We start from the raw sequence: 227,443 nt of genomic DNA, 5'->3' as shown, positions 1-227,443 counted from the left end.
GTAACCCCGGCCCTGCCTGGGCCTAAGAAAAATTGGCTTGCGTTCAATTAGCTCCACTTTCCGCCTCCCTTTTTACAAGGGCTGAAGGATAACGCGTCAACAGCTATTTTGCTTGAATGTTCGTTACCCTCCCGACAACCTTTTCAAACAGCGGCTTCAGGCAAGCTGGTTGGGATGAAATTAAGTGAGCGCTTACAGCTTTTCGGGTTTGTTCCTCATCGTCTGTCCATCAGTGAGCATCCGAACCAGTTCACCCGCCGGACAGCTGGCCGGCACACTCGTTCAGCGGTCATTGGTCTGCTAGAGCCGTCGTTGGCGACGAAGAAAACGGCGGTCTACGTCCCATTTTCCTCGATCTTGAACTGCAGACACGAAGCACGTTCACCTGAAGCTGCGTAGGATAGGCGCCCGCCGGCTGCACGATCGAACCGTCGATGTTGGACGCGGCCACCTCATAGGCCAGCGCACTGGCCGTCGAGGCTCTTGGAAGAAGACGGCGGGTGCCTTGATCTTCGCGGAGTTATTCCCTCACGCCTTCGGTGAGGGCTTCGATCACCTGCGAGGCCATAGCAAACTCGCGGTTCCTGCTTGCAATCTGATGGCGCTTCGCGATCCACTCGAAATCGGTATAGGCGGCATATACGGTTCCGTCCTTTGCCTCGTAGACGAGAACGCGGACCGGCCAATCGAGTCCGGCGAGAGGGTTGGCGGTGAGGAATGTCGTACCGAGTGCCGGGTTGCCGAACATCACCAGGCGTGAGGGACGCACCTTGTTGCCGGCCGCATTGCCGAGTTTCGCCTGATCGATGACGCCGAACAGCGTGATGCCCTTTTGCTCGACGCTGCGCTTGATGCGGTCTACCGTCTCGCCGACCGAATATCGGCTCTTCACGGTGACGACCCCATCGCTGTTTGCGGCCTCCGCCGTCGACATTTGAGCCGACGCCGCGATCGTGGTGACGATCAGGGCGGCCGACCGTACTGCATTGCTGATGTTCATCATCTGAAAGCTCCTCTTTGTTGCCTACAGCGCCGTGCGTCTTTCATACGCACAAAGGTCGCTGTAGCAGTTTGAATCGCTGCATGTTTCTGCCCTTAGATCGGCTCCGATCTGAGGAAACATGCAGTAGCGGTGCGTTTCAAGCATGAGGCCGGCCGTCGGAATTTGGTAATGCCGTGTCTTGTCCGTTTCGATAATCGGATCTTATGGCATTGTCGGCGTGGTCGGCGCGCAAAGCGGCGGCCAACAGCATTGCGAGAACGAGTGTCGCTATCAGTGTCAACACTGAAATGTTCCAGCCGAAGCGATCGTAGACCTGGCCTACCAACAGGCTGCCGAACAGACCCCCCGTGTAATAGCAGGCCAGATAAGCGCCGCTCGCCGCTGCCTTTTCGGCGGCGGCGATGCGGCCGACCTGGCTCGTTGCAAGGGCCTGCGCCAGAAATGTGCCGACGGCGACCAGCGCGAGCCCGGCGAGCACGAGCGGCAGACTGGTGCTGAGCAGGGCAAGCAGCCCGAGGACGGCTGCGAAGAGCGTGGCCATCATTCCCCCTCCGGACCCGAGAGTACGCGAGATCAGCCCGCCGAGCGGAGTCGTGAACAGAGAAGGCAGGAAGACGAAATAGACGAGGCCCACGGCCATCGGCGAGAGGCCCAGCTCGATAAGCCGGAAGTTGACGTAGGTGTAGGTCCCTATGAACACGAAGAGCAGGAGGAAGCCGATCGCAAACACGTTTAGCAACCGCCAATCGCCGAGCAAGGCGCGCCAGCTCCGGTTCACGCTTCGCATCCGCCGGTGCGGCATCATGCGCTGTGTCCCCTTTAAGGTGGCCCACACCAGGGCCGCGCCCACCAGATTGAGAAAGGCGAAGGTCAGAAAGTTAGTCGACAGTCCGCCGACATCGGCGACGGCCGCCGACAGAATGCGGCCGAAGAGATTGCTGGCGACGTTGCCGGTGACATAGGCCGCCAGTGCGCCTGTTGCGCGGTCGGCCGGAAAACGCTCCGCGAGGTATGCCATGGTGAGGGTGAATGCTGTCGCCATGCACAGACCCTGCGCCACGCGCAGGCAGGCGAAGAGCGTTATGTCTTGCGTGACCGATAGGAGTGCCGTCGGCACGGAGAGCAAGGCTAAGCTGATCCAGATGCCGTTGCGCCGGTCTAGGCCGCGACCGAACATGCCGACGGCAAGGCTGGCGGCCGCCATGCCGAAGGTGCTGGCGTTGACTGCGAAGCCCATTGTCGCTCGGCTGACGTCGAACTGCGTCTGCAGGGACGGCAGGATTGCCTGGGCGGCGAAGAGATCGACGAGCGTCAGGAATGCTATGAGTGCAATGATGCCGAAGTGCCAGCGGTCGGCCGCCGGATTTGCCAGAACGGAGACGGATACCGGCACCGCGGCGCGGTCGAGATTCGCCATCGCCTATCCTCCTGAAGCGGGGACGTTTCCGGCCGATGGCGGGAAACGTCCGGGTTGGGTTGATATTCGGCGTGCCGTGAGATCACATGGTGTCGGCGTCGCTGGCCATCGGCGGTAGGATATCGGCCGAGTAGAGTACGGCCGGCTTCGCGCCGTTGTTCTTCCACCAATGGGCAAGATCGCCGAATTCGGCAGTGACTTCACCCGCCTTGTGTTCGATCGGGACTTTGCAGCTGCTGCGATATTCCGTGATCGTGCCTTCAAGGATCAGGATGCTGGCAGGACGCGCGTCATGCGAATGCCACGGCACGACGCCGCCCGGCTGGACGACCAGCTTGCGCATCCGAAGCGCGTTTCCTTTCCAGTCGCCTCCCTTCGAGGAAAGATCGATCGAGGCGAGAACGTCATCGGTGACACCTTCCGGTGCTGTGGCGCCCGGCTCCATGGCGTTCGCCGCCACCTGATCCTTGGGGCATTCGCCCGCCAGCGCCGAGGTCGTAGCGAAGAGACCGAGTGCTGCAGCAACGGTCAACGGCAGGCGGAATGCGATGAGCTTGTCAATCATGTCCGGTTCTCCTTTGTCGCCCCGCCAGAGATATTCCGGCGGGCACCAGAAGATTGCGGGACATTTCGGCGTCAAAGAAATGCCGGCTGCTTTTGAATTCCATAGCTCAGAGCTATTGAGGCCGAGGGGACGCGCGGGCGTTTGCGGATAAAGCTTCGGTCCGCGGTTGGCGGCTCAGGCAATGCGTCGCATGTCGATTGCGGAATGCGGCGCCGCCCAGCCGTAGGACTTCACCGCCGCGACGAAGGTGGCGACCGCGGGGGAGAACCGTCGACCCGCGACGATCACGAGACACACCTCCCGCGTGACTTCCGGGTCGGCGACAGGCCGCACCTGCAATCCCGGAATGACGGCGCTGTATTCTGGGATGAAACAGATCCCGAGCCCGCCGGCCACCATGTTCTGGATCCAGTCCTCGCGCTCGCTGGAATAGGAAATCTGCGTCTTCACACCAAAGGACTCGCAAAGCTGCGTCAGATAATCCCAATACTCACAGTTCACGCGTCTGAGATAGATTTCGCCATCTATGGCGGTGATGGGAACCGCATCGTATTTACAGAGACGGTGACCGGCGGGAAAGGCGAGCATGAATCGTTCACGAAACAGCGGGGTCACGTCGAAGCGCTCAGGGAAGCGATCGCTGCTCGCCATGATGGCGACGTCGATCTCTCCGGCCTCAAGCAGTTCGGAAAGCTTGGACGGCACGCCTTCGACGAGCTGAAGCTGGATACCCCGATAGCGCATGTTGAAATCGGTGAGGAGGCCGGTGAACCTGCGTGGCCCGATCGTGCACATGATACCGACCTTCACATGCGCGTCTTCAAGGCAGAGGAAGCGCGACGCCTCCTGCCTGACGCCCGACAGCTCGTCGAGGATCGATTGAAAGCGCGGTCGCAGTAGATTTCCGAGATCTGTCAGGTGCGTTAAATTCCGTTCGCGCCGGAACAGAAGGCCGCCGACCTCGTCTTCAAGCTGCTGAATAGCCCGACTAAGTGCCGGCTGCGTCACGTTGCACTTCTCAGCTGCACGCGTGAAGTTTCTCGTTTCGCAGACCGCCAGAAAATACCGTACGTGGTGAATGTCCATACCCGCCCCCGCAGGTTTTAACTGCATGTTTCCTTAAATCGGAACCGGTTCAAGGATAAAAACATGCAGCATTCAAAGTGCTGCAGCCCCTTTGTGCGTCTGAAAAGGCGCACGGCGCTGTAATAGAGACGGCCAACTTCCTATGCGCGCCCCGGCTTCACCAATGCAATTCACCTATCGATTTCATAGCACACCGGCATTTCAGTTGGAATGAATACGGCGCCATTCTCTCCTCGAAAACGTCAACCGGCCAAATGTGAGGAGACTTGGAAATGCTCAAAGGACCCGGTGCAGAGATCGACTCGATGTTCGGGCGGAGGTCGCTCGAGGGCCGCAGCGCCATCGTAACCGGCTCGACAAGCGGCATCGGCCTGGGCATCGCAGAGGCGCTCGCCAAGGCGGGCGCAGCCGTCATGCTCAATGGTTTTGGCGATCCGACGGAGATCGAGCGGCAGCGCGCTGCCATGGCTGAGGAAAATGACGTCGACGTCGCCTTCGACGGCGCTGACATGTCGAGCCCGGATGCGATCCGGATGATGGTCGAGCGCGCAAGCGCACGGTTTGGCCAGATCGACATCATCGTCAACAATGCCGGGATCCAGCACGTCGCTCCGATCGCGGTGTTCCCGGCAGCCAAATGGGACGCGATCCTGTCGATCAATCTTTCCGCCGCCTTTCATCTGGTTCAGGCTACCTATGCGCCGATGCGGGCCCGCGGTTACGGCCGAATCATCAATGTCGCCTCCGCTCATGGGCTCGTCGCTTCGCCCTACAAGTCGGCCTATGTCGCGGCCAAGCATGGTCTCGTCGGCCTTACGAAGGTCATTGCCCTGGAGGGCGCCGAGTTCGGGGTGACCGCGAATGCGATCTGCCCTGGCTATGTCTGGACGCCGCTCGTCGAGCAGCAGATCGACGGCCAGGCAAAATCCCACGGCATCGCCCGCGACGCCGTCATCCGCGATGTGTTCCTGAAGGACCAGCCGACGAAGCGTTTCGCCACCGTCGAGGAGCTGGGAGCGTTGAGTGTCTTCCTGTGCAGCAGCTCGGCCGCCTCCATCACAGGCGCTGCCATCCCCGTCGACGGCGGGTGGACGGCTCACTGATCGGAGCGGCGAAAGAGGAGAGAGCGATGAACAAGCACGCCAAATTGGACCTGCCGGCGCGGCAGGAGAAGGACGGCTCGGCGATCCCCGAGGCGCGCGCGCCGCGAATGATAAACCTGGCGCTACAGGGCGGGGGTGCGCACGGCGCATTCACCTGGGGCGTTCTCGACCGATTGCTCGACGAACCGAATCTGTCCTTCGAGGGCATCGTCGCGACCAGTGCCGGCGCGATGAACGCTGCCGTCCTTGCCTATGGGCTTGCGGACGGCGGGCGCAGCGGCGCGCAAAGAGCGCTCGCCAATTTCTGGCGCCGCATCAGCCACTCGGCTGCCTTCAGTCCACTTCAGCCAAGCCTGCTTGATCGCATCACCGGATCGCGATCATTGGAGTACTCGCCGGCCTTTGTCATTTTCGACATGGTGACGCGGCTCCTGTCTCCCTACCAGTTCAATCCGCTGAACTACAATCCGCTACGGCAGGTGCTCGAACAATCGATCGACCTCGACGCGATCCGCATGAGCCGTTGTCCGGTCAAGCTGAACATCTGCGCCACCAATGTGCGTTCCGGCAAGGTCAAGGTGTTCTCGAACGACGATATCTCGATCGATGCGGTGATGGCATCGGCCTGCCTGCCGTTCCTCTTTCAAGCGGTCGAGATCGACGGCGAAGCCTATTGGGACGGCGGCTATATGGGAAACCCTGCGATCTTCCCGCTGATATATGGCTGTGACACGCCGGACGTGCTGGTCGTCCACATCAACCCGCTCGAGCGGACGGAACTGCCGCGCACGGCGGCCGAAATCCTGAACAGGATCAACGAAATCAGTTTCAACTCTTCGCTGCTGCGGGAGATGCGGGCGATCGCCTTCGTCACGCAGTTGATCGAATCGGAGGCCGGCCATTCGCTCGATCTCAAACGCATCTTCGTGCACGGCATCTCGGATGACGAGACGATGAAGAATCTCAGCGTTTCGAGCAAGCTCAATGCCGAATGGGGAGCACTCGTGGACCTTCGCGACCGCGGACGACAATGCGCGGAGGAGTGGCTGACGACGAACTACGACGACATCGGCAAGCGTTCCAGCGTTGATATCAGGGAGCGCTACCTTTAGCCCGGCAACGAGCGACGCCTCCGGTCACCTTGCCTGTCGTCGCGCGTGCGATCTCTCCTCCCGCAAGCCTCCTGCCATGTCCCTCCCGCTGGCAGCACTGCCCCCCAACTGGGGGGCATTTTTTTTGTCGGCTTATGCGGCCGGCGGATAGTTCGAGCCTATCGAAACCATGCCCGAACAGCATTTCAAAGCGTCAGAGCCATCTGCCAAGCTTCACTGCATCAGGCCGATACCCGGCCTGGTGCAAAATCAGATCCAGGAGATGTTCAATGATCAGCACTCGTACACTCATCGGTTCCGCGCTCGCGGCAATCGCCTCTGTTTCGGCCTCCACGGCGTCCGCAGGACCGGCCGCCCAGCCCGAGTTCTCGTTCGAGAAATGTTACGGCATCGCGAAGGCGGGGCAGAACGACTGCCAGACCGCGACCCATTCCTGCGCCGGCACCTCGACGGCGGACGACCAGTCGGACGCCTGGATCTACGTGCCCGCGGGCACGTGTGGAAAAATTGCCGGCGGGAGCGACGAACCGAAAGCGTAACTACCTGACCTTCAACGACATTCAAAGGGAGTTGACCGATGCCCAAGACCTTTCCAATCCACCCGGTGCCATGCGCTGCGGGCATCGGCCTCCGTTCGATCCACATCGCCGAAATGCTGTCCCGCAGGCCCGCTGCGGGCTGGCTGGAGGTGCACGCCGAAAACTACATGGGCCAATCGGCGGCCGTTGACGCGCTCGAAAAGCTGCGCGAGATCTACCCGCTTTCCGTGCATGGCGTCGGGTTGTCGCTTGGCGGCGCCTCCGGTCTCGATGCGACGCACCTGGAACGGTTGCGTCTCGTTTGCGAGCGTTTCCAGCCTGCGATCGTCTCGGAGCACCTTGCCTGGAGCGTCGCCGACGGCGCTTACCTCAACGACCTCCTGCCGCTGCGTTATGATGAAGAGGCGCTCGCCATCGTCGCCCGCAACGTCCGACGATTGCAGGACACTCTTAAGCGCCGGGTGTTCATCGAAAACCTGTCCGCCTACCTCGCCTTCGCGGATTCGACCATGACCGAGGCCGAGTTTCTATCCGAGCTCGTTAGCCGTACGGGCTGCGGATTGCTGCTGGATGTCAACAATGTCTACGTGTCCGCGAACAACCTCGATTTCGATGCCCCCGCCTTCATCGATGCGTTGCCACCTGAGGCGATCGGCGAAATCCACCTCGCCGGTCACGCGGTCAACGAGGCGGATGGAGATGTGATCCTCATCGACGACCATGGATCGCACGTGCCGCCGGCCGTCTGGTCGCTGTATGCCCATGCCATCCGCAAGATCGGCCCCCGGCCGACCCTGATCGAATGGGACACGGATGTGCCACCGCTCGAGGTGCTGCTGGGCGAGGCGATGTGGGCGGACATGCTCGCCAGTCGCATCGCCTTCGACAGCCGCGGCGAAGCGCCACTAGCCGCGAAGTTGGACAGCCGGTTCGAGGCCATGACGCTGCCCCGTCGCGACGACGAGAATGGCATCAGGTTCCCGGCCCTGGCGGCGATCGCGGCGGTTCGGGCGGCGTCCCGTGATGCTGCAGCGGATCGCAGGAGGGCCGGTCATGTCCTCCATTGAAAGCCTGCAGAGCGTCGTCGCACGCGCGGTCATCACGGCCGAGCCGGTCGATATCCTGCCGCTCCTGGCGCGCGGCCGCTTCGATCCGGCCCGGCGGCTTAACATCTACCGGAACAACACGCGCGCCTCGCTGACAGCGACGTTGAAGGCTGTATTTCCGGTTACGGTCCAGTTGCTCGACGAGCGCTACTTCAGCTTCGTCGCCAGCTGCTTCATCCGCAGTCACCCGCCGAGCGAGCCGCGGCTGGCCCGCTATGGTGCTGGGTTCGCCGCGTTCCTCGCGCGCTTCGAGGAAACCGCCACAATGCCTTTCGTCGCCGAGACCGCGCGGCTGGAGTGGCACATCGCCGAAGCGCTCGACGCGCCGCTGAAGCGGTCATCTACGCTCATCGAGGCATATGAGGGGCTTTCGAGCGGATCGCTGGAGCTGACCTTGCAGCCGTCGCTCAGGCTCTTGCTCTGCCGTTGGCCCGCCCTCAGCGTCTGGACGGCACACCAGCAGGGTGCAGATCCGGACAAGCTCCTCGCCCTGCGGCGCGGAGCGGAACGCATTGCGCTTTGGCGACACGGGGACGCCGTGCGCTTCATGCGCATCGACGCTGCGGAATTCGCATTTCGATACGAGCTGATGCGCGGCAGGAGCCTCGAAGCTGCCGTTTCCCGCGCCTGTCGTCGATCGCCTGATTTCGATCTCGCCCGGGCGCTGACCAGCCTTTTCGTCAATGGGCTGGTGACCGGCATCCATCGCATGAAGGACAGGTCCAACCAGGAGAAAATGTCATGACCACGATGCACATCACGCCGGCAAGCGGTTCGAGATCCATCTACAGGCTTCACGACAGGCTCGTGGAGTGGGCGACGGCGCTGCCGCTGTCGATCGTGCAACTCGGCGCGCGCGTCGCCGTCGCCGAGGTCTTCTGGCAATCCGCCCAGACGAAGCTCGGCTCGTGGCCGGTGACGCTGCAGTTGTTCGCCTTCGAGTACCGGTTGCCGCTGATCGATCCCGCTCTCGCGGCAACCATGGCGACGGCGGCGGAGCTCAGCGGTGCCGTGATGCTGTCCATCGGGTTGCTGTCGCGGCTGGCCTCGCTGATGCTTCTCGGCGTCGTCGCCACCATCCAGGTCTTCGTCTATCCCGGCCACTGGGCCGAGCATCTGATGTGGGCGAGCCTTCTTCTGCTCATGCTCTCGCGTGGCGCCGGCTTCGTTTCCGTAGATCACCTTATCGCGCAACGCATCCGCGCCGGAGGCTGAGCGATGGTCGTGACGCTACACGAAAGCGCATCGGTGCGTGCCGGCACGACCGGCGCGCACCAGCCCGAGCCTCGGCCGCGCGTGGTCATCCTCGGCGCAGGCTTCGGCGGCTTGAGCGCGGCGATATCGCTTCGGCGTGCACCGGTCGACGTCACGGTGATCGACCGGCGAAACTATCACCTGTTCCAGCCACTGCTGTATCAGGTCGCAACGGCCGGGCTCTCTCCGGCGCAGATTGCCATGCCGATCCGGCGCATCCTTTCGCGGCAATCGAATGCCACGGTCTTGATGAACAGGGTCGAGTCGATCGACGTGGCAGCAAGATGCGTCGTCACCACCGGTCGTCGCATAGCCTATGATTACCTGATCGTCGCGACCGGCGCGCGCCACACTTATTTTGGAAACGATGCATGGGCCGATCATGCGCCGGGCCTTAAGACCATCGCCGATGCGACGGCGATCCGGGCGCGCATCCTCTCGGCCTTTGAACGGGCGGAGGTGACCGAAGATCCGCAGTTGCGCGAGCGACTGCTGACCTTCGTCGTCGTCGGTGGGGGGCCGACCGGCGTCGAGCTTGCTGGAGCGATCGTCGAGCTTGCCCGAAAGACGATCGTTCGCGACTTCCGGCACATCGATGCCTCGTCCACCCGCGTCATACTGATCGAGGCGGGTGAACGGATCTTGCCGACCATGCCGCCGGCGCTTTCTGGCAAGGCTCGCGATCAACTCGAAGCGCTTGGCGTTGAGGTCGTGCTGGGCTCCGCCGTCGCAGGCTGCGACCAGCGCGGCGTACAGCTTGGCGATGGAACGGAAATCGGTTCGGCCTGCGTTCTCTGGGCTGCCGGCGTCATGGCCTCGCGGGCGGCGAAGTGGCTCGGTGCGCCGGCCGACCGCACCGGACGGGTGAAGGTCAACGAGCACCTCAATCCGCCCGGGCATGATGAGATCTTCGTGATCGGCGACACCGCTGCCGTGATCGATGCAACCGGGCGCCCCGTTCCCGGCGTGGCGCCGGCGGCCAAGCAGATGGGTCGCTATGCGACCCGCGCGATCCTGGACCAGATAGCCGGCCGGTCAACGGCGCCTTTTCGATATCGCGACTACGGCAATCTCGCGACCATCGGGCGGAAGGCCGCGGTCGCGGATTTCGGAAAGGCCTGGCTCTCAGGCTATGCGGCGTGGCTCGTCTGGAATTTCGCCCACCTCTGGTTCCTCGTGGGCTTCCGCAACCGCCTCGTCGTCTTTCTCGACTGGGCCTTAGCCTATGTCCGAAACGATCGCGCCGTCCGGCTGATCACCGGGCAAAACGAGTAGCGCCATGTATCGCCCGAAGCTGGGACAGGTCGTCGTCGTGCTGCTGTTGCTCGCTGTTCTGTCCACCGCGGCGCTCATCCACCTCATATGGCAGCGCGCCGCCAGCGAAAACGTCGAAGAAATCGTCGCGAGCCTCGATGCGCAGACGGCCGGATCCGTCAGGAATGACCTCTCCTCGACCCTGGCTCTCGTGTCGAGTACCGCCGAGATCGTCCGTTCCATTTTCTTCCAGGGTGCGATCATGGCCGATGATGAGGTCAAGCGCGAATTCCTTTTCCTTTCGCTGCTGCGGGAGCAGCCGGCGATAGCCTGGATCGGATTCGGTTTCCCGGATGGGCGCTTCTTCGGCTCGCATGCGACCTCCGACGGCTCGATCGAAATGGTTGAAATCGGGGCTGCCGCACCGGGAGAACCCCGACCGCTTCGACGTGACCTCTATCGACCGATCCCCGGGGACATCTTCTTTGAGCAGCGCGTCAAGGCCGAGAGCGCCTATGTGGCACTCGGCGCGCCTTGGTATCGCCACGGTAAGGAGAGCGGGGATCCGGTCTGGACAGTCACCAATGTTCTGCCGAACGGCTTCGAGCCTTCCATTGTATTGTCGAAGCGCGTCGAGACCTTCGGCAAGTTCACAGGCGTGGTGATGGTGGCAGTCAGCCTGAGACGTCTATCGCAAGCGCTCCAAGCACTCAATGTTCCGGCTCGGAGCAAAGCCTTCGTCCTTGATGAGAACGGCCGCGTGCTGGCAACCTCGGAGCCCTCCGACGGCGTGATGGCAGCACATTTCTCCGATTTCCCCGCCTCCGATGCGGTTGCGGCGGCCGCGGCTGAGGCTGTGGCAATCAACAGGGGCACAGCGTTTCGCGTCGTGATGCAAAATGCGGCATTGGGGCCCGTCTTCGTGTCGTCCTCGCGACTGCCATTCGAAAACTGGCGGCTGGTCACTGCAACTCCGCGATCGACCTTCGCGGGCAGCATAGACAAGAATATTCGGCGTATTGCCATCGTCGTGCTCGCCATCGCTGGGCTGGCGGCAGTAACGGCGGTCGCCTTCGCCAATCTCCTCTTTGCCCGTCCGCTCGGCCGCCTTGCGGCGCAGTTGCGCGCCGTCGAGCGTTTCTCGTTGGAGAGTGTCCGGCATCAACCCACATTTCTCGCCGAGCTCAACGATTTCTCCCAGGCGCTGAATCGCATGTCGGTAGGGCTTTCGGCTTTCGCGCGCTATATGCCGCTCGACGTCGTGCGCCCCCTGGTCGAAGGCAGCATCGAGCCGAAGCCGGGCGGCGAGTTGTGCGAAATAACGGTGATGTTCGCCGATTTACCTGGCTTCACGGAGTTGACGGAAAGGCTCGGGCCAGGTGTCGAGCCGCAGCTGACGCGTTTCCTGACGATTGCCGTCGGCGCGGTTCATGCCGAGGGCGGCACCGTCGACAAGTTCATCGGCGACGCCGTCATGGCGATCTGGAACGCGCCAGGGAGGCAGGCCGATCACGCGGCGCGAGCCTGTCGCGCCGCGATCGCGATCCGGGAGAAGATGCATGAGCAACAGCCGGTCTCGCCCGAGCACGATGAAGTTCGCGTGCGTATCGGCATCAACAGCGGGACGGCGCTGATCGGCAACATCGGATCCGCGGAGCGGCTGAGCTACACCGCCATCGGCGACACGGTCAATCTGGCCAGCCGTCTGGTGGGGGTCGCCAAGGAGCATGGCGTCGAAATCGTGCTCGGCGAAGCCACCGCGCGAGGGTTCGGCGCAATACCGCTGATCAGGTCGCTCGGCCTTGCCACCGTTCGCGGGAAGGCGAAGCCGGTTGCGATCCATACGATTGACCGTTTTGACCTTGCATCCAAGGGAGGAAGCAATGGAAATGGCGATGACGACGGTGGCGATGCTCGCTTGCATGCAGGTCAAGCATTTTGTCGCTGATTACGTGCTGCAGCCGGCCTGGATTCTGCGCGGCAAAGGCGACTTCCGGATGATCGGCGGTTATGTTCACGCTGGCGTTCATGCCCTTGGAACCATTCCGGCGCTGACAATGGCCGGTGTCGGTTTGGAACGCGGCGCCATTCTCGTACTAGCCGAGTTCGTTGTCCACTACCTGATCGATCATGTGAAGGCCGCCCTGTCACACCACAGCCGCGCCGATGCAACTACACGTGCCTTCTGGGCAATGCATGGCGCCGATCAATTGATGCACCAACTAACCTATGCAGTTTTGATCTTCGCCGCGCTGGCGTGACAACTCGGCTGTAGGGGCATCCCTACAGATGTGGGCAAGCTTTCTTGACGCTGCCGAGTGGGCTGTTGGTGCATCCGAAACACTCCGTATTTGCCATCCACCTTCATCGCCTACGCGCAATGCGCAATGGAAAGCCGTGACCGAAACGCCTGCCTGAACTTGCTGTCACCGCCCACCGCCGAACTTGTCCGAGCAACATGACGTCGCCTCCTGCACGTTGCCGCCGGATGGCGGATGGTCCCGCAATTGCGGGAGCCCTGCACTCGGGATTTGCACGGCCTGGAAAACTATGCGACAAACTCCTTGCTGTCGTGCTGAGGAGAGCATGGCCGCATTGGGAGCAGAGATATTATCCGGTGATGTTTGGAGTCGTTTGAGGCTGCTCCCTTAACTAGAAAATATTTTTGGGAGGAGCGCCATGTCGCGGACCGCTTTGTCCGACCACTCGCTTTCGATAAAATCGGCGCTGGTGATCGATGATCATCCGCTCTATTGCGATGCTCTAGCGGCGACGATGGAAAGCACCTTCAATACGCGTCGAATTCGGACAGCGACTTCGCTGGGTGAGGCGCTGCAGCAACTGCGACTGCGGTTTTCCCCCGATCTGATCATACTTGATTTGAATCTGCCCGATGCGTCGGGTCTGAGCGGTTTTCTGAAGATCAAGGAAAAGACGCCCGATGTCCCGGTGATCGTGATCTCGGCGATCACGTCCAAAGGTGTCATCCAGTCGGTCATTGCCGCCGGTGCCGCGGGTTTCATCCCCAAGGATATCGGCCGCCAGCATTTCCAGGAGGCGATGCAGGATATCTGGAACGGCAAGACCTATGTGCCGCCCGGCTACACGATGCCTGCCCGCGCCCCGGCCACGGACCGGTCGGTGGAAACGATCTCGCGCAAAATCGCCCATTTGTCGCAGCAGCAGACCCGCATTCTGGGGCTGATCTGCGAAGGGATGCCGAACAAGCTGATCGCCTACGAGATGCAACTGGCCGAGGCCACCGTCAAAGCCCATATCACGGCGCTTCTCCGGCGTCTGGGCGTCCATAATCGCACACAGGCGGCGATGCTGGTGCGCGAAGTCTCCATCCGCCACAGCCTGCAATGAGGCATGCCGGCACAAGGCCCCGGGCCTGGAAGTGGAGGATGACGGCGCATGACGGCTGTCGACGATCTTGACCGCAATCCGGCAGAGGCGGTGCGGCTCGCCGTATCGCATGCCGATGATGCAGCCGTTGCCCTTGCCGAGATCAGACGGCAGCTCGCCACGGCAAGGCCAAGCTTCGTCCTTCTGTTCGTGCCGAACAGACTGCAGCCCGATGACGTTGCCAAGTCCCTGCGAGGGGCGTTACCGGATATGGTTGTCTTCGGTTGCACGACGGCCGGCCAGATCACGTCGCGGGGGTATGAAGACGACGCATTGCTGGCGATCGCCTTCGAGCGGCGTCACTTTCGGGTGGCCTCGACCCTGTTCGAACCGATCTCGCCGTTTTCGATTGCCGATGTCGTGTCGCAGACGGAGCGACTCGCCGCGCAGTTTCGCGCAACGCCGGGCCGAAAGCGCCTTGCCCTGATCTTTGCCGACGGGCTGTCCAAACAGGAGGATATCCTGGTGGCTGCCCTGGAGGCCGGACTGAAGGACATTCCCGTGTTTGGCGGGTCGGCCGGCGACGGGCTGCGGTTCGAGCGTACGCAGGTGCTGCGCAATGGAGAGTTCCACAGCAACGCCGCGCTTCTTCTTCTGCTGGAGACCGATCTGGCCTTTAGCGGTCTCGGCTTCGACCATTTCCAGCCCACGGAAAAACGCATGGTGGTTACCCGGGCCGTTCCGGAGGAGCGGCTGGTTCTGGAGATTAACGGCTCACCGGCGGCAAAGGAATATGCCCGGCTTGTCAAGGTGCCGGTTGCCGAGTTGTCGCCGATGATTTTCGCCGAGAACCCGGTGCTGGTGCGCAATCGCAATCTCTATCATGTGCGGGCGATCCAGCAGATTCACGGCGAACATGGCCTCACCTTCCTTTCGGCGATCGACGACGGCCTGCTGTTGACGCTCGGTCGCGGCAAGGAAATCATCCGCACGCTCGATACGGGGCTTGCGGTCAGCGACAAGGACGGTGAAGCGCCCGATTTCATCCTTGGTTTCGACTGCTATCTGCGCAAGCTTGAGATCGAGCGCAAGGGCCTGGACGGCGAAGCGTCCGAGCAGTTCCGGCAGCGCCGGGTCGTCGGCTTCAGCACCTATGGCGAACAGCATCTCGGTGTGCATGTGAACCAGACCTTTGTCGGCGTCGCCTTTTTCCGGCCAAAGGGAGGCGCACCGCTGTGATCGATCCGGATGAACCGTACGAGATCCAGATTGCCAAGCAGGCCAAGATTATCGAGGCCCTGATCAACCGGGCCGAGCGCGGTCATGAAGTCGGCGGCTCTGCCTATTCGCTCTTCGAATCGGCCATCGCCCTGCAGGCCGAGGTCTGGGAAAAGACCAAGGATCTGGAAAAAGCCCTCGACACGCTCGGCAGGGCGTCGAGCGAGCTTGAGATCGCGTATCAGGCGCAGGAGCGCATCCAGAGAAACCTTGCCGATGCCATGGTGGCCATGGAAGGCGGCTTCGCCCTCTTCTCTGAAGACCGGTTGCAGGTGTGCAATGCCCAGTTCCGGCACTTGCTTCCGGATGTCGAGCCGCTAATCAAACCCGGCCTCGGTTTCGATGACTATCTCGCGGCCGTCAACGCCAGCAAATATCTGAACCCGGACGAAAAAGGGGTGACTGGCCGCGCCCAGCCGATGGTGAAGGCGCAGAGGCTCGGTCAGCGCTTTTCGTCCTTCGTGATGGCGCTCAGGAACGACCGCTGGTTCCAGATCTCCTACAGGCAGACCAGTTCCGACAACATCACCGTCCTGCAGACCGAAATCACCGACATCGTGCGGGAGAACCGGCGCGAGAAGAACCGCCTGATCGACCAGCAGGCTCATTTCCTCCAGGCCGCTTTCGATCACATGTCGCTCGGCATCTGCACGTTTTCTTCGCGCGGCGAATTGCTTGTTCGCAACGAACGCTTCGGCGAGCTTCTCGGCGTGCCGCTGTCGCTTCTGAAGAAGGGAAGTCGCTTCCAGCGCATCGTTGAACATGTCGAGCGTCACGAGATTCTCGACCGCAAAGGCGGTCGGTCCGAATTTGCGGGCTGGTTCAAGGCGATGCGCCGCGGCGAGACGGCGCAGGAACGGTTCCGGCGGCGCGACGGGATGAGCCTCGACATCCGCATCCGTTCCTTGCCTGACGACGGATTCATCGTGTCGATCATGGACGTGACGACGGAGACCCAGGCGGCGGCGCTTCTGGAGCGACGTGTACAGGAGCGGACCGCGGAACTGACTGAGGCCAATCGCCTGCTGCAGATCCATGCCAATGAGCAAACCAAGATCGAAGGCGCGCTTCGGCTGGCCAAGGAAGCGGCCGAAGCAGCTCACACATCCAAGACCCGCTTTCTGGCGGCCGCCAGCCATGACCTTCTTCAGCCGATCAATGCCGCGAAACTCTATCTCTCGATGTTGACGGATACGGTAGAGCAGCCGGGGGCGACGGAAGTCGTCAGCCGGCTCAACCGCTCCTTCACCTCGATCGAATCGCTTCTGCAGGCGCTTCTCGATATTTCGCGCCTCGACAGTTCTGGGGCCGAGTTCAACATCACTTCGTTCAGCCTTGGAAGGCTGCTGCAGGGCCTGGCCGAGGATCTGGCGCCCTTGGCGACAGAAAAGGGGATAGATCTGCGGATAGTCCCTTCCACGCGCTGGGTCACCAGCGATCAGCGGTACCTGATGCGCTGCATCCAGAACCTGGTGGTGAACGCCGTTCAGTATACGGAGCGTGGCCGTGTGCTGGTTGGTTGCCGCCTGCGCGGCAATCGGCTGCTGATCGAAGTGTGGGATACCGGTATCGGCATTTCGGAGGAGGACCAGACACGGATCTTCAACGAGTTCACCCGGGCCGGCGGTGCGGGGAAAGGCACCGGCATGGGACTTGGCCTGTCGATCGTCGAGCGCGCCTGCCGGCATCTCGAACATCCCATCCGGCTGGTGTCGCGGCCCGGCTGTGGCTCCGTCTTTTCGATCGAGGTGCCACTGGCCGTGCCTGGCCATGCCAGCGCCTGCGAAGATCCGATAATGGAGCCGATGCTCGATGGCAGCCTCGATCTCATCGTCATGGTTGTCGAGAACGATGCCGACGAGCTTCACGCGATGACGCAGATGCTGGAGAGCTGGGGAGCGAGCGTTCTGGCGGCCGGCTCGACGGCCGATGCTGCGGCGCTGATGCAGGAAATCGGCACTGCGCCCGACATTCTGCTGGCCGATTATCAGCTAGACGACGGCGACAATGGCATAGAAACGATCCGTACGCTGCGCGCGCTGGCGGGAGTCGAAATCCCAGCGGTCATCATTTCGGCCAACCGGCAGCGGGATTTTCTGCGGCTCAGCAACGAAATGTCGTTCGCCGTGCTCGCCAAGCCGGTGCAACTGGTGCGGCTGCGGGCACTGATCGATTGGAAGACCCGGGCACGCGTGGCGTAAAACAAACACAGACAAAGGTCTCCGGTGACATTGCCGCAGCCACTGCTAGGCTTCTCGCCAACAAACGGGAGCCCGGAAACAGGGCCCAAAACGGGAGGTCTGCGATGCGTACTCTTCTTCTGCTTGCTCTGTTCCTGCTCGGAATAGGCCACGGGCCGTTGGCGGCTGCCGAAACTTACGAGCTTCTCTTCCGGTCGGCCGCGCTGAAGGGGCTCGAGGGGGTGCCGGGCGGCGGCGAAGCCAGCCAAAGCACGCTCGTCTACAACAGGGTCATATCTGGTGCCGACGAAGGGCGGGCAGACGGTAGCTTCAGCATCGGGCTGAAGATCCAACCCGACGACAATGTCGCCCTGACGCTGTATCAGGGCACCCGGTCCCGCGGGCTTGGCAATTATCCGGTCTCGGTCGGCAATCCCGTCATCATGTATTTCCTTGAAAGCGTGCTTGCCGATGTCGCCCTTCAATCGGGCGGCAGCCCCTTCTATATGCGCAACCGGATCAAGGAGGCCCTGCTGCGGGATGCGCAAGTCGTGCCCGTGTCGCTCGACTACCAGAACCGCGACATCGCCGCGCGGGAGGTGACGATCCGGCCGTTCACGAACGACAAGGCGCGCGAGCGGATGGGGCGGTTTTCCGAACTGGCGCTCGCCGTCACCGTCTCGGAAGACATTCCTGGCTGGTACTATTCGCTGGTTGCCACCGTTCCTGCGGCCGCCGGCGGGGCGGAGGTCGGCTATTCGAATGCCATTACCCTGAAAGCGGCGGGGGAGGGCCGGCCATGATGCGGGCCGCCATATCGGCGCTGGCGATCGTCGCAGCGGCGGTGCCGGCCGGCGGGCAAAGCATGTCGCAGCGCCTGAACGACTATCCGACGGAGGCCCGGGCCGACTATGTGTTCGGTTGCATGGCGGCCAACGGCCAGAACCGGACGGTGTTGCGCCAATGTGCCTGCTCGATCGACGTGATCGCTTCCATCCTGCCTTATCGCAAATATGCCGAAGCCGAAGCGGTGCTCTCGCTCCAGCAGGCGGGCGGCGAACAGATGGCCATGTTCAAGTCGGCGGTCGTGCCCCGCACTATGGTGGCCGATCTGAGACGCGCCCAGGCAGAGGCGGAGATACTGTGCTTCTGACCCACGCTCCAGAGCGCCGTGCGTTCAAGTGAACGCACAAAGGACGCTCTAGCACTCTAGATTCTAGAGCATCTTGTCCGCTTTCAGCGGTTCCGCTTGAAAGCGGGATGCTCTAGACGGGCGGTGTCTTCGGCAAAACACGGTCGAAGACATTGCCCTCCGTATCGACGGCATGGACGGTGAAGTCCGTTGCGCCGTTGTCGGTATAGCTGAAGCGGAACACCGGATTCTCGCTGACCGAAATCCCGCCGTCGAGCGCAAACAGCAGGTCGTCGCCCTGCTTCACCTCGAGTTGGGTAATGAAATGCGCACTGATGAACAGTTGGGTGATCTGGTCGCGCTGCAGGCCGGAATAGTTCGGATGGCGGATCATGATCTGCGCCTCACGGCGGGCGTTCGACGTCGGCGTCTCACCGTCGAAGAGTTTCACCCGCATCTCTCCCATGCCGTTCAGGGCCGCGACGGGATCCTTCGTGGCCGGCGCCGAGCAGCCACCCGAGGCTTTGACGAAGCGGCCGTTCATGAAGCTGCCTTGCGGTGTCTCGGCAATGACACGGATGTTGGAATACTGGTTGACGCGGACGCGGGTTTCGAATTTGAGCGGCGCCATGGCACGGCCGAAGCGGATTTCTGCGGCCAGCGGCGCGGGGTTCTCGTCGATCACCAGCTTGATGGAATCGATCGGGCCGGCCGCCGGCTCCGTTTGCTCGATCGTGACAGGCACCGTGGCGGCATCATTGGCGCGGTAGGGGGCCGTGACGGAGAATAGGGCGGCGCCGTCGAGAATGGCCGTCTTGCCGACGATATCGTCTTTTAGTTCGTTCCAAGTGGGGCCTTCGACAAGCGGATTGTCGGGCGTCTCCTGCTGGGCGGATGCGAGGCTTGCCGCCAGCATGACGGAAAAACCGGCGAACATGAGCTTCATGGTTCAAAGCCCCCGTTTTCAAGGACAGGGCACGACTCCGGGTCGGGCCGCGCCAGTTTAGGACGAAAGCCTAACGAACAGAACCAAGCCTTTCGGATGTGTTGCGGGGTCAGACGGGCGGACGCAGGCTTTGCAGGTCGCTGGCAACGGGAGGTTGAACGTGTTCGAGGCGTTCGTGACAATGTGCATGCTTGCGGCCGCCGGCGTCAAAGCGCCGCTGCCGGGTGAGACCTGCCGGACCGCACTGCTGCCCGGCTTTGCGGCCGAGACGAAAGCGGCCTGCGAGCGCACGTCGCGTCTGGTTCCGCGCCAGCCGGTCGGCGCGAAGGAGGAGGGCTTGCCATTCTGCGCGCCCAGGCCGACCTCGGCCCTCTACTTCAGCGAGGCGGCCCCCGGCGTCTTCGTGCATCGCGGCGCTGTGGCGGAGCCGGACCCGGCCAATGTCGGCGACGTTTCCAATATTGCCTTCGTTGTCGGCTCGCGCAGCATCGCCGTGATCGATGCCGGCGGCTCCCGCAAGGTGGGCGAAGAGGTCTATCTGGCGATCCGGGAACGCAGTGCCCTGCCGATTGCCCATCTGATCCTCACGCATATGCATCCGGATCACGTTTTCGGCGCCGAGCCGCTTCGCGAGGCGGGGGCGGTGATCCTTGGCCAGGCCAACCTGCCGCGGGCGCTTGCCGATCGCGCCGAAAACTACCGGGCAAATTTTGCCCGGCTGATCGGCGAGGCGGCATTCCTCGGCAGTCGGGCACCCGTGCCCGATCGGGTGATCGCGGAACAGGAGGTGATCGACCTCGGCGGCAGGGTGCTGGAGCTCCGGGCATGGCCGTCTGCGCATACCGCCACCGATCTGACGGTTTTTGACCGGACCTCCGGCATACTCTTCGCCGGCGATCTGCTGTTCGACACGCACACGCCGGCTCTCGACGGCTCGTTACGCGGCTGGCTTGCCGTTCTTTCACGGATGAAGGCGCTTCCTGCGCGCCGGGTCGTGCCCGGCCACGGCGGGCCGCTGCTCGACTGGCCGCAGGCGGCTGAGCCGCTCGAGCGCTATCTCGGCGTGCTGGAGGCCGATACGCAGAGGGCACTTGCCGATGGGTTGGCGCTTGGGCCGGCGACCGAGGCGATAGGCCGGAGCGAGGCGGGTCGATGGCAACTGTTTGATCTCTTCAACCCACGCAACGCCACGGTTGCCTATACGGAGCTGGAGTGGGACCCGTAGCAGTATGGCTTAATGCGGCATATGCTTGAGCAGGATCTGGGCAATCGCATAGGCGCGTTTTTCCAGAAGCACCGGCGTTTCGCAGACATAGGTGAGCGCCTGCGAGCGATCGCGGTAGATGCGTTCATCCCAGTCCATCTGTTCCTCCAGCTTGTCGATACGGTCGAAATCAGGTTTCGTTTCGCCCGTCAGCTTCGCCATCTCGACCCGGCTGCCGTCGATCCGGGAGGACAGTGCGATCTGGCTGCGAGAATAGCGGGTAATCCCTGCGATCAGCCGTTGCCGGTTGTCGGCGAGGTTCTCAAACACGCCGTGGAAGATATTGCCGAGCAGTTGGCCGTCCACCGGAGCAGTCTTCTCGACGAAGGCCCGGACATGGGCCTCTGCCTCTTCCAGCGTGACCCGCCGAAGCGACAGGGTCGCCACGAGATCGTTTGCCGCAGGCGTAAGTGGCATGCGTGTTACCGGCGCCGGCCACATCAGGCTCGCCGACAGGTTCTCGACCTTGCGCTGAATGCACGGCCAGTCGGGATCGGAAAAATCCGCGGCGCCTGCAATGCCGGGAGCTTGCGTTAGGCAAAGCGCCAGACCAAGCGCATGACAGGCGGCTCTCATCTTCGTGTCTCCCTGTTCGAACGAGCGTCAGTATAGGCGCACTAAGGGAGAAGCCAAAGGTGGCGATTTACACACTAAGGTCGCAATTGTCATTGCGCTTGGCCCGTCTGTAATCTTCAGACAACGCCGCATAAGGCGACCCCTACATAACGCAGTTACCGGGAGGCATTTCATGCGCACACGCGCTGCTCTGGCTGTTGAAGCCGGAAAACCCCTTGTTGTCACCGAAGTCGAGCTCGAGGGACCGCGGGCCGGCGAGGTGCTGGTCGAGGTGAAGGCGACCGGCATCTGCCACACCGACGATTTCACCCTGTCCGGTGCCGATCCGGAAGGGCTGTTTCCGGCGATCCTCGGTCATGAGGGCGCCGGCATCGTCGTCGATGTCGGCCCGGGCGTCACCAGCGTGAAGAAGGGCGACCACGTCATTCCGCTCTATACGCCGGAATGCCGTGCCTGCCCCTCGTGCCTTTCCCGTAAGACCAATCTCTGCACCGCCATCCGCGCCACGCAAGGGCAAGGGCTGATGCCGGACGGCACCTCGCGGTTCTCGATCGGCAAGGACAAGATCCACCACTATATGGGCTGCTCGACCTTTGCCAATTTCACCGTGCTGCCGGAGATCGCCGTCGCCAAGGTCAACCCCGACGCCCCGTTCGACAAGATCTGCTACATCGGCTGCGGCGTCACCACCGGCATCGGCGCGGTGATCAATACGGCACGAGTCGAGATCGGCTCGACCGCCATCGTCTTCGGCCTCGGCGGCATCGGCCTCAATGTCATCCAGGGGCTTCGGCTTGCCGGTGCCGACATGATCATCGGCGTCGACCTCAACAACGACAAGAAGGAATGGGGCGAGCGCTTCGGCATGACCCATTTCGTCAATCCGAAGGAGGTCGGCGACGACATCGTCCCCTACCTCGTCAACCTGACGAAGCGCGGCGCCGACCAGATCGGCGGCGCCGACTACACCTTCGACTGCACCGGCAACACCAAGGTGATGCGCCAGGCGCTCGAGGCCTCGCATCGCGGCTGGGGCAAGTCGGTGGTCATCGGCGTTGCCGGCGCCGGCCAGGAGATTGCGACACGGCCGTTCCAGCTGGTCACCGGCCGCTCCTGGATGGGCACCGCCTTCGGCGGCGCCCGCGGCCGCACCGACGTGCCGAGGATCGTCGACTGGTACATGGAAGGCAAGATCGAGATCGACCCGATGATCACCCACACGATGCCGCTCGACGACATCAACAGGGGCTTCGAGCTGATGCATTCGGGCGAAAGCATCCGCAGCGTCGTCCTGTATTGAGCGTCAAGATGGAACTTGTAACGCAAAACCAATGTTTCGGCGGGACCCAGTCGGTTTACCGGCACGCGTCCGAGGTTTGTGGCGTCGAGATGACATTCGGCCTCTATATGCCGCCGCAGGCGCGGACGCGTCCGGTCCCGCTCTTATGGTATCTCTCGGGGCTGACATGTACCCATGAGAATGCCATGACCAAGGCGGGCCTGCAGCGGCACGCGGCGGAGCAGGGGCTAGCGCTGGTCTTCCCCGACACGTCGCCGCGCGGCGAAGGCGTCGCCGACGACCAAGCCTATGATCTCGGTCAGGGCGCGGGGTTCTATGTCAATGCGACGCAGAAGCCCTGGGCACGGCACTACCGGATGTACGATTACATCGTCACCGAATTGCCCGCCCTACTGCAGGAGCACTTGCCGGTCAACGGCGTCAACGGCATCACCGGGCATTCGATGGGCGGCCATGGCGCGCTGACGATCGCCTTTCGCAATCCGGAATTGTTCCGCTCGGTTTCGGCCTTTGCGCCGATCGTCAATCCGACCCGGTCTGACTGGGGCCGCAAGCAGTTTTCGGCCTATCTCGGCGACGACGAGGCCCATTGGGGCAATTACGACGCCTGCCTGCTCTTGAGCGAACTCGGCTGGCAGGGCGATGTCCTGATCGACCAGGGCTCGGCCGACCAGTTCCTGGGGCAGCTGCAACCCGAGGCAATGGCCCGGCTGCTGGCGGAGCGGCGGCAGGCCGGCGTCCTCAGAATGCAGGCGGGATACGATCATAGCTACTACTTCGTGGCGAGCTTCGGCGAAGACCACGTGCGCTGGCATGCAGAGCGGCTGAACGCCGCCTAAGGGAGAGGAACGAATGGCTTCAAGACTTGGTGTCCTAACGGCGGCTGTAGTCGTATTCGGCGGAGCTTTTGCAGGCGTGGTTGCGCCGGCACTTGCGCTGGATCCCGCAGCGGGCGATCCAGCGGCCGGCGAGAAAGTATTTCGCAAGTGTCAGGCCTGTCATGCGATCGGTCCGGATGCCAAATCGAAGGCCGGCCCCGCGCTGACCGGCGTAATCGGCCGGCCGGCCGGGAAAGCCGAAGGGTTCTCCTACTCCGCCGCGATGAGCAAGGAGGCCGAGGCCGGGTTGATCTGGACGCCGGACAAGATCGGTGAGTTTTTGACCAACCCGAAAGGGTTCGTGCCCGGCACCAAGATGACCTTTGCGGGATTGCGCAAGGATCAGGAGCGCGCCGATCTGATCGCATATTTGGCGACGTTTCCTTAAACGCGAAGAGGAGGAGCGGAAACACCAGCAGGTGGAAGGCGGCCCCGGCAGGGCATGAATCTTTGCCAAGCCCATGGGGAACAGTGTCGCAAGCCGATACCGGGAAAGAGGAGACCGCAAGGTTTTCCCGGGGCGAGGAGGGTGATGGCCCTGATCGGCAGCACTCAAAAGGAGGAAGAAATGAAACGATTTCTTACAATGCTTGCCTTCATGTCGATAGGCGGCGCGCAGGTCGCCCTCGCCAACCCGGAACTACAAAAGCAAATCGATGACCCCAACCAATGGGCCATCCAGACCGGCGACTATGCCAACCAGCGCTACTCCAAACTCGACCAGATCAACAAGGATAATGTCAGCAAACTGCAGGTGGCGTGGACTTTCTCGACCGGCGTTCTGCGCGGTCATGAAGGCTCGCCGCTGGTCATCGGCGACATGATGTATGTTCATACGCCGTTCCCGAATACGGTTTATGCGCTGGATCTCAGCAAGGAAGGCCAGATCGTCTGGCGCTACGAGCCGAAACAGGATGCGGAAGTCATTCCCGTGATGTGCTGTGACACCGTTAATCGCGGTGTGGCCTATGCCGATAACAAGATCTTCCTGCATCAGGCTGATACTACCGTCGTGGCGTTGGACGCCAAGACGGGCAAGGTGATCTGGAGCGTCAAGAACGGCGATCCGGCGAAGGGCGAGACCAATACTGCCACCGTCATGCCGGTGAAGGACAAGGTCATCGTCGGCATTTCCGGCGGGGAGTTCGGGGTTCGCGGTTCCGTGACGGCCTATTCGATGGCAGACGGCAAGCTCCTGTGGCGCGGTTACTCCATGGGCCCGGACAGCGATACGCTGATGGATCCCGAAAAAACCACCCATCTGGGCAAGCCGGTCGGTAAGGACTCCGGCCTGACCACCTGGGAAGGCGATCAGTGGAAGATCGGCGGTGGCACGACCTGGGGCTGGTATTCCTACGATCCCGAAGAGAACCTGATGTATTACGGATCGGGCAACCCTTCGACCTGGAATCCGACCCAGCGGCCCGGCGACAACCGCTGGTCGATGACCATCTGGGCGCGCGATGTCGATACCGGCATGGCCAAATGGGTCTACCAGATGACGCCCCATGACGAATGGGACTATGACGGTATCAACGAGATGATCCTGACGCAGCAGCAGATCGACGGCAAGGATCGCAAGCTGCTGACCCATTTCGACCGCAACGGCTTCGGCTATACCCTGGACAGCGTTACCGGCGAACTGCTGGTGGCGGAGAAATACGATCCCACCGTCAACTGGGCGACTGAAGTGGTCATGGATCCGAAGTCGGACAAGTATGGCCGGCCGCAGGTCGTGGCGCAGTATTCGACCGAGCAGAATGGCGAGGACACCAACACGACCGGTGTCTGCCCGGCGGCACTCGGCACCAAGGACCAGCAGCCCGCAGCCTTCTCGCCGAAAACCGAGCTGTTCTACGTGCCTACCAACCACGTCTGCATGGACTACGAGCCGTTTCGCGTAAGCTACACCGCCGGCCAGCCCTATGTCGGGGCCACGCTGTCGATGTACCCGCCGAAAGATAGCCACGGAGGCATGGGCAACTTCATTGCCTGGGACAACAAGGAAGGCAAAATCAAGTGGTCCCTGCCGGAACCGTTCTCTGTCTGGTCGGGCGCTCTGGCAACAGCCGGTGATGTGGTCTTCTACGGAACGCTCGAGGGCTATCTGAAGGCGGTCGACGCCGCGACAGGCAAGGAGCTCTATCGCTTCAAGACGCCTTCCGGAGTGATCGGCAACGTGATGACCTATGCCCATGGCGGCAAGCAGTATGTGGCCGTGCTCTCGGGTGTCGGCGGCTGGGCCGGTATCGGTCTGGCAGCTGGCCTGACCAACCCGAATGACGGTCTCGGAGCCGTCGGCGGCTATTCCGCCCTCAGCAACTACACTGCGCTCGGCGGCACGCTCACCGTGTTCTCGCTGCCGAATTAAAAGGCAGTCTTCGCCCAGGGAATTGGCGCGGGTTGGTGGAAAGCCCGCGCCGGTTCGTTCTCAGGCCTAAAAGGACGCAAGATGACTAGAACAAGACCAGCGTTGCCGATAATCCTCGCCGTGTTGACGCTTGCGGCCGGTGCCGCCGGCGCACAGGATGCCCCGGCGGCAACGGACAATATCGCCGCTGCCCGCAATGAAAACGGGCGCTACTACACGGCCGACGACGTTCCCACCTTCAATATCGCCAAGGACGGCACGATCGACTGGATGACCTATTCGGGCTTTCGCCGCTATCACTCCGAATGCCATGTCTGTCATGGTCCGGAGGGCGAGGGTTCGAGCTATGCGCCGGCTTTGAAGAAGTCCGCGATAGAAATGGACTACTATGATTTCGTCGATGTCGTCACGAACGGACGCAAGAAGGTGAACGCTGCCGAGAACTCGGTGATGCCGGCCTTTGGCGAGAACGTCAACGTGATGTGTTATCTCGATGACATCTATACCTATTTGAAAGCGCGCGGAGCCGATGCGCTGCCGCGGGGACGCCCGGCCAAGAAGGAAGCGAAATCCGATGCGATCAAGGATGCTGAAAAGGCTTGCCTCGGTCACGAGTAGCACCTTCGCAGCAGCCGGCGTTCTGCTGGTGGCAGTTGCCGGCACTGCGCCGGCGGCCGCCCAGACGTCGGACCTGGTGTCGAAGACGGCGTTTCGCGTCTGTGCCGATCCGGCCAATTTGCCGATGTCGGATCGCTCAGGTGCGGGGTTCGAGAACAAGATCGCCGAGCTGATGGCGTCCAAGCTCGGACTGCCGCTGGAATACATGTGGTTTCCGATGGCGACCGGCTTCATTCGCAAGACCTTGCAGGCCAATGCCTGCGATGTGGTCATTGGCTACGCCCAGGGCGACGAACTGGTCTTGAACACCAACCACTACTACACCTCGGCTTATGTGCTGATCGCCGTGTCGAACAGTCCGCTGGCCGGCGTCACGACGCTGGCCGATCCTCTTCTCAAGGGCAAGCGGATCGGCGTCATCGCTGGAACTCCGCCGGCGACGCATGTGGCAAGAAACGGACTGATGCCCAAAGCGAAGGGGTATCATCTGATGGTTGACCGGCGCTACGAGGATCCAGCCGATGACATGCTTGCCGACCTGAAATCCGGCCTCATCGACGCAGCCATCCTCTGGGGGCCGATCGGCGCACCACTGGTCAAGGCGAGCCATCCGGACCTGAAGGTGACGCCGCTGCTGTCAGAGCCGACGCCGCCGAAGCTTTTCTACCGCATCACCATGGGCGTGCGGCAAGGCGAGAAGGTCTGGGAGCGCAAGCTGAATTCTCTGATCCGCCGGAATCAGTCCGAGATCAACGCCATCCTCACAGCGGCGGGTGTGCCGCTCCTGGACGATATGGGGACAGGTCCGCTCGAGATGCCAAAATGATCCGTCTGCGGCTCCTTTCCCTGATCCTGCTTCTCGCCTTTCCGGTCAGGGCGGCCGAGGAGCCGGCTGGCTACCGCGAGAGCGAATACCGCGCCGAGGTGCCGGCAACGCTTTCCGGTGCGACCGTGGTGTCGACCGAAAGCGCCCATGCGTTGTGGAAGACCGGTCAGGTCGCCTTCATCGACGTCCTGCCGCGGGCGCCGAAGCCGGAGAACCTGCCCGCGGGAACGGTCTGGAACGAAAAGCCGCGGCTATCCGTTCCTGCCGCCCTGTGGCTGCCGAATGTCGGCTATGGCCGTCTGGCGGATGTCATGCAGAGCTATTTTCGTGCCGGGCTGGAAAAGGCGACGGGCGGCGACAAGGATCGGCCGGTGCTGTTCTTCTGCCTCGACGGCTGCTGGATGTCCTGGAATGCCGCCAAGCGTGCCGTGGAATATGGCTATACCCATGTCTTCTGGTATCCGCAGGGCACTGATGGCTGGACAGCGGCCGGTTATTCCACGGAGCGCCTCGACCCGGAGCCGGGTGGGCAATGAAATAATCACTGCCGGGCGGCGGGCTCCCGGATCTGACTATGCATATTTCCTTAAATCGAAGCCGATTTAAAAAAACATGCAGCAATTCAAAGTGCTACAGCGACCTATGTGCGTCTGAAAAGACGCACGGCGCTGTAGAGCGGGACGAGGAAAAGTGTGCGCGGTTTTCCGCCCGTATCCCGCTCTAACTTATCAGAATCGATCACGTTTTATGATTTTGGGTCGATTCGACCCGAGATCATCGTGATCTAGGCGCCGGCGCCGCGGACAGAAAGCGTCCGAAAGCACGCGGCCCGTCGCCGGTTGCGATCTCGCCGATAATCTCCAGGCTTTCGGAGTCGATAACCGTGAGGCTGTTTGAAAACCAGTTCGCCACGACGATCCGTCGGCCATCGGCCGATGTGTCGATGCCTTCCGGATATTCGCCGGTATCGATGACGGCGACCGCGGCCAAGCTGTGTGCGTCGAAGACGCTAACACTGTCGTCATACTGGTTGGTGACGAAACCCCGTCCGGAGGCAAAGGCCACCGCATAGGGCCGCTCGCGGGTCGCGACATGGCCGAGAACCCGGCCGCTGACGGGATCGACGGCCGTTACCGTATTGCTGCCGACATCTGCGGAAAACAGCCGGCCGTCTGGCGAAAATGTCACGCCGAACGGACGCGATCCGACGGTCACCCGATGGCGAAGCGTCAGCGTCTCAGCGTCGAAAATGGAGACCTGGTTGGCGTCCCGGTCGGCAGTCGCCAGCCAATGACCATCGACGGAAACGGCAAGGCCGGCTGGCGCGCTGCCGGTAAAAAGCACAACCAAAGTGGCAAGGCCGTCAGCGGCGATGACCCAGACCCGCGCATTGTACCAGTCCGACACGAAAACCCGGCCGCGCCGCTCGTCGACCGCAACGCCAATCGGCCCGCCGTCAAGCGTCCGCTCGGCTTCCGGCGCACCGGCGGGCATGCCGTAGCGGCGCAGCATCTTGCTTTCCGGGCTGACGATGAAAACGGCACCAAGCTGCGGTGCGACCGCGATGCCTGCCGGCTGGCCCGGCGTGGGGATCCGTTCGCTCTCGACCATTCGGTCGAGATCGATCACGCTGAGATCGCTGGACGACTGGTTGGTGATATAGGCATAGTCGGCGAAAGCGCCGCCTGGCATGATTAGGCCGAGCACCACGGCAAAGAGGAGGCGGCTATTTGCCAAACTTCTTCTCGAGCGCATCAAGACCGGCCTTGTATACCGCGCCGACTGCGGCAAGGGCTGCCTCGTCGTTCAGGTTGGCGGGAGGATCGTTGCTCGGATAGCCGCGGTAGAAGGCGCCCTTCCATTCGATATGCGAGCCGCCGCCAGCCTTCGGCGTCACCGTCAGGTGTCCGGAATAATTGGTGACCGGCAGCACGGCCACGTCGACCTCGGTGATGCGGTAGGAATAGGACATCTTCGCCGCATCATACTTGTAAAGGACTTCGGAAATTGTCGGGCCGTCGGCCGCCTTCAGCGTCAACACGCGCGTCGCGTCGAGGGCGTTGTCACCCTGGCCGATAGTCGAGAACACGACTGGGTGCCAGCTCATGTCCTGGAAATTGCCGATCACAGCCCAGACTGCGTCGGGTGCCGCTGCGACATCGACGGACAGCACCAGCTTCTGCCGCGTCGGGCCATGGGCCAGGGCGATGCTTGGCACCATCAATAAGAATGTCAGCAGGATATGACCGAAATATCGCATGAAGCCCTCACGATTTGAAGAAGTGGTTTGTCAGGATGTAACGAATGCCGCGCAGCCAACTGTCGTCGGTGTTCGAGCGGATGTCGACCGCAAGGCCGCGCAGCGTCTCGCCGGAGCGCACGTCGCGCAGCACGAGGTTCATCGACAGGACGAGGTTCGATACCTTGTGCACTTCGCCGACCAGCACATAGTCGGCGTCGAGCCGGGCGGCCATGCGCACGTCGCAGCCGTAGCAGTCGGCCGGGTTGGCCGTGCTGGCGAGCTCGGCCGCGACAGGATCATTCGAGAGAATGACGAAGCGTTCCTCGACGAAGCGGTCGCGCGTGGCGGCCTCCAGCAGCTTAATCCGCGCTGTTTCGTCGGCGCGCACACCATTGTAGGCGCCCTCCGTCGACATATCGATAAAGGTCATGCCAAGGAACGCCACCTTGGCGCCCGGCATCAGCGGCTTGTCCAGCGCTGCCAAAGCAACCATCGGCGACAAGGCCAAGATGAGCGCTACCAGAATGCATTGCATAGGCTCAGCGTAGCACAGGCATTCTGCGAAACTACGCTCCATAAGTATCGGTTTTGCTGCACAAATTGCGCTGTTAATCTCCTCTCCAGAGGAGTGTCAGGAAGATTGGGAGGTCGTTCCGGCAATGTCTAACCGATGGCTTACGCTTGCCGCTTTTTCGGTGGCGATGCTTGCCGCGTTCCCTTTGCGGGCGGCGGAGGTAAAGACGGCCGTGCTGCGGATCGATCGTGTGGTCGGACCGCCGATCTCGCGGCTTGACGCGCCACCTGCCGATCTGGGTTTTGCCGGTGGCACGCTGGGGAACGAGGACAACCGGACGACCGGCGCCTTCACGGGCATGGAGTACACGCTGAAAACGCAGGCGGTTGCGCCGGAGCAGGCAGGCGCGGCGCTCGATGCGCTGAAAGCGGAAGGTATCGGCCTCATCGCGGTGATCGCCGAAGGTGACACCCTGAAGGCGCTGTCCGACAGGGCCGGGCCCGAGGTGCTGCTTTTGAACGCGGGCGCTCGCGACGACACGTTGCGCGATGCCGACTGCCGGGCCAATGTACTGCATGTCTCGCCGAGCCGCTCCATGCTCAGTGACAGTATTGTCCAGTTTCTCATGTGGAAGAAATGGTCGCGCATCCTGCTGATCCACGGCTCGCATCCCGAAGACAGGCTGCTGGCCGACAGCTATCGCAAATCGGCCGTCAAATTCGGTGCGAAGATTGTCGAAGAGCGCGAGTTCGTAGACACCGGCGGAGGCCGACGCACGGACACTGGTCACGTCATGGTGCAGAAACAGATCCCCGTCTTCACGCAGGAAGCCGAGGAGCATGACGTGATCGTCGCAGCCGACGAGGCCGGCGTCTTCGCCCCCTACCTGCCTTATCATACTTGGGATCCGAGGCCTGTGGCAGGATCTGCGGGCCTTCGCCCGGTCTCCTGGCACGCCGCCCATGAGTCCTGGGGCGCGACCCAGTTCCAAGGCCGCTTCGAGAAACTGACCGGCCGCAACATGCGCGAGGAGGATTACCAGGCCTGGCTTGCCATGCGCGTGATCGGCGAGGCGGTGACGCGGTCCGGCAAGGCTGATCCGGCGAGCGTGCGGGCTTATGCCCTTTCGGCGGATTTCGAACTGGCTGCGTTCAAGGGGCAGAAGCTGACCTTCCGCCCCTGGAACGGGCAACTGCGCCAGCCGATCCTTTTGACCGACGGTCGGGTGACGGTTTCCGTTTCGCCGCAGGATGGCTACCTGCACCAGCATTCGCCGCTCGACACGCTGGGCATCGATGCGCCCGAAACCGCCTGCCAGGCTTTTGGAGAATAGAATGCTAAGATCCACACTGTTGCTTTTGCCAGCCCTTCTGATGTTTGCCGGTCCGGCCCAGGCCAACAAGGTTTTCGTGACCAACGAACGCGGCAACAGCGTGACCGTGCTCGACAGCCAAAGTTGGGAGGTGATCGCCACCTTTCCGGCCGGCAACAGACCGCGCGGCATCACCATCAGCCCGGACGGCAAGGAACTCTATGTCTGCGCGTCGGACGATGATGCCGTCCGTGTCTTCGATCCCGAGACGTACGAGGAACTGCATACGCTTCCGTCAGGCCCGGATCCGGAACTTTTCGCTCTCGATCCTTCAGGCAATCCACTCTACATCGCCAATGAGGACGACAACCTGGTGACCGTTGTCGACGTCAAGACGCACCAGGTGCTGGCCGAGGTGCCTGTCGGCGTCGAGCCGGAAGGCGTGGCGGTCAGTCCGGATGCCAAGACCGTCATCAATACGTCCGAAACCACCAACATGGCGCATTTCATCGATACCTCGACCTACAAGATCGTGCACAACGTGCTGGTGGACCAGCGGCCGCGCTATGCCGAATTCACGGCCGACGGCAAGAAACTTTACGTCAGTTCCGAGATCGGCGGCACCGTTTCGGTGATCGATCTATCGACGGCCGAACCGAAGATCACCAAGAAGATCACCTTTGCCGTACCTGGTGTGCTGCCCGAATGGTTGCAGCCGGTCGGCGTCAAGGCGACCAGGGACGGCTCGCGGATTTTCGTGGCGCTCGGCCCGGCCAACCGCGTCGCGGTGATCGACGGGGCGACCGATGAGGTTCTCGATTATTTGCTTGTCGGGCAGCGAGTCTGGCAGATGGCATTCACCCCGGACGAGGAATTCCTGATCACCACGAACGGCAATTCCAACGATGTCAGCATCATCGACGTCAAGGCGGAAAAGGTGCTCCGCTCGGTTCAGGTCGGCGAGCAGCCCTGGGGGGTTGTGGTCGCCCCGAATTGAGAAGGAGTGATGCAGCATGACCAATTTGGGGGATTTTCACATGCATAAATCGATTTTCGCGGCGCTGGCCGCACTCTTTCTGGCAAACCCAGCCATTGCGGCGCCGCTCTGCAACGAGCTCGGCTTTGCCGGACTGCTTGCCAAATGCAACCGAGGCGAGCCGATCGAGATCACGCTCGGCTCCGGCAAACCGCTTGGCAAGGGTGCCGTTGCCCTACAGTCCGGCGGCTATTACGAAATGCGCATCACGGCGGACGGGTCAGCGGAACTGGCGATCACCGGCGAGCCGTTCTTTCGTGCGATCTGGATGAACGAGATCGTCATCAACGGCATAGAAGTGCGCCCCATGGCGATCGACAGCCTCGAATTCGACGAAGCGGGCACGGCGACCCTGTCGTTCATCGCCATAAAGCCTGGCAGCTACGAGGTGAGGATCCCGAATACCACAAGCGACAGCCAAAAGGTGTCGATTTCCATTCAGTGACCCGTTTGGAACAGGGGAGGAATTCCGATGAAAATCCGTTTGATGACCACCGTTGTTTTTGCAGTTCTGCTTGGCGCCCCGTTGGGCCTGGGTGCCGAGGAGATTCATGCTGACAAGCAGAAGGCGATAACGGACATGCTTGCCACCATGAAATGCGAGGTGGATCCCGCTAATATCGAGGCGAATGGCACAGGCTACGAACTCGACGATGTGTTCTGCGCCGACGGCCAATACGACATGGATCTCAATGCTGATCTGACCGTCGCCGACAAGCGCAAGGAATAAGTGCGGGTGCGGGCCGCGCCTGCGAATCATACAAACTCCGCTGGACAGCGAGCCCAAAAGGCGAAGGCGGCGGTTTCGGGGAGGAAAGCAATGAACGTTTTGAAACGGATCCTGGCTTGGTGCTTGATCGCGTTTGGACCGGCGGCTGTCATGGCCGAGGATCTCCCGCAATTGCGGGCAGCGATGCTGGCGTCTGGCACCGTCAACTGGGAAATTTCCACCATCAAGGCCCACGAGTTGGACCGCAAGAACGGCTTCGAGCTGGCGGTCCAGGAGTATGCGGACAACGGGGCGACGCGCGTCGCCTTCGAGGGTGATGAGGCCGACACCATGGTGGCCGACTGGATATGGGTGGCTCACCAGCGTGCTGCTGGCAAGGACTACGTTTTCATTCCCTATTCGCTGGCAGTCGGCGGGCTGGTGGTCAAGGATAACAGCGGCATCAAGGCGCTGCCGGACCTTGCGGGCAAGAAGATCGGCATTGCCGGCGGGCCGCTCGACAAGAGCTGGCTGATCCTGCGCGCCTATGCCAAGCAGCAATATGGCATGGACCTGGCCACCGAAACCGAGCAGGTGTTCGGCGCGCCGCCGCTGATCTTCAAGTCGGCCCTTTCCGGCGAGACGGCGGGTGCCATCAATTTCTGGCACTTCCTTGCGAAGATGAAGGCCAAGGGCATGCATGAGCTGATCTCCGTCTCGGATGCCGCAGCGGCGCTCAAGCTTGATCCCGACACGCCGCTGCTCGGCTATGTGTTGAAGGGCGAGTATGCCGCGACCCGTCCAGACATCGTGAAGGGGCTCTACACGGCATCGCGCGCGGCCAAGGATCTGCTGCGCAGCGATGACGAGGCCTGGAAAGGCTTGCGAGACAAGATGAATGCCGGAGACGATGCCGAATTCATTGCGCTGCGCGACGGCTATCGCGCCGGCATTCCGAGCGGCAAGCCGATCGACGAGGCGGCCGCCGACCGGTTTCTGCGGTTGATGGCGGAACTTGGCGGAGAGGAGCTCGTCGGCAAGGCAACAAGCCTGCCCGACGGATTGTTCCTGCGCCTTGAATAAAACGCTGCAACACCCTGCGCTGGTGCGCGCATTGTCGCTCGGGCTTCTGCTTCTGGTCTGGATAGCGGCGGCCGAACTGACGGCGGACGCGTCCGTCCTGCCTCAGCCCTGGGCGCTGTGGGTACCCTTTGCGAAAGCCGCTGTTTCCGGCGCTTTGCCGTATCACCTCGGCATGACGTTGTGGCGCGTGATTTGCGCCTTCGTACCGGCGATGGCCATCGGCGTGGCGGTCGGTTTTCTTATGGGGCGCGTTCCCTCCGTCGATCGATGGCTCGATCCATGGCTTGTCGTGTTTCTCAATCTGCCGGCCCTCGTGCTCATCGTGCTGTGCTATCTCTGGATCGGCCTGAACGAGACCGCGGCAATCATTGCCGTGGTGCTCAACAAGATTCCGAACGTCGCCACGATCCTGCGAGAAGGCGCACGGGCACTCGATCCGAACCTCGACGCCATGGCCCAGGTCTATCGCATGCGGCCGCTGGCGCGGCTGCGCCACGTGGTCACACCGCAGCTTGCGCCTTTCATTGCCGGTGCTGCCCGCTCCGGCATTGCGGTGATTTGGAAGATCGTGCTGGTGGTCGAGTTTCTCGGCCGCTCCAGCGGCATCGGCTTCCAGATCCATTTCTATTTCCAGCTCTTCGACGTTGCCATGGTGCTGGTCTATGCGCTGTCTTTCATCGGCGTGATGCTACTGGTCGAGGCGCTGATCCAGCAGCCGGCGGAACGCCGGGTGCGGCGCTGGAGGACGGCATGATTAAGATCGATGTCAGACGAAAGACATTCGGCGAGGAGGAGATCCTGCGCGATATCCGTTTCGAGATGGAGGTCGGCGAGACCATCGCCATCCTTGGTGCATCAGGCATCGGCAAGTCGACGCTGCTTCGGCTGATCGCCGGCATCGACCCGGCTTTCAAGGGCGAGATCACCCGCCCGAACAAGATCGCCATGGTGTTTCAGGAGCCCGTTCTGCTGCCGTGGCGGAGCGTATTGGAGAACCTGACGTTGGTGCATCCGGAACTCGGGACCGAAGCGGCGCTTTCGGCGCTGGAGCGGATCGGCATCGTCGACAAGGCCCAGTTCTTTCCCGGCCAGCTGTCGCTCGGCCAGCGGCGACGGCTGGCTCTGGCGCGCGCCTTTGCCGGACGGCCCGACCTTCTGGTGATGGACGAGCCCTATGTGTCGCTCGATCCGACGACCGCGGAGGAAATGTTGGCGTTGACCGAGGCGCTGATCGCGGAAACCGGCCCTGCCGTCATTCTCGTGACCCATTCAGACGTCGAGGCGCACCGGCTGGCCCGGCGCTGCCTACGCCTTGCCGGGAGACCGGCGACAATTACCGGCGACTTGGCCGCAGGACCGGCATCAGTGTCCTGGGAGGGCGCGTCATGATTGGGCTCGAGATCAGCCATGTCAGCTACAGCTACGGGTCGCGCAAAGCGCTCGACGATGTCAGTTTCTCCGTGGCGGCTGGCCGGTTCTGTGCGCTGCTTGGGCCGAACGGTGCCGGCAAATCGACGCTGTTCGCTCTCCTGACTCGGCTGATCGTGACAGGGGAGGGCCACATCGGCGTGGCCGGCTTCGATATTGCTCGCGCTCCGCGTGCGGCGCTCGCCCGCATCGGCGTTGTGTTCCAGCAACCGACACTCGACCTGGACATGACGGTGCGCCGCAACCTGCGTTATTTCGCCGGACTACACGGACTGTCGGGACGCCCGGCCGGCTTGGCGATCGACGCGGCGCTGGCGCAGCTCGGCATGGCTGAGCGGGCCGATGAGCAGGTGCGCGCCCTAAACGGCGGGCACCGACGGCGTATGGAGATCGCACGGGCGCTGATCCACGGCCCGCAGATCCTGCTGCTCGATGAACCGACGGTCGGATTGGACGCGGCCTCCCGGCAGGCGATCACCGATCACGTGCATCTGCTGGCCGAGCGCGGGCTTGCCGTGCTCTGGGCAACCCATCTCGTCGACGAGATCCGACCGGCCGACCAGGTCGTCGTGCTGCATCGTGGAAAGGTCCTCAGCGATGGCGGTGCCGAGGACCTCGCTGGCGGCCAGGGGGGCGGACACGGGCTTGCCAAGGCTTTCCTGTCGATGACGGCCGAGGGCCGGGAGGTTCCGGCATGAAGGCATGGTTGATTGCGCTTTCCGCCATCGTCACCCGCGAAAACCTGCGCTTCATTCGCCAGCGCGGCCGGTTTCTGGCGGCGCTCGTTCGCCCTCTCGTCTGGCTTATCGTCTTTGCCGCCGGCTTCCGCGCAGCGCTCGGCGTGTCGATCATCCCGCCCTACCAGACCTATATCACCTACGAGGTCTATATCGTTCCGGGGCTTTGCGGCATGATCCAGCTGTTCAACGGCATGCAATCGTCCTTGTCGCTGGTCTATGATCAGGAAATGGGGTCGATGCGGCTCTTGCTGACCTCCCCCCTGCCGCGCTGGTGGTTGCTGTTCTCAAAGCTGCTGGCCGGTGTGATCGTATCCATCTTGCAGGTGGCCGTGTTCCTGGCGATTGCGGCGCTGACCGGTATTACTATGCCACCCGTCGGCTATATCGCGGTGCTGCCGGCATTGGTGGTCAGCGGATTGATGCTCGGCGCGCTCGGGCTGCTGATTTCCTCGACCGTCCGGCAGCTCGAGAATTTCGCTGGCGTTATGAACTTCGTGATCTTCCCGATGTTCTTCCTGTCCTCGGCGCTTTATCCGTTATGGAAGATGGCGGAAAGCTCGCCGCTGCTGCGCGACATTTGCGCCTTGAATCCGTTCACCCATGCGGTCGAACTGATACGCTTTGCGCTTTATGGCGAGCTTAATCTTACGGCGCTCGCCTGGGTCAGCATCTGCTTCGTCTTGTTCATGCTGGCCGCCCTCTGGGGCTATAATCCGGCCCGCGCCATGCTCCGCTCGAAGGGCTGAGCCGGGCGCTACTGCGTGATTCCTTAAATCGGAATCGATTTAAGGACAAAATCATGCAGCACTTCAAAGTGCTACAGCGACCTTTGCGCGTCCAATTGGACGCGCGGCGCTGTAGTCGCAGCGGTTCGACGCCAAAAACCGACACTTTCCGCTATATTGCCGTCAGCGGCATTTGCCATGATCCTGCTTGCGAACGAAAGACGTCCACAGCCGAGGAGGAACCAATGCTCAAGCTACATCCGTCCATCGACAACGGCTTTCCGCCTGCCAGTCCGGACTTTCACGGCGGCACGCTGAAATGCAAATGCGCCACCAATCCGGTGGCCGTTGAAATCGGCGCGCAGACGGCGCACAACCATGCCTGCGGCTGCACCAAATGCTGGAAGCCGGAGGGTGCCGTCTTTGCGCAGATCGCCGTCGTCGGCCGCGACAAGGTGAGTGTCGCCTCAGGCTCAGAGAAACTGCAGATCGTCGATCCGAGCGCGACGATCCAGCGTTACGCCTGCAAGGATTGCGGCACGCACATGTATGGCCGGATCGAAAACACCAAGCATCCCTTCTATGGCCTCGATTTCGTGCATACCGAGCTCAGTGACGAGATGGGCTGGTCGCCGCCGGAATTCGCTGCCTTCGTTTCTTCGGTCATCGAAAGCGGAGTCAACCCCGACAGGATGCCGGAAATACGTGCACGCCTGACGGAACTCGGCCTGTCGCCCTACGATGCGTTGTCTCCGGCGCTGATGGATGCGATCGCCACGCATGTCGCCAAACAGTCCGGCGCCCTGCCGGCCTGACGTGTTGCGCCCGCCGTGGCATCACGCAACATTTAGCGAGCCCGAACGCCTCTCCCTCGGACTCCGCCCGTCGCCTCCTGTTATTAAGGAGGACTCCGAACGGGCGGGGTCTGAGGCGTTTTTCTGCCGTGGAAACTTGGCGGCCGTTGCCTACGGCCAAGCCGTCCGATGAAGCAACCGTCCCGGCGGCCCAATGGCGTTGCTTCTATTCAGACCTGACAGACTTCAGTCACGTTTTCCATTTGATGGCGCAGCCGATCGAGGGCTGCTGCTCCGCCGGACCTTTGCCGGTCTGCGAAACCATGACCATGGCCTCATAGAGATCACGCCTCAGATCAGCAGGGCCGATTTCCTTGCGCGAGGCGTCCAGCCGGCCGCGATATTGCAAGTCCATATCCTTGTTGAAGCCGAAGAAGTCGGGCGTGCAGACGGCGCCATAGGCTTTGGCGACGGATTGGTCCTCATTGAAGAGATAGGGAAAGGGCAGGGCGTTTTCCGACGCGAAGCGCTTCATGTTGTCGAATGAATCCTGCGGATAGGCCTCGACATCGTTGGCGCTGATCGCCACGAAACCGATGCCGTAGGCCTCCAGGTCGATTGCGTCCCGCACGATGCGGGCGATGACCGCTTTCACATAGGGGCAGTGATTGCAGATGAAGGCAACAACCAGCCCGTTCGGCCCGGAAAGGTCCAGGATCGAATAGGCACGGCCGTCCGTACCCGGCAGGCGGGCATCGACGGCTTTCCAGCCGAAATCGCAGAGGGGTGGAGTCGCTGCCATGCCGCCGTCACCTTGCCTTCGTCACCTTGTTTTTCGAAGCGCAGCCAGACCCGGGTCGTCGGCGGCGGCGCGCAGCGCGCCTATATTACCGGCATAAGCCTCCGGCCCGCCTCTGAAGACAGCCGAGCCGGCGACGAGCACGTCGGCGCCTGCTCGAGCGACCAGCGGCGCGGTCTCGGGTGTCACGCCGCCGTCGATTTCGATCAGGATGGGCCTCGGGCCGATCATCGCCCGGACCCTGGCCACCTTTTCGACGACGGACGGGATGAAGGCCTGGCCGCCGAAGCCGGGATTGACGGTCATCAGGAGGATTAGGTCGAGCCGGTCAAGTACATATTCGATGACGGTTTCCGGCGTCGAGGGATTGAGCGATACGCCGGCCTTGCAACCAAGGTCGCGGATCGCCTGTAACGACCGGTCGAGGTGGGTAGTGGCTTCGGCATGCACGGTGATGATATCGCAGCCGGCATCGGCGAAGGCGCCGAGAAAGGGGTCGGCCGGTGCGATCATCAAATGACAGTCGAACACCTTGTCTGTTCGGTTTCGGATCGCTTTGATGACCGGTGGCCCGAAGGTGATGTTGGGCACGAAATGCCCATCCATCACGTCAAGGTGGATCCAATCGGCGCCCGCCTGGCAGATAGTCTCGACCTCTTCGCCGAGCCGCGAGAAATCAGCCGAGAGAACCGAGGGGGCTATGATGGTCTTCTGGCTCATGACGATATCTCCGAATGATGGGGCTGGACCTTGCTGAACACGCGGCTGGCGGAAATGTCCCGAGCCGTGATGGTTGACAGTTGCTCGGCGTCGACCGGCCCGACGCTTTCCTCGAACAGGCGGTTCGCCTGCCGCAGCCGGGCCCGGTCGAGCGCGTTGCGGATCGAGCGCGCATTGGCGAAATGCGGCTGGCGCCGACGACGGGAGATGTAGTTGCCCATCATGGCGATCGCCTTGGTGTCGAAGTGATAGCCCTGTCGGCGCAGCATGCTCTCGGCGATCGACAGCAACTCATCGTCGTCGTAGTCGGGGAAATCAATATGGTGAGCAATGCGCGAGCGGAAGCCCGGATTGCTCTCGAAAAAGCGGTCCATGCGATCGGCGTAGCCGGCGAGAATGACCACCAGATCGTCGCGGTTGTTCTCCATCACCTGCAGCAGGATCTCGATCGCTTCCTGGCCGTAGTCGCGCTCGTTGTCCGGGCGGTAGAGATAATAGGCCTCGTCGATGAACAGCACGCCGCCCATTGCCTTCTTCAGGATCTCCTTGGTTTTCGGCGCGGTGTGGCCGATATACTGCCCCACCAGATCGTCGCGCGTCACCGACACCAGATGCCCCTTGCGGATATACCCGAGCCTGTGCAGCAGATTGGCCATGCGTAAGGCGACCGTTGTCTTGCCGGTGCCCGGATTGCCCGTGAAGCTCATGTGCAGCGACGGCGCCTCGTGCGTGAGGCCCATTGCACGGCGGGCCCGCTCAACGAGCAGCAGGGCTGCCGTCTCGCGGATCCGCTGCTTCACAGGTTTAAGCCCGACGAGCTCTCGATCCAGCTCATCGAGGATTTCGGCGACGCCGGAGGCTTTGTATTCTTCGGCGAGATCGACCGATGTCGGCAGGCTTTCGGTGCTTGATAGGGCTTCCGGCACCACCATTTGTTTGCTCCCTCTACCGCCGCGTTTCCCAGGCGTAGTGCTGGTTGCGACCGCGGCTTTCCGTCCGGGTCATCCGCAGTTTCGGTTCGTTGTCGGGACGGTTAACGATGAAGGACATCGTCACGGTCTCGAGGCCGCGGCTGGAATCGAAGGCGTTGAGGCGGATGTAGTCCTGCGGATGGGCCTTGCGGCAATCTTCCAGTTCCATCATCACGCCCTTGGCGTCCTTCAGGTCGAACATCGGATTGCCCCACATTTCCCAATAGGTGTTGCGGGGGTGTGGGTCGTCGGTATATTCGACGCCGATCGCCCATCCCTTGCCGAGGCAATATTCCACCTGTGCCGTTATCTGCTCATCCGTCAGATCCGGCAGGAACGAGAAGCATCCTTGGGTGATACGCATGTCGTCTCTCCTTCTTGTCATGCCCGTCAGGCGACGCTTACGCTCGGTACGAAATCCGAAGAGTCCGTCGGGGTGTAGTTGAAGCTGATATTGCCCCAGGTATCGAGGGCCGCTTCCAGCGGCTTGCACCACTTCGCCGCCGCCCGCAGGATTTCAGGACCTTCATGGGCGATGTCTCGGCCTTCGTTGCGGGCGAGCACCATGGCTTCGAGCGCGACCCGATTGGCGGTGGCTCCTGCCTGGATGCCCATGGGATGACCAATCGTGCCGCCGCCGAACTGCAGCACGACGTCGTCGCCGAAAAGATCGAGCAGTTGGTGCATCTGGCCGGCATGGATGCCGCCTGATGCCACCGGCATGACCTTCTTGATATCCCCCCAGTCTTGGTCGAAGAAGAGGCCGCGTGGAAGGTCAACCTCGTTCTTCATCTCGCGGCAGACATTGTAGTAGCCCTGCACGGTCAACGGGTCGCCTTCGAGCTTGCCGACGGCAGTGCCCGCATGCAGGTGGTCGACGCCGGCGAGCCGTAGCCATTTGGCGATGACACGGAAGGAGATGCCATGGTTCTTCTGCCGTGTGTAAGTGCCGTGACCGGCTCGATGCATGTGTAGGATCATGTCGTGCTGCCGGCACCATTCCGAGATCGACTGGATTGCCGTCCAACCGATGATGAGATCCACCATGACGATGACCGAGCCGAGTTCCTTGGCGAACTCGGCGCGGCGATACATCTCCTCCATCGTGCCGGCGGTGATGTTGAGGTAGTGCCCCTTAACCTCCCCGGTGACGGCAGAGGCGTGATTGACGGCCTCCATGCAGTAAAGATAGCGGTCGCGCCAATGCATGAAGGGCTGCGAATTGATATTCTCGTCGTCCTTCATGAAATCGAGACCGCCCTTCAGGCCCTCATAGACGACGCGACCATAGTTCTTGCCCGAAAGTCCGAGTTTCGGCTTGGTGGTGGCGCCAAGCAGCGGCTTGCCGAACTTGTCGAGCCGCTCACGCTCGACGACGATGCCGGTCGGCGGGCCCTTGAAGGTCTTCACATAGGCGACGGGGAAGCGCATGTCCTCAAGCCTTGCCGCCTTCAGCGGCTTGAACGAGAAAACGTTGCCGATGATCGACGCCGTCAGGTTGGCAATCGATCCTTCCTCGAACAGGATGAGGTCGTAGGCGACGTAGCAGAAATACTGCCCCGGCGTCCCGGGTACCGGATCGACTCGGTAGGCCTTGGCGCGGTATTGGTCACAGGCCGTCAGGCGATCGGTCCAGACGACCGTCCAGGTGGCCGTCGAGCTTTCGCCGGCAACGGCGGCGGCCGCCTCGATCGGGTCGACCCCGTCCTGCGGCGTAATCCGGAACAGGGCGATCAGATCGGTGTCCTTCGGCTCGTAGCCTCCGTCCCAATAGCCCATCTGCGCGTATTTCAGCACGCCGGCCTTGTAGCGTTCCTTGCCCTTGATCTCTGTCTTGGCATCGGCGTTCATGACACAGTCCTTTCCTCTGGATGGATGGGGTCAGGCGGCTTGCGACCGCGCCGTCTGGGGTTTCAGGGAGCCGCTCGCGTAGCGTCGGGCCATTTCCGACATCGGCGTGACCTTGATGCGGGATGCGTTGCCGGCGGTGCCGAAGGCCTCGAGCCGGGCCTTGCAGACCGCCGACATGGCGTCCATGGCGGGTTTCAGGAATTTGCGCGGATCGAATTCGGCGCGGCTCGTGTCGGCCACCCGGCGAAAGGCAGCGGCTGCCGCCAGGCGCAGATCCGTGTCGATATTGACCTTGCGCACGCCGAAGCGGATGCCCCGCACGATCTCCTCGACCGGTACGCCGTAAGTCTCTCGCATTTCGCCGCCATGGGCGTTGAAGACATCCTGCCACTCCTGCGGCACTGAAGAGGAGCCGTGCATGACGATATGGGTGTCTGGCAGCCGGCGATGGATATTCTCGATCACGTCCATGGCGAGCACTTCGCCGGTCGGCTTGCGGGTGAACTTGTAGGCGCCGTGCGAGGTGCCGATGGCCACAGCCAGCGCATCGACCTCGGTGTCGGCGACGAAGCGGGCGGCTTCATCCGGATCGGTCAAAAGCTGCGAACGATCGAGCGCGCCTTCGAAGCCGTGGCCGTCCTCAGCTTCACCATGGCCCGTTTCGAGCGATCCAAGGCAGCCGAGTTCACCCTCGACCGAAGCGCCGACCATATGGGCGAGGCGGCTCACTTCGGCAGTGATCGCGACGTTATAGGCGTAGTCGGCAGGGGTCTTTGCATCCTCCTTCAACGAGCCGTCCATCATCACCGAGGTGAAGCCGTGCTGGATCGCCGTGAGGCAGGTCGCGACATTGTTGCCATGATCCTGGTGGATGCAGAGCGGGATGTCGGGATACATCTGCTCAAGCGCTTCCATCATCTTGGCGAGCATGATGTCGTTGGCATAGGAGCGGGCGCCGCGCGAGACCTGCAGGATCACAGGAGCGTCGCAGGCGCGCGCCGCTTCCATGATTGCCAGGCCCTGTTCCATGTTGTTGATGTTGAATGCCGGCACACCATAAGTGCGTTCGGCGGCATGATCGAGCAATTGGCGGAGCGTTATACGGGCCATGGTCAAACCTCCTTCGATGATCTGATGATATCTTTGCCCGCCTGCGGGCCGGGTCCCGGTGGTCATGAGCGGCGTCTCCTCGGAATCCCGCCGACGAGCTTTAAGGCTTCGGCGACGACATGGTCGGCGGTGATGCCGAAATGGCGATAGAGGTCTCCGGCCGGTGCCGAGGCACCGAAGCCTTGCATGCCAACGAAGGCACTGTGCGGCCCCATCCAGCGATCCCAGCCGAGGCGACCGGCCGCCTCGACAGCAATGCGTGGGGCATCTCCGAGGACCTGCTTCTGATACGCTGCATCCTGGGCTTCGAACTTCTCCCAGCAAGGCATGGAGACCACCGCCGCTTCCAACCCCACGTCGGTCTGCAAGCGTTCCGCTGCGGCAACGGCGATCTCGACCTCGGATCCGGTGGCAAGGAGCGTGATGTCGCGAGGCCCGCGCGCTTCCTTCAAGACATAGGCCCCGAGCGCTGACAAATTCTGGTCCCCGTCCGTGTGGCGCAGCATCGGCAGAGCTTGCCGCGAAAGGGCAAGAACGCTCGGTGTGTTCTTCTCGCCAAGCGCGATCTCCCAGCATTCTGCCGTCTCTATGATGTCGGCGGGCCGAAAGACATTGAGATTGGGAGTGGCGCGCAGCATGGCCAGATGCTCGACCGGCTGGTGGGTCGGTCCGTCCTCGCCCAGCCCGATGGAATCATGGGTCAGCACATAGACGACAGGCAGGCCCATCAGTGCCGAGAGGCGCATCGCGCCGCGAGCATAGTCGGAAAATACCAGGAACGTGCCGCCATAGGGAATGAAGCCGCCATGCAAGGCGATGCCGTTCATAGCGGCCGCCATGCCGTGCTCGCGGATGCCGTAATGCAGGTAGCGGCCCTTGAAATTGCCAGGCGCAATGGGCTGGGTCTGCGACGTCATCGTCAGATTCGAGCCGGTCAGATCGGCGGAGCCGCCAACCGTCAAAGCAGTCGCCGCGTTGATGACCTCCAGCGCCATCTGCGAGGCCTGCCGCGTCGCGACCTTCGATGCCCGCTTGCGATGCGCGGCCCGGAACTTTGCCAGCAGATCGGCGACATCGCCGTCCAGCTGCCGGCCGACGGTCTGTTCGTAACGCTTTTTCGAGCGCGAAGCGTCGAGGCGGATTTCCCAGGCTTCGCGGGCCACCCGGCCGCGCACTGCCACGTTTTCCCAGGCGGACTTGATCTCGGGCGGCACGAAAAAGGGCGGATGGGACCAGCCAAGCTTTTCGCGTGTCGCGGCGATTTCATTGTCGCCGAGCGCCGCCCCATGGGTCTTGTGCGAGCCTTCCATGCTGGCCGCCCCCTTGCCGATCCGGGTGCGGCAGGCGATCAGCGATGGCTTGCGGCTCCGGCGGGCCCGCTCGATTGCCTTCGCCACGGCTTGCGGATCGTGGCCATCGACGCGTTGCGCATTCCAGCCGGCTCCGCGGAACCGTACAAGCTGATCCATCGAGGTGGAGAGATCGGTCGATCCGTCGATCGATATCCGGTTGTCGTCCCAGAGCACGACGAGCTTGCGCAGCTTCAGATGTCCGGCAAGGTCGATCGCCTCGTGGCTGATGCCCTCCTGCAGGCAGCCGTCGCCGGCCACCACATAGGTGAAGTGATTGCAGAGCGAACTGCCGAAGCGGGCGGCCATCATCTGTTCGGCAATCGCCATGCCGACGGCGGTGGCTATGCCCTGACCGAGGGGGCCGGTGGTGGTCTCGACACCGAGGGCATGGCCGTATTCGGGGTGGCCGGCAGTTTTTGAGCCGAATTGGCGGAAGGCTGAGAGCTCGGCCATCGGCATGTCGGCAAAGCCGATCAGATGATGGATGGAATAGAGCAGCATCGAACCATGGCCAGCCGAAAGCACGAAACGATCGCGATCCGGCCAGTCAGGCAGGGAGGGATCAATCTTGATAAAGCGCTTGAAGAGGACGGTCACCGCGTCGGCCATGCCCATCGGCATGCCGGGGTGGCCGGAATTGGCCTTCTGCACGGCATCCATGGCGAGAAACCGGATGGCATCGGCCATGCTGCGTTCCGATGCTGCGGCATGGGTTTCGATCTTCTGCGAAACATTCATGGTTTCCTCCTCACGACATGCGGTGTTTGCGCTCGAGCAGTTTGTGGATGAGCGGTGTGAAAATCAGTTGCATGGCGAGATCGAGCTTATCGCCCGGCACCACGATGGAGTTGGCACGCGACATGTAGCTGTTGTGCAGCATCGACAGCAGGTAGGGAAAATCGATGCTTTGCGGTTTGGCGAAGCGGATGACCAGGATGGATTCGGCCGGCGTCGGTATCCAGCGGGCGATGAAGGGATTGGACGTGTCGACGATCGGCACGCGCTGGAAATTGATGTCCGTCAGGGAAAACTGCGGGCAGATGTAGTTCACATAGTCGGGCATGCGCCGCAGGATCGTGTCTGTCACGGCCTCGGTGGAGTAGCCGCGCGTTGCCTTGTCGCGATGGATCTTCTGAATCCATTCGAGATTGATCACCGGGACGACGCCGATTTTCAGATCGCAGTGCTGGGCGAGGTTGACCGTCTCGGTTACGGCGCAGCCATGCAATCCCTCGTAGAATAAGAGATCGCTGTCGCTGAACTCCTCCCAGTCCGTAAACGTGCCGGGTTCCGCGCTGTATTTTGCGGCCTCGGCGTCGTCATGCACGTAGTGACGGGTGCGCCCGACGCCGCGCCTGCCATATTCGGCAAAGACGCTTTCGAGGATTTCCAGTTCGTTCGCTTCGGCTGAAAAATGCGTGAAGTCGACGCCTCTGGCCTTTTCGTCGGCTATCTTGCGGCGCATGGTTTCCCGGTCGAAGCGATGAAAGGCATCACCTTCGATGAACGATGCTGAAATGTTCTCGCGCTTGAAGATCTTCTCGAACGTGTCCTTTACGGTCGTGGTGCCGGCGCCGGAAGAGCCGGTGATCGATATGATTGGGTATTTGGCTGACATACTGGTCTCCTCAGGCCCGAAACAGACCGCGCTTGCCGAAGAGCGGTGCGCGTTCGCCAATCATGTTCGGATCGACGTGATAGCGGGCGACGCGCGCCACTTCGCGACGCGAACCGAAAACCAGCGGTACGCGCTGGTGCAGGTTTTCCGGAACGAGATCGAGAATGCGCGTGACGGAAGTTGTGGCTGCACCGCCGGCGTTCTCGATGATGAAGGCGATCGGGTTGGCCTCGTAGACCAGCCGCAGCCGGCCCTGACTGTAACCTTTTCGGCCGTCGGCGGGGTACAGGAAAATCCCGCCCCGAGCCAGGATCCGATAAGTATCGGCAACCAGCGAAGCGATCCATCGCATGTTGAAGTCCCGCTCGCGCGGCCCCTCTGAGCCTGCCAGGCAATCGTCGACATAGAGCCGGATCGCTTCTTCCCAGTGTCGGTAGTTCGACATGTTGATGGCGAATTCGCTGGTACGCTCCGCGATGTTGACCGATTTGTAGCCCTGTACGAAGCATCCGAGCCGGTTGGAGAAGATGAAAATTTCCGTGCCCTTGCCGAGCGACAGCACCAGGGCGGTTTGCGGCCCGTAGAGGAAGAAGCCGGCCGCGAGCTGTCGGTTTCCGGGTTGCAGAAAGGACTGCACGGGGTCCGAGCCCGGTCCCTTGACGGCGGGCAGCACAGAGAAGACCGTGCCGATGGAGATGTTGGTGTCGATGTTCGACGAGCCGTCGAGGGGATCGATGGCAACCGCAAGGCGCGCATTCGGGTCGAGCAGAACAGGATTTTCCAGTTCTTCCGAGGCGTAGCATGCGACCGGTGCGCCCTGCAGGCACGACAGGAAGAGATCGTCGCACAGAACGTCGAGCTCCTTCTGCAGGTCGCCATCGGCATTGCTGCCGCCGCGGGTGCCGTTGAACGCCGTGCCGAGCGCTCCCTGGTTGACGAGCTTGCGGACCTCCAGGGCGGCCATTGCCAGCCTTTGGATCACTGCGGCCACTTCCCGTGCGATATCGTCGCGATTGCCCGTGCATGAGGCAAGATAGGCCTCGAGAGTTGCGCCTGACATGATGTCTCCTCCCACAATGTCCGGTGCAGAATGGCGCAAACAGAGAGTTTGTAAAATTTATTAGTTTGACTTTGTAAGTTAGATTTATTTACTTTCGTTCATGCGCAATGTGACCCTTCGCCAACTTCGCACCGTTCAGGCCGTCTGCCGGCTGGGGAAGATCAACCTCGCTGCCGAGGCTTTGGGTCTGACCGGGCCGGCGCTCACCCTGCAGATCCAGCAACTGGAGCGGGACGCCGATGTCTCGCTGTTCGACAGGACGCGCGGCGGCATGGTTCCCACGGCTTTCGGTCTTGCTTTCCTTGAGGCGGCACGGGCGGTTGAGGACAGCCTGGTCAGCCTTGAGGATTCGATCAGTGCCATCAAGGGGCTGCGCACCGGGCGATTGCGCCTCGGCGTGGTGTCGACCGGAAAATATTTCGCCCCGCAACTGATTGCCGCCTTCCGCAACCAGGTCCCGGCCATCGAGATCAATCTCTTTATCGGCAACCGCGCCGAGATCATCGCCAAACTGAGGGACCACGAGATCGATATTGCGCTGATGGGGCGGCCGCCGCGCGACTTCGAGGTGCGCTCGCAGGTGTTCGGCGACCACCCGCTGGTCTTCATAGCCCCCGCCGATCACCCCCTCGCAGGCGTGCTGGAAATTTCGCGGGAGCGGATTGCGCAGGAACAGTTTCTGTTGCGTGAAAGGGGTTCGGGGACCCGTATCTCACTTGAGATCTTTCTGAGCGACACGCCGCGCAAGCTGGAGGAGCTCGGCACGGAGATGGGCTCGAACGAGACCATCAAGCAGGCCGTCATCGCCGGTCTGGGGATTGCCTTCATCTCAGCCCATACCATCGAGCAGGAGGTGAAGCTGCGCCGACTCGTCATTCTCGACGTTGTCGATACGCCGATCCGCCGGCAATGGTTCAGCGTGTCGCGCGTGGACCGTGCCACCACCCCGGCGATGCAGGCTTTCGAGCGGTTTCTGCTGGCGACGGGCGCGCGATATCTGCCGGTGGTCAGCAAGCCCTATCCCGCCAACGCGTTTGGTTAAGCCGAGGACGCGACCTGTCGCCCGCGGGACAATTTCACGCCCTGGCCACGTACGCGGTCGACAGCTCGGCCGAGGCGCGCGGCTCTTTTCGAGCGGAAAACCCGATGTCGACCGACACCTAGGTCGTAATTGTGAGGCCTTACATGGCTTGCTACCATTCGACACGGAAGAGGAGGTTTCACGATGCTTGTCAGCCGATATTCGAAAGCGGCCAGCCGTGATGCTTTCAGCCGTAGTCTCCGGCGAGCTTGCGCAGCGCACTTGAGCTTTCCGGCATCGTCTGTGCCGATATTCGATCGGCAGCTCTCGTCAAAAACAATACGAATACGGAAGCCGAAGTTGCCAGCTGGTTCATCGGCGTCCCTGTGCACATGCTGTAAGGCGAGCGTGCTTGCGGCGAGAAATCGATTTGCGAAAAGCTCGGCGATGGCGCCGCCGGGCCTTGCCGGTGCAGCAGAAAGCTGTTCCGGCTCTTCACTCAAGCGGAGCTCTTTCCGAGCAAAGCTTGCTTCGTGTTCGACCCGGCTGCGAGGGCGCCTGCCAATGTGGGAGCGAGCACATCCACCTGAACAAGGCGAATGGAGAAAACATGTCCTGGCATGCACCAAAATTCATCGAAGTTAGCTGCGCTATGGAAATCACCCGCTATGCTCCTGCAGACGGGGATGAGCCGATCCTCTTCTGATGCTCCGCCGCACGATGGTCGGTTCACAACTCGTTTAGGGTAGCCCGGTGAATAAAGCGTCCGATCTTCGTATCATTCTTCTGGGGGCCGCCGCGGGCGGCGGTCTCCCGCAATGGAATTGCGGTTGCCTGAACTGCTCGTCGGCACGGGAGCCGAACGCCATCCTGCGGCCGCAGACCCAATCGTCGCTTGCAGTCAGCCTGGATGGTGAGGCCTGGACTGTGTTCAACGCTTCTCCCGATATACGCCAGCAAATTCAGGACAATCGCGCACTGCAGCCGCGCCGCCTGCGCCACAGTCCAATCAAGAGCGTGGTGCTGACCAATGGCGACATTGATCATCTCGCAGGACTACTCGTGCTGCGGGAAAAGCAGGCGTTCACTGTATTTTCAACCGGCACAGTCAGCCAAATCATCGCTGAGAATTCCGTCTTCCGCGTTCTCGATCCGGGATTGGTTTCAAGGAGGATCGTCGCGATCGAAGAACCTTTCTCCCCGCTTCCGGGTCTTGAGGCGCGGCTCTTTGCCGTCCCCGGCAAGGTTCCGCTCTTTCTCGAAGACGGCGAACCGGATCTCGACGTCGAGGGCGAACACACCGTGGGAGTTGAGCTGGGGACTGACGCGAAGCGCATCTACTACATCCCGGGCTGCGGCTTGCTGAACGACGCCCTCGGCGCACGTTTAAGAGATGCCGACGCATTGTTCTTCGACGGTACCCTCTTTCGTGATGACGAGATGATCGCCACCGGCACGGGTCACAAGACGGGTCGCCGCATGGGCCACATGCCGATCGCCGGCGAGGGCGGCAGCCTTGATGCACTCGCTGCGTTGAACATCCGCAAAAAGGTCTATGTCCACATCAACAACACGAACCCGATCTGGCAGGCCGGCACCGAGCGCGCCCACGTCGAAGGCCGTGGCTTTGAAGTCGGGTTCGACGGCATGGAGGTCCGCCTTTGACGACGGCAGCTGACAGGAGGGCTTTTCACGCCCGCCTTTTGGATATCGGGAAGGAGCGCTATCACGACAAGCATCCCTTTCACGTGATGCTCCACGGTGGTCGGTGCACGATGACGCAAGTTCGCGCCTGGGTCATCAATCGTTACTACTACCAGAGCCGGATTCCGATGAAGGACGCGGCCTTCTTGTCGCGTTGCGACGACCCTGACCTGCGTCGCTCATGGCGCTCCCGTATCGAAGACCATGACGGCGGCATTGATGAAGGCGGCGGCATCCGACGTTGGCTGCGTCTCGCTGAGGCAGTTGGTCTCGATCCCGACTACGTCGCTTCGACAAGGGGCGTCCTGCCTTCGACCCGATTCGCCGTGGACGCTTATGTGTCGTTCGTGCGTCAGCAGCCGTTGCTCGAGGCGGTGGCATCCTCGCTGACTGAGCTCTTTGCGCCAAAAATCCATTCGGAACGTATCGCCGGGCTTCTGGAGCACTATGCGTTCGCGGATCATGAGGCGCTCGCCTACTTCCGCCAAAGGCTGGCCGAGGCGCCTCGGGACGTTGAATTCGGTCTCGCCTATGTCCTCGATCACGCCGACACGAGGGAAAAGCAGGATGCAGCCGCTGCGGCGCTCACCTTCAAAACCGATGTGCTGTGGTCTCAACTCGATTCGCTTTATTCGGCCTATGTCGCGCCCGGTCGGATCCCACCGGGAGGTTGGGATGGTCGCGAAGGTCTTCTCGGGGAGCGGGCTTCGACGGAGGCAGCAGAATGACCGCCGATGCGTCTGTGATATCGGGTCCAAGCGTCGTCAAATTGGCCCGTGGCGTACGGCTGCACGATGATCCGGTTCGCGGCCGGAAAGTTTTATTGGCACCGGAACGTGCCATGGCCCTCGACGACATCGCCGTCCTCATCGTGCAAGCCCTCGATGGCAAGCGAAGTCTCGATCGGATCGCCGCGGACTTTGCCGCGGAGTTCGACGCGCCCGTCGTCCAGATTACAAATGACGTCAGCGCTTTCGCCAAGGAGCTTGCCGTCCGCCGCATGCTGGAGATCGTCGAATGAACGATAGCGTCACCATTGCAGACGACGCTGCTCGCAACATTTTGCGCGCGCCTCCTCCGATGGCGATGTTGGCGGAGTTGACGCATCGATGTCCATTGGCTTGCCCGTATTGCTCCAATCCAATCGAGTTGACGCGGGCAAACGAGGAGCTTTCGACCGAGGAATGGATAGGCGTCTTCAAGCAAGCCGCCGCTCTCGGCGTGCTGCATCTGCATTTGTCGGGCGGGGAGCCCGCGGCGCGACGGGATTTGGCTGAGTTGACGAAGGCAGCCGCCTCGTTCGGACTCTATACCAACCTGATCACTTCGGGTGTGGGCTTGACTGAAGCCAGAATTAACAACCTGGCGGATGCCGGACTCGACCACGTTCAGCTTTCCATCCAGGGCGTTTCTGCTGAAGGGGCCGATTGGATCAGCGGCTATGAAGGCGGTTATGAGCGAAAGATCGCTGTCGCAGGCTGGGTGGACAAGGCCCGGATCCCGCTGACACTGAATGCCGTCTGTCACAGGCAGAACTTGGACCAGGTCGATGACATGATCACGCTTGCCATCAGGCTCAAGGCGCGGCGCATCGAGGTCGCAACGGTGCAGTTTCACGGCTGGGCCGAGCGCAACAAGGCGGCTCTCATGCCCACCCGCGAGCAAGTCGAGCGTGCAACGACGACAGTCGACGAGGCGCGCGAGAAGTATCAAGGCATACTGGTGATCGACTATGTGCCGGCTGATTATTATTCCACGTATCCAAAGGCGTGCATGGGCGGCTGGGGACGAGTGGGCCTGAACGTTACGCCGTCGGGGCGTGTGCTTCCCTGCCACGCGGCGGAAACGATTCCGAGCCTGTCCTTCAAGAATGTGCGCGAAGGCTCACTCTCCGAGATTTGGTACGAGAGCGACGCGTTCAACGCCTATCGCGGTGAGGACTGGATGCCGGAGCTCTGTCGGAGTTGCGAGCGCAAGAAGGTTGATTTCGGTGGCTGCCGTTGTCAAGCGATGGCGCTTGCCGGCGACCCGGGCGCGACGGATCCGGTTTGCGTTAAATCGCCGCTGCGCGGCCGCTTGACGCGGGAAACAGACCAACTTTCGGCGACATCATCGGTTACCTTAACCTACCGCGGTCGGTAGAAGCTGGTTCGAATCCGGAATGAGCGCCTGATTTGCCGAACCGCACAGGGGGCTGAACCGGTCGATGTCCTCGTTCCGTGTTCGAAAGATCGCACCGCATAAAGCAAGCTGCTGCATGTTTCCTTAAATCGGAGCCGATTTAAGGAAACATGCAGCAATTCGAAGTGCTACAGCGACCTTTGTGGGTCTGAAAAGACGCACGGCGCTGTAGGGTTCTGGACACGCTGCTTCACCTCCTACCGCGACGACGCCCAGAGCTCGAGCGTCGCCTCGATCGAAGCGCCGGTCATCCATGATGATCTCCGAATCATGGTGACCCATCGATTCAGCAACCAGGAACGAACGCACCTGCAGCGCTAGGACGCATCGGTGGAGAACTTGTGTACCGTCGTCGATTTCAACGTTTCGCCCGGCTTCAGAACCGTCGTCGGAAAGGACGGCTTGTTCGGCGAATCCGGGAAGTGCTGCGTCTCGAGGCAGAAGCCATCGGTCTGGCGGTATTGCTGACCGGCCGCGCCGACGAGCGTCGCATCGAGGAAGTTGCCGCTGTAGAACTGGACGCCGGGCTCGGTGGTCGAGATCTCCATGATCCGGCCCGAGCGCGGCTCGTAGACTCGCGCGGCGAGCGAAAGCCCACTACCCATCCGATTCAGCACGAAGTTATGATCGTATCCGCGGCCATAGACTAGCTGTGGATCGTCCGAGCGGATGCGTGCGCCGATCGGCATGCCCTCGCGGAAGTCGAATGGCGTGTCGGTCACGGAGGCGAGCTGTCCGGTGGGGATCAAGGTCGCATCGACTGGAGTGTAGCGATCGGCGTTGATCGTGAGGATGTGATCGTCGATCCCGCCCGCGCCGTCACCGGCGAGATTGAAGTAGGAGTGACTCGTGAGATTAACGACGGTCGGTTTATCCGTCATCGCTTCGTAGTCGATGCGCAGCTCGTTGTCGTTAGTGAGGGTATAGACGACCCGGACCGTGAGCATGCCGGGATAGCCTTCCTCGCCATCCTTGCTCGTGTAGCTGAGCCGCGCTGCGGCGCCGCTCACGTTGGTCAGCGGCTCGACCGACCAGACGACCTTGTCGAAGCCTTTCGTGCCGCCATGCAGGCTGTTCGGCCCGTTATTGGCGGCGAGCTGGTACTGCGTGCCGTCGAGCGTGAACTTCGCGCCGCCGATGCGATTGCCGTAGCGCCCGATCAACGCGCCGAAATAGGGGTTCTTGGTTTCGTAGTCGGCGAGTTCCTTGAACCCAAGCACGATATTGCCGAGCTTGCCCCAGCGGTCGGGCACGTTAATCGCCGTGATGATGCCGCCATAGGTGATGAACTTGACGGACGCGCCCTTGTCGTTGGTGAGCGTATAAAGATCGACGGCTTTGCCGTCCTGCGTGTTTCCGAATGGGGTGCTGTCCACAGAGCCGGCTCCGGCGCTCGTTCCCGTCAGCAGCACGCCCATGCCGAGCACGGCCGCGCCGAGCACTGATCTATGCCACATACGCGATATGTTAGGATCGACCCGCATCACGGTTTCCTCCCTTGATAAGCGTCTTCGGCGACGGCTTCGGACGAGCCGCCTGGAAGACCAATTCTAAACTCATCGGACTATGAACGTAAGCGTCTACATGCCCGGGGACAGCGCCTGAGCGACAGGGCTTGATGAAATGAGACTCGCGGCGCCCTGCGCCCAAACGGAGCGTCAGCTGCTGAATAGCGGTTCGCGCCAAGCCCAGGTCCAACGTGTTCCAGGGAGTCAAATTGGTTGGGACTTTCAGTTGATTCTGACAGAGCTAATTGTGATACTTCTGTGACAAAGTACAGCCGTATGCCGAGGGCGCTGCGGTTGATTAAATCCGGCTCCTATTCGGCGAGCCGGTGGGCAGGCGATGGATCAGCAGGGATGCCATCACGGAGCTCGTTTTATCACTGATTACCACAGACGTGTTAGAGTGGCACATAGGCGTGCGGTGGATGATTTGGGCATGGTGTCTGCGTGGCATCGGTCGCTTGCTCGTCTCGCTAATCGTGTCCCGGAATTGGGGTTCAGGCCCCACTCAGCGCCTGTGTCGCGGGCATAAATCATGTGCCAGCATGACAGTATGACTACAGTCGGATGGCGGTGGTCTCTTTAGAGCTTCGCAGCTCAGCAAGCCGAACGCTGTCACCCGATCAATTGAGAGGCGAGAAAGATGAGGCATCCAGCCAAGGCGCCGACGATCGTACCGTTCATCCGGATGTACTGGAGATCGCTGCCGACGACGAGTTCCAGGCGCTCCACGAGCGTCGGGCTGTCCCAGCTTCTGACGACTTCGGCTACAAAGGTACTAATCTCGTGACGCCAAGAGACCAGATAGACGGCCAGTTCCTCGAGAAACGCGTCCATATGCTTCAACATCGCTTCGTCGGCCGCAAGCGTCCGGCCGAGGAGCATGCAGATCCTCTCAACGGCCGCGCGCGCCTTTGAGGTTGGGTGCGACAGATCGTCGAGCATCACCCGCGAGGTCTCGTGCCACAGCGCAGCGACCCAGGCCTGAACATCCGGATGCTCGAGGATACGATTTTTGGAAGCGTTGATCTGCTGGCGCTGCTCCGGCGAATTGGTGAGCTCATCGATCAAATGGGCGAGCGCCTCACGAAATTTCAGCCGGACTTCGCTCTCCGGCTCCCGCAGGTCGTTGAGGAGATCGGCACAACCGGTGATGATCGCGTCGGCAATTTTTCGGTTTATCGTCCGGGGTATCCACCAGCGACTGCGTTGCTTGACGAGGTCGTAGATCTGCTCCCGGTTCTCTTCGAGCCATCGGGCGGACACGCCGAGCACGCGCTCGAACAGGACATCGGCCTCGCCGCTTTCCGTCACCATGTGAATCGCACGCCCGATGACGGGCGCGATGTCGGCCTGCTGGACCTGCTTGCCGAGAGTCCGCCGGGCGAACTCGCGCAGGTCGCGACTGTCCAGCGAGCGAACGAGATAGGGCAACGCTGCGACAACAGCATTGGCGATGATCGGTGCGGTCGCCGGGGCCGACAGCCAGGTCGCAAACCGCTGCGCGGCGTGGGCGTTTCGCAACTTCTGCAAGAGCACTTCCTTGGTCAGGAAATGGCGTTCGATGAAGCGGCCCAGCGTCTGTCCGATGCGCTCCTGGCTGTTTGGAATGATTGCCGTGTGCGGAATAGGCAGGCCCAACGGGTGCCGAAAGAGCGCGGTCACCGCGAACCAGTCGGCAAGCCCGCCGATGATTCCCGCTTCGCTTGTGGAGCGCAGGAGCCTTGTCGAGAAGTTGGGATCGGCGATGAAGTGTGTGGCCACGAAGACAGCGCCCATGGCGACAAGAAGGGATGTCGCCAAAGCGCGATTGCGCTTGAGGCGCCGCCGCAGGGCGTCTTCGGTACGGGCCGGCGGAATAGTTCCGGGGGGCGAGGATGGGGTTGGGGTGTCAAGTGATCGAATACGATCCGGTGCCATGGCTCAACCTCTTTACGGCGACTCCGCCGGTCCTCGCGGCAGAAATCTTTCAACGTCCGGCAACCGCCCAATCAACAAGCATGGCAAGAGCTGCTATCATGCAGACTGTTCGGGCGCGGATCGCTGCCGCTTGGCCAGACGTGAGTATCGACGATACTCCGATCCGTCCGTGTTGGTCACCCTTGGGGAGATAACGACATGCTGCCGAGGCGGCCGTGGGGAACCGGCAGCGAATTCTTCTGGCACGGCTATGCTGCGCACCGCCTCCTGCGGAGCCCTTTGGTTGCTTCTGCTCTGGTCGGGGTAGGTGTCCTGCAGTTCCTGAGGGGTCGCGTGCTCGGATCGCCCTCTGCGTTGCTCTTTTATGCCTTAGTGATCCATTATGTGGGCAATGCGGCCGATACCGATCGACGGCGCTCCAGCTGACCGCGCGCGGGAGTTTCGCGCGCGAGGCGCCTTAGGTATTTCACCTGGCAAGCGGCTGCGCCATGTGGTTGCTTCAAGGCTCAGGTCTCATGGCAAGAGCAACTTTCCTCGGGTGCGATGCCAATCTCCCTTCACCCCCTATAGAACAGGCCATCACAAGATCATAACTGGGTGGCGTACGCGTTAACGTCGGAGGAAAGAGATGAAGAAGTCAAAGGAGGAAGCCGGAACTCCGGAATGGCTCGAGGCCGAACTGGCCGATACGCTCGACGAGGACTACGAACTCGAGCTTTCCGAGCCGGCTCTGTCGGAAGAGATCCGCAGAATTCACCGCAAGGTTCGCCCCGCGACGATTCCGCGTATCGACTATTTTCGCGCCTTGCTTGCGCTGCAGGCCGAGCTGATCAAGCTGCAGGATTGGGTGGCCTATCATAAGGAGAAGGTCGTTGTCATCTTCGAGGGTCGCGATTCTGCCGGCAAGGGCGGCGTGATCAAGCGCATTACCCAGCGCCTCAACCCGCGCGTCGTGCGAGCGGTGGCTCTGCCGGCTCCTTCGGACCGCGAAAGAACGCAATGGTATTTCCAACGCTACGTGCCGCACCTGCCGGCCGGAGGCGAAATCGTGCTCTTCGACAGATCGTGGTACAACCGCTCCGGTGTCGAGCGCGTCATGGGCTTTGCGACCGAAGACGAGGTCGAACAATTCTTCAGGGACGTGCCCGCGTTCGAACGGATGCTGGTGGGCTCCGGCATTCGACTCGTGAAGTATTGGTTTTCGATCACCGACGAGGAGCAGCAGATGCGGTTTCTCATGCGTATCCATGATCCGCTGAAACAGTGGAAGCTCTCACCCATGGACTTGCAGTCGCGGGTGCGCTGGGAGTCCTATACGAAGGCGAAGGAGGAAACCTTCGCCCGTACCAACATCCCCGAAGCGCCTTGGTATATCGTGGAGGGCAACGACAAGAAGCGGGCGCGCCTGAACTGCATCGATCACCTGCTCAGCCTGATCCCCTATGAGGAGGTGCCGCACGAGGACGTCACCCTACCGGAGCGCGTCTTCAACCCTGACTATGAGCGCAAGGTCCTGCCGCCGGAACTCTACGTACCTTCAAAGTACTGATTGGGGCTACGGACGCGCAATTTCTTTTCGGTGCACATCAAGAGCCCTTTCCCGGAGCCTCTCCGGGATTTCGCTGCCGAAGAAGCAACAGTTCGAGGTCGCTGCCGGTTTTCGCCAGGTTTCATCGGTATAATTTTTGATGTTCTGAAATATCGTCGCTGGCTTGTGGCTTGTTTATGACGCTTTCCTTTCGGATAGTCAGCGCCGCGATGAAGGAGATCGATATGGGTGAGAAGCGCAAAAGGATTTACGAAGCTCTCGTCGAAGGCGCAAGGCGTGGCCACGCCGACAAGGAGCTTTATGATTTCGTGGCAAAGCGTTGCCCGAAGACCTCCAGCAAGAAGATCGTCCGTGCATCGCTGTTGGCGTTGAGCGATCCCGAGCTTGAGGATGGTAAAATCCTCAGCACAATTTACGCCTTGGCAATCAAGCATCGTCTCGATGATATCCGCAGCGACGATATCGACCACGATGATGATGCGGCCGAGCTCGTCCCGTCGATATCCCCTGAGAAAATGCAGCCATCGCCCCCGACGGACGATTTATCCGCGTGAACGCCAAGAGATAAGCGGGTCGGCGAGGTGGGCCGTTAGCATTGGTATTCGATCTGCTCGTCAGCGTTCGGCCGCCCTCCAGGAGTGAGGTCCAAGAGGGTCCACATCGGCTCGACCGTGCCTAAATGTCGTGGGTCCTGCCCCGGCTCGGGCGGGAGGAACAACAGCTCAGAGGCCCAGCTCAGCCTGATCGCCCCGTCCGCGCCTTTGTGGAACACGGTAAGGATCGGCAATTGCTGGCCCTCCTCGTCCTCGCCGTGATAGTCGCGTTTGAAGCTGTTGTTCGCGGCAGAAAGGAGCTTCAAATTGCGCCAGCCCCGATGCGCCGCGAAGGCCGCAACCTGCTCGATCGGCGCCTTTGCCACAGCCGCTATGTTTGCTCCGAGACCCTCTACGTGCGGTACCGCTCCCTCCCAGTTGTCGAGTAGAGCAGTACAGGATGGGCACGGCCCCTCCTCGACCGGCAGCTCTGCCATCGGCCCGCTGCTCGGTTTCCGCCGCTTGTCGCTGCGATGGCGAGGGAACATGCAGTGGTAGAGGATCAAGGTATCGGTGCCGGGCCGAAACAGTTCGGAGAGTCGCACCTTCGCTGATCTCCCCTTTGCGTCAATATGGTCGAATTCGTAGTCCTCGGAAACGGCCCGACCCGGCGGGAGTGCTCGGATCTCCGCGGCCACTGATTCCATTTCGCGCCTGAGCGCTGCTTCGCGCTGCAGTAGCTTGTCGCGAGCGGCGCGATACTCTGAACTTTCGTTCGGAAACGTTATGCCCATCGGACCACTCCATCGAAGCGATGAGCTTGAGTATAGCACAGCTCCAGGAGACCTGACCCCGCCAGCATCCGAAACGTTCATTTTGAAACAGCTCAGCCGACCGACCTACAGCGCCGTGCGTCTTTTCAGACGCACAAAGGTCGCTGTAGCACTTTGAATTGCTGCATGTTTCCTTAAATCGGCTACGATTTAAGGAAACATGCAGTAGAACGGCTGCTTGGCATAGTGTGAACAAATAGCAGGTTCGGTCCTTCCTCGGAACGACGTCAAGCTTTGCGGCTCCCCTTCAGTTTCTCGAAAGACTGGCAGCAAACGGGAGGACTCTACAGACCGTCGCGTCAACAGATAATCCGACCTATACCGCTCCCGCCGGCCGGAACCGTCTGACCCCTGACGGACACGCTAAATCCCACCGGCCGCTCGCTCGCTATCGCGCTAGCGAAAGCGCGCGCTTCACGAGCGCTTTCCCCACATTCGTACATGCTTGGTTTTGCTCCGCCGACGACAATAATGTTGTGAAAAATCCGATACTAGGGCACAATTTATGAATGCACCTGAAGTGCGGAGCTACTCAACTCCGGCCGTCTCGCGCCGAGTGACAGTTCGTGCGGGAGGGCGGCGTCGATGGGCCAGGGGTTCTTTCTTCTGTTCGCTACGGTGTCCGTGATCACGGCCCTGACGGTGGTCGTGGCGCGCAATCCGGTTCACAGCGCATTGGCGCTGATGGCGTGTTTCCTGCAGATCTCTGCAGTTTTCGTCTTGCTCGAGGCGCCGTTGCTCGCGGTCATCCAGATCTTCGTCTATGTCGGCGCGATCATGGTCCTGTTCCTGTTCGTGATCATGATGATCGATGTGCGCGAAGCTGTGTTGCAGCGGTTTTTGCCGGGCGGCAACCTGCCGGCCCTGGCGCTGCTCGTTGTGCTTGGGGTCGAGATGCTTGTGCTGGTACTCTGGAGCGACCGCTTTTCGGTCGCGGAGCCTGTCGCTTTGCGCGGCGGCGATGAGATCAGAGAGCTCAGCACGACACTTTTCGCCGACTATCTCCTGCCGTTTGAAGTCGCCTCTGTCATCCTGCTGGCCGCGCTGGTCGGCGCCATAGTGCTGGCGCGCAAGGAGTCGGGGTGATGGTTCCGCTCTGGTGGTACATTTCGCTCGGAGTGGTCCTGTTCGTCATCGGAGCGGCGGGCGTGCTGCTCAGGCGCAATATCCTGGTCGTGCTGATGTCGCTGGAGCTGCTGCTCAACTCGGTCAACATCAACTTCATCGCTTTCGGGCGTCACTACGACGATTTCCGCGGGCAGATCTTCGCGATCTTCGTCATCGCAATCACCGCGGCGGAGGTTGCCGTCGCCCTCGGTATCTTGGTCGCCCTCGTGAGGAACAAGCCCACCCTCAAGGTCGACGACGTGACCATGATGAAAGGATAGCGGCTTGGACCCGGTGACATCGATCCGGCCGCTGCTTGCCGTCGCCGTCGCAGTTCTGGCGGCCCTGGCGGTTCTCCTTCTGAACAACCGCGAGAAACTCCGCGATGTCGTCTCGCCGTTGGCCGCGATCGCCATGTTCGCGATTGTCGCCTCGATGGCGCCCACGGTGCTGGCGGGCGGGACCGTCGATTTGCGCCTGTTCGAGATCCTGCCGGGCGTCGACTTCGCGTTCCGGGCCGATGCGCTCGGCATGGTGTTCGCCACCGTCTCGTCGCTTCTATGGATCGTGGCTGCGATCTATTCCATCGGTTACATGCGGCACTTGAAAGAGCATGCGCAGACCCGGTTCTTTGCCTGCTTCGCCACCAGCCTCGCGGCGGCAGTCGGTGGCGCCTTCGCCGCCAATCTGTTCACGCTGGTAATATTCTACGAGGTGCTCAGCCTCGTTACCTACCCGCTCGTCTACCACCATGAGGACGAAGAGGGATGGACGGGCGGCCGCAAGTATCTCGTCTATTTGATGGGCGCCTCGAAAAGCGCGCTTCTCGCCGCGCTGGCACTGACCTACCACATCGCGGGGTCGCTGGACTTTGTTGCCGGGGGGCTGTTGGCGGGCGTCAATGCCTCGGCGGCGCTGCTGACGGCCGTCTATTTCTGTTATCTTTTCGGCTTCGCCAAGGCTGCGATCATGCCGATGCACGCCTGGCTGCCTGCCGCCATGGTGGCGCCGACGCCGGTCAGCGCGCTCTTGCATGCGGTGGCCGTGGTCAAGATGGGCGTATTTTGCGTGCTGCGGGTGGTGTTCCATGTCTTCGGCATCGAGCTGGTCGGGGATCTCGGCCTCGGCGTCGCGACGGCCTATCTGGTTTCGTTCACGATCCTGATGGCGTCGGTCTATGCCCTGACGAGGGACGACCTGAAGGCCAGGCTCGCCTATTCGACGGTCAGCCAGCTCTCCTACATCGTGCTGGGCGCGGTTCTGTTGTCGCCGGTCGCGATGGTTGGCGGGATCATTCACATCGCGGCGCACGCATTCTCGAAGATCACGCTCTTTTTCTGCGCCGGATCGATCTATTGCGCGTCGGGAAAGCGGAACATCAGCGACATGGCCGGCATCGGCCGCAGGCTGCCTTGGACGATGGGGGCATTTTTCGTCGCCTCGCTAAGCATGATCGGGATCCCGCCGACCGCGGGCTTCGTCAGCAAGTGGTATCTGGCGCAGGGGTCGGTGGAGGCGGGGCAGATCGCGTTCCTGGCCGTGCTCCTGATGAGTTCGGTGCTCAACGCCGCCTATTTCCTGCCGGTCAGCTATGTCGCCTTTTTCGAGGCGGAGACGCAGGAGAGCCGGGCGACGATCCGTGAAATTCCGATGGTCACGATCCCGCTGGTCGCGACCGCCATCCTGTCGGTGCTGATGGGCATCTTCCCCGATTATTTTCTCACCCTGGCAGACGGAGTGGTCCGATGATCAAGCGTGTCGTCGACTTCTTTGGCGACGAAGAGTATGCGAGGCAGCGGCGCCGGCTGTTCTATCTGGTGCTCATTCTGATTGTCGTCGCCGACTTCGTGGTCTCCCGCCAACACGCCGAATACCTGTGGGACCGCCTGCCGGGCTGGTCGGCGGTCTACGGCTTCGGCTCCTGCGTGCTGCTTATCTTCGTTTCCAAGTTTCTCGGCCATCGGGGCGGGCTGATGCGGCGCGAGGATTATTATGACTGACTTCATCCATCCGGCCCTGCTCTTCATTCTCGGCGCTCTGCCGATCCCGTTCCTCAGAGGGTCGATCCGCAAGACCTATCTGCTGCTGATCCCGGCGCTGGCGGTCCTCGTCGTGCTCACGATGCAGCCGGGCAGCTATGGCGCGGCGCGGTTCATCGGACAGGAAATTCTGATTGCGAAGGTCGACAAGCTGAGCATCGTCTTCGCCACGGTCTTCACCATCATGGCGCTGATCGGCATGGTCTATGCGCTGCACCTGACACGCGCCGGCCAGCACGTGGCGGCGTTCGTCTATGTCGGCAGCGCGCTCGGTGTGGTGTTCGCCGGCGACTACCTGACCCTCTACCTGTTCTGGGAAGGCATGGCATTCGCCTCTGCCTATCTGGTCTTCGCGCAGCGCGGCGGGCCGGCGATCCGGGCCGGGTTCCGCTATCTCATGGTCCATATCGCCGGCGGCGTCGCGCTGCTCGGCGGCGTCATTCTCCATGGACTCGCCACCGGCTCGCTGCTCTTCGGCCCGATCGAGGGGGTGATGGGCGTGGGCGCCTACCTGATCCTTGCCGGGTTCCTGCTCAACGCGGCGGTGCCGCCGCTCAATGCCTGGCTGACCGACGCCTATCCGGAGGCGACCGTCACCGGGGCGGTGTTCATGAGCGCCTTCACCACCAAGGCCGCGGTCTACGTGCTGGCCCGGGCGTTTCCGGGCACCGAGCTTCTGGTCTGGCTCGGCACCGTGATGGCGCTCTACGGCGTCATCTACGCGGTGTTGGAAAACGACTGCCGGCGGCTCCTCGCCTATCATATCGTCAGCCAAGTGGGCTACATGGTCGCGGGCGTCGGCATCGGGACCGAGATGGCGGTGAACGGCGCCACCGGCCATGCTTTCGCGCATATCCTCTACAAGGCGCTCCTGTTCATGGGTGCCGGGGCGGTGATCTCCGTCACCGGCCGTCGCAAGCTCACCGAGCTTGGTGGGCTCTACAAGACCATGCCGCTGACAGTGGCCCTCTATATGATCGGCGCCTTCGCGATCTCGGCATTTCCATTCTTCTCGGGCTTTGTCACCAAATCGATGGTGGTGGCCGCTGCCGGACAGGATCATCGGGCGCTGGTGGTGCTGGCGCTGACGATGGCGTCGTCGGGGACGTTCCTGCATACCGGGCTCAAGCTCCCGTATTACATGTTTTTCGGCACGGACCGAAAACTGGAGGCGCGGGAGCCGCCGCGAAACATGCTGGTTGCGATGGGCATGGCGGCGGTGCTCTGCGTTGCGATCGGGATGTTCCCCCAGCCGCTTTATGCGCTTCTGCCCTATCCGGTCGACTTTGAACCCTACACGGGCCTCCATGTCACGGAAAGCCTCGGCGTGCTGATGTTCACCGCCTTGGGTTTCGTGCTGTTCCTCAGGGCGCTCGACCCGGAGAACACGATCAGCCTCGACACAGATTGGTTCTATCGCAAGGGCGCACGGTACTTCATGTGGCTCGCCGAAAAACCGCTGGCGCGCTATGAGAAGGCGGTGAGCAACGTGTCCGAGACAGCGGCGCTGCCCTTCCTGCATGGGGCGGCACGGGCAGGCCTGCGGATCGATCTCACCGGCGTGGATGCCGTCGTGAACGGCGTCGCCCGCTCAATCCTGCGCGGCGGCGGGGCGCTGCGGCGGCTCCAGACCGGCGTCGTGACCCATTACGCGCTGGCGATGATCGTCGGTGTGATAGCAGCCGTCGTGGTCTTCGCCGTAGCGTGGCGGTAGGGGGTGCGATGGGATTCCCGCTACTTAGTCTCATCGTACTCACGCCGGCCGCCGGGGCCGCGGTTCTGATGTTTCTCCGCAGTGACGATGCGGTGCGGTGGACAGCGCTGGGTGTCACCGTCCTCGATCTCGCTCTCTGCGTCGCCATGCTGGCCAACTTCAACACCACTACCCACGAGATGCAGTTCACCGAGACGCGCCCGTGGGTGCCCGCGCTCGGGATCACTTATGCGCTGGGCATCGACGGGATCAGCGCTCTCTTTGTGTTCCTGACCGCGTTGTTGGGCTCGATCTGCGTGCTCGCCTCATGGGTCGCGATCGACCGCAAGGTGAAGGAGTTCATGGTCAGTCTGCTGGTCATGCAGGCGCTGATGCTGGGGGTGTTCTGCGCGCTCGACCTGTTCTTGTTCTACGTCTTCTGGGAGGCGATGCTGATCCCGATGTACCTGATCATCGGCGTCTGGGGCGGCGACGGCCGGGTCTATGCGGCCTTCAAGTTCTTCCTCTACACGCTGGCGGGCAGCCTCCTGTTCCTAATCGGTGTCATCGTGCTCTATTTCCACGGCGGCGAGACCTTCGACATTCTCGCCCTGACAGCGCAGGATTTGCCGTTCCAGGTCCAGTCCTGGCTGTTCTTCGCCTTCCTGATCGCCTTCGCCGTCAAGGTGCCGATGGTCCCGGTCCACACCTGGCTGCCGGACGCCCATGTGCAGGCGCCGACGGCGGGCAGCATCATCCTCGCCGGAGTGCTCCTGAAGATGGGCGCCTACGGATTCTTGCGGTTCTCGCTGCCGATACTGCCGGAGGCGTCGGTGCATTATTCGACGTTGATGCTGGCGCTTTCGGCGCTTGCGATCATCTATGGCGGGTTGCTGGCGCTGGCGCAGGACGACCTGAAGAAGCTGGTGGCCTATTCCAGCATCAGCCACATGGGTTTCGTGACGCTAGGGATTTTTGCACTGAACCTCCGCGGGATCGAGGGCGGCATCCTGCAAATGTTCAATCATGGCGTAACGACGGGCGCGTTGTTCCTGTTCGTCGGCCTGATCTACGAGCGGACACATACGCGCAGCATGGCGGATTATGGCGGGTTGATGAAGGCGGCGCCGGTCTATACCGCGTTTCTAGCGCTGTTCATCTTGTCATCGATGGCGCTGCCGGGAACGAATTCGTTCGTGGGCGAGTTGCTAGTGCTGTCGGGTGGGTTCGCGGCCAATCTGGCCGTCGGCGCCGCCGCCGTTTTGGGCGCATTGCTGGGCGCGGCCTATCTGCTTGGCATGTATCGGAAAGTCGCGCTTGGTCCGGCCAGCGTCAACGCCCGGTTTAAGATACGCGACGTGAACGCCCGCGAGATGGCTGCGATCCTGCCGCTGGCTGTCTTCGTGCTTTGGGTCGGGCTCTATCCGAAACCCTTTCTCGACATCATCGACGCCTCGGTGAAGCATCTGCTGGTGCAGGTGCACGGTAAGGAGAGCGGCCAATGACCGCCGCCGCGCTCTTCCAGTCGATTCTAGCGAGCCTGCCCGAGATCGTGGTGGTCACTGGGGCCTGCATCCTGCTGATCCTCGGACAATTTGTGCGAAAGGGACATTTCCTTGTCTGGGCTTCCGTTGCGATCGTACTGATTGCCGCCTTGGGGACACTCATGCTGGCGGGCGAGGTGCGGCCGGCCTACACGGGCATGTTCATCGCCGACCGCTTCGCGGTCTTCTTCAAGTTCGTGTTTTACTTAGCCACCGTTCTGACATTCCTCCTTTCGCGAAAATATGCCGATATCGAAGGGATCGGGAACAGCGAATACTATGTCCTGCTGCTCTTCGCGCTTTCGGGAATGATGATCATGGCCTCCGCGACCGATCTCCTGTCGATCTATGTGGGCCTCGAACTGATGGTGCTCTGCACCTGTGTGCTGACCGGCTTCCTGCGGCGAGAGCGGCGGTCGAACGAAGCGGCGCTGAAATACGTGATCCTTGGCGCGGTATCGAGCGGGATTTTCCTTTACGGCGTTTCGCTGGTCTACGGGCTCACCGGCACGACGCAGCTGGACGGGATGGCTGCGGCGGTGACCGGCGATCCGCTCGATCCCGGATTGCTGCTGGCGGTGGTCTTCATTGTCGCGGGGCTGGTCTTCAAGGTCGGCGCGGTGCCGTTCCATATGTGGGTACCGGATGTCTATGAAGGCGCGCCGACGACGATCACCGCCTTCATGTCGGTGGCGCCCAAGGCGGCGGGGTTCGCGGTGATCCTGCGGGTGTTCCTCAATCCGCTGGTCGCAGCCTCGGACGCGTGGATCATCGTCGCTGTCATTGCGGTGGTGACGATGGCGCTCGGCAGTTTCGTGGCGCTGGTACAGGATAATTTCAAGCGCCTCTTGGCCTATTCCAGCATCGCCCATGCCGGGTTCGCCATTTTCGGCGTGGTGGCCGGCGGGGCGGACGGGATCGCCAGCGTGATGCTCTACCTGCTGATCTACTCTTTCATGAATCTCGGCATTTTCGGCGCCGTCATCATGATGCGGAACGGCGATTTCTCGGGCGAGGTTATCGAAGACTATGCAGGTTTCGCCAAGTCGCATCCGGGGCTGGCGCTTCTGATGCTGCTCTATCTGTTCTCGCTGGCCGGCATTCCGCCGACGGCCGGGTTCTTCGCCAAGTTCTACGTGCTGGTCGCGCTCGTCGAGCGAGGTTTCGTCATGCTGGCGGTGATCGCAGTGCTGCTGAGCGTCGTCGCCGCCTACTTTTACATCCGAATCGTCATGGTGATCTACATGCGCGAGCCGCAGAGAGCGTTCGACCCGGCCCTGACGCCCCTGGTCCGCGCCACGCTCGCCGTCACCGCCGCCGGCACCATCGGCATCGGCCTATTTCCAGCGTGGTTTCTGAGGCTTGCCCAACATTCGGTGTTTGGCGGCTAATCGATTGGATTTGCAATGATCCGCCCGACGGAATAGACTCACAGTCACGAAAGGATTGCCCAAGTCGCTTCTCGGGGCGACGGCATTGGTCCCGAATTGGGTTAATCGCGGCCTGAGCAAAGCCCTCGTTGCGTGGCCGGGGCGATACGATATGACTGCAATGGAATTCCTGCCCGTTCTTTTCATGGTCGCCGGAATTGTTCTGGTGGCGGGGGCGACGCTTTTCGTCTCCTCGCTACTGCGCCCGTCCAATCCCTATGCCGCGAAGAACATGCCCTATGAATGCGGCATGGATCCGGCGGGCGAGGCTGCCGGGGGCCGCTTCAGGGTGCAGTTCTTTATCCTCGCGATCCTGTTGGTGGTCTTCGACGTCGAGACGATGTTCCTCTTTCCCTGGGCCGTCGTCCTGAAAGACATCGGGCTGGTCGGTTATGTCGAGATGTTCGTCTTCATGTTGCTGCTTATTGTGGGCTTCGCCTACGCTTGGCTGAAGGGAGCGCTGGAATGGGAGGAGTAAACAACGCCATCCGCGACAGCGTACTGTTCACCACGGCCGACAGCGTCATCAGTTGGGGCCGAAGATCGGCGTTGTGGCCTGAGACCTTCGGCATTGCCTGCTGCGCCATCGAGATGATCTCGGCCGGTTGCGCGCGCTATGACCTCGACCGGTTCGGCGTGGTGTTCCGCCCCTCGCCGCGACAGTCCGATGTGATGATCATCGCAGGCACCGTCACCCGGAAATTCGCACCCGTCGTGCGGCGGCTTTATGACCAGATGCCGGAACCGCGTTGGGTGATCGCAATGGGCACCTGCGCTATTTCGGGCGGGGTCTACAACACCTACGCCGTGGTGCAGGGGTCGGAAACCTTCGTGCCCGTCGACGTGCATGTGCCGGGCTGTCCACCGCGGCCAGAGGCGTTGATGCACGGCTTCCTCCTGCTTCAAGAGAAGATCAAGAGGTCCCGCGCGCTGACCGGGACGCCTCTGGATCGGGTTACAGCCTCATGAGCGTGGGGCCGCCTCTCAATCGCGCTCTGATCCTGGAGCGCTTCGAGGGAGCAATCGAGGACCTCGGCGCCGCGCATGGCATTCACGTCTTTGCTGTTCCGCCTGAGAAGATCGTCGAGTTCTGCCGGTTTCTGAAAGAACATCCGGCGCTGCAATTCAATTTCCTCTCGGATATCTGCGGGGTTGATTATTATCCCGAAACGCCGCGGTTCGAGGCGGTGTACCACCTCTATTCGCTGCCTAACAGGTGGCGGGTTCGCATCAAGTGCCGGCTTGGCGATCCCCCGCAGGTTCCCTCGGTCACGGGAGTTTGGCGCACCGCCAACTGGCATGAGCGCGAGGCCTGGGACATGTATGGCATCAGGTTCGAGGGGCACCCCGATCTGCGCCGGATCTACATGTGGGAAGGCTTCGAGGGCTTTCCCCAGCGCAAGGACTTCCCCCTGCGGGGCTACAAAGACAAGTTGAACCCGTTCGGTGCCGAAGGTCCGCCGCCAACGCAGCCCGACCTCGCCACCAGGGAAATTCCGTAAGGGAGGCCGTGACGCCGGAGAGTTGAGATGACCGAAGTCACCGAGCTCAGCAGGCCGGAAGGCGAAGCGCTCAATACCAAGGAAGTGCTTCTCAACCTCGGCCCGCAGCACCCCAGCACCCATGGGGTTCTTCGGCTCGTCCTCGAACTGGACGGCGAGTACGTCGAGCGCGTGGACCCGCATATCGGCTACCTGCACCGCGGCACCGAAAAACTGGCGGAAAGCTTCACCTATACCCAGATTTTCCCGCTGACGGACCGGCTCGACTATCTCTGCCCGCCTTCCAACAACCTCGCCTTCGCGCTCGCGGTGGAGAAACTCCTCGGCATAGAAGCACCGATCCGAGCGCAGTATATCCGCGTGATGATGGCCGAGCTGGCACGGATCTCCGGTCATCTCCTGATCACCGGCGCGCTGCCAATGGATCTCGGTGCCATGACCGCGCTGCTTTACGTCATGCGCGAGCGCGAAATGATCATGGACCTGTTGGAAATGATTAGCGGTGCGCGCATGCACACTTCCTTCTGCAGGGTTGGCGGGGTCCGCGAGGACCTGCCTGACGGTTTCTTTCCCAAGATCAGGGAGTTCTGCGACATCTTCCCGAACCGGATCCGTGATTATGAGCGATTGATGGAGAATAACCGGGTGTTCCTCAAGCGCACGAAAGGGGTCGGCGTGATCTCCGCCGAGGACGCTGTCGATCTCGGCCTGAGCGGCCCGAACCTGCGCGCTTCCGGTGTCGACTGGGACATGCGGCGCGACGAACCTTACGAAATTTACGACCGGCTCGATTTTAACGTCATCGTCCGCAAAGAGGGCGATTGCTATGCGCGCTGGCAGTGCCGGGTCGACGAGATGCGCGAAAGCATGCGGATCATCGAACAATGCATCGACCAGATGCCCGAAGGGCCGTTCCAGATCGACATGCCGACAGTCGCTTTCCCGGTGGACAAGGACAAGGTGCATTGCTCGATGGAGGCTTTGATCCAGCATTTCGACCTGTCGGCCTATGGCTTCAATGTACCCAAGGGCGAGGTCTATTCGGCGATCGAGGCGCCAAAGGGTGAGCTGGGGTTCTACATCATCAGCGACGGATCGCCGAAGCCGTTCCGGATGAAGGTGCGAGCACCGTCCTTCGTCAACCTTCAGGCTCTGTTCGGTGTGACGAATGCACGCTACCTGGCCGACATGATCGCAGTGCTCGGCAGCCTCGACCCCGTGATGGCCGAGGTGGACAAGTAGCAGGGAGGTTCAGACGCGATGAATATGCGCGAAGAGATCAAGTCGGCGGCGGCGCGGTATCCCGACCGGCGCTCGGCGATCATGCCCGCGCTGCTGATCGCACAGAAGAAGCATGGCCATCTGCCCGGTCCGGTGCTGGAAGAGGTCGCCGACATTCTCGGGGTCGAGCGGATCTGGGTCTACGAGCTGGCCACCTTTTACACACTCTTCCATACCGAGCCTGTGGGCATGTTCCACCTGCAGCTCTGTGACAATGTTTCCTGCATGCTGTGCGGATCCGAGGACCTGCTGAAGCATCTGGAAACGGCGCTGGGGATCAAGAAGGGCGGCACCACCCCGGACGGGCTGTTCACGCTTTCGACCGTCGAGTGCCTCGGTGCCTGCGAGATGGCTCCGGTGATGCAAGTCGGCGACGATTACCACGGCGACCTCGATGTCGCGCGGATAGACGCACTCCTGGACAGCCTCCGGGCTGCGGCGGCGCGGGTAGCGAACGTTGAGCACGCCTCTACGCGACCGCCGGGAGAGTAGCGCCATGTTCGAGCCGGTTCTTCTCAAAAATGTCGACGTGCCGGACGGTCATTTGCTGTCGACCTATGAGGCCGGCGGCGGCTACCAGGCGCTGGCGAAGGTGCTGCGCGAGTACACGCCTGACGAGGTCGTCGAGCTCGTCAAACAGTCCAACCTGCGCGGTCGCGGCGGTGCCGGATTCCCCACGGGCATGAAATGGAGTTTCGTGCCGAAGCGACCCGACAAGCCGAAATATCTGTGCTGTAACGCCGATGAGGGCGAGCCGGGCACCTTCAAGGACCGGATCATCATGGAACGCGACCCGCACCAGCTGATCGAGGGGCTGGCGGTAAGCGCCTACGCGATTGGGGCCGAAACTGCCTATGTCTACATCCGCGGAGAATATGTGACCGCGATTCGTCGCCTGGAGCAGGCGATCGCCGAGGCTCACGAAAAGGGTTATCTGGGAACGAGCGTTCTGGGCTCGGATTTCAATTTCGCCGTGCACATTCACTGCGGCGCCGGCGCGTATATCTGCGGCGAGGAGACCGCGATGCTCGAGTCGCTCGAGGGTAAGCGGGCGCAGCCGCGATTGAAACCGCCGTTTCCGGCCGTGGCCGGGCTCTACGCCAGCCCCACAGTAATCAACAATGTCGAGACCCTCGCTTGCGTACCGCATATCGTCATGCGGGGGCCGCACTGGTTTCGGGGCATCGGCCCGGATAAGAGCCCCGGCCCGAAGCTCTACTGCCTCAGCGGGCAGGTGCGCAAACCCGGCCTCTACGAGTTGCCGATGGGCATACCGCTGCGTGAACTGGTCGAGAACCACGCCGGCGGCCCGCTGCCGGGACGCAGGATCAAGGCGGTGATTCCGGGCGGGGTCTCGGCGCCGATGATCCCGGAGCACGGGCTGGAGGTGGGGATGGATTTCGACTCGCTGGCCGCCGCCGGCTCGATGCTCGGTTCGGCTGGCGTTATCGTGATCGACGACTCGACCTGCATGGTCAAGGTCTCGACCCGGATCATCGAGTTCTTCCACCATGAGTCCTGCGGCAAGTGCACGCCATGCCGGGAAGGATTGAACTGGGTCGTGAAGGTACTGCGCCGCATTGAGGCCGGGGAGGGCGCAACCGGCGATCTGGAGCAGCTGGAGATGCTCTGCAAAGGCATTTTCGGCAATACATTTTGTGCCTTGGGTGACGGCGCGGCGATGGGATTGCGGGCGGCACTCGCGCATTTCCGCGATGAGTTCGTCACCCATATCGAGGAGCGGAGATGTCCGTTTCACTAGATCACGATGATTTCGGGTCGAATCGACCCAAGATCATAAACGTGATCGACTCTAATCGCGTAGAGCGGAATGCGGGCGGAAAACCGCACGCACTTTTCCTCATCCCGCTCTAAAGGAGTGCGCTGGGATAGGGCTGCGAGGAAGTATGGTTAGCATTACGATCGACGGAGAAATGCTGGAAGTTGAGGCTGGCTCCACGGTGCTGCAGGCCGCCGAGCGTTTGGGCATCGAAATCCCGACGTTCTGTTACCTAAAGCGGCTTCCGGCGCTGGCCTCGTGCCGCATGTGCCTGGTGGAGATCGAGGGGCAGCGGCGGTTGCAGCCGTCCTGCGCCACGGTCGTCGCGGACGGCATGGTGGTGCGGACAAATACGCCTCTGATCGAGGAAACGCGCTCGTCCATGCTCGACATGCTGCTCGCTAACCACCCGCTCGACTGCCCGATCTGTGACAAAGGCGGCGAGTGCGAGCTTCAGGATATGGTGATGGCATACGGGCCGCGCGAAAGCGGGTTCCGCGACGCCAAACGTGTATTCCACTCGAGGGACATCCGTCTCAGCCCAGTGATCATCATGAATGTCAACCGGTGCATCCAATGCCAACGCTGTGTGCGGATGTGCGAGGAGGTCGTCGGCGCGGTCGCTTTGGGCACGGTCGAAAAGGGCATGGATACCGCCGTCACCGGCTTCGAGGGTAGTCTTGCAAGCTGCGACCAGTGCGGTAACTGCGTCGAGGTTTGCCCGGTCGGCGCGCTGATGAGCTTCCCCTATCGTTACAAGGCGCGGCCCTGGGATCTGGCCGAGACCGACACGGTTTGCCCGCATTGCGGCACCGGCTGCCAACTCACCGTGGGAGCACGCAAGGGCGAGTTCATGCGGGTCCGCTCGAAATGGGAGCATGGCGTCAACCGCGAAACACTCTGTGTGCGGGGCCGCTTTGGCCTCGACTTCATCGAGAGCCCGGACCGCATCAAGCGGCCGATGGTCCGCCGTGATGGCGCGCTGATTCCGGTTTCTTGGGAGGAAGCGGGCGACTATTTGCGCCGGCGCCTGTCGGCGGTAAAGGGCAAGGCCCCGGGCGGGCTCATCTCGCCGCGTCTGCCTAACGAGGTGCTTTATCAGTTTCAGAAGCTGATGCGGACGGTGTTCCGCACCAACAACATTGACTGCTCGTCGCGCTGGTCCACGCCTGTCGACACGTTGGGCTCGCTGGTGGCGGGCTTCTACACCCGCGCGCCCCTCGAAGAGGTGATCGGCAACGACTGCGCGCTGGTCATTGGGGGCAACGTAACCGAGGAGAACCCGGTCACCGAGTACCTCCTGCGTGATGCCGCGCGGCGGCGGCAGACGCAATTGCTCATGCTCTCGGCGCGGCCATCCCGTCTGGACGCCGATGCCCGGGCGGTTGTTCGCGTGCCCCCGGGCGGGGAGGCTGCGAGCCTTGCCGCCGTGGTGGCCGGTCTCGTGGCGGCGGCTGGTCAAGCCTTTCCGGCCGACGTTCTTGCGGAGATAGGCGCGACAACCGCCGGTGCAGCAGCAGGGGCCGTCGACAGTGATGAATCGGACCGTCTGGCCGCAGCGCTGCTGGAAGGCCGGAGCGTCACCGTGCTTGTCAGCGCCGACCTCCTGAGATCGCCGCTAGCGCGCGCGACGTTGCAGCAGCTCTACAACCTTTTGCAGGTTCTCCGCCTACTCGGAAAGGGACTGGCGGTGCAGTTCCTCTTCGACCGTGCCAACCAACTGGGCGCCTGGGATATGGGGGCTCTGCCGGTGGCGCTGCCGGGGCTGCGCCCAGTCGCCGATGATGCGGCGCGCGCAACTCTCGAACGGGCATGGGGCGCCGAGATTCCGTCTGGACCGGGCGCGGATTTCGACGCGATGCTGGAGCTCTGTCACAGGGGACAAATGGGCGCGCTCTATATCGCCGGAAGCGACCCCCTGATGTCTTATCCCGATCGGGGGTTCGTGCAACGGGCGCTTGGTGCCGCCGATCTCCTGATCGTGCAGGACGCGTTCCTCACGGATACGTCGGGCCTGGCCGATGTGGTGCTGCCCGCAGCGAGTTATGGCGAGGAATCCGGCACTTTTACCAACAACGAGGGCCGGACCCAGAAAGTCTCGAAGTTCCGTGAACCCGCCTTCGAGGCGGGGGCCAATCTGGAGATCTTCAACTTCGTCGCGGCGCTCTGCAATCAGACGCTGCAGCCATCGATTGAACGCGAGATTTTCGACGAGATTGCCCGGCTTGTTCCGGCCTATGAGGGGCTCACGCAGGACGGGCTTGGCGTCGACGGAGCATTCACCAAGGCGGCCCCTGCGTTGCCGGTTGCCGAGTTCTTCGCCCCCCCGCCTGCCCCCATTGCAACCGGCCGGCTCAAGCTGGTTACCGGCAACTGCCTGTTCCACAATGGATATCTTTCCGAGCACTCGGAGATCCTGAATACGGTCGCGGATGACCCCTATGTCGAAATGAGCACGCAGGATGCCGCGCAGCTTGGCCTTTCGGATCGCGATCAGGTGGTCGTGCGCTCCGCGCAGGGCGAACTGACGGCGACGCTCAAGGTCAACAAGCGTTTTCCGAGTGGCCTTGTGTTCGTTCCCGAAAACTACAGAGCCCTGCGCCTCAATAGCCTGATGCGGCGGGGTGAATATCCATGCCCGGTGGAGGTTCACGCAGCCAGGACGGCCTTCGAGATCGCTCCTCTCACCGGCTCCTCTGCGAGCCCTACGGCGCCGCGCGTCTAATTAGACGCGCAAAGGTCGCCGTAGCACTTTGAATTGCTGCATGTTTTTATCCTTAAATCGGCTCCGATTTAAGGATATGCAGTCTCGTCAGCGATAATTGGTCCCACAAATGTAATCGTGCAGGTCCTGCTCCGTGCGCAGCGCTTCGTCGAGCCTGTGCTTGACCACGTCGCCGATGCTGACCACGCCGACAACATCATCACCGTCCGTGACCAGCACGTGGCGCGTGCGCCGCTCGGTCATGATCGCCATCACAAAGGGAAGCATATCCTGAGTCGAACAGGTCGCTACACCGCGATTCATAATATCGGCGACCCGCATCATCGCCGCCTTGGCCCCGTACTCAGCGACCGCATTGCAGCAGTCCCGTTCCGACAACGTGCCCAGATATTGCCCGGGCAAGTGGCTGACGACCACGAAGCCGATATTGTTTTCGCGAAACAGCCGCAGGACTTCTACCATCGTCTGATCGGGGGTGACCGCGATGACTCCGACACCCTTGTTCTTCACGATTTCGCCGACAAACATCTGAGCCTCCTGTCCGAGCGCTCCGGGTTCACAGCTGGCGCACGTTCACGTTCGCCGGATATTCCGCCACCAGTTGTAACCCTGCGGCTCGTTCGTCTCAACCAGCACGTCCTTCTTCGTGTTTAGGCGCGCAGCGACCACGCCGCCGCCAGTCATCGCCTTGCCCGGCTTGGCGAGCAGATCGTCGCGCTCGATCACCAGGTCACGCGACGAAAAACTCGAGAATTCGTACTGCTGGCCAAGCGCGATCGCGTCTGCCGGGCAGGCGTCCTCGCAGAGCCCGCAGAATAGGCAGCGGGCTGTATCGATCTCGAATTTTGCCGGGCGACGGTTGCCCTTCTCGTCCTCGTAGGGGATGACTTCGATGCAGTCGCAGGGACAGATCCGCGCGCAGAGTTCGCAGGCCACGCATTTGATCTCGCCCTCTTCGTCGCGCTTCAGGAAGTGATGCCCGCGGTAACGCGAGTAGGGCAACCATTTTTCCTTGTCCGGATACTGCATGGTCACGGGTCTGGAGAACATGTAGCCGAAGGTCAAAGCCAAGGCGCTCGCCAGATCGGCGAAGAACGCCCAGCCGATCCATGTTCCAACTATGTCCCGTGCGCGCGACATCGCCGCCCCGCTCTACAGCTTTGTGCGTCGTTTCAGACGCACTAAGGTCGCTGTAGCACTTTGAGTTGCTGCATGTTTCTACCCTTAAACCGGTTCCGATTTAAGGAAACATGCAGTGGAGCCGCTGTGGCCCCTAGGAGAAAACAACACCGGTTATAATTATGTTCGCCAGCGACAGAGGAAGCAAGACTTTCCATCCGATCGCCATCAGTTGGTCGTAGCGGTAGCGGGGGAAAGTGAAGCGGAACCACATAAACAAATAGATGAAGAAGGCGACCTTGAGCACAAACCAGAGGAGCGGTGGCAAGGGGATCAGTACGCCGTTCCAGCCGCCGAAGAACAGGATCACCACCAGAACCGACACCAGCAACATGATGGCATATTCGCTGACCATGAAGAACGCAAAGCGGATACCGCTGTATTCGGTATGGAACCCGGCCCCCAGATCGCCTTCCGCTTCCGCCAGGTCGAAGGGAATGCGCTGCGCTTCGGCCAGTCCGGCGACGAAGAACACGAAAAAGCCGACCGGTTGATAGACGATGTTCCAGACATCGGCTTGCGCCCGCACGATCTCGAGCAGGCTCATGGATTGCGCCAATATTACCACGCCGATGACCGCGAACCCCATCGGGATCTCGTAGCTGATCATCTGCGCACAGGTCCTGAGGCTGCCCAGGACAGCGTATTTGCTGTTAGCGGCCCAGCCGCCGAAGATGACGCCATAGACCTCGATGCCGATCACCGCGAAGACGAAAAGGAGCGCCACATTCATGTTGGAGACGTAGAGCGTGATCTCGGCGCCCAGGACCGAGACGGTTTCGCCGAAGGGGATCGCGACGAACACCACAAAGGGCGGGGCGAGGGCCAGGATTGGGGCCAGTTTGAACAGGAAGCGGTCGGCCTCGGCCGGAATGTGGTCCTCTTTGGTTAAGAGCTTGATTCCGTCCGCCACCGGCTGCAGCAGCCCGTGCCATCCCACGCGCATCGGCCCCATCCGCTGCTGCATGTGCCCGGCGATCTTGCGTTCCAGCCAGGTCAGCGGCAAGGGCAGCAGCAGCAGGATCGCAATCAGCAACGCGACCTTAAAGACGATCAAGCCAAGGGCGACGATAAGTTCCATGATCCGCGGCTACTTATGCACCGGGTTGAAACGCGCAACCGGACTTTGGTGCCGGCTAAACACTGAGTACTTTGCGCACTTGTCAGCTTGCACGGTACAGCGGCGACACGCCACTTGCAATGCCATCACAGTCATGTCGTCGCTGGCTATGATTGAACCGCCCCATTCTGGACCGAGGGGGCGATTTGTTTAGGAAGGCGGCTGGTTGCGCACCTCGGCTGCGGCGGCGAAGCCGGCGGCTCGACCGATCAAGCGATCAGCCGGGCTGTTGTCAGATTTGCTTCTGAACAGATTCTGAGTCTTACCGCCGGTCAGGCTGTCTACATCACGAATCTGGCCCCGGATCGCGACCGGCAGCGACTTCAGCCAGCCGTCCGAGGTAATGGGCCCAGCCTTTCTCATGAGTGGCGCAGGCCGCAGCATTGGGAAGGCCGCTATGGGTCAATCTCATGAGTGTCCCGCCCTCCTGCTCGATCAGGTCGATCTCGATCAGGCCCGATCCCGGCGGTGTCTCTTCGTTACCCTCCCAGCCAAAACTATATGCGAGGCGATGGACCGGAACGACCTCCGTGAATTGGCCGCGGGCGACGTTTTTGCCACCGACGTTGACAAGATAGAGCCCGCCGGAACGTGGTTCCACTGTCGCCTCGGTGCCTATCCAGCGCAACATCTTCTCCGCATCTGTGAGGAAGGCAAAGACAGTTGATTGCGGCGCCGCGATTTGGATCTCGCGCCGGACCACGAGAGGTTCAGTCACCGAAAGCTCCTTTTTTGGGACACGTCAGATGGCATCTGTCGTCAATGAAATCACAATCCCAGCTATGTGGCCATGACAAATGGCGACCACAGCTCGATGAACCATCCATGGGTCAGTCCCGCTGCCGCCGCTAGACCGAAAAGAATGAAGCGATCCATCTTGCGCTGATCCTTCGGCAAAACAATTCGATCGTACCCGGCCGAGGCGGAATATCGCCCTTTGGGATGGAATTTTCCGCATCCCGAATGCACGGACACCGTGATCAACGCCACCTCGATCGAACTCCATCCGGATGCGGAGGCAATACCCGACATCGACACCATCACTGAGGATCACCTGCCAAAGCCCGCGCCGACTGCGGAAGCGTAAGTTGTCGATTGACAACTTACGCCATGTCGGGCAACGTTTCGTAATTGGGAATGATCTGGAAACTAACCCCTCCGGAGTGATCGGATGCGCAGACACCTCTTTGGTATTTTTGCGTGTGCATTCCTCGTTACGAACCACGCAGCGGCTACAGAATTTACAATCAAGATGGCGGGTGCATCCTATCGGCCGGCCAGCATAAAAGCGGCTGTCGGTGACACCATCCGTTTCGTCAACGATGATGCCGCCAAGCATAATGTCTTCGTCCCAACTGCCGGATATGCGCTCGATCTGGGCGCTCAAGAGCCCGGACAGGAAAAGGTCCTGAGCGTTCACAAGGTAGGTCGGTTCGAAGTAGAATGCGTCATCCACCCACACATGCTGACAGTTGTCGAGGTAGAGTGATGTGCAGGTTTTCCTATAGGCTTGTTGCCATTTCACTGGCAATCTTGCCCGCCGGAAGCGGCCTTGCCGGACCAGACGAGGTTGCATTGCCGGAAAAGTACCAGGAGCGCTTCGTCAACTATCTGGACGTTGACCATCTCGACCGAAAACGCGTGCGCAAGATGTATGTAAATCCGGAAGCGCATGCGGCAGCGCAAGCTGACCAGGAACTTCCCGACGGCACGGTCCTGATCATGGAAGATCACGACGCAAAAACGGATGCGGGCGGGAATCTGGTTCGTGATGCCGATGGTCGCCTGATTGCCCTTGAGCCTGTCTCAAACATCTTCGTGATGGAAAAGAACGCGGCATGGACGACAGACAACGGTCACTGGGATTATGCCTGGTACCTGCCGAATGGCATCCCAAAGCCGGATGCCAAATTTGAAGGTTGTTTTTCCTGTCACACGAGTCGTGCGGAGCGCGATTTCACCTTCACATTTTGGAAGTTCGTTTCCGACCAGAAGAAATAGCTTCCGAGGGTTTGTCTGGTCCCGGCGCGAGGAGGTTGACTTTGAGGCTCGCCTCGCCGGCTTCATGCAAGCCGCGGATTGCGGGGAGGGCACCTTGAATAAAAGTCCTCACATAGAGATCGACAACGTCGTCAAGGTTATCCGGCATCGGCATTCCATAGACATGGCGGCGGATGCCGAGGAAGACCATTGATGCATGAAGCATCATGACCAATTCGCGTTCACCGCGCATGGCGGGCTGCTCGCTGAGATCGGCCAGCGATGCACGCTCTCGCAAGGCTGCAATGACCGGGAGAAACAGGGTGCGTGTGAGGGCGTTTCCGCGTCGCGTCGGCCATGAGCGTCCATCGAGTCCCGCTCGAATGAACAGACGCATCCGTGTTTCGGTCGACCGGGCGACAAACTGCATATAAAATTCGCTGAGCGACTGCTCGAGCGACACAGCCGCGTCAAATCGAGGTGCGTTGCCGTCGGACTCACCGAAGGCCATTTCGAGCGTTTTCTCGATCAGATCATTCTTGGACTCGAAGTGCTTGTAGAGAAGCGCCTGGGTGATACCCAGAGTCGACGCCAGTTCGCGCGTTGAGCCCGAGAAGCCGTGTTTGGCAAAGTATTCGGCGGCCTTTTGCAATATCTCAGCGCGCCTCTCTTGCACCGGAAGCCGTCGGCGGAAAGCTGATTTTCCAAAATTCTCCAAGATTGTACTTTCGTTCTGTTTGGCGGCCTGAATTCTGTAAGAGATATCACAAGCAGGCGAAACGCGATAACTCTCCGGCGCATCCCGGGTACAGCGACATGCGTCTTTTGAAACGCACAAAGGCCGCTATAGCGCTCTTGGGTTCAATGTCCCGGTGCCAGGCTCATGAGAACGCCCTTGGCGCGTTCCCAGTAGCTTGCCGTCAGCGACCAGGGGCTCGGCTGCCGAAGCACGCGCAGAGAGCCGCGTTTGTCCAGCACCTGGTAGCCGCTTTGTCCGTTCGCCTTGCGGAAGAAGCGAATGGTGATGGTCGCATCCGCGACATGCAGATTGGAGAGCGTGATCTCCGGCAGCCAAGCCGGGAGCCAGGGATCGATGAACAATATCCGTAAAGGGGCAAAGGGCTGGAGTCCCAGCATGGCCTGCAGCAACGTATAGGCGGTAGTCGCTGACCATGCCTGCGGCGAATTGGCGGCCGGGTAAACGGCAGGAAACGGATGGTCCTCGTCTCGCTGATGCCCAGCAATGCATTCCGGCAACCGGAAAAAATCAAAAAGCGCGGCGGTTTCGAACTGCGAACGACATATCCGTTCGACATAGTCATGACATCCATAGCGATAGGCGCCAATCGCAAACGGCCCGTGCTCCACCGGCCAGACCGTGCCGCGATGGTAGGAATAAGGATTGAAGGCCGGATGCAGCGACGACAGCGTCCGCACGCCCCAGCCGGTGAACATGTCTTCGGCAAAGAGCCGCTCCAGGGTCCGAGGGACAAGTGCCCTATCAGCAATGCCTGTGGCAACGCAGTGCAGAGCATTGGAGCCAATCGACCCGACCTGCCGCTTGTCCGGATCAAGAGCCATTGCAAAAAAGCCTTCGTTCTCCATCCAGAAGGCATCGTTGAAGCGCTTCTTGAGTTTCCTTGCCGTTTTGTAGAGATACTTTGCCTCGTCTCCCCGGTCGAACCACCACAAGACTTCTGCAAGGTTCATCATGGCGGCATAGACGATTCCCTGTTCTTCGCAGGTTGCAACCGGCTTCGGCACCTGCGATCCGTCCTCGTAGACAATCGCATCGCCGGAGTCCTTCCAGGCCTGATTTTCGAGCCCGAGCTCCGAGCGAGTCTTGTATTCGCAGAAGCCGTCGCGATCTTCATCACAGAATTCGTCCAGCCATTTAAGAGCGGCGATGGCGGGTTCGAGGTAGGGTTTGACGAGCGCCTTGTCGCCCGTCCAGTGCCACAGCTGTGCCACCACGAAAGGGTAAAAGCCGGACGTTGTGATCGAACCATAGTACCGGCTCTTCGGGGTGTAATTGAGAGCGGCGAGCGGGCCGGTGTGAGCTTCGTGCAACATTCGACCCGCCTGCTCATCCCGCCAGTCATTCATCTCCTTTCCCTGCAGTTTGGCGAGCACAGGCAAGGTCCCTCGCATGATATCGCTTGTGACGGGTGCGGCCTCCCAGGCCACGGTGAGCGCGTCTCGACCGAATAGCGCGATGTAGGTCGGCAGTCCCGCTGCGGTCGTCCAGGCTCGTTCAGCGGCATCGAGATCGTGGAGCCGCAAAGCGTCCAGATCCCGCTTGCCCTGTTCGAGCGTCCCAACCACCGCATTTGCCAGCGTCATGCTTTCCGAGCTGGCAAAACGCGTGGCCTCTCTCATGAAGATTTGCGAAAAACGGTCATAGTCGTTGGCCTGCGGCCGAAACGACCTGCATCTGTAGATTGGACGCAGATCGCGACCGTCCATCACCGGAATAAAGTCAACGCAGCAGTGCCAGCGCGAAGAGGGACCAAGGTTGATCGCAAAAACAATGCGCTGACCTTCATATCGGGGCCGCGTCGTGGTGTTCGAGACGCGAACTCTGAGCCCTCGCCGGATTGATGCGGCTCCTTTCTCGCCTTGATGCTCGTAAGAGTGATGTGCTTCGTAGTCGAACCTAAGCTCCGGAGCTTCGTCGTCTTCAACCCAGGTGCACGTTAGCTGTCCCGCCTGCCTGCGCTTGCCGCGGGTTTCGTCCTGATCGGCGAAATCAGCGTCCAGATCGAGTTCGAGTGTGAAGCTCACGTTTTCTTGCGTGAAGTTCGCCAGATCGACATCCTCGTGCAGGCCGTCGCCGACGTAGCGCGACAGTCGCAGCTCGATCGTTTTCTGGACTACATCCGCAACGGTTAGGTGGTGAGTGAACGCCTTCGGGGCCGGAGCGATGTAATAGCCAAGCCAGGAGTGCTGCGCCACGTTGGAAATGGAGACAGCGTGTGGCGGATGACCGTCAATCAGATAGCGGTGGCGGGATAAAAGCCGCGTCTGATGAACGAACAGGCCCTGGTCAGGCTTCTGGTCGACAAAGCCGTCCCGGCCTGTCGCAAGCACGGTCCGGCCTTTGCTGACATAGATAGTTTCCGGACGTGCCCGCAGGCGAATAAGGCTGTGGTCGGGTAGTTCAGGGGGCATATCCGTCGGCTCCACGCATGCAGGATATTACGCCGGGTGTTCAGAGAGAAATTTCGAGCGTTCAATTCCCCGTGAATCCAGTCGGTAGGCGGGAACAGCCGACCCGCTCGGATCGTTTGCTTTAAGGAGAGTTGTACCCAAAGAAGGGGAGAGAGCCATGGCCTATCGGGAATACATCCACATGCCAGTGACACCGCGCGACATGCGGTGGGGTCTTCGGCAGGGCGCCATCGCAGGCGTAGTTGCGGGCATCGTGTTTGCTGCCTTTGAAATGATCGTCAGCGCGTTGATGATGGGAGCGGAAGCATTTTTTATGCCCCTGCGCATGATCGGTGCCATAGCGCTCGGATCGGCGGCACTCGATCCCAGCTATTCGCTCGTGACGGCAAGCGTCGGCGGTGTAATCGTTCATATGGTACTCGCGATCATCTACGGGGTGATCTTCGGTGAAATCGCAGCAATGTTGCGAGGGCCGGTTGCCTTTATTGGCGTAGGCAGCATCTTCGGCCTCGCCCTTTGGCTGATCAACTTCTATGTAATCGCACCGGCCTTATTCCCCTGGTTCCTGGAAGCGAGTCCGCTGGTACAGTTCATCGCCCATACCTTCTTCTTTGGTTCAGTACTCGGCTACTATCTGTGGAAGTCGCACCAGAGAAGCGGGCTGGAAGAGCCGGTGGCTTAGTCGTACCGATTTCGACGCAAAGATAGCGATCGTGGTCTTCGACCCTTCGGCAACCACGATCGAAGCCATCGCCGCGGCGTCCACAAATGCCGGTTACCCGGCGAAAGGCGTCTTGTAACCCCATGTCCATGACCGAGCCTGCTTTCGCCACGGTCTCGACCCTGACCTGCCCGGTCTGCGGGCAAAAGGCGACTGAGACTATGCCACCCGATGCCTGCGTCTATTTCTACCAGTGCAAGGCATGCGGGACGCTCTTGCGGCCCAAACAGGGCGATTGCTGCGTGTTCTGTTCTTATGGGGATATGCCGTGTCCGGCGGTCCAATCGGCGAGGCAAGGCAAATGCTCCTGTTGCTGAGGGAGGCGGGCTGTCATTCAACCGCCCTGCTGCTATCATCCGCGTATGACGAAAGAAGCCGATGCCATCCCCCTCGCCGGGGGAGAGCGAACCGTCGTTATCCGACGCGGCGGGATCGTCGTTCGGGAGACGGGCCCTTGGGCCCGGTCGGTCCATTCTCTGCTGCGCCATTTGCATGAGGTGGGCTTCGCAGGGGCGCCCCGCGTCGTCGGAGACGGCTTCGACGAGCAAGGCCGTGAAATCCTCACCTATATCGAAGGCGAGGTCATCAATCCGGCGCCCTGGTCGGACGAGGCCATTCACGAGCTTGGCAATCTCATTCGGCGGCTGCACGATGCAACGGCGTCCTTCAGGCCAGCGCCGGACACTCTCTGGCGCCCTTGGTTTGGTCGAGAGGTCGGCACGCCGGACATCATCGGACATTGCGATGCCGCCCCGTGGAACGTGATTTCGCGACACGGCCAGCCCGTTGCATTCATCGACTGGGAAGCGGCAGGTCCGGTCGATCGGCTGACTGAGATGGCCATGGCTGCGTGGAACAATGCCCAACTCTATGATGACGACGTCGCGGAGATGAACGGTCTGCCCGATGCCGGACGCCGCATGCGGCAGGTGCGCATTTTGGCGGACGGGTACCGCCTGGCGGCCAAGGACCGGCATCGGCTCGGCTACAGGATCATCGAATTCGCCGCCCGAAGCGCTGCCAACGAGGTGATTGAGCAGAAGATCACACCCGAAACCGAAAATGCTCCACGCGTCTGGGGGATCGCCTGGCAGGCGCGGAGCGTCGGTTGGCTGATCCGCCACCGCGCCGCTCTCGAGAACGCACTCGCATGAATTTAACTAAGCCCGATTCAGGTCGCAAAGCGGACGTGATCCTGATCGGCCAATCTTCGGTTCTGTGCTTCGAAAGATCGCATAATCGAATCGGGAAAGGCGCGATTTCTGGCGCGGGCTGTGATCCAACGTTCGGCTATATCGTCAGCGACGTTTGTCGCCTAAGCGCACACCAATTCCGCCATCCGGAGCTGGTCCTTCGTCAAGAAAACAATTCCGCGCTCCTCGTAAACGCGCCTGATTGTTTCGACGGTGACGGGCTGAGATCCGCGCGGGCGCGAGGTCACTCGCGGCCGGGCAGGTGAGGGGAGAGGCAGCGGCCCGCCCATACGGAGCACCTTGCCGGGGTACCGCCTTTGCGATGGACATCGCCAATTCCGCAAGGGCACAGGTCCGTCGCCACCTATGGCGCTCCCTCCGCTTCATCGCGCCGCCCAGTTGGCGCCGCGGCGGAAGATCGTTTTCATCTGCGGGACATCGAATTCCTTCGCCTGGTGGCCGAGCGACGAATAGAAGACGCGGCCCTGACCATACTTCCGCTTCCATACCACGGGCATGACAACGCCATCGATCCAATAGGCGTGGTCGCCGGTGAAAGTTGTCGTCGCCAGCACCTCGTTCGATGGGTCGACATGCATGTAGTATTGCTCGGACGTAAAGGGAAAGTCGGTGATCCCTTCCATCAGCGGATCGTCCGGCCGCGTGATATTCACGGTATAGTCGATGATGTTGCCCGGGTGGGCGACCCATTGGCCACCGATGATGAACTGATATTCGACGCATTCTCGGAAGCTATCGCCCGCACCGCCGTGATAGCCGGCGATGCCGACGCCGTTTTCGATGGCGGCAGCCAGGTTCTTGATCTCTTCCTTCTCAATCTTTGACATAGTGATGATCGGAATGACGAGGCTCAGGTCATGTACCGAGGGATCAGCGAAGGCTTCGGTACTGTGTTCCACGTAGACCTTGAAGCCGTCCTCCTCGAGCATGTCCTTAATGATGGCAGCGCATTCCTGAGGCTCGTGGCCGCTCCAGCCGCCCCAGACGATCAGTGCTTCACGCATGACTTTTCCTCCTGATATTATTTACCCAACCGCCCACCGACGAGCGAATCCGACAGCGGCGCCGGCCGCTCCGTCTGGGTGGTTATGGTGACGACGCAGCTGTTTTCGGAGGCCGTTTGGAATGCCTCCATGACTTCAAGAACGTGCAACGCGAGACTGCCGTTCGCCCGGTGCGGGCGGTTCGAGCGGATGGCGTGCGCAAGATCTGCAACCCCGAGCGAGCGGTAGTTGCCATCCCCGTAAGGTGCTGTCAGTTCCTGCGGCTCGAAGCTGCCGCCCTTCTTCAGGAACTGAACCTCGCCACCGAAATGGTTTGGATCCGGCACGATCAGCGTGCCCTCGGTTCCGTAAATCTCGAGCGGCACGTGCTTGTGGCCGGCGACATCAAAGCTCATGCTGATCTGAACGACTGCACCATTGGCGAACGCCATCACGCCGGCGACGTGGGTCGGCACTTGCACCGGAACGCGCTCGCCATTGCGCGGCTCGCTGGTGATGACGCGTTCTCTGCGCGGAGCAATCGCAAAGCCGGCGACCTGTGCGACCGGTCCGAAGAGATTGACGAGATCGGTGATGTAATAGGGGCCCATGTCGAGCATCGGCCCGCCGCCGACTTCGTAATAAAATGCCGGGTTTGGGTGCCATCGCTCATGACCGGGGCACATGAAGGCAGCGGTGCCGCCGACCGGCTGGCCGATCACGCCCTTGTCGACCAAGGCGCGGGCCGTCTGATGGCCGCCGCCGAGAAAGGTATCCGGTGCGGCGCCGATGCGAAGCTTCTTCGACTCCGCGGCTTCCGCCAATCTTTGCCCTTCCGCGAAACTGATCCCGAGCGGTTTTTCGGAATATGTATGCTTTCCAGCGTCAAGCGCCTGCATGCCAACGGCCACATGGGCCTTCGGTATCGTCAGGTTGACGATGATTTCCACTTTCGGATCGGCAAAAAGCTCGTCGACACTCTTTGCCGCCACGTTGAATTCGGCCGCCTTCGCCTCCGCGAGAGATCGGTCGAGGTCGGCGATGCCGCGGATGTCGAGAATGGGGAATGAGGCCATGGCCTTCAGATATGCACCCGAAATGTTGCCGCACCCGATGATGCCAATGCCAACTTTCTCCATGATTTTCCTCCCGGTGATTTTTGTAATCTCAGAGCGCCGGCCCTGTTGTACTCCAAGGGGACTCGTAGAGTTCGTGAAGGGCAACGGCCGCTGCGCCCTGTGCCCAGAAATCGTCTGTTGAGTCGTCGAAAACGAGCTCGGTCACGCCATTCAGAGATGGTGGGATCGCGAGCGCATAAGCGTCGCGTAAGCTGTTCAGAAACGGCTCGCCGAGAGCCAGGCTGGAACCGACGAGAATTACTCGCGGCGGGGCGAAGAGCGTGACAATATTGGCAATCGTCAGCCCGACCGCCTCTCCGGCGCGCACGGCGGCGCCGATGATAACGTTGTCCTCCGCCTTGATGAGCGCCTGAGCATGCTTCATGCCGCGGCCGTGGCGGATGGCTTCTGCGAAGCGCCCGTCCGCCTGCTGTTCGCCAAGAATTGCACTTTCGCCTGCCCGGCTCGACAGCCGCACCGTGTGCCCCTGCGCGCCCACGCCGAGCACGAGGTCGCCGAGATTGTGGCTTAGGCCGCCTGCCCCTCGGAAGAGCTGATTGCCATGCAACACGCCAAGGCCGATCGTTTGTTCCAAAGAGACCAAAACCATGTCTTCGAGATCTCGCGCCTTGCCGAACCAGTGATGGGCAAGCGTGATGGCATGCGCGTCGCTCTCGATGATGGTCGGCGTACCTAGTCGCGCGGTCATCTCGGAAGCGAAATCAACATTCGTGTCCCGAAAGATCGGGCTGCTGCGGACGTAGCCGGTTCGATGCTCGACAACGCCCGGAAGGCCGAGGCAGACGGTGTCGACATCCTCCAGGGACAAACCTGCGTCAACGACGCAGCGCCGAACCCCGTCCTCCACCAGATCGGCTGTGACGGCGATTGGCTGCCGGTCGATGCGGATCGGCAGCGTGAGCTTTGAAAGCACGTCGCCACGAAAATCGGTGACGACGAAAACGAGCCTGCTCGCCGCGATTTTTGCACCGACAACACGCGCGGCATCAGGGTTCAACTCCAGCATTACGCGGGGGCGGCCGCGGGCCGCTTCGTTGCGAATGTCCCCTTCATGGCGCGGCAGAATGAGCCCGTCGTCGAGCAGTGAGGCGGTAATTGCAGATACGGTGGTGGTTGAAAGTTCCGTGCGCTGGCTGATCTCCACGCGTGCGATCGGTCCGTGTCGGCGGATCGTGTCCAGCACGTTCAAGCGATTGATCGCGCGCATCAATTCTGGGTCTGCAGTCTTCATAAAGTACTAGCCAGGCAATTGCTTCGTCGGTGGAGGGGAAATATTTTTACCGGATTGCGGATTAAATAACAGAGAGTTACCGCCCCATGTCAAGCGAATTTCTCGAAAAATCGGGTGTTTGGCTTGACATCGAGCAAAAGCTCCGCTGAATTAATCCGCAATAAGGAATAAATGAATGGGAGGAAACATTGAGCTTCTGGGAGGAAAGATCATGACACATACGGACAAGAGGATTGCCCTTCGCGGCAAGAGCATCGCATTTCTGGCGGCGGCTGCAGGTATTTCCGTGATGCTCGGAGCCGGTGCTGCGTCAGCAAAAACCGTGGTCAAGTGGCTACACCTGGAGCTCGATCCAACCTACGTGGCCAAATGGGAGGAGATAGCCAAAAAGTATGAAGGGCAGCATCCAGACGTCGATATCCAGATGCAGTTTCTGGAAAACGAGGCCTTCAAGGCGAAATTGCCGACGCTGCTCCAGTCCGACGACATCCCCGACTTCTTCTTCAGTTGGGGCGGTGGCGTGCTCAAGCAGCAGTCTGAAACGGGTGCACTTCAGGACGTGACGGCGGTGCTCGACGCCGAAGACGGCAAGCTGCGAAACACGTATAGCCCCGCCTCTGTCAACGGTCTGACGTTCGACAGCAAGGTATGGGCAGTGCCCTACAAGGTCGGTCTGGTCAGCTTCTTCTACAACAAAGAGCTCTTCGCCAAGGCTGATTTGAAGGCCGAGGATATCAAGACTTGGGCCAACTTCCTCGAGGCCGTGAAGAAGCTCAAGGATGCGGGCATTGTGCCAATCGCCGGTGGGGGCGGCGAGAAGTGGCCGATCCATTTCTATTGGAGCTACCTCGTCATGCGCGAGGGCGGCCAGAAGGTCTTCGATGCTGCAAAGAAGGGTGAGGGCGAAGGCTTCCTCGACCCCGCCATAATCAAGGCCGGCGAGGATCTTGCAGAGCTTGGAAAGCTCGAACCATTTCAGCCTGGCTATCTCGGCGCAACTTGGCCGCAAACGCTCGGCGTCTTTGGCGACGGCAAGGCGGCGATGATCCTCGGGTTCGAAAACACCGAAGCCAACCAGCGCAAGAATGCTGGTGACGGCAAGGGGCTGGCGCCGGAAAATATCGGCCGCTTCTCATTCCCGGCAGTGGAAGGCGGCGCGGGCAAGGTGACCGATACTTTGGGCGGCCTGAACGGTTGGGCGGTGACGAAGAAGGCGTCAAAGGAAGCGATCGATTTCCTTGCATATCTGACGAGCGCAGAAAACGAACGAGCGATGGCCAGAGCTGCCATGCTTCTGCCGGTGGCCATCGGCGCCGATGACGGCGTGACAAACCCACTCCTTGCCCAATCCGCCAAGCAGCTGGCCGCTTCGACCTGGCACCAGAACTATTTCGACCAGGATCTCGGTGCCGCCGTCGGGCGCGTCGTGAACGATGTGTCCGTGGAAATCGTCTCCGGCCAGATGACACCGCAGGACGGTGCCCAGCAGATCCAGGACGCCTTCGAACTCGAGCAGTAATTGGCTCCGCATTCCTTCCCGGCGCCGCTACAGCGCCGTGCGTCTTTTCAGACGCACAAAGGGTTGCTGTAACACTTTGAAATGCTGCATGTTTTCATCCGTAAATCGGCTCCGATTTAAGGAAACATGCAGTAGGGTGCCGGGAGCGGACAACGCGAATGCGAAAGCAGGACAGATGGCGAATATCTCGATTTCATCCGCGATCGGCATAGCAAGGCCGGCCAAGAGTGTCACCAGGAAGCGCAGTTCGGTTGCGCATGACCGCTGGGCAGTGCTGGTGTTCTTTCTTCCGCCAGCTATCCTGCTCTTCACGCTGTTCGTCATCATGCCGATGGGCGAGGCGGCCTGGTACAGCCTATACAAATGGAACGGCTACGGCACGCCGACAGAATTCATTGCCTTTCGCAATTTCCAGGTGCTTTTCCTCAATGCCGCCTTCACTCAGGCGCTGATCAACAACGGCTTGATCATCCTGATATCGATCGCCATCCAGGTTCCACTGGCGATCTGGCTCTCGACGATGCTGGCGCATCGCATCCCGGGCGTCGTGGGTTTCCGGCTGATCTTCTTCCTGCCTTACGTGCTTGCGGATGTCGCAGCCGGTCTCATCTGGCGTTTCGTCTATGACGGTGACTACGGCCTCTTTGCGGCAATCTCCAACTTCTTCGGCTTTGCAACTCCCTACGTACTTGCGGACAAGGACGTCGCCATCTACGCGGTGCTCGGCGTCATCGTTTGGAAGTATTTTGGCTTCCATATGATGCTCTTCATTGCGGGCCTGCAGTCGCTCGACAAGAGCGTATTGGAAGCTGCCGAGATCGATGGGGCCACGGGCTGGCAGAAGTTCCGCTACGTAACACTTCCATTGCTCGGATCGACCTTGCGCCTTTCCATCTTCTTTGCGGTCATAGGCTCGCTGCAGCTGTTCGACATGATCATGCCGCTGACCGGCGGCGGTCCGTCGAACTCCACTCAGACGATGGTCACCTTCCTCTATACCTATGGCGTCATGCGCATGCAGGTCGGCCTCGGCAGTGCCGTCGGCGTCGTGCTTTTCATCATCTGCGTCACGCTCGCCTTCGGTTACAAAAGGATATTCATGCGCAATGATTGATACCGTCTCCACCCTTCGCATGCCCGTGCGGACGCGCGTCTATCTCTACGTGTCGCTGACGCTGATCGCGGCTCTGGTTCTGATACCGCTACTAACCACGGCGCTCGGCGGATTTAAGACACTGGGCGACCTGCGCACCAACCCGTTCGGGCTTCCGGCCGAATGGCAATGGTCGAATTATGCGGATATCCTTTTCGGCGAGCGTTATTGGCTGCAGATCTTCAATTCGCTGATCATCGCGGCGCTGACGGTCGCTCTTACGCTCATCGTCTCGGCGATGGCGGCCTTCGCCTTCGCGCATGTGCGCTTCTTCGGCTCCTCGTTCCTGCTCAACTATTTCCTGCTTGGCCTGATGTTCCCGGCGGCAACCGCGATCCTGCCGCTTTTCATCCGCATCCGCGATCTCGGCCTGCTCGATACCTATTGGGGGGTGGTGCTGCCACAGGTCGCCTTCGGCCTGGGCATGAGTATCCTGCTTTTCAGGAATTACTTTCGCAACCTCCCGGAAGAACTGTTCCAGGCGGCATTTGTTGACGGCTGCGGTTATCTGCGTTTCTTCTGGCATATCTCGCTTCCGCTGTCGCGGCCGATAGTTGCAACCGTGAGTATCATCTCCTTTGTCGGTAGCTGGAACAGCTATATCCTGCCGCTGATCATGCTGAATTCGGAATCGAAATACCCTTGGCCGCTTGGCATCATGGTCTATCGCGGTGAGTACGGCACCGAATGGCAGTTGGTGCTCGCCTTCATTACGCTGACCATCCTGCCAACGGTCATCGTTTTCTTCGTCGCTCAGAAGCATATCATTGCCGGCCTGACCGCTGGCGCCGTGAAGTCTTGAGCGAAATCATGGAGCAACAGAATATGGCGTCGGTCGAATTGAGAAATGTGCGAAAGGCCTATGCCTCCCTTGAGGTCATCCATGACATCTCGCTTGCGATAGAAGATGGCCAATTCATCGCCCTCGTCGGCCCTTCCGGCTGTGGGAAGTCGACCTTATTGCGCATGATCGCCGGTCTCGAGGAGATCAGCAGCGGCGAAATCGCCATCGATGGCATGGTCGTCAATAATCTGACGCCGCGTGAGCGCAACGTCGCCATGGTATTCCAGTCCTACGCGCTCTATCCGCATATGACTGTTGCGGAGAACATGGGCTTCAATCTGAAGCTTTCAGGTTTCCCGAAAGCGGACATAGAAAGCCGGGTAAACGAAGCCGCGCGCATGCTCGATCTAACAGCATTGCTTGGCCGCAAGCCTGCGCAGCTTTCCGGCGGTCAGCGCCAGCGCGTGGCCATGGGTCGTGCCATCGTGCGCGATCCGGCGATCTTCCTCTTTGACGAACCTCTCTCGAACCTTGATGCCAAGCTGCGTGTACAGATGCGTTCCGAGATCAAGACGCTGCATCAGAAAGTTAAGACAACCTCTATCTACGTCACGCACGACCAGATCGAGGCCATGACGCTCGCCGACAAGATCGTGGTGCTGAATCAGGGCAAGGTGGAACAGACCGGTACACCGCTCCAACTTTACAAGAGGCCTGCCAATCTCTTCGTCGCCGCCTTCATCGGCTCGCCGGCCATGAATATGCTCGATTGCACGGTAGAGGGCGACAACGGCCAGCCGGCCGCACGCCTCGGCGACGGTTCGAAAATTACCATCGCGCCGGATCGGAAGGTAAAGGTCGGCCAGTCCGTCACTATTGGCCTGCGCCCAGAACATCTAAGCCCCGGCGCCGGCGGGACGGCGCTCACCGGAAAGACCCTATTGGTGGAGCCTACCGGCGCCCAGACCCATGTGGTCTTCGATCTTGCCGGCCAGCCGGTCGTTGCGATTGTGGACGGCGAATATCCCGCCCGCCATGGCGCTCGGTTTGAAACAAACGTCAGCGCCGACCACGTCCACGTCTTTGACCGTGACAGCGGCTTGGCCCTGTAACATTTCTACTGCACGTTTCCTTAGATCGTCATCGGTTTAAGGATAAAAACATGAAGCAATTCAAAGTGCTACAGCGACCTTTGTGCGTCTGAAAGGCGCACGGCGCTGTAGCGCTTCGATCGTTCTCGAGAGGACGGCCAAAAACCCCATTGGGAAAGCCGACGTGAGGAATCGGTTGTAAGGATCGGCCAAAGCTGAAAGCCATCCGGCGGAAGCGGCGATGCCAACCTGAAGATTGAACGACACCCCCGCGCATTGAACGACACCCCCCGCAATAGGTGGCCGTGAGCAGTTCGTCCAAACGGCTATCGGACTGGCATCTTACGGCCGGCAACGGCCGCAGCGCGACTGTTGACTTTTCTGGTATAACACCCTAACAGTTAGACCATGACCGCGCTCGCTATCCGCAAAAAACTCTCCGATGAAGTCCGGCTCCGGATCGAGGAGATGATCCGCGAGGAGATTTATCCTTTGGGCAGCACGCTCCCCTCCGAGCGGGACCTGATGGAAATGTTTGGGGTCGGGCGGCCGTCGATCCGCGAAGCGCTCTATGCGTTGGAGCGCATGGGCCTCGTGAAGATCAACACGGGCGAGCGGGCCAAAGTCACGCGGCCGACGCCCGATCATTTCCTGTCTTCGCTCGCAGGCGCGGCGCGCATGCTGCTCGGCCGGCCGGAGGGTGTCGCCAATGTCGAGCAGGCACGCCTGTTTCTGGAGGAAGGCTGCGCGCGCCATCTCGCATCGCACGCCACGGCAGAGCAGATCGAGGCAATCGAGGCCGCGCTTGCCCGCAATGAGGCCGCGATCGGCAAGGCCCGCGCCTTTGCCATGACCGATGTCGCCTTTCATCGGACGCTGACCGAGATGGTTTCAAATCCCATTTTCGTCGCCGTCCACGATGCTTTCGTCGATTGGCTGATCGGTCAGCGGCCTTTGCCGGCCCGGCCGGAGATTTCGAACAGGGAGAGTTTCGAGGGGCATGTCGCGATCGTGGAGGCAATCCGCGCGCGCGATCCGGAGCGTGCCGGCCGTGTCATGCGCGAGCATCTGGAGAATGCGGAACGCAAATACAGACGAAAAAGCCCATAAGGGCGATACGATAAGGGAGGAATATTCAATGAAAACAGGATTGATTTCGCTCGCCCTCGCGGGCCTGCTCATGGCATCGCCAGTCTCGGCCCAAGAGACACGCACGCTGAGGCTGGGCATGCAAGGCACTGCTGGCGATCCGCAATTTGAAGGCGTCACGGAGGCGGCGCGCATCATCAAGGAGAAATCCGGTGGCCGGCTGACGCTGGAAATCTTCCCCAATTCCCAACTCGGTACCTTCACCGAGATGATGGAGCAGGTCACGCTCGGCGAGCTCGACTTCACGCTCAACCCGTTCGGCGGGATGGATGCCTGGGTTCCGCGCGCGGTGGTGGCCAGCACGGCCTATGTGGTCGGTGATTTCGATCATCTGCAAAAGATTATCGCCTCCGACTGGGGTAAAGGAATCGTCGAGGAGATGCGAAACGAGCACAAGTGGCGCACGGTCGATTCCTGGTATTTCGGGACGCGGCACACGACTGCGAAAAAACCAATCGAAAAACCTGCCGATTTCGCCGGCATGAAGTTGCGCGTGCCGAACTCGGCGCCGCTTCTCACCTGGGCGAAGGCGATGGGTGCCAGCCCCACGCCGGTGGCTTTCGCGGAGGTCTATCTTGCCCTTCAAACCAACCAGGTTGACGGCCAGGAAAACCCGCTGCCCATCATCGACGCGATGAAGTTCACCGAGGTGCAGTCACATGTGTCTTTGACCGGACATCTGGTTCAGGACCAGCTCATCCTCATGTCGGAAGATACATGGAACGCGCTGGAACCCGCCGACCAGAAGGTCGTGATCGAGGCTTTCGAGGCGGGCGGCGGCGTCAATAACAAGCTGGTCACGGAAAAGGAAGCAAGCCTCGTCGACGCTTTCCGCGAGCGCGGCATCACCGTGGTCGAGCCTGACAAGGCCGCCTTCCGCGAGGCGATGAAGCCTGTCTATGCGGATCTGGATGCGCAGTTCGGTGCCGGCACCGTGCAGACGTTGCTCGATCTCCGTTAGACCGTCTAGGCGCTGCCGCTCGCGGCAGCGCCTCTAACTCCGGATATTCAACCATGGCCAATCCAAGCCGCTGGCGAAGACTTACCCACATCGAAGAGACGCTGGCCGCGATTCTCCTGGTCTTCGCCTTCGTCGTAATCGCGCTGCAGATCATCACCCGGTTCATCCTCCGCGATCCGCTGTTCTGGACGGAGGAGGCCGCGCGCTACGCCTTCGTATGGCTGGTGGCGCTTGGCGCGGCAGAGGGCATCACCTCGCGGACGCACATTACCATGGACATCGTGCCGCTGATGCTTCCGGAGCGGGCGCAGCTCATACTGCGCCTCGTTCTGGACCTTCTGGTGCTCGCCGCCCTTTTCATCCTCGTCTATTACGGCGCCTTCGGCGCCATGCGCGCCCACAGGGTGATGTCGATTGCGATCGGCGTGCCGGAATCCTGGCTCTACGGAGCTTTGCCTGTTTTCGGCCTGTTGGCTTCTATCCGGATCATGCTTGTCATGGCGCGGGATGCCCGAACGCTTTTGAGTGGCGGGCATGAGGTCATGAATGCCCCTTCCGAAAGGTATCTCTAGATGACGGCCCTCTTCGGCGGATGGTTTGCTCTTCTGATCGCCGGCATGCCGGTAGGCTTCACACTCATCGTGGCGGCGCTCGCCTATATGCTCTGGCAGGGTACGGGACTGAATTTTGCCGGGCAGCGCATGGTCGCCGGCCTCAACAGCTTCCCGCTTCTTGCCGTTCCCTTCTTTATCCTCACAGCCCAATTGATGAATCTTTCCGGCGTGACCGAGCGTATTTTCGATTTCGCCAAGGCACTTGTCGGCCACGTCCGGGGCGGGCTCGGCCATGTGAACATCATGGCGAGCGTGATGTTCTCCGGCATGTCCGGCTCGGCCGTCGCCGATGCTGCCGGCCTTGGTCAGCTTGAGATCAAGGCCATGCGCGACGCCGGCTATGACGAGCAGTTCTCCGGTTCTATCACGGCCGCGTCCGCCATCATCGGGCCGCTCATCCCGCCCTCCATTCCCCTCGTGGTCTACGGCGTGATTGCCAACACCTCGATCGGGGGCCTTTTCCTGGGCGGTATCGTGCCGGGTCTCCTTTGCGCCGCCTCGCTCATGGTCATGGTCTATGTCATCGCATGGCGGCGGAACTATGCGACCGAGCAGCGCGCCAGCGTTCGCCGGATCTGGTCCACCTTCTGGCGCGCGCTCTTCCCGCTCATGACGCCTTTCATCATCATCGGCGGCATCTTTGCGGGAATATTCTCGCCGACCGAGGCTGCCGTGGTCGCGGCCTGCTATGCTCTCTTCCTGGGTGTCGTAGTCTACCGCGAAATTACGTTCGCCAAACTCGTGACCGTGCTCCGCGAGACGGTGAGCCACACCGCTGCCGTCGGCCTTCTTATCATGGGCGTGTCGCTGTTCGGCTACGTGATCGCGCGCGAACAGGTGCCTCAGCATGTGGCCGCGTTCTTCCTCACCTATGCGGATGACCCGCTGACCTTCCTCATCCTGGTGAACCTCATGCTGCTTGCGCTCGGCACGTTCATCGAGGCTTTGGCGATCCTGCTGCTCGTGGTGCCGGTGCTGGTTCCGACCGCACTTCAATACGGCATCGATCCCGTCCATTTCGGTGTGATCGTGGTATTCAACCTGATGATCGGCATATTGACGCCGCCCATGGGCGTGGCGCTCTTCGTGGTTTCGAAGGTCGCCAACATTTCCTTCGGCGTGCTTGCTCGCGGTATCCTCCCCCTGCTCGTTCCGCTCATCATCGTCCTGGTGCTGATCACCGTCTTTCCAGCACTCGTCACCTTCATTCCCGACCAGATGCTCGGAGCTGCCCGGTGAGTCTTCCCGCCAAACCATTCGAAGGCATATGGGGAGCGGTGCTTTTGCCGGTCGATCAAAGAGGGGGGATCGAATGGTCCGCCTTGCAAGAGCAGCTATCGATGCTTCACGGGAGCGGACTGCAGGGCATCTACACCAACGGCACGGCAGGCGAATTTCATAGCCAAACGGAAGAAGAGTTCGACCGGCTGAGCCAAGTGGTCGCCGATTTCTGCCGCACGGTTGGCCTGCCTTTCCAGATCGGCGTTTCGCACACGAATGCACGCGTCGCACGCGAGCGGCTGGCCCGTGTCGCATCACTACGGCCCGATGCCGTTCAGGTCACCCTGCCCGACTGGTGGGCACCCAGCTATGACGAAGCGGAGCGTTTTTTTTCCGGCATGACGGCAACAGCGCCTGACATTCCGCTGGTCCTCTACAATCCGCCGCACGCCAAGCGCCGGCTGAGCCTCGACGAGATCGCAAAGCTCAGGGCCGCTGTGCCCACGCTTATCGGCGCAAAGCTGCCTGGAGGCGATGAAATCTGGTACGAAGAACTTCGCCGAAAACTGCCGGATCTCGCCGTCTTTATTCCCGGGCATTTCATGGCGAGCGGCTGCCTCGCCGGCGGCCGCGGCTCCTATTCGAATGTCGCGTGCCTGAGCCCCGCCGGCGCTGTGCGGTGGTGGCGGCAGCTCGGGGAGAATCCTACGGCTGCCCTCGCGTTCGAGGCCCGCGTCGTCTGCTTCATGAAGGAACATGTCCTCCCGCTTGCCGCGCGCTACGGCCTGTCGAACGCCGCCCTCGACAAGGCGATGGCTACAGCAGGCCGCTGGTGCCCTATCGGTCCGGAGCTGCTCTGGCCTTACACTTCCGCCCCCAATGAGGCGGTCATGCAGCTTGGCGCTGCGGCCCGCCACGAACTGCCCGAGCTTTTCTCCACGAGCCTTTGAAAGCGATCACAATGATGAAACCCGAAGGGATTTATTCAGCCCTCCTTACTCCCTTTTCCGAAGACGAGGCCATCGACCGGCAGGCCATCGGCCCGCTCCTCGATTTTCAGGTCCGGCTTGGTGTTGACGGCGTCTATGTGGGGGGCAGCTCGGGCGAAGCGATGCTGCAGTCGCTCGAGGAGCGCGCTGCCTGTCTCTCCGATGTCGCTGCCGCGGCGGAGGGCCGGCTAAAGCTCATCGCCCATGTCGGCACGATCGCGACGCGAGACGCGCTGCGGCTTTCAGAGCACGCGGCCAAGGCCGGCTACCAAGCGATCTCCGCCATCCCGCCTTTCTACTACGATTTCTCCCGGCCCGAAGTCATGGCGCACTATCGAGAGCTGGCCGACGCCTCTGGCTTGCCGCTCATCGTCTACAATTTTCCCGCCCGCACCAGTGGCTTCACCCTACCCGAACTGGTCGAGCTTCTCTCGCATCCGAACATTATCGGTATTAAGCATACGTCGAGCGACATGTTCCAGCTCGAACGCATTCGCCATGCAGTACCTGAGGCGATCGTCTACAACGGCTATGACGAAATGTGCCTCGCCGGCTTTGCGATGGGGGCACAGGGTGCGATCGGCACGACCTATAACTTCATGGGAGACGTGTTCGTCACCCTGCGGACGTGCGCAGCGGAAGGGCGGATCGAAGAAGCCCGGCGGCTGCAGGTCATGGCCAACCGCGTGATCCAGGTGCTGATCAGGGTAGGCGTCATGCCCGGGTCCAAGGCGTTGCTCGGCATTATGGGCGTCCGCTGCGGGACTTCGCGGCGTCCCTTCCGAAAGATCGAAGCGTCGGATCTCGCCGTGCTTCGCGAGGCCATAGCGCCTGTCCTCGCCTGGCGCGAAGATCGCGCGGCGGGAGCGGCGGCTAGCGGGGAGTCATAGCCCATGTGTCGCGTTCAAGCACGGAGCTAACTGACCTGCCGACGGAAGGTCAGGCGCTTGGTGGCTACTGCATGTTTCCTTAAATCGGAACCGATTTAAGGAAACATGCAGCAATTCAAAGTGCTACCGCGACCTTTGTGCGTCTGAAAAGACGCACGGCGCTGTAGCTGTCCAGCTTAAGCGAAAGCTGCACGCCGCCACGCTTCAGTGGTGGCAAGTGACGGCTCAGCTGAATTCGCCCGAATGTCTCCTTCCGCCGCTCCTGATCGCGTGCGGGAAGATGCAGCGCAGGGCCATTCCGGCTAGAGCGCCGTGCGTTCAACTGAACGCGCAAAGGACGCTCTAGCACTCTAGATTCTAGAGCATCTTGTCCGCTTCCAGCGGTGCCGCTGGAAAGCGGGATGCCCTTGAGCCTCTTTGATTTCGTCCATCGGCAGGGCGCCCGTCATGCCGCTGCCTGCCATCCGTTGCGGATGTGACGGTATCCATCGCGATAGACCGCTTCGGGCGTCTCGGAGAAATCGCGCCAGACCTTCGTTGCGGCCGCAAGGTCCTTTAATGCGCGACCGAAAGCCTCGATCGTCAGCCAGCCGTCATAGCCGCTCGTGCGGATCGCCTTGAAGGTCTCGGTCCACGGGATGTTCCCGCGGCCCGGCACGCCGCGGTCGTTCTCCGAAATGTGGACGTGTACGATGCGGTCCTTGTTGCGGGTGAAGGCTCCGATGGGATCGGCTTCCTCGATATTGCTATGGAACGTATCGTACATGGCACGAATATTCGGATGTCCAATCGCATCGATATGGTCGGCAAGGTCGTCCATCGTATTGACGAGATAGCATTCGAAGCGGTTCAGCGCCTCGAGCGCCACGGTGATGCCGCGCTTGGCAGCATGGTCGCCGATCGCGCGCTGCGAGGAAACGGACCGCTTCAGCTCCGCAGCGGTCGGCCCGGTGCCGGAGAACTGGCCGAGCGTGGAATGTAGCGGGCCGCTCAACGTGTCGGCGCGGAGGGCGGCTGCGCAGTCGATAGCCCATTGCATGTAGGCGATGCCGCGCTTGCGCGTCGCCGCATCAGGCGAGATCAGGTTCATGGAAGGGTTGCTCATGGCGGAGATGGCCGTGCGCTCCAGCCCTATCCCATCGAGCAGCGCGCCGAGCCGACGGTAGTCGTCCGGCGTGCCCTCGAAGATCGGAATCTCGACGCCGTCGAAGCCTGTTGCCTTGATGTCCCGGAGTAGCTTCTCGTGTTTCCGGCCGACGCTCGTCGTCCAGAGAAACATGCACATGCCGACCTTCATCGTTCCTCCCTCCGGCCTTTGCGAGCGTTGGTGCCGCAAACGTCTCCCCCACGATAGCCGCAGTCTGGTCATACCAAATATGAAAATCTGGTCAAGCCAGCAATTGACGGCTAGAAGGCGACGTACACCCGAAATGAGCTCAGACTCTCGGATAAACAAGGAAAAAACGCAGATAAATGTGGCGTGTATGGATGGCTTGCGGGTGACGCGAATTTGCGATAGAGCTTCTGAAGGGAATAATTGGCCACACCAGATCGGGTGAGCCGCAAAAGGAAGAAGTCCCGCGTATCCCATCGGGTGCCGTGGGCATAACGATAGTCTGGGAGGACGTTTATGCATCTTTCGACGCACAACTGGATGCGGGCGGAGCCTCTCGCCGTCACGCTGAAGCGCATCAAGAAGTACGGCTACGAGAGCATCGAGATTTCGGGCGAGCCGGCCCAGTACGACATCAAGGACACCCGGGGTCTGCTCAAGGAACACGGCATTCGCTGCTGGGGCGCGGTGACGCTGACGCTCGGCGAGCGCAACCTTGCAGCCAAGGACGAGGGCCAGCGTGCAAAATCGGTGGACTACGTGAAGAGCGTCATCACCATGGTGAGTGAGCTCGAAGGCGAGATCGTCACCCTTGTACCGGCGACCGTCGGCAAGGTCGTTCCGGATGGCACCGAGGAGGAGGAGTGGAAGTGGGTCGTCGATGCGACCAAGGAATGCTTCGCCCACGCCCAGAAAAAGGGCGTTCGGCTGGCCATCGAGCCGCTCAACCGTTTCGAGACCTATCTCTTCAACCGTGCCGCGCAAGCACTCGCGCTCGCCGACGCAGTGCATCCCGATTGTGGTGTCTGCCTCGACGCCTTTCACCTCAACATCGAGGAGGAGGACATGTACGACGCGATCAGGCTCGCCGGAAAGCGGCTTTTCGATTTCCACGTGGCGGACAACAACCGCTTTGCGGCAGGCCTCGGTCATCTCGACTGGCCGAAGATCGTCGCCACTCTGAAAGAGATCGGCTACGACGGCGCGCTCACCAATGAGTTCGTGGCTCCGGTCGACCGCACGCCGGCGGCTAAATATCCCGATATGGTCGAGCGCAATCCGGTCGACATCCCGCCGGAGCAGCTCAAGTTCATCCAGGACCACGGATCGAGCCTGCTCACCGAGAAGTTCTACGACGACCAGATGCGGATCACGGCAGAGACCATCCTGCCACTGATCAAGTGACGGCCGACACCAAGCATGCCTGCGCGGGCCGGCGCGCCGTGAGGTTGGGGAGGCGAAATGCGCATCAATACCGTCCAAGCTTGGTGGGTTCGCATACCCATCGAAGCAAGTCGACAGCACCGCAGCGATTTCGGTCAGCTGACGACCTTCGACGCGGCGATCCTGCGCATCGAGACGGATGACGGGATCGTAGGGTGGGGTGAGGGCAAGAATGCTGCGGGCAGTGCGGGTAGCTATGGCACGCTCGTGCACATGCTCAACCATGAGGTGGGGCCGAAGCTCGTCGGTCGCGACCCCGCCGATATCTCCGCGATCTGGGAGATGCTTTATAACGGCGTGCGCCACGAAACGGCGGCGATGTCGGGCCATGCGATGCCGGAACTCGCACGCCGCGGCCTCTCCGTTGCCGCGATCAGTGCGGTCGACATCGCACTCTGGGACATTCTTGGCAAATCGCTGGGCGCGCCGGTCTGGAAGCTTCTCGGCGGGCGTAAGGCGGAGCGCTTGCCTGCCTATGCCTCCGGTGGCTGGGAGAATGCCGAGAAGATCGGCGATCAACTGCAATCCTACATTGCCAATGGCGGTTTCAAGTCGGTCAAGATGCGGGTCGGCTCAATGGACCGTGCGCCGCATGTCTCGGCTGCCCGCGTACGTGCTGCCCGCAAGGCACTAGGACCTTCGGTGGATCTCATGGTCGATGCGCACGGGACCTATACCGTTGCCGAGGCGAAGCGTTTCATCCAGCTCGTCCAAGATTGCGATCTCGCCTGGTTCGAGGAGCCGGTGATCGCCGACGACAAGCCCGGCATGGCGGAGGTGCGTGCCGCCGGCAAGGTGCCAATCGCAGCCGGCGAGAGCGAGGCGACTCGTTTCGCCTTCCGCGATCTTGCGATCCTGCGCTCGGCCGACATATTCCAGCCCGATCCGGCCTTCTGCGGCGGCATCACGGAAGCCATGCGCATCGGTGCGATCGCCAGTGCCTTCAACCTCCGTTTCGCGCCGCATTTGTGGGCCGGTGCCCCGTGTTTCTTCTCGGGCCTGCACATCTGTGCGGCTTCCCCGGCAAGCTTCGTCATCGAATATTCGCTCGGTGCGAACCCGATGATCCACGACCTCGTCGAGGAGACTGTGGCTGTGAGGGACGGTATGATAGAGATTCCTGATAAACCCGGCCTGGGATTTACGATCAACGAGCGCGTCCTGGAGTCTCACGCGCAAAGACTGTGACAATGAAAGAAAGCAATCTCCTTTCTGATCTGGCGGCCCATCTGTTTTCGACCTCGAGCGGCAACGGTCGAACGCCCTCGGAGCGGGAACTGGCCGAGCACTTCACCGTTAGCCGCGGGCAGATCCGGGAGGCTCTGGCAATCCTCGAGGCCATGCGCATCGTCGAGCGCCGGGCGAAGTCGGGTATCTATCTGACGACGACGGAGGCGAGCGTCGAGGCGATCGCACTCTTCGCGCGCGCTGGCGTGCCCCTCGACCCGATCATGATCTACGAGACGGTGGAACTCCGCAAGATCCACGAGATCAAGGCGGCGGAGCTCGCCTGCGCGCGGGCGACGGAGGAAAACTATGAACGCCTGCGCGAAATTCTCGCCGCTTCCGAGGCGAAGATCGCGGCAGGCGAGGGCCTTGCGCGCGAGGACAGGGACTTTCATCTGGAGATCGTGCGGGCGACGAAGAACAGCGTGTTTCACCGTGTCTGCAGCGTTTACTACACGATGGGCGAACAGCGGCTGCCCATCTATTTCGCCGATCTCGCCCGCTGCCGCCGCTCGCATGAGGAACATATCCGTATCTACGAAGCGCTGCTCGCGCGCGACGGCAATCTCGCCCAGGCATTGATGAATGCGCATCTGCAAGGCGCGGAAAGCTACTGGAAGGGCCTCATCGGCGGCCCGGCGACAGCCGCGGTATAGTCCCCAGCCGGCAAGGAGGGCGGCCGATGAGTTCCATTTTCTCGACCCATCCCTTGCACCGCGACGCCGAGGCGATGCTGAAGGCCGCGGGTGATCTCCGCGTCGCATCCGCCCCCGATCCCGAAACGTTGCTTCGTGAAGGCCGTGGCGCGGAGGTTCTCATCGTGCGCGCGCCGATCCCGCCCGCCTTCTTCGAAAACGTGCCGGCCCTGCGCGCGGCAGTCAGGCACGGCGCCGGGCTCGATATGATTCCCTATGACGCGGCTACGGCGGCCGGTGTGCTTATCGCCAATGTGCCGGCCGTCAATGCACCGACTGTTGCGGAGCACGTCTTCATGGTGATACTCGCGTTGCTACGCCAGTTCCGTCCTATGGACCGAGATCTCAGAAGCATAGGGTGGAGTGCTGGGCGCGCCCACTCCGAGCGAGCACTCGACCTCGCTGGCCGCACGATGGGCATCATCGGCATGGGCAATGTGGGCAAGGCGATCTTCCGCATCGCGAAGTACGGCTTCGGGCTGGAGATCGTTGCCAACAGCCGCTCGCCGGCAACCCTGACCGACGGTGCGCGGTTCCTCTCGGTCGACAACCTGGTTTCCACGGCGGATATCGTCGTTCTCTGCTGTCCGCTCACGCCCGAGACGACGGGGCTTTTGAGCCGTGAGCGGATAGCGCGCATGAAGCCGGGGGCGATCCTCGTCAATGTGTCTCGCGGCCCGGTCGTGGACGATGCGGCGCTGATCGAGGCGCTGGAACGGGGCCGGATCGGCGGCGCGGCCCTCGACGTGTTCTCCGCGCAACCGCTGCCGCCGGAGCATCCTTACTTTTACCTCGACAACGTGATCGTGACGCCCCATCTCGCCGGCATCACCGAGGAAAGCATGATGCGTATGGGAACAGGAGCTGCGGCGGAAGCGATCCGCGTCCTGAAAGGCGGGTTGCCCGTTAATCTCCGCAACCCTGAGGTTGTCGAACACTATCGGCGACGGTTCCCGGCGTAGGGGCATCGCGATTCCGCCCCATCCCTGGATGGAGTTGCCTTATGTCTCGTTCCACACCTTCCATTGCTGCGGCGCACGCGGCCATCCGGCGCCTCTGCAGCAGTGCGGAGGTTCTTTTCGCAAGCCGATTGCAGATGCAACCCGTTTGGCCGTTGTCGATGGCACCTTAGATCACGATGATTTTAGGTCGGATCGACCTAAAATCATGAACGTGATCGATTAATAAGTTAGCGCGGGATGCGGGCGGAAAACCGCACACACTTTTCCTCATCCCGCGCTAGCCAGCGTGGCGCAGGCTCTTCCCGCTTCCACCGTCGAAGAGCACGACCTTTTCCGGGTTCCAGGAGAAGCGGACGGCCTCCTCGATCTCAAGGTCGGTCTGAGCCGGCACCGTCGCCTGAAGGAAGTGGTTGCCTGTGCGCAGCGTCACGATCTTCTCAACGCCATGGTTCTCGATGTCGTGGACGCGAGCTTCGCCGGGTGCGCCGCTATCGAGGAGGAGATCTTCAGGGCGGATGCCGAAGGTGAGGGGGCGCCCGTCAGCCACAAGGCCGCCCGCTGCAGCAAGAGGCAAGCGATAGCCTTCGTCCGCGACCGCCTCGCTGCCCGCAAGCTTGCCGGAGATCAGGTTCATCGGCGGCGAGCCGACGGCGCGTGCAACGAAGGTGTTGACCGGGTTCTGGTAGATCTCCTGGGGCGTGCCGGTCTGAACGAGCTGGCCGTTGTTGAGTACGCCGATCTTGTCGCCCATCGACATGGCCTCGATCTGGTCGTGCGTGACGAAGAGGAAGGTCGCGCCGAGATTCATCTGAAGGTTCTTGAGCTCGGTGCGGAGCGCCTCGCGCAGCTTGGCGTCGAGGGCGGAAAGCGGCTCGTCCATCAGGAAGACGCGCGGCTTACGCACAATGGCCCGGCCGACCGAAACGCGCTGCATCTCGCCACCCGACAGCCGGTCCGTCTTGCGGTCGAGCAGATGCTCGATGCGGAGCGTCCTGGCGACGCGGTCGACACGTTCCTTGATTTCGGCCGGTTCGATGCGCCGGATGCGGGATTTGAGCGGGAATTCGAGGTTCTCGCGTACCGTATAACGCGGATAGAGCGAATATTGCTGCAGCACAAGCGCGACGTCGCGTTCCGCGGCCCCCCAGTCCGCGACATCCTCACCGTCGATGAAGATCTTTCCCGCCGTCGGCTTTTCGAGCCCAGCAATCAGCCTGAGGGTCGTCGTCTTGCCGGCGCCCGTCTCGCCGAGCAGCACGAAAAATTCTCCGTCGGCAATTTCGAGATTCAGATCCTTCAGGGCGGTGTGGTTTCCGAAGGTCTTGGTTATGCCCTTGAGTTCGATATGCGCCATCAGAGTCTGATCCCGAAAGATGTGCCGGTCGAGCTGTTGAAGAAGTGGGCCTGGATCGGATCTATCCGAGCCCAGACGGCTTCGCCAGGCCGGGGCACGAAACCACTTTTCGTGCGTGCGCGCAGCATTTGGTCGCCAACCTTCAGGTCGATGATGTCGTGTGAGCCGAGTGGTTCGATGATATGGGCCTCGACGGGCACGAAGCCTTCACGAGACTCCCGCGATACGAGCACCCCTTCAGGTCGCACGCCGAGGGTGAGATTGCCGTTTTCGGCCCTTGCCGCAGAGAGCCTGCCCATGAGATCGGACGGAAAATCGAAGGCGCTTGGCGCACCCCGGACCAGCACGCGCGTCTGCCCCGCATCCTCCGAGACCGCCGCCTCGGCCATGTTCATGACCGGACTTCCGACGAATTGCGCCACGAACATGTTGGCGGGGTGGGCGTAGACCTCCGAAGGACTGCCGATCTGCTGAAGCACCCCTTCGTGCATAATGACGATGCGGTCGGCGAGCGACATGGCTTCGACCTGATCGTGGGTTACGTAGATCGTGGTGGAACCCTGTTTGATGTGAAGCCGCTTGATCTCGGCGCGCATCTCCTCGCGGAGTTTCGCGTCGAGCGCGCCGATGGGCTCATCCATGAGCATGGCCTTCGGGCGCCTGACGAGCGCCCGGCCAATCGCCACACGCTGCATGTCGCCGCCCGAAAGAGCGGAGGGTCTTTTCGCGAGCAGGTGCGTGATCTGCAGCGTCTTCGCAACCGCCTGAACCTCGCTCTCTATAGCCGCACGGTTGCGGCGCATCGCTCGAAGCGGGAAGGCGATGTTCTCGAAGACCGTCATGTGCGGGTAGAGCGAGAAGGACTGGAACACGAAGGCGATGTCCCGGTGCGACGCCTTCATGTGCTGCACCGGCTGACCGTCGATGAGGATGTCACCTTCATCTATCGTTTCGAGCCCGGCGATCGCACGCAGCGTCGTCGTCTTGCCGCAGCCGGACTGGCCAAGCAGCACGATGAACTCGTTGTCGGCGATGGCGAGGTTGAGATTCTTGATGACCTGGACGGAGCCGAAATGCTTCTCGATTCCGCGTAGTTCGATCTGCGTCATGGATTGCTGCTCTCGTCTGTTTTCTGTTCCGGTTGGATCTTCGACGTGATCATGAAAGCAATCAGCCCGACCAGCGTCATCGTCAGTCCGTAGCGGTGAAGAAACAGGTTCCATGGCTGGCACAGCGCCACGATGCCGAAGATCATCAGGAGCTGTGAGCCGGGTTCGAGATACTTCTGATTTATGGCACGGAATATCATTTGCGGATCGCTCCGAAGCTCATGCCGCGCAGGAGGTGGTTCCTGAGCAAGAAGGTGAAGATGGCGACCGGCAGCAGGAACAGGAAGGTGCCGGCGGCAATGACGGTCCAGTCCGGAAGTCCCGAGCCGACCTGGCTCGGGATAAAGGGCGGTGCCGTTTGCGCGCGCCGGTTCGTCATGATCAGCGCGAAAGCATACTCGTTCCACGCGGTGATGAAGCAGAAGACGGCGGTCGCGGCGATGCCTGTGGCGGCCTCTGGGAGCACGATCTTGAAGAAGGCCTCCAAGCGCGTGTAGCCGTCGACGAGTGCCGCTTCTTCATACTCCTTCGGGATCTCGTCGATGAAGCCCTTCATCAGCCAGACGGAGAAGGAGAGATTGAAGGCGGTGTAGAGGATGATAAGACCCCAGTGGGTGTCGTTCAGTCCGACCACCCGGTACATAAGGAACATCGGGATCGCCACAACCACGGGCGGCAGCATGCGTGTCGACAAGATGAAGAAGAGCAGGTCCGCTTCGCCTTTCATCTTGAAACGCGAGAAACCGTAGGCCGTGAAGGTACCCATGCCGACGGCGAGCACTGTCGAGGTGATCGCCACGATCAGCGAGTTCATGAAGCGGTTGGGGTACCCGGACAACTGCACCTCGCCGCGGCCGGAGCGCACGACCTTCTCGCCGCCGTCGAAGACCAGCCGTTCCCACCAGGGAGCGGCAGCATATTCTTCGGGCGCTGGCGCTCCGCGCAACTGAGAGCGCTTGGTGAAGAGCTTCACAAATGGCGAGATCTCCGGCTCGAAGATGACAGTCGGCGGGATTGTCGTCGCGAGGTTGCGCGGCTTGAGGGCCGTCGACGTGATCCAATAGATGGGGGCGAGAAAGATCAGCGTGATCGCGAGTACGGCGGCAATCGCTACCCGGTTCAAAGCACGCTCGGAGCGGGTTTGGACGGCTGCCATCTCAGCGCTCCTTCACCTTGTTGAGATATTTGACGTAGATGTTGGTGATCGCGAGCACCATGATCAGCACTATGTAGGCGAGCGCGCAGGAGCGCCCGGTCTGCCATTCCTGGAAGGCCATCTTGTAGAGGCGGATCGAGATGACCTCCGTCGTCGGCTGGCTCGTCAGGATGTAGGCGAGGTCGAAAGTCTTGAAAGCCTCCATCGTGCGGAAGATGATCGCGATCATGAGAATTGGCGCGACGAGCGGCAGGGTGATGCGGAAGAACGTGTAGAGCGGCCCCGCCCGATCGATCGCCGCCGCCTCATAAAGGTGCTTCGGTACGGCCGAGAGGCCCGCGAGCGAGAGCAGCATCACGAAGGGTGACCACATCCAGATGTCGGTGATCGCGACGGCGTAGAGCGCCATGTCCGGGTTCGCCAGCCACTCGAAGGACCCGAGGCCGAGCGCGTAATTGATGATGCCGAAGGACGGATCGTAGAGCAGCTTCCAGAAGAGGCCGACCACCGCCATCGAAAGCATCATCGGCAGCAGAAGCAGTGTTGTGAGCAGACCCTTGAACGGGATGTCGCGGTTGAGCAGCATCGCCGTGCCGAAACCGACGACAACCTGACCGGCGACCGACACGATCACGTATTTCGCGGTGATGGCGAAGTTCGACCAGATGAAGGGGTCGTTGAGCAGTTCCCGGTAGTTCTGCAGGCCGACGAAGTTGGCCGGAGCGTTCGTCGAGGCACGGAAGTCCGTGAAGGAGTAGCCGAGCGAATAGATCAACGGGAAGATGTTGAAGACGATCAGGAACAGGATCGTCGGAATAATGAATAGGTTTCGAATTTTGATGTCACTCAGGCCCCGCGAAGCGGCGCGCGACTTCGAATCCAGCGATGTCATAACCACGGTGGCCAATGTGCTCCTCCTCCGAGAGCCCAGCGCTAGGCGCAGTTGCGGTGTCCTGTTGCGCATTGCCTGACGCTGACGTCGTGTCCGCGCGAGCACCATTCGGTGCAGAGTTGAAGAAAAGGGGAGGGAGCCGGGCCCCCTCCCGCGAGGTCTCATCACCCGTTAGTGGCGGCCGTACTTCTTGAAGGTCGCGTTCCAGTCCTCAGCGAGAGCGTCGAGCGCCTCCTTTGCCGTGCCCTGGCCGGCGGTCACGTAGGGATAGATGCGCTGGTTCATCTGGATGAGCAGCTCGGCATATTCCGGCGTTGCCCAGAAGTCCTTCACCTTGAACATCGTCTCGTAGAAGGCCTTGTTATAGGGCGTCGCATTCTGGAACTCTTCCGACTCCAGCACCTTGGCGCTCGCCGTGTAACCGCCGAGTTCGGCCCAGCGTTTCTGCGTCTCGTCCTTGATGAACCACTCGAGGAATTTCATCGCCTCTTCCTTGTTTTCGGAATAGGAGACGATGGAAATGCCTTGGCCGCCGAGCGCGGCATACTGGTGACCATCCGGGCCGGCCGGGTTGGCGAAGAAGCCGGTGACCTTCGCGTTCGGGTTCGAGGCCTCGTTGACCAGCGCTGGGAAGAAGGCGAAGTAGTTCATGCTCATCGCTGCCAGGTTCTCGGTGATCGCCTGGTTGTTCTCGACGAAAAAGCTCTTCGCCCAGCCCGGAGGCGTGAAGCCGTAGAGCTCGCGGTAGGTCTCCAGAGCCTTGACGTTCTTCTCCGAGTTGATGATCCCGTCGACCTTGTAGGTGCTGTAGTCGCCGAGCTCTCCGCCGAAAGAGAAGATGGCGTTCTCTACGCCCATCACGAGCCCGTCATAGGAGTTGTCGGTGTAGATCGCGATGCCGTAGCGCTTCTGGTCCGGACGATGGAAGAATTCGGCGATGTCGCGCAGTTGCTTCCAATCCTTCGGCGGAGCGAGGTCATAGCCATACTTCGCCTTGAAGGCTTCCATCTCCTTCGGGTCCTCGAACCAATCCTTACGGTAGGACCAGCCGACCGCGTCGCCCTCGGCCGGGATCGACCAGTACTTGCCGGAGTTCGCAGGATACTCCGCGTAATACTTGACCGTAGCGGGGGCCATCACCTCGGTTAGCTTGTGCTTGTTGAAGAACTCGGTGAGGTCGACGTAGTGGCCGGCCTCCGATGCGGCCCCGATCCACTGGGAGTCGCCGACGACCATGTCGTAGGCCGAGCCCTTCGCGTTGAATTCGGTAAACGCCTTCGTCTGGAAGTCCGCCCAAGGGGTCGTTTCGACCGTGACCTTCACGCCGGTCTCGGCCTCGTATTCGTTTACAAGCTCCTGGAGATAGTTTGCCGGGTCCCATTCGGCCCAGAAAATCGTCAGTTCTTGCGACTGCGCGGGTGTTCCGCAGGCAAACATAAAACCGATACCGGCCATCAGGCCGGCCACTGTCTTGCGCATAATATTTCCTCCCCTTTTATGCACAATACCCGCCTTGCGGCGGGCGGTCCGCCTATCAAATCCTCCTGGTTGGCGCTTCTGCGGCGGGTCCTCCTCGACCCTTATGCCCAGTCAAGCCTGAACAGGCTGAATACTCAGCTGGTAGTACCAAATTGGACGAGCGTCAAGGTCCCTATTTTCCCGTCTTTTTCCCCAGGTCGCGCTCGAAATACTTATCTGCGCAATCATTGCAGACCTTGCACGGGATGCTTTTCCGACACTCTGATTAAGAAAGACCGCTCTCGACCTCCGTCCGTAAATGCGGATCACCTGAATTGGTCAAACCAGTTTGATGCGTTGATCGGACACTACACGATGTCATGCCGCGTTCTCCGCCTCGCGGATCGCCGCCTCGACGAGGGCGGCCGCCGCCCATTCGGCGACGGATTGCGCGCGTTCGGCCGTGAGGCCCCAGATGTCCTTGAGGACGACCAACACCTCGACACCGAAGACGAGCGAGAGCGCCTGAGCGAGTTGCTCGCGGGCTTCGGTGGACACCTTGCCTTCGAGCGGCACGGTGACCTGTCGCAGGAGATTGACGCGGTGGCCGCGCGTGAGCCGTGGTTCGTTGCCAAGCGTACCGGCCTGCCGCTGCGCCCACTGGTCAAGCGAGAGCTTGAGCGCAGCCTTGAAGGTAGCCTCGAATTCGTCGATGCGCGGCATGGCCGTCGCCAGCAGATCGGCGACTCGGGTCAGCGCATCGGGCGCTTCGGAGCGCCAGTCGAGGATCGGGCCGAGCGCCTCGTCCACCACCGCATGAACCAGCGCGGCCTGGCTCGGAAAGTACCGATAGGCCGTGGCGCGCGACACTTCGGCGGCTTCCGCGACCTCACTCACCGAGGGCGTGAAACCAGACTGCATCAACCGTGTGGCGGTTTCCAGCATGAGTTTGCGCGTGCGGGCTCGGGGACCGCGTTCGGCGCGTACGGCGGATTCGTTCTGTTGACGTGAGACATCCATATCTTTATGATACGTACATCTCATAATTTTGCAAGAGCCGGCAGACCGGCCGGGGATGAGGCGGATTTTCAAGGCAGAGGGGGCCTGAGCCGCCAGGGAGGAGAGATGAAGCACATCTACGTCGTCGGCACGGCCGACACGAAGGGGGAGGAACTCGCTTATCTTGCGGCCCGCGTCGAGGCGGCGGGCGGCCGGCCCGTTCTGGTCGATGTCGGCACGCGTCGTCCGACGGTTATGGTCGACATCTCCGCCGAAATCGTGGCCGCCGCGCATCCGGACGGTGCTGCCGCGGTGCTTTCCGGCGACGACCGGGGAACGGCGGTCGCCGCGATGGGCGAGGCCTTCGCGCGCTTTCTTCCCGCGCGGGACGACGTCGCCGGCGTGGTGGGCATCGGTGGTGGCGGCGGGACGTCGATCATCACCGCCGGCATGCGCAGGTTGCCGCTCGGGCTACCGAAGATCATGGTCTCGACGCTCGCCTCCGGCGACGTGGCACCTTATGTCGACGTCTCCGACATCATCATGATGCCGTCGGTCACCGACATGGCCGGGCTCAACCGCCTAAGTCGTGTGATCCTGCAGAACGCCGCCGAGGCGATTGCCGCGATGGCGAACCGGCCGGCGAAGGAAACGGCCTCGAAGCCCGCTCTCGGCCTTACCATGTTCGGCGTGACGACGCCCTGTGTGACTGCCATCGTCGATCGACTGAAGGCCGATCATGACTGTATGGTCTTCCATGCCACCGGCACCGGCGGACGCACGATGGAGAAGCTTGCAGACAGCGGTCTTCTTTCCGGTGTGCTCGACATTACGACGACGGAGGTCTGCGATCTTCTCTTTGGCGGCGTGCTGCCGGCGACGGAGGATCGTTTCGGCGCAATTGCGCGCACCGAACTGCCCTATGTCGGCTCTGTCGGGGCGTCGGATATGGTGAACTTCTGGGCACCCGAGACGGTGCCGGAGCGTTATGCCGGTCGCCTCTTCTACCGCCATAACCCGAACGTTACGCTCATGCGCACCACCCCGGAGGAGTGCGCCGCGGTTGGACGGTGGATTGGTGCAAAGCTCAACGTCTGCAAAGGCCCTCTCCGCTTACTGATCCCGGAGAGAGGCGTATCGGCGCTCGATATCGAGGGCGGCGCCTTCTTCGATCCCGCTGCGGATGCCGCGCTCTTCGAGGCGCTGGAAGCCACCGTCGAAAGAACCGACACGCGCCGCGTGCTCCGGATTCCGCTCCACATCAACGATCCGCAGTTCGCCGAGGCCGCCGTCGCGGCCTACCGAGACATCGCCAACCCCTGAAAGAGACACCGATGCCAGCAATCCCCCGCAAGACCATTCTCGAAAACCTCCATGGCATGATCGCGGCCGGCAAGCCGATCGTCGGCGGCGGCGCGGGAACGGGGATTTCGGCCAAGGCCGAGGAGGCGGGCGGAATTGACCTCATCATCATCTACAATTCCGGCCGCTACCGAATGGCGGGCCGTGGCTCGGCGGCCGGCTTGCTCGCCTATGGTAATGCCAACGAGATCGTGAAGGAAATGGCCCTGGAGGTGCTGCCGGTCGTGAAGGCGACACCGGTACTTGCCGGCGTCAACGGCACTGACCCATTCGTGTTCATGCCGCAATTTCTCACGGAACTGAAGGCCATGGGCTTTTCCGGCGTACAAAATTTCCCGACCATTGGCCTCTTCGACGGCCGGATGCGGCGGAGCTTCGAGGAGACCGGCATGGGCTACGGTCTTGAGGTGGACATGATCGCTGAGGCCCACCGGCTCGACCTGCTGACGACACCCTATGTCTTCAACGAGGAAGAAGCGATCGCGATGACGAAGGCCGGTGCCGACATCGTCGTCGCTCATATGGGCGTTACCACGGGGGGCGCGATCGGCGCCACTTCCGCGATGTCGCTCGACGACTGCGTGAGGGAAATCGATGCGATGGCGGCGGCCGCATGCTCGGTACGGAAGGACGTCATCGTGCTTTGCCACGGTGGACCGATCTCGATGCCGGAAGATGCACGCTACGTCCTGGATCGTTGCCCGGGCTGCAATGGTTTTTATGGCGCAAGTTCCATGGAGCGCCTGCCGGCAGAGGTGGCGATCCGCAAGCAGACGGAAGATTTCAAGGCGCTTGCCATCAGTACGGTGGTCTGAAGCGAGCAGATGCGGGAGGAGGCCGCGGCATGGCAAAGGACAAATATTTTCTCTACCCGAAGGATGTCGACAGCTTCGGCTTCGACTGGGGCCGGCTTGCGCTGACAGTCGCGCCGGAGGTGAACGGGGCCGAACGCTTCTCGGGTGGTGTGGTGGATTTGCCGAGCGGCGAGGGGCATGCGCGTCACAATCATCCGGGCGCCGAAGAGATCATTTTCGTCATCTCGGGCGAGGGCGAGCAGATGGTGGAGGACGAGAACGCCAATCCGGTGACGCAGAAGGTTGGGCCCGGTTGCACGATCTATGTACCGGAAAGCCGGTTCCATTCGACGAAGAACACCGGTCCCGGCCCGATGCAGCTTTTCGTGGTCTATTCACCGGCCGGCCCCGAGCGCGCGCTTCGGGATCTGCCGGATTTCCGACCAATCCCGCCTGGCGCCTGAGGGCGCGCGACAACAGCTTTCTGGGAGAAAATCCGTGGATATCAGCCCTAGAAAAACGCGGGCGGCGGAGCCGCCCTTCGATACGGCGAAACTCGACAGGCTCATGGAGGAGGCGGACATCGACGTGCTGCTCGCCACCTCCAAGCACAATACGCAGTACCTGCTGGGCGGCTACAAATTCATCTTCTTCGCCGCGATGGATGCGATCGGGCACAGCCGCTATCTGCCGATCGTCGTTTACGAGAAGGGCTCGCCCGACCACTCGGCCTATGTTGGCAACCGCATGGAGGGAGGTGAACACCAGAACAACCCGTTCTGGACGCCCGCCGTCCATGCGGCGACCTGGGGTACGCTCGACGCTGCAGCGCTCGCGGTCGAGCACCTGAAGAAGATCGGTAAGGCGGGTGCGCGCATAGGCATCGAGCCGCCCTTCCTGCCCTCCGATGCGCGGGACCTGCTGGCTTCTCGCCTTGAAGGTGCGCGTTTCGTGGACGCGACGCACACGCTCGAGCGACTGCGCGCTATCAAGACGCCGCAGGAACTGGAAAAACTCAAGCTCGCCTCCGAGCTCATCACGGACTCCATGCTCGCGACGATCGCGGCGGCACGGGAGGGATCTACCAAGGCGGAGATCATTGAACGGCTCAGGCGAGAGGAGACCAATCGCGGGCTGCACTTCGAGTATTGCCTGCTGACCCTCGGCGCTAGTCACAACCGTGCGGCCTCGCCGCAGGCGTGGGCGAAGGGCGAGGTGCTTTCGATCGATTCCGGGGGCAACTATCACGGCTATATCGGTGACCTTTGCCGCATGGGCGTGCTCGGCGAGCCGGATGCGGAGCTCGAGGACCTGCTAGCTGAAGTCGAGGCGATCCAGCAGGCGGCCTTCGCCAAGGCCAAGGCCGGGGCAGCAGGCAGTGAGATGATCGCGGCGGCGGAAAAGATGCTGAAAAGCTCGCCGTCGGCCGCCTTTACCGACTTCTTCTGCCACGGCATGGGTCTCATCAGCCACGAAGCACCCTTCCTGATGACGAACCACCCAGTCGCCTATGAGGGCGTGGACGCGGATGGCCCTCTGGAGGCAGGCATGGTCATTTCCGTCGAGACGACGATGCTTCACCCGAAGCGCGGTTTCATCAAGCTCGAGGACACGCTCGCCATCACCAAGGACGGGTACGAGATGTTCGGCAACAGAGGGCGCGGCTGGAACCCCGGGGCGGCATAGCCGGCGGCGAGACTGCTGCGAAAGACAGAGCCCGGCACACTACAGCGCCGTGCGTCTTTTCAGACGCACGGCGCTGTAGTGTGCCGGGGTCGCAGCCTGTTTCGGGATTACTTGTGGTGGATCTCGGTCCCGAGAACTTTCAGGCACTCCCGCATGAAGGCGGCAAGAGCCGTCCAGCCCTTTGCTGACACCATCGTGCCGTCGACATAGGCCTCGGTCGGGGAGAGATCGATATAGGTGCCGCCAGCCAGCGTGACTTCCGGCTCGCAGGCGCCCAGAGCGCCGACCTTCTTGCCGCGCACGACACCCTCGACTGCGATCAGGATTTGTACGCCGTGGCAGATCGTGAAGATCGGCTTCCGCTTTTCGTGGAAGTGCCGCACGATTGCCTGCACGCGCTTGTCAGTGCGGATGTATTCCGGTCCGCGGCCGCCGGCGCAGTAGACGGCGTGATACTCGTCGAGCTGAGCCTCTGCTTCCGAAAACGTCTTGTTGATGACGACGCTATGGCCGGGTTTCTCGGTGTAAGTCTGGTCGCCCTCGAAGTCGTGCAAGGACGTCTTCAGGATGTCGCCGGCGTTCTTGTCCGGGCAGATGATGTGGACTGTATGGCCGACGGCCTCCATAGCCTGTTGGAAGACGAAGATTTCGTATTCCTCGGTGAAATCACCGGTCAGCATGAGAATTTTCTTGCCTGGCATGGTTTTCTCCTCCTCGTTGTTGAAAGCCGCAGACGAACTCCTCATCTGCCTGGATGGATCGGTTTCTCGTTTCAGAGAGGCCGCAAACCCGTCCTTTCGGTGCGCTCCTCAGGCGCCCAAATTTGTGGTTTTTCTGCCTCGCATCTCCAGGATCATGATTGAAATCTCATTCGAAGGCCGGCAGAAACCGGTCGCGCGAATGCTCGATATGCAGTCGCATCGCCTTTGCAGCACCGACCGCGTCGCCGGCGGCAAATGCGTCGAGCAGGGCCTGGTGTTCGTCCAGCGCCTCCTCGGTGACGCGCCAATGAAACATGAGGCGGAACATGTGAAAGTGTGCGTGCTGGAAACTCAGTATTTCCCGAATGAGTTCGTTGCCGGCGAATTCCATGATGCGGTCGTGGAAAATCGCATCCTGTCGGGCGAAGGTGGCATAGTGCAGGCGTTCGTCCTTGCGGCCGCGCTTCGCCATGACGCCTGCGGCCTTCTGTAGGATCGCAAGCTTTTCAGCGTCCATGGCGGTGGCCGCCTTCGCCGCGCCATCAGGCTCCAGCAGGAGGCGGAGCTGATAAAGCTCGTCGAACCGCCGGCGCGTTATTTGTGGCGCCGCGCGATAGCCGACCAGATGCTGCTTTACAACCAGGCCCTCGCCTTCCAACCGGCCGAGAGCCTCCCGGATTGGCGTGTGGGAAACGTTGAATTCCTTCACGAGGTTGTCGACCGTAATACGCGCACCCGGCGGGATCTTGAGCGACACCAATTGGTTGAAGATCGCCTCGTAGACATCCTCCGTCAGGCTGTTGGCGCGCTGGATTTGGGTACTGCCCGGCGGTGCTGCGGTGAGCTTGGTCGACATCATGTCCATTCCGTCTTTCGTGCCCTGATAGGTCCAACTCGCTCGCACGGTGCTTCGTTCCATCACAATCCTATACGATATAGGATAGCTGCGACAGTCTAAACGATGCCTAATCGCCGCGCCAACATGCAGCGCAAGAAGTTAGGTGGGCAACGGGATTCGATGAGCAGTCCCTTCGTCGTCCGTCTTTGAGCCCCGACAATCAAATATGTGTGGCAGGGCATGGAGGTGGCGGGCCTTGACATCGCTTTGCCATCTATTCCGCCCAATGAAGGCGAACCGCTGCGCATGTCGCACCGCGAAAGCGGCCGGCCTCACGATGGTTTTTTGAGTCTGGCCCGGTTCCATCTCCATTTTGGAGAAACGCAGGCAATGATCATATCCCATCGCCATAAATTCATTTTCGTGCACGTGCCGAAAAACGCCGGCAGCACGATTGCCGCTTATCTTGCTCGCGATTTGGGACCACGTGACCTGCAGCTCGGGTCTTGGAAGGATGCACTCGGTAATGGAGCGAAAGCCAATCGCCTCGCATTAACCGCCATCCTCCGCCACCACTCTCCCCTCGAGATCGCGCGAACGCTCATTCGCAACGGCAAGCTCGACCCCTTGGCCGGAGACGCTCTCAGCCGGCGCTTTGCCGGCAAGCTCTGGGACCACTCAGGCGCAAGCGAGATCGAGGCCTTCGATCCCTCCGCCTGGAAACACTATTTCAAATTCTGCTTTGTGCGAAACCCGTTCGAGCGCGCCGTTTCTGTTTACAACTGGCACTACAGGAAGGCGGAAACGCGCCCAAGCTTCTCGCAAATGCTATGCTTGATCGAGGAAGGTGCCGCCAAGACGGAGCGCATTAATTGGGAATCCTGGCAGCTCTACACCAAGAACGACGAGATCGTCGTGGACTTCGTGGGCCGGCAGGAGCGCCTCGCGGATGATCTAAGCATCATATGCGATAGACTCGGCATGCGTTTTGATGAGCGCTTTCTGATCAAAGCGAAGGCGAGCCCAAGGAGGGTCGATATTCGCAGCTACTATAAACCGGGTGACCGGGAACGCATCGAGCGGCTTTTCGGCCCCGAAATCGAGCATTTCAAGTATCGTTTTCCCGATTAGCGCATCCGCGAGGGCAGGCAGGTTGCGATGGTGGCGATTGCGAGAGGCCGACGCGACGATTCCCGCCGCGCAGCCGGGTTCGCTGGCGCCTAAGTCGATGGCCGGCCCGACCATCACGTGCGTTGCGCATCGAGGCTGTCGATTTCTCAAGCCGCCGTGCGGTTGTCCCATGGCTGACCCTCAGCCGCGCGAGCGGGTCCTCCCGCTTCCATCGCGGCGGTTGTCACCGAGTGGAAGCGGTCGGCGCGCTTGTTGCAATCATTTGGTGTCGCCGGTCGTTCCGGTCGTCTTGGGTGGCCTATCCACACTGTCGTCCGGGCAATCGGCAGGCGCATCCGCCCGAGCACAGCGATCTTCCCTGGAGCCGCTCTGGCTTGTCTCGTCGCCGCGCCGCGTCTCAGTTTCCTGGGCGCCCGACGTGCCTTGTTGGGATTGCTGCGTGCCCTGGGCGCTCGCAATCCCGCTGAGAGCGAGCGGCGAGACGCCGAGAGCGAGCGCTAAGGCGAAGATGCTCGAGTGTTTGAAATTCATTGTTTCCTCCTTTCAATACATTCGAGCCGCCAAAACTGCCCTGCAGCATTTTTGTTCCTGCTAATATAAAGGAGTGGCGGAAGCAACTGAGGGCGCTATTGCCGGCAGGAACGCCCAGCCGTGGCCGGGCAGGAAGCTGGCGCGAGCAGTGGCCGCTGCTCGTCTGCGATTGCAGGCGTCTCCACACTGGGGAGCATGATGAAGGGGAGTGTACTTGATTGTCAGCGCAGTGGAGCTTGTGTCTCCGTCGCTCGACGGGTATCGCCTCTCACGGTCCGTCTGCGCGCGAACTGCAGGCCGGCAATACCCGCCGTCAGCGCAAGGGCAGCGCCGACCGGGATAAGGCTTGATGGTTGCTCGGCTTTCTTCAAGACCGCGACCACGTCATAGCCGACCTCGAGCCCGATACGCTTGGCATAGGAGCCGAAGGCGACATTGCTAATCATCAGCGTGTCGCCCGCCGGTGTGACGGTGAGCCCGATCGATTGCAGCCGCTGCAGTGCCTCGTCTGGTTCGCCGAGCGGCACGTTGACAGTCTTGCGAACGTCGTCGCCCATTAAATCGATGCCTTGGACCACGAAGTTGATCCGGCCCTTTGCCGGAACCTCCTCGACGGCCGACAGGAATTCGGAGGCCGGCAGTTCCCTGTAGGGCGGCGAGACCTGGTTGAGCCACCAGTCCGGGCGGAACAGCGTAAAGCAGGCGAGCAGCAGGACCGCGCTTTCCCACAGCCGGCTTTTCGTCACGAACCAGTTCATTGTCACGGCCGAGAAGATGAGGATGGCGGCAAGCGAAACGGCAGCGACCCAGATCGTATGGGCCCACGTGTCGACGCCGATCAGCAGGATGGCCGGATTGAATATGAAGACAAAGGGCAGGATAGCGGTGCGCAACGAATAGAGCGCACCCTGGAAGCCCGTAGCGATCGGGTCTTCCTTGGAGATCGCCGCCGCCGCGAAGGCGGCGAGCCCGACAGGCGGCGTGATGTCGGCCATAATACCGAAATAGAAGACGAAGAGGTGGACCGCGATCAGCGGGATGGCGAGGCCCGCCTGGGCACTGAGGTCGACGACGACCGGCGCCATCAGGGTGGCGACCAGAATGTAATTGGCGGTGGTCGGGATGCCCATGCCCAGCACCAGGCTGATCGCGGCAATGAGAACCAGCATCAGGATGACGTTGCCGCCGGAGATGAACTCGACAAGTTCGGTCATCATCAGGCCGAGGCCGGTGAGGGTAATTGTGCCGACGACGATGCCGGCGGTGGCGGTGGCGACTGCGATGCCGATCATGTTACGGGCGCCGAGCGCCAGCCCGTCGGTCAGATCCCATGCGGCGGCGCGGATTGAACGCGCAAAATGCTCCTTGCGGAAAATGGCCATCAGCGGCTTGCGAGTGGCGACGATAGCGAGGATCGTTAGCGTCGCCCAGAAGGCCGAGAGCCCGGGCGAAAGCTGCTCGACCATCAGACACCAGAGCAGGACGGCAATGGGAATGAGAAAATCGAGCCCCGTTCGCGTCACATCCCATGCCCGCGGCAGTTCCAGGATCGGCGCATTGGGGTCGTCGAGTTCCAGATCGGGATGACGCGACGAATACCAGACTGTCGCAACATAGAGCGCCACGCCCGCGATCGCGAGCAGCAGGGGCGAGCTTTCGCCGAATGCGGCACGGATGGCGACGATCCCGTAGTAGATAATGCAGACCGCGAGGATGCTCCCGGAGAGCCCGAGACCCATGCGTAGCCACCGCTCTCGCCTCGGGGTGGGGCGCTGCCGGATTGGCTGCATGTTCAGCTTTATCGCCTCGAGATGTACGATGTAGAGAAGCGCGATGTAGGAAAAGACGGCCGGCAACAGCGCGTGCTTGACGATCTCTGCATAGGGAATGCCGACATATTCGACCATCAGAAATGCGGCGGCGCCCATGACCGGCGGCATGATCTGGCCGTTTATCGAGGCTGAGGCCTCGATCGCGCCGGCCTTGACGCCGGAAAACCCAGTGCGCTTCATCAGGGGAATGGTGAAGATGCCGCCCGACACGACGTTGGAAACTGACGAGCCGGAGACGACGCCATTCAAGGCCGAGGAGACCACGGCGACCTTGGCCGGGCCGCCGCGCAGATGCCCGAGCAACGCGATCGAAATCTGCATCATCCAGTTGCCGGCGCCGGCCTTTTCAAGCAGCGTTCCGAACAGCACGAACAGGAAAACGAAGCTCGTCGACACGCCGAGCGCGATGCCGAACACGCCCTCCGTCGTCAGCCATTGATGGTTGAGGAATTTGACCAGCGAGGCGCCGCGGTGCTGGATCACGTCCGGCATGTACTGGCCGGCGAAGGTATAGAAGATGAAGACGCCCGCGACGAACACCATTGGCAGGCCGAGCGCGCGGCGCGTGGCTTCGAGCAGCAGCAGGATGCCGGCGGTGCCGGTCACGAGATCGAGTATCGTCGGCTGGCCGGGCCGCCCCGAAAGCACGACATAGAAGAGGAACAGATAGGCGCCGGCGAAGGCGCCGAGTGCCGCCAGCACCCAATCAGCGAGCGGCACCCGGTCGCGCGGCGACGTTTTCAGCGCGGGATAGGCGAGAAAGGTCAGAAACAGCGCAAAACCGAGATGGATGGCGCGGGCCTCGGTATCGTTGAGGACGCCGAAGCCAAAGACAAACGGCAGGGGGGACGCGTACCAAAGCTGGAACAGCGACCAAGCGACAGCGGTCCAGAGCAATATTTGCCCCGTCACCCCTTTGGCATTGCGCCCGCCGGTATCTGCTTCCGCGACCAGTTGCTCGAGGTCGACATCGACCTGCCGTTCCTGAAGTTCGCTCGTGACACCCTCCCATTCTGGATGTTACCGGCGGGATTCCGCTCGAACCCGCCGGTCGCCGTCAGATCGCGACGCTTATTTCAACCACCCCTTCTCCTTGTAATATTTTTCCGCGCCCGGATGCAGCGGCGCCGAGAGGCCCTCCGCGATCATCTTGGCCGGATCGAGATTAGCGAAAGCCGGATGCAGCGACTTGAACTCGTCAAAATTCTCGAACACCGATTTTGTCAGCTGGTAGACGCTTTCCTCCGGAACATTGGCCGACGTGACCAGCGTGGCCAGAACGCCGAAGGTTTCAGTGTCTTCCGGATTGTTGTTGTAGAGGCCGCCCGGAATGGTCGCCCGCGCGTAATAGGGATTTTCAGCGACCAGCTTGTCGACCGCTTCGCCGGTCAGCGACACCAGCTTTGCGCCGCAGGTCGTCGTTGGATCCTGGATATTGGCGGAGGGATGGCCGACACCGTAGAAGAAGCCGTCGATCTTGCCGTCGCAGAGCGCCGGGCCGTGCTCGTCTGCCTTGAGTTCGGATGCGAGCGAAAAGTCGGCCAAGGTCCAGCCCATGGCGCCGAGCAGACGTTCCATGGAAGCGCGTGTTCCCGAACCCGGATTGCCGACATTGAAGCGCTTGCCCTTGAAGTCCTCGAATTTCGTCACGCCGGCATTTGGATGAGCCAGCACAGTGAACGGCTCCGGATGGATCGAGAAGACTGCCCTGAGGTCGGTGTGCGCGCTGCCCTCCTTGAACGATTCCTCGCCCTTGAAAGCGTTGTACTGGACATCGGACTGCGCCATGCCGAAGTCGAGTTCGCCTTCCTTGATCGTGTTCACGTTGAATGTCGATCCGCCGGTGGACTCAACCGAGCAGCGGATGCCGTGGGTCTTGCGGTCCTTGTTCAAGAGCCGGCAGATGGCGCCGCCCGCGGCGTAGTAGACGCCGGTGACGCCGCCCGTGCCAATGGTCACGAATTTCTGCTGCGCCATGGCGCTGCCTGCAAACAGCAACGCCGCCGACAGAGCGGCGATCTGCGCTCCGCGAAGGGTAATCCGTTCATGTTTCATCTGGTTCTCCCTTGGTGCTTTGCGTGCCATTGCGGCCGTCCCGAGTTTTTGTGTCCAAGGCACGTCGGTGCATGCTACGATTGTTGCGCTTTATCACGCAAGAGGAATACTTGTTACATGGGCGGGCCGGAGATGAGTTTTGATGCTGTGCAGGCGCGCATCCTGGCTGAGATCCCCGATTTGAGTTCGGAACTGCGCAAGGCGGCCCGGTTTCTCGTCGATCATCCGGATGAGGTGGCTCTGGTATCGATGCGCGTGCTGGCGTCGCGCTCGGAGGTGACGCCGACGACCTTTGTCCGGCTGGCGCGGCGTCTCGGCTTCGGCGATTGGGCGGCGCTTCGCAAACCTTTCGAGAACCGGCTTCGTTCCGGCAATGCTCCATTCGCGGCCAGGGCAGATGCTCTGGTTTTGCGCGGCCCGGAAGCAATCTTCGCCGAATCGCTTCGGACCAACTCGGCCAATCTGACGGCAGCCGAGGCCGCCAACGACGGCAAGGAGATTGCGAGGGCCTGCGCGATCCTGGAACGGGCGCAGCGCATCCGCGTAGCCGGCTTCCGGAGTTGCCGCGCTCCGGCTCACGCTTTTGTCTATCTCTGCCGGATGTTCCGGCGCGACATCACGCTGCTCGGCAGCGACGGCGGGGCGCTGGAGGCGGAACTTGCGGCGCTGGGCAGGAAGGAGGCGGTCGTCGTGATCGGTTTCACGCCTTACTCGCGTGAACTCGGGCCGGTCGTGGAAGCCGCGCAGCGGCACGGAGTCCCGATTGTCGCGATAGCCGACAGCATGGCCGCCCCGATCGCTCGGCATGCCGAGGTCACTCTGCGCTTTTCGACGGACAGTCCGTCGTTCTTTCCATCGGTCGCCGCGGCACTGGCGATCGTCGAGGCCTTGGCGGCAACGATGCTTGCGCGCAGCGGCCCTGCCGCCGCGGCCCGGGTACGGGATACCGAACTGGAGCTCCAGGCCCTCGGGGCCTACCTGCCGGAATAACGCGAACTATGCGGCAGTAGCCGCATCGATCGCTTCGCCCAGCCGCTCGACGACGGTGTCGACCGTCGCCGCGTCGATGATGAAGGGCGGCGCGATGAGAACGTGATCGCCATGCACGCCGTCAATGGTGCCTCCGCCCGGGTAGACCAGCAAACCGCGCGCCATTGCTTCGCGCTTCACCCGTGCGTGAAGTTTGAGCTCAGCTTCGAACGGCGCCTTGGTCGAACGATCCTCGACCAGTTCGACGCCCATGAACAGACCGCGTCCGCGAATGTCGCCGACATGCGGATGATTACCGAAGCGTTCACCCAGCCGCCGCGAGAGATGCGCACCCATCGTCTTGACGTTGGCGAGCAGATTGTCGCGCGCAATCACCTCCTGCACGGCCAGTGCCGCGGCGCAAGCCATTGGATGGCAGATGTAGGTATGGCCATGCTGGAACAGGCCCGAGCCGTTGGCAAAGGCGTCGAAAATCCGCTGGCTGAGCAGCACCGCGCCGATAGGCTGGTAGCCGCCGCCGAGCCCCTTGGCGATCGTCATCAAATCGGGGGCGATGCCGTCCTGCGCGCTGGCGTGAAGCGTCCCGGTCCGGCCCATGCCGCACATCACCTCGTCGAGGACCAGAATGATGCCGTAGCGGTCGCAGATGGCGCGGATGCGCTGGAAATAATCCGCAACCGATGGCACCGCACCGGCGGTGGCACCGACCACCGGCTCCGCGACGAAAGCCATCACGGTTTCGGGGCCAAGTTCGCGGACCTTGTCTTCCAGCGCCTGCGCGGCGCGGGCGGCATATCTTTCGTCCGTCTCGCCCGCCTCCTGGAAACGGTATGCGAAACAAGGGTCGATATGATGCGTTTCGATCAGCAGTGGACGAAATTGCGTGCGGCGCATTTCATTGCCGCCGGTGGCGAGCGCACCCAGCGTGTTGCCGTGATAGCTCTGGCGCCGTGCGATGATGTTGCGCCGTCCCGCCTGGCCGGTTTCGACGAAATACTGCCGTGCCATTTTCAGCGCGGCTTCGATCGCCTCCGAACCGCCGGATACGAAATAGGCGTGGCTGATGCCTTCCGGCGCGCTCGCGATCAGCCGTTCGGCCAGTGCCTCGGCAGGCTCGTTGGTGAAGAAGCTCGTATGGGCATAGGCAAGTCTGTCGGCCTGCGCGTGCAGAGCGGCAGTCACGTCGGGATGGCCGTGGCCGAGGCAGGACACCGCCGCGCCGCCGGACGCGTCGATATAGGATCGCCCGTCCGTGTCGAAGAGGTGGACGCCCTGGCCGCCGCGGGCCGTCGGCAGTTTCGCATGGATCTGGCGGTGCAGGATTCGTGTCATGACGTTCCTCGGATCAATGGCGTCGAAGCTGCAACTGCGCCATGGCAGAATGGATAAAGCTCTCGTCGCCGGCATGCAACATATGTTACATTATCGCCGTCTCTCGAAACAAATGAATTAACGCATGACTTCACCTGATCCGACCACGCCCAACGATCTTGCGCCAGTCGTCATCGCTGTCGCGCCTAATGGCGGCCGCCGCAGCAAAGCCGACCATCGGGCCCTGCCGCTGACGCCAGATGAGCTCGCAGAGACCGCGGCGGGATGCCTCGAAACCGGCGCGTGCATGATCCACACCCATGTGCACGACAAGGACGGCCGGCACCTGCTGGATGCCGAGGCCTACCGCGCGGCGATCGCCGCAATTCGCGCGGCCGTGGGAGACCGGCTCGTCGTCCAGATCACCACCGAGGCACTCGGCGTCTACCGGCCGGCCGAGCAGACGGAGGTCGTGCGCAAGGTGCGGCCGGAGGCCGTGTCGCTTGCGCTAAGGGAACTGCTGCCGGATGAAAGCCACGAGGCTGGCTTTGCGCAGTTTCTGGGGTGGCTTCGCCGGGAGAAGATCGTCCCACAGATCATTCTCTACACGCCGGAGGAAGCGGTTTCGCTCGCGGCGCTGAAAGCGCGCGGCCTGATCCCGTTCGACAACATCCCGGTGCTCTACGTTCTCGGCCGCTATACCGCCGAGCAAAGATCGGCACCAACCGATCTCCTGCCGTTCCTGGCACCCGGCATGCCCTGTTTTGCACACTGGAGCGTATGCGCCTTCGGCTCTCGGGAGACCGCTTGCGTGACGGCTGGTGCTTTATTGGGCGGACACGTCCGGGTCGGCTTCGAGAACAATCTCTGGCTGCCGGACGGTTCGCTGGCGCCTGACAACGCCGCCCTTATCGCGACGAGCCATGCGGCCCTGCGCGCCTGTGGGCTCGCCATCGCGGATGCCGATCGATTGCGTCACACGTGGTCAGCGTCGTGGTGAAGCCGGAACAAAATCGCAGGGTGACGCCGACATGCCGCGGACCTCGCAAGGCTGGACGACGATGTCCCGTTGGGTGGCGATTAGTGCGGTGTTGCAATAGCGCGGTGGACGAGCGCCGCCGAGGCTCGCAGTAACAAGATGGACGTGGTGCAAAACGTCAGCGCGGCAGGGCACCGGAGACGCTCGGAAAGTCGCGTGATGTATCACCTGGAACCACGGGTGGTGGTGGAACTGTCGAGGACCCCGAGACAATGTCACGACGTCCTCTGTTTGTTGCGCGCCACTCAGAACAACGCCGCGGTTTTCTGAAGAGTCATCCAGACGCCCCAAAGGATCGGGATGCCGACGACTGCCCAGGCAAGGATCGCCTTGGCGTCGAGTCCGCCCTTGCTTATCCCGAACGATCCGACGGGGCCGGCCCGCGCGGCAGCCGATTTCGCCTGCAAGGCTGCGACCTCTTCCGATTTCATATACCACTTCTGATGCAGAGGCCCGACCAGAGCGTTGGCGATGAGACCAAGCACCAGCATTCCGGCGAGAATATACATGGTGAAGTCATAGACCTGCTCGCGCGGAATGCCGGCGGCGATTTGGAACTCGCGGATGTAATTCACCACGACCGGCCCGATGATGCCAGCCGTCGCCCAGGCGGTCAGCAACCGGCCATGGATCGCGCCCACGAACTGGGTGCCGAAAATATCCGCGAGATATGCCGGGATCGTCGAGAAACCTCCGCCATACATGGACAGGATGACGCAGAAAATACCGACGAAGAGCGATTGACTGCCAAGATGTGCAGCAGACGGCGCCAATGTGTAGAGCACCACGCCGAGAACAAAGAAACAGTAATAGGTGTTCTTCCGCCCGATCCTGTCGGAGAGTGAAGCCCAGAAGAAACGGCCGCCGATGTTGAAGAGCGACAGCAGGCCTGCAAAACCTGCGGCGATTGCGGCAACCGCCGTCTTCTGGCCATCGTCGAGCTGCGTGAAGGTAAGTTCCGAGTGGCCGATCAGCCGTCCGCCGAAGATCTCCTGCAACATCGGCGACGCCATGCCGATCACGCCGATGCCGGCCGAGACGTTCAGGCAGAGCACCGCCCAAATCAGCCAGAACTGGCGGGTCTTATGGGCGTCGCGAAGGTGCACATGGTGCGACGTGATCATTGCCTTCTTGGCCGAAGCCGGTGGCGTCCAGCCGTCAGGACGCCAGCCCGCGGGCGGGATGCGGTAGGCGAAGGCACCGCCCATCATAAACACGAAATAAATCGCCGCCATGACGAAGAAGGTCTGCCAGACACCGACTGAGTCGGGCGTCTTGAAGAAGTTCATCAGGATGTCGGCGAGTGGTGCGCCGATCATCGCCCCGCCGCCGAAACCCATGATCGCCATGCCTGTCGCCATGCCGCGCCTGTCTGGGAACCACTTGATCAGCGTGGAAACCGGCGAAATGTAACCCAGACCGAGTCCGACACCGCCGATCATGCCCGCCCCGAGCCACATCAGCCAGAGCTGGTGCGTTATTACGCCCACGGCAGCCACGGCAATGCCGCCGCACCAGCAGAGTGCAGATACAAAGCCTGCCTTGCGCGGCCCGGCATGCTCCAGCCAGCCGCCCCAGATTGCCGCGGCAGAGCCCAACAGAACGAAAAACAGCGTATAAATCCATCCGAGATCGGCGACGCGCCAGTCGCAGGTCGTCGTGAACAGCGCCGTCAGCAGGTTGAGATCGGCGCATGCGACGGATTGACTGATGCCGATCGCCTTGGTGAGCGGCAACCAGAAAACGCTGAAGCCGTAGGCCATGCCGATGCACAGGTGGATTGCGAGCGCTGCTGGCGGAGCCAGCCAGCGATTGAAGCCGGGCCGAGCGATTATCCGCTCACGGTCCAGAATGCCGCCGGCATAGGAGCCGGGCATCGTGTCTGTCGTTGTGGTCATTTTCTCTCCTCCGCATGGCGCCGTTTAGACGCAACGCCACGGAAGCAACCGCCATGCCAGACGAGACCCCTGAAGTTTCAATGGGTTATTGGAATGAAGCATAACGCCTCGGACATTTTGTCCTGAGCCGCCAGACAAAATGTCCGTTCTAGGCTGCTTCGGGGAGCCAAATGCTGAAGGCGGCGCCTTTGCCGGGGCCTGTTTCGACTGAGATCGAACCGCCTTGGCGCGTCACAAGCGTCTGGCTGATCGAAAGTCCGAGCCCAGTTCCGTCCTGACGCTTGGTTGTAAAGAACGGATCGAAAACTCTTGCCGCTACGTCCTGTTCCATGCCGACGCCCGTGTCACGCACCACGATCTCGACGCCACTGGACCTATCCCAGTCCGCATCACGGGCAGATAGCGTCAGCGTGCCGCCGTCTGGCATGGCATGGATGGCATTCACTATGAGATTGACCATGACCTGTTGAAGCTCCGTGCGGTTCATGAACACAAAGCGCGTTGCCTGGTCCTCCAGCCTGACCTCTATGTCTGCCTTCGCGAGCAGGTGCTTAACGAGGGGCAGGCAATCGGCGATCACCTTGCCGGGTAGATATCGCTCGACGAAGCCCGCAAACTCCTCGGGCTTGGCGAACTGCAGAAGTTTGGTGACGATTTGGCTTATGCGGCGGATCTGTTCGTCGAGCAGCTGGAACTCGGTACTGGCGAGTTCCGCGTGCTCTCCGATCACCGAACGTATGACTTCGAGATTGCCCTGCATGACGGCGATGGGATTATTGATCTCGTGGGCGACGCCTGCGGTGATCTCGCCGATCGCCGCGAGCTTTTCGGACATGATCAGCTGCTTGGTGGTCGCCTCCAGTCGCCGGTTCGCAAGCTGAAGTTCACGCGTGCGCTCGTCGACGCGCGTATTCAATTCCTGGTTCCACTGCCTGAGTTCCTGGTCGCGCTGCTCGATCTGGTCAAGCAGATTGTCGAGATGAACCGCGACGCGGCCGATCTCGTCGCGGCTGTCCACCGGTCCGGTTCGGGCGCGGAGATCGCCACTCTCGACCTTCGCGATCGTCGCATTCATGCGTTCGAGGGGCTGGAATATGCCCTGCGCCCAGCGAAGGAAGATCGGCACACTGGCTGCGGCAATCGTCAGAAATGCAATGGCGATGGTGAGCACCGTCTGGATTTTCGCGGCCGTGAACGGCGCCTGCAGAAAACCGACATAGAGCATTCCCACCCGGTTGCCATGGCTATCGACGAGTGGCTCGTAAGCGGAGATGTACCAGTCGTTGACGACGAAGGCGCTGTCGAGCCAGATCCGCCCGTGTTCGAGGACGGCAGAGCGCACCGCTCGCGAGACACGCGTTCCGAGGGCGCGGCGGTCCTCGAAGAGACGAACATTGGTGCTGATACGGACATCGTCGAGAAAGAGCGTCGCCGTTCCTTGGCTGCCTGCGGGCAGGCTCGCTTCGCGATAGACGAGGTCGTTGATCGTATCGATGAAGAGGAGGTTCTGGTTGAGAAGGATGCCGCCGACAAGTATCGCCTTGCGCCCGCCCTCGATGCTTATCGGGCTGGCACTATGGATGACCATGCCGCGGCTCTCTTCCTTCCGGTCGGTCGGCTGCGCGTTGGGCGTATTGACGAGCGGCAACCGCGCTCGTGCGGCGAGATCGGGCGACAGCCTGTTGAGATCGGTATGGGCGAAGATGTCGATAGCCGTGGAGGAGCGACCATCTATTGCACTTACGATCACCGGCCAATCGTTGCGCAACATGGATTGCGTGCTCGCGGCCGCCGAGGCGAGCACATTCCCGTCAGCGTCGATGACATAGAGGAAATCCAGCTCAAGCCGCTTCTTGCTCTCGCTGAGAAACAAATCGAGCGGGAGGCGGCTCGATGCGGCCACGTCACGGTATCGAGCCGATCCTCCAAGCGCCTCGATATGCTCGCCGGTATTTTCCAGAATGCGCGAGAGATACTGATGGGCGATCGTCAGGTCACCATTAACCTTCGAGATCAGCATTGCGTCGAATTTGGCGTCCCAGCGATAGATGGTGACGCCCAGCAGAAGCGGCAGAATGACGAGCATAGGCAGCAGCGCAATGGCAAGCAGCCGATGGCGCACCGAGCGCGCCGGCCGCTCGACCGCCGTGGCCGGCGGATCAGCCATCCCAAGCCGCCAGTTTGCGGTCGATCGTCTTGCGGGAGATGCCGAGCACACGCGCGGCCTCGTTGCGCTGCCCTCCGCAATCGGCGAGCACGGACACGATGTGCCGCCGTTCCACGTCGGCCAATGCAATGCCGTTGGCTTCACCTGCGGGCACAGCGCTGGATCCGAAGCCTTCCGGGAAACGGCCCAGGATCAGAGTTCTTTCGATGAGATTGCGCAACTCGCGCACGTTGCCCGGCCAATCATAGACCGAAAGCGCATGCTGCGCCGCCTCGTCGATCGGCACGGTCGGCATTCCCAGCTGCACGGAGAGTTTCTTCATGAAAAGCGAAGCGAGTTCGACGGCATCGCCCTGACGCTCCTTGAGCGGGGGCAGGTGGATCTGCATAACGTTGATGCGGTAGAACAGGTCCGCCCGGAAGCGGCCAGCCTGGACATCCTTCTCCAGCTCGGAATTGGTCGCGAAGACGAAGCGCAGGTCGACCGGAACCTCGCGCTCGGCACCAACCGGCCGCACCTTCCGGTCCTCAAGCACACGCAACAGCTTGCTTTGCGTCGCAAGCGGCATTTCGCTGATCTCATCGAGAAAGAGGGTGCCGCCTTGCGCGTGAAGAAAGAGGCCGTCGCGGCTCCGCTCCGCGCCGGTGAACGCGCCCTTGATGTGACCAAACAACTCGCTCTCGATCATGTCTGCGGGAATGGCGCCGCAGTTGACCGGCACGAACGGCTTGGAAGACCGCTCCGAAAGCATATGTAGCGAACGGGCGGCGACTTCCTTACCGGTGCCTGATTGTCCGGTCAGGAGGACTGAGGTCGGCAAGGGCGCCACGCGGGCGATCGTCTCGCGTACCCGTGCAATGGCGGCCGATTCGCCGATCAGCCTGTCGCGCAGCAGGATGTGGTCCGACGTGGCCTTAAGCTCGTATCGCAGGACGTAGTTCTCGCGCTGCAGTCTCATTCGGTCGAGACACCGCGCGACGGCGTTGAGCAACTGGTTCGAGCGAAAAGGCTTGAGAATGAAGTCCATCGCGCCGGCACGCATCGCCTGGATTGCGGTATCCAGGTCCGCATATGCCGTCATCAGGATAGCATCGGCGAAGAAGCCGATCGCCCGCTGCTCGGCAAGCCATTCGACGCCATTCTTGCGAGGCATGATGTTGTCCAGAATGACCACGTCGAAATGCTGCTGGTCCAGCTTGCTCGAAGCCTCCTCGGTATCTGCGGCGACGTCCAGCTTTTTGCAGCGAGGACCGAGCGTTCGTGCAAGGAAGTTACGCATCCCCGGTTCGTCATCGACGACCAGGATAGATGCCTGGGCCAGCCACGGCCCGAATTCCGGGTCGGCGGAGATATCGCGTGCGCTGCCCACAACCTCTATCGGCACTCCAACTCCCCTACGACCCTGCCTGCATGTCGGCAACAGGAAGCGCAAATGGAATGGAAAAGGCAATAGGGAATGCCTCACGTCGGGAATTATCTATGGCGTGCCACTGGCCGGCCTGCGCTCATCTCGCTGCACTCCAGCACCGATCATCAAGGCACCGGCTCGCTTGTTCAGGGCTTACCCGCGAACCGTTGCTGAGTGCTCCCCTGTTTGCCCGCCACAGTGGGCGGGACGAGATTTTCGACTTCGAGCTGGACAGGGACATCATTCAGCTCGCCGGCTATGGCTACGAGGACTTCGCCGACTTGCTGCCCAACATCAGCGACGATGCTAACGGGAACGCCGTCGTGCATCTGAATGGCACGGTCGACCAGGTCACGCTGCTTGGCGTCCAGACGGCTGATCTCAGCGCTGCCAACTTCGTCTTCTCGGCGGACCTGGCGTTCGTCTGACGAAGGCCATTCCACTTCGGCCCGCGGGCGCCGCAGTGAGCGGCTCGCGGGCCTTCGCTCAATTCGGATATTCCCCAAACCTCGCCTCTCCGGCGGGCTTGGAAGCCACCTCGATTCTAGCCGCTGACCCGGAATTCCCGGTAGCCGCTGTTGAAAGCAGATCCCGCCAACCGCCGGGAGCAAGAGGTGAATGCCATTTAGGCTCTCTCGGTTCCTCGGCTCAATGCTCAGATGCGGTTACCGCCGCTCCATCGCCTTTGTCATGCACGGCGAAGCGATCGAGCATATGGGCACTCGCTTCATTGAGGCCGATGACCTCCACCTTGATGCCGTTGCGGCGATATTTGAGGACGACTTTATCAAGCGCACCGACAGCCGTGATATCCCAGAGATGCGCTTCACGCACGTCGATGACGACTCCGTCCAGAGGCTCAGCAAAATCAAAGGCGGCGATAAAGGCCTCCGTGGAAGCAAAGAATATCTCGCCGTCGACATGGTAGGTGCGCACCTTTTCGCCTTCACGGAGCGTCGACCGCACGTGGAAGAGCCGCGCGACTTTACCGGCGAAGAACACGCCGGAGAGCAGAACGCCAACCAGTACGCCCTTGGCGAGGTCATGCGTCCCCACCGTGGTTACGACCGTGGCCAGCATCACGATCGAGGAAGGCAGCGGGTTGCGCCGCAGATCGAGAATCGACCGCCAGGAGAAGGTGCCGATCGACACCATGATCATGACGGCAACGAGTGCCGCCATCGGAATGATACGGACCAGATCGTCCAGGACCAGGATCAAGAACAGAAGGAACGCGCCTGCCACGAAAGTAGAGAGACGTCCGCGTCCACCGGAGGCGACGTTGATGACCGACTGGCCAATCATCGCACAGCCGCCCATGCCGCCAATGAGGCCAGACGCGATATTGCTCGCCCCCTGGCCTATGCATTCCTGGCTCTTGTTGCTCGTCGTGTCGGTCATGTCGTCGACGATCTGAGCCGTCAGCAAGGATTCGAGCAGTCCGACCGCGGCGAGGGCGACCGAGTAAGGCAAGATGATCTGGAGCGTTTCGAATGTGAACGGCACCTGCGGCAAAGCGAGGACCGGCAAGCTCGAAGGCAGCTCGCCGAGATCGCTGACGGTGCGAATGTCCATTCCGCTCCAATAGGCAATGCCGGTCAGTACAACTATGGCGACCAGAGGGGATGGTATCGCCTTCGTAACATATGGAAAGAGGTAGATGATCGCCAGGCCGGCGGCGATCATCGCGTAGGTGACCTGCGGGACGCCGATGAGCTCCGGAAGCTGCGCCATGAAGATAAGGATGGCGAGCGCGTTGACGAAGCCGGTGATGACCGACCGGGAAACAAAGCGCATGACCCGGCCGAGCTTCAAGAAACCGGCCCCGATCTGGACCAGGCCCATCAGCAACGTGGCGGCAAACAGATATTCAAGCCCGTGTTCCTTGACGAGGGTGATCATCAGGACCGCGGTTGCGGCGGTTGCCGCCGAAATCATTCCGGGTCGGCCGCCGGCGAAGGCGGAAACGCAGGCGATCGCGAAGGAGGCAAACAACCCGACCTTCGGATCGACGCCGGCTATAACGGAAAAGCCGATCGCTTCAGGTATCAAGGCGAGCGCAACGACAACACCTGACAAGACATCGGCACGGATGTTGGAGAACCATTCGCGTTTATAGCTGGCAACTTTGAATGTCATGAGTTTTCTTCGCAAAACGAGCGCACCCGGCCGGAGGGAGTCCGGCTTGTATGAATTGATGCTGTCGCGTTGTCTGGCGGATCGGCGGCCAGAAGAGCCACCCGGAGTTTCACCGGGTCCGGGGTGAATTGCAGCGTCTATACAAAACCGCAGAGTGGAAAACAACGGGCCGTTCTATTTAGCTCGAACGGCGAGGTAATCTAATTTCGGTAAGCGACCGCTGCGGGGGGCGCAACAGGGGGCAAGGCGCGCTATTCCTTGCGGAAGAGCAGGCTGGCGCCCCAGCCGGTGATCACCGCCAGCATCACCGCGAGCAGGCCGTAGATCAGCGGCTGCTGATGCGCCGCCTGGGTGATCGCCTGTTCGAGGCCGGTCTTGACCACCCGCAGCGGCAGCGCCTTGGCGGCGACGAAGACGCCGTCGCGGAAGAGATAGGCGCGCACGACATGGACGCCGTTCGGCACATTGGCCGGCAGCCGCACCGATGCCTTGAACAGGCTCGAACTGATGAATTGCACGCCGCCGGGATCGCGCTGATAGACGCCGCTCGTCTCGCGGATGCGGCGGAAGGCATTGCGGAACTCGCCGAGATTGCTGCCGTCGCCGACGAAGCCCAACGGCACCAGCCGCATGTGGTCGACGCCGATGCCCATATTGCCCATCTCGCCCGGCGGCGCGATCGTCTCGATGTCGCGCGTGCTCGACAGCGAATAGGATTCCGGCACCAGTTCGAAGGTCATCGAGCTGGTGTTGACCCAGATGCCGAAGACGCGCTGCTTCTTGCGCACCGTCGCATTGTCCTTCGGCCCCTCGAGGGTGACGATGATGTTGTATTTGCCCTGGGCGAGAAGATTGGCGTCGAAGCCGTCGACGGCGCCGAAGATCGTCAGGTCGGCGCCGCGGAAATCGGAGGTGATGGCGATCTCGTCCGTCGAGATGCCGATCTCCAGCTTTTCGCTGAACACCGAAACCTCCTGCTGCCGCTGTGCCGCCGCCGGTGCGGCGACCGCCAGAACGACAGCAAGCAGGGAGAAGCGAACGCGCGACAGCATCAGAAGCCGAACCCCGCTGAGACGACCGAATAGACATCCTTCGGCGGAATGATCAGTTCGATCGCCAGGCGGATGCCGACGGCCAGCACGAGCAGCGCCAGCAGCGCCCGCAACTGCTCGCCGCGCAGCCGCTGGCCGACGCGCACGCCGTATTGCGCGCCGATGACGCCGGCGATCATCAGCACGAAGGCGAGCACGATATCGACGGTATAGTTGGTCGAGGCCTGGACGATCACCGTATAGGCGGAGACGAAGACGATCTGGAACAGCGAGGTGCCGACGACGACGCCGGTCGGGATGCGCAGCAGATAGATCATCGCCGGCACCATGATGAAGCCGCCGCCGACCCCCATGATCGAGGTCAAGATGCCGATGCAGAAACCGAGGGTGGCGACCGGAATGACGCTCAGATAGATCTTCGACTTCTTGAAGCGCATCTTCAGCGGCAGGCCATGGATCCAGTTGTGCTGGCCGGGCCGGCGCAGCCGCGTCGGCTGCTGTTTGGCGGCCTTGCGCATGGCGCCGATGCTCTCCCAGAGCATCAGGCCGCCGACGGAACCGAGCAGCACGACATAAAGCAGCGAAATCACCAGATCGAGCTGGCCGACGCGGCGCAGCAGCGAAAACAGCCAGACGCCGAAGGTGGCGCCGACGAGGCCGCCGCACAGCAGCACCGTTCCGAGCTTGATGTCGATGGTGCCGCGGCGGAAATGGGTGATCGCCCCGGAAATCGACGAGGCGACGACCTGGTTGGCGCCGGTGGCGACGGCGACCACCGGCGGAATGTTGTAGAAGATCAACAGCGGCGTGATCAGGAAGCCGCCGCCGACGCCGAACATGCCGGACAGAAAGCCGACGGCGGCGCCCATGCCGAGAATGATGAGTATGTTCACCGACAACTCTGCTATGGGCAGATAGACGGTCACAGCAGGAATCTCAACGACGTGAAACGGTTACTGAGAGACAGACTTGGCAGTCGTTTCGATTTCACGCGGAAACCTTTGCTTCTCTTCGAGCACGTTGAGATCCATGTGATTTCGCATATATCGCTCCGAGGCCTTCTGCAGCGGCTGATAGTCCCATGGATAGTACGCGCCGTTTCGCAATGCCGTGTAAACTACCCATCGGCGCGCCTGGCTTTCCCGCACAGCGGCGTCGAACACAGAAAGGCTCCAGCGTTTTTCCGCCACGGCCGTCAAGCGAGCAAGATGTTCCTTGTGATCCGGACCTTCCGCGAGGTTCATCAGCTCATCAGGATCGGAGTCGAGATCGAACAGAAGGGGCGGGTCCTTGTCGCAGAGCGTCAACTTGTATGCTCCCGCCCGCAATCCAACGAGCGGCGCTTCCGAACCTTCGGCTGCGTATTCCATGGGCACAGGCCCGCGGCCGCCTTCACCCGCGACGAGCGGGCGCAAATCTTCGCCATCTGTCCACGGGCGCACGGAAGCGATGTCAACGCCTGCGATGGAGGCGATGGTAGGTGTGACGTCGAGCGTCGATACGGGCGTTTCTATTCGGCCAGGTCGCCAGCCGGGTGCGGAAATCATCAGCGGCACGCGAGCTGATCCCTCGAAAAAGCTCATCTTGAACCATAACCCACGTTCCCCGAGCATATCGCCGTGGTCCGATACGAACAGCACGACCGTATTCTCACGCATGCCGGTTCGCTCAAGCACATCGACAATGTCGCCGATTTTCTCATCTACATAGGATATGTTGGCAAAATACCCGCGCCGAGCAAGCCGCACATCATTCGGCGAAATCTCGAAGGACTTGTGGTCACAGGCGACCAGAAGGCGCTGCGAATGCCGATCCTGCTGTTCAAAGGGAATTGGCTCGACTTTGGGGTCTAACGCGGGGCAATTTTCATACAGATCCCAGAAGCGCTTGCGAGCGACGTAGGGATCGTGCGGATGTGTGAAGCTCACAGCAAGGCACCAAGGCCGCCCATCATTTCCGCGCGCAAGGTCATAAAGCTTCCGGGTCGCATGATAGGCGACCTCGTCGTCGTATTCCATCTGGTTGGTCATCTCGGCAACCCCGGCACCTGTGACGGAACCGAGATTGTGATACCACCAGTCGATGCGCTCTCCCGGCTTGCGGTAGTCGGGCGTCCAGCCGAAATCGGCCGGATAGATATCCGTCGTCAGCCGCTCTTCGAAGCCATGCAATTGGTCGGGGCCGACGAAGTGCATCTTTCCTGACAGCGCGGTTTGATACCCTGCAGCTCGCAGGTGATGCGCAAAAGTCGGTATGTCCGAGGCGAACTCGGCGGCATTATCGTAAACGCGCGTCCGGCTTGGGAGCTGACCCGACATGAAGGATGCTCGAGCCGGTGCGCAAAGCGGACTTGCGGTATAGGTGTTGACGAAGCGAACGGAGCGCTTGGCCAATGCCTTAAGATGTGGCGCGTGCAAAAAATCAGCAGGGCCGTCGGGAAACAGAGTTCCGTTGAGCTGATCGACCATCAGGATCAGAATATTGGGTTGAGACATTAAGTGTTTCCTTGGCGTCTAGCGCGGGATGAGGAAAAGTGTGCGCGGTTTTCCGCCCGCATCCCGCGCCAACTTATTAGAATCGATCACGTTCATGATTTTGGGTCGATCCGACCTAAAATCATCGTGATCTAGAGTCCGAGAGATGCCTTGACGCTATCCAGTCCAGGACCGCCATCGAAGGTCGTTATGCCCGTCAGCCAGTTGTCGAGCGACTGTGGGTGCTCCTTCAGCCAAGCTGTTGCCGCCTCTTTGGCATCTTCGCCTTCAAGGATTTTTCCCATCAGCGCATTTTCCATCCCGATATCGAACGACAGCTTTCTGAAGAAGGCAGCCGCGTTGGGACACATCTTCGTCCAACCGGACCGGGCAAGGGTGTAAACCTCAGCGCCCCCATAATTCGGTCCGAAATAGGCGTCGCCGCCAGAAAGGTATGAAATCTCAAACCGATCGTTCATGGGGTGTGGTGCCCATGCGAGAAAGACAATTGGTGCCTCGTCCTTGGCCGCTCGGTCCACCTGGGAAAGCATCGCCTGCTCACTGGACTCCACCAGCTCCCATTCTCCAAGTCCGAAGTCGTTGGCATCGATCATTTTTTGAATGCTGGCATTGGCCGGCGCACCCGCCTCGATGCCGTAGATCTTGTGCTCGAACTCATCGCCATGCTTCTGAAGGTCGGCGAAGTCTTTGATGCCTCTTTTAGTGACGTATGAAGGTACCGCCAGCGTGAATTTCGCTCCTTCGAGGTTGCGGTTCACGATTTCAACGGCATCGGCCTTCTTCAGATCTTCGATGAACGCCTTCTGCGCCGGCATCCAGTTGCCGAGGAAAACGTCGATCTCCTTGTTCTTCATCGACTCGTAGCCGATCGGAACTGACAACGTCTTGATGTCCGCCTCATAGCCGAGCGCGTCGAGCAGCAGGCTCGCAACAGCATTTGTTGCGGTAATATCGGTCCAACCCGGATCCGACATTCGGATCACCTTGCAGGTGTCGTCATCCGCCGCGCGAGCCGCTTCCGTGCCGGTGACCGAGAGAAGGAGACCCAGCGCAAGACCGGCGAAAGCAGAATTTCTCTTCATCTTATTCCCCTTGGTGTTATTTGATTTTTGTATTCGTGTCTGTATTTTGATCCCCTGTGAAGATGGGTTTTCTTGATCTCTCCTATAAGGAATTTCTATGCGAGAACGATCGGTGGATTTGGGCTGGATGCGCCTGTTCGTCGAGGTAGGCAAACGGGGCAACCTGAGCTCTGCTGCGCTTGCGCTTGGTATGTCGCAGCCAGCGATGAGCTATCAGATTCGACGCATAGAGGAGCAGATCGGAGTAGAACTGTTGAGGCGCGTCCACCGCGGCGTTGAGCTCACGCCCGCGGGCCAAAAACTCCTTGAGATCGCACTGCGAGCGGTCCGGGAAATCGACGATACGGTTCGCGGCTTTCGCGCGGACCGGGAGCGTGCAACTATTCGATTGCTGACAGATTACGCATTCTCTTCGCTCTGGCTGATGCCTCGAATGCACGCGTTCCGTCTGCTTTACCCGGAGCTGGATATCCAAATCGTCGCCACGCAAAGGCTTCAGCGGGAACTCCTGAGGGAGAACGACATAGCAGTCGCTTTCGGGGCGCAGCGCGATTTCGGCGTGGACGCCATCCTGCTTTTGCCAGAAGTTGTCGCGCCAGTGTGCACACCCGCTTTTGCTGAACAAAACGGGCCGTTCACCGACCCTTCAGCGCTCGCAAAATCGACCCTGATTCATCTCGATACCTCATCACTCTCGCCCTGGTTCGAGTGGGCCACGTATTTCGCGCACTTCAAGACCGTAAGAGACGCACAGTCGGGCCACGTCGACCTGAGCTTCAACACTTACGCGCTTGTTGTGCAGGCCGCGATCGGAGGTCAGGGGATCGCGATCGGGTGGAGAGGTCTGGTGGACGCTCATATTTCCTCCGGCCTTCTGGTGACCGTTGGACCTACTCTTGAGGCTCCAGAACGCGGCTATTGGCTGGTCCGGCCAGATCGGGCGGACCAGCCTGTTGATCGTCTCGGCAGCTGGTTGATACAGGAGGCAAAGGCAGTCGCCGAGCCTCCAGCATTTTCGTCCTGACTGCGTCGGCGATTTAGAACTGCAGCGCGTACCATGCTGCGCAGCATCGGCGGAAAAACCGCCACGCTTGGCCCGGAGCGAAGCTGCGCCCCTTCGGCCAAATAATTGTGACAGGGCGTGCTCGGTTGTTCTTGGTCGATTGAGAAGGCCCGCCGACGCAGCGCTTCCGGATCGGCCAGATAAGGAAGCCACAGCGGCAAGGATTGAGCGTTGCGAAAATGGACGTTCGCGCCCCTTCTCATCCGCTCTAGCTGATCTTGCCGTCAATAAGCTCGATCCGCCGGTCCATGCGCGCGGCCATATCGAGATCGTGTGTCACCGCCACGACCGTCTTACCGCGGTCGCGCACTAGGCTTTCGAGGATCTTGAAGACTTGTTCGGAGCTGCGGCTGTCGAGGCTACCTGTCGGCTCGTCGGCGAGGATCAGCGCCGGATCGTTGGCGAGCGCGCGCGCGACCGCGACACGCTGGCGTTGCCCGCCCGAAAGCTGGTCGGGTCGCTTCTCCAGATGGTCGCCAAGCCCCAGCGATGTGAGCAACTCGCCGGACCGCTCCCGCATCTGCGCCCGCTTGAGCCGCCCGAGCCTGCGCATTGGGATCTCGACGTTCTCGCGCGCGGTGAACTCTGGCAACAGAAAGTGGAACTGGAACACGAAGCCGAGCGTGGAAAGCCGTGTGGCTGCGCGCTCGCGCTCGTCCATGGGCTCGGTGTCGCGGCCGGCGATCCTCAGGGTGCCTGCGGTCGGCCGGTCAAGCAGGCCGAGCAGGTAGAGGAGCGAGGACTTGCCGGACCCTGATGGTCCGGTGATTGCGACGAACTCATTTTCGCCGATCGAAAGCGTGACATTGCTGACCAGTGTGACGGGAACCGTCTCCGGCAGCACGCGCGTCAGCTTCTCGGCCTCGATCAGCGCACTCATGACGCGCCCCGGATGATCTCGACCGGGTTGAGCCGAGCGGCGCGCCGCGCCGGCAGGTACCCCGCCACCGCCGCCGAGCCGAGGGCAAAGGTCGAGGCAATGATGTAGTGAAGCACACTCCAGGCGATCGGCAGATGCGTCATTTCCTGCCCGGTCGCGGCGATCTCGAAGCGCACGAGCGAGAGCGCATAGGTCATGGAAGAGCCGAGCAGCCAGCCGAGCGCGGAGCCGGCGGCGCCGATCGCTACGCCTTCAAGCAGAAAAAGACGGCGCATGTCGGCCTCTCGGAAACCCAAAGACTTCATGATCGCGATATCGCGCGCTTTCTCGTGTGTGATGGTGGAAATGATGTTGTAGATGCCGAAGCCCGCAACCAACATGATCGCGCCGACGACCGTGTACATGATGACGTTGCGCACGACGAGCGCTTCAAGAATCGACTCGTTCGCCTCCTGCCACGCCACGGCCTTATAGCCAAGTTCGGCCTCGGCGCGGCGCGCTACCGACGGAGCACGGTTCGGATCCTCGAGCTTGATGCGGATCTCGTTGATGGCATTCGGCCGGCTAGAGAGGACCTGCGCATTCTTCAAAAGCACATAGGCCTCGCCCTCGTCGCGCGCGGTGGTGCCGGTGTGAAACAGGCCGGCAATCTTGAAGTTGCGCGTCAGTCCTTCCGAAGACACGGCCGTAATCGTGTCGCCCAGCCCCGCGCCGAGCCGTGTCGCCATAGTGTCGCCGATGAGGACATTGTTGCCGCCCGCGGCAAGCGCCGCGAAGCTGCCTTCGACGAAGTCCTCGGCGATTGGCGACACGCCAAGTTCGCGCTCGGGGTCAACCCCGATGATTGCTGCACCCACTTCGCGGCTGGAGTAGCGAATGACACCTTGCGCCTTGAGGCTTGGCGCGAAACGTCCTGGGATCCAGCTTTCGAGCCAGGAGGTTGCCGCGGTGGGGTTGATAATCCCGCGCCGGTCGTCGCGCGGTCTCAGACCCGAGATCACAACGGCCGCAAAGGCGTCCTCCGCCGGTTGGCGCCGGGCCGTGCGTCGCTCGTCGGTGATATCGACATGCGGCATCGTGTCGACCAGTTGCCTGACGAAATCGTCCTGCCCGCCTTGCATCAGTGCCGCCATGGCGATGGAGAAGCCGACCCCGACCGCGACCCCGAACACCGCAACGAGCATCTGGCGTCCGCGGCCGGCAATGTGCGTGGCTGCGATATCGAAGATGAGGGGCATCTTTCTCATTCCTCTTGGGCGGCGGCAATGGTCACGCGTGCGCCGTCGGCGAGGGGAGGATAGGGTGAGACGATGCGGGCGTTCTCGTCAATCCCGGCCAGCACTTCGACGCCGTTGGCGCCGCGAATTCCGATGCGGATTTCGCGCCGCCGTGCCGTCCCCCCTTCGACCACGAACACCTCGTTCCCTTCAATCGCGACCGACGATATCAGGAGCGCATTCTTCGAGACGCGTGTCACGATGTTCACGTCGGTCGACATGCCGATTCTAAGCGGCGTGTCGTCGGGCAGGCGCAAGCGGACGCGGTAGGTCTTCGTTACGGAGTCGCCCTTGGGCGTGATGCTGTCGACCACCGCGTCGAGCTCTTCACCTGGGAAAGCGTCGGCCCTGAGTAGCGCACGCTGACCAACCTCGACCCGCGGGATATCCTCCTCGTTGACCTCGGCGACGACAAGGAGTGGCCTCGGCTCGCCGACCCAGAATAGCACCGTCCCGAGCTCGGCGACCTCGCCCACCTCGCCGTCCTGCCTGAGCACAACGCCGGGGCTCGGCGCTCGCAACACGTAGGTTTCGAGTCGCGCCTTTTGCCCGGCGACCAATGCTTCGATCTGCAAGAGGTCGGTGCGAGCGCGATCGACCGCCTGCTGGCTCGTCACGTTTCTTTCCGCGAGCACGGAAAGGCGCCGGAACTCTTCTTGCGCAAGGGCAAGCCGCGCTTCGAGCTCGCCGAGCGAGGCGCGCGCCTCGCTGTCGTCAAGCCTAGCAAGCACGTCGCCTCGTGCGACCCGCGACCCTTCGCAGTCGCACTGTTCCGCGATCCTGTCGCGGACCACAGGAGCCACCTTGGCCCAGGTGCGCGGCTCGACCGTGCCGCTCGCATAGACGATCTCCGCTGCATCGCCGCGCCATGGGGCGATGACCGAGACCGTCGTCGGCCGCCATATGTACCAGGCTGCCGAACCGGCTACCACCGCAAGGCCGAGGGTGCCCACAATCCAGCGCATCGACCGCACGAAACACTCCTGAACGGTTATCGTTGAGAAGACCTATAGCATTAGACCGACCGTCGGTCTATTATAACTCCAACGACGACGAGCTGGTTTGCTCGCGCGTAGTGCTTCCAATAATCGTCCGCTGCCATCTGGGGAAATAGCGTTGGCCCGAGTGATAAAATCGCCCGAAACACGATCCGCCGAGCTTCTCGATTGCGCCCAGCGGCTGTTTTTTGCCAATGGCTACGACAACACGACGGTGAACGACATCATTCGTGAGGCCGGCGTGTCGAAGGGGGCGTTCTACCACTACTTTGCGTCGAAGGAGTCGCTGCTCGAGGCGCTCGCGGCGCGCCTCGCACGCGACAGCCTTGCCGAGTTGCAGCCAGTGCTCGACGATCCCTCGCTCGATGCGGTTGACCGGCTCAACGCTCTCATGGCCGGCTCGCGGCGACTGAACGTCGAGTTGGCGCCGCAGTTGCACGGTACATTCGACGTCCTGTTCAGGCCCGAGAACGTCGTGCTCTTTCACAAGATCGATCAAACGGTTAGAGAAATCGCTGCTCCCCTCATCTCTGCCATCCTCGAGAGGGGAGGGGAGGAAGGAATCTTCGACGTTCCGGATCCAAACGCTTTCGCCGACATGCTGCTGCAGCTTCGTCTGACGTTTCGTGAGGTCATGCATCAGGCTCTGCGCCAAACCGAACAGGGGAATGTCGACGAAGCTGCGCGCTTGCTTGACGACCGGCTGCGGCTTTACGGCGTTGCAATCGACCGGCTTTTGAAGCTGCCCGACGGCACAATCCAAGTGGCGGAGGACGGATTCGCCCGGGCTTTTCTCGAGGCAGAATAGCGAGCCAATGCGGACGAGATCGGCGCATTAGGCTACTGTTTCCTTAGATCGGCGCCGATCTACGGAAACATGCAGCAATTCATAGTGCTACGCGATCTTTGTGCGTCTGAACAGATGCGCGGCACTACAGGTGCAACGCACCGTCAATGTCCAAGCGGCAAATAAATGGCCGAGCACTGAGGTAAGCCCCGCATCAAAAACACATCAGCGGCCAGGGGAACCATGGTCCTTCCAGGCTGTTTCACGTTCTTAGGGCAGCAGAATATGGAGGGCTGGCATGGCCGGAGCAGGGCATGGTTCGCTTGCGTTCTCGCTGGCGCGAGTGCTCGCGGCCACCATAGTCCCTTTCGGCATCTTGCTCACGGTCGGCGGGACAGGAGGGGCGAACTGATGGGACCGTTAGCGAGCCACATGGTCCTGCACATCCTGCTCATGAACCTGGTCGCGCCACTTGCCGCGATGTGTCTATCCCATACCTGGCGCGAACGACCAGAACCCGCTCCAGGTATGCTGCAACTCGCAACGATCGCGCAGCTGATCGTACTTTGGGCTTGGCACGCACCACCTCTCCTCAACAGAGCGCTGACCTCCCAGCCGGTTCACTTGCTGATGTATGCTAGTCTCCTCCTCAGTGCCTTCCTCTTCTGGTGGGCGGTCCTCCGTTTCGATGCAGATCGCCGCTGGAAGCCGATCGTCGCCCTCCTCGTCACCAGTAAGCTTTATTGTCTGCTGGCCGTGCTTTTCGTCTTTTCGCCAAGAGCGCTCTATTCGGGCATTGCCGGATCACACGCGGGCCATGGCGCCTCGGTCTTCGACACGACACTGGCCGATCAACAATTAGCAGGGCTGATCATGCTGGCCGCCTGTCCGGCAACCTATGTCTTGGCGGGTATCGCCCTAGCGGGGCGATGGCTGCTCGCGATGGATGCAGAAGCAGCGAATCCGGCACCAACGCGGCCGAACACGGGTGAAGAAGCGTGGAGCTGAAAAACCTGACGTGGCGGACGGTTGCGATGGCGTTCGGGGTAGCCGCCGGCGGCCTGATGCTCACCGGCGCGCTGTTCGTGTGGTCCGGTATCTACAACGTTGCAGCCTCAACTGATCATCTGAGCGTCACAACGTGGCTTTTTGAGAAAGTCCGGGAACAGTCGATAGCCACCCACAGTTCTTGGATCGAGGCCCCGCCGCTCGATGACGAAGGAATGATCCGCCTCGGCGCCTCCCACTATGAAGGGGGCTGCGTGTCCTGTCACGGTCGGCCCGGAGAGTTGATCAACCCCATCGTCAGCGGCATGCTGCCCTCGCCTCCCGATCTGACAGTAACGATTGCTCGGCGCTCGCCGGAGGAGATCTTCTGGATCGTCAAGCATGGCCTCAAATATACGGGAATGCCCGCCTGGCCCGATACGAAGCGGGACGACGAGGTTTGGGCGCTGACAGCCTTCCTCACCCATCCGCTAGAACGGACCGGCGATTACTCCGGCCTTGCAGGGCTCACCCGCGGCGCCGGCGACGAAGGGCGTGACGGATTGGCGGGCAGCCGCGTCTTTACCCGCTGCGCGCGCTGTCACGAAAGCGAGGGCATCCCCACCAATGGCGACCGCATTCCCCGGCTGGCAGGACAGCCGGAGGCATATCTCCTGCGCAGTCTTCGGGAATATGCGCAGCGAACTCGGACAAGCGGCGCGATGCAACCTGTCGCATATCTGCTGGAGGACGGAAAGATGCGGGACCTGGCGGCCTACTATTCCGCACTTGCGCCGGTTGCAGATAAGCCATCCGCCGCGCACGATCCTGAGCAGCTCAGGCGCGGAGAAGCGATAGCAACTCGCGGCATTCCCGAAGAGAAGGTTCCGGCCTGTTTGAGCTGTCATTCCGGACGGCAGTCGCCTCACTTCCCTGCGCTCGCGGGCCAGCATGCCGACTATATCGCCGAGCAATTGCGCCTGTGGCAACGGGGAGGCCGCGCCGGAACCGCCTATGGCAGGATCATGGCGACGATCGCTAGGCGGCTTGGCGAGCAACAGATAGAGGACGTCTCCGCCTATCTGGCTTCACGGCCTGCCGTTCGAGCTGCCACACTCCCGGTGGCCGAGGCGAGCCAATGATGTTCGCAAGATCCATCTTGCCGCTCGGGTTACTCGCGCTCCAAGGCTGCGTCGGCGTCCAGTCTATCCTCGATCCATCCGGCGCGGAAGCAGAGCGCATCAGCATCCTTTCGTGGCTGCTGATCATTTTCTCAACGATGGTCCTCGTTCTGGTCTGCGTGAGCACGGCTGTCGCGCTCTTCGGCAATGAGGGCTGGCGTCGCCGTGTCTCCGGCGAACGGCTGGTCATCGGAGGCGGAATCGTTTTCCCGGTCGTCACGCTCAGCATCCTACTCATCTATGGCTTCTTCCTCGTAGGACTTGGCGGCACCACGGCCGCACCGGACGGGCGGTTGCGGATCGAGGTCGTCGGTGAACGCTGGTGGTGGCAGGTGACCTACATAGACGAGACTGGTCGCCGGGTAGAGAGCGCCAATGAGATCCGGCTGCCCGTCGGACAGCCGGTTAAGGTCGAGCTGACATCGGCCGACGTGATCCACAGCTTCTGGGTGCCGCGCCTTGCCGGCAAGCTCGATATGATCCCCGGCCGCATCAACACCTTGACCCTGGAGGTGGCGAAGGCGGGGACAAGCCGCGGCCAATGCGCCGAATATTGCGGCGGGGCGCATGCCCTCATGTCCTTCTACGTGATTGCGATGCCCGAAGATGAGTTTTCCGCATGGCTCGCGCGCGAGGCCGGCAACGCCCGGACTCCCACCGGCGAGGATCAGGCGCAGGGGCAGGCGGTCTTCCTTTCGTCTGGTTGCGGCGGATGCCATGCGGTGCGGGGCACCGAGGCACGCGGCACCATCGGTCCAGACCTCACCCATGTCGGCAGCCGGCAATCTCTCGCCGCAGCAACGCTCGAGAACGATGTCGCGGCCTTCGCCCGCTGGATCCGGGACGGCCAGCACGTGAAACCCGAGAACCTGATGCCGCCCTTCGGCATCTTTACCGAAACCGAGTTATCGCAGCTTTCCTCCTATCTGGACCAACTGAGGTGATCGCGATGCTTGATTTCACCGGCCTGGGTCTATGGTTGAACATTCCGGCATTCGCCGGCGCCGCAATTGCGGTCTGGATGGCCGGCGTCAGGATCACGCGCGATGCCAACATCATCGGCGGGAAGACCGGGGTGGGACAGGCGCTGATCGGTGTCCTATTGCTGGGCGGCATCACGTCCCTCCCGGAACTGGTGGTAGCGGTCACCTCGTCGCTCAGCGGCGATGCCAGCCTCGCCGTCAACAGCATTCTTGGTGGCATCGCCATGCAGGTGGCAATCCTTGCCCTTGCTGACGCCATGATCGGCCGGCGGGCCCTAACCTCAGTCATTCCCGATCCCGTCGTGATGCTGCAGGGTGGTTTCAAAATACTGCTCCTGTCCATTGTCGCGGCGTCGATCGTGGTGGGCGATAGCCCCGTCCTTTTCTCCGGCCTTTGGATGTGGCTGCTCATCGCCGTGACCGGCGTCAGCATTTGGGTCATGTCCCGGATGCAGCACGACAAGCCCTGGATCGCCAACGACGAGGAGATCACCCGCGAGAGGGAGAACGAACGGGCGCGGAAGGAAGCCGAGGGCGGCAAAGGGAAGTCCCTGCGCAAAGCGGTCCGGGGCGCCGCAGTGTGCGGCGGAGTCATCGTCTTCGCAGGTTACGTGCTTTCGCGCACCGGCGATGCCATCGCCGAAGCCAGTGGCCTGGGCCAGAGCTTCATCGGCGCTGTCGTGGTCGCGATCGCAACATCCCTGCCGGAAATGAGCACCGTGTTCAGCGCCACGCGGGCCGGCCTCTACACGATGGCGATGTCGGACATCTTCGGTACGAATCTCTTCGACCTTTCCTTCCTGTTCCTGATCGATCTCACGGGGGGTGCCGATGCCGTCATGAACGGAGTCGGGCGGTTCGAGACTTTTGCCGCACTGATGGCGATCACCGTCACGGCGATCTTTCTCGTCGGACTGAGCGAACGGCGAGACCGCACAATCTTCAGAATGGGCTACGACTCGCTTGCCGTTCTGACGGTTTACCTGACTGGTCTCATCATCCTTTATTTCCTGCGTGACAGCAGCGGCGGAGGCGGATGATGAACCTGCCCAATCCAGCTCCCCGGCCGGAGGGAGAGATTCAAGAGCTCGAACGCGTCTGGGCAACGCCGCATGGGTGGCGGCTTGTGACGGCGGTCAACAACACCGTGATCGGCCTTCTTTATCTCGGCGTCGCGTTCCTGTTCTTTCTGATGGCGGGAGTACTGGCACTGCTCATGCGCACGCAACTGGCCGTCGGCGACAACGACTTCATCGGCCAAGACCTCTACAACCAGATGTTCACCGTCCATGGCACGACGATGATGTTCCTGTTTGCCGTGCCGGCGCTGGAAGCGCTTGGCGTCATGCTGCTGCCGCAGATGCTCGCCGCGCGGGACCTGCCCTTTCCGCGTCTCAGCGCCTTCGCCATTTGGGCCTATGTGGTCGGCGGGCTGGTCTTCTTCTCCACGATCTTCTACGACCTCGCGCCGAAAGGCGGCTGGTTCATGTATCCGCCGCTGACGCTGAAGGAATATTCTCCGGGCGACAATGCTGATTTCTGGTTGCTGGGCATCGGCTTCATCGAGATCTCGGCCATTGCTGGCGCGATCGAAATCGTCGTCGGGGCGCTGCGAACACGGCCGCCGGGCATGTCGCTTGCCAAGATGCCGGTCTTCGTCTGGACGATGCTGATTTTCGCCACCATGATCATGTTCGCCTTTCCGGCGGTCATCCTGGCGACGATGATGCTCGAGATCGAGCGCTCCTTCGGCTGGCCTTTCTTCAGCGCAGCGCTCGGAGGCGATCCCCTGCTCTGGCAGCATCTCTTCTGGTTCTTCGGACACCCCGAAGTTTACATCATCTTCCTTCCGGCCGCCGGCCTCGTCTCCATGATCGTTCCGACCATGGCGCGCACGCCGCTCGTCGGCTATCGGCTTGTCGTCGTGGCGTTGATCGGCACCGGTTTCTTCAGCTTCGGGCTATGGGTGCATCATATGTTTACGACCGGAATCCCGGCGCTCAGCCTCGCCTTCTTCTCCGCCGCCAGCATGATCGTCGCTGTTCCTTCGGGCATCCAGGTCTTCTCCTGGGTCGCGACCATTGCGGCCGGCCGGCAGCGGTTTCGCATCACCACGCCGTCGCTGTTCGTGCTCGGGTTTCTCTTCATCTTCACCCTCGGAGGCCTGACCGGCGTGATGGTGGCCATGGTGCCGTTCGACTATCAGGTTCACGACACCTATTTTATCGTCGCCCATTTTCATTACGTCCTGATCGGCGGGTTTGTGTTTCCGTTGTTCGCCGCGTTTTACTACTGGGCTCCCTTGTTCACCCGGCGGATGCTCTCCGAACGGCTCGGCCGCTGGGTGTTCTGGCTGATGTTCACGGGCTTCAACGTCGCCTTCCTTCCGATGCACCTGACGGGCCTCAGCGGCATGCCAAGGCGCGTATGGACCTATCCCAGCGATATCGGCTGGGACATGTTGAACACAATTTCCACCCTGGGCTCCTACGTCCTGGCCGCCGGCGTCCTGCTCTTTGTTATCGACCTAATCGGAAATTCCCGCGCCGGAAACGGCGGCCTCGAAAACCCATGGGGCGCGGGCACTTTGGAATGGCTGCCGAACGACGTCTACTCCACCCGCAGCATTCCGCACGTCACCAGCCGCGAGCCCCTCTGGGATAGGCCGAGCCTGCCGCAGGAGGTGCGCGACGGCCATCATTATCTGCCCAATGCTCCAACAGGCGGGCGCGAGACGATCGTGACGTCACCGATCAATGCCCGCCCGCAATATGTCATCCAGATGCCGGGACCCGGATGGCCGCCCTTCCTCGCCGCGATCTTCACCGCCGCGTTTTTCCTGTTGCTGACGGTCAAGCTCGTGACGATTGCCACCATCTGCGGCGTGTTCGCCATCATCTTCTGCATTGTTTGGGGTTGGGGTCTCGATCCCGGACCGTCGAAGGGCAAGATCGACGTCGGCGCGGGCATCCGCCTGCCGACCTACATGACCGGGCCGGCCTCGCATTCCTGGTGGGCCATGGTCGTTCTGATGCTGGTGGCAGGTTCCCTCTATGTCGCCTATGTTTTCTCCTACTTGTTCCTCTGGCTGGTGTCGCCCGACGTCTGGGCGCCGGCGGGGTCACCGGCGCCGCCTGCGATCGGCTGGCCCCTGTCCTCGGGCGCGCTGCTTTTGGGCGGATCGGCCATAGTATGGCTGGCGAGCCGTTCGCTCCACAGGGTCTCGGCGTCGCGTGTCCTAACGTCGGCGGCTCTGTTGTTATCGCTCGCCTGCCTGACCGGCGCGTTTGCGCTCGAAATCGAGGGGCATCTGGTGACTGGCCTGGGCCCCGATGACAATGCGTATGGCGCGATGGTCTACCTCGGCGCTGTCCTCTTCGGGCAACTGGTTTTCGCACTCGTGATCATGGGACTGTTCACCATGGCCCGGCATCTGGCCGGCAAGCTGGATGCGCAGCGGCGCGTGACTTTCGACAACTATATGCTGCTCTATCATTACACCGTCGGACAGTCCCTGTTGGGGCTCGCGCTGACCCATGGTTTTCCGCGGCTTATTGGATAGGTGGGTGATGAAGGACGCAGGCAATGAGACGCCCATAGCCCGCGCGATCCTGTTCTTGCTGATCGGACCAATCTCATGGGGGGGACATTTTTTTCTCGTCTACGCCTTTCAGTCGGTGACCTGCGCCCTTCGCGGCGGCAATTACTTGGTGATGTCGCCGGCTGTCGTCGCGGCGGGGGTGATCCTGCTCACACTTGTCTTCGCGCTGCTGCTTCTGCTGGCTTTGCGGTTTCCCAGACCGGTCGCGCGGATGCTGCGATACGCGCCTAGCGGAAAGGACAATCAGGAATTTTCCATTCACGTCGCGCAACTCCTGATCGTATTGTCGTTGGTAGGGGTCGTGTGGACCGGGACGGCGGTCCTGTTGCCCGATGCATGCGGCCAATTGAGATGACGGGTCACAGCCGGTCGGTTTTTTCAAGCAGCAAGTTGCTGATCGAGTCTTGTGCGGTCGCTGTCGCAGCTCGCGCTGCGGTTCTCAGACCAGTTCCGCCAGCGCCATGATGGTCAGAAATCCGGCGGCATTCGCGATTGCCGATGACTGCTGAAAATGATGCGACTCCGCCTCGGGAACGAGATCGGTGATAGTAAGATAGAACATCCCGCCGGCGCCCATCGCAAAGAGAAAGCCCAGGGCTGCTTGCGGTAAGCCCTTCAGCAGGAACCATCCTGCGACGGCCGAGGTAAACAGGGAAACACCGATCAACGAGGTCCAGGCGAGGATCCGCCGACGTGCGCCACCCTTGTTCTCGTCGCTGAGGACCAACTCACCGATGCTCATGGCCTCGCTCAAGTTGTCAATGCAGATCGCAAGCCCGACTATCGCTGCCACTGCCGGGTCAAAGGTCGCTCCGACGCCGATCGTCACGCCTTCGATGAGTTCCTCCGCGCTGGTGCCTCCAGCGAGTACCGCAACATCACTGCCGCGAGGCTTCTTGCGCCGGTGCATGCGATCAACTTGCTGCTTCTGTTCCGCTTCCGGTCCGGCCATCTGCCAACGATTGACGTAAAGGTCGAGGAGGTAAACGAGCGCGAGGCCAAGCGCAAAGCCGGCCATCGTCAGCGGGAGGGGCGTAAGCTCCAGAGATTTTGGCATCATCTCGAAAGCGATGGTGCCGATGAGAACGCCGGCAGCAAAGCCGACGCCGATCGAAAGGAGCAAGCTTGATGGTCTGAGCCAGATCGCCAGATAGCCGCCGAGCGGTGAAGCGAGAGCGGCGGCCGATGCGATTCCCAGGATCATCAGGAAGTGGTTGTCCATAAGGCGAACTCGCCACGCCGGGATTGTTGTCGAGCGATAACCGTCATGCTGCCAGTTTGTTTCATCGCGCATGCGACAAGCGACGACTGCGAACACCCGCCCTTGCCGTTGCATCCGCGGGAGAAAAACCAGCGCCAGCGGGTTCATGCCTACGGCATGTTTCCTTAAATCGGAGCCGATTCAAGGAAACAGGCAGCAATTCAAAGTGCTACAGCGACTTCTGGGGAATTTGCGACGAGTACGATCGCATTTCATGGCGATGGATGCGTCTGACTGGTTAAAACTTGATCCCCGCCAGTGCAAAGAAAGCCCCTAGAGCGTTTCCGTGTTTGATTGAATCGTTGCCGATTCCCGAATCGTCGTTGTTGTGATTCATATGTGGACGCCCCTATGGCAAGGGCCTTTTGTCGGGGATGGTTTGATCGGTTGCTTTCATATGTCCGGCCTGTTTGTGCGGCGTAGAGTTTGACCGCTGGCGCTGATGGAAATCCGCCGGTGAGGTCCCTGATCAAGCTGGCGCGCTTTTGAAGCGCATTGAATCAGACGGGTTGGCCTCACCATTGGCTCGATCGTTACACATCATCGACTGCCGTTACCAATTCGGGTTGTCTGGGATCGAACTCAGGCCGTCAGCTCATGAGCCCTATAAGCTTCCTTTCGGGTCAGTACGACCCATGCGATCCGCGGGGTTGTTGGCGAGCGCGACGGAGACGAGCCTGAACGGCTTTTTCTCCAAGAGCTTTCTGATCCAATTCGCCATGGGTGTTGCCTTGTCCTTCGTGTGACGGATGACGGCGGTAGCACCGACAACCAGCAATCGGCGCAAATATCGGTCTCCTTGCTTGGAGATGCCACCGAGCTGGGTTTTGCCCCCTGTCGAATGCTGTTGCGGCGTCAGGCCGAGCCAAGCGGCAAATTGCCGACCTGAACGGAATTGATCGGGATCGGTGACGGTGGCAGCAACAGCCGTGGCCGTGACTACGCCGAGGCCGGGGATCGCTGCGAGCCTACGACTGGCTTCGCTGTCGACATGCCAAGCGTGAAGTTGCTGATCCAGCACCGCAATCTCATCGGTAAACACCATGATCTGCCGGATCAGAATATCCAGCGAAGTGCGTGCATAAGAAGGTAGGCCGTCCTCATCGGACAGCGCTTGCTGCGCCAGCTTGGCCAGATTGGCAATGCCGGGATTGGCGACAAGGCCGAATTCTGCCAAATGCGCCCGCAGCGCATTTGCGACCATGGTGCGCTGGCGAACGAGCAGCGCTCGCGCGCGGTGGGTCATGAGAATGCCCTGCTGCTCCACCGTCTTCACAGGCACGAACCGCATCGTCGGGCGCTGCACGGCTTCGCAGATTGCTTCGGCATCCAGCGCGTCGCTCTTGCCACGCTTGACATAGGCCTTCACATAGGACGGCGGGATGAGCCGGACCTCGTGCCCCATCGCCGCGAGCGTGCGAGCCCAATGATGCGCTGTTCCGCACGCCTCCATCCCGATCAGGCATGATGGTAGCTTTGAGAAGAAGGGCAGCATCTGCTTCCGATGCAACCGCTTCACGAGCACGGTGTTGCCTGTCTCGTCGATGCCATGCGCCTGAAACACGCTCTTGGCCAGGTCCAATCCCATGATCGTGATCTTCATCGTGAATGCTCCTCTTGCTGCTTCGGATGACAGGCCGGCATCATAGCCGCAGCCGGTGCGGGGGCGTCCACATCATCAAGATGCTGGCTGGAAGGAGGCCAGCATTGGATGACGCGACCCTTATCGAACGACCTTCGCGACCGCGTTTTGGCAGCGGTTTTGAGCGGCGAGACCAGCCGTGTGGTGGCGGCGCGCTTCGGAGTTGCCGTCTCGTCCGTGGTGAAATGGTCGCAGCGCTATCGTGCGACCGGTTCTGGCGCACCGGGCAAGATGGGCGGGCATCGCAAGCGTATTCTGGAACCGCATCGCGCTTTCATTGCCGAGCGGCTCAATCAGAACCCGCATCTGACGCTGCATGGCTTGAAGGATGAACTGGCAAGACGCGGCGTCACGGTCTCCCACAATACGATCTGGGAATTCATCCGGCGCGAGGGACTGCGCTTCAAAAAAAACCCTGTTCGTCCTTGAGCAAGCCCGCGCCGACATCGCTCGCAGGCGGGAGCGATGGAAGACCTTTCAGCGCAATCTCGATCCTGAGCGGCTGGTGTTTATCGACGAGACCTGGATCAAGACCAACATGACGCCGCTTCGAGGCTGGGGACCAAAGGGCAAGCGCCTGCGTGCCTTTGCTCCGCACGGCCACTGGCGGACGCTGACCTTCCTCGGTGCCTTGCGCAGCGATCGGCTGACTGCTCCCTGTGTCTTCGACGGACCGATCAACGGCCAGTGTTTCCGCGCCTATGTCGAGCAACAGCTCGTGCCCGCGCTCAAACCCGGCGATATCGTCATCATGGACAATCTCGGCAGCCACAAATCGGCAGCTATCCGGCAGATCATAAAGGCGGCCGGTGCACGGCTCTGGTTCCTGCCGCCCTATTCGCCGGATCTCAATCCGATCGAGCAGGCTTTCTCCAAGATCAAGCACTGGATGCGGCAGGCCCAGAAGCGAACCGTCGAAGACGCCTGGCGACACATCGGAGCGCTCGTCCAGACAATCGAACCACACGAATGCTCAAACTATCTGGCCAACGCAGGCTACGCTTCCGTCAAAACATGAAACGCTCTAGTGCTGCTGCATGGCGTACCGGGACTTCGAGTTGGTCCAGATCGACGGCATCGCAAACGCTGCCCACAACCCCGCTCCCTTGCGCAAGCCTTCGCTGACATCCATCAAGCATATCAATTGCTGGATCCAATAAAATGGCAAGACGGGCTGGGGCCGCCTCAGCGTTCCTCCGGCGGCTTGAGATGCCGGAACTGTGTCAATAACAGCAGATCGTAGACGATCTTCAGCGCACCGCAGACGAGGAGCGGCCATGCCCGAAACGAGGCAGCAAAAAGAACGCCCGCCAGGGCAGGACTCGCTGCGGCGGCGAGGCTGCGCGGTACCGATGTGAAGCTCGCGGCGGCCGCCCGCTCCGCCTCCGTAACAACTGCCATCACGTAGGACGACCGCGTCGGCACGTCCATCTGCGAGAGGGCGGCGCGAATCAGCAGCAGGATCAGCACCACGGGCAGGGTGGGGGCGAGAGCCGCCAGCATCAAGGCGATGCTGGACGGAATATGCGTGAATACCATCGTATTGATAAGCCCGATGTGCCGGGATAGCCAAGCGGCTACCGGGAACGAGAACGTCGAGAGCACGCCCGCCCAGAAGAAGAAAACGCCTGCCTCCGAGAGCGAGAGGTCGAATCGCTCGAAAAGCCACAAGGCGAGCAGTGACTGCACGACGAAGCCCCCGGCGAAGGCGTCGAGACTGAAGAGGGCCGCAAGCTTGAAAACAATATGGCGCGAGGGCCCAAGCGCGGGCGCTGTGCCGGGGTCCGGTGCCGGCCGATGCTGCGGGATGCGCGTGTAGAGAAAGCCACCGAGGAGGCCCAGAAGCGCGTAAAGGATGAACATAGCCTTGATGCCGGCAAGTCGGTCCACGCCAACAGCGGTCAAAAGGTCCGGTGTTGCCGCGGCGAGTGCCCCTGTTGCCGCTGCGAGCGCGCCCACGAGGCTGTAGCGCGCGAACATCCTGGTTCGTTCCGCGTCGGTCACTTCACGGGTGAGCACGGCGTGCTCCAATGGCACGAAAACGCTGACGCTGCCGGCCGAAGGGTTGATGGTGCCGGCGAACGCGATGACCAGGAGCAGCGCGTAATCGTGGACGACAGCAAAGGCCACGCCGGTCGCGATCATCAAACTGGCGGCGGCGAGCAAGAGTTGACGGTGGTCGTGCTGGGCACCGAGGAAGCCGACGGCTATGGTCAGCAGCGCGGAACCGAGGAGCGACGCGGTCGCAATGACGCCGACCTGCAGGGGAGTAAATCCAAGCGCGAGCAGATAGATCGGCAATAGCACGGCAACAAACCCGTCGCCGAAATCGCGCAACGCACGCGCCGAAAAGAGAAAATTCGCCGGTTGAATCCGCTGCACTGGTCAGGTCTCGATCGTCAATCGCCAGCCACGGCGCCGGCATTGAAAGATGGTGTCGGAGGCGCTCCTGATCCCTTTGCTGAGCTCCCAGAGAGAGACCCTTTCCCGCAGCCACTCGGCGTCTTATTCACCCGCCGTCTACGGAACAACCGGTCGGAACGTCACAATAATGCATAGAGCAGACCCGCCAGCGCGCAGGCTAGAAGTGTCGCGATTACCGACGCATGGAATCGGAAGATCGCCAGCGCAGCCGCAATCGTCAGTACCAGCGACGGCAGGACAAGTGAGGTCGCGACAGGAACCTCTAGGATGAGCCCTGCTAGGTTCCACGTGACGACCTCCGAAAACAGCGTGTGCAGGCCAAACCAGACCGCCAGATTAAGAATGACCCCGACGACGGCAGCGGTGATCGCTGACATGGCGCCGGTCAGCGCGCCATTGCTCCGCAGTCTTTCGATGAACGGTGCCCCGAGGAAGATCCAAAGGAAGCAGGGAACGAAGGTGACCCAGGTCGTCAGAACCGCGGCAAGCGTCGCCGCCGTCATCGGGTGAAGGGTACCTGGGTCCCGGTAGGCTCCCATGAAGCCGACGAACTGAACGACCATGATCAGCGGTCCGGGCGTCGTCTCGGCCATGCCGAGCCCGTCGAGCATCTCTCCGGGTTTCAGCCAGCCATAATGCTGGACCGCTTCCTGCGCGACATAGGCGAGAACCGCGTAGGCTCCGCCGAAGGTCACGACTGCCATCTGGCTGAAGAACAGCCCGATCTGGGTGAAGATGTTATCCGGCCCGAGGAAAGCCAGGAGCAAACCAAGCGGCACCAGCCAAAGTGCAAAGAAAATCGCCGAGACCCGAAGCGACCATGCCAGATTGGGCCGCGCATGCGCCGGGATCTCCTCGCCGAGCAACGAATCTTCGTCCTTCAGAACTGGGCCGGACCCCGCCTTGTGGCCGCCGCCGATCCGGAAGAGCGGCGAGCCGGAGCGGCCGCCGACATAACCGATGATGCCGGCCGCCAGGATGATCAGCGGGAACGGGACCCGGAAGAAGAAGATGGCAATGAACGCGGCTGCGGCGATGCCGATCATCAGGCGGTTCTTGAGCGCCCTGCCGCCGATCCGGAAGACGGCATGCACGACGACCGCCAGCACGGCCGCCTTCAGGCCGAAGAACAGCCCTTCGACGACCGTGACATTGCCGAAGGCGGCGTAGATATAGCTCAGTCCAAGGATCGCAAGGAATCCTGGAAGAACGAACAGAGTGCCGGCGACAAGCCCGCCGGCAGTTCTGTGCAGGAGCCAGCCAATGTAGACCGCGAGCTGCTGCGCTTCGGGGCCGGGCAGGAGCATGCAGTAATTGAGGGCGTGCAGGAACCGATGCTCGCCGATCCAGCGCTTCTCGTCGACGAGGATGCGGTGCATGACCGCGATCTGTCCGGCGGGACCGCCGAAGCTCAGAGCCGCAATCCTGGCCCAGACTCCGACTGCCTCGCCAAAGGAAATGCCGTGGCCGTATGATTGCCGCTCCAGACCTCTGGTGGCGGTGTTCTGTGCAGCCTCGGTCACATCATGTTCCTTTTTTCGGCGAGGGCCAGTTATGCGTTTCGTCGGTGGCGTCCCGGCACCAACGGTAGAAAGCATCATAGAGAAGCAGCCCAGCCTCGAGTTGTTCGTTATCGTCCGCATACATGCGCGAAAGGCCGAGCGACGCCGCCAGCAGTCCGGGCGCCTCGGGGGTGAGGTCCAGGCGGGCGGTATCCGCTCCTCGCACGATCGTAGCGAGCCGCAGCAGCGGTCCCGTTTTGAGCCCAAATTCCTCGACCATGACGTCAAATGTGCAAAGCTCGCCGCGATGACTCCACCGGATGGGGGCATCGATATCGAAAGCCGTTGCGCGGAAGCGCTCAGCGACCGTTTCGACCTCGGATGGCGCTACGAACAAGAAGACCGCCTGCGGATCGACGAAGCGGCGGATCAGCCAAGGGCAGGCGATGCGGTCGATCTTCGGCCGCGACCGTGTCACCCAGACTGTGCGGCCCTGCTCATCCCGCTCGGGCAAGATGGCGGCAGGCACAACCGGATGTCCGGCCTCGACCCAGGCTTCGAAGCCACCCTCGAGCACGTCGGCTGAAATGCCGGCGTGGCGGAGCCAGGCGGCGACACCGTAGCTAAGCTTCTTGCCGCGATGGCATATGACGACCGCGGACTGGCCGTATAGGTCTTCGATCCATTGCTGCACCTCGCGATAATCGCGCCGGAGTGAGCCGGGGATCAGCCGCGGATCGGCGTCGAAGTCCTCGTCGACTCGGACATCAATGAGAGCTGGGCAATTCGGAGTGCCGATAAGGCGGTTAAGTTTGTCGGGGGATATTTCAAGTAGTGACGGCATGACGCGTCCTCCGTTTCAACGGTTGATTTGGACGCGATGCTTCGGCTGTCGCCTCGTGGGGTGATCGCGACCCCATGCACGATGTTTTCCGCTGTTTGACCGGCCCTGTCAAGAGCCTGCTGCGGGTCTCCACGAAGCAGACTCTTTCGCATCGCGACCCAGAATGAGGAGGGCGAGGTACTCCACTCGATACACTGGCCGACGAGCCGAACGTGGTTCGGTCAGCCGGTAAGTGAGCGCTGGGCTCGCATGACCGGTTTTTTACTGAGCTGTTACATCATTTGTGGTCGGTGCCACGCCGACCCCGCTCTTTCCCGCTCTGATGAGACCTTCACGGAGGTGTTGGACATCGGATTCCTGAGCGTAGTGCATCGTTGCGAGAAGTGACTCTATGTCGAATTGGGGGGCGAGCGCTCGAACCTTCTCCAGATGCGCCGCGGCGGCAATCTCGTCACCAAGCCAGCCGTAGCATGCGGCCACGAACGCGTGCTGGACGTAATCCATGACCGACAGGTGCATGAATGCTTCGATTGCCTCGCCATACTGACGCGCGGAGAAATGGGCCTTTCCGAGATGGCTCCAAAACCGCTCCGGATGATGAGGATTGAGCCGCATTGCCTTGCGGATCCATTCGATTCCCTCCTCGGGCCGCCCCAGCCACGTCAACAACTCGCCTTGCTGAACCACCACAAGATCGTAGTTGGGGTTGAGGGACAAGGCACGTTCCTGGTGATAACGCGCCGTGGTGAGGGCATTGTTGTTCACGTTGACCGCGGCGAGGATCCGATGCACGTCGGCATCGTTGTCGTCGAGCGCCAGCGCCTGGTCCAGCTCAGCAACGATTTCGGCCCAAACCGCGTCCTTGTCTTCGCACCAGCCATGGACCCAGGCCTGGCCGAGAATGCATGCCCGCCATGCATGGGCATGGGCATAACCGGGGTCGAGCGCCACCGCCCTGTCTATCAGAAGCTGCGCCTGCTCATTGTCCGCCACAGTACCTCTGTGGTGCAGCACCTTGGCGGTGAGCGCACACTCATATGCGGCCATGTTCGCCGGTTTCGTCCGTGCAAGCTGGTCGCGCTGGGCCGCCTCGACGCGCCCGGGAAGAGTGGCTGCTATCGCCGCCGTCACTTCGTCCTGGATCGCGAATATGTCGTCCAGCTTCCGATCGTATTTGTCTGCCCAAATATGAGCGTCGTTGGCTGCATCGATGAGCTGGACCGTTACGCGCACCCTGTCGCCGCTCTTGCGGACGCTTCCCTCCACCAGGTATTGAGCCCCAAGCTTTTCCGCGACTTCGCGCGCGTTGACGGCCCGGTTCTTGTAGACGAAGCTGGAGTTGCGCGAGATGACGAACAGCTCGTGACGACGGGATAGTTCGGTAAGGATGTCTTCGGTCAGACCGTCCGCGAAAAATTCCTGATCGGGGTCGCCGCTCATGTTGATGAATGGCAGGACCACGATCGAAGGTTTCGCGACAGATCGCTTCGTATCTATGTCATCTGGCTGAGAGGGCAGGGCAGACCCCTCGAGCCCGATACGAAAGAGATGAACAGGACGGCTTATATTCTTGAGCGTCTTCTCTCCCAAATCCTCGATGGCGACTTCGAGACGGTCGGCAATTTGTGTCGCCACCGCGGCGGTGATGCAGACGCCTCCGACGTCGGCCAACTGCTCGATCCGAGAAGCAATGTTCACACCGTCACCAAAAATATCCTCGTCGTCAAAAATAATATCGCCAAGGTTGATGCCAATTCTGAATTCGATCCGCCGATCCTGAGGCACGTCCGAATTGCGCCGCTTCATCCGCTGCTGGATCTCCACGGCGCACTTCACCGCATCAGTCACGCTCTGGAACTCGACGAGCATGCCGTCACCCGTCGTCTTGATGATCCGGCCCTTGTTCTTCGCAATCGCTGGGTCGATCAGTTCTATTCGGTGGGTTCTCAGGCGGGCGAGCGTGCCTGCTTCGTCGGTCTCCATCAGCCGGCTGTAGCCTGCCATGTCGGCTGCCAGGACTGCGGCTAGTCTCTGTTCCATTTCATTTGCCAATAAAACAAATAGAAGTGTTTTCCTCGAGAAGCGCCAGATCGAGCCGAGTTCGGTACGCACTTGCGCGGCATCCGGCCCCCTAATCTCAATCGATTCTACCGCACTGCATGGAAATCGACCATCTAAATTAGCGACTCATTCCAGAACGTGGCGCAGGTCGAAGGTCAAACCTCGGCTATGGGAGGCCCGGGCCTTGGCGCAAGAAGTGCGATAGTTTGACTCGCCCAAATCGACGGATCCTTGATTTGGGGTTAATGCAGGCGGGTAACCGCCACTCTGGCAGGTGCAGGCCGAACCCAGGTGCTGCTCTGCCAAAAGCTCCATGCGTTGAAGCGCGTTTAGCCGCCGAACATGTTTCTCAATAGCCCCGCTGAAGTTATGGCGACTACAACGGTCGGAAGCACCGACAGCCGCGTTGCCGCCAACAGGGTAATGGCCAGCGCCAGGAGATCCGCCGGGCGCCCTGTGACGAAGTCGGGGGCAATCACCGTTATGAGAACGCAACCTGGAGCGCTTTCCATGACAGTGCTCAGACGCGGACTCAGGGCTCGGTTGCGCAAGAACAGATATCCGCAGATGCGGGTCATGTAGGTGACGCTCGCCATCAGGACGATGGCCAGGATGTACATTGGATCAAGCATCGGAGCGTGCGCAGAAAAATGCTGACAGAACGCCGGACACTGCTCCAGCGGGAACGTACCAGGCACCAGGAAAGAGAACGTAGGTTGTCCCGGCGATGATTAGGCTGACTAGCCACGGACGGGCAGCGACCGCCCCCTTCCACATCCCAGCCAGCATCACCAGAAAAACGGCTGGAAACGCCATATCAAAGCCATAGCGGGTCACATCTCCGAGGAAGGGACCTACAAATGCACCCACTGTGGTGAAGATGACCCACGTCGAGTAGAGACCCAGGGCGACGCCAAAAAAGTAGCCGAGGCTCAGCACCGTCGCCGACTTCTTCGCGTCCGCCAGCCCCATCGCCCAGCTCTCGTCGCACATAAAGAACAACGTAACCAACGCCTTCCTTTTCGGCAGGTGGCGGATGAACGGCGCGAGTGCCGCCCCCATCAGCAGGTGTCGGCTATTGACGAGAAATGTGATCGCCACAATCAGAAGAACGTGCGGCGGTGACGTCCAGAGTTCGACCGCGGCAAACTCTGACCCACCACCGAAATTCAGCCCGGTCATCAGAGGAACCTCGACAATACTGAAGCCTCTCTCGGCAGCCTGAGCGCCCAGCACCAGCGCAAACGGCACGAAGCCAACCATCACGGAATTGAATCCCTTAGGCCACGCCATCCCTCCCCACGCCTCGTCGCCCGGAGGTTGTCGCTTGTTCAATCACACTCACTCACCTGTAGAAACCTCATCCGTTGCTTGGTGCGACGCCGTCGCTTCGCCCGAACAGCAAAGCCAATGCTTGCTCGAAGGCCGCATAAATAGGCCAGATCACGCGCGATTTGGTTGCTTATTCGGCTCGTTTTCCCGATACTTTGGCATCTGACATCAATATTAGGCTCAAACGTAACATTCGGTGCCAATGAAGCTCGACTCGATAGATCGCGCGATCCTCCGCGTCCTCCAGCAAGACGGGAAGATTCAGAACACGGAATTGGCGGCCCGAGTGGGGCTTTCTCCTTCACCGTGCCTGCGGCGGGTCAAGATGCTGGAGGAGGCGGGTATCATTCAAAAGTATCTCGCCATTCTTGATGCGGCGAAGCTCGAAATGGGTTTCACCGTCTATGCCCGCGTATGGCTTACCAGCCAGGACCAAGAGACGGTGATCCCGTTTGTGGAGGCAATCAAAAGGCTTCCTCAAGTCGTTGAGTGTCACCTTATGGCCGGTGACTGTGACTTCCTGTTGAGAGTGGTGGCCCAGGATCTCGAAGGATACAGGCGGTTTCAGGTCCAGCATCTCGGGCGCATCAAGGGTGTCCGGAACATCAAGTCGGAAATCCCAATGCAGAAAATCAAACAGTCGTGGGAAGTGCCGATCTAAGTTCCTCACGCATGCTTTGGGCGAAAAGCGAGAATACGTCGAATCAGAAGAACTTCCGTTTTGGTCGGTTTGCCGGCCTCAGTCTTAGCCTCAACTGGACAAGGCGCGCATCACCATGAAACCTGGCATTGCCGTCAGAAGGCCGAGCCTGTGTTGGTGGTTCCCGGAGCGCTCTGCACAGGCACGTCTTCGTCACGCCGTAGCGGTTTAGGCCCTCGCTCCGATTCGGCTCTTTCGACTAGGCTCGGCACGTGGAACTTCCGGCGGTAGTCGCCCGGTGCCATTCCCGCCAACCGGCGAAACAGTCGGCGGAACGAGGCCGAATCCTCATATCCAACCTCGCGTCCAACGGCTTCAACGGGCGCGGAACTGGTCTCCAGCAACTGCTTGGCCTCCTCAATGCGCAGCGCCTGGACATAGGCCAGCGGAGAATAGCCAGTTGCGGCCCTGAAACGCCTGTCGAAAGTGCGCTTGGGGAGACCCGATCGGCGCACCAGCTCGGCGACAATGTCCGGCCGTTCATAGTTCTGGGCAAGCCATGTCTGGCAACGCAGAATGACACCGTCGCGATGATCAACGTTCGCAATCATGGAAGCATAGGGTAGCTGGCCATCGCGGTGCCATTGATAAAGGAACAGCTTGGAGATCCTGATGGCCTCCTCCGTACCGCCATATTTGGCGATGAGCAGGAGCGTGAGATCCTGCCAGGATGAGGCTCCGCCCGAGCAGATCATGCTGTGGCCAGGCCCGGTCTGCACGAGGATGCGATCCGCGTAGAGGGCTACATTGGGGTATTGGCGGCGGAACAGGGGTACGTAGCTCCAGTGCGTGGTGGCCTGCTGTCCATCGAGCAGGCCGGCCTCCGCGAGGACCAGCGAGCCGCCGCATGCCGCATAGAGCTGGGCACCACATGCATGCATGCGCCTGATCCACTCCAGCAGGCGCCGATCCAGTGCGCGCAGGCTTTCGGCCGTTTCGACCATGACATTGGGCACGAATACGATATCGGTGTGCGTTACCTCGGCGATCGTGTCCTGCGGGATAATGCTGACGCCAGTGACGAGTTCCAGCGGACCAGGCTCCGCACTGACAAGGCGCGGCTCGAATAGCGGCTCGCCGGGCAAGCCCTTTATGGAATTCCAGAGCCTGCCGGCGGCCCACAATGTGTCGAACACCCCGTAGATAATCGACGGGTCACATTCAGGGAACACCACCAGGCTCACGTGAACGCGTTTTCTGCTCATTGGCCGGACCCGATTGGCTCAACTGGCTCGCTGCCGGCCATTCTGCCTCTCACGCGGCTGCGACGCCAGTTTTATGTAGATCTCCATCAGTGAGGGGTATTGTAAAACACACGTGGAGGGAGCCGAACCATGAACCTGGACATGACAAAACTCGAACCGCTGCTCGGGATGATGGTGAATGAGCTCGGCGCGGCCGCGAATGCCGCGCTTGTGCTGATCGGAGACAAGCTCGGGCTCTATCGCACCTTGGCCAGTAGCGAACCGCTGACCCCGGGCGAGCTTGCCGAGAAAACGGGTACCCACGAGCGCTACCTGCGCGAGTGGCTCTCGTCCCAGGCCGCCTCCGGGTTTGTGACGTATGACGAGCGCTCGGGAAGATTCGCCCTCTCGCCCGAGCAGGCGGCCGTGTTCGCCGATGAAGAGAGTCCAGTCTATATGGCGGGAGGGTTCTATTCGCTCGCCGCCGTCTTTGCCGACGAGCCGAAACTTACGGAGGCCTTCAAGACCGGCAGGGGCGTCGGCTGGGGCGAGCATTGCAATTGCCTCTTCTGCGGCACGGAGCGGTTTTTCCGCCCGGGCTACAAGGCCCATCTCGTCACCGAATGGCTGCCGGCGCTGGACGGCATCGTCGAGAAGCTGGAGCGCGGCGCTAAGATCGCCGATGTTGGCTGCGGCCACGGAGCATCGACCATCATTATGGCAGAGGCATTCCCGAAATCGGAATTTGTCGGCATCGACTTCCACGAGGCCTCGATCGTCCACGCAAGGGAGCACGCGAAGGGCCTCGCCAACGTCCGCTTCGAGACTGCACGCGCGCAGGACTTTGCGGGATCAGACTATGACCTCGTCACAATATTCGATGCGCTGCATGATATGGGCGATCCCGTTGGCGCTGTAGCGCATGTGAGAGAGACGTTGAAGCCGGACGGCACTCTGATGCTCGTCGAACCGAGAGCCGGCGACAGCCTGGAGGAGAACCTCAACCCGGTCGGGCGCATCTACTATGCGTTCTCGACAAGCGTGTGCGTTCCGGCGTCGTTGGGGCAGGAAGTCGGTGCGGCGCTGGGCGCGCAGGCCGGCGAGAAGCGCCTTGCTGATGTCGTCGGTCGCGGTGGGTTCTCGCGCTTTCGCCGCGCCGCTGACACGCCCTTCAACATGGTCCTAGAAGCAAGGCCTTGAAAAAAGGCGAGGATGAATTTTCTGGAAGAGCGGGCGGCTCTCTCAGGGCAGACCACAAGGGAACCGAGGTATCGGCCCGCTTTCGGCCTGTGATTGCCCCAAGAGAGTTCGCGACCACCAGGTTTATCGAGGCTGTTCCGCCCGATGCCAGGCAAGTCGATCAGCTACTTACAAGCGGCGATCGGAGCCGCGCCAGAGTGCAAGGTGTGCGAAGGCGGACGGCAATGTATCCCTTGTGATCGGTTGCGGATCTCCCATGATAAGCATCAGCGTCATACAGGTCTTTAATGACGAAGTAAGAATTATACTATAATTAGCCTCTTTATACGAGAACGTTGCCGATCCCGCCCGCTTAGGTGGCGGACTTGGTGCATGATGCGGAACGTTCCGCGCCGGTACGTCCGGCATCTCCCATGCCGCATCGTGGAACCGTGTCCCTGTAAAAATGACAGGCAGTTCGGCAAGCTCTTCCGATGCGGCTCGACCGTATAAGTGGAGAGGTTTCATGAAACTGAATATTGCGCGTGGTCTGATGATCTTCGGGGCGATCGTCACCGCAGGCTTGATGATCTCGATCGGGATCAAGACATATGCGTTCAACAAGTTGCGTGTAAACGGACCTGTCTATACCCAAGTTGTCTATGGCAAGGACCTGATCGCCGATATCCTGCCGCCACCGCTATACACAGTCGAATCCTATATGCTGGCGATGGAGGCGGTCTCGAGTCCCGAATTCGCGAAAGCAAACCTCGACAAGATCGCTACGTTGAAATCCGCCTATGATGACCGGCGCGCCTATTGGCAATCGTCGACCGCTCCGGAACCATTGATGGCGAAGCTGGAGAACGATGTGCTCGCCAAGGCAGATCTCTACTGGCGGGTAATGGAGAACAAGTTTCTCGCGCCGTTCCGCAACGGCGATCCGATCTCCGCCGGGCATGCGATGGCGGAGCTGAAAGCAAGTTTCCATCACCATGAGACTGCCGTAAATGAGCTGGTGGCCATGGCGGATTCCTTTCTCAAGGAGCAAGAGGCCAGCGCCGCTTCGGACACGGACACGCTTTCAGCGGCAGCGATTGCGAGTTCGGCCATTTCCGTTTGTCTTCTGCTGTCCGGTCTTTGGTTCTTCAGTCGTCACGCGGTGCAACCGCTCGCCGAGATGTCGTCCTACATGCAGAGGCTGGCCGATGGCGACTACAGCGGAAACGTGCCCTATGCCGAGCGTTCGGACGAGATCGGCGCGGTTGCCAAGTCCGTCGCGATTTTCCGGGAAGCGGCGATCGAGCGCCGCAATGCACGCCAACGGGCGGACGAGGAGCGACGCCAGCGGGACGAGCAGGAGGCGGTTCTCGGACGACAGAAAGCAGCCGAGGAGGAAAGCCGGCAGCAGGTCATCGAACACCTCACCCGGGGGCTGGAACGCCTGTCGACCGGCGATCTCTCCATCCGGATCGCCGAGACCTTCGCCCAGGAATATGACGAGTTGAGGAGCGAATTCAACGGCAGTATCGAACGCCTTGCCGAGACCATTTCCAGCGTCTTGCACACCACCACGAGGCTGCGTACAAATTCTTCGGAAATCGCCGTCGCAACCGACGATCTGGCGAAGCGGACGGAGCAGCAAGCCGCTTCGCTGGAGCAGACGGCATCCGCTTTCGACGAGATAACCGTGGCGGTGCGCAATTCCTCGGAGCGCGCTCGGGAAGCGGGCCTCGTCATGGCGGCGGCGAAGGATGGAGCTGAGAAATCGGCGACCGTCGTGCGCGACGCCGTCGTCGCCATGGAGCGTATCGCCGGGTCATCGACGCAAATCCGCCAGATCATCAACGTCATCGATGAGATCGCCTTTCAGACCAATCTTCTGGCACTCAATGCCGGTGTCGAGGCCGCGCGTGCGGGAGAGGCGGGCAAGGGCTTCGCTGTCGTCGCCCAGGAGGTGCGCGAATTGGCAGGCCGCTCTGCCAAAGCGGCCAAGGAGATCAAGACTCTGATCGAGACATCGGCGCGCGAAGTCGCCGGCGGCGTGCAACTCGTCAATCGGACCGGTGAAGCATTGGCCGGGATAGAGGGGCACGTACTGCAAGTTACGGGCTTGATCGGCACCATCGTCACCGCCGCCGACGAACAATCGGCCGGCCTCTCGGAGATCAACGCAGCGCTTCACCGGATGGACCAGATGACCCAGCAGAATGCCGCGATGGTCGAACAGACCAACGCCGCCTGCCGAGCACTCAGCGACGAGGTGCAGGACCTCGATCGAGTCGCAGGGCAGTTCCAGGTGACAAAGCGAGATCAAGTCGTCGCAAGGAAGGCCGCGTGATGATTGCAGTAACGCTCCTGTGACAGCGCCAGATCACGATCTTTTGCCTGCTCTGCAGCGACGTCAACTCAAGGCAGCAAGCTCTTTTTCTCGGGAAAGACCACATTTCAAGGGGCGCTCCCGATTTAACCGGTCCCAGCGCAAGAGCCGCTCGAGCGTATCGGGGAGAGGGCGATGGCAAAGTCCATTCCGATGTGCTTTTTCCGTGTCGACCTGCATAAAGTAGCGGAAGGACGGCATTGCAGGTACCATCAACGGCAATTCCGACCACGCCTGAATGCCCGCTTCCGCAAGCTTCCGCTCGTCCACCCAGACCAGTTCCGCATCCGATCCTGAAACGCGGATCGCTTCCTCCAGAAGCGCAGACAACGGCATCGGCCGCCCGGTCACGTTGTAGACGCCTGAAAGCTCCGATACCGCAGCGTGAACAGCAAATTCAGCGGCGTCGCGCGCGTCGATCAACTGAATAGCGCGTTCTCGCGGCGCAGGCGCCGGTATCCTCCCGCCCTCGTCGATGCGGCGCATCCACCATGTTAGGCGGTCGGTGTAGTCACCTGCCCCGACCAACAACCCCGATCGCAGCAGGATCGCCTTCTCGCCCAGCATCTGCTGCGCCGCGATTTCACATGCGCGTTTGAGAGGCCCATAGGAGGGCCCATAGGCGATTGCGTCGGCACGGCTGCCGGGCGCGACATTCCGCGCGACTTCGAGATCAGCCTCATCTGCCGTGGCGACCGGTTCGGTTTCAGAAAGCCCCGGCGTCGAGAAATCGCCATAGGCGGAAATCGATGAGACAAAAACATATCGCCGGATGTCCGGTCCCGCGGCGCGCAGCAGGCCTTTAACGGCGTCGGGTGCAAAGGCGCAGGTGTCGAAGATGAAGTCGAAGCGCTCGTTCTCCAGCACATCCAAAGGACCATGTCTGTCACCCTGCAGCACGCGTGTCCCGGCAGGCAGGTGCCGCTTCGTTTCTCCGCGCGAAAGGATGGTGACAACGTGACCTGCATCGGCTGCAGCATCGACGATAGCGCCGCCAAGAAACCCTGTGCCGCCCAAGACGAGTGACCTCACGATGCGCCCTCCTGCCTGTTGCCGAACGCGTAAGACCTACTGCATGTTTTCTTAAATCGGAACCGATTTGAGAATAAAGACATACAGCAATTCTAAAGTGCTACAGCGACCTTTGTGCGTCTGAAAAGATGCACGGGGCTGTAGTGTCCTTACGATCGACGCCAAGACATATTGGTTTTGCGCCCTGTGGATTCAGCATGGCTGGCGAGCCTATGCCGGTTCAGCCGTAGGCAGCTTCGGAACCCGAAGCCATCCTGAAGAGTTGAGGAGACGCCTGCAATACACGTGCCTATTGGGAGGATGCGTGATGAGATCTAGCCGCAAGAATTCTCTCCTGACCGGACTCGCCATAGCTGCCATCTTGGCGACGAGTCCCGTCTTGGCCGAAACATTGAAATTCAGGGCCGACCTGAGGGGATCGAGTGAGGTGCCGCCTGCCGACAGCGCCGGCACTGGAACGGGCGACGTTGCAGTCGACACCGAAACCAAGAAGCTGACATGGACGGTGAACGCTAGCGGTCTTTCTGGGAACCCCACTGCCGCGCATTTTCATGGGCCGGCGGCGGCGGGCGAGAATGCCGACCCGGTGGTCGATATCTCGGGCGCCATAGCTTCCGGATCTGCCGACATCACCGATCAGCACCTGGCGGACTTGCAAGCTGGAAGGTGGTATCTCAACATCCACACGGAGAAGTTCCCGGACGGAGAGATCCGCGGGCAAGTGGAAAAAGCACAATAGAGCTGTGGTAGGCTGTCACGTTCTCTGGCCTGTGCCGAACTTCGGGAGACAGCTCGGGACGGTGTCGTGAGTGACGACATCCAGACCGGACAACCGGGCGCGCGCCCGTCGTCATCGTGTGCGGTCAGCAGATCGCGAACCGCTTTGTCCCGGCCTGCGGCACCTGGCACCTCGGCGTGAAATAGGGATACTTACTCACCATTGCGAACGCGCTGACGGTAGCGTTCGCGATCCTCTTCGGTGGCCGCTGTGGAAAGGTCTTGCCCCGGTTCGGATCGGCGCGCGAGTGGTTCCCATGGTCGGCCGGGGTTTTCTAGCATCCACAGCTTCTTCGCCCGACGATCAATCTCCCGGTCTTCCATTGCGGCCTCAAATCAGTTTGGTTGCTCAACGGCGCCGCCGACCAAGAGCATACCTTGCTGAAGCCTTCATGGGGAGATGGCGAACCAAAAGTCCGATGAGATAAACAACTATCGCTGACCTTCAGCGCAGGAAGAGGATGCAGCGGCGGAAGCGGTGCTTGGGTCGTGCGTGTTCTGGCTACCCGCGAAGCCTATTTCGTCGCCATGCTCGCGACCAGATCGCTGAACCTCTCGCCCTGTATGCCGACATGCGCCCGCAACAGGCGGCGGGCCTCGTCCCCGTCCCCGGCAAAGATGGCGTCGACGATGGCACAGTGCTCGGAGAACGACGTTGACAGGCGATTGCGCACGCGCAGTTGAAGCCGCCGGTAAGGGCGCAGGCGCCGATGCAATTGAATGCACTGCTCCTGCAGAAAGGCGCTCCGGCTCGCAGTATAGATGGCCTTATGGAATTCCTCGTTGTCGTAGTAATAGGCATCACTGTTTCCAGCCTTGGCTGAAAGCTCGCAGCGCTTGTGGGCCGCCGCGATCGCTTCGCGCGCGTCCTCATCCAACCGGCGGGCGGCGAGAGATCCGGCGAGCCCCTCCAGTTCCGCCATGACCTCGAACATTTCGTAGACGCGGTGCGGCCCTGGATCGATCACGACGGCGCCTCTGCGCGGGCGGATTTCTATCAGGCCGATAGCGTTGAGCTGCATCAACGCTTCGCGAACCGGTGTTCGCGACACTCCGAAGCGGTTGGCAAGCACCGTCTCGTCCAGCCGCTCGCCTGGGGCAAACTCGCCGGAAAGTATTGCATCTTCGATCTCATCCCGAAGCCATCGGCCTACATTTTCGGACATTAGTTCACTTTCTTCATACATGAACGCCATTCTTGTATACACGAAGGTTGACGTCGTGTACGTATTGTGACAACTTACATACTAACGGCGAAACCCGATAATGGGAAGCAGCGGCCACTCCGGACAGCGCAACATAGCGCTGGTCCGCCATGCAGCAGGGAGGAGAATGGGCATGCCTGAGACCTCTTTTTTCGCAGACATGCTGCAGAGCATCACGGACCGAGGACGCAAGCTCTTGCTTGCCGGCTCGCGCACCGGGGAAGACGCAGCCGAAATCGATCTCGAGGCCCTCTGCGAGATGCTGCTGTCGAGCCGGGGCGAAGCATCCGGAATGGCCATTGCGGCCGAGATACTCGATCGCTGGAGCGCACTCGAGAACGACGATGTGCAGCAATTCCTGCATATGCTCTACGAAAGGTTCGGGCCTGACACGGCGAAGCTCGACGAGGCGATCGAAAATTACCGCAACGACAGAAGCTCTGCGGCGATCATTGCTCTCCATCAGACGGCGGAGCCTCGGCGGCAGGAGCTTCTGCGCCGAATGAATCTGGCGCCGAATGGCACGGCCAAGCTCGTCCGGATGCGTCAGCAGCTTCTTGCTTCCAAAGAGCAATCGGATGAATTTCGCGCCGTGGACACCGACTTCACGCACCTGTTCGGCTCCTGGTTCAATCGCGGCTTCCTGACGCTCCGACCGATCGACTGGTCGACACCGGCTCACATCCTGGAAAAGATCATCAAATACGAGGCCGTGCACGAGATCGCCGGCTGGGAGGAGTTGCGCCGTCGCCTGGCGCCGGCCGACCGTCGCTGCTTTGCCTTTTTCCATCCCCGACTGGCCGACGAACCGCTTGTCTTCGTCGAAGTGGCGCTCACGCGATCCGTGCCGAACGCCATCAAAGATGTGCTCGACGAAGGCCGAGAGCAGATCAATGCTGACGAGGCGACGACCGCCGTCTTCTATTCGATCTCCAACTGCCAGGACGGCCTGCGCGGAATCTCGTTCGGCAACTTTCTGATCAAGCAGGTCGTCGAAGACCTGCGCAGAGATCTGCCCGGACTTAAGAATTTTGTCACGCTGTCGCCCGTTCCGGGCTTTGCCCGTTGGCTCGCCAAGGCGCGCGCCTCAGCAGCCGAACCGCCTCTATCGGATGGCGCCCACAGCGTACTGATGCTGCTGGATGATCCGACATGGGCCGCCGATGAGAGGAGGGCAAGTGAAGTGGCGCGCGTGTTGCTGCCACTCGCAGTGCGCTATTTCCTCGTCGAACGCACGCCGGAAGGCCGCCCCCTCGATCCGGTCGCCCGTTTCCATCTCGGCAACGGCGCTCGACTGGAAAGATTGAATTTTCTCGGCGACCGCTCGCCCAAGGCGATGCAGCAGGCACACGGCCTGATGGTTAACTACCTCTACAAGCTCGAGGACATTGTGGCCAACCACGAAGCCCTGGCACAGCGCAGCGAAGTAGCAGCATCGCCGGCCGTCAAGAGTTTGCTCAGCCAGGACGGGGAAAGCCGCCGAGGCAATGGTCAGCAAAATTCCCGACCATTTGCGCAAATCGTGAGCTCAAGGATTGGAGGAAGGCGAAAGTGAGCAACCATCTTTTTGACGCCATACGGGCCGCCGCTCCCGGCGATGCGCCTTTTATCCGGGCCAGTGGCGGCCGTATTTGGACGTACCAAGACGCGCTGGACCTTTCGAGCCGTCTTGCCAGTGCGATGGATACACTTGGCATTCGGCCTGGCGACCGGGTTGCGGTACAAGTCGACAAGAGCGCCGAGGCCTTGATCCTCTATCTCGCCTGCATTCGCAGCGGCGCGGTCTACCTGCCCCTGAACACGGCCTATACCCTGGCTGAACTCGACTATTTTGTCGGCGACGCTGAGCCGCGGTTGTTTGTCGTTTCCTCGCCTGCTCGGGAAGGTGTCGAGAAAATCGCGAAAGCCCATGGCGCGATCGTCGAAACGCTGGACACTGACGGTACGGGCTCGCTGCTCGATCTTGCAAGGGACGAGGCGGCCGACTTTGTGGATGCCTCGCGCTCGGCCGATGACCTGGCAGCAATCCTCTATACCTCCGGAACGACGGGGCGCTCCAAGGGGGCGATGCTGACCCACGGTAACCTGCTTTCAAATGCCACGACATTGCGCGATTACTGGCGCGTTGCGGCTGCGGACCGGTTGATCCATGCATTGCCCATTTTCCACACCCATGGGCTGTTCGTCGCCACCAACGTGACTCTGCTCGCCGGGGCCTCGATGTTTCTGCTGCCGAAGTTCGACCCGGATGAGGTCCTGTCCCTGATGCGGCACGCGACCCTCCTGATGGGCGTCCCGACCTTTTACGTCCGCCTCCTGCAGAGCCCGCGCCTCGACAGGCAAGCGGTCGCGAACATGCGCCTCTTCATTTCGGGTTCAGCGCCGCTGCTGGCCGAAACCCATACCGAATTCAAGGATCGCACCGGCCACGCGATACTCGAGCGCTACGGCATGACCGAAACCAACATGAACACCTCGAATCCCTATGCCGGACCGCGGATCGCCGGGACGGTAGGCTTTCCACTTCCCGGCGTGACGGTGCGAGTAACTGATCCTGCCACAGGCGCAGTGTTGCCGCCGGATGAAACCGGCATGATCGAGGTCAAAGGACCGAATGTCTTCAAGGGCTATTGGCGCATGCCGGAAAAGACCGCCGCGGAATTCACCTCCGATGGTTTCTTCATCAGCGGTGATCTCGGCAAGATCGACAAGGACGGCTATGTCCACATTGTTGGCCGCAGCAAGGACCTGGTGATTTCGGGTGGATACAACATCTATCCAAAGGAGGTCGAAGGCGAGATCGACCAACTCGACGGCGTCGCCGAGAGCGCTGTAATCGGTGTTCCGCATCCCGATTTCGGAGAGGGCGTAACCGCCATCGTCGTGCGCAAGCCCGACGCGGCCTTGGATGAAAAGGCCATCCTTCGCGCGCTCCAAGAACGGCTCGCACGCTACAAGCAGCCCAAGCGCATCATCTTCGCCGAGGACTTGCCACGCAACACCATGGGCAAGGTCCAGAAGAACGTTCTGCGGCAAAAATACGCCGACCTTTACGCGAGGACGTGATCCGCCGGCGCGCCCTCTGGGAGGAAGGCGCGCCGACATCATCAATCTTGAAAACGAAAGCTGCCGACGCGGGAGGCGTCGCAGGGAGGGGAATCATGGGTATCGAAGTATTATCCATACTGCTATTGATCGGCATGTTCGTCATTGCGACGATCCAACCGATCAACATGGGAGCGCTCGCGTTTGGCTGCACGTTCCTGCTTGGCTCGCTGATCATCGGGATGAAAGCCAACGACATCTTCGCCGGCTTCCCGAGCGACCTTTTTCTCACACTGGTTGCCGTCACGTACCTCTTCGCCATAGCGCAGATCAACGGTACCATCGACTGGCTCGTCGAATGCGCTGTGCGGCTGGTGCGTGGGCATGTCGCCTGGATTCCATGGGTGATGTTCCTCGTCGCTGCCGTCATCACTGGTTTCGGTGCACTTGGGCCAGCGGCGGTAGCGATCCTCGCGCCCGTCGCGTTGAGCTTTGCCGTGCAATACCGCATTCACCCGGCAATGATGGGCCTGATGGTCATCCATGGCGCGCAGGCCGGCGGATTCTCGCCGATCAGCGTCTATGGTGGCATCACCAACCAGATCGTCGCCAAGGCCGGCCTACCTTTCGCTCCGACATCGCTGTTCCTTTCCAGTTTCTTCTTCAACTTGGCGATCGCCGTACTGGTATTCTTCGTCTTCGGCGGTGCGCGGGTCACGAAACAGAAATCGACAGTGTCCGGGCCCTTACCCGAACTGCATCCCGACGGCGTATCGGCATCGATTAGGGGCCATGGCGGCACGCCGGCCAAACCGATCAGGCAGCACAGCTATGGTACGGCGGACGATAGCGCTGCCAAATTGCGCCTGACCACGGATAGGATAACCACCTTGATCGGCTTGACGGCGCTCGGCATTGGCGCTCTGGTTTTCAAGTTCAATGTCGGCCTGGTCGCGATCACGGTTGCGGTCGCACTCGCACTCCTGTCGCCGAAGACCCAGAAGGCGGCGATCGATAAAGTGAGCTGGTCGACGGTGCTGCTGATCGCCGGCATCATCACCTATGTCAGTGTCATGGAGAAAGCCGGCACGGTCGACTATGTGGCAAGCGGCATATCCAGCCTAGGGATGCCGCTTGTGGTGGCGCTGTTGCTTTGCTTCACGGGCGCCATTGTTTCGGCCTTTGCGTCCTCGACCGCGCTGCTCGGCGCGATCATCCCCCTGGCAGTGCCGTTCCTCCTGCAAGGGCACATCAGCGCCATCGGTGTCGTTGCCGCGATCGCGATCTCGACGACGATCGTCGACACCAGCCCGTTTTCAACGAACGGCGCCCTCGTCGTCGCCAATGCACCGGACGACCAGCGTGAGAAAGTGCTGCGGCAGTTGCTGGTCTACAGCGCATTGATCGCCATTATCGGGCCGGTCGTTGCCTGGTCGGTGTTCGTAGTGCCCGGGCTGGTCTGACACTACTGCATGTATCCTTAGTCGGAACCGATTTTAAGGATAAAACCTGCAGCAATTCAAAGTGCTACAGCGACCTTTGTGCGTCTGAAAAGACGCACGGCGCTGCAGAGTTGCCGACCGCCCGAAAACGACGTGGGCCGAGAGCGTAGTTCTCGGCCCAGATGGCGTCTTCGACAGTGCTGAAAAGATTCGCCGCCGGCATCAAGGCTGGACTTCGATCGGGAGCTCGGACAACCTCTTGCGAATGAAGGCCTTCTCCGGTTCTTGGCGGCATAGCCTAAGTGCGCTTTCATACGCCCGCCGCGCATCCGGGAAACGCTTGAGCTGGCGAAGGAAATCGGCGCGGGCCGCATAGGCGAGATGATAGCTCGTCAGTTCACCCTTAGCTAGGATGGCATCGACGATCGCCAGGCCTGCCGCCGGTCCATCGCACATCGCAACAGCGACAGCCCTGTTCAGTTCGACAATGGAAGAGGGGTGGGCAATCAGAAGCAAATCGTAAAATCCCGCGATTCGGCGCCAGTCGGTTTCCTCAGCCGTTCGTGCGCGGGCATGTTCGGCCGCGATTGCTGCTTGCAAGGCATAGTATCCAGCCGTTCCGTCAACGGTCGCGGCTTCAATTAGGGCTATCCCTTCGCTTATCATTTCACCGCTCCAGAGGGAGCGGTCCTGATCGGCAAGCAGGACTATCTCGCCCGAGGGACTCCGTCTCGCCGCGCGCCGTGAATCCTGCAACAGCATCAGGGCAAGCAGTCCCGAAACTTCAGGCTCCGGGAGCAGGGCCAAGAGCGTCCGGCAAAGGCGGATAGCCTCCGTCGTCAAATCCGTCCTGACAATTTCCGCACCCGAGGAGGCCGAGTAGCCCTCGTTGAAAACCAGATAAATCACATGCAAGACCCGCTGGAGGCGATCTGGGAGATCGGCTTTGCCCGGAACCTCATAAGGAAGGCCAGCCGAGCGGATACGGTTTTTTGCCCGGACGATTCTTTGCGCGACTGTCGGTGCGGGAGTTAGGAAAGCATGAGCGATTTCTTCCGTCGTCAGCCCGCATATTTCTCTGAGAGACATCGCGAGCTGCGCGTCCGCCGGAATGATTGGATGACAGCAGGTGAAGATCAGCCGGAGCATATCATCTTCTATGAGACTCATATCACCGACCTCCGTCGGATCGCTCGCCGGATAAAGGCTGTCCTCGATGTCCTTTAGCGCGGCATCGAAGCGAGACCGCCTTCGCAGATGGTCGATGGCCCGGAAGCGCCCCGTCGACACCAGCCAGGCAAATGGGTTTTCTGGAACTCCATCTCTTGGCCATTTTCGCGTCGCTTCGGCAAAGGCGTCATGCAGCGCCTCCTCCGCCCGGTCGAAATCGCCGAGCAGGCGGATCAGCGTCGCCAGCACCTTGCGTGAATGGGAGCGGTAGATGTCCTCGATCAGCTTCTGCAAGAGTTCACCTTCGTTTCGCCTCGTCAGCGTCTGTTCCCGTGTCGGCTGACGCGCGGATTTGACGGAGACTGAAGCGCTAATGCTTCTCCTTTATGGAATATGCCGGACGCACCTCAAGAGCAGCGAACCTGGCGAGCGGGGAACGGCTCGCGATGCGAAGCGCCTCATCCATATCTTCGGCCTTGATGAGGATGATGCCGCCGAGGTATTCCTTGATCTCGGCGAAAGGCCCGTCGGTCACTGAAATTTTGCTGTCACTTACGCGCACTGTCTTTGCGGTTGCAGGCGGCCGAAGCGCCTGCGCAAGGATCAAATGGCCGCTTTCGGTGAGACCGTCGTCGTAGGCCCTGCAGTCTTCCGTGAGCTTTTGCTTTTGTTCCTCCGACAGTTCGTCGCTTGTCGAAGTCTCAAACCAGAATTGGCAGAGATAGTTCATCGCTCTCTCCTTAAGCCTCTTTTCCGAAGTTATAAATCGGTCGCACCTCTATGCTGCCGAGCTTGGCGAGCGGAATTCCCGCCGCGACGCGGATCGCATCATTCAAGTCCTTTGCCTCGATGAGGATGAAGCCGCCGAGCTGTTCCTTGGCTTCGGCAAATGGGCCATCCGTCACAGACATCTCGGAGTGGCGCACCCGCACGACCACGGAGTTCGCCGGCGATTGCAGCGCTTCCGCAGCAATCATATGCCCGCTTCTGACGAGTTCCTGGTCGTAGCTCAAGGAATCCCTGTCGAGCTCTTCCCTTTCCTGCTTCGACAACGCTTCGAACGTCCCTTCCTCACACCAGACCAGACAGAGATACTTCATGATGAGCGTCCTCCTGTTTTTCGACAGCCTGTTGACGAGCAGCTTAGGTAGATTTCGACAGGACGGGAAAAAATTTCCGGTTCAAGGATCGTATGTCGAATTTTAATACGCGTGTTCGACCAGAGGCCGTCAATGCATCAAAGGAGTGACGGCCATGACTATTATTGAACTCGTTCTTGCAAGTCAGATCGGTGTACGCCGAACCGAAAAACGGAAGATAGACTTGGATCATATCGAGAGCCATCGGGTTCTCCTGCGAATCTGTGCGTTCCTCCCGGTCTTGGTTGCAACTGTCGTCGCGCTTGAAATCGCCGGATCGGAGAATTCCGCAGTCGTTGAGACTGCGATCGTCGATTAGTTGGCTCACCAGGTAGATGCCACGGCCGACTGGAAAAGCTTGCCGTAACCTGCGTGGCGCCGCGCGAGGACGATGCGGCACTCGTCTATCCATCTTTACCCCGCCAAGCGATCTGTTGACCGAACGAGGATGCCCGGCTCTGTCCTGGCATGCCCGCGCCTTCTATCAGATGAAAATCAGCGTCAGGCCAGCCTTTGTGAAGAGTGGAGGAAAAAGCAGCTGCGGTGCACCGCAACTCAGGCCCCTGCCACTGACCTTTCCGACGTTACAACAGGAGCCGCTGGTCTGCTGAAAGCGCCAATGGCAGCACAGACTCCCGTGATTTGCAGAGCGGCGCCGATCCACTCGGAGGTCATCGGCCATCGTGTTTCAAAGATGAAGCCGTAGACGAGACCAAAGATGGTTTCGCCGACGATGAGCTGGGCCGAGAGGGCAAGCGGCAGCCGCCGGCTCGCGGCCACCCAGCACCATGTAGCGAGCCAGGATCCGGCAATCCCCATCATGAGTGCCCATGCGGCAAAACGATATGTATCGGCCGCCGGCACGGCAGCGACCGTCCCGAACGATGTCAGCGGCAGCAGAGATAAGCTTCCGAGCGCCGCGCCGATCCCCTGCAGGCCGGTCCAGTGCAACCCATCCGGAGCATCGTCCGCCCGCATGACGGCGGCATTGATCAGACCGTAGATGATCCAGATCGCAAGGGCGGCGCCAGCCGCAGCTAGGCCGAGCGATATCGTCATGCTGCTCCCGGATGGCGCGGCGGCAAAAACGGAAGCATTGACGATCGCAACGCCGGTGGCAATCAGACCAAGGGGGAGGGCGAGCGACCGCCACGGAACGGATCGGTCGCGTGAATTTGCGATGAGCGCCAAGAACACCGGCATTGTGCCGATAATAAGAGGCGGCATCGCAGCCCCGGTAAGCTGGACGGCAAAGGCGGCGCTGACGAAATAACCGACGTAGCCCGCGCCTCCGAGCAGGAGGCCGATTGTCAGGCGAATAGTTGAAAAGCCAACGGGACGGAAGCGCCGGTGCAACATCAGCACTGCACAGGCGAGCCCGAAGGTGCCATACCTTGCGACGGTCAGGTCCCATGCAGAAAAGGGATCGACGGCGCGTGGCGCAACGAAGGTGAGACCCCACAACGCACATGTGGTGAGGCCGGCAAGGATTCCGATCAGCATGAAGTGCTCCTCTCTTTTTACGATCATGCAAATCTGAACCGCCAATTTCTATGGAAAGATCGGGGCAAAGTGGCTAGTCTGATCCCCATGTCAAAGGCAAAAGCGCCATCTCTCCTTCAATCCGGAAAATCGTCACTCGACGAAACCGATGCTCGAATTCTGTCGGCACTTGATGCTGATGCCCGCGATGAGCGAGCTCTCGCGCATCGTCGGCATGTCCGCGCCGAGCGTTTCGGAGCGGGTACGGCGGCTGGAGGCGATCGGCGTCATTCGCGGCTTCACGCTCGATGTAGACACACGTCCGCTCGGCTATCAGGTCCGGGCGATGGTGCGCATCAGGCCGCTGCCCGGCAAGCTGCATCTGGTAGAAAAATTGATTCAGGAGCGTCCGGAGTTCATCGAGTGCGACAAGATCACCGGTGACGATCCGTTTCTCGTCCGGCTCGTGGTGCACTCCATCGAGGAGATGGACGATGTGCTGGAGGCGCTTTCCGAACACGCGGTCACCAGCACGGCCGTCATCAAGGGAACCTCCGTCAAGCGGCGGTTGCCGCCCCTATAGAAGGCAAGGTCAACGAGAATGTCTGAAATCCGGCGGGCTCGACCGGATGATCATGCGACGATCTTGCGGCTCTAGGACCGCGGCTGAAGGCCCACCTACAGCGCCGTGCGTCTTTTCAGACCCACAAAGATCGCTGTGGCACTATAAACTGCTGCATGTTTTTATCCTTAGATCGGCTCCGATTTAAGGAAACATGCAGTAGACACCGGAATGCTCCGTGGAAGCTCACATCATCATACTGACACTGCTGGGGATCGTCATCCTACTGACCGCATGGCTTCCCATGGCGCTGCGGAGGCTTCCGCTGTCGCTCCCCATCTTCTGCATCGTCCTCGGCGTCGCCATCGCTTTGTCGCCGTTTTCACCAATCACTGCCAACCCGTTCGACAACCGCCACCTCACCGAGCGCTTTTCCGAACTCGTGGTCATCGTCGCACTGATGGGAGCAGGACTGAAGCTCGACCGCCCGATCGGCTGGCGAGGCTGGATGTCCACCTGGCGGCTCTTGGGCTTTGCAATGCCCCTTACCGTTGCGGCGATCGCGATCGTTGGCTGGATCGTTCTTGGCCTGCCTGTCGCGTCTGCAATCCTGCTTGGCGCGGCACTTGCTCCTACCGATCCGGTTCTCGCCAGCGATGTCCAAGTCGGGCCTCCGCGCTCCGGCAAGGAGGACGATGTGCGTTTCTCGCTGACCTCGGAAGCAGGTCTGAACGACGGCCTGAGCTTTCCATTCGTCTATTTGGCGATTGCAATCGCATCCGCTCAATCCTTCGATCTCCACCGATTTGCCGAATGGTTCGCGGTGGATGTCATCTGGAGGATCGCCGCGGGCTTGTTTTGCGGATGGCTCACGGGAAGGGCGCTCGGCTTTTTGACCTTCAGGCTGCCGAAGAACACGCAACTCGCCAAATCAGGTGACGGGCTGGTCGCCATCGGCCTCACGTTCCTCTGTTACGGCGTGACGGAAATGGCCGATGGCTACGGCTTTGTCGCGGTCTTCGTCGCCGCTTTGACGCTGCGATCCGTTGAGCGCCAGCACGAGTTTCATGAGAATTTGCACAACTTCACCGACCAGATCGAACGGCTGCTGATGATGGTGCTGATGGTCTTCTTCGGCATGATCATCGGCGACGGGACGGTGGTCTCGGCGCTGACTTGGAAGATCGTGCTTGCCGCACTTCTCACGATATTCCTCATCCGGCCGATCATCGGCTGGGCAAGCCTCGGTGGTCTGCCGCAGCCGTTTGCGGAAAAAGCGATCATCGGCTTCTTCGGCATCAGGGGTGTCGGCTCCTTCTATTATATCGCCTTCGCCACGGGGCAGGTCGAATTCGGGACCGAGCGAACGCTCTGGGTGACGGTATTCCTGATCGTGCTGATTTCAGTTGTCACGCATGGCACAACGGTCACCCCGATTATGCGGCGACTGGACCAGAAGCGGGCGGCAAGAGCAGCATCTTCTTCGAGCGCTGCATAGTCAGTTCGCAGGAACACCGGTATCAGGTCAGTCGTTCAGGGCAAGTTCAGGTTCAGATTCCGAAACTGCTGCATGCAATTCATAGTGCTACAGCGACCTTTGTGCGGCGCCGCAAGTCATCGTCCCCAGAACGAATGGTCTGCGTGATCGACGGCGACATTGCCGTCAGATAAGATCGGCGCGGCAGAATGAACGACCTTCTTATGGACTCTCCTGCCCGTACGGCAGCAGCAGATCGAGAACACGCATGCCGGAAACCGCCCCGCTGGACAGTGGTACAGAGCGCCAAGGGCCAGAAGAACCCTGGTCCGGCAACGAACCCGCTACCGAAGGCGCGGCATTCGTAAGCAGTCGCAGAGCGCTTGGCGAACTCCGCGATGCCCTGCAGAAATTTGGCCGGTCACTGCGCGAGGAAGTGCCCGTTGCGGCGCGTCAAATGACCAACAAGCTCCGCACGCTCGCCGGTGCAGGCTGGTTGCGGTTTCGGCGGACGAAATTCTCGTGGACGAAGCTTAGTGTCGCCGAATTGGCGGCGCGCTCTGGGACCCTTCGCAGGCTAGCGACCTTGCGAAGCGAGGGCACGAAAGGCGCGTACGCCACGCCGGTGAGCCAGCGCGGCCGGCGAGCTATCCTTGCACGATGCGCGGCGGTTGCGGCCGCGGCGTTTCTCGTGTTTGTAGTTGTCCTCTTTGCCTGGGCGTTACGCGATGTTCCGTGGGACGAAATCGCCGATGGATCGCTAAAACCGGTAGTGGTGCTTGAAACGTCAGACGGCAAGCCGCTCGTGAGCCAGGGGCCGATCCAAGGACCCTACGCGGCGCGCGAAGACTTTCCCCCGCACCTCATCGATGCTGTGCTCACCAGGGAGGATCGGCGCTTTTACGAGCACTTCGGCATCGATCTGAAGGGCATCTTTCGTGCCGTCTACAGGAATGTCGGGGCAGGCGAAGTCGTCCAGGGTGGCAGTACGATTACTCAGCAGCTCATCAAGATCCTCTATCTGGAGCGAGAACGTACCTGGAAGCGGAAAATCCAGGAAGCGGTGATCGCCTTTTGGCTGGAGCGCAAGCTCGGCAAGGACGAGATACTCACACGCTATCTGAACAACATTTATCTCGGTGCAGGCGCAACGGGCGTGCCGGCGGCCGCCCGTATCTATTTCAACAAGGAGGTAGGCGAGCTCAACATCGGTGAAGCGGCGACGCTTGCGGGCATCATCCGCGCTCCCTCGCAGCTCAACCCGTTAAGCAATCCGGAGGCTGCCCGTCGGCAGGCGGAGCTCGTGCTCGACGCCATGATCAAGGGCGGAAAGATAACTGCGGAACAGGCAAAGACCGCCACTGCCGGATTCGCCGAGCTCCGCCCGGCAAAGCCAGCGACGCGGTCAGGCAGCTGGTTCGCGGATTGGGTGATGCAGGAGGCGCGCGAGCTTGCAGGACCTTATCGAGGCACGATCAAGGTCAAGACAACGATGGTGCCGCAGTTGCAGGCTATCGCCGAGAAGGTCGTTGCTCAATCACTTCAACGGGAAGGCGGAAAAGCTAACGCCTCCCAGGCCGCTTTGGTCGCAATGACGCCGCAAGGCGCCGTGGTCGCAATGGTCGGCGGGCGTGATTATTCAAGGAGCACGTTCAACCGGGCAGTTACGGCCATGCGCCAGCCTGGCTCTGCCTTCAAGCTCTTTGTCTACTATGCCGCACTGAAGGCTGGCCTTACTCCTTTCGACTTGGTCGAGGATGCGCCAATCGAGATCAACGGCTGGCTCCCGGAAAACTACGGCGGCGGCTATCGCGGCCACGTCAGCATAGCCGAGGCGTTCGCGCGGTCGCTGAATGCGGCGACAGTGGCTCTAGCGATGGAGGTCGGGATCGACAAGGTTGTCGCCGCCGCTCGGGAACTGGGTGTCGATGCCAAACTGTCTGAAACGCCAAGCCTCGCGCTCGGCTCATCGGAAGTGAACCTGCTCGATCTTACCGGCGCCTACGCCTCGGTTCGGGCGGGCGTTGCACCGATCGAGCCATGGGGGATCGCATCCTTTCATGCAGAGGATCAGCCGCGCGCTTTCCGCGTCGGCCCGCCGAAGCAACCCACGACCGATCTCAGTCCCTATCAGCCTGATCTCATCGGTTTGCTGAGATTGGTCGTCGAGCGGGGGACGGGCCGAGAGGCCGATCTCGGAGCGCTTTCCGCAGGCAAAACCGGCACCAGCCAAAATCATCGCGACGCCTGGTTCGTTGGCTTCACCGAACGGCTGATCGTCGGGGTTTGGGTTGGCAATGACGACGAGACGCCGATGAACGAGGTAACAGGCGGCAAGCTCCCCGCACGGATCTGGCGGAACTTCATGACCGCGGCGTTGGCGGCGGGTGACGGCGGTGCAGCAAGCGAGCCCGATGCTGTTGCCGGGGATAGTTCAGCGCCTGACAGCGAAGCCTCTGCTTCATGCAACTTCCGAGCCTGCGCACGCGCCTATCGTTCGTTTCGGCCCTCCGATTGCACGTTTCAGCCATACAGCGGTCCTCGCCGGCTCTGCGAGAGATGACCTGCTCTGCTTCGCCTGATCGCAATTAGCGGCGAATGTTGCGGCGGCTTGCTCGATATGCCCCGCCGTCTCAACCCCGGACCTTCCATGAGTGACAGGCCCGGTTGGTATCGATAAGCTGCACGTGAGCCGGCGACGAGCCCCGTTCAAACCTATCGAGAGGACACTATGATACGAACCTACCTTGCGGCGGCCGCCATGGTGGCTTGCAGTCTGACATCGGGTGTGGCCTTCGCCGCGGATGGAGCTCTGGCAGAGATCCAGAAGGCCGGCGTGATCAAGATCGGCACGACCGGCGATTACAAGCCCTTCAGCTACAAGGGCGCGGATGGCATGCTCACGGGCGCCGACATCGCGATGGCGAAGGATCTGGCTGCCAATCTCGGCGTCAAACCGGAGTTTGTGACCACTACCTGGAAAACGATGCTGGACGATTTCAAGTCTGGCAAGTTCGACATCGCCCTCGGCGGCATCACCGTGAACGCCGCGCGCGCCGAGGTGGGTGACTTCTCCGTGCCCAATGTGACCGACGGTAAGCGGCCGATTGCCCGCTGCGAGGACAAGAACAAATACACCACTCTAGATGCGATCGATGAGCCCCCGGTGCGGGTGATCGTCAATCCAGGCGGGACCAACGACAAATTTGCTCATGAGCACTTCGACGAGGCATCAATCGAAGTTTTCCCAGATAACAAAGTCATCTTCGACCAGATTGCCGCAGGCAAGGCCGACGTGATGGTGACCGACGGGGTGGAGGTTGATCTGCAATCGAAGCTGCATCCTGGCGTATTATGCCCGGTTACGGTCAAAGCGCCGTTTACGCATTTCCAGAATGCCTATCTGCTGCGTAAGGATCCCGCCTTGAAAGCGGCTGTGGATGCTTTCATGCGCAAGGAACTAAACAGCGGCGGCTGGAAAGCGAAGCTCGACGCCGCGATGCAGTGAGGGCATTCTCCGCCGTACGTGTACGCGTGCGTATGCTGCAACGGCGAGGTCCGGACCATCATACTGCTTTCAGCTCAGGGTCCTCGCCATCGCGCCCCAGAGCAGTGCTGGCGGCAAATGCGAGGGACTTGATCATGCTCAATCTCCGGTCTGAGTGAAGTGTCCGGAATTGGACAATCGGAAAATAAGCCGGTTGATCTCGCGTGATTATTGAGCATTTTCGAGAAAAATTGTCCCCAGGCAGGACAATGAACGATGGCAGCCGTCCTGGCGTGTGGTGTGGCGGGAAGAACGAGGGCCATCGTGGCAATTAAATCTAACGTCCTGTGCGCACTCCGCCACTGTGACGAGCATTATCTGGCCGGCTCCCTTTGCCACCGGAGCCGGCCACTCATCTATTCATTTGTCTCGATGAGCGCTTTCGCCCTCAACTATTGAGCTGGGGCGGGCGTCGTCGGCGCGGGCGCAGGCGTTGATGGTGCAGGCTCAGAAGCGGGCGGCGTAGCCGGCTCCGGCTGAGTGGTCGGGGCAGTTTCGGTGGTTGGCGCGGCCGGCGGTGTTTCAGCAGCTTGTTCGCCGCGTCCCGGCATCAGGTAGATGACCGCCAAGATAATGAGAATGATTACGCCGATGCCGATGAGCACGTTTCTGTTCATGAACACCTCCTAATTTCGATTGCCCCAAAGGATAATTGGAGCCGGCACTACCGTTTTCAACCATAGATTCTGTGGGGAGGCTTTCTCGGAGAGTGTCGTCACTCCTTGGGGCCGGGACAGTTCCGGAATGGGCGGCAAAGCCGAGCCCGGCTGCTTCAGCGACCGCCAAATGAGATTTTTCGGCTCCGGGAGGCCGGACGTGAGTTGATCCGCAGGACGGCTGGGTGCAAACGTGCTCTGTTTCCGGTGCCCGACCATCTGGATGCACTGCCGGCAAACCGCCCGGATTCAGGATACGTCTCGAGGAAGCGAAGGGCGTGTTGCGAAGGTACGGCTTCCAACCACAATGGCGAGCGCGACGACGATGAGGATCGCCGCGACCGCGAACGTCACCCTCATTCCGGTGGCAACGGCCTCGGGAGGCGCCGTTGTTATGTCGGTCGTCGCCGATGCGAACGCGAAGACGGCGCCCATGACGGATGCGCCGGTGATAAGGCCGAGATTGCGCGACAGGTTGAGGATGCCGGAAATGACCCCCCGCTGCTCCGGGAAGACATCCGTCATGACGGCGGCGTTGTTAGCCGTTTGAAACAGCGCGTAGCCGGCTGTGATGACGACAATGGGGGCGATGTAGCCGAAAATGCCGAGCGTCGCGGGCGTCAGAGATAGAATGAAGCAGCCTGCCACTACGCCAATGAGCCCAACGACAATCACGGGTGGTGCGCCGAGACGGTCCGCGATTCGACCCGCCGGCACGCCGGTCAGCGCGACGACAAGCGGCCCGACCGACATGAGGAGCCCAACAAGAGCTGCCCCGAGCCCGAGCGCACGAGAGAGATAAAACGGCCCGACCACCAACGTCGCCATCATCACCGTCGAGACAAGCGCGCTCGCCAGGAGGCTCGCACTCAGCACTGGGTCGCGGAACATCTCCACTTGGATCAAAGGGGATGCTGCTCTCGCCTCGACGAGCACGAAAAGGCCGACCCCAATGACAGCAGCTAACAGCAAAGCCATGTTCAGCGGGCCGAAGCTGCCGCGCCCGACCGTCATGGAAAACGCATAAGCCGCGAGCATAAGCGCCAGCAGAAGTGTGCCGAGCCTATCGAAACTGATCCGGTCAGACTTCTGCGCCATGCGATCAACGGGCAGGTAGCGATGCGCGAGAAGAAGAGCGAGGACGCCGAGCGGCAGGTTGATAAGGAAAATTGCCTGCCAACCGAGCCAGGAGATCAGAATGCCGCCGAGCGATGGACCGATCGCGGTGCCGATCGCAGACATCGTTCCGAGCAGCCCCATGGCGCTACCGGTCCTTTCCTTCGGGACCGTCTCACCGACGAACGCCATGGTGAGAGTCATCATGATCGCCGCTCCGAGGCCCTGCACCGCCCGGGCGGCAATCAGCAGCCCGAGCGTTGGCGCGGCGCCGCTTAATCCGGAGGCCACTGTAAACAGAAAGATCCCGGCAAGCAGCAGCCGTCGTCGGCCGGTAACGTCGCCGAGCCGTCCGACGCCAACGATCAGGCTGGTGATGACGAGGAGGTAGGCGAGGATGACCCACTGGACTTCCTGGAAAGAGGCGGTGAACGCTTGTGCCAACGTCGGCAAGCCAACATTGGCGATGCTGGTACCGAGCGATGACATCAACATGGATAGCGAGAGGCTGGCGAGCGCCCAGCGAGCAGAAGGGGCCTGTTTCGCCCTTCCGGTGACTGCCTCATCTCGTTCTGCGGTAGTGGGCTTCAACACGAACTCCGTTTTCTGGCGGCCCCCGAAACGGAAGCTGCCAGAAACTAGTCCTTTGCCTGATATGGCGGAACACGCACGATTTGCATGTTATTCGTGCGTTTGACGCCGTGTCACGGCCAATCCGTGCTATCGTCGACGCATGTCGAAACACGATCTCAACCTGCTTGTCATCCTTGATGTACTGCTCGCGGAAGGTAGCGTTGCGCGCGCGGCTGAACGGTTGCGGCTTAGCCCGTCGGCGATGAGCCGGGCGCTGGCGCGATTGCGCGCAACGACGGGCGATCCGCTCTTGGTTCGAGCCGGACGCAGTCTCGTTCCCACACCCCGTGCGCTCGAACTCCGCGAGCGGGTCCGTCGGCTCGTAGAGGACGCAGAAGCCGTTTTACGTCCTGCCGAGAAGCTCAATTTCAGACAGCTCGTTCGAACGTTTACGCTGCGCACCAGCGAAGGTTTTGTCGAAAATTTCGGGCCGGACCTCATCGTTCGCGTCGGCAGGCAAGCTCCCGGCGTGCGGCTGCGCTTCGTGCAGAAATCAAACAAGGACAGCGCGTCACTTCGCGACGGAACCGTCGATCTGGAAACCGGCGTTGTCGGGGAGACGACTGGCCCGGAAGTGCGTGTGCAGGCATTATTCCGGGACCGTTTCATTGGCGTCGTGCGAATGGGGCACCCCCTGAGCCAGGGCGAGATCACTCCCTCGCGTTATGCGAGCGGCAGACACATCTGCGTCTCGCGGCGGGGTCTCGACAAGGGACCGATCGATGAGGCCTTGAAGCCGCTCGGGCTGGAACGGGAGATCGTCACGATCGTCGGTGGCTTTTCGACCGCGCTGGCTCTCGCCCGGGCCTCCGACCTGATCGCCAGTGTCCCCGAACGTCACACCGGAGCCTTGCGCGTCGGAATGCATTCTTTTTCACTTCCGGTCTTAATGCCGGAGGTCACAGTTTCTTTGCTTTGGCACCCGCGACTGGACGCTGATCCAGCGCATCGCTGGCTGCGCGGGTGCGTTCGAGCCGTTTGCGCCGGGCAGCCCGCCGATTCATCGACACGCGAAAGCACCGCCGAAGCCGACGCTCGGTAGCAGCGTCCGCAACGGACCTCAAGATCTCGAAATCAGCAGAACACCAGGACCTGCTCGAGAGCACTGCCGAAAGTTAATCGCTTGAGGATAGGTGGTTTGCACGCGAGCCACGGAATGCTCCGGAGATGCTGGCGATGAGCACGGCAAGGATGCCAACGACAAAGATCCCGTCGAATGTCCCGGCGCCGCCGATGGAGGCGACCGGCGCGCCCAATCCTTGCAGACTGCCGAGGTTGAGCAGATCCGCTCCGATCAGTGTGCCGAGGCTGCCGCCGATGTAAGCCAGCGGCGCGGCATACTCGCGGGAAAGCAGCAATGCGACGATCCCGGTGACGATGACCGGAACGAACACCGGCAGCGCAATGCCGAGACCAGGTACCGGTTGGGCCAGCCAGTGGCACACTGCAGCGACGGCGGCGGTAGTCAACAAGCCGCGGCCCCACAACTTGTTCTTGGCGAGCAGGTAGAGGGACATCAAACTGGGGATCAGTGCTCCGCCGACATTCACGGCGATCACGGTTCCGGGCCAATCGACCACGACCGGCACGACGTAACTCATGCCGAAGTAATCGACCACCTGTCCGGACAGGACTTGCTGGCCAGGCAATTCCACCACCGGGAGATTGAGATAGCTGCCGAGCAGTGAGCTCAACAGAAGCAGCAGCGCGGCGCGGGCGCTGATGCCGAGACGCGTATAAGCATAGTGTAAAGCCCTGATCTGGATCAGCACGACCAGAACGAGGAACAACAACACCAAGACGGAAAAGAATGGAGCAGAAAGCGGGAGATAGTGGAACTGGCTTAAACGCATTGATCTCTCCTTACATAAGCTCTGCCCGACCGGCGTCAGAAGAGCCGGCGAGAGCGCCGAGTTCACCCGCCATTCCGACTTGGCTGCCGTATGGCGCGGATAGCCGAGCGCAGACGCGCCTCGTGATCCCTCGTCCATGAAGCAAGCACCGCCAAAGTGGTAAATGTATATTATTGCCGTGTTTTACAGAGGGTCGGCAGAGTGGGGATTTCCATCCGATCGTCCCGCCCGGGGTCGACTATGCGCCGACCTCGCTTGGCGCCACGCTCCTGCAGACGGTTCAGGCGCTGGTGGACTGGACCGAGAGCAACCAGAGGGCGATGGCCCAGGCGCGTGCCAGATACAACAACTCGATGGAGGACGGCGGCGCTCACTATTAGCCGAAGGGAGCCTGGTTCATGCCGAACGCTTCAAGCCCGGTAAGGACGGTCGCCGGCACTCGTGGTCGCTCGCGTCGAGAGCAACGGCCCAGTTGTCACGAGGGTCCGCCCCGTGCTGCAAATTCGCTCGGATGTGTTTCCGGTTCGGACGCTTCGGTCCGGACACCCGCCGCCTCGGCGGTGGCGCGGGTCGGGTCTCGCGGCGCCATGCTGCCCCAGGCGCCATATGCGCCAATGATGCTGGCTTCAGTAAATGCGGGCGACCCGAGCCAGCGCTCCTTGCCACCGGCCCGGAAGGTCTGGAAGGTCTTGAGTTCGGTGATCGGCATGGCGCCTTCGTCAAAGGAGGCCAAATGTACGAACTCGTTGTCTGAAAGCCTGACGGCGAGATAACGAAAACCGTCAGGCGCGCTCAAATGCAATTCCCGAAGGACGTCGGAAATCAGCCGTTCATTTTCGTCGGCCATTTCCGGTCTTGTGCGATAGCGAACAATCGTCACGCTCATTTCATCTCTCCTGTTCTCTGCGGCAACGGATTTGATCTGTACCGAAATGACGCCCGGCGAGGGCTAAAGGATTCAAAGAAATTCTTTGCCGAGGCTTGAATCCTTTTTGCTCACCCGGACGTCATGATGTTGGGTATTTGCGTTGCGGAACTGGAGTAGATCGGCATGCATGATAGCGGAGACCCTTCGACGAGCGCTGGCACTGAATCGCTGCCCCTCGACATTCAGCGGTTGTTCTCGACCATGCGGCCGCGACTGCACCGCTACTGCGCCCGGATGGTAGGGTCCGTTATTGACGGCGAGGACGTCGTACAGGACGCGCTGTTGAAAGCGATTCAAGCGCTGCCGCGCACCGGGCACATCGCCAATCCTGCAGCCTGGCTCCTGCGCATCGCCCATAACAGAGCGCTTGATGTGTTGCGCGCTCGGGCACGCGCTGCGGAGATTCAAATGGAAGACAGCGTGGATGCCATACCCGATCCTGACCTGATCGGCGACAGGCATGAGGTTGCGTCCGCCAGTCTGAGGACATTCGCGCGGCTGCCCGTGCGACAGAGAAGCTGCGTGATCCTGATGGATGTTCTTGGTCATTCCCTGAAGGAGATCGGCGAAATTCTCCAAATCAGCATTCCTGCGGTAAAGGCTAACGTCCACCGCGGGCGCGCGCACCTGAAACGACTGTCGCTCGAGCACGATGACCGACCGATACCGCGTTTGTCGCCCATCGAAAACGCTCGTCTGTTGACCTATGTGGAACGCTTCAACGCCCGCGACTTCGACGCGATCCGCAGCATGCTCGCAACCGAAGTGCGCGTCGAGGTCGTCGCCAATGTGGCGCTGAAGGATCGGCCTGAGACCGGGCGGTACTTCACCAACTACGAGAGAATGGTCGGCTGGCGATTGTCTCCGGCGCTAGTCGATGGACACCCGGCGGCGGTGGTCTATCTGGACGGCGATGCGCCTGACAAGCCGTCCTATTTCATAGTGCTGAAATGGTCCGACGAGGGTCTTCGGACGATCGTCGACTTCCATCATGCACGCTATGCGATCGAAGGCGCGGAAATCCTGCAGCTCTCGTAAGGAACGCTGCACCACGGACCAGCGGCTTGCACGAATGGCGCATCGCCGCCCGCATCACGCGGCATGGTGACGATCGGTCAGCGGGCGAGCCACCCGCCGTCGACCGGCAGAATGGTGCCGTGAACGTAGTCGGACGCCTTTGAGGAAAGAAATATCGCTGCGCCGCCGAGATCCGATGGCTCGCCCCAGCGGCCCGCGGGAATACGGCCAAGTATGTTGGCGTTTCGCTCCGGATCCTCTCGCAATGCAGTCGTATTGTTCGTGACGAAATATCCGGGCGCTATCGCGTTCACGTTGATGCCGTGCGCCGCCCATTCGCAGGCGAGCAGTCGCGTCAGGCCGGCAAGTCCGCTCTTCGAAGCGGTATATGAGGCGATGCGAATGCCGCCCTGGAACGAAAGCATGGAGGCGATGTTGATGATCTTGCCGCCACCATTTCGAAGCATGTGACGCGCGGACGCCTGCGCGAAAAAAAAGGCGGACTTCAGATTCACGTCCATGACCTCGTCCCAGTCGGCTTCGGTAAAGTCGATCGCGTCGGCGCGGCGGATGATGCCGGCATTGTTAACGAGGATATCAAGCCCTCCGAAAACGCCGACCGTCTCAGAAACGATACTTGCGATGGGATCGAGGGTATTAAGGTCGGCCCTGATCGCATGAAACCGGGGGCCTGCCTTCACCACTGCAGCTTCCGTCTCATCCATGGAAGAGCGACCCACTGCAACGATCGAGGCCCCGGCTCCCGCCAGGGCGACGGCTATTGCCTGGCCGAGGCCGGTGTTGGCGCCGGTCACGATCGCGACGCGACCACTGAGATCGAACAGATTGGTCATTAGGTCCCCACTTGACGCTATTTCACAAACTCGGCCCGGTAGGGGGTGAAGGTATCAATCAGCCGCCCGCTTTCTAAAGCCTTGACCCCATGGACCAGATTGGACGGGACAATGAAGCTGTCTCCCCGTTCGAGAACCCGGGTCTTCTCGTCGATGGTCACTTCGAAACGACCCTCCGCCACATAGCTGGACTGGACGTGGGGGTGCGAATGGAGTTGTCCGACGGCGCCCTTTTCGAAGACGACCTCGACCATCATCATTTCCGGCAGGTAGGTCATGACCCGCCGGGTCACGCCCGGTTCGGGGCTGGTCCATTCTGCCTCGGTTGCCGATACGAACAGACTGTTCGAACTCATCTCCGTCACCTCATCTCAAATCTTCGATCGCGACCAGATCGACGTCGGTGTAGTCGACATTATCTCCGGCCATTGCCCAGATGAAGCTGTAGCTGGACGTGCCTACGCCCGAATGGATCGACCACCCGGGGGAAACAATGGCCTCTTCATTCTTGAGGATCAGATGCCGCGTCTCCTGGGGTTCGCCCATCAAATGAAACACCCGCGCGTTTTCGGCGAGATCGAAATAAAGATAGGCCTCCATTCGCCTGTCATGGATGTGACACGGCATGGTGTTCCAGGTCGAACCCGCTGCGAGGGTGGTCATCCCTACGACGAGCTGGCATGTGCTGGCACCTTCCGGATGGATGAACTGGAATATCGTACGTTCGTTGCTCGTCGCCGGTGAGCCGAGATCGATGCGTTTGGCCTTGTCGACGCCGATATGTCTGGCGGGCAGGCGGGCGTGTGCGGGCGCACTGAGCAGATAGAATTTCGCCGGCGTCTCGGGAGAGGCGGACTCGAACACGACCGAAGATCCCATACCGGCATAGACCATGTCGCGCGGCTCTGCCCGTATGCGCTCTCCGTCGACCGTCACGAAGCCGGCTCCACCTATGTTTACCGCCACCAACTCCCGGCGCGCCAGCAGATCATTCGTACCCGCGGGCTTGATTGTTTCGAGCTGAAGAGGCCGGGAGATCGGCATCGCTCCCCCGACGATCATGCGGTCGTAGTGCGTATAGTGGAGCTTTATTCGCTGCGGTACAAATAGCTGCGGCAACAAAAATTGCTCACGCAGCTCCGCGGTATCGTACCGCGCAGCGCTTTTCGGATCGACTGCGAAGCGTATCGTGTAATCCGTATGGGTCATCCGTCTCCCCTAAACTTGTCTGAAAGTCATCATACATATCCTCACCTGGTGGGCAAGCCGAACTCGAAATGAAATCTTTCGAAATGCTCCAAGTCGGCCTGCATCGGGGATTAGCGTTTGAGAGGGGTTGATCAGCGTCCGAGACGCAACTGACAAGTTGTACGACGACATGCAGATAAGATTTAGACAAATTTGCTTGACAAGAAATCCATTGCGCCCTTACCTGCTCAAGCCTTCGGCGCGCCGTATTTGCCGGTGTGGCGCCCTGGACGGTTCCTGGAGGAGTTGCCGTCCGAGGGGGAAGGTCAAGAGGGCACTTTAGGGAGGATTTCAATGTTGAAGAATTTGAAGCGAGTTGCGCTTGTGGCGCTGGCCGTCGGAGCGCTGCTATCAACAGCAAGGGCTGAAACCGTATTGCGGTCGTCCGACACCCATCCGGACGGTTATCCGACCGTCGAGGCGGTCAAGTACATGAGCGCGTTGGTAAAGGAGCGCACAAACGGCGCCTATTCCATCGATGTCTTTCACTCTGGCCAGCTCGGTGAGGAAAAGGATGTCATTGAGCAGGCGCAATTCGGTGTGATCGACATGATCCGCGTGTCGATGGGCCCTTTCAATAACATCGTTCCCGAAACGATTGTCCCGTCGCTACCTTATGTCTTCCGCTCGACCGAGCACATGCGCAAGGCGCTCGATGGAGAGATCGGCGATGAGATCCTTAAGGCTTTTGAAAAGCACAATCTTGTGGCGCTGGCTTTTTACGATGCCGGCGCCCGCTCCTTTTACAACACCAAGCGAGAGGTGAAGAGTCCTGCGGACCTCAAGGGACTGAAGCTGCGCGTGATCCAGTCGGACATCTTCGTCGATATGGTCAATGCGCTGGGCGCCAACGCAACGCCCATGCCTTATGGGGAGGTCTATTCCGCAATGCAAACCGGCGTCATCGACGGGGCGGAAAACAACTGGCCGAGCTATGAATCTTCAAAACATGCGGAAATCGCCAAGTACTATAGCCTCGACCAGCATCTGATCGTCCCCGAGATCCTCGCTATGTCGAAGGCCACCTGGGACAAGTTGAGCCCGGAACACCAGGAAATCTTCCGGCAGGCTGCGAAGGAAAGCGTCGCCAAGCAGCGGGCACTGTGGGAGGCCGCTGAGAAGACCGCGCGCGCTGCCGTCGAGGCTGCGGGAAGCAAGGTCGTGGAGGTCGACAAGAAGCCCTTTGTCGATGCCATGCAGCCGGTCTACGACAAGTACCTTGCAGATGCGGAGATCAGGGCCCTCTATGAGCGGATTGTCGCCGTCAAGTGAGTGAGCAGGGCGGGGCGGTGCGCGCACCGCCCGTCAATTCTGGAAGGAATTTTCATGACGGCAATCGTTCTTGCTCCAACCACCCGCGTTCTCGGTCTCGTCAGCTCGGTCGCACTCTGGCTCGCCGGTCTCGGCCTAGTGCTGATGTCGGCGGCGATCGCCTATCAGGTCTTCATGCGCTACGTCATGAACTCCAGCCCGAGCTGGACGGACGCTGCGGCCACCATGCTGATGACGTGGTTCATTTTTCTCGGGGCGGCAGTCGGCGTGCGCGAGCGGTATCATTTGGGCTTCGATGTCCTGCTGGCGAATGCAGGGCCCCGCGCAAGCCGTATCATGCGCACTATCTCCGACCTAGTGGTCCTCGGTTTTGGTTTCGGTATGGTCTTCTATGGTTCCCAACTGATCGCGGGAACCTGGAATACGCGGATTCCGGCGCTCGATCTCCCAGGTGGAATGAGCTACCTCCCGGTGACCACCGGCGGTGTGTTGATTTGTCTGTTCACGCTCGAGCACCTGTTGCAGCGCTTCGGCGGTCTTGAAGGCTCGGAGGCATAGCCGTGGAACTGCTCGTTCTCTTTCTGACCTTTGCGTTGCTCCTTGCCATCGGTACACCGATCGCCTTTTGCATCGGCGTTTCCACATTTGCGACGGTGCTCTACCTCGGCGTGCCGCCGGTCGTCGTTTTCCAGCGCATGACCGCCGGCGTGACCATCTCATCGCTCATGGCCATTCCGTTTTTTATTTTCGCCGGTGATCTCATGGTGCGCGGTGGCATCGCTGCCCGTCTCGTCGCTCTCGCCGGTTCGCTCGTCGGGCATCTGCGGGGAGGCCTCGGCCAGGTGAATATCGTCGCCTCTACCATGTTCGGCGGCATTTCCGGTTCGGCGATTGCCGATGCTTCGGCCATCGGCGGACTGATGATCCCGCAAATGAAAGCCCGCGGCTATGACGCCGATTATGCCGTCAACGTCACCTCCGTTGGCGCGATCATCGCGCTCCTCATCCCTCCGTCGCACAACATGATCATCTACTCGATTTCCGGCGGCGGCCGCATTTCCATCGCGGACCTGTTCACGGCAGGTGTCCTCCCGGGACTCATGCTCGCGGTCGCCCTAATGATCGCGGCCTATGTCGTTGCCCGCAAGCGCGGCTATCCCACAGGAGTTTTCCCCGGTTTTGCGGCGATCGGTGCAATGGCGGTAGCGGCGATCCCAGGCCTGGTGCTGATCGGGATCATTTTCGGCGGAGTACGATCCGGCGTGTTCACTGCGACGGAGAGCTCCTGCATCGCCATTGTGTACGCGGCGTTGGTCACCGCTGTCATCTATCGATCACTCAGCTGGGAGGCCTTCGTCGACGCTACCCTCGGCGCCGTACGCACGACCGCCATGGTGTTGATGATCATCGGCACGGCTGCCGGGTTTGGCTGGCTGCTCGCCTATCTCAAAGTACCGACTGCGATGATTGCGTTCATGCAGTCGTTGACCGATCAGCCGATCCTTATCTTCCTACTTATCAACATTCTGCTTCTCTTCCTCGGCACATTCATGGACATGTCGCCGCTCATCATCATCACCACGCCGATCTTCCTGCCGGTTGTCACGGCCTTCGGAATGGACCCGGTGCATTTCGGCGTGATCCTGATCCTGAACCTCGGCATCGGCCTGTGCACGCCGCCGGTCGGAGCGGTTCTTTTCGTGGGCTGCGCCGTCGGCAAGATCCCGATCTGGGCGGCAATACGCACGATCTGGCCCTTCTATGCCGCCGCGATTGCCGTGCTGTTGCTGGTCACCTACATTCCGGCGGCCTCGCTCTGGCTTCCCAGCCTCTTCAAATGAAATCGATCTCGGCGCGGCATCATTGAACAGATCCCGCGCCGGCTATATCCTCGGAGCTCTACGCTCCTGAAACGAAGACCGAATAACTTGAACACGATACCTGGACCCTCGGAGCTGAAAACATCGCGGCGGCAGAAGTTGTCCGAGCGCATCGCTGCTAACTTGCGGCAGGATTTTCTGTCCGGGCAAATCGCAATCGGCCAGAAGCTGCCGACGGAAACCCAACTCGCCGAAGCGTACCAGGTTAGCCGAACGGTGGTGCGCGAGGCCATCGCGGCTCTCGTCGCCGACGGGCTGGTCGAGACGCGCCAGGGAGCCGGTATCTTTGTGCTTGGACAGCCAGCCAAGTCTGGATTCTCGGTGCCCAAGACCACGGAGATTACCAGCAAGATCTCGCATGCGCTGAACGTCCTTGAAGTCCGCATCGCGCTGGAGATGGAAAGCGCTGCCCTTGCGGCGGTTCGGCGCAATTCGTCGCAGGAAGCGCAGATTCAGGAAAGATTCTTCGAATTCGACCGTCTGCTGAAACTTGGCCAGCCGACGGGCACGGCGGATTTCGCTTTCCATCGCGCCATCGCCGAGGCGACCAACAATCCCTTCTATGTGGAAGTTCTGGACGCGCTCGGCGCGCGGACGATTCCCTGCGACGTTACGTCCCCGTTTGCGACCGAAGAGGTGCTTTCGCACGATTACCAGGCCCAATTGCAGAAAGAGCACCTGGCAATCATGAACGCCATCTTCGCCGGCGATCCCGACGCCGCGCGCGAGGCGATGCGCGCCCATCTGGCGGCCAGCCAGCAACGCTATCGAGCCAGGCTCCTCGAGCGTCGGGTACAATATGCGAGCAACGTCGGCTAAGAGCTTTCGACGCTATCGTCCTATTTTCATTCTTCACGGTTCGATTCCGGTTTCGTTGGCCGTCCAATGAGCAGGCTTTTGCTTGCCGCCGGCTCGATTGGTTGCATCGAAGCTCAACAAAAAAGGGTGCGGATGCTTTGCTCGGCTTTCCCTTAGCTGGCTGCTGCAATCTTGTGCCGAGCTCTGCCCAGATCTCGCATCGCGCCCTTCGGCCATCCCGTTTTCCTAGCCTCTCTTCCAAGGGAACAAAGCGTCAAGGGGTTTGTTCGGATTGGATAAAAATCCGAATTCCATGACGGGAGGAGCACGATGAGCGATGAAACAACCGGCCCCGGCGACCAATCTGGGTTGCCTGCAACGACGCCGCACAGTGGTGACAGTCCGCTTGGTGCGGGGACCGAGGGCGCGGCAGATCGTACCTTGCAGCAAGCGGTGCGCCAAGACCTGGATGAGGTCGGACGTTTAGCCGATGACCAGACGGAGCAAGCCAAAACGGCTGTCAAACGCGCCGCTAAGGACGAGAAGAACCTGGCAGCACGCCAACTCAGCGGCATCGCAAAGGCCATCGAGAAAGTCGGCACTGAGCTTGAACAGTCGGATCAACAAGACCTCGGCCGCTACGCCAGGCAGATCGGCAATTCGCTTCAGCGTTTTGCGCAGGACGTCGAGCATCGCGAGCTCGGGGAGATTGCCGCAATGGCTGAGGACTTCGGCAGAAGGCAGCCACTCGCCTTCCTTGGCATCGCAGCGATTGCGGGACTGGCTGCCAGTCGGTTCCTGACAGCCTCGGCTCAGCGCCACACCAGGCGGCGCATCTCCCAGGCCTACTCCCCGCCATCAGGAAGTGCCCGGCTACGGGAAGGCGGGTCACACTCTGAGGAGGATCGTCACAATGGCTAATCATCGAGACGAACGCCCGTTATCGGAACTCGTTACCGGTCTAGTGGCGGATATTTCTGGGCTCTTCCGAAAGGAAATCGATCTGGCGAAGACCGAGGCATCCGAAAAGCTGGACCGCGCGATAGGGAGTCTCGAGACGCTTCTTATCGGCTTGGTTTTCGCTATAGCTGCGATTGGCCTGCTCTTGGGTGCTGTCGTCAAAGGACTGGCCGCGTTTCTCGTGGCTCAGGGTATGACCGTGGCGAATGCCGAAACGTTGTCGGCGGCGATCGTAGGCCTCGTGGTGGCACTCCTCTCCTGGATCATGGTCTCGCGCGGCCTCTCGACCTTGCGTGGCAGCAGTCTCAGGCTCGACAGGACGGCAGCTTCACTCCAGCGCGACGTCACCGTGGTGAAGAGGAGGGTGCAATGAACGATTCCACCGAGATGCACTCGGCTGCCGAGCTGCAGCGAGAGATCGAAGCCGATCGCCAGCGGATAGAAGAAAAGCTCCACGTGATCCAGGAACGGATGTCGCCTGGTCAACTGATGGACGAGCTGCTCGAATATGCCAAGACGAGCGGCGGAGCCGAGTATGTGAGCAACCTCGGCACGGCACTTAAGGCGAACCCCATTCCTGTTGCTTTAATGGGAGTTAGTCTCGCCTGGTTGATGGCCAATCCGGGATCCCGCGCACCGGGATCGACGGGGCAGGATGATGAACCGGACGATTATCCGCTCGCAACCGTGACGGGTTCCATAAGGCGAATCGGTCCGGTAGAGGCGAGCTTCGGCGAACGGTATAGCCACTTCACGGATGAAGGCGGTAGTCGCTTCAGGGCCTTGACGGACGCCGCCGGTCGCCGGGCGGGCCACTTCGTCGACCCAAGTGGCAATGTTTATCGCGGCTTTGCCGACGCAGCGGGCAAGCAGATCGGAGACATACGTGATGAGACCGGTGCGCTGTTCGACGAAGCCTCGGGCTGGGCGTCAAGAACTTGGCGGCAGATGAGTGACACGGCCAGCCGCATGTCTCACTCGATTGCGGAAACCGGCAAGTCGCTTGCCGACAGCGTACAAGCCGCTGGCAAAACGCTGCAAGACCAGAGCGCGAGCCTGAATGCGACCATTCTTAAACATTTCCGTGACCAGCCTCTGGTCGGCGGTGCGCTTGCATTTGCCGTCGGCGCGGCAATAGGGGCTGCGCTGCCCCACACCGAGACCGAGGACGAAGCAATGGGTGAGGCATCGGATCAAATGCGCGATAACCTCGCGACGAAGGCAAGCGCAACGGTCGATGAAGCGATCGGAACTGCGGAGGATCTCTTGCAAAAAACGTGAGATGCCCCACTCACTGGAAGCCCACGACGCTGCCAGGGACCGAGTGCGCGAAACGTCTCGGGAATAGTGGTTCTGCGTGCTCGGCCTGGAACTGACGCCCTGACGTCGATCATCGCAGGTCCAGGCATGCCGAGGATCCCTGTCGGCGGCGCGGATGACGCGGGCCACAAAACCGGGCGTCTACTTTAGGGTGCTTGGAGGGACCGTCGGTACCGCGCTCAACAGATCAGGTTAGCTGGCCAAGATGCCCCAATTGGGATCCCATTGAACGCCCTCGACAAGCTCGACGTAGATCGGCGCTGTACCCTCGCTGTGGGTCTTTGCCAGTCTGAGCGCAGATTCGGGCTCCATTTCCTCACCGGAAAAGACGGTATCGTCTTCGGATGCGTCGGTGACCTTTCGTACATATCCTCTGACCTCGTCACCGGAACGGTAAAGCTTGACGATTACCGCGCCCGGCACCGGGTTAACGGGAAGCTGCTGGTAGGTAGGCATGCAGATCTCTCCAAATGTACGCGGCTTCTCACCTTCATTACCGCGGCCCTAGTTTCGCCCGCCCTGTTTCCGTACATCGTTCCGTCCTGCCTTGTCCCCCTTCTTTTTCACAGTAGAAGCTGTTTTGGCGTCTGGCTCCTGGCCATAGTAGGTGCCGCCCAGGTGGCCGCCGCCGCTTGTGTTCTCGGCCTGTTTTTGCGCCTTTTTTTGCGCTTGCTCGACATCGCTCTTCGTCATTTCCGGACTCTCCTCGGTCTCTTGGGAACGACTGTGTAACCACAAGCAAGCCTATCTGTTCCTGCTTTCGCGTCCGCGGACGTTCGGCGGGCGGCCAAGGATACGCAGCGCACCGAGGCCGCGGATTTCCGCGACCGTCCGAGCGGGCGGTGAAATGGCTGAGGAGCAACTACGAGGCCCCGGGGCCTACCCCCATCCACGGCGTCGACTGCAGCCGAAGAAAAAAAGCCCGGCGCGGAGCGCCGGGCAGTGAGCAGGGCTTTGGCTGTCCCTGCGGGGAAGTCGAATGTCCTGCGGCGAGTTTCAGCCGTTCCGTCTGCCGACGCCGATGCTGTCATCGCCACAGCTTGAATGACGCTATTGTGCAAAGATACCGTCGGGTACGGTTGCCTCGAGGCGACGCTTGAACTGACGGATGGAGACATTCATCCAGATCAGCGAAACGGCGACAATAACGAAGAGGAGCATGAAGCAGCTCGACCATAGGCCGGTTAGATCCTTCAGCAAGCCGAAGGTGATTGGCAGAATGAAGCCGCCGATGCCGCCCATCATGCCGACGACACCGCCGACCGCGCCGACATTGGCGGGGTAGTAGGCGGGGATGTACTTGTAGACGGCAGCCTTGCCCAGGCTCATGAAGAAGCCCAGCACGAAGATGACGCTCACAAAAGCTATCGGAGGAACTGCAAACGAGAGGATGAGCGTCGCGACGGCACCGACCGCGAAAGTCGCGTACATGACCTTGCGCGCGCCGATCCTGTCCGAAAGAGCACCGCCATAGGCCCGGAAGAGGCTGCCGGGGATCGAATAGGCAGCCGCAATCATGCCAGCAGTTTCGAGACGGAAGTCATAGACACCGACGAGGTAGCGGGGAAGCCAGAGCGACAGTGCCACGAAACCGCCGAATGCAAAGAAATAGTAGAGGGCGAAGCGCCAAACCTGCAGGTTCTTGAGCGGCTCCAATTCGGCAACGAAACCTCTGGGTCTGTCGCGGCGAGTGCGGCGCGCGCGGAAAGCAGGATCGTCGGTAGTGGAAAACCAGAAGATAACCGCGGTAATCAGGAGCATTGCCGCCCATATCTCCGCGACCGCCTCCCACCCGAAGGCGAGGAGAACAAAAGGAGCGAAGAACTTGGTTACGGCAGCACCCACATTGCCTGCGCCGAAGATGCCGAGGGCCGTGCCCTGCTTATGCGCCGGAAAGAATGGGGAGACATAGGCAACGCCGACGGCGAAAGACCCTCCGGCCAGACCGACACCCAGCCCCGCGATCAGCATTTCCGGATATGTCGTCGCGCGCGACAGGAGAAAGGTAGCGACTGCCGCGACCAGCATCGTGACCGTATAGACCAGCCTTCCGCCGTAGCGGTTGGTCCAAACGCCGAGCAGGATACGGCTCAGCGAACCGGTAAGGATCGGCATGCCGATCAGAAGCCCGAATTGCGCCTCGCTCAGCCCCAACTCCTGTTTGATACGTATGCCAACGATCGAAAAGATCGTCCAAACTGCAAAGCAGACCGTGAAGGCCGCCGTTGAAATCCACAATGCGCGTGCCGACTCCGCTGCGGAAGTCGAGTCTGGTGTGTGAAGAGCGGACATACCATCTCCCGGCGCATCCGGCTGCGCCAATCTCTGTCGTTGATGTTGAAAAAAATCATAGCCCAGGGTTCGCGCCCATCAGCGATCGGCGCGGCGTCCTGCTCAGCGACTTTGCTTTCGGCGCGCGACATTGGGCGCCTTCGGTGAGGCCAAGAGGCTCGATGGTAGTAAGCAAATGGCGTGCCATGTGCCACGCCACGAAAAAACAGGGCTAAATCAACACTCGCGTGGATATGTTTCGCGGACCGTGTGACTAAATATTAACCGGCGCTGACGGCCTTGCACAATAATCATGCACGGCAATGTCGTCGGGTCCCGAGAAGGGGCATTGCCGTTCAATCCAGCAGGCGATCTTGCAGGGGCTTGAGAGGATAGGCTTGCCAGAAGAAGATATCGGCTGCCGCCTGATCGTATGAGAAGTTACGCGCCTCACGGATTTTGCCATTTTCGATGCGAAAGGCGAGCACCCAGAGCGTGTCGACGTTACCGCCGTCTGCGCGGTTGGACCAGCCGCGATGCAGGTCGATCACCCAGTTCTCGTCGGCCATGAGTGCGATGAGCTCGGCGCGGAACTTCGCCCTGCCGAGCTGTTGGAAGAAGGCGGCGACCTCTTCCTTGCCGCGCTTGGTTCCGGCCAGTGGATGATGGCCGGGTATATGCCACTCGATGTCATCGGCGAAGAAGGAAGTGACGCGGCTCATATCGCCGCTGCCATAGGCGGCATAGTAGTCGGCGATGAGCTGCCGGTTCTCCTCCGGGCTCGCGGCCGTGGCGTGGGTGGCCAACAGCATGGGGGCAGACATGGTCAGGGCCCGGACAAAGGACTTGATGGTCATGATAATCTCCTCCGATCGGCAGAACGCTTGCCCGAACGCTCATCCTCGTTCGTCGGCGCGCTTGGCAGCTAGAGTCACTAGTCCGCGATCGCCGGTTTCGTGCGTGTAGGTCATGACCAGGCGCGAGACCTTCCACGCGGCGTTGACTTTGGTGAGGTCGTAACGATAGCGGCCCATCAGGACCCAAAATTTATCGCCGATCCGATGGACAGCCTGGAAATCGGCTTCCGCTGTGGCGGTCGCGCCAGCGCTTTTGACGATTGCATGGTTGGTGACGAGATGCAGCGTGCGGTCAAAACCCGTCAGCGGGCCGGACCATTGTTTGACCACCTCGTCGGCGGATTGCGTGGCCGGCGCGCCGCCCCAGAGAGAGGTGTAGTCCAGCGTTACATTATCGGCGAAAGCACCTCGCACTCTGTCCCACTGATGCCGGTCGGCACCCGCTGCGATGTCGGTGATCGTGTCTATGATCGCAGCCCGATCATCGGGGCCGATCGTTTCGCTGTTGCCGACCCGCCTGAAATCGGTTGCCGCGGCATCGGCCGGGCCTTCTACCTGCTGCCTTACGCCGTCAAACGCCAGGCTGGTCGATGTCATCAGTGCCGCTGCCATCGTGGAAAGGGCCAAACTTCGCATGAAGGCGTTCTCCCCCCGCTGCTCGTGCGGTATCATCCGCAATCGCGAAGATCGCACGGGCGTCTTGTCGACGCTGCAGTGAATCTTGCCGAACATTGGGCGATTATTGCCTTTGTGAATCCGGCCGGCGTTCAGCCGCGGCGGAAGACCGCTGGGGTGACGCCAGTATGCCGGCGGAAATGCTTGCCGAAACGTGACACGTCCTCGTATCCGACGTTGTGGGCGACGGAAGCGATGGACGCTCGCGTGGTCTTCAAAAGCACCTTCGCGAGTTCCATCCGCTCCTGAATCACGTATTGCAGCGGGGTCTTCCCAACCAGTTTTGTGAAGCTTCGCATGAAATGAAACCGGCTCATGGTGGCCTCGGACGCCATCTCGTCCAGCGAAAGATCATCGGCCAAGTGCTCGTGGATGTAGTCCAGGACCCGCCACAGCCGTCGATCCTCGATTGCGACTGCCCAAGTCCTGACCGGTAGAAGCAACTGCGCAAGGTGAGCCGCCACCGCAAGGTCCATCGTCTGACGATATAAGGTCCGCCTGGTATCGGCATTCGAGGCTGCGGAACGGACGAGTTGCACCAGCAAGGGATCGAGCGCCCCAACAACAGGCCTGAAATCGGACGGTGTATCGAACCCGACATCTTGCAGCAGGGCGTCGGACACTTCGAGCTTTACGTAGGAAAGCGGATCATCGTACTCGCAAACACCTTCGGAACCGGCGGGAAGCACCCACCCTTCCGATGCTCGAAGCGGTATCGCCAACCTGTGGTCCGAACCGAGGGACAGGCGGTGGCCTTGCTGGTCCACGAGGAAGATGCCGACTGCCAGGCGCGACAGGGTGAACGTGCCTCCTCCTGGAGGCACGTTCAGTCTTTCGACGAACAGTTGATCGCGGCGGATATGCATGCCTGATCCATTTCTGGCGCCAAAAATCATGCCGACCAACTCCAGGCCACTGCCGACCTTAGGATCTCGGGCCGGGTCGCGCCACTCAATATCCGGCAGAACTGCATCACTTATCAGTCAATTCGGTTCCTGCCTTCGCGACTTCGCAGGCTTGTTCCGAGCGTCGGAATGCGGGCGATGAGGTGCTCCGCTCAAATGCCGGGAAGCGCCGGAACAAGCAGATTTCACCGGCGTTTGCTTATGCCCGCGGTGAGGAGAAACCGTGATTTGGTCACAGCATGTCGGGATAAGAAAACATTCTCCGGACGCTGGTCCATGAATACGAAACAAATCGATCTTGCGGAAAACTTGCAGGCGGCAGAGCCGGGAAGGGGGCGAGATGCCGCCACGCCGGGAGACATACCTGCGAAAGGGATGCGGGACGTTTTTTGGCGGGTGATGACTGAAATCGCCGCGGAGCGCGTCCTTCTGATCGCGGCAGGAGTAAGCTTTTACCTTCTACTGGCACTGTTCCCCGCACTCGGTGCCTTGGTCTCGCTCTATGGGTTTATCGCGGACCCGTCCGACATCGGCGCGCATATGGGTGTTCTGGAGGAGCTTTTGCCGCCTGGGTCCTACGGCCTGATCATGGATCAGCTGCAAGCTCTGACCACTCAAAAGACGTCCACGCTCAGCATCGGTTTTTTTGGTGGCTTGCTGATCTCCTTGTGGAGCGCAGCCAATGGCATCGCCTCGCTCTTCGACGCGATGAACGTTGCCTACGGGGAAACGGAGAAGAGAGGGATAGTATACAGAACGGTGCTGTGTCTCGCCTTCACGGTTGCGGCACTGCTGTTTGCCGTCGCTCTGATCGTGGCGATCGGCATTATTCCGACAGTGCTTGCCTATTTGTGGTTGGACCGTTGGGTTGAGATCATGACACGAGCGGCGCGGTGGCCAGCCATTCTCCTCCTCGTCACTATTGGTACCATCCTCATCTATCGCTTTGGGCCGAGCCGTGAGCGCGCGAAACTGCGTTGGCTCAACTGGGGAGCCGTGTTCAGCACATTACTATGGCTCGCCGCCTCGTGGCTCTTTTCCTTCTATCTCGAGAACTTTGCCAACTACAATGCCACCTATGGCGCTCTCGGCGCGCTGGTCGGTCTCATGATGTGGGTATGGATCTCGGTCGTCATCCTGATCGTAGGTGCTCTCCTCAATGCTGAGCTCGAGCACCAAACGGCGGTCGATTCTACGACCGGAGAACCACTACCGATGGGTGAACGTGGCGCTTACGTCGCCGATACACTCGGGAAGGCAACTGATTGAGCTCGTTTGCGGACAAAATCAGTCCGACCATGTCGGGCTGCGCGAGGGTCTTTCGTCTTTTCATCAGCTTTGACGAAAACGCACCAGATAGAGAGGAGAGACACGATGTTCCGCACCGCCCTCATTGCCGCAGCCCTGCTCGTCGCCGGCCCTGCATTCGCCCAATCCGAACCGGTGGGCGATCGCGTCGAGGTCAACGGCATGCAGATGTATTACGAGGTCTCGGGAAAAGGCGATCCGCTGATCGTGCTGCACGGTGCCTATATGAACATCCCGTCGATGGGCGCGATCATTCCGAAGCTTGCAGAGAGCCACAAGGTCTATGCGCTCGAGCTGCAGGGTCACGGACGCACCACCGACATCGACCGGCCGATCACCTATCCCCACCTGGCAGATGACGTCGCAGCTTTCATGGATGCTGTCGGCATAGGGAAGGCCGATGTCTTCGGCTACTCCATGGGCGCTGCCGTCGGCCTGCAGCTCGCCATCCGCCACCCCGAGAAGGTGAACAAGCTCGCCGCCGCCTCCGTCGCCTACGATGCCGAGGGGTGGCAGCCCGAGTTCAAGGCCTTCATTCCGAGGATGACGGTGGAAATGTTCGTCGGCATGCCGTTCGCAGAGGACTATCGCAAGCTCGCCGCCAATCCCGACGGTTTTCCTGCGCTGGTCAAGAAGCTGATCGCGCTTGAACACGAGCCGATGGCCTGGGAGGCGGACGTCAAGGCGCTGAAGGCCCCGGTGCTGATCATCACCGGCGACGCCGACGTGACAACGCTCGAACATTCGATCGCACTGTTCCGGCTGCTCGGCGGCGGCGTCATGGGCGATATGGGCAAGCCGCTGCCCGCCTCACGCCTTGCCGTCTTGCCGGCGACGTCGCACACTGCCGTCATCGGCCAGTCCGACCTGCTGCATGCCTTCATCGAGCCTTTCCTGAAGGGGGAGAAGCCGAAAGGGATGTTCGAGTAGGGACGCTTTGCGGCCGGGTAGTCTCACCTTTCAAGCGGGGAGATGCCCGGCCACTCATGGCCGAATGCGGCTGGCGCCTTCCGCTGTCGCTGTCATTGACGGTCACCGCATTCGCTTTGGTTGTTCGATGAGCACGATCCGACGCGGAATATTAGCCTATATCCGTGGCGGCACGCTCGTCTCATCGGGTCTCTGCCAATCTTGGGATCGGCTTTGGCCGTCTCTGGGCTTATTCAAAAATCGCCCTACCTGCTTCATGGAGCTAGTCGAATCAAGGTATCGCCATGCTGAAGTGGGCTCTCTTTTTTCTCGTGATTTCGCTGATCTCAGGGTTTCTTGGCTTCTCCGGTGTTTCCGCAGCGACCGCGGGTATCGCCAGGATCCTGTTCTATCTGGCTATCATCATATTCCTGGTGTTCCTCATCCTTGCTTTCATGGCTGGGAGCGCGGTGGTTTAGGAATTGAGCATCTTCCCGAACCTCGGCGCCGAGGTCGCTTTGAAGGAGCGAAGACGCTCGCCGATACGGACTTCTCGAAGAAAAATCGCGAGACTCGGAGACCACTGCAGCAGAAGCCGCTCCGCCCAGCTTGTTTGGGGCGCGCTTCGCCAAGTCTCGTCGCCTTGCTGCATGTGGCCTGCAGCGGGAGACGATAGAACATGACATGATAGTGCAACGGGTCGCTATGGATGCCGCTGATGTTCCAGGACAATTGGCAGAGTTCGGGGGAAAGGCATGAGCGAGGACAATAAGAAAGACTTCGGATCAGGATCGATAGCCGCGGCGCAGCCCTCCAAGCTTCCAACGCTCGCTGCAATGGCTGCCACGGTTGCCGTTCTTTATTTCGCGCGGGACGTATTCTTGCCGCTGGCCGTTGCCGTTTTGCTCACCTTTGCGCTTGCGCCCGTCGTCTGGAAGCTGCGGAAACTCGGCTTGCCGCGCTTAGTCGCCGTCATCGCTAGCGTAACCGCGGCGTTTCTGTTCCTGTCGATATTCAGCATCATCGTGGCCATGCAGGTAGGTGAGGTTGCGCAGAACATCCCCACTTATCAGTACAACATTGTCGAGAAGATCAGGGTCTTGAAGGAGGCGGGGTCGGAAAACAGCGTTCTCGATCGGCTAGGCCGCCTTGTGGAACGGATTGGAACCGAGATCAACCGCCCCGAGCCCCGAACGCAAGCATCGCCCGAACCGCAACCCAAGCAGACGCCGCTTCTCGTGGAGATTTTTTCTCCGGAGCGCCCAATCGAAATGCTGAGGAATATTGTCGATCCGCTCGTTGGCCCTTTGGCCACGACCGGTCTCGTTATCGTCGTCGTTGTCTTCATGCTTCTTGAGAGGGAAGAGCTGCGGGATCGTTTCATCCGCCTTGTGGGCTATGGCGACTTGCACCGCACGACGGAAGCCCTCCAGGACGCCGGCACACGGGTTGGCCAGTATCTGCTCATGCAGCTGGTGGTGAACATTACTTATGGCATACCACTGGCTGCAGGCCTCTGGCTGCTGGGCATACCCAACGCAATTCTGTGGGGCATGCTGGCTATCGTGCTGCGATTCGTGCCCTATATTGGCCCGGTCATCGCTGCGCTTCTTCCTCTGTTCCTAGCTTTTGCGGCGGCTCCGGGCTGGGGCGTGCTGCTTTGGACCGCAGCTCTGTTTGTCCTCTTGGAACTTCTCAGCAACAACGTCGTGGAGCCTTGGCTTTATGGTTCGCGCACCGGCCTGTCTCCGCTGGCGATCATCGTCGCGGCTATCTTCTGGGCTTGGCTATGGGGGCCCGTCGGGCTGGTGCTGTCGACGCCGCTGACGGTTTGCCTCGTTGTTCTCGGCCGCCATGTTCCCAAGTTCGAGTTTCTCGAAATCCTGTTTGGGAATGAGCCGGTGCTCGATCCCAAGGAACGCCTGTATCAGCGGCTGCTCGCGGGCGACCCCGACGAGGCTACCGACAATGCCGAAGAAATACTCGAGGAAAAGTACCTCGTCGAGTTCTATGGCACGGTTGCCATTCCGGCGCTGCTGCTCGCAGAACGCGACCGCGCTCGAGGAGCTCTCACGGATGTGCAGATGGGGCAGGTTGCCCAAAGTGCGCGTACGCTCGTCGCCAATCTTGAGGAAATTGCCAGTGAAGAAGAAGAAGAAGAGGAGGAGGAGGAAGAAGAAGACGCTAATGCGAACGGCACGGGCGCAGGCGATCAAACTGATGAATATGAGTTACCGGCGGGGGACGGGAAGTCCGTACTTTGCATCGGAGGAAGGGGCGATCTGGACGACGTGGCGGCCTCCATGCTTGCTCAGGTCATTTCGATCCAAGGCGCCGAGGCGGCGTCTGCCAGCCACGGGGATCTGAAACCAGGCAGTATCAGAGCTCTGCCGCTGGAGGGGCGTAACGCGGTTATCGTGGGCTTTCTCAATCAAGACTCCGCAAAGCATGCCAAATTTATCGTGCGTCGACTGAAGCGGTTGGCACCGACGGCGCGAGTTGGAATCGTGTTTTGGCAGGAGAATGCGGAAACAGGGTCCAGCGCAAAGATGGAACTGCTCGAAGAGTTGCAGGCGGATTTCGTGGCGATTGCGATAGTCGACGCGGTTTGCGAAAGCCTTTCGGACGAGGAGCCGCGACTGTTGAAGGCGGCGCGCGTGAAGATTGCCCGCCGCTCTCCCACCCGCAGAATAGGCAAGAAAACACAAGAAAAAGCCCCTGCTTAGCGGCTTCTCAGTTTCGTCTTGGGCAGGGCCTAAGGAGGCGCATGTTGACGCATGCCATTTGGCTCTGTTTCTGCCGCAGCCGTTCCAAGTCCGCATCGAGCGGGCCAGGAACGGAGCGAGCGGCCGGCATGATTCGCCCAGGCCATCTGGCCGTATATGTTTCCGGCCTTCTCGACCGCCGATTCGACTTTGCGGATCAGCCCGCTCGGACGGTGGACTTTCCTTCGTTCACCAAGCGCTCCGCCGCGTCCGCGATCGATATGCGCTCGAAAGCAAGTTCGTCCGCAATCGGACGAAGCACCCGCTGGTCGAACTCCGTCGATCCGAGCGGTGCCGGGGAAGGATAGCTGCCCACCTGGTCCTTCAATGAGTCGATATATTTCACCGTCTCCGCTTCCGTCGGATTGAGCGACGGCAGGATCGCTTCGCGCACTTTCGGCGACATTGGTACGCCGCGCTCGACGCCAAGGATCTTGCCGGCTTCGATGTCATTGACGAAGAAGCTGATGAATCGCGCGGCCTCTTCGCCATGCTCGGTCGTCGCGCCGATGCTCCAGATCAATGCCGGGCGGTAGTAATGGCCAGAGGGCCCGCCCTTCTCAGCGCGCGGCAGCATGCCGATACCGAGTTTGTTTTTCATTATTAGCTGATAGCCAACCATCTGGTTCGAATAGGCCATGCCCATGGCCGAATAGCCGAGTGCCAGGCAGTTGGTGTCGATCGTATTCTGGTCAAGTGTCTGGATATCGGCGCCGACGGTGCCGCCGCGCTTGCGCAGATCCTCCCAATACGCATACCACTCCTTGGCCTCCTCGACGGTAAATCCGAGGCCGCTCTCGTTGTAAAGGCTGCTGCCGCGTTGCCGGAGCCAGGCATCGAAGACATAGGCGTAGCGCGCGCCATATGGCCCGCCCCAGACGTTTTTCTTGCCGGCGGCCTTGGTCATTTCGAGTGCGATCTCGGCGTATTCCGACCAAGTGGTGTCGGCGCTCGGAGGTGCTATACCCGCCTTCGCGAAGGCATCGGCATCGTAGAAAAGTGCGAAAGAGTTGAGGCCTAGCCCGATACCCCAAAGTTTTCCATCGACGGTCGTCAGCTTCAGCACGTCCTTGTCGAGATCACCGACGTTCAAGGCCGAGGGGATGAACGGATCAAGCGCGAGGCAGGCGCCGCGCTTGGAGTAATCGGAAATCGTGCTGGGCTCGAGCTGAAAAATATCGGCGATGGAGCGACCGGCCATCTGGGTGGCGAGTTTCGTCCAGTAACCGTCACCACTCAGGCTTTCGCCGACGACCGATATGTCGGGATTCCTCTCCTGGAAGAGCTTGGCGACGCTCAACGTTCGCTTCGAGCGATCATTGGACCCCCACCACATGGCGCGCAACTGCACGTTTTCTGCTGCAAGCGCCGACCGCGAGCTTACGGAGCCAAGTGCTATACCGGCTGCCGCGCCTGCAGAGCCGAGCATGAATGTGCGTCGATTGAGTAACATGCGAGTCCTCCCTTCGTTCTCCCGCTGCGCTCCTCCAGCGTCTTGCGGGACCAAGTTCGACAAGATTATGCAAAAAAACAAATTGCGCAAGAAATTGTTCTGCAATTGCAAAATTGCACAGTTTGCGCGATATTTGCGGGATGAACGATACAAAACGATTCCGCCAGGCCGACATCGCCGCCCGTGCCGGGGTTTCGGTGTCCACCGTCTCCCGCGTTCTCGCGAACGAGCCTGGCATCAGCGAAGACGTCCGGCGGCAGATCCTCAAGGTCGCCAACGACCTCGGGTATCCAACGAGGCCTGGTTCAAAGACAGGCCCGGCAACGTTGGCGCTGATCGCGAGCAACAGCGTGACCGGGGGGTTGAGCGTTTTCTACGAGGGCATCGTCGAAGGACTACGTTCCGAAGCGGCTGAGCAGGGGATGCCGTTCGACATCCGTCTTGTCAGCGAGGCGAAGGCAACGCCCGAGACCGTCCGCGAGCAAATGGACTCCGTCGGCGCACAGGGGCTCTTCCTGGTGGGCATTGATCCCGGCGATGCGCTTTGCGAATGGCTGGAGGAAAGCCACACGCCGGTGATACTCGTCAACGGCACCGATCCTGAACTGCGTTTCGACGGCGTTTCGCCATCGAACTTCTTTGGTGCCTATGCGGCGACACGGCGTTTGCTCGTTGGCGGTCATCGCCGCATCCTTCACTTGACCGGATCGCACCGGCAGACGATCCGAGAGCGCATACGCGGCTTCGAGGCGGCAGTCGGTTCGGTGGAGGGAGGCGAGGGGCGCGTCGTCCACCTGCCATTTGAGGTCAATTCGAGCGTTGAGGCGCATGCGGCGACGCTCGCGGCACTCAGCGCGGACGCCGACTTCTCGGCTGCCTTCTGCATGAACGACTTTGTCGCTGTCGGCGTGCTCGAGGCGGTCACGGAGATCGGCCTGCGTGTGCCCAAGGACTTCGCGATCGTCGGCTTCGACGACCTGCCTTGCGCCCTGATGGCCAATCCACGCCTTGCGACGATGCGCGTCGATCGCGTGGCGCTCGGCCGCGAGGCGATCGGCATGATGCACTTCCGCTTTCATCATCGCGAAGCACCCGCCAGACATGTCTCTCACGCCGTCATCCCCGTGTCAGGCGGCACGTTAGACGAAAGACAGCGCCCATGACCTATGACCCCGCCAGTGCCAATCCGCTTGCCGGCAATCCGCTGCAAACCCGCGGCGACATGCAGCGCGCGCTGATCGATCTCTTCGATCCGCTGTTGCCTCACTTTTCCAAGGGAAATGCGCGGGTTCGTCTTGACGCTGCCGCCGCCCACTTCGATCGCGCCGCTGCCGATCTCGAAGGTTTTGCAAGGCCTCTCTGGGGCCTCGCACCGTTTAGCGCTGGCGGGGGCCATTTCGCTCATTGGGACCGGTATGCCGAGGGTATCGCAAACGGCACGGATCCGAACCATCCGGAATACTGGGGCGCCGTCAACGGACGGGACCAACGTATGGTCGAGCTTGCCGCCTTGGGTTTCGCGCTCGCACTCGTGCCGGAAAAACTCTGGGATCCGCTAACTGCCCGAGCGCGAGAGAACCTTATCGCCTATCTCCTCCATGCTCGGGAATTCGACTATGCCGATAACAACTGGAAGTTCTTCCGTGTCCTCGTCGACGTCGCGCTAGACCGGCTTGGCGTAGACTACGACCGCAGCCTGACCGAGAAATATCTGACCGAACTCGAAGGCTTCTATATTGCCGATGGCTGGTATCGGGACGGCAATGTGCGGCGCATCGACCACTACATTCCCTTTGCCATGCACTTCTACGGCTTGATCTATTCGCGTCTAGTCGAAGACGACTATGCGGCACGGTACCGCGAGCGGGCGCTGGCGTTTGCGCAGGATTTTCGTCACTGGTTTGCCGAAGACGGAGCGACCCTCGCCTTTGGCCGCAGCCTGACTTACCGTTTCGCCTGCGCTGGCTTCTGGTCCGCCCTCGCTTTTGCCGATCTCGAGGCGCTGCCATGGGGCGAGATCAAGGGCTTTTGCCTTCGCCACCTGCGCTGGTGGGCGGACAAGCCGATCGCGGACCGGGACGGGGTGCTGTCGATCGGTTACGGCTATCCGAACTTGCTGATGTCGGAAAATTATAACTCGGCCGGCTCGCCTTATTGGGCGTTCAAGGCCTTCCTGCCGCTTGCGGCCGGCCAAGACCATCCATTCTGGACGAGCTCAGAAATGCCGCCTGCGTCGTCCACAGAGACAGTCGCCCTTCGCCATCCGGGCATGGTGACGATGCCGTGCCAGGGTGATGTGATCGCGCTTTCCTCGGGCCAGGAAAACCGGCAGATGCGCTTCGGTTCGGAGAAATACGCGAAATTCGCCTATTCGACCCGCTATGCCTTCAGCGTTGAGAGCGACGAACGAGCCTTCGGCGGCGGCGCCTTCGATTCCATGCTGGCCTTTAGCGACGACGGCATTCACTACCGGGTGCGCGAGGCCAATGAAGAGGCATGTCTTGCCGGCAACGTGCTCTTTTCCAGATGGTCGCCCTGGCCGGACGTTGTAGTCGAGACTTGGCTGCTGCCGTCCTCGCCCTGGCATGTCAGGGTGCATCGCGTCCTAACGCCGAGGCCGCTTGAAACAGCCGAAGGCGGCTTTGCCATCGCCAGGCGAGACTTCGAGGCCGACACGCTTTCGGCGGTCCCGGGCACGGCCTATGCGATCGGCGCGGAGGATTTCAGCGGCATCTGCGATCTGGGGTCGACCGTGGCGCGCGAAGGTCTCGCTCTGAAGGCTCCCCCAAACACCAACCTGATCGCTGCAAAAACCCTCGTGCCGCAATTGCGCGCGGCGATACCGGCCGGGGAGACCATTCTCCGCTGCGCGGTAATGGCAATTCGCGACGCCTCCGCCGTGTCGGGCGATTGGTTGAGGCCGCCGGTGGCACCGAGCCTCGACGAATTGCGCGTCCTCGCAGAGCAAGGCGTGACGGTGAGTGCGATGGGCGCACCGGGACGAATTCCATGAGCCGGCCCCCGATTGCCTTTGCGATGCGACCCGAACGGACGCAGCATGTTCTGCCGCCGGAGCTTCTGCTGCGGATCGATAATGTCGCCCGCATTCTCGATGAAGAACCGATGACGCGCTTCGACGACCATCGGGCAAAAAACCTGCTGGCCGAAGCGGAAATCCTTGTGACCGGCTGGGGCGCTCCGCTGTTCGATGCAGCCGCGCTCGCATCCTCACCGCATCTGCGCCTCATTGTGCATGCGGCCGGCACGGTCAAGGGTCTGATCGACGCTTCCGTTTTCGACGCCGGAATTACCGTCAGCCATGCGGCCGAGGCCAATGCCGTGCCCGTAGCCGAGTTTACGCTGGCGGCGATTATTTTCGCGGGTAAGCAGGTCTTCCAGTTCCGCGATCTCTATGCCGTCGACCGGGGACGCACGCGCACCCACCTGCTGCAAGCGCAGGCGATCGGAAACTATCGCCGCACCGTCGGCATTATCGGTGCGTCGCGGATCGGGAGGCGGGTGATCGAACTCCTTCGGCCTTTCGATTATCAGGTGCTGCTCTACGATCCGCTGGTCGGGCAGGATGCCGCGAGCGCCCTTGGTGTCGAGAAGGTGGACCTCGACACGCTGATGGCACGCTCGGACATCGTGTCGATACACGCGCCTTTGCTGCCCGAGACCGGGCACATGATCGACGCCGGTCGCTTGGCTCTCATGAAAAACGGAGCAACGCTGATCAACACGGCGCGTGGCGCGCTCGTCGACGAGGCCGCCCTTATCGAAAAGCTGAAGTCGGGTGCGATCAACGCCGTCATCGATGTCACGCATCCCGAGGTGCCTGAAAAAACCTCGCCACTATATGACCTTCCGAACGTGTTACTGACGCCGCACATTGCCGGCGCTGTCGGCCTTGAACGGACGCGCCTTGGCGAGATGGCGGTCGACGAAATCGCACGGTTCGTCGAAGGCGGGCCGCTGCTTTTCGAGATTCGCAAGGATGACCTGGAGCGCATGGCATGAGCGATTTCGAACCCGCGCTCTGCACCGTCACGTTTCGCAAAATGCCCGCAGACGCGATCGTCAGGCTGGCGGTGAACGCCCGGCTTGCGGCAATCGAATGGGCGGGCGACACCCATGTTCCTCCTGGAGACGGGCCGACTGCCCGGCATGTCGCGCGGCTCTGCGAAAGGGCAGGGCTGGCGACCTCCTATGGTTCCTACGTCACACCGCCCACCGATGACCTTTCCGCATTTATGCGCGCACTCGATACGGCAATCGCGCTTGGTGCGTCGAATATCCGCATTTGGCCCGGCACGCGCCAGCGCGACTCTGAAGACTACAACGCCGATGAAAGACGTGCCGCTGCAGATGCAATCCGCGATATGGGCGCGGAGGCCGTTCGGCACGGGGTGACCGTCTCGCTCGAATATCACCCGCAGTCTTTGACTGATGATACCCAATCGGCACGCCGCTTAATCGAGGCGATCGCCCACGACAATGTCTATCTTTACTGGCAGCCACGGCCTGGACTTGAGCTCGACGAAGCGCTCGCTGAGGTCGGAGAACTCGGCGAGCATGTCTCCCATGTCCATGTCTTCGCCTGGGATGCCGATCGCAACCGTTTTCCCTTGAAATCGGCGTCTGAGTACTGGCGAACCGTTCTCTCCGCGATGCCGGCGTCGCGCTGGTCCGGGCGGCGATTTGCCATGCTGGAATTCGTCGCGAATGATGACCCGGCGGCATTTTTCGAAGATGCCGCAACGCTCAGGCAAATCCTCAACGGTGAAAACCGCTAGGCCGCTGATGGCTGCCTACCTGCTTGCCCCCAAACTAGGATGTTGAGCACCCCGGCGTAGGTGGCCCGCGACGGTCGTTCGGATACCGCGACCTTCGGCATCCGACGATCGGACGGCGCGGATAGTATGCAAGTACCATCTCCAGTATAGTCTGAAGGTCTACATACGGCGCCGCGACGTCCGGCGTGTTCGGAGAAAGTCGACGGGCGAAAGCGGGGTCAGCTTCGATGCTGGTCGATTGGTCAGGTGGCATCACCTCACCTGAAGACACAACGAAGGAAATTCACCATGGGAAACCAGATACGCTCGCTGCAACCGGGAGAGCCCGCGCCCGACTTCGCGCTTCCCGCGGCCAATCTCGAAGGAACCGTATCTCTCGCCAGCTTGCGTGGCCGCCCGTTCCTGATAGGTTTCTTCCGCGGGTTGCATTGCCCGTTCTGTCGGCGGCAATTGGGACAGCTTTCCAGCCTGCAGCCTGCGCTGCGCGCCGCAGGGGTCGAGACCATGGCGGTGATCAACACGCCGGTCGAGCGCGCCCGCCTGTATTTCCGCTACAAGCCGACCGCGGTCATGCTTCTGTGCGATCCGGATTGCCGGACGCATCGGGACTTCGGCGTGCCGCGCGTCGATTTCCTGTCTTCGGACAGCAGCGAGCGGACGGAGTGGCCATCCCGCGCAACAATGGCGCAATTCGATGCGGCCCGCGTCAATCCTACCGGTGAGCTCGATAAGCCGCTACAGCCGATGGAGGCTAACTGCGTCCTCAACGCCAAGGATGGTTTTGAGCTCAACGAAGCCGACAAGGCGATCTTCGCAAAGCACGGCACTCAACTTGTCGGGCACTTTCTCGTCAATGCGGCCGGTATCATCGGTTGGGCGCAAATCGAAGCACGCGACGGGCCAAACGATATCGGCATCTTCCCGACCGCCATAGAGATCCTCGCCGTCGCTGACAGCCTTGGAGACCGAACTGGTGCAAACCATGCCCCAGCATTGCAGCATGATCTGCCCAAGAGGCCTGGTTCGTAAAGCGGATCGATTTGAATGCCATGGCGTGGACCATCTCCCCGACGATACCCCTTCGTTCCGCGTCTATGTACTGCCTTCGGGGTGGCGCTCGCGCCAGATCTCCAGGAGCAGCAGCGTCACCGTGAAGGCAACCGGTCCGATCACCAACCCCGCGGGTCCGAAGACGACGATGCCGCCGATCATGCTCATGAACGCTGCGAGACTGTGCAGCTTCAGACGGTTTCCGACGAGGATCGGGTAGAGCAGGTTGTCGACGGTCGCAACTACGCCGGCGCCCCACACAATAAGGATCAATGCCCTGCCCCACTCGCCGCTCAACGCCAGTGAGAGCGCGGCCGGTATCCATATGACAAATGCGCCGAGCACCGGCACGATCGCGAGCAGGCCCATGATCAGGCCCCAGAGCAATGGCGTCGGCATGCCGAGGAACCAGAAAATCAGGCCGCCAAGCGTACCCTGGATGACAGCCACAGCGACGGTGCCGAAGACAATGGCTTGCACGGTGTCGCTTACCCGGCCGAAGAGTCGGTTCATCTCTACTGACGTCAGCGGGGAAAAGCCCTTGATCGTATCCAGCGCTTGGCGACCGTCGCGCAGGAAATAGAACAAGAAGTAGAATGTGAGGACGAGATCTATGACCTGCGCCACCGAGCCGCGCACGAAGGATGCGCTGACGTTGGTGAGCCAGGTGGCGGCGTTGCCCGCAATTCCGGCGACATCAAGCTGCGTCTCGATCCAGTTGACGATCGGTGCAATTCTCGGGTGGGCCGCGAGAGTTTCGGCCCAGCTTCCGGACCGCAGCATTTCTTCCACGGACCGCGCGCCTTTGGCCGCCTCGCCGACCAGCCGCTCCGCAATGAAGAGCACCGGGACAGCGACCACAAAAACGGCGCTCGCCACGGTGATGGCCGCGACGATTTCCGGATAACGGACGCGCTTTTCGATCTGCTGGTGAAGCGGATGGAACATCACGGCCAGAACCAGCGCCCAGGCGAGGGCGGGTAGGAAAGGTACGGCGAGAAGATAGCAGACAACTATTCCCGCGACGATTGCGGCCAGAAGCACGAAGGACCGCGAACGCCGCGGCGTCAGGAGCTGATCCGGAGCGTCTGTTGCTGCCCGCGCGGAAACATTCTTCGCCATCGCTTGACGTTGCTCCTTTTTCAGCAGTTTGGAGCCAGAGCAGCGGAATTGTCAAAGCAAGCGATTCACAATGCCCGAACTTACGAGACACGTGTGGCGGCGTTACTGTTCCTTCAGCCAGTCCTGCAGTTCCGCCTCGGCGCGCTCCAGTGCACTATAGTTCAGAAGCTTGCGCAGGAATGCCACCGTGACGGCGCGGGCGCGCAGATTGAACCGGCCGTCGACCTGATCGTCGGCCGCTGCCTGGTAGACGTCCAGCTTGTCGTAGAGGTGCTGCAGACGGTTCTGCACGCTGCGCAGCGACAGGTTCCGGCGTTTCGCAATCGCCCGGTCCGTAAGCCCGAGCGCGATGTCGACGAGGATTTCATATTCGGAGTCGGTGAAGCTGTTGGCGTGGCCGATGCTTTTCTGCTGCATCCCGCGTACTTCGCGATCGATCACGCATTGGCTCTCGACGAAGATCGAACGAAGCGCCAGTTTCAAGCGCTCGTCGGAAGCGGACTTCAGCACGTAGCCATAGGACGCCCCGTCAGGAACAATGCGGGAGACGCCGCGCACGTAGGCCTCGTCGGAGTAGTTCGACCAGAAGAGGATGCGCGTGTCCGGGCGCTCCTTCCAGATCGTGCGGGCGGCCTCGATCCCGTTGCGGTTCGCCATCTGCAGGTCCATGACGATGTGCGCGGATTTGTACTCACGGGCGAGCTGCTCGCCAGCGGTGCCGTTCTCCGCCTCGATGACGGTGTCGCATTCCGGCAGGGCCGAACAGACCGCCTCATGCAGGTATGAGCGATGCAGCGGGTCGTCCTCCACGATCAGAACCTTCATCGCCGGTCCTCCCATTCTATTCCGCGTCTGCGCCGGGCCGATCGAGCGGCAGCAAGACGGTAACCGTCGTGCCGCGATTGCTGCGCCCTGGTCCGATCGCAAACTTCGCCGATATGAGCCGCGCACGCGTCTTCATGTTGTCGATGCCGCCGCCGATGCGCCCTCTGGTCCTGGCAAGGCCGCCTCCGTCATCCGAAACCTCGATCGAAACCTGACCATCCTCGACCCGAAGCCGGACGATGAGCGACATTGGTTGGGCGTGGCGAACCGCATTGTTGATTGCCTCCTGCGCGATGCGGAAGAGAGCGACGCTCACCGTCGGCTCCAGGCGATCAAGCGCCCCGGCAGTGTCGTCGATGAGTGCCCACTCGATCGGCAAGGCACTGTCGCGCACGGACCGGTCGAGATGGTTCTCCACCGCCTGGGCGAGACCGAAGAGCTGCAAGACGGAGGGTTTCGCCTGCTCGATGATCTGCCTCAGGTCCTGCATACAGTGCTGAAGGCCACGCGAGACGGGCTCGAGCGCCTCGCCGGTCAACTCGCCGGACCGGGCCAGCCGGTCGATGCGGCGCGAGAGGCGGGTGAGGTCGGCGAGCGTCTGGTCGTGGAGGTCCATGCCGATGCGCTGCCGTTCCTGCTCCAGGGCTTCGGTCAACTTCAGGGCGCCTTGCCTCAGCCCTTCCTCGCGTGCCCGCGCTTCCGCCTCGACGATCGCCGACTGCTGCGCCTGTTCGGCGGAGCGCAGGGCGAAGAAATAGGGCGCCAGCAGGTCGGCGATGATGCGCGCCCGCTCGACGTCCTCCATCGTGTAGATGCCTGGTGTCTGCGATGAGCAACTGAAGGCGGCGATGATCGTGCCCTGTACCTTCAGCGGCACATGCAGGCGGCTGCGCAATGACTGCTCGACGATTGGCCGCTTGAAGGCGCCCTCGAAGTGGAAGCGCGCATCATTCATTGCGTCGTCGGTTAGCAAGTACTCCACTTCGCCCCAGAGGAGCGAGCGAATGGGACTGTTGACGACGGGCGCCGAGGCGGCATTTCCCCAGGCGGTGTCCATGCCGGTTTCGTAGGCCGTGTGATAGTTGCCGTCGACCATGAGAATGCAGACGTCGAGATGATCGTGCGGGATGATATGCGCCACTTCGGCCGCAACCGCGCGGATGGCGGAACGGAAGTCGAGCTGGCCGGCGAGCAGCCGGGAAATACCGAGATAATGATCGACCAATGCGGTCGGCGCCATATGCAGCATATCCGCAATTCCTCCCGCGATCGCTTCGTGCTCCTTGAACCCGCGACCCGCTCTTCCATTAAGCGCTCGACGGCGTATCCGCGTCCTGCATAAACCCGCAACTTGTGATGCAAAACCCGCAAACGACTTGCCGTATGGCGCCTGTACAGACCGCCCATTCTCCCTCATCCTGCCCTTACTGAGGAGGAAGCTCAGTGCAAGAACAATTTTCAGCCGCCTGCGGGAAACGCGCAGGGGATGAAGCGATCCGATCGAAGGACGGATCCCGAGGGAGGAAGATATGACATTTCGCAAGATGCTTCTGGCATCGGTCGCCGTTGCATGCGCCGCCATGCCCATATCCGCATTCGCCGACACGTCCGGCAAGAAGATCGCGCTTTCCAACAACTATGCCGGAAACTCCTGGCGCCAGGCCATGCTGACGAGTTGGAACAAGGTGACGGGCGAGGCGGTCAAGGCCGGCGTGGTCGCCGCTGCCGACGCCTTCACGACAGCCGAGAACCAGGCGACCGAGCAGGCGGCGCAGATCCAGAACATGATCCTGCAGGGCTATGACGCGATCGTCCTCAACGCCGCGTCTCCGACGGCGCTTAACGGTGCCGTCAAGGAAGCCTGCGACGCCGGCATCACGGTCGTCTCCTTCGACGGCATCGTGACCGAGCCCTGCGCGTGGCGCATCGCCGTCGATTTCAAGGAAATGGGCCGCAGCGAGGTCGAATATCTCTCCAAGAAGCTGCCGCAGGGTGGCAACCTGCTCGAGATTCGCGGCCTCGCCGGCGTTTTCGTCGACGACGAGATCTCGGCCGGCATCCACGAAGGGGTCAAGCAGTTCCCGCAGTTCAAGATCGTCGGCTCGGTCCATGGCGACTGGGCCCAGGACGTCGCTCAGAAGGCCGTTGCCGGTATCCTGCCGAGCCTGCCGGAGATCCACGGCGTCGTGACGCAGGGCGGCGATGGATACGGTGCGGCGCAGGCGATTGCCGCAGCAAAGCGACCGATGCCGGTCATCATCATGGGCAACCGCGAGGATGAGCTGAAGTGGTGGAAGGAGCAGAAGGACGCCATTGGTTATGAGACCATGTCGGTCTCCATTGCACCGGGAGTCTCTACGCTCGCCTTCTGGGTCGCCCAGCAGATCCTCGACGGCAAGGAAGTGAAGAAGGACCTCGTGGTACCGTTCCTGCGCATCGACCAGGACAACCTGGAACAGAACCTCGCCAATACGCAGGCCGGTGGTGTCGCAAACGTAGAATATTCGCAGGAAGACGCCATCAAGGTCATCGAGGCCGCGAAGTAAGCCTCCCAACCACCCGCGCGGTTCTGTCCGAACCGCGCGGCAGCTTTCACTGGAGAAAAGGCAGTTCTGCCTGGAGAAAAGACGGCATCGATGACGGGTGATACGCTGAAGGCGATGATCGAGGTCGCTGACGCCAAGGTGAGTTTCGGTGCGGTCAAGGCGCTCGACGGCGTGAGGTTGGCGATCTGGCCGGGCGAATGCGTGGGGCTCGTCGGCCATAATGGCGCCGGCAAGTCGACGATCGTCAGCGTTATCAACGGCGGACTGACGCCGAATGAGGGTACCGTTTCCGGCGACGGCGAAGTCATCGCGCGCTACGGCATCAATACTGCCCGATCGCGCGGCGTGCGCTGCGTCTTTCAGGAGCTGTCGCTCTGCCCCAATCTCACCATCATAGAGAACACCCGCATCCTGCACCGCCATCTCGGCGGCTTCGGCTGGCGCAAACGCGCGAAGCAGGTGATCGAGCGGAGCCTCGATGCGGTCTTTCCCGGACATGGCATCGAAAGCGATAGCAGCGTCGGCGAACTGACGATCGCCGAGCGCCAGATGGTCGAGATCGCCATGGCCTTCTCCGACGCGGGCATTGCGCCTCGGCTCGTCATCCTGGACGAGCCGACCTCGTCGCTCGACGCCAGCCTTGCGGAGCAGATGCTCGCCTATGTCCGCCGCTTCGTCGCCGCCGGCGGATCGGTCATCTTCATCTCGCACATCCTGCACGAGATCCTCATCACGGCGGACCGCATCGTGGTCATGAAGGACGGACGCATCGTCGCGGAGCGGCCTTCCGCCGATTGGACGGAGCACAGCCTTGTCGAGGCCATGGGCAGCGTGGTCAAAGGCGAGGCGCATCGCCGCACGCTCCGGGACCTCGCCGCCGCGCCGGTCGTCATCGAACAGGGCGGTCGTGGCATCCCCTTCCGCGCGAAACGCGGCGAGATCGTCGGTCTTGCCGGGCTCGCCGGACATGGTCAGACGCGCATGCTGATGAGGCTGCATGCGGCGGCAAGCAGTGACTGGCTGCCGCGCCGCAACTCGGCCGTCACGTTCGTCGCAGGGGACCGCCGCCTGAACGGTGTGTTCGAACTCTGGAGCATCCTGAAGAATTTCTCCATCGCCTCGCTCGGAGATCTTGCGAAGCGTGGCGTCGTAAAGGCGGAGGCGGAGGCGGAGCGCGGCGCGGAATGGAAACGCCGCATCGACATCCGGACGCAGGATCTGGCCAACCGCGTCCTGTCGCTGTCGGGCGGCAATCAGCAGAAGGTGCTCTTTGCGCGGGCGCTCGCGACCCGCGCCCCGGTTGTCCTGATGGATGACCCCATGCGTGGCGTCGACGTCGGCACGAAGCAGGAGGTCTACGAGATCATCCGCGAGCAGGCCGCAGCCGGCAGGACCTTCGTCTGGTACTCGACTGAAATGGAGGAGGTCTGCCTCTGCGACCGCGTCTATGTCTTCCGCGAGGGCGCGATCGCCGCAGAACTTGCCGGTGATGCCGTCACCGAGCAGAACATCCTTGCCGCCTCCTTCGAGGGAGCCGCGGCATGAGGCTGAGGATTTCCGCCGACGCGATCCGGCTGACGATACCCGCCCTTTCGCTGACCATCCTGCTTGCCGCCGTGTTCTGGTTACAGCCTCGGGCGATGAGCTACATCGGGCTCAACCTGCTTTTCAATCTTGCCGTTCCGATCGCCCTCGCGACGATCGCCCAGATGCTCATCATGTCGGTCAATGACCTTGATCTCTCAATGGGTACCTTCGTGAGCTTCGTCGCCTGCGTGACGGCGACCTTCCTCCGTGACGCACCGCTTATCGGCGCGCTCGTCCTTGCCGGCTTGGTCATGGCCTATGCCGCGCTCGGCATCGTCATACACCTTCGCAACCTGCCGTCGATCGTCGTATCGCTCGGGATGAGCTTTGTCTGGGCGGGCCTTGCCGTCCTCCTGCTGCCGGCGCCCGGCGGACAGGCGCCGGACTGGGTGCGTGCGCTGATGACGATGAAGCCGCCCCTCGCCCCCATGGCGATCGTCGCGAGCATCGTTATCGCCATCCTCGCGCATCTCATCGTCATGCGCTCCTCTCTCGGGGTGCTGATCCGCGGCGTCGGCGGCAACCAGCGCTCGGTCGAGCGCGCCGGCTGGTCCGTACTTGCCGCCCGGGCCGCCGCCTACGGCCTTGCCGGGATTTTCGCGGTCCTCGCCGGCATCGCGCTCGTCGGCCTCACGACGTCGGCCGACGCCAACATCGCTCTTCGCTACACTCTGCTCTCGATCGCAGGCGTGATCCTCGGCGGCGGCGAGTTCATCGGCGGCCGCGTCTCTCCGGTCGGGGCCGTTATCGGCGCCTTGACCCTGACGCTTGCCGGCTCGTTCCTGTCGTTCCTGCGCATCTCGCCTGACTGGCAGATCGGCGCTCAGGGTGCGATCCTCATTATCGTCCTGGCGCTCCGTCTGCTCCTCAATCGCATCGAGGCCCGGGAGAAGGGCCGATGAGCGCGCTTGCCCGTCTTTGGCGAAAACCCTGGATATGGTCCTGGATCGCGACCTTCGTCGTCTGGTTCGCCACGATCATGGTCACGGGCGGCGCCAGCACGCTCGGGCTATCGCAGGCCGCGCTCACATTCGCGGCCTTCTCCATCATCGTCGGCCTCGGCCAGATGTTCGTCATCACGCTCGGCCCCGGCAATATCGACCTGTCCGTTCCCGCGACCATGACGCTCGCGGGCACAGTCGCGCTGAAGCTCATGAACGTCGAGAACGGCATGATCTTGCCGGGGCTGCTCATCGCCGTCCTGATCGGGATCGCGGTGGGCGTGGGCAATTACGCACTCATCAAGGCACTTCGGATCCCGCCGATCATCGCGACGCTGTCGATGAGCTTCATCGTCCAGTCCGCGGCGATCTGGACCAACCGCGGGCTTCGCATCAAACCGCCGAGCTTCCTGGCGGATTTCACCACATCGAGCACGCTCGGCGTGCCCAACGTCGCCATCATCGCGCTCCTCATCTCACTTTTCGCCTGGTTCCTGCTCGAAAGGACCATCTACGGCCGCTGGATCTCCGCGATCGGACAGAGCATGCCGGCTGCGAAGATGGCGGGAATTCCGGTCGACGGCAGCCGCTTCGTCACCTATGTGTTCTGTGCCGTGCTCGCCTCGCTTGCCGGCTACCTGCTCGCCTGTTTCTCCGGCGGCGCGGCGCTCAACATGGGTTCGGAATATCTCTTGATGTCGATCGCCGTCGTCGTTCTCGGCGGCACCGCGGTCGCCGGCGGCGATTCCAACGTCCCGGGCATATGGGGCGCCTCGCTCTTCATGTTCCTGGTCGTCTCCATGCTCAACACCTACGGACTCGGGGCAGGCATCCGCTTGATCATGACCGGGCTCATCATCATCAGCGTCATCATGCTCGCAGGCGGCCGACAGCCAGGCGCGCGCTAATTCGAGGTCCGACCATGGCCAGGAACCCTATCTACGAAATTCACGATCCGCGTCTCATCCACATGATCGTCGGCAGCGCCCGCCTCGAGGAGCTCTATTCCGGTTGCCGTTGGGCGGAAGGACCGGTCTGGTTCAGCGATGCGAACCAGCTCCTGTGGAGCGACATCCCGAACCAGCGCATGCTGCGCTGGACGCCGGAGGGCGGCGTCTCCGTTTTCCGCCAGCCCTCGAATTTCGCCAACGGCCACACGCGCGACCGGCAGGGACGCCTGGTTTCTTGCGAGCACGGCACGCGCCGCGTCACCCGTACCGAGTTCGACGGCTCGATCACCGTCATCGCCGAAAGTTATCAGGGCAAGCGGCTGAACTCGCCCAACGACGTCGTCGTCCGGTCGGACGGTACGATCTGGTTCACCGACCCGAGCTACGGCATCCTTTCGGACTACGAGGGCTATAAGGCGGAGCCGGAACAGGCGACGCGCAACGTCTACCGGCTCGATCCGCAGACCGGCGAGCTCGATGCCGTGGTCACCGACTTCAATCAGCCGAACGGTCTCGCCTTCTCGCCGGACGAGAAGCTCCTCTATGTCGCGGATTCCGGCGCAAGTCACGACGACAGCCTGCCGCGCCATATTCGCGCTTTTGACGTGGTCGACGGGCGGCGGCTCGCCAATGGCCGCGTCTTCGCGTCGATCGACAACGGCATTCCGGACGGTATCCGGACGGACAAGGCAGGAAATCTCTGGTCGAGCGCCGGCGACGGCGTGCACTGTTTCGCGCCGGACGGCACACTGATCGGCAAGATCCTCGTGCCGCAGACGGTTGCGAACCTCACCTTCGGCGGTCCCCGCCGCAACCGTCTCTTCATCGCGGCGACGACTTCACTCTATTCGCTTTATGTCACCGCGACCGGCGCCCAGGTCCCCTGAGAATGAGCGTCACTCTGTCGACTGCCGGTTACATTGCGCTGCAAGTCGGCCGGTCCCTGCAGTTTTGGGATCACGTTTGAGATTCGCGAAACGGCGCGATAGGCTTAAACACCGTCGCGATGGAGAGCGATATGAGCCAGACGCAGAGTTCCACCAACGCATCGGCTACCGTTGCATTCATAGATCTTGCGGGCTTCAGCGCTATTGCGGACGTTTATGGAGACGCATCCGCGATTGCCGTGCTCGAGATATTCGAGAGCATGGTCCGCGACGCGCTTAGCGGCTATGAGCCCCCGATCAAATGGATCGGTGATGAAGCAATGCTCTCGTTTCCTGAGCCGGAAATAGCAATCCAGGCACTCGGAACGCTGTTGCAGGCATGCCGGAAAGAACCGCGCCTCCCGCTCACTCGGACGGGGCTGAACCACGGGCCGGTCATCCGCAGAGCAGGCGATCTCTTTGGGTCGACTGTCAACATAGCAGCACGGATTGCGGCGCTCGCATCCCCCGGTCAATTGCTTGCCACTCAACCCATTGCCGAAGCGGCTGCCGCCAGGGGCATTCTAGTACGAGATCTCGGAACGGTGGCGCTTCGATCGGTAGCCGGCGAAGTCCCTCTCTATGAGATCGAGCTTGCTCCGTCCGCTGACCCGGCCTGGATCGATCCGGTGTGCAAGATGCATGCACCGTATTCATCCTATAGGCGGGCCGCCCCGCAGGGGCCGTGGTTCTGTTCGCCGCGTTGCGAAGAAGCATATCGGAAGTCGCCGCAGACCTATCCGTTGCCCTGATGACGGCATGGTCTGCGGAGCCCGACGATCACCGCTGGACACCGCAGCCAGATGGTCTGAAGCGGCGCGTGCCGCCGTCACGCGCTTACCGCGACAGCCGATCATGAGCAGTCTGGCCGCCGAGTATCCCCGCCAGGTCAAATCGTTGCCCCCCGGTGTCGAAGTAGTGAAGGTGGCTTCCATCGCTCGAAAGGTGAACCGTATCGCCGGCTTCGATCGCGACCGACGATCGATACTCGGCGATGACTGACTGGCCATCCTGCAATTGACAATAGAGATACTGCGTACCGCCCAGATACTCGTCGAAATCCACCTTGGCAGGGATCGTTCCGGCGCTATTGGAAGACACGATAAAATGCTCCGGCCTTATGCCCAGGGTAAAGATTTCACCTCGTCGCAGCTTCTCGGGAGAAATGCATGAGGCGATCCGGTCGGAGCCTATTCGGATCGATCCATCGCCCACCCATTCAGCGGTCAGGAGGTTCATTCGCGGGGAGCCGATGAAGCCCGCGACGAACAGGTTGGCCGGTCTCTCGTAGATCTCCCGCGGACTGCCGACCTGTTCGATGCGACCATCGCGCAGCACAACGATCATGTCGGCGAGCGTCATTGCCTCCGTTTGGTCATGCGTGACGTAGATCATCGTATTGCCGAGTTCGCGATGCAGCCGGGCGATCTCAATGCGCATCGAGATGCGCAGTTCCGCATCCAGATTGGACAGCGGCTCGTCGAACAGGAAGACATCCGGCTTGCGCACGATTGCCCTTCCGATCGCCACGCGCTGGCGTTGGCCGCCGGAAAGCTGGCCGGGGCGGCGATCGAGCAGATGGTCGATCTTCAGGATCGCCGAGGCTGCGGCGACGCGGGAGTGGATCTCCGAGCGTGCCGTGTGAGCCATCTTCAACCCGAAAGCGAGATTCTCGCGCACGCTCATATGCGGATAGAGCGCATAGGACTGGAAGACCATGGCAATGCCGCGATCGGAAGGATCGAGATCGGTGACGTTGCGCCCCTTGATCTCGATCTCGCCGTCGGTGACTTCCTCGAGCCCCGCAATCATCCGCAGCAATGTCGATTTTCCGCAGCCCGACGGGCCGACGAAGACCACGAAGGAGCCCTCCGCGATCTTCAGGTCGATGCCGTGAATAACGTCCAGGCTGCCGAAGCTCTTGCGAATGCCGCTCAGCACAACACCGGTGTCGGTCATCTCATTCACCGCTCAGTTCACCCGCCCTGACCCAGACGAGCATTTCGCCCGGCGCCCGGTTATCCCAGAAAGCATAAGGCACAAATCGGGCCGTTCCTCGTTGGATTCTGGGCGGCGATGTGCGGTAAAGCGCGCTGCCCCAATCCGCCTCGTCGCGCGCCACGGGAACATCGAGAGCTACGGCGCCGCGGAGCTCAGCGATTTCGGTCGTCTTCGCCTCCGATAGTTTGCCCTCGAGTACGATACGGTTCAGGCCTTCGCCGTTGTCGGTTGATTCGACACAGTAGACCAGAGGGCCGCGCATCAGTGCTGTGCGTCCCGCGTCCTGACGCACGAGCGGATTGGCAAAGAGCGTACGGGGAGCGAGCGGAATATCCAGATCGATGTGATCGCCTGTCCTCCATTCCCGTTCAATGCGGGCGTAGCCATCGACCATCACCGGTGCAAGGTCGAGCGCCCGACCGTTAACCTTCAGCGTCGAACCATCAGCCCATTCGGGGATGCGAAGGGATAGGGCGAAGCGGACCGGCTTGTCTGCTTTGAGCTCGAAACGGATCGCTCCGTCCCATGGGTAGCGGGTCCTCTGCGACAGTTCGATCTTCGCGCCGTCGAGGTCGAAGCGGGCCGTGCTTTCCCCATAGAGATGCACCACTATTTCGTCGTCTGCCACTGCATACATGTAGGAGCCGATGGAGGCGAGAAGTCGAGCGATATTCGGTGGGCAGCAGGGGCAATGATGCCATACCCATCGGTGGTGCTTGCCCGCGCTTTCGAGCGGATTTTCATAGAAGAACGTCTTGCCGTCCAGCGACAGGCCGGACATGGCCCCATTATAGAGCGCCTGCTCCATGATATCGGCGTAGCGCCGGTTGGGGCTGCGGCCGAGCATGCGGCTCGCCCAGAAGACGAGCCCGACGGAGGCGCAGGTCTCGGCATAGGCGCTTTCGTTCGGCAGGTCGTAATAATCGGTGAAGCCCTCGTTCGACGCGGCCGGGCCGATGCCGCCGGTCACATACATCTGCTTCGTCGTCAGATCGTCCCAGAGCGTTTCGAGGGCGGTCGTCAGGCTGTCATCATTGTATTCGGTCGCGACATCCGCCATGCCGGAATAGAGATACATGGCGCGAACGGCATGGCCGACGACCTTCTTCTGTTCGCGCACCGGCAAGTGCGATTGGCTGTATTCATAGGTCTTCTGGATGAAACTGGCCGGATCACGCCCGTCCCGAATCGCTTCCTCGGTGAAAAAATGCGGTTCGGTGCCGCGTTCGTCGATGAAGAATTTGGAAAGATCGAGGTATTTCTTCTGACCGGTTACACGCGCCAGCTTCACCAGCGCCAGCTCGATCTCCTCGTGACCGCAATAGCCGCGAAGTTGCCCCTCGCCGGAACCGAAGACCTTGATCATGTAGTCGGCAAAGCGGCACATGACATCGAGCAGCTTGCGCTTGCCGGTTGCCTGAAAATAAGCGACCGCCCCTTCGATCAGATGGCCGGCGCAATAGAGTTCGTGATGGTCGCGCAGATTGGTCCAGCGGCGGCCGGGCTGGACGCGCTGGAACCAGGCGTTCAGATAACCGTCCTCGTCCTGCATTTTCGCGTACATGTCGATGATCTCGTCGACTCGCGCTTCGAGCTTGGGATTAGGCCTGCGGTAGAGCGAATAGGCGACCGTCTCGATCGACTTGCCGAGATCCGAATCCCAGAACATCTGCGTGGTGCCGCCCCAGGGCTGGATCGGAATGACGACGCCCGGGCTCGGCTTGCTGGTGTCGATGGCACGCACCATGCCGGCTTCGACGCAGCGGTCGAGCAGCGTTTCGGCGGTGGAATCGCAGATCGCGTCCTGGCGATCGCCAAATAGCCCGTGCACGTCGACACTCGGAACGGGCAGAGGGCGGAACTGGCGGTCTCTCTTCATCTTGTTCATGGATTCATCCGTTTCTTGAGATCATTTCACCGCGCCGGCCATCAGCCCGCGCATGTAATAGCGTTGCAATAGAAGGAAGACGATCAGGCAGGGGACCGTCATGACGGCGACGCCGGCTTGAACGGCACCCCAGTTGATCGCGCCGAGACGTCCGGCGCGCACTGCCATCATCAGGACGGGCAGGGTGTATTTCTCGTTGCTGGAAAGCAGGATCAACGCTGCAAGGAACTCGTTCCAGGCGTTGAGGAAGGCGAAGATCGCGACGGTCGCGACGCCCGGCAGGACGAGCGGCAACAGCACGCGCACGAGCAATCTGAGATCGCGGGCGCCATCGATGCGGGCCGCCTCCTCGATTTCCTTCGGCACGGCATCAAACGCGTTGCGCATCATGAAGACCGAGAAGGGGAGTTGCAGCGTTACATAAACCAGCGTGAGGCCAAGAAGCGAATTGTTCAGACCGAGTTTCGCGAGAATGATGAAAAGCGGGGTCAGGATCGACTGGAACGGGATCATCAGCGTCGCGATGACCAGGACGAACAGCATGTTTTTCAGCGGGAACCGGTAGCGCGAGAAGCCGTAACCGGCGAGCAGGCTGACGGTGACGGTGAGAACCACGGTGGCGACCGAGACGAGCAGCGAATTCAGCGTGTGCTGCCAGATGCCGGCGCCGAAGCTGTCGAGCGATCTGTAGGAGTCGAGACTGATACCCGTTGTCGGCCATGGCGGCAGAGGCGGCAGGCGTGCTTCGGTGCCATGGCGAAGCGAGGCCAGAAAAGTGATGACAAAGGGCGCAAGGAAAAACAGCGCGATGGCGATGCCCGCTGCGTGATAGGCCGTGTTGGCTCGAAACGCTTTTCGGGCGCGGCGTTCTTTCGACAGGCTCATGGCCGCTCCTCCCCGACCCGCAGGAGCCAGAGCTGCACAATGCTGATCGCAACCAGGATAGCGAGAAGGGCGATCGAGAGGGCCGCGCCGTAGCCGAGATTGAACGACACGAAGGACTGGTTGAAGATATAGTAGACGACCGAGATCATCCGGTTCTGCGGCCCGCCGCTGGTCATGATGTAGAATTGGTCGAAGGCGAGGATCGAGCCCGTGACCGAGATGATCAACGCAAGCGCGATGGTCTTGCGCATGAGAGGAAGCGTCAGGTGCCGGAAGCGCTGCCAGCGACCCGCGCCGTCGATCCGGGCGGCTTCCGTCAACTCGGATGGAATGGCCTGCAACCCGGTCAGGAGAATGATCATCGTAAAACCTGCGATTTTCCAGACGACCATGACGATGATGGTGAGGAAAGCGCTGTCGAAGGTGGCGAGCAGGTTCGGACTTTTCTCAACCAGGCCCATGGCCTTCAGGGCTGGTCCGATGAAACCGCTATCGACATTGGCAAGCCATACCCACAGCAGCGAGGCCGTTGCCAGGCCGACGACGACGGGCAGGAAGATGATGGTGCGATAGGCGCTGACGAGGCGCCGTTGTTTCTCGACGAAAATTGCCAACGGGAAGGCGACGGCGAAAATCGCAATCGTCACGATGACGGTATAATAGGCCGTGAACTCCAGCGCCGAAATAAAGCGGGCGTCGTTGAACATGCGGACGTAGTTCCTGAAACCGATCCAGCGCGTGCCGCCCATCAGCGGCCAGTTGTGCAGGCTCATCCATCCGGTGAAGATGACCGGCAGGACGAAGAACAGAATGACGAGTGCCATCGCCGGCGCGATGTAGAGAAGACCACGCCAGCCCGATCGGCGCCTGCGCTTGCGCGCTGCCGATAGCTTTCTTGAACCGGAACCGGTCATCGAAATGCTCCGCATGTTTGTTTGAAAAGCTGGCCGGGAGGCGGCTTCGCCTCCCGGCCACAGCAGCCTTGGGAGATTATTGGCCGCTGTCGATAATCGACTGCATTTCGCTCTGCGCGTTTTCAAAGGCACCGTCGACGTCATCACCGAAGATGGCGGCGTTGGTGAAGCTCGCCCAGGGTCCGTTGGCGCTGTTGATCAGATCGTTGAACTGCAGCGTGTAGGGTGTCTTGGCGACGGAAATCGCCTTCAGGCCGACCTGCAGGCGTGGAGACCCTCCAGTACCTTGTCGGCGATATCGCCGCGCGATGGCAGGCTGCCATATTTCGCCATGACCTTCTGCCCTTCCTCGGAATAGATGTATTCGAGGAATTCCTTAACGGCGTCGATCTTCGGCGTTCCTTTGGTGATGACGAAGTTGTCGCCGCCGGCAAAGGAGGAGGTCCCGCCATTGACACCGGGGATCAGCGTCACCCCGAAGTTGATGTCCGGGTGTTCGGTCACCAACGTGCCGATGGCGAAGGCGCCAAGGCTCTGCTGGCCGATCTTGCCGTTGGTGAACGTCAGGAAGTTGGCGCCGGTATCGCTTGCGGC

General features: G+C 61.1%; 215 protein-coding genes, 6 pseudogenes and 1 other annotated feature (1 of these 222 only partly in view). Of the genes and pseudogenes, 127 read left to right on the top strand and 94 right to left on the bottom strand.

Going from position 1 to position 227,443, the window contains the following annotated elements; genetic code table 11:
• Window positions 1-520: 520 nt before the first annotated feature.
• The 4 genes from PYH37_RS07360 to PYH37_RS07345 form a co-directional block, all read right to left on the bottom strand.
• Window positions 521-1,003: a DUF302 domain-containing protein gene (locus tag PYH37_RS07360; protein ID WP_280730782.1), complete on the bottom strand. Its 483-nt coding sequence runs from the start codon at window positions 1,001-1,003 to the stop codon at window positions 521-523.
• 136 nt (window positions 1,004-1,139) lie between these two features.
• On the bottom strand, window positions 1,140-2,420 hold the full coding sequence (locus PYH37_RS07355) for an MFS transporter (protein ID WP_280730781.1): 1,281 nt from the start codon (window positions 2,418-2,420) through the stop codon (window positions 1,140-1,142).
• An 82-nt stretch (window positions 2,421-2,502) separates the two neighbouring features.
• On the bottom strand, window positions 2,503-2,985 hold the full coding sequence (locus PYH37_RS07350) for a cupin domain-containing protein (RefSeq protein ID WP_280730780.1): 483 nt from the start codon (window positions 2,983-2,985) through the stop codon (window positions 2,503-2,505).
• Window positions 2,986-3,159: 174 nt separating this feature from the next.
• Entirely contained in the window at window positions 3,160-4,071 is a 912-nt protein-coding gene (locus PYH37_RS07345) for a LysR family transcriptional regulator (protein WP_280732437.1), read from the bottom strand.
• Between the two features lie 272 nt (window positions 4,072-4,343).
• Here PYH37_RS07345 and PYH37_RS07340 point away from each other — a divergent pair, with 272 nt between their 5' ends.
• The 14 genes from PYH37_RS07340 (at window position 4,344) to PYH37_RS07275 (ending at window position 18,398) form a co-directional block, all read left to right on the top strand.
• Window positions 4,344-5,174, top strand: coding sequence for a 3-hydroxybutyrate dehydrogenase (locus tag PYH37_RS07340; protein ID WP_280730779.1), 831 nt, complete (start codon window positions 4,344-4,346; stop codon window positions 5,172-5,174).
• Window positions 5,175-5,200: 26 nt separating this feature from the next.
• Window positions 5,201-6,286 carry a patatin-like phospholipase family protein gene (locus tag PYH37_RS07335; RefSeq protein ID WP_280730778.1) on the top strand — a complete coding sequence of 362 codons (1,086 nt, stop codon included), beginning with the start codon at window positions 5,201-5,203 and terminating at the stop codon, window positions 6,284-6,286.
• Window positions 6,287-6,555: 269 nt separating this feature from the next.
• On the top strand, window positions 6,556-6,825 hold the full coding sequence (locus tag PYH37_RS07330) for a BufA1 family periplasmic bufferin-type metallophore (RefSeq protein WP_280730777.1): 270 nt from the start codon (window positions 6,556-6,558) through the stop codon (window positions 6,823-6,825).
• Between the two features lie 38 nt (window positions 6,826-6,863).
• Window positions 6,864-7,892, top strand: a complete 1,029-nt coding sequence (gene bufB, locus PYH37_RS07325; RefSeq protein ID WP_280730776.1) for an MNIO family bufferin maturase — start codon at window positions 6,864-6,866, stop codon at window positions 7,890-7,892.
• Window positions 7,879-8,676, top strand: coding sequence for an HvfC/BufC family peptide modification chaperone (locus PYH37_RS07320; protein ID WP_280730775.1), 798 nt, complete (start codon window positions 7,879-7,881; stop codon window positions 8,674-8,676). The genes bufB and PYH37_RS07320 overlap by 14 nt, the downstream gene beginning before the upstream one ends.
• A complete protein-coding gene (locus PYH37_RS07315) occupies window positions 8,673-9,146 on the top strand; it encodes a DoxX family protein (RefSeq protein WP_280730774.1) in 474 nt (157 codons plus the stop codon). The genes PYH37_RS07320 and PYH37_RS07315 overlap by 4 nt, the downstream gene beginning before the upstream one ends.
• 3 nt (window positions 9,147-9,149) lie before the next feature.
• Window positions 9,150-10,460 carry an NAD(P)/FAD-dependent oxidoreductase gene (locus PYH37_RS07310; protein ID WP_280730773.1) on the top strand — a complete coding sequence of 437 codons (1,311 nt, stop codon included), beginning with the start codon at window positions 9,150-9,152 and terminating at the stop codon, window positions 10,458-10,460.
• Between the two features lie 4 nt (window positions 10,461-10,464).
• Window positions 10,465-12,387 (top strand): adenylate/guanylate cyclase domain-containing protein, encoded by a 1,923-nt coding sequence (locus tag PYH37_RS07305; protein ID WP_280730772.1) that lies wholly within the window; start codon window positions 10,465-10,467, stop codon window positions 12,385-12,387.
• Entirely contained in the window at window positions 12,323-12,700 is a 378-nt protein-coding gene (locus tag PYH37_RS07300; RefSeq protein WP_280730771.1) for a DUF3307 domain-containing protein, read from the top strand. The genes PYH37_RS07305 and PYH37_RS07300 overlap by 65 nt, the downstream gene beginning before the upstream one ends.
• 418 nt (window positions 12,701-13,118) lie before the next feature.
• On the top strand, window positions 13,119-13,808 hold the full coding sequence (locus PYH37_RS07295) for a response regulator (protein WP_280730770.1): 690 nt from the start codon (window positions 13,119-13,121) through the stop codon (window positions 13,806-13,808).
• A gap of 48 nt (window positions 13,809-13,856) precedes the next feature.
• On the top strand, window positions 13,857-15,026 hold the full coding sequence (locus tag PYH37_RS07290; protein WP_280730769.1) for an FIST signal transduction protein: 1,170 nt from the start codon (window positions 13,857-13,859) through the stop codon (window positions 15,024-15,026).
• Window positions 15,023-17,266: a hybrid sensor histidine kinase/response regulator gene (locus PYH37_RS07285; RefSeq protein ID WP_280730768.1), complete on the top strand. Its 2,244-nt coding sequence runs from the start codon at window positions 15,023-15,025 to the stop codon at window positions 17,264-17,266. Before PYH37_RS07290 ends, PYH37_RS07285 begins: the two co-directional genes overlap by 4 nt.
• A gap of 104 nt (window positions 17,267-17,370) precedes the next feature.
• A complete protein-coding gene (locus PYH37_RS07280; RefSeq protein WP_280730767.1) occupies window positions 17,371-18,048 on the top strand; it encodes a hypothetical protein in 678 nt (225 codons plus the stop codon).
• Complete coding sequence (locus PYH37_RS07275) at window positions 18,045-18,398, top strand: hypothetical protein (RefSeq protein WP_280730766.1); 354 nt, start codon at window positions 18,045-18,047, stop codon at window positions 18,396-18,398. The genes PYH37_RS07280 and PYH37_RS07275 overlap by 4 nt, the downstream gene beginning before the upstream one ends.
• Before the next feature lie 112 nt (window positions 18,399-18,510).
• Here PYH37_RS07275 and PYH37_RS07270 read toward each other — a convergent pair whose 3' ends face one another.
• Window positions 18,511-19,323, bottom strand: a complete 813-nt coding sequence (locus PYH37_RS07270; RefSeq protein ID WP_280730765.1) for a quinoprotein dehydrogenase-associated SoxYZ-like carrier — start codon at window positions 19,321-19,323, stop codon at window positions 18,511-18,513.
• Between the two features lie 160 nt (window positions 19,324-19,483).
• Between PYH37_RS07270 and PYH37_RS07265 the strand changes: the two genes are divergently transcribed.
• Window positions 19,484-20,548, top strand: coding sequence for a quinoprotein relay system zinc metallohydrolase 2 (locus PYH37_RS07265; protein ID WP_280730764.1), 1,065 nt, complete (start codon window positions 19,484-19,486; stop codon window positions 20,546-20,548).
• A gap of 9 nt (window positions 20,549-20,557) precedes the next feature.
• Here the strand turns inward: PYH37_RS07265 and PYH37_RS07260 are convergent, their stop codons facing one another.
• Window positions 20,558-21,163, bottom strand: coding sequence for a hypothetical protein (locus PYH37_RS07260; protein WP_280730763.1), 606 nt, complete (start codon window positions 21,161-21,163; stop codon window positions 20,558-20,560).
• Between the two features lie 172 nt (window positions 21,164-21,335).
• Here PYH37_RS07260 and PYH37_RS07255 point away from each other — a divergent pair, with 172 nt between their 5' ends.
• The 7 genes from PYH37_RS07255 to PYH37_RS07225 all read left to right on the top strand — a co-directional run bounded on the left by PYH37_RS07255 (window position 21,336) and on the right by PYH37_RS07225 (window position 27,692).
• On the top strand, window positions 21,336-22,463 hold the full coding sequence (locus PYH37_RS07255) for an S-(hydroxymethyl)glutathione dehydrogenase/class III alcohol dehydrogenase (protein ID WP_280730762.1): 1,128 nt from the start codon (window positions 21,336-21,338) through the stop codon (window positions 22,461-22,463).
• 8 nt (window positions 22,464-22,471) lie between these two features.
• Window positions 22,472-23,302 carry an S-formylglutathione hydrolase gene (gene fghA, locus PYH37_RS07250; RefSeq protein WP_280730761.1) on the top strand — a complete coding sequence of 277 codons (831 nt, stop codon included), beginning with the start codon at window positions 22,472-22,474 and terminating at the stop codon, window positions 23,300-23,302.
• Between the two features lie 13 nt (window positions 23,303-23,315).
• Window positions 23,316-23,729: a c-type cytochrome gene (locus PYH37_RS07245; RefSeq protein ID WP_280730760.1), complete on the top strand. Its 414-nt coding sequence runs from the start codon at window positions 23,316-23,318 to the stop codon at window positions 23,727-23,729.
• A 180-nt stretch (window positions 23,730-23,909) separates the two neighbouring features.
• The gene (xoxF5, locus tag PYH37_RS07240; protein ID WP_280730759.1) at window positions 23,910-25,712 is read left to right on the top strand and encodes a lanthanide-dependent methanol dehydrogenase XoxF5; all 1,803 of its coding nucleotides are present in this window, start codon (window positions 23,910-23,912) and stop codon (window positions 25,710-25,712) included.
• Window positions 25,713-25,793: 81 nt separating this feature from the next.
• The gene (locus PYH37_RS07235) at window positions 25,794-26,330 is read left to right on the top strand and encodes a c-type cytochrome, methanol metabolism-related (protein WP_280730758.1); all 537 of its coding nucleotides are present in this window, start codon (window positions 25,794-25,796) and stop codon (window positions 26,328-26,330) included.
• Complete coding sequence (locus tag PYH37_RS07230; protein ID WP_280730757.1) at window positions 26,287-27,156, top strand: substrate-binding domain-containing protein; 870 nt, start codon at window positions 26,287-26,289, stop codon at window positions 27,154-27,156. The genes PYH37_RS07235 and PYH37_RS07230 overlap by 44 nt, the downstream gene beginning before the upstream one ends.
• Entirely contained in the window at window positions 27,153-27,692 is a 540-nt protein-coding gene (locus PYH37_RS07225) for a PQQ-dependent catabolism-associated CXXCW motif protein (protein ID WP_280730756.1), read from the top strand. Before PYH37_RS07230 ends, PYH37_RS07225 begins: the two co-directional genes overlap by 4 nt.
• 238 nt (window positions 27,693-27,930) lie before the next feature.
• Here PYH37_RS07225 and PYH37_RS07220 read toward each other — a convergent pair whose 3' ends face one another.
• The 3 genes from PYH37_RS07220 to PYH37_RS07210 are packed head-to-tail and all read right to left on the bottom strand — an operon-like array spanning window position 27,931 to window position 29,933.
• Window positions 27,931-28,893, bottom strand: coding sequence for a YncE family protein (locus PYH37_RS07220; protein WP_280730755.1), 963 nt, complete (start codon window positions 28,891-28,893; stop codon window positions 27,931-27,933).
• On the bottom strand, window positions 28,883-29,416 hold the full coding sequence (locus tag PYH37_RS07215) for an SRPBCC family protein (RefSeq protein WP_280730754.1): 534 nt from the start codon (window positions 29,414-29,416) through the stop codon (window positions 28,883-28,885). Before PYH37_RS07215 ends, PYH37_RS07220 begins: the two co-directional genes overlap by 11 nt.
• 7 nt (window positions 29,417-29,423) lie before the next feature.
• Window positions 29,424-29,933 carry a DUF3280 domain-containing protein gene (locus PYH37_RS07210; RefSeq protein ID WP_280730753.1) on the bottom strand — a complete coding sequence of 170 codons (510 nt, stop codon included), beginning with the start codon at window positions 29,931-29,933 and terminating at the stop codon, window positions 29,424-29,426.
• Between the two features lie 124 nt (window positions 29,934-30,057).
• On the opposite strand from PYH37_RS07210, the gene PYH37_RS07205 reads away from it, so the two are divergent.
• The 10 genes from PYH37_RS07205 (at window position 30,058) to gfa (ending at window position 37,760) form a co-directional block, all read left to right on the top strand.
• Complete coding sequence (locus PYH37_RS07205) at window positions 30,058-31,245, top strand: ABC transporter substrate-binding protein (protein WP_280730752.1); 1,188 nt, start codon at window positions 30,058-30,060, stop codon at window positions 31,243-31,245.
• Between the two features lies 1 nt (window position 31,246).
• Window positions 31,247-32,221, top strand: coding sequence for a YVTN family beta-propeller repeat protein (locus PYH37_RS07200; RefSeq protein WP_280730751.1), 975 nt, complete (start codon window positions 31,247-31,249; stop codon window positions 32,219-32,221).
• Window positions 32,222-32,261: 40 nt separating this feature from the next.
• On the top strand, window positions 32,262-32,705 hold the full coding sequence (locus PYH37_RS07195) for a cupredoxin domain-containing protein (protein ID WP_280732436.1): 444 nt from the start codon (window positions 32,262-32,264) through the stop codon (window positions 32,703-32,705).
• Window positions 32,706-32,732: 27 nt separating this feature from the next.
• Window positions 32,733-32,990: a hypothetical protein gene (locus tag PYH37_RS07190; RefSeq protein WP_280730750.1), complete on the top strand. Its 258-nt coding sequence runs from the start codon at window positions 32,733-32,735 to the stop codon at window positions 32,988-32,990.
• Window positions 32,991-33,080: 90 nt separating this feature from the next.
• Window positions 33,081-34,052 carry an ABC transporter substrate-binding protein gene (locus PYH37_RS07185; RefSeq protein WP_280730749.1) on the top strand — a complete coding sequence of 324 codons (972 nt, stop codon included), beginning with the start codon at window positions 33,081-33,083 and terminating at the stop codon, window positions 34,050-34,052.
• Entirely contained in the window at window positions 34,045-34,806 is a 762-nt protein-coding gene (locus PYH37_RS07180) for an ABC transporter permease (protein WP_280730748.1), read from the top strand. Before PYH37_RS07185 ends, PYH37_RS07180 begins: the two co-directional genes overlap by 8 nt.
• Entirely contained in the window at window positions 34,803-35,441 is a 639-nt protein-coding gene (locus PYH37_RS07175) for an ABC transporter ATP-binding protein (protein ID WP_280730747.1), read from the top strand. Before PYH37_RS07180 ends, PYH37_RS07175 begins: the two co-directional genes overlap by 4 nt.
• Window positions 35,438-36,178: an ABC transporter ATP-binding protein gene (locus PYH37_RS07170; protein WP_280730746.1), complete on the top strand. Its 741-nt coding sequence runs from the start codon at window positions 35,438-35,440 to the stop codon at window positions 36,176-36,178. The genes PYH37_RS07175 and PYH37_RS07170 overlap by 4 nt, the downstream gene beginning before the upstream one ends.
• Entirely contained in the window at window positions 36,175-36,966 is a 792-nt protein-coding gene (locus tag PYH37_RS07165; RefSeq protein ID WP_280730745.1) for an ABC transporter permease, read from the top strand. Before PYH37_RS07170 ends, PYH37_RS07165 begins: the two co-directional genes overlap by 4 nt.
• Window positions 36,967-37,190: 224 nt before the next feature.
• Window positions 37,191-37,760: an S-(hydroxymethyl)glutathione synthase gene (gene gfa, locus PYH37_RS07160; RefSeq protein ID WP_280730744.1), complete on the top strand. Its 570-nt coding sequence runs from the start codon at window positions 37,191-37,193 to the stop codon at window positions 37,758-37,760.
• Between the two features lie 229 nt (window positions 37,761-37,989).
• Here the strand turns inward: gfa and PYH37_RS07155 are convergent, their stop codons facing one another.
• The 9 genes from PYH37_RS07155 to PYH37_RS07115 form a co-directional block, all read right to left on the bottom strand.
• Window positions 37,990-38,541 carry a thioredoxin family protein gene (locus PYH37_RS07155; protein WP_280730743.1) on the bottom strand — a complete coding sequence of 184 codons (552 nt, stop codon included), beginning with the start codon at window positions 38,539-38,541 and terminating at the stop codon, window positions 37,990-37,992.
• Window positions 38,542-38,562: 21 nt separating this feature from the next.
• A complete protein-coding gene (gene rpe, locus PYH37_RS07150) occupies window positions 38,563-39,258 on the bottom strand; it encodes a ribulose-phosphate 3-epimerase (RefSeq protein ID WP_280730742.1) in 696 nt (231 codons plus the stop codon).
• Window positions 39,255-40,190 carry a CbbX protein gene (cbbX, locus tag PYH37_RS07145; RefSeq protein WP_280730741.1) on the bottom strand — a complete coding sequence of 312 codons (936 nt, stop codon included), beginning with the start codon at window positions 40,188-40,190 and terminating at the stop codon, window positions 39,255-39,257. Before cbbX ends, rpe begins: the two co-directional genes overlap by 4 nt.
• Window positions 40,191-40,203: 13 nt before the next feature.
• Complete coding sequence (locus tag PYH37_RS07140) at window positions 40,204-40,593, bottom strand: ribulose bisphosphate carboxylase small subunit (protein WP_280730740.1); 390 nt, start codon at window positions 40,591-40,593, stop codon at window positions 40,204-40,206.
• Window positions 40,594-40,619: 26 nt separating this feature from the next.
• Entirely contained in the window at window positions 40,620-42,080 is a 1,461-nt protein-coding gene (locus PYH37_RS07135; RefSeq protein ID WP_280730739.1) for a form I ribulose bisphosphate carboxylase large subunit, read from the bottom strand.
• A 30-nt stretch (window positions 42,081-42,110) separates the two neighbouring features.
• A complete protein-coding gene (gene fba / locus PYH37_RS07130) occupies window positions 42,111-43,190 on the bottom strand; it encodes a class II fructose-bisphosphate aldolase (RefSeq protein ID WP_280732435.1) in 1,080 nt (359 codons plus the stop codon).
• 62 nt (window positions 43,191-43,252) lie between these two features.
• Entirely contained in the window at window positions 43,253-45,280 is a 2,028-nt protein-coding gene (gene tkt / locus PYH37_RS07125; protein ID WP_280730738.1) for a transketolase, read from the bottom strand.
• A gap of 10 nt (window positions 45,281-45,290) precedes the next feature.
• On the bottom strand, window positions 45,291-46,160 hold the full coding sequence (locus PYH37_RS07120; protein WP_280730737.1) for a phosphoribulokinase: 870 nt from the start codon (window positions 46,158-46,160) through the stop codon (window positions 45,291-45,293).
• A gap of 10 nt (window positions 46,161-46,170) precedes the next feature.
• Window positions 46,171-47,220, bottom strand: a complete 1,050-nt coding sequence (locus PYH37_RS07115) for a class 1 fructose-bisphosphatase (protein ID WP_280730736.1) — start codon at window positions 47,218-47,220, stop codon at window positions 46,171-46,173.
• Window positions 47,221-47,320: 100 nt separating this feature from the next.
• Between PYH37_RS07115 and PYH37_RS07110 the strand changes: the two genes are divergently transcribed.
• The 6 genes from PYH37_RS07110 (at window position 47,321) to pqqE (ending at window position 52,087) form a co-directional block, all read left to right on the top strand.
• Window positions 47,321-48,262, top strand: a complete 942-nt coding sequence (locus PYH37_RS07110; RefSeq protein WP_280730735.1) for a LysR family transcriptional regulator — start codon at window positions 47,321-47,323, stop codon at window positions 48,260-48,262.
• Window positions 48,263-48,851: 589 nt separating this feature from the next.
• Entirely contained in the window at window positions 48,852-48,947 is a 96-nt protein-coding gene (pqqA, locus tag PYH37_RS07105) for a pyrroloquinoline quinone precursor peptide PqqA (protein WP_280730734.1), read from the top strand.
• Window positions 48,948-48,994: 47 nt separating this feature from the next.
• Window positions 48,995-49,906: a pyrroloquinoline quinone biosynthesis protein PqqB gene (gene pqqB / locus PYH37_RS07100; RefSeq protein ID WP_280730733.1), complete on the top strand. Its 912-nt coding sequence runs from the start codon at window positions 48,995-48,997 to the stop codon at window positions 49,904-49,906.
• Window positions 49,903-50,673 (top strand): pyrroloquinoline-quinone synthase PqqC, encoded by a 771-nt coding sequence (pqqC, locus tag PYH37_RS07095; protein WP_280730732.1) that lies wholly within the window; start codon window positions 49,903-49,905, stop codon window positions 50,671-50,673. Before pqqB ends, pqqC begins: the two co-directional genes overlap by 4 nt.
• Window positions 50,670-50,966 (top strand): pyrroloquinoline quinone biosynthesis peptide chaperone PqqD, encoded by a 297-nt coding sequence (gene pqqD / locus PYH37_RS07090; RefSeq protein WP_280730731.1) that lies wholly within the window; start codon window positions 50,670-50,672, stop codon window positions 50,964-50,966. Before pqqC ends, pqqD begins: the two co-directional genes overlap by 4 nt.
• Complete coding sequence (gene pqqE, locus PYH37_RS07085) at window positions 50,963-52,087, top strand: pyrroloquinoline quinone biosynthesis protein PqqE (protein WP_280730730.1); 1,125 nt, start codon at window positions 50,963-50,965, stop codon at window positions 52,085-52,087. Before pqqD ends, pqqE begins: the two co-directional genes overlap by 4 nt.
• 356 nt (window positions 52,088-52,443) lie before the next feature.
• Here the strand turns inward: pqqE and PYH37_RS07080 are convergent, their stop codons facing one another.
• A complete protein-coding gene (locus tag PYH37_RS07080; RefSeq protein WP_342394621.1) occupies window positions 52,444-53,610 on the bottom strand; it encodes an aldose epimerase family protein in 1,167 nt (388 codons plus the stop codon).
• A gap of 636 nt (window positions 53,611-54,246) precedes the next feature.
• Window positions 54,247-55,551: a DUF445 domain-containing protein gene (locus PYH37_RS07075; protein ID WP_280730729.1), complete on the bottom strand. Its 1,305-nt coding sequence runs from the start codon at window positions 55,549-55,551 to the stop codon at window positions 54,247-54,249.
• Between the two features lie 628 nt (window positions 55,552-56,179).
• Between PYH37_RS07075 and ppk2 the strand changes: the two genes are divergently transcribed.
• Together ppk2 and PYH37_RS07065 are read left to right on the top strand one after the other, a co-directional pair.
• Window positions 56,180-57,100 carry a polyphosphate kinase 2 gene (gene ppk2 / locus PYH37_RS07070; RefSeq protein ID WP_280730728.1) on the top strand — a complete coding sequence of 307 codons (921 nt, stop codon included), beginning with the start codon at window positions 56,180-56,182 and terminating at the stop codon, window positions 57,098-57,100.
• Window positions 57,101-57,324: 224 nt separating this feature from the next.
• Entirely contained in the window at window positions 57,325-57,654 is a 330-nt protein-coding gene (locus tag PYH37_RS07065) for a hypothetical protein (RefSeq protein WP_280730727.1), read from the top strand.
• Between the two features lie 35 nt (window positions 57,655-57,689).
• On the opposite strand, the gene PYH37_RS07060 is transcribed toward PYH37_RS07065, so the two are convergent.
• Complete coding sequence (locus PYH37_RS07060; RefSeq protein ID WP_280730726.1) at window positions 57,690-58,427, bottom strand: DUF899 family protein; 738 nt, start codon at window positions 58,425-58,427, stop codon at window positions 57,690-57,692.
• A gap of 624 nt (window positions 58,428-59,051) precedes the next feature.
• Between PYH37_RS07060 and PYH37_RS07055 the strand changes: the two genes are divergently transcribed.
• The 14 genes from PYH37_RS07055 to nuoG all read left to right on the top strand — a co-directional run bounded on the left by PYH37_RS07055 (window position 59,052) and on the right by nuoG (window position 73,567).
• Window positions 59,052-59,552 (top strand): NADH-quinone oxidoreductase subunit J family protein, encoded by a 501-nt coding sequence (locus PYH37_RS07055; RefSeq protein WP_280730725.1) that lies wholly within the window; start codon window positions 59,052-59,054, stop codon window positions 59,550-59,552.
• Window positions 59,552-59,854 carry an NADH-quinone oxidoreductase subunit NuoK gene (gene nuoK, locus PYH37_RS07050; protein WP_280730724.1) on the top strand — a complete coding sequence of 101 codons (303 nt, stop codon included), beginning with the start codon at window positions 59,552-59,554 and terminating at the stop codon, window positions 59,852-59,854. Before PYH37_RS07055 ends, nuoK begins: the two co-directional genes overlap by 1 nt.
• A 4-nt stretch (window positions 59,855-59,858) precedes the next feature.
• Window positions 59,859-61,322 carry a monovalent cation/H+ antiporter subunit D family protein gene (locus PYH37_RS07045; RefSeq protein ID WP_280730723.1) on the top strand — a complete coding sequence of 488 codons (1,464 nt, stop codon included), beginning with the start codon at window positions 59,859-59,861 and terminating at the stop codon, window positions 61,320-61,322.
• Entirely contained in the window at window positions 61,319-61,573 is a 255-nt protein-coding gene (locus PYH37_RS07040) for a hypothetical protein (protein ID WP_280730722.1), read from the top strand. Before PYH37_RS07045 ends, PYH37_RS07040 begins: the two co-directional genes overlap by 4 nt.
• Window positions 61,566-63,326: a Na(+)/H(+) antiporter subunit D gene (locus tag PYH37_RS07035; RefSeq protein WP_280730721.1), complete on the top strand. Its 1,761-nt coding sequence runs from the start codon at window positions 61,566-61,568 to the stop codon at window positions 63,324-63,326. Before PYH37_RS07040 ends, PYH37_RS07035 begins: the two co-directional genes overlap by 8 nt.
• An 8-nt stretch (window positions 63,327-63,334) precedes the next feature.
• The gene (locus tag PYH37_RS07030; protein WP_280730720.1) at window positions 63,335-64,810 is read left to right on the top strand and encodes an NADH-quinone oxidoreductase subunit M; all 1,476 of its coding nucleotides are present in this window, start codon (window positions 63,335-63,337) and stop codon (window positions 64,808-64,810) included.
• Window positions 64,807-66,240: an NADH-quinone oxidoreductase subunit N gene (locus PYH37_RS07025; RefSeq protein WP_280730719.1), complete on the top strand. Its 1,434-nt coding sequence runs from the start codon at window positions 64,807-64,809 to the stop codon at window positions 66,238-66,240. Before PYH37_RS07030 ends, PYH37_RS07025 begins: the two co-directional genes overlap by 4 nt.
• A gap of 151 nt (window positions 66,241-66,391) precedes the next feature.
• Window positions 66,392-66,757 carry an NADH-quinone oxidoreductase subunit A gene (locus PYH37_RS07020; RefSeq protein WP_280730718.1) on the top strand — a complete coding sequence of 122 codons (366 nt, stop codon included), beginning with the start codon at window positions 66,392-66,394 and terminating at the stop codon, window positions 66,755-66,757.
• The gene (gene nuoB / locus PYH37_RS07015) at window positions 66,745-67,248 is read left to right on the top strand and encodes an NADH-quinone oxidoreductase subunit NuoB (RefSeq protein WP_280730717.1); all 504 of its coding nucleotides are present in this window, start codon (window positions 66,745-66,747) and stop codon (window positions 67,246-67,248) included. Before PYH37_RS07020 ends, nuoB begins: the two co-directional genes overlap by 13 nt.
• On the top strand, window positions 67,245-67,781 hold the full coding sequence (locus tag PYH37_RS07010) for an NADH-quinone oxidoreductase subunit C (RefSeq protein ID WP_280730716.1): 537 nt from the start codon (window positions 67,245-67,247) through the stop codon (window positions 67,779-67,781). The genes nuoB and PYH37_RS07010 overlap by 4 nt, the downstream gene beginning before the upstream one ends.
• A 27-nt stretch (window positions 67,782-67,808) precedes the next feature.
• Entirely contained in the window at window positions 67,809-69,023 is a 1,215-nt protein-coding gene (gene nuoD / locus PYH37_RS07005) for an NADH dehydrogenase (quinone) subunit D (protein ID WP_280730715.1), read from the top strand.
• An 18-nt stretch (window positions 69,024-69,041) separates the two neighbouring features.
• Window positions 69,042-69,554, top strand: coding sequence for an NADH-quinone oxidoreductase subunit NuoE (gene nuoE / locus PYH37_RS07000; protein WP_280730714.1), 513 nt, complete (start codon window positions 69,042-69,044; stop codon window positions 69,552-69,554).
• Between the two features lie 4 nt (window positions 69,555-69,558).
• The gene (nuoF, locus tag PYH37_RS06995; protein WP_280730713.1) at window positions 69,559-70,824 is read left to right on the top strand and encodes an NADH-quinone oxidoreductase subunit NuoF; all 1,266 of its coding nucleotides are present in this window, start codon (window positions 69,559-69,561) and stop codon (window positions 70,822-70,824) included.
• A gap of 145 nt (window positions 70,825-70,969) precedes the next feature.
• Window positions 70,970-73,567, top strand: a complete 2,598-nt coding sequence (gene nuoG / locus PYH37_RS06990) for an NADH-quinone oxidoreductase subunit NuoG (protein WP_280730712.1) — start codon at window positions 70,970-70,972, stop codon at window positions 73,565-73,567.
• Window positions 73,568-73,654: 87 nt separating this feature from the next.
• On the opposite strand, the gene PYH37_RS06985 is transcribed toward nuoG, so the two are convergent.
• From PYH37_RS06985 to PYH37_RS06965, 5 genes are all read right to left on the bottom strand, one after another.
• Window positions 73,655-74,095, bottom strand: coding sequence for a CBS domain-containing protein (locus tag PYH37_RS06985; RefSeq protein ID WP_280730711.1), 441 nt, complete (start codon window positions 74,093-74,095; stop codon window positions 73,655-73,657).
• Between the two features lie 45 nt (window positions 74,096-74,140).
• Complete coding sequence (locus tag PYH37_RS06980) at window positions 74,141-74,707, bottom strand: NADH-quinone oxidoreductase subunit I (protein ID WP_280730710.1); 567 nt, start codon at window positions 74,705-74,707, stop codon at window positions 74,141-74,143.
• Between the two features lie 133 nt (window positions 74,708-74,840).
• On the bottom strand, window positions 74,841-75,827 hold the full coding sequence (nuoH, locus tag PYH37_RS06975) for an NADH-quinone oxidoreductase subunit NuoH (RefSeq protein WP_280730709.1): 987 nt from the start codon (window positions 75,825-75,827) through the stop codon (window positions 74,841-74,843).
• A 325-nt stretch (window positions 75,828-76,152) separates the two neighbouring features.
• Entirely contained in the window at window positions 76,153-76,584 is a 432-nt protein-coding gene (locus PYH37_RS06970; protein WP_280730708.1) for an SRPBCC family protein, read from the bottom strand.
• 62 nt (window positions 76,585-76,646) lie between these two features.
• Complete coding sequence (locus PYH37_RS06965) at window positions 76,647-76,910, bottom strand: hypothetical protein (protein ID WP_280730707.1); 264 nt, start codon at window positions 76,908-76,910, stop codon at window positions 76,647-76,649.
• Window positions 76,911-77,037: 127 nt separating this feature from the next.
• Here PYH37_RS06965 and PYH37_RS06960 point away from each other — a divergent pair, with 127 nt between their 5' ends.
• Together PYH37_RS06960 and PYH37_RS06955 are read left to right on the top strand one after the other, a co-directional pair.
• On the top strand, window positions 77,038-77,355 hold the full coding sequence (locus tag PYH37_RS06960; protein WP_280730706.1) for a cupredoxin domain-containing protein: 318 nt from the start codon (window positions 77,038-77,040) through the stop codon (window positions 77,353-77,355).
• Window positions 77,356-77,441: 86 nt separating this feature from the next.
• On the top strand, window positions 77,442-77,867 hold the full coding sequence (locus PYH37_RS06955; RefSeq protein WP_280730705.1) for a cytochrome P460 family protein: 426 nt from the start codon (window positions 77,442-77,444) through the stop codon (window positions 77,865-77,867).
• Here PYH37_RS06955 and PYH37_RS06950 read toward each other — a convergent pair.
• Together PYH37_RS06950 and PYH37_RS06945 are read right to left on the bottom strand one after the other, a co-directional pair.
• On the bottom strand, window positions 77,830-78,564 hold the full coding sequence (locus PYH37_RS06950; protein ID WP_280730704.1) for a TetR/AcrR family transcriptional regulator: 735 nt from the start codon (window positions 78,562-78,564) through the stop codon (window positions 77,830-77,832). The genes PYH37_RS06955 and PYH37_RS06950 overlap by 38 nt on opposite strands.
• 143 nt (window positions 78,565-78,707) lie before the next feature.
• Window positions 78,708-81,017 (bottom strand): amylo-alpha-1,6-glucosidase, encoded by a 2,310-nt coding sequence (locus PYH37_RS06945; RefSeq protein ID WP_280730703.1) that lies wholly within the window; start codon window positions 81,015-81,017, stop codon window positions 78,708-78,710.
• Window positions 81,018-81,174: 157 nt separating this feature from the next.
• Between PYH37_RS06945 and PYH37_RS06940 the strand changes: the two genes are divergently transcribed.
• From PYH37_RS06940 to PYH37_RS06930, 3 genes are all read left to right on the top strand, one after another.
• Window positions 81,175-81,699 (top strand): hypothetical protein, encoded by a 525-nt coding sequence (locus tag PYH37_RS06940; protein WP_280730702.1) that lies wholly within the window; start codon window positions 81,175-81,177, stop codon window positions 81,697-81,699.
• Window positions 81,700-81,827: 128 nt separating this feature from the next.
• Window positions 81,828-82,055: a GDCCVxC domain-containing (seleno)protein gene (locus PYH37_RS06935; RefSeq protein ID WP_280732433.1), complete on the top strand. Its 228-nt coding sequence runs from the start codon at window positions 81,828-81,830 to the stop codon at window positions 82,053-82,055.
• A gap of 45 nt (window positions 82,056-82,100) precedes the next feature.
• Window positions 82,101-82,892 (top strand): phosphotransferase, encoded by a 792-nt coding sequence (locus PYH37_RS06930; protein WP_280730701.1) that lies wholly within the window; start codon window positions 82,101-82,103, stop codon window positions 82,890-82,892.
• Between the two features lie 422 nt (window positions 82,893-83,314).
• On the opposite strand, the gene PYH37_RS06925 is transcribed toward PYH37_RS06930, so the two are convergent.
• Genes PYH37_RS06925 through PYH37_RS06915 form a run of 3 tightly spaced genes read right to left on the bottom strand, consistent with a single transcriptional unit; the run spans window position 83,315 to window position 86,305 of the window.
• Window positions 83,315-83,956, bottom strand: coding sequence for a ThuA domain-containing protein (locus PYH37_RS06925; protein ID WP_280730700.1), 642 nt, complete (start codon window positions 83,954-83,956; stop codon window positions 83,315-83,317).
• Window positions 83,957-83,973: 17 nt separating this feature from the next.
• A complete protein-coding gene (locus PYH37_RS06920) occupies window positions 83,974-85,074 on the bottom strand; it encodes a Gfo/Idh/MocA family protein (RefSeq protein WP_280730699.1) in 1,101 nt (366 codons plus the stop codon).
• Between the two features lie 28 nt (window positions 85,075-85,102).
• Complete coding sequence (locus PYH37_RS06915; RefSeq protein ID WP_280730698.1) at window positions 85,103-86,305, bottom strand: ROK family transcriptional regulator; 1,203 nt, start codon at window positions 86,303-86,305, stop codon at window positions 85,103-85,105.
• Window positions 86,306-86,516: 211 nt separating this feature from the next.
• On the opposite strand from PYH37_RS06915, the gene PYH37_RS06910 reads away from it, so the two are divergent.
• The 10 genes from PYH37_RS06910 to PYH37_RS06865 all read left to right on the top strand — a co-directional run bounded on the left by PYH37_RS06910 (window position 86,517) and on the right by PYH37_RS06865 (window position 96,676).
• Window positions 86,517-87,824, top strand: a complete 1,308-nt coding sequence (locus tag PYH37_RS06910; protein WP_280730697.1) for an ABC transporter substrate-binding protein — start codon at window positions 86,517-86,519, stop codon at window positions 87,822-87,824.
• Window positions 87,825-87,999: 175 nt separating this feature from the next.
• Complete coding sequence (locus PYH37_RS06905) at window positions 88,000-88,938, top strand: carbohydrate ABC transporter permease (RefSeq protein ID WP_280730696.1); 939 nt, start codon at window positions 88,000-88,002, stop codon at window positions 88,936-88,938.
• Window positions 88,931-89,779 carry a carbohydrate ABC transporter permease gene (locus tag PYH37_RS06900; protein ID WP_280730695.1) on the top strand — a complete coding sequence of 283 codons (849 nt, stop codon included), beginning with the start codon at window positions 88,931-88,933 and terminating at the stop codon, window positions 89,777-89,779. Before PYH37_RS06905 ends, PYH37_RS06900 begins: the two co-directional genes overlap by 8 nt.
• 23 nt (window positions 89,780-89,802) lie before the next feature.
• Window positions 89,803-90,873 carry an ABC transporter ATP-binding protein gene (locus tag PYH37_RS06895; RefSeq protein ID WP_280732432.1) on the top strand — a complete coding sequence of 357 codons (1,071 nt, stop codon included), beginning with the start codon at window positions 89,803-89,805 and terminating at the stop codon, window positions 90,871-90,873.
• Window positions 90,874-91,260: 387 nt separating this feature from the next.
• A complete protein-coding gene (gene nanR, locus PYH37_RS06890) occupies window positions 91,261-91,962 on the top strand; it encodes a transcriptional regulator NanR (protein ID WP_280730694.1) in 702 nt (233 codons plus the stop codon).
• Between the two features lie 28 nt (window positions 91,963-91,990).
• On the top strand, window positions 91,991-92,962 hold the full coding sequence (locus PYH37_RS06885; RefSeq protein WP_280730693.1) for a sialic acid TRAP transporter substrate-binding protein SiaP: 972 nt from the start codon (window positions 91,991-91,993) through the stop codon (window positions 92,960-92,962).
• A 53-nt stretch (window positions 92,963-93,015) separates the two neighbouring features.
• Complete coding sequence (locus PYH37_RS06880) at window positions 93,016-93,534, top strand: TRAP transporter small permease (protein ID WP_280730692.1); 519 nt, start codon at window positions 93,016-93,018, stop codon at window positions 93,532-93,534.
• Window positions 93,535-94,815, top strand: a complete 1,281-nt coding sequence (locus PYH37_RS06875; protein ID WP_280730691.1) for a TRAP transporter large permease — start codon at window positions 93,535-93,537, stop codon at window positions 94,813-94,815.
• Complete coding sequence (locus tag PYH37_RS06870) at window positions 94,812-95,747, top strand: dihydrodipicolinate synthase family protein (protein WP_280730690.1); 936 nt, start codon at window positions 94,812-94,814, stop codon at window positions 95,745-95,747. The genes PYH37_RS06875 and PYH37_RS06870 overlap by 4 nt, the downstream gene beginning before the upstream one ends.
• A 14-nt stretch (window positions 95,748-95,761) precedes the next feature.
• Window positions 95,762-96,676, top strand: coding sequence for an N-acetylneuraminate lyase (locus PYH37_RS06865; protein ID WP_342394641.1), 915 nt, complete (start codon window positions 95,762-95,764; stop codon window positions 96,674-96,676).
• Window positions 96,677-97,121: 445 nt separating this feature from the next.
• Here PYH37_RS06865 and PYH37_RS06860 read toward each other — a convergent pair whose 3' ends face one another.
• Window positions 97,122-97,973, bottom strand: coding sequence for a sugar phosphate isomerase/epimerase family protein (locus tag PYH37_RS06860; protein WP_280730688.1), 852 nt, complete (start codon window positions 97,971-97,973; stop codon window positions 97,122-97,124).
• Window positions 97,974-98,306: 333 nt separating this feature from the next.
• Here PYH37_RS06860 and PYH37_RS06855 point away from each other — a divergent pair, with 333 nt between their 5' ends.
• The 4 genes from PYH37_RS06855 to PYH37_RS06840 are packed head-to-tail and all read left to right on the top strand — an operon-like array spanning window position 98,307 to window position 102,117.
• On the top strand, window positions 98,307-99,194 hold the full coding sequence (locus PYH37_RS06855) for a sugar phosphate isomerase/epimerase family protein (RefSeq protein ID WP_280730687.1): 888 nt from the start codon (window positions 98,307-98,309) through the stop codon (window positions 99,192-99,194).
• Between the two features lie 57 nt (window positions 99,195-99,251).
• Complete coding sequence (locus PYH37_RS06850; RefSeq protein WP_280730686.1) at window positions 99,252-100,421, top strand: mandelate racemase/muconate lactonizing enzyme family protein; 1,170 nt, start codon at window positions 99,252-99,254, stop codon at window positions 100,419-100,421.
• A 2-nt stretch (window positions 100,422-100,423) separates the two neighbouring features.
• The gene (locus tag PYH37_RS06845) at window positions 100,424-101,116 is read left to right on the top strand and encodes a FadR/GntR family transcriptional regulator (RefSeq protein WP_280730685.1); all 693 of its coding nucleotides are present in this window, start codon (window positions 100,424-100,426) and stop codon (window positions 101,114-101,116) included.
• A 26-nt stretch (window positions 101,117-101,142) separates the two neighbouring features.
• Window positions 101,143-102,117, top strand: coding sequence for a 2-hydroxyacid dehydrogenase (locus tag PYH37_RS06840; RefSeq protein WP_280730684.1), 975 nt, complete (start codon window positions 101,143-101,145; stop codon window positions 102,115-102,117).
• A gap of 277 nt (window positions 102,118-102,394) precedes the next feature.
• On the opposite strand, the gene PYH37_RS06835 is transcribed toward PYH37_RS06840, so the two are convergent.
• The 7 genes from PYH37_RS06835 to PYH37_RS06805 form a co-directional block, all read right to left on the bottom strand.
• Window positions 102,395-103,471: an ABC transporter ATP-binding protein gene (locus PYH37_RS06835; RefSeq protein WP_280730683.1), complete on the bottom strand. Its 1,077-nt coding sequence runs from the start codon at window positions 103,469-103,471 to the stop codon at window positions 102,395-102,397.
• Window positions 103,471-104,580 (bottom strand): ABC transporter ATP-binding protein, encoded by a 1,110-nt coding sequence (locus PYH37_RS06830; protein ID WP_280730682.1) that lies wholly within the window; start codon window positions 104,578-104,580, stop codon window positions 103,471-103,473. The genes PYH37_RS06835 and PYH37_RS06830 overlap by 1 nt, the downstream gene beginning before the upstream one ends.
• On the bottom strand, window positions 104,577-104,780 hold the full coding sequence (locus PYH37_RS06825) for a hypothetical protein (RefSeq protein ID WP_280730681.1): 204 nt from the start codon (window positions 104,778-104,780) through the stop codon (window positions 104,577-104,579). The genes PYH37_RS06830 and PYH37_RS06825 overlap by 4 nt, the downstream gene beginning before the upstream one ends.
• Window positions 104,777-105,736: a carbohydrate ABC transporter permease gene (locus tag PYH37_RS06820; RefSeq protein ID WP_280730680.1), complete on the bottom strand. Its 960-nt coding sequence runs from the start codon at window positions 105,734-105,736 to the stop codon at window positions 104,777-104,779. The genes PYH37_RS06825 and PYH37_RS06820 overlap by 4 nt, the downstream gene beginning before the upstream one ends.
• A 1-nt stretch (window position 105,737) precedes the next feature.
• Window positions 105,738-106,643, bottom strand: a complete 906-nt coding sequence (locus PYH37_RS06815) for a carbohydrate ABC transporter permease (RefSeq protein WP_280730679.1) — start codon at window positions 106,641-106,643, stop codon at window positions 105,738-105,740.
• A gap of 156 nt (window positions 106,644-106,799) precedes the next feature.
• Window positions 106,800-108,107 carry an ABC transporter substrate-binding protein gene (locus tag PYH37_RS06810; RefSeq protein ID WP_280730678.1) on the bottom strand — a complete coding sequence of 436 codons (1,308 nt, stop codon included), beginning with the start codon at window positions 108,105-108,107 and terminating at the stop codon, window positions 106,800-106,802.
• A 357-nt stretch (window positions 108,108-108,464) separates the two neighbouring features.
• Window positions 108,465-109,106, bottom strand: a complete 642-nt coding sequence (locus PYH37_RS06805) for a TetR/AcrR family transcriptional regulator (protein ID WP_280730677.1) — start codon at window positions 109,104-109,106, stop codon at window positions 108,465-108,467.
• 105 nt (window positions 109,107-109,211) lie between these two features.
• Between PYH37_RS06805 and PYH37_RS06800 the strand changes: the two genes are divergently transcribed.
• The 4 genes from PYH37_RS06800 to PYH37_RS06785 are packed head-to-tail and all read left to right on the top strand — an operon-like array spanning window position 109,212 to window position 112,927.
• Window positions 109,212-110,408 carry a Tm-1-like ATP-binding domain-containing protein gene (locus tag PYH37_RS06800; protein WP_280730676.1) on the top strand — a complete coding sequence of 399 codons (1,197 nt, stop codon included), beginning with the start codon at window positions 109,212-109,214 and terminating at the stop codon, window positions 110,406-110,408.
• 11 nt (window positions 110,409-110,419) lie between these two features.
• On the top strand, window positions 110,420-111,262 hold the full coding sequence (locus PYH37_RS06795) for a phosphoenolpyruvate hydrolase family protein (RefSeq protein ID WP_280730675.1): 843 nt from the start codon (window positions 110,420-110,422) through the stop codon (window positions 111,260-111,262).
• A gap of 29 nt (window positions 111,263-111,291) precedes the next feature.
• Window positions 111,292-111,705 (top strand): cupin domain-containing protein, encoded by a 414-nt coding sequence (locus PYH37_RS06790; protein ID WP_280730674.1) that lies wholly within the window; start codon window positions 111,292-111,294, stop codon window positions 111,703-111,705.
• 34 nt (window positions 111,706-111,739) lie between these two features.
• Complete coding sequence (locus tag PYH37_RS06785; RefSeq protein WP_280730673.1) at window positions 111,740-112,927, top strand: M24 family metallopeptidase; 1,188 nt, start codon at window positions 111,740-111,742, stop codon at window positions 112,925-112,927.
• A 107-nt stretch (window positions 112,928-113,034) separates the two neighbouring features.
• On the opposite strand, the gene PYH37_RS06780 is transcribed toward PYH37_RS06785, so the two are convergent.
• Both PYH37_RS06780 and PYH37_RS06775 read right to left on the bottom strand, forming a co-directional pair.
• Complete coding sequence (locus PYH37_RS06780) at window positions 113,035-113,628, bottom strand: DJ-1/PfpI family protein (RefSeq protein ID WP_280730672.1); 594 nt, start codon at window positions 113,626-113,628, stop codon at window positions 113,035-113,037.
• Between the two features lie 166 nt (window positions 113,629-113,794).
• Complete coding sequence (locus tag PYH37_RS06775; RefSeq protein ID WP_280732431.1) at window positions 113,795-114,487, bottom strand: GntR family transcriptional regulator; 693 nt, start codon at window positions 114,485-114,487, stop codon at window positions 113,795-113,797.
• Between the two features lie 369 nt (window positions 114,488-114,856).
• Between PYH37_RS06775 and PYH37_RS06770 the strand changes: the two genes are divergently transcribed.
• Window positions 114,857-115,597 carry a sulfotransferase family 2 domain-containing protein gene (locus PYH37_RS06770; RefSeq protein ID WP_280730671.1) on the top strand — a complete coding sequence of 247 codons (741 nt, stop codon included), beginning with the start codon at window positions 114,857-114,859 and terminating at the stop codon, window positions 115,595-115,597.
• Window positions 115,598-115,855: 258 nt separating this feature from the next.
• Here PYH37_RS06770 and PYH37_RS06765 read toward each other — a convergent pair whose 3' ends face one another.
• From PYH37_RS06765 to PYH37_RS06755, 3 genes are all read right to left on the bottom strand, one after another.
• The gene (locus tag PYH37_RS06765; protein WP_280730670.1) at window positions 115,856-116,128 is read right to left on the bottom strand and encodes a hypothetical protein; all 273 of its coding nucleotides are present in this window, start codon (window positions 116,126-116,128) and stop codon (window positions 115,856-115,858) included.
• Between the two features lie 221 nt (window positions 116,129-116,349).
• Window positions 116,350-118,872 (bottom strand): TRAP transporter permease, encoded by a 2,523-nt coding sequence (locus tag PYH37_RS06760; protein WP_280730669.1) that lies wholly within the window; start codon window positions 118,870-118,872, stop codon window positions 116,350-116,352.
• Between the two features lie 159 nt (window positions 118,873-119,031).
• The gene (locus tag PYH37_RS06755) at window positions 119,032-120,015 is read right to left on the bottom strand and encodes a TAXI family TRAP transporter solute-binding subunit (RefSeq protein WP_280730668.1); all 984 of its coding nucleotides are present in this window, start codon (window positions 120,013-120,015) and stop codon (window positions 119,032-119,034) included.
• 132 nt (window positions 120,016-120,147) lie between these two features.
• Here PYH37_RS06755 and PYH37_RS06750 point away from each other — a divergent pair, with 132 nt between their 5' ends.
• Window positions 120,148-121,005: a MurR/RpiR family transcriptional regulator gene (locus tag PYH37_RS06750; protein WP_280730667.1), complete on the top strand. Its 858-nt coding sequence runs from the start codon at window positions 120,148-120,150 to the stop codon at window positions 121,003-121,005.
• A 6-nt stretch (window positions 121,006-121,011) separates the two neighbouring features.
• Here the strand turns inward: PYH37_RS06750 and PYH37_RS06745 are convergent, their stop codons facing one another.
• A complete protein-coding gene (locus tag PYH37_RS06745) occupies window positions 121,012-122,337 on the bottom strand; it encodes an aspartate aminotransferase family protein (protein WP_280730666.1) in 1,326 nt (441 codons plus the stop codon).
• Between the two features lie 124 nt (window positions 122,338-122,461).
• Here PYH37_RS06745 and PYH37_RS06740 point away from each other — a divergent pair, with 124 nt between their 5' ends.
• Entirely contained in the window at window positions 122,462-123,316 is an 855-nt protein-coding gene (locus PYH37_RS06740) for a beta-keto acid cleavage family enzyme (protein ID WP_280730665.1), read from the top strand.
• Window positions 123,317-123,600: 284 nt separating this feature from the next.
• On the opposite strand, the gene PYH37_RS06735 is transcribed toward PYH37_RS06740, so the two are convergent.
• The 3 genes from PYH37_RS06735 to PYH37_RS06725 all read right to left on the bottom strand — a co-directional run bounded on the left by PYH37_RS06735 (window position 123,601) and on the right by PYH37_RS06725 (window position 128,804).
• On the bottom strand, window positions 123,601-125,253 hold the full coding sequence (locus tag PYH37_RS06735; protein ID WP_280730664.1) for an OFA family MFS transporter: 1,653 nt from the start codon (window positions 125,251-125,253) through the stop codon (window positions 123,601-123,603).
• Window positions 125,254-125,401: 148 nt separating this feature from the next.
• Complete coding sequence (locus PYH37_RS06730; protein WP_280730663.1) at window positions 125,402-127,420, bottom strand: sensor histidine kinase; 2,019 nt, start codon at window positions 127,418-127,420, stop codon at window positions 125,402-125,404.
• On the bottom strand, window positions 127,413-128,804 hold the full coding sequence (locus PYH37_RS06725) for a sigma-54-dependent transcriptional regulator (protein ID WP_425336047.1): 1,392 nt from the start codon (window positions 128,802-128,804) through the stop codon (window positions 127,413-127,415). The genes PYH37_RS06730 and PYH37_RS06725 overlap by 8 nt, the downstream gene beginning before the upstream one ends.
• A 206-nt stretch (window positions 128,805-129,010) precedes the next feature.
• On the opposite strand from PYH37_RS06725, the pseudogene PYH37_RS32195 reads away from it, so the two are divergent.
• Window positions 129,011-129,256: pseudogene (locus PYH37_RS32195) on the top strand (calcium-binding protein); the annotation flags it as partial.
• A 220-nt stretch (window positions 129,257-129,476) separates the two neighbouring features.
• On the opposite strand, the gene PYH37_RS06715 reads toward PYH37_RS32195, so the two are convergent.
• The 5 genes from PYH37_RS06715 to choX form a co-directional block, all read right to left on the bottom strand.
• Window positions 129,477-130,967 carry a SulP family inorganic anion transporter gene (locus tag PYH37_RS06715; protein WP_280730661.1) on the bottom strand — a complete coding sequence of 497 codons (1,491 nt, stop codon included), beginning with the start codon at window positions 130,965-130,967 and terminating at the stop codon, window positions 129,477-129,479.
• 67 nt (window positions 130,968-131,034) lie between these two features.
• Window positions 131,035-131,090: a sequence feature (sul1 is cis-regulatory element that is thought to sense ions involved in sulfur or methionine metabolism; They are found in Alphaproteobacteria), on the bottom strand.
• 128 nt (window positions 131,091-131,218) lie between these two features.
• Window positions 131,219-132,019, bottom strand: a complete 801-nt coding sequence (locus tag PYH37_RS06710) for a TIGR02186 family protein (RefSeq protein WP_280730660.1) — start codon at window positions 132,017-132,019, stop codon at window positions 131,219-131,221.
• Window positions 132,019-132,945, bottom strand: a complete 927-nt coding sequence (locus PYH37_RS06705) for a sulfite exporter TauE/SafE family protein (protein ID WP_280730659.1) — start codon at window positions 132,943-132,945, stop codon at window positions 132,019-132,021. Before PYH37_RS06705 ends, PYH37_RS06710 begins: the two co-directional genes overlap by 1 nt.
• A 27-nt stretch (window positions 132,946-132,972) precedes the next feature.
• The gene (gene betC / locus PYH37_RS06700; RefSeq protein WP_280730658.1) at window positions 132,973-134,514 is read right to left on the bottom strand and encodes a choline-sulfatase; all 1,542 of its coding nucleotides are present in this window, start codon (window positions 134,512-134,514) and stop codon (window positions 132,973-132,975) included.
• A 131-nt stretch (window positions 134,515-134,645) separates the two neighbouring features.
• Window positions 134,646-135,596, bottom strand: a complete 951-nt coding sequence (gene choX, locus PYH37_RS06695) for a choline ABC transporter substrate-binding protein (protein WP_280732429.1) — start codon at window positions 135,594-135,596, stop codon at window positions 134,646-134,648.
• A 97-nt stretch (window positions 135,597-135,693) separates the two neighbouring features.
• On the opposite strand from choX, the gene PYH37_RS06690 reads away from it, so the two are divergent.
• Entirely contained in the window at window positions 135,694-136,620 is a 927-nt protein-coding gene (locus PYH37_RS06690) for a choline sulfate utilization transcriptional regulator (protein WP_280730657.1), read from the top strand.
• Window positions 136,621-136,867: 247 nt separating this feature from the next.
• On the opposite strand, the gene PYH37_RS06685 is transcribed toward PYH37_RS06690, so the two are convergent.
• The 3 genes from PYH37_RS06685 to PYH37_RS06675 are packed head-to-tail and all read right to left on the bottom strand — an operon-like array spanning window position 136,868 to window position 139,781.
• The gene (locus tag PYH37_RS06685) at window positions 136,868-137,539 is read right to left on the bottom strand and encodes an ABC transporter ATP-binding protein (protein ID WP_280730656.1); all 672 of its coding nucleotides are present in this window, start codon (window positions 137,537-137,539) and stop codon (window positions 136,868-136,870) included.
• Window positions 137,536-138,777, bottom strand: a complete 1,242-nt coding sequence (locus PYH37_RS06680) for an ABC transporter permease (RefSeq protein ID WP_280730655.1) — start codon at window positions 138,775-138,777, stop codon at window positions 137,536-137,538. Before PYH37_RS06680 ends, PYH37_RS06685 begins: the two co-directional genes overlap by 4 nt.
• Window positions 138,778-138,782: 5 nt before the next feature.
• On the bottom strand, window positions 138,783-139,781 hold the full coding sequence (locus PYH37_RS06675) for an efflux RND transporter periplasmic adaptor subunit (RefSeq protein WP_280730654.1): 999 nt from the start codon (window positions 139,779-139,781) through the stop codon (window positions 138,783-138,785).
• A gap of 160 nt (window positions 139,782-139,941) precedes the next feature.
• Between PYH37_RS06675 and PYH37_RS06670 the strand changes: the two genes are divergently transcribed.
• The 7 genes from PYH37_RS06670 to PYH37_RS06640 all read left to right on the top strand — a co-directional run bounded on the left by PYH37_RS06670 (window position 139,942) and on the right by PYH37_RS06640 (window position 147,708).
• Window positions 139,942-140,622, top strand: a complete 681-nt coding sequence (locus tag PYH37_RS06670) for a TetR/AcrR family transcriptional regulator (RefSeq protein ID WP_280732428.1) — start codon at window positions 139,942-139,944, stop codon at window positions 140,620-140,622.
• Window positions 140,623-141,012: 390 nt separating this feature from the next.
• A complete protein-coding gene (locus tag PYH37_RS06665; protein ID WP_280730653.1) occupies window positions 141,013-141,609 on the top strand; it encodes a cytochrome c oxidase assembly protein in 597 nt (198 codons plus the stop codon).
• On the top strand, window positions 141,600-142,730 hold the full coding sequence (locus tag PYH37_RS06660; RefSeq protein WP_280730652.1) for a c-type cytochrome: 1,131 nt from the start codon (window positions 141,600-141,602) through the stop codon (window positions 142,728-142,730). The genes PYH37_RS06665 and PYH37_RS06660 overlap by 10 nt, the downstream gene beginning before the upstream one ends.
• The gene (coxB, locus tag PYH37_RS06655) at window positions 142,727-143,713 is read left to right on the top strand and encodes a cytochrome c oxidase subunit II (protein ID WP_280730651.1); all 987 of its coding nucleotides are present in this window, start codon (window positions 142,727-142,729) and stop codon (window positions 143,711-143,713) included. The genes PYH37_RS06660 and coxB overlap by 4 nt, the downstream gene beginning before the upstream one ends.
• A gap of 5 nt (window positions 143,714-143,718) precedes the next feature.
• Window positions 143,719-144,792 carry a sodium:calcium antiporter gene (locus PYH37_RS06650; protein ID WP_280730650.1) on the top strand — a complete coding sequence of 358 codons (1,074 nt, stop codon included), beginning with the start codon at window positions 143,719-143,721 and terminating at the stop codon, window positions 144,790-144,792.
• A complete protein-coding gene (ctaD, locus tag PYH37_RS06645) occupies window positions 144,792-147,314 on the top strand; it encodes a cytochrome c oxidase subunit I (RefSeq protein WP_280732427.1) in 2,523 nt (840 codons plus the stop codon). The genes PYH37_RS06650 and ctaD overlap by 1 nt, the downstream gene beginning before the upstream one ends.
• Before the next feature lie 4 nt (window positions 147,315-147,318).
• On the top strand, window positions 147,319-147,708 hold the full coding sequence (locus tag PYH37_RS06640; RefSeq protein WP_425336046.1) for a hypothetical protein: 390 nt from the start codon (window positions 147,319-147,321) through the stop codon (window positions 147,706-147,708).
• 84 nt (window positions 147,709-147,792) lie between these two features.
• On the opposite strand, the gene PYH37_RS06635 is transcribed toward PYH37_RS06640, so the two are convergent.
• Window positions 147,793-148,575 (bottom strand): ZIP family metal transporter, encoded by a 783-nt coding sequence (locus tag PYH37_RS06635; protein WP_280730649.1) that lies wholly within the window; start codon window positions 148,573-148,575, stop codon window positions 147,793-147,795.
• Between the two features lie 621 nt (window positions 148,576-149,196).
• Window positions 149,197-150,217: pseudogene (locus PYH37_RS06630) on the bottom strand (IS110 family RNA-guided transposase).
• Between the two features lie 108 nt (window positions 150,218-150,325).
• Here PYH37_RS06630 and PYH37_RS06625 point away from each other — a divergent pair.
• Window positions 150,326-151,274, top strand: a protein-coding gene (locus tag PYH37_RS06625; protein ID WP_280730648.1) for an IS630 family transposase whose coding sequence is annotated in 2 segments (ribosomal slippage) — window positions 150,326-150,661 and window positions 150,663-151,274 — 948 coding nt in all. Because the reading frame shifts where the segments join, the coding sequence is not laid out codon by codon here.
• 167 nt (window positions 151,275-151,441) lie between these two features.
• Here the strand turns inward: PYH37_RS06625 and PYH37_RS06620 are convergent.
• The 6 genes from PYH37_RS06620 to PYH37_RS06595 form a co-directional block, all read right to left on the bottom strand.
• Window positions 151,442-152,638 carry an MFS transporter gene (locus PYH37_RS06620; protein WP_280730647.1) on the bottom strand — a complete coding sequence of 399 codons (1,197 nt, stop codon included), beginning with the start codon at window positions 152,636-152,638 and terminating at the stop codon, window positions 151,442-151,444.
• A 161-nt stretch (window positions 152,639-152,799) separates the two neighbouring features.
• Complete coding sequence (gene chrA / locus PYH37_RS06615) at window positions 152,800-154,203, bottom strand: chromate efflux transporter (RefSeq protein ID WP_280730646.1); 1,404 nt, start codon at window positions 154,201-154,203, stop codon at window positions 152,800-152,802.
• Window position 154,204: 1 nt separating this feature from the next.
• Complete coding sequence (locus PYH37_RS06610) at window positions 154,205-155,026, bottom strand: chromate resistance protein ChrB domain-containing protein (protein ID WP_280730645.1); 822 nt, start codon at window positions 155,024-155,026, stop codon at window positions 154,205-154,207.
• Between the two features lie 261 nt (window positions 155,027-155,287).
• A complete protein-coding gene (locus PYH37_RS06605; RefSeq protein WP_280732425.1) occupies window positions 155,288-157,066 on the bottom strand; it encodes an adenylate/guanylate cyclase domain-containing protein in 1,779 nt (592 codons plus the stop codon).
• A 350-nt stretch (window positions 157,067-157,416) separates the two neighbouring features.
• Window positions 157,417-157,719: an AzlD family protein gene (locus PYH37_RS06600; protein WP_280730644.1), complete on the bottom strand. Its 303-nt coding sequence runs from the start codon at window positions 157,717-157,719 to the stop codon at window positions 157,417-157,419.
• Window positions 157,712-158,350, bottom strand: a complete 639-nt coding sequence (locus PYH37_RS06595; protein WP_425336076.1) for an AzlC family ABC transporter permease — start codon at window positions 158,348-158,350, stop codon at window positions 157,712-157,714. Before PYH37_RS06595 ends, PYH37_RS06600 begins: the two co-directional genes overlap by 8 nt.
• A 271-nt stretch (window positions 158,351-158,621) precedes the next feature.
• Between PYH37_RS06595 and PYH37_RS06590 the strand changes: the two genes are divergently transcribed.
• Complete coding sequence (locus tag PYH37_RS06590) at window positions 158,622-159,080, top strand: Lrp/AsnC family transcriptional regulator (RefSeq protein WP_280730643.1); 459 nt, start codon at window positions 158,622-158,624, stop codon at window positions 159,078-159,080.
• Between the two features lie 134 nt (window positions 159,081-159,214).
• On the opposite strand, the gene PYH37_RS06585 is transcribed toward PYH37_RS06590, so the two are convergent.
• Window positions 159,215-160,324 carry a GlxA family transcriptional regulator gene (locus PYH37_RS06585; protein WP_280730642.1) on the bottom strand — a complete coding sequence of 370 codons (1,110 nt, stop codon included), beginning with the start codon at window positions 160,322-160,324 and terminating at the stop codon, window positions 159,215-159,217.
• A 129-nt stretch (window positions 160,325-160,453) separates the two neighbouring features.
• Between PYH37_RS06585 and PYH37_RS06580 the strand changes: the two genes are divergently transcribed.
• Together PYH37_RS06580 and PYH37_RS06575 are read left to right on the top strand one after the other, a co-directional pair.
• Window positions 160,454-161,503 carry a class I SAM-dependent methyltransferase gene (locus PYH37_RS06580; RefSeq protein WP_280730641.1) on the top strand — a complete coding sequence of 350 codons (1,050 nt, stop codon included), beginning with the start codon at window positions 160,454-160,456 and terminating at the stop codon, window positions 161,501-161,503.
• 505 nt (window positions 161,504-162,008) lie between these two features.
• Complete coding sequence (locus PYH37_RS06575) at window positions 162,009-163,823, top strand: methyl-accepting chemotaxis protein (RefSeq protein WP_280730640.1); 1,815 nt, start codon at window positions 162,009-162,011, stop codon at window positions 163,821-163,823.
• Window positions 163,824-163,886: 63 nt separating this feature from the next.
• On the opposite strand, the gene PYH37_RS06570 is transcribed toward PYH37_RS06575, so the two are convergent.
• The gene (locus PYH37_RS06570) at window positions 163,887-164,894 is read right to left on the bottom strand and encodes an NAD-dependent epimerase/dehydratase family protein (protein WP_280730639.1); all 1,008 of its coding nucleotides are present in this window, start codon (window positions 164,892-164,894) and stop codon (window positions 163,887-163,889) included.
• A 379-nt stretch (window positions 164,895-165,273) separates the two neighbouring features.
• On the opposite strand from PYH37_RS06570, the gene PYH37_RS06565 reads away from it, so the two are divergent.
• The gene (locus PYH37_RS06565; RefSeq protein WP_342394619.1) at window positions 165,274-165,633 is read left to right on the top strand and encodes a CHRD domain-containing protein; all 360 of its coding nucleotides are present in this window, start codon (window positions 165,274-165,276) and stop codon (window positions 165,631-165,633) included.
• A 553-nt stretch (window positions 165,634-166,186) separates the two neighbouring features.
• Here PYH37_RS06565 and PYH37_RS06560 read toward each other — a convergent pair.
• The gene (locus tag PYH37_RS06560) at window positions 166,187-166,837 is read right to left on the bottom strand and encodes a GntR family transcriptional regulator (RefSeq protein ID WP_280730637.1); all 651 of its coding nucleotides are present in this window, start codon (window positions 166,835-166,837) and stop codon (window positions 166,187-166,189) included.
• Between the two features lie 172 nt (window positions 166,838-167,009).
• Here PYH37_RS06560 and PYH37_RS06555 point away from each other — a divergent pair, with 172 nt between their 5' ends.
• From PYH37_RS06555 to PYH37_RS06545, 3 genes are all read left to right on the top strand, one after another.
• Complete coding sequence (locus PYH37_RS06555; RefSeq protein WP_280730636.1) at window positions 167,010-168,431, top strand: malonyl-CoA decarboxylase; 1,422 nt, start codon at window positions 167,010-167,012, stop codon at window positions 168,429-168,431.
• Window positions 168,428-169,942, top strand: a complete 1,515-nt coding sequence (locus PYH37_RS06550) for a malonate--CoA ligase (RefSeq protein ID WP_280730635.1) — start codon at window positions 168,428-168,430, stop codon at window positions 169,940-169,942. Before PYH37_RS06555 ends, PYH37_RS06550 begins: the two co-directional genes overlap by 4 nt.
• 95 nt (window positions 169,943-170,037) lie before the next feature.
• Entirely contained in the window at window positions 170,038-171,384 is a 1,347-nt protein-coding gene (locus PYH37_RS06545; protein WP_280730634.1) for an SLC13 family permease, read from the top strand.
• 201 nt (window positions 171,385-171,585) lie between these two features.
• On the opposite strand, the gene PYH37_RS06540 is transcribed toward PYH37_RS06545, so the two are convergent.
• From PYH37_RS06540 to PYH37_RS06530, 3 genes are all read right to left on the bottom strand, one after another.
• Window positions 171,586-172,827, bottom strand: a complete 1,242-nt coding sequence (locus PYH37_RS06540; RefSeq protein WP_280730633.1) for an RNA polymerase sigma factor — start codon at window positions 172,825-172,827, stop codon at window positions 171,586-171,588.
• Between the two features lie 76 nt (window positions 172,828-172,903).
• Window positions 172,904-173,263, bottom strand: a complete 360-nt coding sequence (locus PYH37_RS06535) for a YciI family protein (RefSeq protein ID WP_280730632.1) — start codon at window positions 173,261-173,263, stop codon at window positions 172,904-172,906.
• A 10-nt stretch (window positions 173,264-173,273) separates the two neighbouring features.
• A complete protein-coding gene (locus PYH37_RS06530; RefSeq protein ID WP_280730631.1) occupies window positions 173,274-173,633 on the bottom strand; it encodes a YciI family protein in 360 nt (119 codons plus the stop codon).
• A 154-nt stretch (window positions 173,634-173,787) separates the two neighbouring features.
• On the opposite strand from PYH37_RS06530, the gene PYH37_RS06525 reads away from it, so the two are divergent.
• Window positions 173,788-173,991, top strand: coding sequence for a hypothetical protein (locus PYH37_RS06525; RefSeq protein WP_280730630.1), 204 nt, complete (start codon window positions 173,788-173,790; stop codon window positions 173,989-173,991).
• Window positions 173,992-174,086: 95 nt separating this feature from the next.
• Here the strand turns inward: PYH37_RS06525 and PYH37_RS06520 are convergent.
• Together PYH37_RS06520 and PYH37_RS06515 are read right to left on the bottom strand one after the other, a co-directional pair.
• A pseudogene (locus PYH37_RS06520) lies at window positions 174,087-174,196 on the bottom strand (prolyl aminopeptidase); the annotation flags it as partial.
• A 31-nt stretch (window positions 174,197-174,227) separates the two neighbouring features.
• A complete protein-coding gene (locus tag PYH37_RS06515; RefSeq protein ID WP_280730629.1) occupies window positions 174,228-175,175 on the bottom strand; it encodes a DMT family transporter in 948 nt (315 codons plus the stop codon).
• A gap of 187 nt (window positions 175,176-175,362) precedes the next feature.
• Between PYH37_RS06515 and PYH37_RS06510 the strand changes: the two genes are divergently transcribed.
• The 4 genes from PYH37_RS06510 (at window position 175,363) to PYH37_RS06495 (ending at window position 180,701) form a co-directional block, all read left to right on the top strand.
• Window positions 175,363-175,737: an Lrp/AsnC family transcriptional regulator gene (locus tag PYH37_RS06510; RefSeq protein ID WP_342394618.1), complete on the top strand. Its 375-nt coding sequence runs from the start codon at window positions 175,363-175,365 to the stop codon at window positions 175,735-175,737.
• A 217-nt stretch (window positions 175,738-175,954) separates the two neighbouring features.
• Window positions 175,955-177,214 carry a cation:proton antiporter gene (locus PYH37_RS06505; protein WP_280730628.1) on the top strand — a complete coding sequence of 420 codons (1,260 nt, stop codon included), beginning with the start codon at window positions 175,955-175,957 and terminating at the stop codon, window positions 177,212-177,214.
• Window positions 177,215-177,461: 247 nt separating this feature from the next.
• A complete protein-coding gene (locus PYH37_RS06500; RefSeq protein ID WP_280730627.1) occupies window positions 177,462-179,756 on the top strand; it encodes a PBP1A family penicillin-binding protein in 2,295 nt (764 codons plus the stop codon).
• Between the two features lie 168 nt (window positions 179,757-179,924).
• Window positions 179,925-180,701 (top strand): transporter substrate-binding domain-containing protein, encoded by a 777-nt coding sequence (locus tag PYH37_RS06495; RefSeq protein WP_280730626.1) that lies wholly within the window; start codon window positions 179,925-179,927, stop codon window positions 180,699-180,701.
• A 431-nt stretch (window positions 180,702-181,132) separates the two neighbouring features.
• Here the strand turns inward: PYH37_RS06495 and PYH37_RS06490 are convergent, their stop codons facing one another.
• Window positions 181,133-181,357 (bottom strand): hypothetical protein, encoded by a 225-nt coding sequence (locus tag PYH37_RS06490; RefSeq protein ID WP_280730625.1) that lies wholly within the window; start codon window positions 181,355-181,357, stop codon window positions 181,133-181,135.
• Between the two features lie 288 nt (window positions 181,358-181,645).
• Window positions 181,646-183,106, bottom strand: coding sequence for an MFS transporter (locus PYH37_RS06485; RefSeq protein WP_425336045.1), 1,461 nt, complete (start codon window positions 183,104-183,106; stop codon window positions 181,646-181,648).
• A gap of 139 nt (window positions 183,107-183,245) precedes the next feature.
• Here PYH37_RS06485 and PYH37_RS06480 point away from each other — a divergent pair, with 139 nt between their 5' ends.
• Window positions 183,246-184,187 carry a LysR family transcriptional regulator gene (locus PYH37_RS06480; RefSeq protein WP_280730623.1) on the top strand — a complete coding sequence of 314 codons (942 nt, stop codon included), beginning with the start codon at window positions 183,246-183,248 and terminating at the stop codon, window positions 184,185-184,187.
• Between the two features lie 73 nt (window positions 184,188-184,260).
• Here PYH37_RS06480 and PYH37_RS06475 read toward each other — a convergent pair whose 3' ends face one another.
• Complete coding sequence (locus tag PYH37_RS06475; protein ID WP_280730622.1) at window positions 184,261-184,998, bottom strand: DUF1614 domain-containing protein; 738 nt, start codon at window positions 184,996-184,998, stop codon at window positions 184,261-184,263.
• 173 nt (window positions 184,999-185,171) lie between these two features.
• On the opposite strand from PYH37_RS06475, the gene PYH37_RS06470 reads away from it, so the two are divergent.
• Window positions 185,172-185,378: a hypothetical protein gene (locus PYH37_RS06470; protein ID WP_280730621.1), complete on the top strand. Its 207-nt coding sequence runs from the start codon at window positions 185,172-185,174 to the stop codon at window positions 185,376-185,378.
• A gap of 95 nt (window positions 185,379-185,473) precedes the next feature.
• Here the strand turns inward: PYH37_RS06470 and PYH37_RS06465 are convergent, their stop codons facing one another.
• Entirely contained in the window at window positions 185,474-185,884 is a 411-nt protein-coding gene (locus PYH37_RS06465; RefSeq protein WP_280730620.1) for a hypothetical protein, read from the bottom strand.
• Window positions 185,885-186,049: 165 nt separating this feature from the next.
• Here PYH37_RS06465 and PYH37_RS06460 point away from each other — a divergent pair, with 165 nt between their 5' ends.
• Window positions 186,050-186,964: an RNA polymerase sigma factor gene (locus tag PYH37_RS06460; RefSeq protein ID WP_280730619.1), complete on the top strand. Its 915-nt coding sequence runs from the start codon at window positions 186,050-186,052 to the stop codon at window positions 186,962-186,964.
• 77 nt (window positions 186,965-187,041) lie between these two features.
• Here the strand turns inward: PYH37_RS06460 and kduD are convergent, their stop codons facing one another.
• From kduD to kduI, 3 genes are read right to left on the bottom strand one after another with little or no spacing between them, the layout of a single operon-like run.
• Window positions 187,042-187,797, bottom strand: coding sequence for a 2-dehydro-3-deoxy-D-gluconate 5-dehydrogenase KduD (kduD, locus tag PYH37_RS06455; protein WP_280730618.1), 756 nt, complete (start codon window positions 187,795-187,797; stop codon window positions 187,042-187,044).
• Between the two features lie 17 nt (window positions 187,798-187,814).
• Entirely contained in the window at window positions 187,815-188,153 is a 339-nt protein-coding gene (locus PYH37_RS06450) for a cupin domain-containing protein (RefSeq protein ID WP_280730617.1), read from the bottom strand.
• Window positions 188,154-188,163: 10 nt separating this feature from the next.
• The gene (gene kduI / locus PYH37_RS06445; RefSeq protein WP_280730616.1) at window positions 188,164-189,006 is read right to left on the bottom strand and encodes a 5-dehydro-4-deoxy-D-glucuronate isomerase; all 843 of its coding nucleotides are present in this window, start codon (window positions 189,004-189,006) and stop codon (window positions 188,164-188,166) included.
• A gap of 333 nt (window positions 189,007-189,339) precedes the next feature.
• Between kduI and PYH37_RS06440 the strand changes: the two genes are divergently transcribed.
• From PYH37_RS06440 to PYH37_RS06410, 7 genes and pseudogenes are all read left to right on the top strand, one after another.
• A complete protein-coding gene (locus tag PYH37_RS06440; protein WP_280730615.1) occupies window positions 189,340-190,317 on the top strand; it encodes a TRAP transporter substrate-binding protein in 978 nt (325 codons plus the stop codon).
• Between the two features lie 54 nt (window positions 190,318-190,371).
• Window positions 190,372-190,875, top strand: a complete 504-nt coding sequence (locus PYH37_RS06435) for a TRAP transporter small permease (protein WP_280730614.1) — start codon at window positions 190,372-190,374, stop codon at window positions 190,873-190,875.
• Window positions 190,876-190,877: 2 nt separating this feature from the next.
• Window positions 190,878-192,158, top strand: a complete 1,281-nt coding sequence (locus tag PYH37_RS06430; protein WP_280730613.1) for a TRAP transporter large permease — start codon at window positions 190,878-190,880, stop codon at window positions 192,156-192,158.
• An 87-nt stretch (window positions 192,159-192,245) separates the two neighbouring features.
• Complete coding sequence (locus PYH37_RS06425) at window positions 192,246-193,016, top strand: FadR/GntR family transcriptional regulator (protein ID WP_280730612.1); 771 nt, start codon at window positions 192,246-192,248, stop codon at window positions 193,014-193,016.
• A gap of 309 nt (window positions 193,017-193,325) precedes the next feature.
• On the top strand, window positions 193,326-193,916 hold the full coding sequence (locus PYH37_RS06420) for a nutrient deprivation-induced protein (RefSeq protein ID WP_280730611.1): 591 nt from the start codon (window positions 193,326-193,328) through the stop codon (window positions 193,914-193,916).
• Entirely contained in the window at window positions 193,909-194,328 is a 420-nt protein-coding gene (locus PYH37_RS06415; protein WP_280730610.1) for a phage holin family protein, read from the top strand. Before PYH37_RS06420 ends, PYH37_RS06415 begins: the two co-directional genes overlap by 8 nt.
• Window positions 194,325-195,303 (top strand): annotated as a pseudogene (locus PYH37_RS06410) (DUF3618 domain-containing protein). Before PYH37_RS06415 ends, PYH37_RS06410 begins: the two are co-directional and overlap by 4 nt.
• Window positions 195,304-195,467: 164 nt before the next feature.
• On the opposite strand, the gene PYH37_RS06405 reads toward PYH37_RS06410, so the two are convergent.
• The 6 genes from PYH37_RS06405 to PYH37_RS06380 all read right to left on the bottom strand — a co-directional run bounded on the left by PYH37_RS06405 (window position 195,468) and on the right by PYH37_RS06380 (window position 199,944).
• Entirely contained in the window at window positions 195,468-195,731 is a 264-nt protein-coding gene (locus PYH37_RS06405) for a hypothetical protein (protein ID WP_280730609.1), read from the bottom strand.
• A gap of 48 nt (window positions 195,732-195,779) precedes the next feature.
• A complete protein-coding gene (locus PYH37_RS06400) occupies window positions 195,780-195,968 on the bottom strand; it encodes a hypothetical protein (RefSeq protein ID WP_280730608.1) in 189 nt (62 codons plus the stop codon).
• A gap of 357 nt (window positions 195,969-196,325) precedes the next feature.
• On the bottom strand, window positions 196,326-197,567 hold the full coding sequence (locus tag PYH37_RS06395; RefSeq protein WP_280730607.1) for an MFS transporter: 1,242 nt from the start codon (window positions 197,565-197,567) through the stop codon (window positions 196,326-196,328).
• Between the two features lie 335 nt (window positions 197,568-197,902).
• On the bottom strand, window positions 197,903-198,403 hold the full coding sequence (locus PYH37_RS06390) for a nuclear transport factor 2 family protein (RefSeq protein WP_280730606.1): 501 nt from the start codon (window positions 198,401-198,403) through the stop codon (window positions 197,903-197,905).
• A gap of 39 nt (window positions 198,404-198,442) precedes the next feature.
• Window positions 198,443-199,039, bottom strand: coding sequence for a nuclear transport factor 2 family protein (locus PYH37_RS06385; RefSeq protein WP_280730605.1), 597 nt, complete (start codon window positions 199,037-199,039; stop codon window positions 198,443-198,445).
• A gap of 131 nt (window positions 199,040-199,170) precedes the next feature.
• Window positions 199,171-199,944 (bottom strand): AraC family transcriptional regulator, encoded by a 774-nt coding sequence (locus PYH37_RS06380; RefSeq protein ID WP_280730604.1) that lies wholly within the window; start codon window positions 199,942-199,944, stop codon window positions 199,171-199,173.
• 315 nt (window positions 199,945-200,259) lie between these two features.
• On the opposite strand from PYH37_RS06380, the gene PYH37_RS06375 reads away from it, so the two are divergent.
• The 4 genes from PYH37_RS06375 to PYH37_RS06360 all read left to right on the top strand — a co-directional run bounded on the left by PYH37_RS06375 (window position 200,260) and on the right by PYH37_RS06360 (window position 204,926).
• Window positions 200,260-201,252, top strand: a complete 993-nt coding sequence (locus tag PYH37_RS06375; RefSeq protein WP_280730603.1) for a YihY/virulence factor BrkB family protein — start codon at window positions 200,260-200,262, stop codon at window positions 201,250-201,252.
• Between the two features lie 105 nt (window positions 201,253-201,357).
• A complete protein-coding gene (locus PYH37_RS06370; RefSeq protein ID WP_280730602.1) occupies window positions 201,358-202,221 on the top strand; it encodes an alpha/beta fold hydrolase in 864 nt (287 codons plus the stop codon).
• A gap of 284 nt (window positions 202,222-202,505) precedes the next feature.
• Window positions 202,506-202,679 carry a DUF1328 domain-containing protein gene (locus tag PYH37_RS06365; protein ID WP_280730601.1) on the top strand — a complete coding sequence of 58 codons (174 nt, stop codon included), beginning with the start codon at window positions 202,506-202,508 and terminating at the stop codon, window positions 202,677-202,679.
• A gap of 276 nt (window positions 202,680-202,955) precedes the next feature.
• A complete protein-coding gene (locus PYH37_RS06360) occupies window positions 202,956-204,926 on the top strand; it encodes an AI-2E family transporter (protein WP_280730600.1) in 1,971 nt (656 codons plus the stop codon).
• 196 nt (window positions 204,927-205,122) lie between these two features.
• Here the strand turns inward: PYH37_RS06360 and PYH37_RS06355 are convergent, their stop codons facing one another.
• Window positions 205,123-206,418: an ABC transporter substrate-binding protein gene (locus PYH37_RS06355; protein WP_280730599.1), complete on the bottom strand. Its 1,296-nt coding sequence runs from the start codon at window positions 206,416-206,418 to the stop codon at window positions 205,123-205,125.
• A 140-nt stretch (window positions 206,419-206,558) separates the two neighbouring features.
• On the opposite strand from PYH37_RS06355, the gene PYH37_RS06350 reads away from it, so the two are divergent.
• The 5 genes and pseudogenes from PYH37_RS06350 to PYH37_RS06330 all read left to right on the top strand — a co-directional run.
• Window positions 206,559-207,581 carry a LacI family DNA-binding transcriptional regulator gene (locus PYH37_RS06350; RefSeq protein ID WP_280730598.1) on the top strand — a complete coding sequence of 341 codons (1,023 nt, stop codon included), beginning with the start codon at window positions 206,559-206,561 and terminating at the stop codon, window positions 207,579-207,581.
• Window positions 207,578-209,431 carry a DUF2264 domain-containing protein gene (locus PYH37_RS06345; RefSeq protein ID WP_280730597.1) on the top strand — a complete coding sequence of 618 codons (1,854 nt, stop codon included), beginning with the start codon at window positions 207,578-207,580 and terminating at the stop codon, window positions 209,429-209,431. The genes PYH37_RS06350 and PYH37_RS06345 overlap by 4 nt, the downstream gene beginning before the upstream one ends.
• Complete coding sequence (locus PYH37_RS06340) at window positions 209,428-210,438, top strand: hydroxyacid dehydrogenase (protein WP_280730596.1); 1,011 nt, start codon at window positions 209,428-209,430, stop codon at window positions 210,436-210,438. Before PYH37_RS06345 ends, PYH37_RS06340 begins: the two co-directional genes overlap by 4 nt.
• Entirely contained in the window at window positions 210,435-211,214 is a 780-nt protein-coding gene (locus PYH37_RS06335) for a sugar phosphate isomerase/epimerase family protein (protein WP_280730595.1), read from the top strand. Before PYH37_RS06340 ends, PYH37_RS06335 begins: the two co-directional genes overlap by 4 nt.
• Window positions 211,215-211,502: 288 nt before the next feature.
• Window positions 211,503-212,177 (top strand): annotated as a pseudogene (locus PYH37_RS06330) (redoxin domain-containing protein); the annotation flags it as partial.
• 129 nt (window positions 212,178-212,306) lie between these two features.
• Here the strand turns inward: PYH37_RS06330 and PYH37_RS06325 are convergent.
• From PYH37_RS06325 to PYH37_RS06315, 3 genes are all read right to left on the bottom strand, one after another.
• Window positions 212,307-213,386, bottom strand: coding sequence for an AI-2E family transporter (locus tag PYH37_RS06325; RefSeq protein WP_280730593.1), 1,080 nt, complete (start codon window positions 213,384-213,386; stop codon window positions 212,307-212,309).
• Between the two features lie 102 nt (window positions 213,387-213,488).
• Window positions 213,489-214,211 (bottom strand): response regulator transcription factor, encoded by a 723-nt coding sequence (locus PYH37_RS06320; protein WP_280730592.1) that lies wholly within the window; start codon window positions 214,209-214,211, stop codon window positions 213,489-213,491.
• Window positions 214,212-214,227: 16 nt separating this feature from the next.
• Window positions 214,228-215,460, bottom strand: a complete 1,233-nt coding sequence (locus tag PYH37_RS06315; protein ID WP_280730591.1) for a GAF domain-containing sensor histidine kinase — start codon at window positions 215,458-215,460, stop codon at window positions 214,228-214,230.
• A gap of 280 nt (window positions 215,461-215,740) precedes the next feature.
• On the opposite strand from PYH37_RS06315, the gene PYH37_RS06310 reads away from it, so the two are divergent.
• The 6 genes from PYH37_RS06310 to PYH37_RS06285 all read left to right on the top strand — a co-directional run bounded on the left by PYH37_RS06310 (window position 215,741) and on the right by PYH37_RS06285 (window position 221,913).
• Window positions 215,741-216,757 (top strand): ABC transporter substrate-binding protein, encoded by a 1,017-nt coding sequence (locus tag PYH37_RS06310; RefSeq protein WP_280730590.1) that lies wholly within the window; start codon window positions 215,741-215,743, stop codon window positions 216,755-216,757.
• Window positions 216,758-216,847: 90 nt separating this feature from the next.
• Complete coding sequence (locus PYH37_RS06305) at window positions 216,848-218,302, top strand: sugar ABC transporter ATP-binding protein (protein ID WP_280730589.1); 1,455 nt, start codon at window positions 216,848-216,850, stop codon at window positions 218,300-218,302.
• Entirely contained in the window at window positions 218,299-219,246 is a 948-nt protein-coding gene (locus tag PYH37_RS06300) for an ABC transporter permease (protein WP_280730588.1), read from the top strand. The genes PYH37_RS06305 and PYH37_RS06300 overlap by 4 nt, the downstream gene beginning before the upstream one ends.
• Window positions 219,243-220,193, top strand: coding sequence for an ABC transporter permease (locus PYH37_RS06295; RefSeq protein WP_280730587.1), 951 nt, complete (start codon window positions 219,243-219,245; stop codon window positions 220,191-220,193). Before PYH37_RS06300 ends, PYH37_RS06295 begins: the two co-directional genes overlap by 4 nt.
• 14 nt (window positions 220,194-220,207) lie before the next feature.
• On the top strand, window positions 220,208-221,122 hold the full coding sequence (locus PYH37_RS06290; RefSeq protein ID WP_280730586.1) for an SMP-30/gluconolactonase/LRE family protein: 915 nt from the start codon (window positions 220,208-220,210) through the stop codon (window positions 221,120-221,122).
• Between the two features lie 131 nt (window positions 221,123-221,253).
• Window positions 221,254-221,913, top strand: coding sequence for an adenylate/guanylate cyclase domain-containing protein (locus PYH37_RS06285; protein ID WP_280730585.1), 660 nt, complete (start codon window positions 221,254-221,256; stop codon window positions 221,911-221,913).
• 85 nt (window positions 221,914-221,998) lie between these two features.
• Here the strand turns inward: PYH37_RS06285 and PYH37_RS06280 are convergent, their stop codons facing one another.
• The 5 genes and pseudogenes from PYH37_RS06280 to PYH37_RS06260 all read right to left on the bottom strand — a co-directional run.
• A complete protein-coding gene (locus tag PYH37_RS06280) occupies window positions 221,999-223,120 on the bottom strand; it encodes an ABC transporter ATP-binding protein (RefSeq protein ID WP_280730584.1) in 1,122 nt (373 codons plus the stop codon).
• A 1-nt stretch (window position 223,121) separates the two neighbouring features.
• Window positions 223,122-225,050: a glycoside hydrolase family 127 protein gene (locus PYH37_RS06275; RefSeq protein ID WP_280730583.1), complete on the bottom strand. Its 1,929-nt coding sequence runs from the start codon at window positions 225,048-225,050 to the stop codon at window positions 223,122-223,124.
• A gap of 21 nt (window positions 225,051-225,071) precedes the next feature.
• Window positions 225,072-225,935: a carbohydrate ABC transporter permease gene (locus tag PYH37_RS06270; RefSeq protein WP_280730582.1), complete on the bottom strand. Its 864-nt coding sequence runs from the start codon at window positions 225,933-225,935 to the stop codon at window positions 225,072-225,074.
• Window positions 225,932-226,849: a carbohydrate ABC transporter permease gene (locus tag PYH37_RS06265; RefSeq protein WP_280730581.1), complete on the bottom strand. Its 918-nt coding sequence runs from the start codon at window positions 226,847-226,849 to the stop codon at window positions 225,932-225,934. Before PYH37_RS06265 ends, PYH37_RS06270 begins: the two co-directional genes overlap by 4 nt.
• Window positions 226,850-226,925: 76 nt before the next feature.
• A pseudogene (locus PYH37_RS06260) lies at window positions 226,926-227,443 on the bottom strand (ABC transporter substrate-binding protein); it runs 717 nt beyond the window's last position.

Source organism: Sinorhizobium numidicum (assembly GCF_029892045.1).
Lineage (GTDB): Bacteria > Pseudomonadota > Alphaproteobacteria > Rhizobiales > Rhizobiaceae > Sinorhizobium > Sinorhizobium numidicum.
The sequence above is the reverse complement of the archived record's forward strand: the minus strand, read 5'-3'. Positions and strand labels throughout refer to the sequence as shown.

Bases quoted from the DNA above. Each gene is read 5' to 3' on its own strand.
- PYH37_RS07260 (WP_280730763.1), bottom strand. From the start codon at position 21,163: ATGAGAGCCGCCTGTCATGCGCTTGGTCTGGCGCTTTGCCTAACGCAA.
- PYH37_RS07225 (WP_280730756.1), top strand. From the start codon at position 27,153: ATGATCCGTCTGCGGCTCCTTTCCCTGATCCTGCTTCTCGCCTTTCCG.
- PYH37_RS07210 (WP_280730753.1), bottom strand. From the start codon at position 29,933: ATGCAATGCATTCTGGTAGCGCTCATCTTGGCCTTGTCGCCGATGGTT.
- PYH37_RS07310 (WP_280730773.1), top strand. From the start codon at position 9,150: ATGGTCGTGACGCTACACGAAAGCGCATCGGTGCGTGCCGGCACGACC.
- ctaD (WP_280732427.1), top strand. From the start codon at position 144,792: ATGAACCTGCCCAATCCAGCTCCCCGGCCGGAGGGAGAGATTCAAGAG.
- PYH37_RS07065 (WP_280730727.1), top strand. From the start codon at position 57,325: ATGGGTGAGAAGCGCAAAAGGATTTACGAAGCTCTCGTCGAAGGCGCA.
- PYH37_RS06460 (WP_280730619.1), top strand. From the start codon at position 186,050: ATGCATGATAGCGGAGACCCTTCGACGAGCGCTGGCACTGAATCGCTG.
- PYH37_RS06790 (WP_280730674.1), top strand. From the start codon at position 111,292: ATGGCAAAGGACAAATATTTTCTCTACCCGAAGGATGTCGACAGCTTC.
- PYH37_RS07300 (WP_280730771.1), top strand. From the start codon at position 12,323: ATGGAAATGGCGATGACGACGGTGGCGATGCTCGCTTGCATGCAGGTC.
- PYH37_RS06780 (WP_280730672.1), bottom strand. From the start codon at position 113,628: ATGCCAGGCAAGAAAATTCTCATGCTGACCGGTGATTTCACCGAGGAA.
- PYH37_RS07075 (WP_280730729.1), bottom strand. From the start codon at position 55,551: ATGGCACCGGATCGTATTCGATCACTTGACACCCCAACCCCATCCTCG.
- PYH37_RS06465 (WP_280730620.1), bottom strand. From the start codon at position 185,884: ATGAGCGTGACGATTGTTCGCTATCGCACAAGACCGGAAATGGCCGAC.
- nuoH (WP_280730709.1), bottom strand. From the start codon at position 75,827: ATGGAACTTATCGTCGCCCTTGGCTTGATCGTCTTTAAGGTCGCGTTG.
- PYH37_RS06690 (WP_280730657.1), top strand. From the start codon at position 135,694: ATGCGAGAACGATCGGTGGATTTGGGCTGGATGCGCCTGTTCGTCGAG.
- kduD (WP_280730618.1), bottom strand. From the start codon at position 187,797: ATGACCAATCTGTTCGATCTCAGTGGTCGCGTCGCGATCGTGACCGGC.
- PYH37_RS06650 (WP_280730650.1), top strand. From the start codon at position 143,719: ATGCTTGATTTCACCGGCCTGGGTCTATGGTTGAACATTCCGGCATTC.
- PYH37_RS07195 (WP_280732436.1), top strand. From the start codon at position 32,262: ATGCATAAATCGATTTTCGCGGCGCTGGCCGCACTCTTTCTGGCAAAC.
- PYH37_RS06835 (WP_280730683.1), bottom strand. From the start codon at position 103,471: ATGGCGCATATCGAACTCAAGGGCATAACCAAGACCTTCGGAAACCAC.
- ppk2 (WP_280730728.1), top strand. From the start codon at position 56,180: ATGAAGAAGTCAAAGGAGGAAGCCGGAACTCCGGAATGGCTCGAGGCC.
- PYH37_RS06755 (WP_280730668.1), bottom strand. From the start codon at position 120,015: ATGAAACATGAACGGATTACCCTTCGCGGAGCGCAGATCGCCGCTCTG.
- PYH37_RS07360 (WP_280730782.1), bottom strand. From the start codon at position 1,003: ATGATGAACATCAGCAATGCAGTACGGTCGGCCGCCCTGATCGTCACC.
- nanR (WP_280730694.1), top strand. From the start codon at position 91,261: ATGACCGCGCTCGCTATCCGCAAAAAACTCTCCGATGAAGTCCGGCTC.
- PYH37_RS06510 (WP_342394618.1), top strand. From the start codon at position 175,363: ATGAGCGAGCTCTCGCGCATCGTCGGCATGTCCGCGCCGAGCGTTTCG.
- PYH37_RS07305 (WP_280730772.1), top strand. From the start codon at position 10,465: ATGTATCGCCCGAAGCTGGGACAGGTCGTCGTCGTGCTGCTGTTGCTC.
- PYH37_RS06930 (WP_280730701.1), top strand. From the start codon at position 82,101: ATGACGAAAGAAGCCGATGCCATCCCCCTCGCCGGGGGAGAGCGAACC.
- pqqD (WP_280730731.1), top strand. From the start codon at position 50,670: ATGACCGCCGATGCGTCTGTGATATCGGGTCCAAGCGTCGTCAAATTG.
- PYH37_RS06600 (WP_280730644.1), bottom strand. From the start codon at position 157,719: ATGCTTGATCCAATGTACATCCTGGCCATCGTCCTGATGGCGAGCGTC.
- PYH37_RS06365 (WP_280730601.1), top strand. From the start codon at position 202,506: ATGCTGAAGTGGGCTCTCTTTTTTCTCGTGATTTCGCTGATCTCAGGG.
- PYH37_RS07245 (WP_280730760.1), top strand. From the start codon at position 23,316: ATGGCTTCAAGACTTGGTGTCCTAACGGCGGCTGTAGTCGTATTCGGC.
- PYH37_RS07080 (WP_342394621.1), bottom strand. From the start codon at position 53,610: ATGCGGGTCGATCCTAACATATCGCGTATGTGGCATAGATCAGTGCTC.
- PYH37_RS06675 (WP_280730654.1), bottom strand. From the start codon at position 139,781: ATGCGCTGGATTGTGGGCACCCTCGGCCTTGCGGTGGTAGCCGGTTCG.
- PYH37_RS06385 (WP_280730605.1), bottom strand. From the start codon at position 199,039: ATGCGAAGTTTGGCCCTTTCCACGATGGCAGCGGCACTGATGACATCG.
- PYH37_RS07205 (WP_280730752.1), top strand. From the start codon at position 30,058: ATGTCTAACCGATGGCTTACGCTTGCCGCTTTTTCGGTGGCGATGCTT.
- PYH37_RS07350 (WP_280730780.1), bottom strand. From the start codon at position 2,985: ATGATTGACAAGCTCATCGCATTCCGCCTGCCGTTGACCGTTGCTGCA.
- PYH37_RS06535 (WP_280730632.1), bottom strand. From the start codon at position 173,263: ATGAACTATCTCTGCCAATTCTGGTTTGAGACTTCGACAAGCGACGAA.
- PYH37_RS06840 (WP_280730684.1), top strand. From the start codon at position 101,143: ATGAGTTCCATTTTCTCGACCCATCCCTTGCACCGCGACGCCGAGGCG.
- PYH37_RS07295 (WP_280730770.1), top strand. From the start codon at position 13,119: ATGTCGCGGACCGCTTTGTCCGACCACTCGCTTTCGATAAAATCGGCG.
- PYH37_RS06380 (WP_280730604.1), bottom strand. From the start codon at position 199,944: ATGCATATCCGCCGCGATCAACTGTTCGTCGAAAGACTGAACGTGCCT.
- PYH37_RS06635 (WP_280730649.1), bottom strand. From the start codon at position 148,575: ATGGACAACCACTTCCTGATGATCCTGGGAATCGCATCGGCCGCCGCT.
- PYH37_RS06715 (WP_280730661.1), bottom strand. From the start codon at position 130,967: ATGACATTCAAAGTTGCCAGCTATAAACGCGAATGGTTCTCCAACATC.
- fghA (WP_280730761.1), top strand. From the start codon at position 22,472: ATGGAACTTGTAACGCAAAACCAATGTTTCGGCGGGACCCAGTCGGTT.
- PYH37_RS06885 (WP_280730693.1), top strand. From the start codon at position 91,991: ATGAAAACAGGATTGATTTCGCTCGCCCTCGCGGGCCTGCTCATGGCA.
- nuoB (WP_280730717.1), top strand. From the start codon at position 66,745: ATGGGAGGAGTAAACAACGCCATCCGCGACAGCGTACTGTTCACCACG.
- PYH37_RS07175 (WP_280730747.1), top strand. From the start codon at position 34,803: ATGATTAAGATCGATGTCAGACGAAAGACATTCGGCGAGGAGGAGATC.
- PYH37_RS06590 (WP_280730643.1), top strand. From the start codon at position 158,622: ATGAAGCTCGACTCGATAGATCGCGCGATCCTCCGCGTCCTCCAGCAA.
- PYH37_RS06735 (WP_280730664.1), bottom strand. From the start codon at position 125,253: ATGACCACAACGACAGACACGATGCCCGGCTCCTATGCCGGCGGCATT.
- PYH37_RS06350 (WP_280730598.1), top strand. From the start codon at position 206,559: ATGAACGATACAAAACGATTCCGCCAGGCCGACATCGCCGCCCGTGCC.
- PYH37_RS06855 (WP_280730687.1), top strand. From the start codon at position 98,307: ATGCATCTTTCGACGCACAACTGGATGCGGGCGGAGCCTCTCGCCGTC.
- PYH37_RS07110 (WP_280730735.1), top strand. From the start codon at position 47,321: ATGCGCAATGTGACCCTTCGCCAACTTCGCACCGTTCAGGCCGTCTGC.
- PYH37_RS06880 (WP_280730692.1), top strand. From the start codon at position 93,016: ATGGCCAATCCAAGCCGCTGGCGAAGACTTACCCACATCGAAGAGACG.
- PYH37_RS06795 (WP_280730675.1), top strand. From the start codon at position 110,420: ATGCCAGCAATCCCCCGCAAGACCATTCTCGAAAACCTCCATGGCATG.
- PYH37_RS06595 (WP_425336076.1), bottom strand. From the start codon at position 158,350: ATGGTTGGCTTCGTGCCGTTTGCGCTGGTGCTGGGCGCTCAGGCTGCC.
- PYH37_RS06665 (WP_280730653.1), top strand. From the start codon at position 141,013: ATGGGACCGTTAGCGAGCCACATGGTCCTGCACATCCTGCTCATGAAC.
- xoxF5 (WP_280730759.1), top strand. From the start codon at position 23,910: ATGAAACGATTTCTTACAATGCTTGCCTTCATGTCGATAGGCGGCGCG.
- PYH37_RS06980 (WP_280730710.1), bottom strand. From the start codon at position 74,707: ATGTCGCGCGCACGGGACATAGTTGGAACATGGATCGGCTGGGCGTTC.
- PYH37_RS06830 (WP_280730682.1), bottom strand. From the start codon at position 104,580: ATGACGCAGATCGAACTACGCGGAATCGAGAAGCATTTCGGCTCCGTC.
- PYH37_RS06285 (WP_280730585.1), top strand. From the start codon at position 221,254: ATGAGCCAGACGCAGAGTTCCACCAACGCATCGGCTACCGTTGCATTC.
- PYH37_RS06515 (WP_280730629.1), bottom strand. From the start codon at position 175,175: ATGCTGATCGGAATCCTTGCCGGCCTCACCACATGTGCGTTGTGGGGT.
- PYH37_RS06730 (WP_280730663.1), bottom strand. From the start codon at position 127,420: ATGGCTGATCCGCCGGCCACGGCGGTCGAGCGGCCGGCGCGCTCGGTG.
- PYH37_RS06825 (WP_280730681.1), bottom strand. From the start codon at position 104,780: ATGATATTCCGTGCCATAAATCAGAAGTATCTCGAACCCGGCTCACAG.
- PYH37_RS06810 (WP_280730678.1), bottom strand. From the start codon at position 108,107: ATGCGCAAGACAGTGGCCGGCCTGATGGCCGGTATCGGTTTTATGTTT.
- PYH37_RS07055 (WP_280730725.1), top strand. From the start codon at position 59,052: ATGGGCCAGGGGTTCTTTCTTCTGTTCGCTACGGTGTCCGTGATCACG.
- PYH37_RS07060 (WP_280730726.1), bottom strand. From the start codon at position 58,427: ATGGGCATAACGTTTCCGAACGAAAGTTCAGAGTATCGCGCCGCTCGC.
- PYH37_RS06420 (WP_280730611.1), top strand. From the start codon at position 193,326: ATGAGCGATGAAACAACCGGCCCCGGCGACCAATCTGGGTTGCCTGCA.
- PYH37_RS06450 (WP_280730617.1), bottom strand. From the start codon at position 188,153: ATGAGTTCGAACAGTCTGTTCGTATCGGCAACCGAGGCAGAATGGACC.
- PYH37_RS07270 (WP_280730765.1), bottom strand. From the start codon at position 19,323: ATGAAGCTCATGTTCGCCGGTTTTTCCGTCATGCTGGCGGCAAGCCTC.
- nuoK (WP_280730724.1), top strand. From the start codon at position 59,552: ATGGTTCCGCTCTGGTGGTACATTTCGCTCGGAGTGGTCCTGTTCGTC.
- pqqA (WP_280730734.1), top strand. From the start codon at position 48,852: ATGTCCTGGCATGCACCAAAATTCATCGAAGTTAGCTGCGCTATGGAA.
- PYH37_RS07020 (WP_280730718.1), top strand. From the start codon at position 66,392: ATGACTGCAATGGAATTCCTGCCCGTTCTTTTCATGGTCGCCGGAATT.
- PYH37_RS07185 (WP_280730749.1), top strand. From the start codon at position 33,081: ATGAACGTTTTGAAACGGATCCTGGCTTGGTGCTTGATCGCGTTTGGA.
- PYH37_RS07330 (WP_280730777.1), top strand. From the start codon at position 6,556: ATGATCAGCACTCGTACACTCATCGGTTCCGCGCTCGCGGCAATCGCC.
- PYH37_RS06860 (WP_280730688.1), bottom strand. From the start codon at position 97,973: ATGAAGGTCGGCATGTGCATGTTTCTCTGGACGACGAGCGTCGGCCGG.
- PYH37_RS07200 (WP_280730751.1), top strand. From the start codon at position 31,247: ATGCTAAGATCCACACTGTTGCTTTTGCCAGCCCTTCTGATGTTTGCC.
- PYH37_RS07120 (WP_280730737.1), bottom strand. From the start codon at position 46,160: ATGTCAGCCAAATACCCAATCATATCGATCACCGGCTCTTCCGGCGCC.
- PYH37_RS06915 (WP_280730698.1), bottom strand. From the start codon at position 86,305: ATGAAGACTGCAGACCCAGAATTGATGCGCGCGATCAATCGCTTGAAC.
- PYH37_RS06710 (WP_280730660.1), bottom strand. From the start codon at position 132,019: ATGCTGTCGCGCGTTCGCTTCTCCCTGCTTGCTGTCGTTCTGGCGGTC.
- PYH37_RS06745 (WP_280730666.1), bottom strand. From the start codon at position 122,337: ATGACACGAATCCTGCACCGCCAGATCCATGCGAAACTGCCGACGGCC.
- PYH37_RS07010 (WP_280730716.1), top strand. From the start codon at position 67,245: ATGAGCGTGGGGCCGCCTCTCAATCGCGCTCTGATCCTGGAGCGCTTC.
- PYH37_RS06985 (WP_280730711.1), bottom strand. From the start codon at position 74,095: ATGTTTGTCGGCGAAATCGTGAAGAACAAGGGTGTCGGAGTCATCGCG.
- PYH37_RS07235 (WP_280730758.1), top strand. From the start codon at position 25,794: ATGACTAGAACAAGACCAGCGTTGCCGATAATCCTCGCCGTGTTGACG.
- PYH37_RS06850 (WP_280730686.1), top strand. From the start codon at position 99,252: ATGCGCATCAATACCGTCCAAGCTTGGTGGGTTCGCATACCCATCGAA.
- PYH37_RS06875 (WP_280730691.1), top strand. From the start codon at position 93,535: ATGACGGCCCTCTTCGGCGGATGGTTTGCTCTTCTGATCGCCGGCATG.
- PYH37_RS07230 (WP_280730757.1), top strand. From the start codon at position 26,287: ATGCGATCAAGGATGCTGAAAAGGCTTGCCTCGGTCACGAGTAGCACC.
- PYH37_RS06290 (WP_280730586.1), top strand. From the start codon at position 220,208: ATGGCCAGGAACCCTATCTACGAAATTCACGATCCGCGTCTCATCCAC.
- nuoF (WP_280730713.1), top strand. From the start codon at position 69,559: ATGTTCGAGCCGGTTCTTCTCAAAAATGTCGACGTGCCGGACGGTCAT.
- PYH37_RS07355 (WP_280730781.1), bottom strand. From the start codon at position 2,420: ATGGCGAATCTCGACCGCGCCGCGGTGCCGGTATCCGTCTCCGTTCTG.
- PYH37_RS07140 (WP_280730740.1), bottom strand. From the start codon at position 40,593: ATGCGTATCACCCAAGGATGCTTCTCGTTCCTGCCGGATCTGACGGAT.
- PYH37_RS06680 (WP_280730655.1), bottom strand. From the start codon at position 138,777: ATGCCCCTCATCTTCGATATCGCAGCCACGCACATTGCCGGCCGCGGA.
- PYH37_RS06265 (WP_280730581.1), bottom strand. From the start codon at position 226,849: ATGACCGGTTCCGGTTCAAGAAAGCTATCGGCAGCGCGCAAGCGCAGG.
- PYH37_RS06400 (WP_280730608.1), bottom strand. From the start codon at position 195,968: ATGACGAAGAGCGATGTCGAGCAAGCGCAAAAAAAGGCGCAAAAACAG.
- PYH37_RS06610 (WP_280730645.1), bottom strand. From the start codon at position 155,026: ATGCCGTCACTACTTGAAATATCCCCCGACAAACTTAACCGCCTTATC.
- PYH37_RS06820 (WP_280730680.1), bottom strand. From the start codon at position 105,736: ATGGCAGCCGTCCAAACCCGCTCCGAGCGTGCTTTGAACCGGGTAGCG.
- PYH37_RS06435 (WP_280730614.1), top strand. From the start codon at position 190,372: ATGACGGCAATCGTTCTTGCTCCAACCACCCGCGTTCTCGGTCTCGTC.
- PYH37_RS07315 (WP_280730774.1), top strand. From the start codon at position 8,673: ATGACCACGATGCACATCACGCCGGCAAGCGGTTCGAGATCCATCTAC.
- PYH37_RS06280 (WP_280730584.1), bottom strand. From the start codon at position 223,120: ATGACCGACACCGGTGTTGTGCTGAGCGGCATTCGCAAGAGCTTCGGC.
- rpe (WP_280730742.1), bottom strand. From the start codon at position 39,258: ATGAGCCAGAAGACCATCATAGCCCCCTCGGTTCTCTCGGCTGATTTC.
- PYH37_RS06895 (WP_280732432.1), top strand. From the start codon at position 89,803: ATGGCGTCGGTCGAATTGAGAAATGTGCGAAAGGCCTATGCCTCCCTT.
- PYH37_RS06960 (WP_280730706.1), top strand. From the start codon at position 77,038: ATGCGCAGACACCTCTTTGGTATTTTTGCGTGTGCATTCCTCGTTACG.
- nuoE (WP_280730714.1), top strand. From the start codon at position 69,042: ATGAATATGCGCGAAGAGATCAAGTCGGCGGCGGCGCGGTATCCCGAC.
- fba (WP_280732435.1), bottom strand. From the start codon at position 43,190: ATGGCCCGTATAACGCTCCGCCAATTGCTCGATCATGCCGCCGAACGC.
- PYH37_RS06315 (WP_280730591.1), bottom strand. From the start codon at position 215,460: ATGCTGCATATGGCGCCGACCGCATTGGTCGATCATTATCTCGGTATT.
- PYH37_RS06480 (WP_280730623.1), top strand. From the start codon at position 183,246: ATGTCGAAACACGATCTCAACCTGCTTGTCATCCTTGATGTACTGCTC.
- PYH37_RS06270 (WP_280730582.1), bottom strand. From the start codon at position 225,935: ATGAGCCTGTCGAAAGAACGCCGCGCCCGAAAAGCGTTTCGAGCCAAC.
- PYH37_RS06525 (WP_280730630.1), top strand. From the start codon at position 173,788: ATGACTATTATTGAACTCGTTCTTGCAAGTCAGATCGGTGTACGCCGA.
- PYH37_RS06945 (WP_280730703.1), bottom strand. From the start codon at position 81,017: ATGCCCCCTGAACTACCCGACCACAGCCTTATTCGCCTGCGGGCACGT.
- PYH37_RS07335 (WP_280730778.1), top strand. From the start codon at position 5,201: ATGAACAAGCACGCCAAATTGGACCTGCCGGCGCGGCAGGAGAAGGAC.
- PYH37_RS06475 (WP_280730622.1), bottom strand. From the start codon at position 184,998: ATGCGTTTAAGCCAGTTCCACTATCTCCCGCTTTCTGCTCCATTCTTT.
- PYH37_RS06560 (WP_280730637.1), bottom strand. From the start codon at position 166,837: ATGTCCGAAAATGTAGGCCGATGGCTTCGGGATGAGATCGAAGATGCA.
- PYH37_RS06495 (WP_280730626.1), top strand. From the start codon at position 179,925: ATGATACGAACCTACCTTGCGGCGGCCGCCATGGTGGCTTGCAGTCTG.
- PYH37_RS06685 (WP_280730656.1), bottom strand. From the start codon at position 137,539: ATGAGTGCGCTGATCGAGGCCGAGAAGCTGACGCGCGTGCTGCCGGAG.
- PYH37_RS06925 (WP_280730700.1), bottom strand. From the start codon at position 83,956: ATGCGTGAAGCACTGATCGTCTGGGGCGGCTGGAGCGGCCACGAGCCT.
- betC (WP_280730658.1), bottom strand. From the start codon at position 134,514: ATGTCTCAACCCAATATTCTGATCCTGATGGTCGATCAGCTCAACGGA.
- PYH37_RS06370 (WP_280730602.1), top strand. From the start codon at position 201,358: ATGTTCCGCACCGCCCTCATTGCCGCAGCCCTGCTCGTCGCCGGCCCT.
- PYH37_RS07255 (WP_280730762.1), top strand. From the start codon at position 21,336: ATGCGCACACGCGCTGCTCTGGCTGTTGAAGCCGGAAAACCCCTTGTT.
- nuoG (WP_280730712.1), top strand. From the start codon at position 70,970: ATGGTTAGCATTACGATCGACGGAGAAATGCTGGAAGTTGAGGCTGGC.
- PYH37_RS07290 (WP_280730769.1), top strand. From the start codon at position 13,857: ATGACGGCTGTCGACGATCTTGACCGCAATCCGGCAGAGGCGGTGCGG.
- PYH37_RS06440 (WP_280730615.1), top strand. From the start codon at position 189,340: ATGTTGAAGAATTTGAAGCGAGTTGCGCTTGTGGCGCTGGCCGTCGGA.
- PYH37_RS06940 (WP_280730702.1), top strand. From the start codon at position 81,175: ATGGCCTATCGGGAATACATCCACATGCCAGTGACACCGCGCGACATG.
- PYH37_RS07190 (WP_280730750.1), top strand. From the start codon at position 32,733: ATGAAAATCCGTTTGATGACCACCGTTGTTTTTGCAGTTCTGCTTGGC.
- PYH37_RS06740 (WP_280730665.1), top strand. From the start codon at position 122,462: ATGACTTCACCTGATCCGACCACGCCCAACGATCTTGCGCCAGTCGTC.
- PYH37_RS06335 (WP_280730595.1), top strand. From the start codon at position 210,435: ATGAGCGATTTCGAACCCGCGCTCTGCACCGTCACGTTTCGCAAAATG.
- PYH37_RS07165 (WP_280730745.1), top strand. From the start codon at position 36,175: ATGAAGGCATGGTTGATTGCGCTTTCCGCCATCGTCACCCGCGAAAAC.
- coxB (WP_280730651.1), top strand. From the start codon at position 142,727: ATGATGTTCGCAAGATCCATCTTGCCGCTCGGGTTACTCGCGCTCCAA.
- PYH37_RS06300 (WP_280730588.1), top strand. From the start codon at position 218,299: ATGAGGCTGAGGATTTCCGCCGACGCGATCCGGCTGACGATACCCGCC.
- PYH37_RS06325 (WP_280730593.1), bottom strand. From the start codon at position 213,386: ATGGCGAAGAATGTTTCCGCGCGGGCAGCAACAGACGCTCCGGATCAG.
- PYH37_RS06765 (WP_280730670.1), bottom strand. From the start codon at position 116,128: ATGAATTTCAAACACTCGAGCATCTTCGCCTTAGCGCTCGCTCTCGGC.
- PYH37_RS06935 (WP_280732433.1), top strand. From the start codon at position 81,828: ATGACCGAGCCTGCTTTCGCCACGGTCTCGACCCTGACCTGCCCGGTC.
- PYH37_RS07030 (WP_280730720.1), top strand. From the start codon at position 63,335: ATGGGATTCCCGCTACTTAGTCTCATCGTACTCACGCCGGCCGCCGGG.
- tkt (WP_280730738.1), bottom strand. From the start codon at position 45,280: ATGAATGTTTCGCAGAAGATCGAAACCCATGCCGCAGCATCGGAACGC.
- PYH37_RS06920 (WP_280730699.1), bottom strand. From the start codon at position 85,074: ATGGAGAAAGTTGGCATTGGCATCATCGGGTGCGGCAACATTTCGGGT.
- nuoD (WP_280730715.1), top strand. From the start codon at position 67,809: ATGACCGAAGTCACCGAGCTCAGCAGGCCGGAAGGCGAAGCGCTCAAT.
- PYH37_RS06580 (WP_280730641.1), top strand. From the start codon at position 160,454: ATGAACCTGGACATGACAAAACTCGAACCGCTGCTCGGGATGATGGTG.
- PYH37_RS06395 (WP_280730607.1), bottom strand. From the start codon at position 197,567: ATGTCCGCTCTTCACACACCAGACTCGACTTCCGCAGCGGAGTCGGCA.
- PYH37_RS07155 (WP_280730743.1), bottom strand. From the start codon at position 38,541: ATGGCAGCGACTCCACCCCTCTGCGATTTCGGCTGGAAAGCCGTCGAT.
- gfa (WP_280730744.1), top strand. From the start codon at position 37,191: ATGCTCAAGCTACATCCGTCCATCGACAACGGCTTTCCGCCTGCCAGT.
- PYH37_RS06775 (WP_280732431.1), bottom strand. From the start codon at position 114,487: ATGATGTCGACCAAGCTCACCGCAGCACCGCCGGGCAGTACCCAAATC.
- PYH37_RS06555 (WP_280730636.1), top strand. From the start codon at position 167,010: ATGCCTGAGACCTCTTTTTTCGCAGACATGCTGCAGAGCATCACGGAC.
- PYH37_RS06305 (WP_280730589.1), top strand. From the start codon at position 216,848: ATGACGGGTGATACGCTGAAGGCGATGATCGAGGTCGCTGACGCCAAG.
- PYH37_RS06845 (WP_280730685.1), top strand. From the start codon at position 100,424: ATGAAAGAAAGCAATCTCCTTTCTGATCTGGCGGCCCATCTGTTTTCG.
- PYH37_RS06360 (WP_280730600.1), top strand. From the start codon at position 202,956: ATGAGCGAGGACAATAAGAAAGACTTCGGATCAGGATCGATAGCCGCG.
- kduI (WP_280730616.1), bottom strand. From the start codon at position 189,006: ATGACCCATACGGATTACACGATACGCTTCGCAGTCGATCCGAAAAGC.
- PYH37_RS06340 (WP_280730596.1), top strand. From the start codon at position 209,428: ATGAGCCGGCCCCCGATTGCCTTTGCGATGCGACCCGAACGGACGCAG.
- PYH37_RS06905 (WP_280730696.1), top strand. From the start codon at position 88,000: ATGGCGAATATCTCGATTTCATCCGCGATCGGCATAGCAAGGCCGGCC.
- PYH37_RS07320 (WP_280730775.1), top strand. From the start codon at position 7,879: ATGTCCTCCATTGAAAGCCTGCAGAGCGTCGTCGCACGCGCGGTCATC.
- PYH37_RS06800 (WP_280730676.1), top strand. From the start codon at position 109,212: ATGAAGCACATCTACGTCGTCGGCACGGCCGACACGAAGGGGGAGGAA.
- PYH37_RS06500 (WP_280730627.1), top strand. From the start codon at position 177,462: ATGCCGGAAACCGCCCCGCTGGACAGTGGTACAGAGCGCCAAGGGCCA.
- PYH37_RS06750 (WP_280730667.1), top strand. From the start codon at position 120,148: ATGAGTTTTGATGCTGTGCAGGCGCGCATCCTGGCTGAGATCCCCGAT.
- PYH37_RS06805 (WP_280730677.1), bottom strand. From the start codon at position 109,106: ATGGATGTCTCACGTCAACAGAACGAATCCGCCGTACGCGCCGAACGC.
- PYH37_RS07340 (WP_280730779.1), top strand. From the start codon at position 4,344: ATGCTCAAAGGACCCGGTGCAGAGATCGACTCGATGTTCGGGCGGAGG.
- choX (WP_280732429.1), bottom strand. From the start codon at position 135,596: ATGAAGAGAAATTCTGCTTTCGCCGGTCTTGCGCTGGGTCTCCTTCTC.
- PYH37_RS06405 (WP_280730609.1), bottom strand. From the start codon at position 195,731: ATGCCTACCTACCAGCAGCTTCCCGTTAACCCGGTGCCGGGCGCGGTA.
- PYH37_RS06320 (WP_280730592.1), bottom strand. From the start codon at position 214,211: ATGAAGGTTCTGATCGTGGAGGACGACCCGCTGCATCGCTCATACCTG.
- PYH37_RS06545 (WP_280730634.1), top strand. From the start codon at position 170,038: ATGGGTATCGAAGTATTATCCATACTGCTATTGATCGGCATGTTCGTC.
- PYH37_RS07115 (WP_280730736.1), bottom strand. From the start codon at position 47,220: ATGTCAGGCGCAACTCTCGAGGCCTATCTTGCCTCATGCACGGGCAAT.
- PYH37_RS06585 (WP_280730642.1), bottom strand. From the start codon at position 160,324: ATGAGCAGAAAACGCGTTCACGTGAGCCTGGTGGTGTTCCCTGAATGT.
- PYH37_RS07040 (WP_280730722.1), top strand. From the start codon at position 61,319: ATGATCAAGCGTGTCGTCGACTTCTTTGGCGACGAAGAGTATGCGAGG.
- PYH37_RS06605 (WP_280732425.1), bottom strand. From the start codon at position 157,066: ATGGAACAGAGACTAGCCGCAGTCCTGGCAGCCGACATGGCAGGCTAC.
- PYH37_RS06295 (WP_280730587.1), top strand. From the start codon at position 219,243: ATGAGCGCGCTTGCCCGTCTTTGGCGAAAACCCTGGATATGGTCCTGG.
- PYH37_RS06345 (WP_280730597.1), top strand. From the start codon at position 207,578: ATGACCTATGACCCCGCCAGTGCCAATCCGCTTGCCGGCAATCCGCTG.
- PYH37_RS06575 (WP_280730640.1), top strand. From the start codon at position 162,009: ATGAAACTGAATATTGCGCGTGGTCTGATGATCTTCGGGGCGATCGTC.
- PYH37_RS06355 (WP_280730599.1), bottom strand. From the start codon at position 206,418: ATGTTACTCAATCGACGCACATTCATGCTCGGCTCTGCAGGCGCGGCA.
- PYH37_RS07035 (WP_280730721.1), top strand. From the start codon at position 61,566: ATGACTGACTTCATCCATCCGGCCCTGCTCTTCATTCTCGGCGCTCTG.
- PYH37_RS07170 (WP_280730746.1), top strand. From the start codon at position 35,438: ATGATTGGGCTCGAGATCAGCCATGTCAGCTACAGCTACGGGTCGCGC.
- PYH37_RS07025 (WP_280730719.1), top strand. From the start codon at position 64,807: ATGACCGCCGCCGCGCTCTTCCAGTCGATTCTAGCGAGCCTGCCCGAG.
- PYH37_RS07275 (WP_280730766.1), top strand. From the start codon at position 18,045: ATGATGCGGGCCGCCATATCGGCGCTGGCGATCGTCGCAGCGGCGGTG.
- PYH37_RS06375 (WP_280730603.1), top strand. From the start codon at position 200,260: ATGAATACGAAACAAATCGATCTTGCGGAAAACTTGCAGGCGGCAGAG.
- cbbX (WP_280730741.1), bottom strand. From the start codon at position 40,190: ATGGTGGTGCCGGAAGCCCTATCAAGCACCGAAAGCCTGCCGACATCG.
- PYH37_RS06910 (WP_280730697.1), top strand. From the start codon at position 86,517: ATGACACATACGGACAAGAGGATTGCCCTTCGCGGCAAGAGCATCGCA.
- PYH37_RS07135 (WP_280730739.1), bottom strand. From the start codon at position 42,080: ATGAACGCCGATGCCAAGACAGAGATCAAGGGCAAGGAACGCTACAAG.
- PYH37_RS07280 (WP_280730767.1), top strand. From the start codon at position 17,371: ATGCGTACTCTTCTTCTGCTTGCTCTGTTCCTGCTCGGAATAGGCCAC.
- PYH37_RS06275 (WP_280730583.1), bottom strand. From the start codon at position 225,050: ATGAACAAGATGAAGAGAGACCGCCAGTTCCGCCCTCTGCCCGTTCCG.
- PYH37_RS06865 (WP_342394641.1), top strand. From the start codon at position 95,762: ATGAAACCCGAAGGGATTTATTCAGCCCTCCTTACTCCCTTTTCCGAA.
- PYH37_RS06310 (WP_280730590.1), top strand. From the start codon at position 215,741: ATGACATTTCGCAAGATGCTTCTGGCATCGGTCGCCGTTGCATGCGCC.
- PYH37_RS06770 (WP_280730671.1), top strand. From the start codon at position 114,857: ATGATCATATCCCATCGCCATAAATTCATTTTCGTGCACGTGCCGAAA.
- PYH37_RS07215 (WP_280730754.1), bottom strand. From the start codon at position 29,416: ATGCGATATTTCGGTCATATCCTGCTGACATTCTTATTGATGGTGCCA.
- PYH37_RS06490 (WP_280730625.1), bottom strand. From the start codon at position 181,357: ATGAACAGAAACGTGCTCATCGGCATCGGCGTAATCATTCTCATTATC.
- PYH37_RS06530 (WP_280730631.1), bottom strand. From the start codon at position 173,633: ATGAAGTATCTCTGTCTGGTCTGGTGTGAGGAAGGGACGTTCGAAGCG.
- pqqE (WP_280730730.1), top strand. From the start codon at position 50,963: ATGAACGATAGCGTCACCATTGCAGACGACGCTGCTCGCAACATTTTG.
- bufB (WP_280730776.1), top strand. From the start codon at position 6,864: ATGCCCAAGACCTTTCCAATCCACCCGGTGCCATGCGCTGCGGGCATC.
- PYH37_RS06900 (WP_280730695.1), top strand. From the start codon at position 88,931: ATGATTGATACCGTCTCCACCCTTCGCATGCCCGTGCGGACGCGCGTC.
- PYH37_RS06415 (WP_280730610.1), top strand. From the start codon at position 193,909: ATGGCTAATCATCGAGACGAACGCCCGTTATCGGAACTCGTTACCGGT.
- PYH37_RS07345 (WP_280732437.1), bottom strand. From the start codon at position 4,071: ATGGACATTCACCACGTACGGTATTTTCTGGCGGTCTGCGAAACGAGA.
- PYH37_RS06390 (WP_280730606.1), bottom strand. From the start codon at position 198,403: ATGACCATCAAGTCCTTTGTCCGGGCCCTGACCATGTCTGCCCCCATG.